The organism is Curtobacterium sp. MCPF17_031, assembly GCF_003234035.1.
GTDB lineage: Bacteria > Actinomycetota > Actinomycetes > Actinomycetales > Microbacteriaceae > Curtobacterium.
The window spans coordinates 1-228407 of the sequence record NZ_QKSG01000005.1 but is presented as its reverse complement, the minus strand read 5'-3'; the positions used below and the strand labels follow the sequence as shown (position 1 = coordinate 228407).

General features: G+C 71.1%; 192 protein-coding genes, 1 rRNA gene, 2 pseudogenes and 1 riboswitch. Of the genes and pseudogenes, 68 read left to right on the top strand and 127 right to left on the bottom strand.

The annotated features are described in order from the left end of the window. Positions 1–12: 12 nt before the first annotated feature. Positions 13–1092: an aminotransferase class V-fold PLP-dependent enzyme gene (locus DEJ31_RS09825; protein WP_111121762.1), complete on the bottom strand. Its 1080-nt coding sequence runs from the start codon at positions 1090–1092 to the stop codon at positions 13–15. Positions 1093–1163: 71 nt separating this feature from the next. Between DEJ31_RS09825 and DEJ31_RS09820 the strand changes: the two genes are divergently transcribed. Then, positions 1164–2114 (top strand): LysR family transcriptional regulator, encoded by a 951-nt coding sequence (locus DEJ31_RS09820; RefSeq protein WP_111121761.1) that lies wholly within the window; start codon positions 1164–1166, stop codon positions 2112–2114. 20 nt (positions 2115–2134) lie between these two features. On the opposite strand, the gene DEJ31_RS09815 is transcribed toward DEJ31_RS09820, so the two are convergent. The 15 genes from DEJ31_RS09815 to hrcA form a co-directional block, all read right to left on the bottom strand. Next, positions 2135–2932, bottom strand: a complete 798-nt coding sequence (locus DEJ31_RS09815) for an isoprenyl transferase (RefSeq protein WP_110903153.1) — start codon at positions 2930–2932, stop codon at positions 2135–2137. After that, on the bottom strand, positions 2929–3774 hold the full coding sequence (recO, locus tag DEJ31_RS09810) for a DNA repair protein RecO (protein ID WP_110903152.1): 846 nt from the start codon (positions 3772–3774) through the stop codon (positions 2929–2931). The genes DEJ31_RS09815 and recO overlap by 4 nt, the downstream gene beginning before the upstream one ends. Positions 3775–4019: 245 nt before the next feature. Next, entirely contained in the window at positions 4020–5789 is a 1770-nt protein-coding gene (gene leuA / locus DEJ31_RS09805; RefSeq protein ID WP_111044845.1) for a 2-isopropylmalate synthase, read from the bottom strand. 255 nt (positions 5790–6044) lie between these two features. After that, on the bottom strand, positions 6045–7451 hold the full coding sequence (locus tag DEJ31_RS09800; protein ID WP_111121760.1) for an ABC transporter permease: 1407 nt from the start codon (positions 7449–7451) through the stop codon (positions 6045–6047). Continuing rightward, a complete protein-coding gene (locus DEJ31_RS09795) occupies positions 7448–8197 on the bottom strand; it encodes an ABC transporter ATP-binding protein (protein ID WP_110903149.1) in 750 nt (249 codons plus the stop codon). The genes DEJ31_RS09800 and DEJ31_RS09795 overlap by 4 nt, the downstream gene beginning before the upstream one ends. A 108-nt stretch (positions 8198–8305) precedes the next feature. Beyond that, positions 8306–9004 (bottom strand): response regulator transcription factor, encoded by a 699-nt coding sequence (locus tag DEJ31_RS09790; RefSeq protein WP_258366251.1) that lies wholly within the window; start codon positions 9002–9004, stop codon positions 8306–8308. A gap of 13 nt (positions 9005–9017) precedes the next feature. After that, positions 9018–10229: a sensor histidine kinase gene (locus DEJ31_RS09785; protein WP_146243133.1), complete on the bottom strand. Its 1212-nt coding sequence runs from the start codon at positions 10227–10229 to the stop codon at positions 9018–9020. 56 nt (positions 10230–10285) lie between these two features. Beyond that, the gene (era, locus tag DEJ31_RS09780; protein WP_110903147.1) at positions 10286–11224 is read right to left on the bottom strand and encodes a GTPase Era; all 939 of its coding nucleotides are present in this window, start codon (positions 11222–11224) and stop codon (positions 10286–10288) included. Then, complete coding sequence (locus DEJ31_RS09775; RefSeq protein WP_110903146.1) at positions 11221–12543, bottom strand: hemolysin family protein; 1323 nt, start codon at positions 12541–12543, stop codon at positions 11221–11223. Before DEJ31_RS09775 ends, era begins: the two co-directional genes overlap by 4 nt. Positions 12544–12548: 5 nt before the next feature. Beyond that, the gene (gene ybeY / locus DEJ31_RS09770) at positions 12549–13010 is read right to left on the bottom strand and encodes an rRNA maturation RNase YbeY (RefSeq protein WP_111121758.1); all 462 of its coding nucleotides are present in this window, start codon (positions 13008–13010) and stop codon (positions 12549–12551) included. Continuing rightward, complete coding sequence (locus DEJ31_RS09765) at positions 13007–14050, bottom strand: PhoH family protein (RefSeq protein ID WP_375334558.1); 1044 nt, start codon at positions 14048–14050, stop codon at positions 13007–13009. Before DEJ31_RS09765 ends, ybeY begins: the two co-directional genes overlap by 4 nt. Next, positions 14040–14393, bottom strand: coding sequence for a histidine triad nucleotide-binding protein (locus tag DEJ31_RS09760; protein ID WP_110903144.1), 354 nt, complete (start codon positions 14391–14393; stop codon positions 14040–14042). Before DEJ31_RS09760 ends, DEJ31_RS09765 begins: the two co-directional genes overlap by 11 nt. A gap of 76 nt (positions 14394–14469) precedes the next feature. Next, positions 14470–15234 carry a 16S rRNA (uracil(1498)-N(3))-methyltransferase gene (locus DEJ31_RS09755; RefSeq protein WP_111121757.1) on the bottom strand — a complete coding sequence of 255 codons (765 nt, stop codon included), beginning with the start codon at positions 15232–15234 and terminating at the stop codon, positions 14470–14472. Then, positions 15234–16346 carry a molecular chaperone DnaJ gene (gene dnaJ, locus DEJ31_RS09750; RefSeq protein WP_110903142.1) on the bottom strand — a complete coding sequence of 371 codons (1113 nt, stop codon included), beginning with the start codon at positions 16344–16346 and terminating at the stop codon, positions 15234–15236. Before dnaJ ends, DEJ31_RS09755 begins: the two co-directional genes overlap by 1 nt. Before the next feature lie 49 nt (positions 16347–16395). Next, positions 16396–17418 (bottom strand): heat-inducible transcriptional repressor HrcA, encoded by a 1023-nt coding sequence (hrcA, locus tag DEJ31_RS09745; protein ID WP_110903141.1) that lies wholly within the window; start codon positions 17416–17418, stop codon positions 16396–16398. Between the two features lie 119 nt (positions 17419–17537). On the opposite strand from hrcA, the gene DEJ31_RS09740 reads away from it, so the two are divergent. Further along, positions 17538–18023 (top strand): DUF4870 domain-containing protein, encoded by a 486-nt coding sequence (locus DEJ31_RS09740; protein WP_258366250.1) that lies wholly within the window; start codon positions 17538–17540, stop codon positions 18021–18023. Positions 18024–18047: 24 nt separating this feature from the next. Here DEJ31_RS09740 and hemW read toward each other — a convergent pair whose 3' ends face one another. Next, complete coding sequence (gene hemW, locus DEJ31_RS09735) at positions 18048–19265, bottom strand: radical SAM family heme chaperone HemW (RefSeq protein ID WP_110903210.1); 1218 nt, start codon at positions 19263–19265, stop codon at positions 18048–18050. Positions 19266–19294: 29 nt separating this feature from the next. On the opposite strand from hemW, the gene DEJ31_RS09730 reads away from it, so the two are divergent. Continuing rightward, positions 19295–19987, top strand: a complete 693-nt coding sequence (locus DEJ31_RS09730) for an HAD family hydrolase (protein ID WP_181421523.1) — start codon at positions 19295–19297, stop codon at positions 19985–19987. Between the two features lie 204 nt (positions 19988–20191). Here DEJ31_RS09730 and DEJ31_RS09725 read toward each other — a convergent pair whose 3' ends face one another. The 3 genes from DEJ31_RS09725 to DEJ31_RS09715 all read right to left on the bottom strand — a co-directional run bounded on the left by DEJ31_RS09725 (position 20192) and on the right by DEJ31_RS09715 (position 23933). Then, on the bottom strand, positions 20192–20839 hold the full coding sequence (locus tag DEJ31_RS09725; RefSeq protein ID WP_258366249.1) for a DUF1990 family protein: 648 nt from the start codon (positions 20837–20839) through the stop codon (positions 20192–20194). Further along, positions 20836–22683, bottom strand: coding sequence for a translation elongation factor 4 (lepA, locus tag DEJ31_RS09720; RefSeq protein ID WP_111121756.1), 1848 nt, complete (start codon positions 22681–22683; stop codon positions 20836–20838). The genes DEJ31_RS09725 and lepA overlap by 4 nt, the downstream gene beginning before the upstream one ends. Positions 22684–22766: 83 nt before the next feature. Then, positions 22767–23933: a pyridoxal phosphate-dependent aminotransferase gene (locus DEJ31_RS09715; protein ID WP_110903138.1), complete on the bottom strand. Its 1167-nt coding sequence runs from the start codon at positions 23931–23933 to the stop codon at positions 22767–22769. 203 nt (positions 23934–24136) lie between these two features. Here DEJ31_RS09715 and rpsT point away from each other — a divergent pair, with 203 nt between their 5' ends. Continuing rightward, a complete protein-coding gene (gene rpsT, locus DEJ31_RS09710) occupies positions 24137–24397 on the top strand; it encodes a 30S ribosomal protein S20 (RefSeq protein ID WP_110903137.1) in 261 nt (86 codons plus the stop codon). A gap of 519 nt (positions 24398–24916) precedes the next feature. Here the strand turns inward: rpsT and holA are convergent. The 13 genes and pseudogenes from holA to DEJ31_RS17195 all read right to left on the bottom strand — a co-directional run bounded on the left by holA (position 24917) and on the right by DEJ31_RS17195 (position 42126). Continuing rightward, on the bottom strand, positions 24917–25936 hold the full coding sequence (gene holA, locus DEJ31_RS09705) for a DNA polymerase III subunit delta (protein WP_111077597.1): 1020 nt from the start codon (positions 25934–25936) through the stop codon (positions 24917–24919). A 716-nt stretch (positions 25937–26652) separates the two neighbouring features. Beyond that, a pseudogene (locus DEJ31_RS17780) lies at positions 26653–27894 on the bottom strand (ComEC/Rec2 family competence protein); the annotation flags it as partial. Positions 27895–28475: 581 nt separating this feature from the next. Beyond that, entirely contained in the window at positions 28476–29195 is a 720-nt protein-coding gene (locus tag DEJ31_RS09685; RefSeq protein WP_111121754.1) for a ComEA family DNA-binding protein, read from the bottom strand. Positions 29196–29390: 195 nt separating this feature from the next. After that, entirely contained in the window at positions 29391–31937 is a 2547-nt protein-coding gene (gene leuS / locus DEJ31_RS09675) for a leucine--tRNA ligase (RefSeq protein ID WP_111121770.1), read from the bottom strand. 50 nt (positions 31938–31987) lie between these two features. Then, positions 31988–33703, bottom strand: coding sequence for a thiol reductant ABC exporter subunit CydC (cydC, locus tag DEJ31_RS09670; protein WP_111121752.1), 1716 nt, complete (start codon positions 33701–33703; stop codon positions 31988–31990). Continuing rightward, positions 33700–35379: a thiol reductant ABC exporter subunit CydD gene (gene cydD, locus DEJ31_RS09665; protein ID WP_111044854.1), complete on the bottom strand. Its 1680-nt coding sequence runs from the start codon at positions 35377–35379 to the stop codon at positions 33700–33702. The genes cydC and cydD overlap by 4 nt, the downstream gene beginning before the upstream one ends. 13 nt (positions 35380–35392) lie before the next feature. Continuing rightward, a complete protein-coding gene (gene cydB / locus DEJ31_RS09660) occupies positions 35393–36397 on the bottom strand; it encodes a cytochrome d ubiquinol oxidase subunit II (RefSeq protein ID WP_110903131.1) in 1005 nt (334 codons plus the stop codon). A gap of 18 nt (positions 36398–36415) precedes the next feature. Next, a complete protein-coding gene (locus DEJ31_RS09655; RefSeq protein WP_111121751.1) occupies positions 36416–37828 on the bottom strand; it encodes a cytochrome ubiquinol oxidase subunit I in 1413 nt (470 codons plus the stop codon). 207 nt (positions 37829–38035) lie between these two features. Further along, positions 38036–38959, bottom strand: a complete 924-nt coding sequence (locus DEJ31_RS09650) for an ABC transporter substrate-binding protein (protein ID WP_110903129.1) — start codon at positions 38957–38959, stop codon at positions 38036–38038. After that, positions 38956–39684, bottom strand: a complete 729-nt coding sequence (locus tag DEJ31_RS09645) for an ABC transporter permease (protein ID WP_110903128.1) — start codon at positions 39682–39684, stop codon at positions 38956–38958. The genes DEJ31_RS09650 and DEJ31_RS09645 overlap by 4 nt, the downstream gene beginning before the upstream one ends. Continuing rightward, positions 39681–40397, bottom strand: coding sequence for an ABC transporter permease (locus tag DEJ31_RS09640; protein ID WP_110903127.1), 717 nt, complete (start codon positions 40395–40397; stop codon positions 39681–39683). Before DEJ31_RS09640 ends, DEJ31_RS09645 begins: the two co-directional genes overlap by 4 nt. Beyond that, positions 40394–41299: an ABC transporter ATP-binding protein gene (locus DEJ31_RS09635; protein WP_111044857.1), complete on the bottom strand. Its 906-nt coding sequence runs from the start codon at positions 41297–41299 to the stop codon at positions 40394–40396. Before DEJ31_RS09635 ends, DEJ31_RS09640 begins: the two co-directional genes overlap by 4 nt. A 179-nt stretch (positions 41300–41478) precedes the next feature. Continuing rightward, entirely contained in the window at positions 41479–42126 is a 648-nt protein-coding gene (locus tag DEJ31_RS17195; protein WP_181421522.1) for a TetR/AcrR family transcriptional regulator, read from the bottom strand. A gap of 211 nt (positions 42127–42337) precedes the next feature. Here DEJ31_RS17195 and DEJ31_RS09625 point away from each other — a divergent pair, with 211 nt between their 5' ends. Together DEJ31_RS09625 and DEJ31_RS09620 are read left to right on the top strand one after the other, a co-directional pair. Next, positions 42338–43420 (top strand): App1 family protein, encoded by a 1083-nt coding sequence (locus DEJ31_RS09625; RefSeq protein WP_375334559.1) that lies wholly within the window; start codon positions 42338–42340, stop codon positions 43418–43420. A gap of 69 nt (positions 43421–43489) precedes the next feature. After that, a complete protein-coding gene (locus DEJ31_RS09620) occupies positions 43490–45415 on the top strand; it encodes a glycoside hydrolase family 15 protein (protein WP_258366253.1) in 1926 nt (641 codons plus the stop codon). A gap of 104 nt (positions 45416–45519) precedes the next feature. Here DEJ31_RS09620 and DEJ31_RS09615 read toward each other — a convergent pair whose 3' ends face one another. The 6 genes from DEJ31_RS09615 to DEJ31_RS09590 form a co-directional block, all read right to left on the bottom strand. Beyond that, positions 45520–46893 (bottom strand): glucose-6-phosphate dehydrogenase, encoded by a 1374-nt coding sequence (locus DEJ31_RS09615; protein ID WP_111121750.1) that lies wholly within the window; start codon positions 46891–46893, stop codon positions 45520–45522. Positions 46894–47119: 226 nt separating this feature from the next. Then, positions 47120–47536, bottom strand: a complete 417-nt coding sequence (locus DEJ31_RS09610) for a cytochrome c oxidase subunit 4 (RefSeq protein ID WP_110903122.1) — start codon at positions 47534–47536, stop codon at positions 47120–47122. A 5-nt stretch (positions 47537–47541) separates the two neighbouring features. Continuing rightward, a complete protein-coding gene (gene ctaD, locus DEJ31_RS09605; protein WP_181421521.1) occupies positions 47542–49281 on the bottom strand; it encodes a cytochrome c oxidase subunit I in 1740 nt (579 codons plus the stop codon). A gap of 12 nt (positions 49282–49293) precedes the next feature. Continuing rightward, positions 49294–50196 carry a cytochrome c oxidase subunit II gene (coxB, locus tag DEJ31_RS09600; protein WP_110903121.1) on the bottom strand — a complete coding sequence of 301 codons (903 nt, stop codon included), beginning with the start codon at positions 50194–50196 and terminating at the stop codon, positions 49294–49296. 358 nt (positions 50197–50554) lie between these two features. Continuing rightward, positions 50555–50923 (bottom strand): iron-sulfur cluster assembly accessory protein, encoded by a 369-nt coding sequence (locus tag DEJ31_RS09595; RefSeq protein ID WP_110903120.1) that lies wholly within the window; start codon positions 50921–50923, stop codon positions 50555–50557. A gap of 104 nt (positions 50924–51027) precedes the next feature. Next, on the bottom strand, positions 51028–52506 hold the full coding sequence (locus DEJ31_RS09590; protein WP_111121749.1) for a dipeptidase: 1479 nt from the start codon (positions 52504–52506) through the stop codon (positions 51028–51030). Positions 52507–52557: 51 nt separating this feature from the next. On the opposite strand from DEJ31_RS09590, the gene DEJ31_RS09585 reads away from it, so the two are divergent. Next, entirely contained in the window at positions 52558–53133 is a 576-nt protein-coding gene (locus DEJ31_RS09585; protein WP_258366248.1) for a DUF3043 domain-containing protein, read from the top strand. Between the two features lie 389 nt (positions 53134–53522). Here DEJ31_RS09585 and DEJ31_RS09580 read toward each other — a convergent pair whose 3' ends face one another. The 3 genes from DEJ31_RS09580 to hisD are packed head-to-tail and all read right to left on the bottom strand — an operon-like array spanning position 53523 to position 56398. Then, positions 53523–54590 carry a quinone-dependent dihydroorotate dehydrogenase gene (locus tag DEJ31_RS09580; protein ID WP_375537618.1) on the bottom strand — a complete coding sequence of 356 codons (1068 nt, stop codon included), beginning with the start codon at positions 54588–54590 and terminating at the stop codon, positions 53523–53525. Then, positions 54587–55078: a transcriptional regulator NrdR gene (nrdR, locus tag DEJ31_RS09575; protein ID WP_110903118.1), complete on the bottom strand. Its 492-nt coding sequence runs from the start codon at positions 55076–55078 to the stop codon at positions 54587–54589. Before nrdR ends, DEJ31_RS09580 begins: the two co-directional genes overlap by 4 nt. Before the next feature lie 12 nt (positions 55079–55090). Beyond that, positions 55091–56398 (bottom strand): histidinol dehydrogenase, encoded by a 1308-nt coding sequence (gene hisD, locus DEJ31_RS09570; RefSeq protein ID WP_111121748.1) that lies wholly within the window; start codon positions 56396–56398, stop codon positions 55091–55093. A gap of 80 nt (positions 56399–56478) precedes the next feature. Here hisD and DEJ31_RS09565 point away from each other — a divergent pair, with 80 nt between their 5' ends. The 5 genes from DEJ31_RS09565 (at position 56479) to DEJ31_RS09550 (ending at position 63212) form a co-directional block, all read left to right on the top strand. Next, entirely contained in the window at positions 56479–57876 is a 1398-nt protein-coding gene (locus DEJ31_RS09565) for a hypothetical protein (protein WP_111121747.1), read from the top strand. Then, positions 57873–59312 (top strand): glycosyltransferase family 2 protein, encoded by a 1440-nt coding sequence (locus tag DEJ31_RS09560; protein ID WP_111121746.1) that lies wholly within the window; start codon positions 57873–57875, stop codon positions 59310–59312. Before DEJ31_RS09565 ends, DEJ31_RS09560 begins: the two co-directional genes overlap by 4 nt. After that, entirely contained in the window at positions 59312–61885 is a 2574-nt protein-coding gene (locus tag DEJ31_RS09555) for a glycosyltransferase family 2 protein (RefSeq protein ID WP_111121745.1), read from the top strand. Before DEJ31_RS09560 ends, DEJ31_RS09555 begins: the two co-directional genes overlap by 1 nt. 78 nt (positions 61886–61963) lie before the next feature. After that, positions 61964–62119, top strand: a complete 156-nt coding sequence (locus DEJ31_RS17190) for a hypothetical protein (protein ID WP_181421520.1) — start codon at positions 61964–61966, stop codon at positions 62117–62119. A 22-nt stretch (positions 62120–62141) separates the two neighbouring features. Then, a complete protein-coding gene (locus tag DEJ31_RS09550) occupies positions 62142–63212 on the top strand; it encodes a glycosyltransferase (protein WP_111121744.1) in 1071 nt (356 codons plus the stop codon). Here DEJ31_RS09550 and DEJ31_RS09545 read toward each other — a convergent pair. Further along, entirely contained in the window at positions 63198–63737 is a 540-nt protein-coding gene (locus DEJ31_RS09545) for an SGNH/GDSL hydrolase family protein (protein WP_258366252.1), read from the bottom strand. The two genes, DEJ31_RS09550 and DEJ31_RS09545, sit on opposite strands and share 15 nt — an antisense overlap. A 186-nt stretch (positions 63738–63923) precedes the next feature. Continuing rightward, a complete protein-coding gene (locus DEJ31_RS09540) occupies positions 63924–65585 on the bottom strand; it encodes a glycosyltransferase family 2 protein (RefSeq protein ID WP_181421518.1) in 1662 nt (553 codons plus the stop codon). Between the two features lie 114 nt (positions 65586–65699). On the opposite strand from DEJ31_RS09540, the gene DEJ31_RS09535 reads away from it, so the two are divergent. Continuing rightward, a complete protein-coding gene (locus tag DEJ31_RS09535; protein WP_111121743.1) occupies positions 65700–66809 on the top strand; it encodes an acyltransferase in 1110 nt (369 codons plus the stop codon). Between the two features lie 75 nt (positions 66810–66884). On the opposite strand, the gene DEJ31_RS09530 is transcribed toward DEJ31_RS09535, so the two are convergent. From DEJ31_RS09530 to DEJ31_RS09520, 3 genes are read right to left on the bottom strand one after another with little or no spacing between them, the layout of a single operon-like run. Further along, complete coding sequence (locus DEJ31_RS09530; RefSeq protein WP_110903109.1) at positions 66885–69530, bottom strand: CDP-glycerol glycerophosphotransferase family protein; 2646 nt, start codon at positions 69528–69530, stop codon at positions 66885–66887. A gap of 55 nt (positions 69531–69585) precedes the next feature. Next, positions 69586–70314 (bottom strand): ABC transporter ATP-binding protein, encoded by a 729-nt coding sequence (locus DEJ31_RS09525; protein ID WP_110903108.1) that lies wholly within the window; start codon positions 70312–70314, stop codon positions 69586–69588. Further along, positions 70311–71132: an ABC transporter permease gene (locus tag DEJ31_RS09520; RefSeq protein WP_110903107.1), complete on the bottom strand. Its 822-nt coding sequence runs from the start codon at positions 71130–71132 to the stop codon at positions 70311–70313. Before DEJ31_RS09520 ends, DEJ31_RS09525 begins: the two co-directional genes overlap by 4 nt. 176 nt (positions 71133–71308) lie before the next feature. On the opposite strand from DEJ31_RS09520, the gene DEJ31_RS09515 reads away from it, so the two are divergent. After that, complete coding sequence (locus DEJ31_RS09515) at positions 71309–72679, top strand: glycosyltransferase family 4 protein (RefSeq protein WP_111121742.1); 1371 nt, start codon at positions 71309–71311, stop codon at positions 72677–72679. After that, positions 72676–74133 carry a glycosyltransferase family 2 protein gene (locus DEJ31_RS09510; RefSeq protein WP_110903105.1) on the top strand — a complete coding sequence of 486 codons (1458 nt, stop codon included), beginning with the start codon at positions 72676–72678 and terminating at the stop codon, positions 74131–74133. Before DEJ31_RS09515 ends, DEJ31_RS09510 begins: the two co-directional genes overlap by 4 nt. Before the next feature lie 114 nt (positions 74134–74247). Here the strand turns inward: DEJ31_RS09510 and dnaE are convergent, their stop codons facing one another. From dnaE to DEJ31_RS09405, 21 genes are all read right to left on the bottom strand, one after another. Further along, entirely contained in the window at positions 74248–77730 is a 3483-nt protein-coding gene (gene dnaE / locus DEJ31_RS09505) for a DNA polymerase III subunit alpha (RefSeq protein WP_375334561.1), read from the bottom strand. 165 nt (positions 77731–77895) lie between these two features. Next, positions 77896–78819: an RluA family pseudouridine synthase gene (locus tag DEJ31_RS09500; protein ID WP_111121741.1), complete on the bottom strand. Its 924-nt coding sequence runs from the start codon at positions 78817–78819 to the stop codon at positions 77896–77898. Next, positions 78816–79505: a signal peptidase II gene (gene lspA / locus DEJ31_RS09495; protein ID WP_181433498.1), complete on the bottom strand. Its 690-nt coding sequence runs from the start codon at positions 79503–79505 to the stop codon at positions 78816–78818. The genes DEJ31_RS09500 and lspA overlap by 4 nt, the downstream gene beginning before the upstream one ends. 2 nt (positions 79506–79507) lie before the next feature. Further along, positions 79508–80188 carry a DivIVA domain-containing protein gene (locus DEJ31_RS09490; protein ID WP_110903101.1) on the bottom strand — a complete coding sequence of 227 codons (681 nt, stop codon included), beginning with the start codon at positions 80186–80188 and terminating at the stop codon, positions 79508–79510. 216 nt (positions 80189–80404) lie between these two features. Further along, positions 80405–80701: a YggT family protein gene (locus DEJ31_RS09485; protein ID WP_258366247.1), complete on the bottom strand. Its 297-nt coding sequence runs from the start codon at positions 80699–80701 to the stop codon at positions 80405–80407. Between the two features lie 118 nt (positions 80702–80819). Next, positions 80820–81404: a cell division protein SepF gene (locus DEJ31_RS09480; protein ID WP_110903100.1), complete on the bottom strand. Its 585-nt coding sequence runs from the start codon at positions 81402–81404 to the stop codon at positions 80820–80822. A 42-nt stretch (positions 81405–81446) separates the two neighbouring features. Further along, positions 81447–82148, bottom strand: coding sequence for a YggS family pyridoxal phosphate-dependent enzyme (locus tag DEJ31_RS09475; protein ID WP_181421515.1), 702 nt, complete (start codon positions 82146–82148; stop codon positions 81447–81449). A 115-nt stretch (positions 82149–82263) separates the two neighbouring features. Beyond that, complete coding sequence (gene ftsZ / locus DEJ31_RS09470; protein WP_110903099.1) at positions 82264–83430, bottom strand: cell division protein FtsZ; 1167 nt, start codon at positions 83428–83430, stop codon at positions 82264–82266. Between the two features lie 177 nt (positions 83431–83607). Further along, entirely contained in the window at positions 83608–84888 is a 1281-nt protein-coding gene (locus DEJ31_RS09465) for an FtsQ-type POTRA domain-containing protein (protein WP_111121739.1), read from the bottom strand. Beyond that, positions 84885–86315, bottom strand: a complete 1431-nt coding sequence (gene murC, locus DEJ31_RS09460; RefSeq protein ID WP_110903097.1) for a UDP-N-acetylmuramate--L-alanine ligase — start codon at positions 86313–86315, stop codon at positions 84885–84887. The genes DEJ31_RS09465 and murC overlap by 4 nt, the downstream gene beginning before the upstream one ends. After that, complete coding sequence (gene murG / locus DEJ31_RS09455) at positions 86312–87424, bottom strand: undecaprenyldiphospho-muramoylpentapeptide beta-N-acetylglucosaminyltransferase (RefSeq protein ID WP_111121738.1); 1113 nt, start codon at positions 87422–87424, stop codon at positions 86312–86314. Before murG ends, murC begins: the two co-directional genes overlap by 4 nt. Continuing rightward, positions 87421–88740 carry a putative lipid II flippase FtsW gene (gene ftsW, locus DEJ31_RS09450; protein ID WP_111121737.1) on the bottom strand — a complete coding sequence of 440 codons (1320 nt, stop codon included), beginning with the start codon at positions 88738–88740 and terminating at the stop codon, positions 87421–87423. Before ftsW ends, murG begins: the two co-directional genes overlap by 4 nt. Beyond that, positions 88703–90232 (bottom strand): UDP-N-acetylmuramoyl-L-alanine--D-glutamate ligase, encoded by a 1530-nt coding sequence (gene murD / locus DEJ31_RS09445; protein ID WP_111121736.1) that lies wholly within the window; start codon positions 90230–90232, stop codon positions 88703–88705. The genes ftsW and murD overlap by 38 nt, the downstream gene beginning before the upstream one ends. Continuing rightward, on the bottom strand, positions 90229–91332 hold the full coding sequence (gene mraY, locus DEJ31_RS09440) for a phospho-N-acetylmuramoyl-pentapeptide-transferase (RefSeq protein ID WP_110903093.1): 1104 nt from the start codon (positions 91330–91332) through the stop codon (positions 90229–90231). The genes murD and mraY overlap by 4 nt, the downstream gene beginning before the upstream one ends. Next, the gene (murF, locus tag DEJ31_RS09435; protein WP_111121735.1) at positions 91329–92795 is read right to left on the bottom strand and encodes a UDP-N-acetylmuramoyl-tripeptide--D-alanyl-D-alanine ligase; all 1467 of its coding nucleotides are present in this window, start codon (positions 92793–92795) and stop codon (positions 91329–91331) included. The genes mraY and murF overlap by 4 nt, the downstream gene beginning before the upstream one ends. Beyond that, positions 92792–94414, bottom strand: a complete 1623-nt coding sequence (locus tag DEJ31_RS09430; RefSeq protein ID WP_110903201.1) for a Mur ligase family protein — start codon at positions 94412–94414, stop codon at positions 92792–92794. The genes murF and DEJ31_RS09430 overlap by 4 nt, the downstream gene beginning before the upstream one ends. A gap of 35 nt (positions 94415–94449) precedes the next feature. After that, entirely contained in the window at positions 94450–96219 is a 1770-nt protein-coding gene (locus DEJ31_RS09425) for a penicillin-binding protein 2 (protein ID WP_111121734.1), read from the bottom strand. Positions 96220–96253: 34 nt separating this feature from the next. After that, the gene (locus tag DEJ31_RS09420; RefSeq protein WP_110903090.1) at positions 96254–96934 is read right to left on the bottom strand and encodes a hypothetical protein; all 681 of its coding nucleotides are present in this window, start codon (positions 96932–96934) and stop codon (positions 96254–96256) included. A gap of 1 nt (position 96935) precedes the next feature. After that, the gene (gene rsmH, locus DEJ31_RS09415) at positions 96936–97889 is read right to left on the bottom strand and encodes a 16S rRNA (cytosine(1402)-N(4))-methyltransferase RsmH (RefSeq protein WP_110903089.1); all 954 of its coding nucleotides are present in this window, start codon (positions 97887–97889) and stop codon (positions 96936–96938) included. A gap of 104 nt (positions 97890–97993) precedes the next feature. Continuing rightward, positions 97994–98425 carry a division/cell wall cluster transcriptional repressor MraZ gene (mraZ, locus tag DEJ31_RS09410; RefSeq protein WP_110903088.1) on the bottom strand — a complete coding sequence of 144 codons (432 nt, stop codon included), beginning with the start codon at positions 98423–98425 and terminating at the stop codon, positions 97994–97996. A 343-nt stretch (positions 98426–98768) separates the two neighbouring features. After that, a complete protein-coding gene (locus tag DEJ31_RS09405) occupies positions 98769–99167 on the bottom strand; it encodes a DUF3040 domain-containing protein (protein WP_110903087.1) in 399 nt (132 codons plus the stop codon). 84 nt (positions 99168–99251) lie between these two features. Here DEJ31_RS09405 and DEJ31_RS09400 point away from each other — a divergent pair, with 84 nt between their 5' ends. Further along, positions 99252–100370 (top strand): polyprenyl synthetase family protein, encoded by a 1119-nt coding sequence (locus DEJ31_RS09400; RefSeq protein WP_110903086.1) that lies wholly within the window; start codon positions 99252–99254, stop codon positions 100368–100370. Between the two features lie 84 nt (positions 100371–100454). Here DEJ31_RS09400 and DEJ31_RS09395 read toward each other — a convergent pair whose 3' ends face one another. Further along, on the bottom strand, positions 100455–100811 hold the full coding sequence (locus DEJ31_RS09395; RefSeq protein WP_258366246.1) for an Rv2175c family DNA-binding protein: 357 nt from the start codon (positions 100809–100811) through the stop codon (positions 100455–100457). A gap of 254 nt (positions 100812–101065) precedes the next feature. Here DEJ31_RS09395 and DEJ31_RS09390 point away from each other — a divergent pair, with 254 nt between their 5' ends. Both DEJ31_RS09390 and pknB read left to right on the top strand, forming a co-directional pair. Beyond that, complete coding sequence (locus DEJ31_RS09390) at positions 101066–102304, top strand: LysM peptidoglycan-binding domain-containing protein (protein ID WP_258366245.1); 1239 nt, start codon at positions 101066–101068, stop codon at positions 102302–102304. Positions 102305–102408: 104 nt separating this feature from the next. Further along, positions 102409–104448, top strand: coding sequence for a Stk1 family PASTA domain-containing Ser/Thr kinase (gene pknB / locus DEJ31_RS09385; RefSeq protein WP_111121767.1), 2040 nt, complete (start codon positions 102409–102411; stop codon positions 104446–104448). Positions 104449–104536: 88 nt separating this feature from the next. On the opposite strand, the gene DEJ31_RS09380 is transcribed toward pknB, so the two are convergent. The 3 genes from DEJ31_RS09380 to DEJ31_RS09370 all read right to left on the bottom strand — a co-directional run bounded on the left by DEJ31_RS09380 (position 104537) and on the right by DEJ31_RS09370 (position 107708). Further along, positions 104537–105883, bottom strand: coding sequence for a class II 3-deoxy-7-phosphoheptulonate synthase (locus DEJ31_RS09380; RefSeq protein ID WP_110903198.1), 1347 nt, complete (start codon positions 105881–105883; stop codon positions 104537–104539). 121 nt (positions 105884–106004) lie between these two features. Then, positions 106005–106730, bottom strand: coding sequence for a 1-acyl-sn-glycerol-3-phosphate acyltransferase (locus DEJ31_RS09375; RefSeq protein WP_110903197.1), 726 nt, complete (start codon positions 106728–106730; stop codon positions 106005–106007). Positions 106731–106754: 24 nt separating this feature from the next. Then, complete coding sequence (locus DEJ31_RS09370; RefSeq protein ID WP_110903196.1) at positions 106755–107708, bottom strand: ROK family glucokinase; 954 nt, start codon at positions 107706–107708, stop codon at positions 106755–106757. Between the two features lie 122 nt (positions 107709–107830). Here DEJ31_RS09370 and DEJ31_RS09365 point away from each other — a divergent pair, with 122 nt between their 5' ends. Beyond that, the gene (locus DEJ31_RS09365; RefSeq protein WP_258366244.1) at positions 107831–109735 is read left to right on the top strand and encodes a long-chain fatty acid--CoA ligase; all 1905 of its coding nucleotides are present in this window, start codon (positions 107831–107833) and stop codon (positions 109733–109735) included. A gap of 120 nt (positions 109736–109855) precedes the next feature. Here DEJ31_RS09365 and DEJ31_RS17595 read toward each other — a convergent pair whose 3' ends face one another. The 4 genes from DEJ31_RS17595 to DEJ31_RS09350 all read right to left on the bottom strand — a co-directional run bounded on the left by DEJ31_RS17595 (position 109856) and on the right by DEJ31_RS09350 (position 116162). Continuing rightward, positions 109856–109987, bottom strand: a complete 132-nt coding sequence (locus DEJ31_RS17595; protein WP_258366243.1) for a hypothetical protein — start codon at positions 109985–109987, stop codon at positions 109856–109858. Positions 109988–110142: 155 nt separating this feature from the next. After that, entirely contained in the window at positions 110143–112044 is a 1902-nt protein-coding gene (locus DEJ31_RS09360; RefSeq protein ID WP_111121732.1) for a hypothetical protein, read from the bottom strand. Positions 112045–112255: 211 nt separating this feature from the next. Continuing rightward, complete coding sequence (gene def, locus DEJ31_RS09355; RefSeq protein ID WP_111044876.1) at positions 112256–112750, bottom strand: peptide deformylase; 495 nt, start codon at positions 112748–112750, stop codon at positions 112256–112258. Position 112751: 1 nt separating this feature from the next. Beyond that, positions 112752–116162 carry a pyruvate carboxylase gene (locus DEJ31_RS09350; RefSeq protein WP_111121731.1) on the bottom strand — a complete coding sequence of 1137 codons (3411 nt, stop codon included), beginning with the start codon at positions 116160–116162 and terminating at the stop codon, positions 112752–112754. A 60-nt stretch (positions 116163–116222) separates the two neighbouring features. Between DEJ31_RS09350 and DEJ31_RS09345 the strand changes: the two genes are divergently transcribed. Continuing rightward, on the top strand, positions 116223–117041 hold the full coding sequence (locus DEJ31_RS09345) for a ParA family protein (protein WP_110903195.1): 819 nt from the start codon (positions 116223–116225) through the stop codon (positions 117039–117041). 323 nt (positions 117042–117364) lie between these two features. On the opposite strand, the gene DEJ31_RS09340 is transcribed toward DEJ31_RS09345, so the two are convergent. The 7 genes from DEJ31_RS09340 to DEJ31_RS09310 form a co-directional block, all read right to left on the bottom strand. Beyond that, positions 117365–117925 (bottom strand): MerR family transcriptional regulator, encoded by a 561-nt coding sequence (locus DEJ31_RS09340; protein ID WP_110825505.1) that lies wholly within the window; start codon positions 117923–117925, stop codon positions 117365–117367. A 184-nt stretch (positions 117926–118109) separates the two neighbouring features. Continuing rightward, positions 118110–118814, bottom strand: a complete 705-nt coding sequence (locus tag DEJ31_RS09335) for a MerR family transcriptional regulator (protein ID WP_110903080.1) — start codon at positions 118812–118814, stop codon at positions 118110–118112. Next, positions 118814–119284, bottom strand: coding sequence for an FHA domain-containing protein (locus DEJ31_RS09330; protein WP_110903079.1), 471 nt, complete (start codon positions 119282–119284; stop codon positions 118814–118816). Before DEJ31_RS09330 ends, DEJ31_RS09335 begins: the two co-directional genes overlap by 1 nt. 115 nt (positions 119285–119399) lie before the next feature. Continuing rightward, positions 119400–120983 (bottom strand): chitinase, encoded by a 1584-nt coding sequence (locus DEJ31_RS09325; RefSeq protein ID WP_110903078.1) that lies wholly within the window; start codon positions 120981–120983, stop codon positions 119400–119402. A gap of 2 nt (positions 120984–120985) precedes the next feature. Next, positions 120986–123385: a glycosyltransferase family 2 protein gene (locus tag DEJ31_RS09320; RefSeq protein WP_110903077.1), complete on the bottom strand. Its 2400-nt coding sequence runs from the start codon at positions 123383–123385 to the stop codon at positions 120986–120988. 272 nt (positions 123386–123657) lie between these two features. Beyond that, positions 123658–124665, bottom strand: a complete 1008-nt coding sequence (locus tag DEJ31_RS09315; RefSeq protein ID WP_258366242.1) for an iron chelate uptake ABC transporter family permease subunit — start codon at positions 124663–124665, stop codon at positions 123658–123660. Next, positions 124662–125696, bottom strand: a complete 1035-nt coding sequence (locus tag DEJ31_RS09310) for an iron ABC transporter permease (protein ID WP_111121730.1) — start codon at positions 125694–125696, stop codon at positions 124662–124664. The genes DEJ31_RS09315 and DEJ31_RS09310 overlap by 4 nt, the downstream gene beginning before the upstream one ends. A gap of 190 nt (positions 125697–125886) precedes the next feature. On the opposite strand from DEJ31_RS09310, the gene DEJ31_RS09305 reads away from it, so the two are divergent. Further along, complete coding sequence (locus tag DEJ31_RS09305; RefSeq protein WP_111121729.1) at positions 125887–127455, top strand: S1C family serine protease; 1569 nt, start codon at positions 125887–125889, stop codon at positions 127453–127455. Positions 127456–127546: 91 nt separating this feature from the next. On the opposite strand, the gene DEJ31_RS09300 is transcribed toward DEJ31_RS09305, so the two are convergent. Then, positions 127547–128719: a hypothetical protein gene (locus DEJ31_RS09300; RefSeq protein ID WP_110903074.1), complete on the bottom strand. Its 1173-nt coding sequence runs from the start codon at positions 128717–128719 to the stop codon at positions 127547–127549. 60 nt (positions 128720–128779) lie between these two features. After that, on the bottom strand, positions 128780–129079 hold the full coding sequence (locus tag DEJ31_RS09295) for a hypothetical protein (protein ID WP_258366241.1): 300 nt from the start codon (positions 129077–129079) through the stop codon (positions 128780–128782). 53 nt (positions 129080–129132) lie between these two features. Here DEJ31_RS09295 and DEJ31_RS09290 point away from each other — a divergent pair, with 53 nt between their 5' ends. Further along, positions 129133–129495, top strand: a complete 363-nt coding sequence (locus DEJ31_RS09290; protein ID WP_110903073.1) for an RNA-binding S4 domain-containing protein — start codon at positions 129133–129135, stop codon at positions 129493–129495. 46 nt (positions 129496–129541) lie between these two features. Here DEJ31_RS09290 and DEJ31_RS09285 read toward each other — a convergent pair whose 3' ends face one another. The 3 genes from DEJ31_RS09285 to DEJ31_RS09275 form a co-directional block, all read right to left on the bottom strand. Next, positions 129542–130492, bottom strand: coding sequence for a DnaJ domain-containing protein (locus tag DEJ31_RS09285; RefSeq protein WP_110903072.1), 951 nt, complete (start codon positions 130490–130492; stop codon positions 129542–129544). Between the two features lie 98 nt (positions 130493–130590). Beyond that, positions 130591–131337 carry a phosphotransferase enzyme family protein gene (locus DEJ31_RS09280; RefSeq protein WP_110903071.1) on the bottom strand — a complete coding sequence of 249 codons (747 nt, stop codon included), beginning with the start codon at positions 131335–131337 and terminating at the stop codon, positions 130591–130593. Positions 131338–131465: 128 nt separating this feature from the next. Next, positions 131466–132413: an NUDIX domain-containing protein gene (locus DEJ31_RS09275; RefSeq protein ID WP_110903070.1), complete on the bottom strand. Its 948-nt coding sequence runs from the start codon at positions 132411–132413 to the stop codon at positions 131466–131468. A gap of 67 nt (positions 132414–132480) precedes the next feature. Continuing rightward, positions 132481–132577: riboswitch (TPP riboswitch) on the top strand. Here DEJ31_RS09275 and thiM point away from each other — a divergent pair. The 3 genes from thiM to thiD all read left to right on the top strand — a co-directional run bounded on the left by thiM (position 132566) and on the right by thiD (position 135617). Further along, on the top strand, positions 132566–133435 hold the full coding sequence (gene thiM, locus DEJ31_RS09270; protein WP_110903069.1) for a hydroxyethylthiazole kinase: 870 nt from the start codon (positions 132566–132568) through the stop codon (positions 133433–133435). Its footprint overlaps the riboswitch before it by 12 nt. Beyond that, positions 133435–134100 (top strand): thiamine phosphate synthase, encoded by a 666-nt coding sequence (gene thiE / locus DEJ31_RS09265; protein ID WP_110903068.1) that lies wholly within the window; start codon positions 133435–133437, stop codon positions 134098–134100. The genes thiM and thiE overlap by 1 nt, the downstream gene beginning before the upstream one ends. Next, a complete protein-coding gene (gene thiD, locus DEJ31_RS09260) occupies positions 134097–135617 on the top strand; it encodes a bifunctional hydroxymethylpyrimidine kinase/phosphomethylpyrimidine kinase (protein WP_258366240.1) in 1521 nt (506 codons plus the stop codon). Before thiE ends, thiD begins: the two co-directional genes overlap by 4 nt. A gap of 44 nt (positions 135618–135661) precedes the next feature. Here thiD and DEJ31_RS09255 read toward each other — a convergent pair whose 3' ends face one another. From DEJ31_RS09255 to DEJ31_RS09240, 4 genes are all read right to left on the bottom strand, one after another. Further along, complete coding sequence (locus DEJ31_RS09255) at positions 135662–136201, bottom strand: metallophosphoesterase (RefSeq protein ID WP_110903066.1); 540 nt, start codon at positions 136199–136201, stop codon at positions 135662–135664. Between the two features lie 10 nt (positions 136202–136211). After that, positions 136212–136688, bottom strand: coding sequence for a MarR family winged helix-turn-helix transcriptional regulator (locus DEJ31_RS09250; protein ID WP_110903065.1), 477 nt, complete (start codon positions 136686–136688; stop codon positions 136212–136214). Between the two features lie 187 nt (positions 136689–136875). Next, positions 136876–137337 carry a VOC family protein gene (locus tag DEJ31_RS09245; protein WP_110903064.1) on the bottom strand — a complete coding sequence of 154 codons (462 nt, stop codon included), beginning with the start codon at positions 137335–137337 and terminating at the stop codon, positions 136876–136878. 19 nt (positions 137338–137356) lie between these two features. Beyond that, entirely contained in the window at positions 137357–137653 is a 297-nt protein-coding gene (locus tag DEJ31_RS09240; RefSeq protein WP_110903063.1) for a GNAT family N-acetyltransferase, read from the bottom strand. 116 nt (positions 137654–137769) lie between these two features. Here DEJ31_RS09240 and DEJ31_RS09235 point away from each other — a divergent pair, with 116 nt between their 5' ends. Next, complete coding sequence (locus tag DEJ31_RS09235; RefSeq protein WP_110903062.1) at positions 137770–138417, top strand: NADPH-dependent F420 reductase; 648 nt, start codon at positions 137770–137772, stop codon at positions 138415–138417. 104 nt (positions 138418–138521) lie between these two features. Then, complete coding sequence (locus tag DEJ31_RS09230; RefSeq protein WP_146243132.1) at positions 138522–140225, top strand: hypothetical protein; 1704 nt, start codon at positions 138522–138524, stop codon at positions 140223–140225. 13 nt (positions 140226–140238) lie between these two features. Here DEJ31_RS09230 and DEJ31_RS09225 read toward each other — a convergent pair whose 3' ends face one another. After that, positions 140239–141096, bottom strand: a complete 858-nt coding sequence (locus tag DEJ31_RS09225; RefSeq protein ID WP_110903060.1) for a LysR substrate-binding domain-containing protein — start codon at positions 141094–141096, stop codon at positions 140239–140241. 123 nt (positions 141097–141219) lie between these two features. Here DEJ31_RS09225 and DEJ31_RS09220 point away from each other — a divergent pair, with 123 nt between their 5' ends. After that, positions 141220–142545 (top strand): MFS transporter, encoded by a 1326-nt coding sequence (locus tag DEJ31_RS09220; RefSeq protein WP_111044886.1) that lies wholly within the window; start codon positions 141220–141222, stop codon positions 142543–142545. A gap of 129 nt (positions 142546–142674) precedes the next feature. Here the strand turns inward: DEJ31_RS09220 and DEJ31_RS09215 are convergent, their stop codons facing one another. Next, the gene (locus DEJ31_RS09215) at positions 142675–143322 is read right to left on the bottom strand and encodes an NAD(P)-dependent oxidoreductase (RefSeq protein WP_111044887.1); all 648 of its coding nucleotides are present in this window, start codon (positions 143320–143322) and stop codon (positions 142675–142677) included. A gap of 145 nt (positions 143323–143467) precedes the next feature. On the opposite strand from DEJ31_RS09215, the gene DEJ31_RS09210 reads away from it, so the two are divergent. Beyond that, a complete protein-coding gene (locus tag DEJ31_RS09210) occupies positions 143468–143833 on the top strand; it encodes a helix-turn-helix domain-containing protein (RefSeq protein WP_110903057.1) in 366 nt (121 codons plus the stop codon). Positions 143834–143882: 49 nt separating this feature from the next. Beyond that, positions 143883–144911 carry an NADPH:quinone reductase gene (locus tag DEJ31_RS09205; RefSeq protein WP_111044888.1) on the top strand — a complete coding sequence of 343 codons (1029 nt, stop codon included), beginning with the start codon at positions 143883–143885 and terminating at the stop codon, positions 144909–144911. Positions 144912–145059: 148 nt separating this feature from the next. Here DEJ31_RS09205 and DEJ31_RS09200 read toward each other — a convergent pair whose 3' ends face one another. After that, the gene (locus tag DEJ31_RS09200; RefSeq protein WP_111044889.1) at positions 145060–145245 is read right to left on the bottom strand and encodes a hypothetical protein; all 186 of its coding nucleotides are present in this window, start codon (positions 145243–145245) and stop codon (positions 145060–145062) included. Further along, positions 145242–146036 (bottom strand): GAF domain-containing protein, encoded by a 795-nt coding sequence (locus DEJ31_RS09195; RefSeq protein WP_146240684.1) that lies wholly within the window; start codon positions 146034–146036, stop codon positions 145242–145244. Before DEJ31_RS09195 ends, DEJ31_RS09200 begins: the two co-directional genes overlap by 4 nt. 178 nt (positions 146037–146214) lie before the next feature. Between DEJ31_RS09195 and DEJ31_RS09190 the strand changes: the two genes are divergently transcribed. Next, the gene (locus tag DEJ31_RS09190) at positions 146215–147093 is read left to right on the top strand and encodes a patatin-like phospholipase family protein (RefSeq protein ID WP_111044891.1); all 879 of its coding nucleotides are present in this window, start codon (positions 146215–146217) and stop codon (positions 147091–147093) included. A gap of 12 nt (positions 147094–147105) precedes the next feature. On the opposite strand, the gene DEJ31_RS09185 is transcribed toward DEJ31_RS09190, so the two are convergent. Next, entirely contained in the window at positions 147106–148299 is a 1194-nt protein-coding gene (locus tag DEJ31_RS09185; protein ID WP_111044892.1) for an acyl-CoA dehydrogenase family protein, read from the bottom strand. A gap of 63 nt (positions 148300–148362) precedes the next feature. Between DEJ31_RS09185 and DEJ31_RS09180 the strand changes: the two genes are divergently transcribed. Next, a complete protein-coding gene (locus DEJ31_RS09180; protein ID WP_181427434.1) occupies positions 148363–148989 on the top strand; it encodes a QsdR family transcriptional regulator in 627 nt (208 codons plus the stop codon). Between the two features lie 273 nt (positions 148990–149262). Here the strand turns inward: DEJ31_RS09180 and DEJ31_RS09175 are convergent, their stop codons facing one another. Further along, the gene (locus DEJ31_RS09175; protein WP_111121727.1) at positions 149263–152742 is read right to left on the bottom strand and encodes a proline dehydrogenase family protein; all 3480 of its coding nucleotides are present in this window, start codon (positions 152740–152742) and stop codon (positions 149263–149265) included. 82 nt (positions 152743–152824) lie between these two features. On the opposite strand from DEJ31_RS09175, the gene DEJ31_RS09170 reads away from it, so the two are divergent. The 5 genes from DEJ31_RS09170 to DEJ31_RS09145 all read left to right on the top strand — a co-directional run bounded on the left by DEJ31_RS09170 (position 152825) and on the right by DEJ31_RS09145 (position 160282). Next, the gene (locus DEJ31_RS09170) at positions 152825–153727 is read left to right on the top strand and encodes a LysR substrate-binding domain-containing protein (RefSeq protein ID WP_110903049.1); all 903 of its coding nucleotides are present in this window, start codon (positions 152825–152827) and stop codon (positions 153725–153727) included. A gap of 166 nt (positions 153728–153893) precedes the next feature. Further along, on the top strand, positions 153894–155495 hold the full coding sequence (locus tag DEJ31_RS09160) for a hypothetical protein (RefSeq protein WP_181433497.1): 1602 nt from the start codon (positions 153894–153896) through the stop codon (positions 155493–155495). A gap of 276 nt (positions 155496–155771) precedes the next feature. Continuing rightward, positions 155772–157571, top strand: a complete 1800-nt coding sequence (locus DEJ31_RS09155; protein WP_111121725.1) for a putative Ig domain-containing protein — start codon at positions 155772–155774, stop codon at positions 157569–157571. Between the two features lie 266 nt (positions 157572–157837). Continuing rightward, positions 157838–159514, top strand: coding sequence for a putative Ig domain-containing protein (locus tag DEJ31_RS09150; protein WP_111121724.1), 1677 nt, complete (start codon positions 157838–157840; stop codon positions 159512–159514). A gap of 123 nt (positions 159515–159637) precedes the next feature. Further along, the gene (locus DEJ31_RS09145; protein ID WP_111121723.1) at positions 159638–160282 is read left to right on the top strand and encodes an FMN-dependent NADH-azoreductase; all 645 of its coding nucleotides are present in this window, start codon (positions 159638–159640) and stop codon (positions 160280–160282) included. Positions 160283–160305: 23 nt separating this feature from the next. On the opposite strand, the gene DEJ31_RS09140 is transcribed toward DEJ31_RS09145, so the two are convergent. Next, the gene (locus tag DEJ31_RS09140; RefSeq protein WP_181433496.1) at positions 160306–161325 is read right to left on the bottom strand and encodes an MBL fold metallo-hydrolase; all 1020 of its coding nucleotides are present in this window, start codon (positions 161323–161325) and stop codon (positions 160306–160308) included. A gap of 93 nt (positions 161326–161418) precedes the next feature. Here DEJ31_RS09140 and DEJ31_RS09135 point away from each other — a divergent pair, with 93 nt between their 5' ends. The 3 genes from DEJ31_RS09135 (at position 161419) to DEJ31_RS17180 (ending at position 162924) form a co-directional block, all read left to right on the top strand. Then, complete coding sequence (locus DEJ31_RS09135; RefSeq protein ID WP_111121722.1) at positions 161419–162465, top strand: ATP-dependent DNA ligase; 1047 nt, start codon at positions 161419–161421, stop codon at positions 162463–162465. A 151-nt stretch (positions 162466–162616) separates the two neighbouring features. After that, positions 162617–162778, top strand: a complete 162-nt coding sequence (locus DEJ31_RS17185; protein ID WP_166779260.1) for a hypothetical protein — start codon at positions 162617–162619, stop codon at positions 162776–162778. After that, on the top strand, positions 162775–162924 hold the full coding sequence (locus DEJ31_RS17180; RefSeq protein ID WP_181433495.1) for a hypothetical protein: 150 nt from the start codon (positions 162775–162777) through the stop codon (positions 162922–162924). The genes DEJ31_RS17185 and DEJ31_RS17180 overlap by 4 nt, the downstream gene beginning before the upstream one ends. Positions 162925–162953: 29 nt before the next feature. Here the strand turns inward: DEJ31_RS17180 and ligD are convergent, their stop codons facing one another. Then, a complete protein-coding gene (gene ligD, locus DEJ31_RS09130; protein WP_111121721.1) occupies positions 162954–163973 on the bottom strand; it encodes a non-homologous end-joining DNA ligase in 1020 nt (339 codons plus the stop codon). 67 nt (positions 163974–164040) lie between these two features. Here ligD and DEJ31_RS09125 point away from each other — a divergent pair, with 67 nt between their 5' ends. The 3 genes from DEJ31_RS09125 to DEJ31_RS09115 are packed head-to-tail and all read left to right on the top strand — an operon-like array spanning position 164041 to position 166748. Next, a complete protein-coding gene (locus tag DEJ31_RS09125) occupies positions 164041–164874 on the top strand; it encodes a DUF429 domain-containing protein (RefSeq protein WP_181433494.1) in 834 nt (277 codons plus the stop codon). Positions 164875–164883: 9 nt separating this feature from the next. Then, entirely contained in the window at positions 164884–166083 is a 1200-nt protein-coding gene (locus tag DEJ31_RS09120) for a glycosyltransferase (RefSeq protein ID WP_111121720.1), read from the top strand. A gap of 11 nt (positions 166084–166094) precedes the next feature. Beyond that, positions 166095–166748 (top strand): uracil-DNA glycosylase, encoded by a 654-nt coding sequence (locus DEJ31_RS09115; protein WP_258366239.1) that lies wholly within the window; start codon positions 166095–166097, stop codon positions 166746–166748. 88 nt (positions 166749–166836) lie between these two features. On the opposite strand, the gene DEJ31_RS09110 is transcribed toward DEJ31_RS09115, so the two are convergent. Continuing rightward, positions 166837–167271, bottom strand: coding sequence for a DUF6892 domain-containing protein (locus DEJ31_RS09110; RefSeq protein ID WP_110903040.1), 435 nt, complete (start codon positions 167269–167271; stop codon positions 166837–166839). Between the two features lie 96 nt (positions 167272–167367). On the opposite strand from DEJ31_RS09110, the gene DEJ31_RS09105 reads away from it, so the two are divergent. Next, positions 167368–168825 carry an APC family permease gene (locus tag DEJ31_RS09105; protein WP_111121719.1) on the top strand — a complete coding sequence of 486 codons (1458 nt, stop codon included), beginning with the start codon at positions 167368–167370 and terminating at the stop codon, positions 168823–168825. A gap of 83 nt (positions 168826–168908) precedes the next feature. Here DEJ31_RS09105 and DEJ31_RS09100 read toward each other — a convergent pair whose 3' ends face one another. Further along, complete coding sequence (locus DEJ31_RS09100) at positions 168909–169877, bottom strand: ADP-ribosylglycohydrolase family protein (protein WP_111121718.1); 969 nt, start codon at positions 169875–169877, stop codon at positions 168909–168911. A 158-nt stretch (positions 169878–170035) separates the two neighbouring features. Here DEJ31_RS09100 and DEJ31_RS09095 point away from each other — a divergent pair, with 158 nt between their 5' ends. Continuing rightward, positions 170036–170656 (top strand): hypothetical protein, encoded by a 621-nt coding sequence (locus tag DEJ31_RS09095; protein ID WP_110903037.1) that lies wholly within the window; start codon positions 170036–170038, stop codon positions 170654–170656. A gap of 41 nt (positions 170657–170697) precedes the next feature. On the opposite strand, the gene DEJ31_RS09090 is transcribed toward DEJ31_RS09095, so the two are convergent. Then, positions 170698–171138 (bottom strand): hypothetical protein, encoded by a 441-nt coding sequence (locus DEJ31_RS09090; RefSeq protein ID WP_146240706.1) that lies wholly within the window; start codon positions 171136–171138, stop codon positions 170698–170700. 92 nt (positions 171139–171230) lie between these two features. Then, positions 171231–171647, bottom strand: a complete 417-nt coding sequence (locus DEJ31_RS09085) for a DUF6264 family protein (protein WP_111121717.1) — start codon at positions 171645–171647, stop codon at positions 171231–171233. Between the two features lie 124 nt (positions 171648–171771). Between DEJ31_RS09085 and DEJ31_RS09080 the strand changes: the two genes are divergently transcribed. Next, complete coding sequence (locus DEJ31_RS09080; protein WP_110903034.1) at positions 171772–172107, top strand: hypothetical protein; 336 nt, start codon at positions 171772–171774, stop codon at positions 172105–172107. A 109-nt stretch (positions 172108–172216) separates the two neighbouring features. Beyond that, positions 172217–173635, top strand: coding sequence for an amino acid permease (locus tag DEJ31_RS09075; RefSeq protein ID WP_111045210.1), 1419 nt, complete (start codon positions 172217–172219; stop codon positions 173633–173635). Between the two features lie 80 nt (positions 173636–173715). Here DEJ31_RS09075 and DEJ31_RS09070 read toward each other — a convergent pair whose 3' ends face one another. Next, positions 173716–174159, bottom strand: a complete 444-nt coding sequence (locus tag DEJ31_RS09070; protein ID WP_110903032.1) for a BLUF domain-containing protein — start codon at positions 174157–174159, stop codon at positions 173716–173718. Positions 174160–174258: 99 nt separating this feature from the next. Beyond that, the gene (locus DEJ31_RS09065; protein WP_111121716.1) at positions 174259–174822 is read right to left on the bottom strand and encodes a hypothetical protein; all 564 of its coding nucleotides are present in this window, start codon (positions 174820–174822) and stop codon (positions 174259–174261) included. A gap of 97 nt (positions 174823–174919) precedes the next feature. Here DEJ31_RS09065 and DEJ31_RS09060 point away from each other — a divergent pair, with 97 nt between their 5' ends. Further along, entirely contained in the window at positions 174920–178285 is a 3366-nt protein-coding gene (locus tag DEJ31_RS09060; RefSeq protein WP_146243129.1) for a DEAD/DEAH box helicase, read from the top strand. A 110-nt stretch (positions 178286–178395) separates the two neighbouring features. Here the strand turns inward: DEJ31_RS09060 and DEJ31_RS09055 are convergent, their stop codons facing one another. Beyond that, complete coding sequence (locus tag DEJ31_RS09055; RefSeq protein WP_220034855.1) at positions 178396–179175, bottom strand: aldo/keto reductase; 780 nt, start codon at positions 179173–179175, stop codon at positions 178396–178398. Positions 179176–179276: 101 nt separating this feature from the next. Here DEJ31_RS09055 and DEJ31_RS09050 point away from each other — a divergent pair, with 101 nt between their 5' ends. The 4 genes from DEJ31_RS09050 to DEJ31_RS09035 all read left to right on the top strand — a co-directional run bounded on the left by DEJ31_RS09050 (position 179277) and on the right by DEJ31_RS09035 (position 182242). Beyond that, positions 179277–180068, top strand: a complete 792-nt coding sequence (locus tag DEJ31_RS09050; RefSeq protein ID WP_111121714.1) for an HNH endonuclease family protein — start codon at positions 179277–179279, stop codon at positions 180066–180068. Between the two features lie 162 nt (positions 180069–180230). Continuing rightward, positions 180231–181058 (top strand): glucose 1-dehydrogenase, encoded by an 828-nt coding sequence (locus DEJ31_RS09045; RefSeq protein ID WP_111121713.1) that lies wholly within the window; start codon positions 180231–180233, stop codon positions 181056–181058. A 114-nt stretch (positions 181059–181172) separates the two neighbouring features. Continuing rightward, the gene (locus tag DEJ31_RS09040) at positions 181173–181601 is read left to right on the top strand and encodes an SseB family protein (protein WP_181433493.1); all 429 of its coding nucleotides are present in this window, start codon (positions 181173–181175) and stop codon (positions 181599–181601) included. Between the two features lie 2 nt (positions 181602–181603). Further along, a complete protein-coding gene (locus DEJ31_RS09035) occupies positions 181604–182242 on the top strand; it encodes a GPP34 family phosphoprotein (RefSeq protein ID WP_111121711.1) in 639 nt (212 codons plus the stop codon). 49 nt (positions 182243–182291) lie between these two features. Here DEJ31_RS09035 and DEJ31_RS09030 read toward each other — a convergent pair whose 3' ends face one another. Beyond that, the gene (locus tag DEJ31_RS09030) at positions 182292–185789 is read right to left on the bottom strand and encodes a bifunctional RecB family nuclease/DEAD/DEAH box helicase (RefSeq protein ID WP_258366238.1); all 3498 of its coding nucleotides are present in this window, start codon (positions 185787–185789) and stop codon (positions 182292–182294) included. Positions 185790–185901: 112 nt separating this feature from the next. Here DEJ31_RS09030 and DEJ31_RS17590 point away from each other — a divergent pair, with 112 nt between their 5' ends. Beyond that, the gene (locus DEJ31_RS17590) at positions 185902–186204 is read left to right on the top strand and encodes a hypothetical protein (protein ID WP_258366237.1); all 303 of its coding nucleotides are present in this window, start codon (positions 185902–185904) and stop codon (positions 186202–186204) included. Positions 186205–186232: 28 nt separating this feature from the next. Next, positions 186233–186601, top strand: a complete 369-nt coding sequence (locus tag DEJ31_RS09025) for a hypothetical protein (protein WP_111121709.1) — start codon at positions 186233–186235, stop codon at positions 186599–186601. Between the two features lie 27 nt (positions 186602–186628). Here the strand turns inward: DEJ31_RS09025 and DEJ31_RS09020 are convergent, their stop codons facing one another. Continuing rightward, positions 186629–186847 carry a DUF1653 domain-containing protein gene (locus DEJ31_RS09020; protein WP_181433492.1) on the bottom strand — a complete coding sequence of 73 codons (219 nt, stop codon included), beginning with the start codon at positions 186845–186847 and terminating at the stop codon, positions 186629–186631. A 74-nt stretch (positions 186848–186921) separates the two neighbouring features. Between DEJ31_RS09020 and DEJ31_RS09015 the strand changes: the two genes are divergently transcribed. From DEJ31_RS09015 to DEJ31_RS09005, 3 genes are read left to right on the top strand one after another with little or no spacing between them, the layout of a single operon-like run. Further along, entirely contained in the window at positions 186922–187437 is a 516-nt protein-coding gene (locus DEJ31_RS09015) for a hypothetical protein (protein ID WP_111121707.1), read from the top strand. Between the two features lie 53 nt (positions 187438–187490). Continuing rightward, entirely contained in the window at positions 187491–187955 is a 465-nt protein-coding gene (locus tag DEJ31_RS09010; RefSeq protein ID WP_111121706.1) for a thioredoxin family protein, read from the top strand. After that, the gene (locus DEJ31_RS09005) at positions 187952–188431 is read left to right on the top strand and encodes a DUF4395 domain-containing protein (protein WP_111121705.1); all 480 of its coding nucleotides are present in this window, start codon (positions 187952–187954) and stop codon (positions 188429–188431) included. Before DEJ31_RS09010 ends, DEJ31_RS09005 begins: the two co-directional genes overlap by 4 nt. A 64-nt stretch (positions 188432–188495) precedes the next feature. On the opposite strand, the gene DEJ31_RS09000 is transcribed toward DEJ31_RS09005, so the two are convergent. Continuing rightward, a complete protein-coding gene (locus DEJ31_RS09000; RefSeq protein ID WP_111121704.1) occupies positions 188496–189512 on the bottom strand; it encodes an ADP-ribosylglycohydrolase family protein in 1017 nt (338 codons plus the stop codon). 94 nt (positions 189513–189606) lie between these two features. Between DEJ31_RS09000 and DEJ31_RS08995 the strand changes: the two genes are divergently transcribed. The 7 genes from DEJ31_RS08995 (at position 189607) to DEJ31_RS17175 (ending at position 193959) form a co-directional block, all read left to right on the top strand. Next, positions 189607–190251 (top strand): NUDIX domain-containing protein, encoded by a 645-nt coding sequence (locus tag DEJ31_RS08995; RefSeq protein WP_111121703.1) that lies wholly within the window; start codon positions 189607–189609, stop codon positions 190249–190251. A gap of 223 nt (positions 190252–190474) precedes the next feature. Further along, the gene (locus tag DEJ31_RS08990) at positions 190475–190615 is read left to right on the top strand and encodes a YydF family exported signaling peptide (RefSeq protein ID WP_110905174.1); all 141 of its coding nucleotides are present in this window, start codon (positions 190475–190477) and stop codon (positions 190613–190615) included. Between the two features lie 59 nt (positions 190616–190674). Further along, positions 190675–191628: a YydG family radical SAM peptide epimerase gene (locus DEJ31_RS08985; protein WP_111121702.1), complete on the top strand. Its 954-nt coding sequence runs from the start codon at positions 190675–190677 to the stop codon at positions 191626–191628. Positions 191629–191680: 52 nt separating this feature from the next. Next, the gene (locus DEJ31_RS08980; RefSeq protein ID WP_111121701.1) at positions 191681–192379 is read left to right on the top strand and encodes a site-2 protease family protein; all 699 of its coding nucleotides are present in this window, start codon (positions 191681–191683) and stop codon (positions 192377–192379) included. Continuing rightward, entirely contained in the window at positions 192372–193058 is a 687-nt protein-coding gene (locus DEJ31_RS08975) for an ABC transporter ATP-binding protein (protein WP_111121700.1), read from the top strand. The genes DEJ31_RS08980 and DEJ31_RS08975 overlap by 8 nt, the downstream gene beginning before the upstream one ends. Next, complete coding sequence (locus DEJ31_RS08970) at positions 193042–193797, top strand: hypothetical protein (protein ID WP_111121699.1); 756 nt, start codon at positions 193042–193044, stop codon at positions 193795–193797. Before DEJ31_RS08975 ends, DEJ31_RS08970 begins: the two co-directional genes overlap by 17 nt. A gap of 24 nt (positions 193798–193821) precedes the next feature. Further along, positions 193822–193959 carry a hypothetical protein gene (locus tag DEJ31_RS17175; protein ID WP_181433491.1) on the top strand — a complete coding sequence of 46 codons (138 nt, stop codon included), beginning with the start codon at positions 193822–193824 and terminating at the stop codon, positions 193957–193959. A gap of 197 nt (positions 193960–194156) precedes the next feature. Here the strand turns inward: DEJ31_RS17175 and DEJ31_RS17775 are convergent. From DEJ31_RS17775 to DEJ31_RS08950, 3 genes and pseudogenes are all read right to left on the bottom strand, one after another. Further along, positions 194157–194291, bottom strand: a pseudogene (locus DEJ31_RS17775) (type I restriction enzyme endonuclease domain-containing protein); the annotation flags it as partial. A 1343-nt stretch (positions 194292–195634) separates the two neighbouring features. Then, positions 195635–198154: a DUF262 domain-containing protein gene (locus DEJ31_RS08955; RefSeq protein WP_181433489.1), complete on the bottom strand. Its 2520-nt coding sequence runs from the start codon at positions 198152–198154 to the stop codon at positions 195635–195637. A gap of 216 nt (positions 198155–198370) precedes the next feature. After that, the gene (locus DEJ31_RS08950; protein WP_111121695.1) at positions 198371–198991 is read right to left on the bottom strand and encodes a hypothetical protein; all 621 of its coding nucleotides are present in this window, start codon (positions 198989–198991) and stop codon (positions 198371–198373) included. Between the two features lie 89 nt (positions 198992–199080). Between DEJ31_RS08950 and DEJ31_RS08945 the strand changes: the two genes are divergently transcribed. Beyond that, on the top strand, positions 199081–200373 hold the full coding sequence (locus tag DEJ31_RS08945; RefSeq protein WP_258366235.1) for an excalibur calcium-binding domain-containing protein: 1293 nt from the start codon (positions 199081–199083) through the stop codon (positions 200371–200373). 88 nt (positions 200374–200461) lie between these two features. Here the strand turns inward: DEJ31_RS08945 and DEJ31_RS08940 are convergent, their stop codons facing one another. The 9 genes from DEJ31_RS08940 to DEJ31_RS17770 all read right to left on the bottom strand — a co-directional run bounded on the left by DEJ31_RS08940 (position 200462) and on the right by DEJ31_RS17770 (position 217904). Next, entirely contained in the window at positions 200462–201577 is a 1116-nt protein-coding gene (locus DEJ31_RS08940; RefSeq protein ID WP_146243128.1) for a zinc ribbon domain-containing protein, read from the bottom strand. A 50-nt stretch (positions 201578–201627) separates the two neighbouring features. Next, entirely contained in the window at positions 201628–202626 is a 999-nt protein-coding gene (locus DEJ31_RS08935; protein ID WP_111121692.1) for a hypothetical protein, read from the bottom strand. Next, positions 202626–205385 carry a hypothetical protein gene (locus DEJ31_RS08930; RefSeq protein WP_111121691.1) on the bottom strand — a complete coding sequence of 920 codons (2760 nt, stop codon included), beginning with the start codon at positions 205383–205385 and terminating at the stop codon, positions 202626–202628. The genes DEJ31_RS08935 and DEJ31_RS08930 overlap by 1 nt, the downstream gene beginning before the upstream one ends. Next, positions 205375–207765: a hypothetical protein gene (locus tag DEJ31_RS08925; RefSeq protein WP_111121690.1), complete on the bottom strand. Its 2391-nt coding sequence runs from the start codon at positions 207763–207765 to the stop codon at positions 205375–205377. The genes DEJ31_RS08930 and DEJ31_RS08925 overlap by 11 nt, the downstream gene beginning before the upstream one ends. Positions 207766–207813: 48 nt before the next feature. Next, positions 207814–210417 (bottom strand): hypothetical protein, encoded by a 2604-nt coding sequence (locus DEJ31_RS08920; protein WP_111121689.1) that lies wholly within the window; start codon positions 210415–210417, stop codon positions 207814–207816. Continuing rightward, positions 210417–213965: a tubulin-like doman-containing protein gene (locus tag DEJ31_RS08915; RefSeq protein ID WP_181433488.1), complete on the bottom strand. Its 3549-nt coding sequence runs from the start codon at positions 213963–213965 to the stop codon at positions 210417–210419. Before DEJ31_RS08915 ends, DEJ31_RS08920 begins: the two co-directional genes overlap by 1 nt. 61 nt (positions 213966–214026) lie before the next feature. Continuing rightward, entirely contained in the window at positions 214027–216861 is a 2835-nt protein-coding gene (locus DEJ31_RS16875; RefSeq protein WP_181433487.1) for a VWA domain-containing protein, read from the bottom strand. 44 nt (positions 216862–216905) lie between these two features. Beyond that, complete coding sequence (locus tag DEJ31_RS08900; RefSeq protein WP_146243125.1) at positions 216906–217214, bottom strand: hypothetical protein; 309 nt, start codon at positions 217212–217214, stop codon at positions 216906–216908. Between the two features lie 171 nt (positions 217215–217385). Next, positions 217386–217904, bottom strand: a complete 519-nt coding sequence (locus tag DEJ31_RS17770) for a DUF4190 domain-containing protein (RefSeq protein WP_181433486.1) — start codon at positions 217902–217904, stop codon at positions 217386–217388. Between the two features lie 230 nt (positions 217905–218134). Between DEJ31_RS17770 and DEJ31_RS08890 the strand changes: the two genes are divergently transcribed. Continuing rightward, positions 218135–220825 carry a DEAD/DEAH box helicase gene (locus DEJ31_RS08890; RefSeq protein ID WP_181433485.1) on the top strand — a complete coding sequence of 897 codons (2691 nt, stop codon included), beginning with the start codon at positions 218135–218137 and terminating at the stop codon, positions 220823–220825. Between the two features lie 11 nt (positions 220826–220836). Here the strand turns inward: DEJ31_RS08890 and DEJ31_RS08885 are convergent, their stop codons facing one another. The 3 genes from DEJ31_RS08885 to DEJ31_RS08875 all read right to left on the bottom strand — a co-directional run bounded on the left by DEJ31_RS08885 (position 220837) and on the right by DEJ31_RS08875 (position 223494). Then, the gene (locus DEJ31_RS08885; protein WP_181433484.1) at positions 220837–222108 is read right to left on the bottom strand and encodes an exonuclease domain-containing protein; all 1272 of its coding nucleotides are present in this window, start codon (positions 222106–222108) and stop codon (positions 220837–220839) included. 254 nt (positions 222109–222362) lie between these two features. Continuing rightward, on the bottom strand, positions 222363–222668 hold the full coding sequence (locus tag DEJ31_RS08880; protein WP_146243124.1) for a hypothetical protein: 306 nt from the start codon (positions 222666–222668) through the stop codon (positions 222363–222365). Continuing rightward, positions 222661–223494, bottom strand: a complete 834-nt coding sequence (locus tag DEJ31_RS08875) for a hypothetical protein (protein ID WP_111121681.1) — start codon at positions 223492–223494, stop codon at positions 222661–222663. Before DEJ31_RS08875 ends, DEJ31_RS08880 begins: the two co-directional genes overlap by 8 nt. A gap of 131 nt (positions 223495–223625) precedes the next feature. Here DEJ31_RS08875 and DEJ31_RS08870 point away from each other — a divergent pair, with 131 nt between their 5' ends. Both DEJ31_RS08870 and DEJ31_RS08865 read left to right on the top strand, forming a co-directional pair. After that, entirely contained in the window at positions 223626–226067 is a 2442-nt protein-coding gene (locus DEJ31_RS08870; protein ID WP_111121680.1) for an excinuclease ABC subunit UvrA, read from the top strand. A gap of 120 nt (positions 226068–226187) precedes the next feature. Continuing rightward, complete coding sequence (locus tag DEJ31_RS08865) at positions 226188–226769, top strand: very short patch repair endonuclease (protein ID WP_146243123.1); 582 nt, start codon at positions 226188–226190, stop codon at positions 226767–226769. Positions 226770–227008: 239 nt separating this feature from the next. Here DEJ31_RS08865 and DEJ31_RS08855 read toward each other — a convergent pair whose 3' ends face one another. After that, the gene (locus tag DEJ31_RS08855; RefSeq protein WP_111121679.1) at positions 227009–227941 is read right to left on the bottom strand and encodes an NADP-dependent oxidoreductase; all 933 of its coding nucleotides are present in this window, start codon (positions 227939–227941) and stop codon (positions 227009–227011) included. 124 nt (positions 227942–228065) lie between these two features. After that, positions 228066–228182 (bottom strand): 5S ribosomal RNA (gene rrf / locus DEJ31_RS08850). Positions 228183–228407: the final 225 nt, after the last annotated feature.

Sequence of the window (228407 nt, the reverse complement as noted above, 5' to 3'; positions counted from 1 at the left end):
CGCCCGGACGCCTCACCTGCCCGACGCGCCCGGCTCCACCCCCGCCAGCGCCGCCGCCGCGGTGCGCACGTCGTCCTCGTCGTTCCACAGGTGGAACGCGATCCGCAGCCGTCCGGCCCGCCCCGAGGCGGTGAGTCCTGCGGCGGTGAGCGCACGCAGCCCGGTGCCGTCGGCGTCCGGGAAGGTGATGATCGCCTGCCCGCCCGAATGCTGCCCCTGCCGAGGCGCCCCCAGGGCGTCGCAGAGCCGGTCTGCGAGACCGGTGGCGTGCCTCCAGGTCGAATGCGCGTCAAGCGAGGTGGCGTGCCGGAGGGCGGCGACCCCGCCGGGCCACGCCTGCCAGGCCGGCGAGACGTCGAAGCGGCGGGCGTCGTCGGCCAGCCGCATGGCGGGCCCGTAGCAGGAGGACCAGACGTCCTGCCCCGCGTACCACCCGGCCTGCACGGGCCGCAGTCGGCCGAGCGCGGTGTCGGAGAGCGTCATGAAGGCGACCCCGCGGGGTGCGCAGAGCCACTTGTAGGCGTGGGTGATGGTGACGTCGAAGGGAGCGGCGGACACGGGGAGGACGCCGGCGGCCTGCGTGAGGTCGCACAGCGTGAGTGCTCCGACGCGTCGGGCCGCGGCGACGACCGGGTCCGGGTCGGTGACGACGCCGGTGGCGGACTGCACGGCTGACCAGGCGACGAGCGCGGTGTCCGGGCCGATCGACGCGGCGAGTTCGACGAGGGGGACGCTCCGGACCCGGACGCCGCGGTGTGCCTGCGCCAGGAAGGGGAAGACGACGGAGCTGAAGTCGCCGTCGGGGACGACCACCTCGGCGCCGTCGGGCAGGGCGTCGGCGACGACGGCGGCCATCACCGAGGTCTGCGATCCGGTCGCGACCCGCGCTGCCGGGACGTCGACCAGGTCCGCGAAGAGCGCGCGCCCCTCCTCGACGAGGGCGCCGTAGTGGGCCGGCGAGGTCTCGGCACGGGACCAGGCGTCGAGGTCTGCGCGTTGCGCGGCGAGGGTGCCGCTCGACGGGAGGCCGGCGGTGCACGCAGCGAGGTACCCGCGGCCGGCGGGGAACGAGTCCGTGGGGAACGAGTCCATGTCCGACAGGGTCCCTCCACCGGAGCCATCACGCCAGAGCAGCTTCGTTGTGCCACGGGTAACATCGCGTGATGGACGACATCGACCCGCAGCTACTCCGAGTCCTCCGAGCCGTCGCCGACAGCGGGTCGATCACCCGCGCTGCCGTCGCGCTCGGGTCGAGCCAACCGGCCGTCAGTCAGCTGCTCACCCGGGCGGAACAGCGTCTCGGGCACGCGCTCGTCCTACGCGGAGCACGCGGCGCGACCCTCACACACGCCGGGCAGGTGCTCGCCGACCATGCCCTGCACGTGCAGGCTGCACTGACCGCCGCCCGCGAGGACCTCGACGCCGTCGGCGGGCTCACCCGTGGGCGCGTGCGGTTGGCCGGCTTCCCGAGTGCCTCGTCCGCCCTGGTGCCCGCGGTGCTCGCCCGGATGGCGGTGACGGCTCCGGGCGTGACGACCTCGTACGTCGAGGTCGAACCGCCCGAGGCGCTCGATCTGCTGCGTGGCGGCGAGGTCGACGTCGCACTCACCTTCACCTACGCCGGCGACGAGGTCGGGGCCGTCCCGGACCCGGGGCTCGTCACCCGTCCGCTCGGGCGTGACCCGCTCGCCCTGGTGACGCCGGTCGCTGCGGACGGTGCCGGCCTGCCGGGAGGCCCGGATGCCGTCCGCCCCGCCGGCTCCCCCGCCGTGGACCTCGCGTCCCACCGCGGCGCCCGCTGGATCGGCGGGTGTCCGCGGTGCCGCGGCCACCTGCTCGCCTCGTGCGCGACGGCGGGGTTCACGCCGGAGATCGTCCTGGAGACGGACAACGCGGCCGCGGTCGTGGGACTCGTCGCCGCCGGGCTCGGGGTGGCGCTGCTCCCCCGGCTCGCGCTCGCGACGACGGTCATCCCCGCGGGGGTGTCGGTCGACCCGGTGGACGACGACCTCGCCCGACGCGTCGAGGTGGTCGTGGCCCGCGGGGCGGAGCGCGTGCCGAGCGTCCGGGCGGCGCTGGAAGCGGTGCGGTCGGCGGCACACCTCCTCGCCTGACGCGCGGCCGACTCCCGTGCCTACGCGGTCGGTGTGTCGACCGCGCCGCCGTAGCGGCGGTCGCGGCTGGCGTACTCCTCGATCGCACCCCAGAGGTCGGTGCGCCGGAAGTCGGGCCAGAGCCGGTCGAGGAACACCATCTCGGCGTACGCCGACTGCCAGAGCAGGAAGTTGCTCGTCCGCTGCTCACCCGAGCTGCGGAGGAACAGGTCGACGTCCGGCAACTCGGGCACGTACAACCGCTTCGCCAGGGTCTTCTCGGTGACCTGGCTCGGCTTCAGGCGCCCGGCCGCCACGTCGTCCGCGATCCCGCGCACCGCGTCAGCGATCTCGTTCCGGCCGCCGTAGTTGACGCACATCGTGAGGGTCAGGACGTCGTTCGAGGCCGTCATCTCCTCGGCGGTCTGCAGCTCGTCGATGACGCTGCGCCAGAGCTTCGGGGTGCGACCGGCCCAGCGGACCCGCACGCCCCACTCGTCGAGCTGATCCCGACGACGGCGGATGACGTCGCGGTTGAAGCCCATCAGGAACCGGACCTCTTCGGGCGAACGCTTCCAGTTCTCGGTCGAGAACGCGTACGCGGAGACGTGCGTGACGCCGATCTGGATCGCGCCGGCGACGACGTCGAGCAGTGAGGCCTCACCGGCCTTGTGCCCCTCGATGCGGGTGAGCCCGCGCTGGTTCGCCCACCGGCCGTTGCCGTCCATCACGATCGCCACGTGGCCCGGGACGAAGCGCTTCGGGATCGCCGGGGGCTGCTCGCCCGTCCAGTCGACGGGCAGGAACGGACCCGGCTCGGCGGCGGGGCGAGGGCTCATGCGCGGGTTCCTCCGGGGACGGGGTCGTGGTCGTCGGGCGTCGGCACGTCGGGCGCCGGCACCGCTGCGACCGCCGCCGGCACACCACCGGGGTGCGGGGCGAGCGGCGACGGGTGCTCGGTGCGGTCGACGTGCGGCAACGAACGGAGCGATCGTTCCAGGTGCCACTGCGCGTACGCCGCGACCACGCCGGAGGCCCGTGATCTCGTCCGCTCGTCGGTCACGTCGACACTGCCCCAGTCCCCCGCCAGCAGCTGCCCGAGGACGGCGAGCGTCGCCGGGTCCAGGCGCGGCGTGCCGGGAGGCGCGGCCGAGTCCGCCACGACCCCGCCGAGCTGCACGACGAACGCCGAGTGCGGTCCGGGCTCCCCGGTGACGGCGCAGTCGCTGAAGGACGGCGCCCACCCAGCGATGCTCATCGCGCGGAGCAGGTACGAGTCGAGGGTGGCACTCGGCTGGTGCTCACCGCGCGACAGTGACCGCAGTGCACCGACGAGCAGCAGGTACTGCTGCAGGCCGGCGTCCGCCTCGCTCAGTCGGTCGGCGGTCTCGACCATCGCGCTCGCGGCGGTGTACGCGCCGTAGTCGGCCACGATGCGGGCGCCGTACGCGCCGAGGGACTCCGCCTGCGTGACGATGTCGAGCGAGCGGCCCTCGTAGAACTGGGCGTCGACGACCATGAACGGTTCGAGGCGCGAGCCGAACTTCGACGCGGTGCGCCGGACGCCCTTCGCGACGGCGCGGATCTTGCCGTGCTCCCGGCTGAGCATCGTGACGATGCGGTCGGCCTCACCGAGCTTGTGGGTGCGCAACACGACGCACTCGTCCCGGTACAGCGGCATGCCCCCAGTATCCCCCGCGCCGCCGACACCCCCGCCCGCTCGCCCGCTCGCCCGCTCGCCGAGGTCGCCGAGGTCGCACGACCCGCCGCGTGGTGATCGCCGAGGTCGCGGGAACTGCCGCCGCGGCGGCGTCCGGACGGCAGGACGTGCGACCTCGACGCTGGCGGCGACCACGAAACGGACGGGAGGCGCGGTGCGGGCCCGCACCGCGCCTCCCGTCCCGGGTCGGGTCAGGTCGGGTCAGGTCAGGCGGAGACGAGCTCCGGGGCGCCCGAGGCGGCACCCGCGCGCACGGCGCGGTTCACCGCGGAGACGATCGCCTTGAGCGAGGCCGTCGCGATGTCGGCGTCGATCCCGACGCCCCACAGCCGGACGCCGTCGACGTCGAGCTCGACGTAGGACGCCGCCTGCGCGTCACCCGAGGCGCTCATCGTGTGCTCCGAGTAGTCGTACAGCGTGACCGCGACGCCCTGCTCCTTCATCACCGTGAGGAACGCGTCGATCGGACCGGTGCCGACGGCCTCGGACGTGATCGAGCCCTCGTCGACGCGCATCGCGACCGACAGCTTGGTCGTGCCGTCGAAGTCGCTCGACGTGGCGGTCTTCGTGATCTCGTACCGACCCCACTTGTCGTCGTCGACGTGGGCGGGCAGGTACTCGTCGTGGAACAGGTCCCAGATCCGGTCAGAGGTGAACTCGCCGCCCTCCGCGTCGGTGCGCTGCTGCACGACCCCGCTGAACTCGATCTGCAGCTTGCGGGGCAGGTCGAGCGCGTGGTCGGTCTTCAGCAGGTACGCGACGCCGCCCTTGCCGGACTGCGAGTTGACGCGGATGACGGCCTCGTACGAGCGGCCGATGTCCTTCGGGTCGACCGGCAGGTACGGCACCGCCCAGACGACGTCGTCGACGCCGACACCCTCGGCGGCTGCACGGGCCTCGAGGGCCTCGAGCCCCTTCTTGATGGCGTCCTGGTGCGAGCCGCTGAACGCCGTGTAGACGAGGTCACCCGCCCACGGCTGGCGCTCCGGCACCGGCAGCTGGTTGCAGTACTCGACCGTGCGCTTGACCTGGTCGATGTCCGAGAAGTCGATCTCCGGGTCGATGCCCTGCGTGAACAGGTTCATGCCCAGGGCGACGAGGTCGACGTTGCCGGTCCGCTCACCGTTGCCGAACAGGCAGCCCTCGATGCGGTCGGCACCGGCCATGTACCCCAGCTCGGCAGCGGCGACGGCGGTCCCGCGGTCGTTGTGCGGGTGCAGCGACAGGATGACGTCCTCGCGGTGGGCGAGGTTCCGCGACATCCACTCGATCGAGTCGGCGTAGACGTTCGGGGTCGCCATCTCGACGGTCGCGGGCAGGTTGATGATGACCTTGCGCTCGGGCGTCGGCGCGAAGACCTCGAGCACGGCGTTGCATATCTGCACCGCGACCTCGAGCTCGGTGCCCGTGTAGGACTCCGGCGAGTACTCGTAGTAGACCGTCGTGTCGTGCTGCAGCCGGGCCTCCGCCGCCTTGCACATGTGCGCTCCGGCCACGGCGATGTCGACGACACCCTGCACGTCGGTGCGGAAGACGACCTCGCGCTGCACGATGCTCGTCGAGTTGTAGAGGTGCACGATGGCCTGCTTCGCCCCGTCGATCGCCTCGTACGTGCGGTCGATGAGGTGCTCGCGGGCCTGGGTCAGGACCTGGATCGTGACGTCGTCGGGGATCGCGTCCTCGTCGATCAGGCTGCGGACGAAGTCGAAGTCGGTCTGCGAGGCGCTGGGGAACCCGACCTCGATCTCCTTGTAGCCCATGCGCACGAGCAGGTCGAACATCGCCCGCTTGCGATCGGCGTCCATCGGGTCGATGAGGGCCTGGTTGCCGTCACGCAGGTCGACGGCACACCAGCGCGGCGCACGGTCGATCTGCTTGGTCGGCCAGGTGCGGTCGGGCAGGTCGACGGTGATCTGTTCGGAGAAGGGGACGTACTTGTGGGTCGGCATCCCGGAGGGGCGCTGCGCGTTCTGCATCGGTTCGCTTTCGTCGGTGTGGTTGCGGTGCGGCCACGACGGACTCCGCGACGAGGTGGGCCGGTTGTCAGGCCTCGTCGCGGCGACGAAGGAGGAGGAGTGCCGAGTACATCGGGTTCACGGTAGCACCGTGGGCCTCGGGTGGCGCACAGTGTGACGGGAGCACGGACGGACGGGAGGCGCGGTGCCGGCTGGCACCGTCCCTCCCGTCCTTCCCGTCTCTCTCGTCCGACCGTCGTCACCGACGCGACCGCGTCAGTCCACCGCGAGCGCTTCCGTCGGCGGGACGCGCATCGCGCGGCGCACGGGTGCGACCGTCGCGACGACCGCGAGGACCAGGGCTCCGACGACCACGATCGCGATCGTCAGCGGCGGCAGGACCGGCGTGACCACGGAGCCCAGGATCCCGAGCAGCGTCTGCCCGCCCAGCCAGCCGTAGAACGTGCCGAGCACGAGTCCGGTGACCACGGCGGCGACGACCATCTGGACGGCCTCGGTGACGATCATCCGGCGGACCTGCGCCCCGGTCAGACCGAGGACGCGCAGCAGCCCGAGTTCCCGGCGGCGCTGCAGGACGCCGAGGGCGAGCGCGTTGACGACCCCGACGGCGGCGATCACGGCGGAGAAGCCGACCACGACGCTGACCACGGCGTTGAGCTGTGCGAAGAAGGTGCGCTGCTGCTCGAGCATGGCGGGCGTGATGCCGCTCTGGCCTGAGAGGGTGGACTCGGTGACGTGCTGCATGATCCCGAGTGCGACCGCGAAGGTGACGAGCAGGGTGACGCCGATGACGAGGCCGATCGTGGCGCGCGCGGACCGTGCCGGAGCGCGCATCGCGTTCCGCCCCGCGAGCAGGACGACCGGGTCGGCGGACCCGACGCGCCCGATGGCGTGCAGGACCGGCGGCATCACGATCGTGGCTCCGACCGAGACCCCGGCGAAGGACACGAACCCGCCGAGCGCTGCCGGGAAGACGGCGACCGGTGTGGTGCCGCTGAGCGCCAGCCCGAGCAGCGCGAGCAGCGCTCCCCCGGACATCAGGATGATCGCCCAGACCTTGCGCGCGGTGCCGGACCGGACGTCCTCGTGGCTGACCTCGACGCTCGAGGAGAGTGCCTGGAGCGGGGTCACCGTGAGCACGCGTCGCGAACCCGCTGCGAACGCACCCCAGGTGGCGAGGACGACAGCGACGACCGGCAGCACGAGCTCCCAGGGCAGCAGGGTGTACGAGCGATCGGGCAGGAACCCGTTCCCGCGGAGCACAGCGACGAACACCGCCGAGAACCCGGTGCCGACGACCGCGCCGATGACCCCGCCGAGCAGGCCGACGACGAGCCCGGTCCGCGTGATCCGTGCCCGGAGCGAGGCACCGGTCGCGCCGACGAGCCGCTGCAGGGCGATCACCCGGGTCTGGCCGGCGATGAGCGTCGCACAGGTGTTGGCGGTGACGATCGCACCGACGTACAGGGCGATGCCGAGGAACAGCCAACCGATCACCGAGAGGACCGACTTGACCGATCGGAGGTCGTCGAGCCCCGTGGCGGCCATCGCCTCGGCGACGATGCCCGGGGCGATGACGAGCGCGGACCCGAAGGTCGTGCCGAGCGCTGCGACGAGGATCGTCGGTGCGAACTGCCGGACGCCGTTCACGGTGCCGTTCACGCTGCCGCCTCCATGCCGAGCATCGTGGCGGAGATCTCGGCGGCACCCATGCGCGGCCGGTCGTCGACGACCCGGCCGTCGGCGAGGAACAGGATCCGGTCGGCGTTGGCGGCGGCGACGGGGTCGTGCGTCACCATCACGACGCTCTGGCCCCACTCCTCGACGGCGCCACGGAGGATGGCGAGCACGTCGCGTCCGGTCCGCGAGTCGAGCGCTCCGGTCGGTTCGTCGGCGACGACGACGGCGGGGCGCGAGGCGAGCGCCCGAGCGATCGCGACCCGCTGCTGCTGTCCGCCGGACAGCTCGTGCGGGCGGTGCGTGAGCCGGTTGCCGAGCCCGAGCATCTCGACCAGACGGTCGATCCACGCCGACTCCTCGCGGTCCGGTTTGTGCCCGCCGAGCAGGAACGGCAGCCGGATGTTCTCGCTGACGTCGAGCGTCGGGACGAGGTTGAACGACTGGAACACGAAGCCGAGCCGACGGCGACGGAGTTCGGTGAGCTCGCGGTCGCCGAGGCCGGTGATGTCGGTCCCGTCGATCGTGATGCGACCGGCGGACACCTGGTCGAGACCGGCGGCGACGTGCATGAGCGTCGACTTGCCGGAACCGGAGGGGCCCATCACGGCGGTGAACTCACCGGCGCCGATGTCGACGCTGACGTCATCGAGGGCGGTCACCCGGCGAGCGGCGTCGCCGTAGTGCTTGGACACGTGGTCGAGTCGGATGATCGGATCGTGGCTGGTCATGACTCCACGATCGCGTCCGGGAGGCACGTGCCGCGTCCGTCGACCGGCGCGCGTCCGTCATCCCATCGGTGCGGATCCGCGGCCGGTCTCCCTCTGGCGGATGATGTTTCAGTCGCCCCTGGTGACGAGGCCGTGCTCGTGCGCGAACACGACGAGCCGCACCCGGTCGCGCAGCTCGAGCTTCGTGAGGACCCGCGAGATGTGGGTCTTCACGGTCGCCTCGCTGACGTACTCATGGGCCGCGATCTCGGCGTTGCTGAGCCCGCGCGCTGCGAGGTCGAAGATCTCACGCTCTCGCGGGGTCAGGCCGGCGAAGGCCGGGGGCACCGTCGACCTGAGGTCGGCCGGGTCCTCGTAGCGCCGGAGCAGCTCGCGGGTCGCGGAGGCGGCGAACACCGTCGTGCCGGCATGCACGGTCCGGATCGCCGCGAGCAGGAACTCCGGGTCGGCGTCCTTGAGCACGAAGCCGCTCGCCCCGGCGCGGATGGCCTTCGCGGCCGCCTCGTCGAAGTCGAACGTCGTGAGGACGAGCACCTTCGCATCGGAGCCGCTCGAGACGATGTCGGCGGTGGCGCTGATGCCGTCCTTGACGGGCATCCGGATGTCCATGAGCACGACGTCCGGGCGGTTCCGGCGGACGAGCTCGATGCCCTCGGCGCCGTCGCCGGCTTCTCCCACGAACTGCAGGTCCGGCTGGGAGCCGATCAGCATCCGGATGCCGGTGCGGAACAGCGCCTGGTCGTCGACCAGGGCGACGCGGATGCGCGCCGCGTCGGGAGTGCTCGTGTTCGTGCTCATGTCGGTCATCGCCTGCTCGTCGTCATCGGGTCGGGATCGTGTTGCGGGGCATCTGCCCGGTCGACGGCTGGGCGGGCATCCGGACCGCCACCGCGAAGTCGTCGCCCCGGGGTCCGGCCGTCATGCTCCCGCCGGACATCGTGGCACGCTCGCGCATCCCCACGAGTCCGTGACCGGTGCCCGGGCCGGGTCGGTCGTCCTCCGAGCGGCGGTTCACCACGTCGATCTCGACGGTGTCCGGGCGGTAGGTCAGACGTGCACGGACGGTCGAGCCGGGAGCCCCGTGCTTGTACGCGTTCGTCAGGCTCTCCTGCACGATCCGGTACACGGCGAGCTGCGTGGTGGTCGGCAGGGTGGACGGGTCGCCCTCGCGCTCCACCTGCACCTCGAGCCCCACGTCGCGCATCTGCCCGACGAGCCGCTCGATGTCGTCGACGTCCGGGGTCGGAGCGGTGCCCTGCTCGTGCCGGAGTGCGCCGAGCAGCTCGCGGACGTCCCCGAGCGCGCGTCGGGCGGTCGAGCCGATCGTGTCGAGGGCCTCGTCGGCGACGGCCGGGTCGGCGCGGAGGGCGTACCGGGCACCGTCGGCCTGGGCGATCACGACCGCGAGCGAGTGCGCCACGATGTCATGCATGTCGCGGGCGATCCGGACGCGCTCCTGCTCGATCGCGACGTTCCGGTCTGCCCGCGCGGCGTCCCGTTCGGCGAGGAGCTGCGCCTCCCGGCTCATCCGCGCAGAGCGGCGGGCCCGGACGGCCAGGCCGGCGAGCCAGGGCAGCAGCAGGACCGCCAGGACGACGACGAACAGCATCGCGCCGTACTGCACGGCCTCGTTCAGGGTCTCCGGGCCACCGACGCCCGGTACGCCGTAGATGCGGAAGCCCATGTAGGTGCCGGCGACGACCGAGCCCACGATCGCGGAGACCAGGCCGGCGATCCGGATGCGCCGGGTGCCGTAGACGCTCGTCGTGTAGAGCACTCCGGAGATGAACAGGTCGGCCATCCCGGCGGTCTGCATCGTCGCCATCTGGACGACGGCACCGATCCAGGCGATCCCGAGGGCGAGCCCCGGCGCGACCCGGCGGAGGGCGAGCGCCAGGGACAGGATCGCGGTCGTGACGAGGGCCGCGACGTCGTCCACCCCCTGCGCCGACAGGATCGCGACGAGCGCGCCGAGCAGGACCGCCGTGCCGATGTCGACGACGAGCTGGGTGCGGAGGACGGGACGGAACACCACCCCACGGTACGGCGCGCGCCTGCCCGGCGCGTCCGACCGTCGGATGACCCGGGTCAGAACCCCAGTCGGCCGAGCTGCTTCGGGTCGCGCTGCCACTCCTTGGCGACCTTCACGCGGATGTTCAGGTAGACGTGACGACCGAGCAGGCCCTCGATCTCGACCCGGGCGCGGGTGCCGACGTCCTTGAGCCGGCTGCCCTTGTGGCCGATGACGATCGACTTCTGGCTGTCGCGCTCGACGAACAGGTTGGCGAAGATGCGCAGGGGGCCGTTCGGGTCGTCGTCGGCGTCGGGTTCGACCATGTCCTCGATGACGACGGCCAACGAGTGCGGCAGCTCGTCGCGGACGCCCTCGAGCGCGGCCTCGCGGATGAGCTCGCCGACCCGCTCTTCGTCGGTCTCCTCGGTGACGGCGAGGTCGTCGTACAGCTGCGGTGACTCCGGCAGCAGCGACACGACCTCGTCGAGGAGGTCCTCGAGCTGCAGGCCCTCGGTACCCGAGGTCGGGATGATCGCGTCCCATTCGCGGAGCCGGGACACCGCGAGCAGCTGCTCGGCGATCTTCTCCTTGCCGGAGCGGTCGATCTTCGTGACGATCGCGACCTTCTTCGCCCGGGGGTACTGGTCGAGGGTGTCGTTGATGAAGCGGTCGCCCGGCCCGATCGGTTCGTTCGCGGGCACGCAGAACCCGATCACGTCGACGTCGCCGAGCGTGGACTGGACGAGGTCGTTGAGTCGCTCGCCGAGGAGGGTCCGCGGGCGGTGCACACCGGGGGTGTCGACGACGATGACCTGCCCGTGCGGACGGTGGACGATGCCGCGGATGGCCCGCCGGGTGGTCTGCGGCTTCGACGAGGTGATCGCGACCTTCTGGCCGACCAGGGCGTTGGTCAGCGTCGACTTGCCGACGTTCGGGCGACCGACGAAGGAGACGAAGCCCGCGCGGTAGGGGGTCGTCGCCTCGGGCGCGGTGTCGGGTCCGGAGTCGGTCATGTGGTTCGTGTTCCCGTCGTGGAGTGGTCGGAGTCACCGAAGGCTTGCTCGGCGGACGCGAGGTCGGCGGTCCGTTCGGCGACCACGGTGATGAGGTGTCGGCGCTTGCCCTCGACGCGGTCCGCGGTGAGCAGGACCCCGGACACCGTGACGGCGTCCCCGGCGGAGGGCAGGTGCCCGAGCTCCTTCGTGAGCAGGCCACCGGCGGTGTCGACGTCGTCGTCGTCGAGTTCGATCCCGAACAGGTCACCGAGCTCGTCGATGGGCAATCGAGCCGAGATGCGCCAACGCCCCGGTTCGATCTCCGCGCGGTCGACCACGGCGCGGTCGTACTCGTCCGAGATGTCACCGACGAGTTCCTCGATGAGGTCCTCCATCGTGACGAGGCCCGCGACGCCGCCGTACTCGTCGACCACGAGCACCAGGTGGTTCTTCGCGAGCTGCATGTGCCGCAGGGTCTCGTCGGCGGGCTTCGACTCCGGCAGGAACTCGGCCGGCCGGAGCATCGTGCGCACCGGGCGGACGCCGACCTCGGGGCGCTCGTAGAGGCTCCGGGCCACGTCGCGCAGGTACGCCACCCCGAGCACGTCGTCGCTGTCCCGGCCGATGACCGGCATGCGGGACACGCCGGTGGCCAGGAACTGCTCCATGACCGCCGCGATCGTGTCGGCGGCGTCCGCGGTGACCATGTCGGTCCGGGGCACCATGACCTCGCGCACCAGGGTGTCGCTGAACGCGAAGACCGAGTGGATGAGTTCGCGGTCGTCCGCCTCGAGCACGTTGCTCTCGGTCGCTTCGTCGACCAGCGAGAGCAGCTGCTCCTCGCTCGAGACGCTGGACGCACTGCGGACGCGGCCCGGGGTGACCCGGTCGCCGATCGCGACGAGGAGGCCGGCGAGCGGCCCGAGCACGATGCGGACCCCGCGGACCAACCCCCCGGTGGCGGCGATGATGCCCTCGGCGTGGGCGCGTCCGACGCTGCGCGGGCTGGACCCGACGAGCACGAACGACACCGCGGTCATCACGGCCGCGGACACGATCAGGGCGACCCACCACGTGTCGAACACCGTCACGAGGGCGATCGTCACGAGCACCGCGGCGGCCGTCTCGGCGAGCACCCGGAAGAAGTTCAGCGCGTTGACGTGCGCACCCGGATCGTCCGCCAGGGCCTCGATCGCACGGCGGCGCTTGCTGCCGCGGGCGATCTCCTCGAGGTCGGCGCGCGAGAGGACCGACAGCGCGGAGTCGGCGGCCGCGAGCAGTCCGCCGAGGACCACCAGCAGGAACGCCACCGCGAGCAGCCCGGCGACGAGCAGCACTGCGGTCACCGCCCCCGACGCGCGGCGGCGTAGGCGGTCAGGATCTCGCCCTGCAGACCGAACATCTCGGCCTTCTCCTCGGGCTCCGCGTGGTCGAAGCCGAGCAGGTGCAGGATGCCGTGGCAGGTCAGCAGCAGGATCTCGTCGAGCGTCGAGTGGCCGGCGGTCTTCGCCTGTTCCTCGGCGACCTGCGGGCAGACCACGATGTCTCCGAGGAGCCCGGCGGGCGTCGGCTCGTCCTCGGTTCCCGGACGGAGTTCGTCCATCGGGAAGCTCAGGACGTCGGTCGGGCCGGGCTCGTCCATCCACCGGATGTGCAGCTGCTCCATCGCGCCCTCGTCGACGAACACGATCGCGAGTTCGGCGTCCGCGTGCACGTGCATGGCGTCGAGTGCGAAGGCGGCGAGGCGCTGCACGACGTCCTCGTCCACCGCCACACCGGACTCGTTGTTGAGCTCGATGCTCACCGGGTGCCTCCTCGGCGGTCGTCCTGCTGGTGGGGGCGCTTCGCGGCCTGCTCGACGAGTCGTTCCTCGTCGTAGACGGTGTAGGCGTCGACGATCCGGCCGACCAGGGTGTGGCGCACCACGTCCTCGCTGCCGAGGCGGGCGAAGTGGATGTCGTCGACGTCCTGCAGGATCCGGGTCACCAGGCGCAGGCCGGAGACGTTGCCCGGCAGGTCGACCTGGGTGATGTCCCCCGTGATCACCATCTTCGAGCCGAAGCCCAGACGCGTCAGGAACATCTTCATCTGCTCGGGCGTGGTGTTCTGCGCCTCGTCGAGGACGACGAACGAGTCGTTGAGCGTCCGACCGCGCATGTAGGCGAGCGGAGCGACCTCGACCGTGCCGGCGGCCAGGAGCTTCGGGACCAGCTCGGGGTCCATCATCTCGTTGAGCGCGTCGTACAGCGGGCGGAGGTACGGGTCGATCTTGTCGGTGAGCGTGCCCGGGAGGAACCCGAGCCGCTCGCCGGCCTCGACCGCGGGACGGGTGAGGATGATGCGCGAGACCTCGCGTCGCTGCAGGGCCTGGACGGCCTTCGCCATCGCCAGGTAGGTCTTGCCGGTACCGGCCGGGCCGATGCCGAACGTGATCGTGTTCTCGTCGATGGCGTCGACGTACGCACGCTGCCCGTCGGTCTTCGGGCGCACCGACTTGCCGCGGCTCGAGACGATCGGGGTGCCGAACACGTTCGACGGGCTGCGCTCTTCGTCGATGATGCGCGCAGAGGTCGGGATGTCCGACTGCCCGATGTCCTGCCCGCGCCGGACCATCCCGACGAGTTCGTCGACCAGGGCCCGGGCACGCGTGACGTCGCGCTCCGGTCCGGACAGCGTGACCTGGTTGCCGCGCACCAGGACGCGGACGGACGGGTACTGGCGCTCGACGGTCTTCAGCAGGCGGTCCTGCGGGCCGAGCAACTGCACCATGGCGATGCCGTCGACGGTGAGTTCGGAGGTCGAGACGGAGTCCGGCTCGGTGGTGGCTGGTTCGTCAGCTGGCAAGGGTGCCTTCCTGCAGGTCTCCTGCGAGTACGTGCGCGTGCACGTGGAACACGGTCTGGCCGGCGGCTTCGCCGGTGTTGAACACGAGTCGGAACTGTCCGCCGGCGCGTTCATCGGCGATGCGCTGCGCCGTCGTGACGACGTGCGCGAGCAGGTCGGGGTCGGCGGCCGCGAGCTCGCCCACGTTCGCGTACGCCTGGGTCTTCGGGACGACGAGCACGTGCACGGGTGCCTTGGGCGCGTTGTCCTCGAAGGCGATGACGCGGTCGTCCTCGGCGACGATGGTCGCCGGGATCTCGCGCGTGACGATCTTCGTGAAGACGCTGGGCTCGGTGCTGGTCATGGGCACCATCGTAGAACGCGCGACCGACGCCGCGCCTTCCCGATGTCTCCGGTGCTCCGATCCACGCCGTACGGACTCACCAGCGTCCGAGCCGCGACTGCAGGACGGCCAGGGCCGCCGGCCCGGCGGTGGAGGTCCGCAGCACGGTGCCGCCGAGTCGGACCCGCACCGCGCCGGCCGATTCCAGACGCTCGAGCTCCGACGGCTCGATCCCACCCTCCGGCCCGACGACCAGGGCGATCTCGTCGACGTCAGCCGGCGGCTCCCAGGTGGCGAGGCGCACCGAGGCGGTCGGTTCGAGCAGGACCAGCTGCCGGCGGGCCTCCTGGCCGTCCGCCGGTGCTGCCGCTCCTGCGCCGCCGGCGAGCTGCGCCGTCGTCACCGGCGCGACCACGTCGGGGACGCGCGAGCGCACCGCCTGTTTCGCTGCCTCGTGCGCGATGGCCGCCCACCGGGCGCGGCCCTTCTCGACCTTCGGGCCGTCCCAGCGCGAGACGCTGCGCGCGGCTGCCCACGGCACCACCCGGTCGACACCGATCTCGGTCGCGGCCTGCACGGCCATCTCGTCGCGGCCGCCCTTGGCGAGCGCCTGCACGAGGGTCAGGGACGGACGCGGAGCCGGTTCGACGCCGACGGTCGCGACGGTGAGCAGGAGCGAGTCCTTGCCGACCGACGCGACCGTCCCGGCGACCACGGTGCCGCGGCCGTCCGAGATCCGGAGCTCCTCCCCGACCCGGACACGCGACACCGTCACGGCGTGGCGCCCCTCGGCACCCTCGAGCGGCACCAGGCCGCCCACCGCGACGTCGTCGAGCGTGTCGACGAGGTAGAGCGAGGCCATCAGAAGTTGAAGAACCGGTCGCGGAGCTTCCCGAACATGCCCTGCTGGAAGCGGGACAGCTGCGGGGCACCGGCCTTGTGGGACTTCGCGAGCTGTTCGACCAGCTGCCGCTCCTTGTGCGAGAGCTTGCTCGGGGTGACGACCTGGATGCCGACCTTGAGGTCACCGCGGCCGGAACCGCGGAGCTTCGTGACGCCGCGGTCCTTGATGACCAGTACGTCGGCGCTCTGCACGCCCGGACGGAGCTCGAGCTCGACCGGACCGTCCAGGCCGTCGATCGTGGTCGTCGCACCGAGGATGGCGTCGGTCATCGGGACCTCGAGCGTCGCGAGGAGGTCGTCTCCGTCACGGCTGAAGACGTCGTGGTGGCGGACGCGGACCTCGAGGTACAGGTCACCGGCGGGTCCACCGGCCGGGCCGACCTCGCCCTGGCCGGGCATCTGCAGGCGGAGGCCCGAGTCGACGCCGGCAGGCACGTCCACCGGAACGGTGCGACGGGCCCGGACGCGGCCCTGACCCTGACAGGTGGGGCACGGGTTCGGGATGACGGTGCCGTAACCGCGGCAGGTGCCACACGGAGCGCTCGTCACGACGTTGCCGAGGAGCGAGCGGACCTGGCGCTGGATGTGGCCGGTCCCGCCGCAGATGTCGCACGTCTGCGGGCTCGTGCCGGGCGCGCAACAGGAGCCACCGCACGTGTCGCAGAGCACGGCGGTGTCGACCTCGAGGTCCTTGTGCGTGCCGAAGACGACCTCGTCCAGGTCCACCTCGAGCCGGAGCAGGGCGTCGCCGCCGCGCTCGGCACGGCTGCGCGGACCGGTCCCACGGCCGCCACCGCCACCACCCCCGCCGAAGAAGGCGTCGAAGATGTCGCTGAAGCCGCCGGCGGCGGCACCGAACCCGCCGTCCTGGGGGCCGGCATCGAAGCGACGGCGCTGTTCCGGGTCGCTGAGGACGTCGTACGCGTGGGTGACGTCCTTGAAGCGCTCAGCGGCGTCGGGGCTCGGGTTCACGTCCGGGTGCAGTTCGCGAGCGAGCCGCCGGTACGCCTTCTTGATGTCGGCGTCGGAGGCGTCGCGCGGGACGCCGAGGACGTCGTAGTGGTCTGCCAAGTGTTCCTCAGGGGGTGCGTGGGTGGACGGGGTGGGGGTGTCCGGCGGGTCAGTTCTCGCCGAGCAGCCGGGACAGGTAGCGGGCGACCGCACGGACCGCGGCCATGTTCGTGCCGTAGTCCATCCTGGTCGGACCGAGGACGCCCAGTCGGGCGATCTCACCGCGGGCGGCCAGGTAGCCGCCGGCGACGATGCTCGTGGCGTCGAGACCGTACTCGGCGTTCTCACGTCCGATGCTCGCTGCCACGGCGATGTCGTCGACCTGCATCTCGCCGAACAACCGGAGCAGGGTGACCTGTTCCTCGATCGCCTCGAGCACGGGGAAGAGTCCGCCGGAGAAGTCCTGCTCGCTCTTCGCCAGGTTCGCGGCACCCGCCATCAGCAGGCGGTCCTGCCGGTTGGCGGCGACCTGCTCGACCAGGCTCGCGACCACGACGCCGGCGAGCGGCTGGACCGCGGGCCGGAGCTGGCCGGGGATCTCACGGAGCGCCGGCGGGGCGTCCTGCAGCAGCAGGCCCACGGTCGCGCCGTTGACGAGGGTGCGGAGTTCGGAGAGCGCGGACTCGTCGAACGGGACGTCCGTCTCGATGACGCGCTGCTCGACCCGGGCGGTGTCGGTGATGAGGACCACCATCAACCGGTTGTCCGCGAGGCGGACGAGTTCGACGTGCTGGACACGCGCGTGGCCCATCGTCGGGTACTGCACGAGCGCGACCTGGTTCGTCAACTGGCTGAGCAGCCGGACGGTGCGGGTGAGGACGTCGTCGAGGTCGTTCGAGGCGCCGAGGAAGGTCTCGATCGCCTGCCGCTGCGCGCCGGAGAGCGGACGCGCCGCCGCCAGGTGGTCGACGAACACCCGGTACCCCTTGTCCGTGGGCACACGGCCGGAGGAGGTGTGCGGGGCGATGATGAGCTGCTCGTCCTCGAGCTGAGCCATGTCGTTGCGGATCGTGGCGGCGCTGACCCCGAAGGCGTGGCGCTCGACGATGGTCTTCGAGCCGACGGGTTCGCGGGAGGCGACGTAGTCGCGCACGATCGCCTTGAGGACCTCGAGGCTCCGTTCGCTGACCATCGGTTCCCTCCGCTCGTGTCGATCCGTCCGGCTGGCACTCTCGCGTGCCGAGTGCTGATCCTACGCCCGACCGCCGACGAGACGGGACTTCTCCACCGGTCGCTCGGTACGCTGCGGGCATGAGCGACGGACACGGACCCGGCGGCCCGGGCGACCAGTACCCGGGCGGGAAGCAGCCCGGCGGGCAGTACCCCGGCGGGCAGTACCCCGGTGGGCAGTACGGCGGCGGGCAGCAGCCCGGGCAGCAGTACCCGTCCGGCTACCGGCTCCCGCAGCCGATGACCCCCGAGGACCAGCGCCTCTGGGCGACCCTGACGCACGTCGGCGGGATCTTCTCGAACGTCCTGGTGCCGGTCATCGCCTACTTCGTCCTGCGGGACCGCGGCAACTTCGTCCGGGAGCACACCCGCGCGGCACTGAACTTCCACATCACGATGGCCATCGCCTACTTCGCCGGCATCCTGACGTCGGTGCTCGGCATCGGGTTCCTCGTGATCACGGCCACCGGGATCGTGTCGATCGTGTTCGGCATCCTGGCCGCCCTCGCTGCGAACCAGGGGCAGTTCTACCGGTACCCGCTCACCATCGAGTTCATCAAGCAGTAGCGAGCACGTACCGGGACCGACCGGTCAGTCGAGCAGGTCGCGGACCACGGCGTCGGCGAGCAGCCGTCCCGGCAGGGTCAGTTCCAGCGTCCCGCCCAGCGCTGCCCGGCCGTCCACGAGACCACGGGCGATGAGGCCGGCGACGCGGCCACGGGCCTCCCGGCGGAGCTCGTCGATCCGCAGCTCGCCGCGGACCCGCGCGGCGAGCAGGACCCGCTCGACGTAGCGCGTCTCGTCGTCCAGGGTCTCGCGCCCGGCGGCCGGGGACACGTCCTGCAGCACCTTGTTCGCGTAGGCGGCCGGGTGCTTGACGTTCCACCAGCGGGTGCCGGCGACGGCGGAGTGCGCGCCCGGGCCGATGCCCCACCAGTCGTGGCCCTTCCAGTAGGACAGGTTGTGCCGACTGGCGTGTCCGGCGCCGCGCGACCAGTTCGAGACCTCGTACCAGTCGTAGCCGGCGTCACGCAGCACCTGGTCGGCGAGCTCGTACATGTCCGCCGCCAGGTCGTCGTCCGGGGCGGGCAACTCCCCGCGGGACACGGCACGGCCCATCGCGGTCCCGTCCTCGACGATGAGCGAGTAGGCGGACACGTGGTCCGGAGCGCAGGCGATCGCCGCGTCGAGCGAGGTGCGCCAGTCGTCGAGCGACTCCCCCGGCGTCGAGTAGATGAGGTCCAGGCTGACGTCGAGACCCTGCTGCTTCGCGAGGTCGACGACCACCGGCACCCGCTCGGGGTCGTGCGTGCGGTCCAGGGTCGCCAGCACGTGCGGCACCGCCGACTGCATGCCGTAGCTCATCCGGGTGAAGCCGGCGCGCTGCAGCGTCGCGATCGACTCGGCGTCGACGGAGTCCGGGTTGGCCTCGGTCGTGACCTCGGCCCCGGGCAGGATCCCCCACGTGTCGTCGACCGCCCGCAGGATCATCGCCAGGTCGGACGCCGGCAGCATCGTCGGGGTGCCGCCGCCGAAGAACACCGTCGAGACCGGCCGCCGCGGGACGCCGGAGCGCTCGAGCACCTGGTCCGCGAACGCGATCTCACGGAGGGCGTGGCCGGCGTAGTCGTCACGCCGGACTCCGCGGAGCTCGGAGGCCGTGTACGTGTTGAAGTCGCAGTACCCACACCGCACCCGGCAGAAGGGCACGTGGACGTAGACGCCGAACGGCACCTGACCCGCTCCGGGTGCCGGTTCGACCAGTCCGTCCGACGGAGCGGGATCGGCGATCGGGAGAGCACTCGGCATGGAGTCCATTGTCCGTCATCATGGACGGCATGGAGCACCATCCGGTCACCACCACGGTCCTCTGGGACATCGACGGCACCCTCGTGCGCAACGCCGCGGCACCGGGGAACCTGTACCACCTGGCGCTGGAACGAGCGCTCGGCCGCGACCTCCCGCAGCTCGTCGGCCACCAGCACGGTCGGACCGACGCCGGCATCATCGTCGAGCACGTCCGCGCGCACCACCTGGGCGACGACCTGGTCCCCACCGTCAGCGGACACCTCCGCGACCTGTCCGAGGAACGGCACCGCTCTGGCGACCGACGCATCCCGGCACCCGGCGCGATCGACTTGGTCCGACGCTTCGCCGACCTCGGCTGGCGGAACGGCCTGCTCACCGGCAACTCCGCGTACCGAGCCCGCGTCAAGCTGCTCGGCGCGGGCTTCGACGTCGACGTCTTCGACTGGGAACACTCGTACTTCGGCGACACCGAGGTCGAGCGGGCCGGCATCACCGCCGTCGCCGCCGCAGCCCTGTCCGGCACCCGGGCGGTCATCGTCGGGGACACCCCGCGCGACGGCGAGGCGGCGGATGCGGTCGGGATCCCGTTCGTGGCGGTCGCGACCGGCGCGTACGACGTGGCGGCGCTCCAGGGGACGAGCGCGGTGGCCGTGGCGCGGGACTGCGTCCAGGACGCGGGGCTCATCGAGGACGCGATCGCGGGCCTGGCGCCGCTCGCCTGAGCAGACCGGTGGTCTGCCTGCTGGTCCCGGTCGGCCCCGTGGCCGCCGGGCGGCCCCGTTGCTGCCGGTCGGGCGCGGGGCTGCCGGTCGGGCCCGGGGCTGCTGGTCGGGCGCGGGGCTGCCGGTCGGCGCCTGTCGGGCGCGGGGCGGGCCTCCCGGCCGGGAGGCACGTGACCGGTCTCCGGGACCGGTCACGTCGTCGGGTCAGTCGCCGCGCAGGGCGGCCAGGTACTTCTCCGCCATCACCCGCTGCTGGCGGCGCAGCAGCGGCGCGACGAAGCGCCACTTGCGGCTGGCCGGCTGCGAGAACTGGCGGACCTGCAGCCAGACCGAGCCGTCCGGGGTCCGCTCGACGACGAAGGACTCTTCACCCGAGAGCGGGTGGCCGTCGAGTGTGCCGTACGCGAAGCCCTTACGGTCGCGCTCGTCGATGATCGCGACGACCCGCACCGGCGCCTGGACGGTCTGCCCGAAGGCGTGCATCGTCAGCGTCGCCGTGGTGCCCGCCGTGATCAGCGGGGTGCCGTCGGGCGTGGTCTTCTCCACCCGCGGCGTGCCGATCGAGGCGGGGGCGATCGGGACGCCCTGTTCGTCGAACGTGACCGGGTTGTAGCGGACCTCGTCGTCCTCGGGCGTGTCCTCGACGCGGACCCCCATCCCGCTGCGCTCCTGGATCTGCCAGGTGAGCGCCTGCATGACGGCGGTCTCGAAGCGCTGGTCGCCGTGCCCGATGCGGGCGCGGGACTCGGCCGGTACGAAGCCCTCCGGCGGGTACGTCATGAGGTCCGACGCCTGGGTCGCGCCGACGGCGCCGTACGTCAACGCCGTGCGGTGCTGGTGTCCGCGGCTCACTTCTTCTTCTCTTCCACGTCGCCGGAGAGTGCGGCGATGAAGGCCTCCTGCGGGACCTCGACCCGGCCGATCGTCTTCATGCGCTTCTTGCCCTCCTTCTGCTTCTCGAGGAGCTTGCGCTTGCGGGTGATGTCACCGCCGTAGCACTTCGCCAGGACGTCCTTGCGCATGGCACGGATGCTCTCACGGGCGATGATGCGGGCGCCGATCGCGGCCTGGATCGGGACCTCGAACTGCTGGCGCGGGATGAGCTTGCGCAGTCGCTCGGTCATCAGCGTGCCGTAGGCGTACGCCTTCTCGCGGTGCACGATGGCGCTGAACGCGTCGACCTGGTCACCCTGCAGCAGGATGTCGACCTTCACGAGGTCAGCGGCCTGGTCACCGACGGGCTCGTAGTCCAGGCTGGCGTAGCCCTGCGTCTTGCTCTTCAGCTGGTCGAAGAAGTCGAACACGATCTCGCCGAGGGGCATCTCGTAGCGGATCTCGACGCGGTCCTCGCCGAGGTACTCCATACCGAGCAGTGAGCCGCGCCGCTGCTGGCAGAGCTCCATGATCGCGCCGACGTAGTCCTTGGGCGCCAGGATCGCAGCGCGGACCATCGGCTCGCGGACCTCGAGGATGCGGCCGGTCGGGAACTCGGACGGGTTCGTGACCTCGGTGACCTCGTTGTCCTCGGTCGTGACCTCGTAGACCACGCTCGGGGCGGTGGTGATGAGGTCGAGGTCGAACTCGCGCCGCAGTCGCTCGGTGATGATCTCGAGGTGCAGCAGGCCGAGGAACCCGCAGCGGAAGCCGAAGCCCAGCGCCACGGACGTCTCCGGCTCGTAGACCAGGGCCGCGTCGGACAGCTTGAGCTTGTCGAGCGCTTCGCGGAGCACCGGGTAGTCGCTGCCGTCGATCGGGTACAAACCCGAGAAGACCATCGGCTTCGGGTCCGTGTAGCCGGCCAGCGCGTCGGTCGCCGGACGCTGCGCGCTCGTGACCGTGTCGCCGACCTTGGACTGGCGGACGTCCTTGACGCCGGTGATGAGGTACCCGACCTCGCCGACGGAGAGCCCCTTCGTCGGGGTCGGCTCCGGGCTCGACACCCCGATCTCCAGGACTTCGTGCGTCGACTTGGTCGACATCATCTGGACCTTCTCGCGCGGCTTGATCGAGCCGTCGATCATGCGCACGTAGGTCACGACACCGCGGTAGCTGTCGTACACCGAGTCGAAGATCATCGCGCGGGGTGCGGCGTCGACCGTGCCGACGGGAGCGGGCACGGTGCGGACGACCCGGTCGAGCAGCTCGGCGACGCCCTCGCCGGTCTTGCCGGAGACCCGCAGGACGTCCTCCGGCTTGCCCCCGATGAGCTGCGCGAGCTCGGCGGCGTACTTCTCCGGCTCGGCGGCCGGCAGGTCGATCTTGTTGAGGACCGGGATGATCTCGAGGTCGTTCTCGAGCGCCAGGTACAGGTTCGCGAGCGTCTGGGCTTCGATGCCCTGCGCGGCGTCGACGAGCAGGATCGCTCCCTCGCACGCGGCCAGGGAGCGGGAGACCTCGTACGAGAAGTCGACGTGCCCGGGGGTGTCGATCATGTTCAGCGCGAAGGTCTCGCCGTCGAGCTCCCACGGCATGCGGACGGCCTGGGACTTGATCGTGATGCCGCGCTCACGCTCGATGTCCATCCGGTCGAGGTACTGCGCACGCATCGCCCGGTCCTCGACGATGCCGGTGATCGACAGCATGCGGTCAGCCAGCGTGGACTTGCCGTGGTCGATGTGCGCGATGATGCAGAAGTTGCGGATCGCGGCGGCCGGTGTCGAGGCGGGCTCGAGCGGCGCAGATGCTTGTGGGCTCACGGTTCCTCGGGGTGGGTCGGACGGTCCGTCGATTGTCCCATGCTCACGCCCCGACAGCGCGCACCGGGCGGGTCCGGCTCTGGTCAGGCGTCGGTCGCGTGCGTGCCCGCGGTCGGGACCGGCAGCGCGCCGAGTCCTCGGCGCAGGTCCTCCGCCGACGCCGCGAGGCACACCCGGATCCACCCCTCACCCGTCCGGCCGAACGCGCTGCCCGGCGCGACCGCCACCCGCTCGCGCTGGAGGAACGCCAGGGCCCACTCCGCGACGTCGCCCCGGGCCGCGTGCGAGACGTCGATCCACAGGTAGAACGCTCCTCGAGGATCGAGGTAGCGGATGCCGGCGGCGTCCAGGACCCCCGTCGCGATCTCGAGGTTCTCGCGGTAGTGCTCGCGGGCGTCCTGCACCGACGAGTGGTCGCCGACGATCGCCGCGAGGGCCGCCCACTGGTCGGGCTCCGCGACGCAGCTGATGATCGACTCCTGGACGGTCCGCATCGTCGGGCCGAGGCCCTTGGGCGTGACGAGGTAGCCGACCCGCACGCCGGTCATCGCGTACGTCTTGCTCAGCGAGAACGCCGAAAAGACGCGGTCGTCCTCGTCGAGGGACGCCAGGCTCAGGTGCCGTGTGCCGTAGGTGAAGTACTCGTAGACCTCGTCGCTGATCACCCAGAGGTCGTGGCGCTTCGCCAGCGCCAACAGGTCACGCAGCGTCTGCTCGCCGAAGACGGTGCCGAGCGGGTTGGACGGGGAGTTCACGATGATGGCGCGCGTGCGGTCGGTGATCCGCGCCTCCAATGCGGCGAGGTCGGGCTCGAACCCGTGCGCCGGCGACAGCTGGTACGGCACCGGGTCCGCGCCGATGATGTGGGCGTTCATCGTGAAGGTCGTGTAGCCGGGGTCCGGTACCAGGACCTCGTCACCGGGCGAGAGCACGAGCGTCATCGCCGTGAACAGCGCCTGCGTCGCACCGACGGTGACCCAGACCTGCTCGAGGTCGACGTCCATCCGGTTCTCGCGGCGGAGCTTGTCCTGGATCGCCTGCCGCAGCTGCGGGATGCCGCCGTTGGGCCCGTAGTCGGTGCGGTCCTCGGCCCACGCACGACGTGCGGCGTCACCGATGTGCTTGGCGACGGGGACGTCCGGCTCACCGATCACGAGCATCGTCACGTCGTCGAGGAGGGCCGCCTGCTCGAACACCCGGCGGATGCCCGACGGTGGGACGGTGTCGATGCGGGGTGCGACGGACGGCATGTCGACACCGTATCCGCTCGGGATCGCGCGCCCGTCTCGTCGCCACACGACCCGTGTCGGGCTTTGGTCCGGACGGGTCGACCTGGTAACGTCAGTCGCTGGCTTACGCGTTCCGTCGCCCACGGGTGGAACGCGATGCGACGAAGGGCCCCTCTACCCGGGATCGCAACCACCCGTCCGAGACGAAACCAGGAGCAACACGCATGGCGAACATCAAGTCGCAGCTCAAGCGCATCAAGACCAACCAGAAGGCCACCGACCGCAACAAGGCGTACAAGTCGGAGCTCAAGACGTACATCCGTCACACCAACGAGGCGATCGCCACGGGCGACAAGGACAAGGCCGTTGCCGCCCTGTCGCTCGCGTCGAAGAAGCTCGACAAGGCCGTGAGCAAGGGTGTCATCCACAAGAACCAGGCCGCGAACCGCAAGTCGGCCATCGCGAAGAAGGTCTCCGCGCTCTGATCTGAGCGTCTGACCGTCTCGGAGGCCCTGCACCGTTCGGTGCGGGGCCTTCGTCGTTCCCGGGTGCGTGCGGCAGGCCGCGCGCGGCCGCCGCGGACCGGTGCCGCGGGTCGCCGCGGCGGGCCGGCGCCGTTCGGCTGCGCCCAACCGCAACCACTCCAAACCGCGGGATGCCGCAGTTCGATCCGGACCCGGTTGGGCGAAGCCGAGCGGAACCGCAGGGTGCGGTCGGGCACCGCCAGCACAGCAGGCGTTCGCGCCGCCTCGCCGACCCGGGCGCTGGCCGCGGCGAATCGGGTGCCCACCGGCTGCGCTCAACAGCAACCACTCCGAACCGCGGGATGCCGCGGTTCGATCCGGATCCGGTTGGGCGAAGCCGATCGGAACCACGGGCGCGGCCGGACACCGGACGGGCACCGGACCGCCACTGGCCGGGCACCGGACGGGCGTCATCGCGCACGCCGGCAGCGGAGCGTCCCCAGCAGCGGCTCCGCCGACGGCCGGGAGGCCCGGTGCCGGTCAGCGCTCCTCGCCGCGTCGTGCGATAGTGCGGACCATCACCTCGAGCGCGAAGTGGGCGTCGCGGGACCCGCCCTTCACCGCGGCGTCGGCGGCCGCGATGCTCGTGATCGCGTTCGCGAGGCCTGCTTCGCTCCAGCCGGCGACGTCCCGCTGGGCACGCTGGACCTGCCACGGCGCCATGCCGAGCGCCGAGGCCGCCTGCCCGCTCGACCCGCGGAAGGAGCTGACCTTCGCCATCGTGCGGATCTTGCTCGCGAACGCGGCGACGATCGGTACGGGCGCCTCTCCCGTTGCCAGCGCGTGCCGGAGTTCGACGATCGCCGGTGCGGACCGGCCGGCCAGGGCGATGTCGGCGACCTTGAACGCGTTCGTCTCGACCCGGCCGCCGTAGTACTTGTCGACGGTCCGGTCGGTGATCTCCGCGGCCTCGTCGGCCAGGAGCTGTCGGCAGGCGGCGGCGAGTTCGGCGAGGTCGTCCGCGAACGCGGCCACCAGGGTCCGGACGGCGGAGGGTGCGATCTTCCGCCGTGCAGCACGGAACTCGGCGTTGACGAAGTCGATCCGGTCGGTGTCGCGCTTGATCTCGTCGCACTGCACCTCGATGCCGCCGCCGACCCCGCTGCGGATCGTGTCGAGGAGCTTCTTGCCCCGGACTCCACCACCGTGCCGGAGCACCAGGGTGACGTCGTCGGCCGGGTTCTGCAGGTACGAGATCGTCTCGGTGATGAAGGCGTCGGTGCACTTCTCGACGTTCGTGACACGGACCAGTCGGGGTTCACCGAAGAGGGACGGGCTCGCCAGCGTCGACAGCAGCCCGGGGGCGTACTGGTCCGCCTCGAGGTCGTGCACCTCGAGCGCCGGGTCCTCGCCGACGAGCAGGTCGCGGAGCATGCCGATCGCCCGCTCCGCCAGGAACGTCTCGGCACCGGTGACCAGGACGACCGGGGCCGGGCGGATCGCCGACCAGGGGATCTGGTCGATCTTCGCTGCGGCGCGCGCGGGCTTCTTGGCGGGCATGCGGGTCCTTCCGGTGGTGCTGGGCGACGACGACGTCCGGGCCCGTGCATCGGCGGCGCAGTGACGGTCGGCGTCGCACCGATCCTACGGGCGGCAGCCGACGCCCCGGCGTCGCGCTCGGTCCACACCGCGACCGGTGCCCGGCTCTGGGCACCGGAGTCCCCACCCGCCTCCGCGCCCGCATCGTCGCTCTCACCGCGCACCACGACCGTCCCCGACCGGTCCGTGCGGTACGCCACCGTCCCGGCGGCGGCGAGCATCCGCAGGGCGCTCGGTGTCGGGTGCCCGTAGTCGTTGTCCGCGCCGACCCCGATGAGGCCGACCCGGGCTGCGAGCTGCCGGTAGAGCTCCGGGTCCTGGTCCGCGGACCCGTGGTGCGCGACCTTCACGACGTCCACGGGCGTCAGCGTCTCCGGCGGCGCGGTCCGCAGCAGCCGACGCTGCGCGTCCTCGCCCAGGTCGCCGAGGAGCACCGCGCTGACGCAACCCGGGCAGGGTCGCTCCCGTGCAGGATCGACCCGGAGGACGATGCTCGCGGCGTTGCCCGCACGCTCCTCGCCGTCCGGCGGCCACAGCACCCGCCAGCGGAGGTCCCCGAGCAGGCCGCTGGTCCGATCGGCTGCCCGCCGGACCGCCACCCCCGCGCTCCGGAGGTCCCGGACCACCCGGTCGTCCGCGGGCCGGCCGACCGGACCGACCAGGGCGGTCTCCACCCGTGTCGCGACCGAGGCCACGGCGCCGACGTGGTCGCGGTCGAAGTGGGTCAGGACGAGCAGGTCGATCCGGTCGACGCCGAGGAGGGCCAGACAGGAGACCAGACGCTCGGCATCGTCCCCGGTGTCGACGAGCGCCGTGCGTCCACCGCTCCGGAGCAGGGTGGCGTCGCCCTGCCCGACGTCGCACATCGCGACGGTCCATCCGGTCGGGACACTGCCCCGGACGAGGACCGCGGGCACCGCGACCGACCCGACTCCCCCGACGAGCACGAGCACGGCCACTCCGAGCGCCACCCGACGCAGGCGTCGGCGAACGAGCACCCCGACCGCGAGGGCTGCGCTCACGACCCCGGCGGCGATGACCCCGCCCGCCCCGGACGGCCACGGTGCCGAGGCGGTCGGCAGGCCGGCGGCCCCGTGTGCGATGAGTCCGATCCCGGCAGCGGGCACCCAACCGACGGTCGCGAGAAGCCCGGCGCCCACCGGCCACACCGGCGCGAGCAGGCACGCGGCGAGACCGACGACGGTGGCGACCGGTGCCAGGACCTCGGCGAGCAGGTTCGCCGGCACCGCGTACGTCGGCAGGGCGGCGGAGAGCGGGATCGTGACCGGCCAGCAGGCGACCTGCGCGGCGACCGGCACCGCGACCGCCGTCGCGACGGGCCTCCCGACCCGCCGCGCGAGCAGGTCGGTCACGGGCGCAGCGAGGACCACGATCCCGGTGGTCGCGAGCACCGACAGCGCGAAGGCGAACGAGCGGGCCGCCCACGGGTCGACGACGAGCATGCCGACGGCGGCGAGGGCGATGAGCGGCACGCCGCGCACCGGCCGTCCGGTCAGGTGCACGACGAGGACCACGATCGCCATCACGGTCGCCCGGGTGATCGACGGGTCCGGACGGACGAGCACGACGAACCCGAGCAGCACGACCACGGCCACGGCGGCACGCAGCGCCCGGGGAGCCCCGACCGCCCGTCCGAGCAGCACCACGAGGCCGACGAGGACCGCACAGTTCGACCCGGAGACCGCGGTCAGGTGGGTCAGCGCCGAGGTCTTCATCGCCTGCTCCGTCTCGGCGTCCAGCCCGGATCGGTCCCCGATCGCCAGCCCGCGAAGGAGCGCCGCACCCGGCTCCGGCAGGTCGGCGGTGACGTCGACGAATGCCGCCCGTGCGACTGCACTGGCGCCGAGCAGCCCGGTCGGGCCCGCCTGCGGCGTGACGGTCCCACGGGCGAAGAGCACGACGCTGGTCGGCGATCCGGGGTCCTCGACCAGCAGCTGCCCGCGGACGACGACGACCGATCCGGCCGACAGCACGGTCCGCCGCGGTTCGTCGAGTGCCGGTACGAGCCGGACCGGCACGCGCAGGTCGTCCTGGCGGGAGGCTCGCACCACGACCGCCTCGACCGTCCCGATCACGGACCGGTCGGCGGGGGCGAGGTCACGGTCGAGCCGGACACGGGCCTCCAGGCTGTGGCCGGCCGTCTGCCGCACGATCGACGGGGCCCGGTGCGCCTGCCCGGCTGTGACCGCTGCGGCCGTCAGGGCGACCAGCAGGGCCGTCGTCAGCACCAGTGCCGCGATCGCCCGGACGAGGACGGACACCCCGCGCCAGAGGAGCACGCCGAGCGACGCCAGACCGAGGACGACCGCGCCGACGGCCACCCCGCCGGCGAGTCGGGGGACGCCGACGAGCACCGCGACGACGATCCACGTCACCGCGACCGGTCCAGCGAGCCGGAGGTCGACCAGCGACGCCCGCAGCGCGCTGCCGTGCGCCGCGCCGGACGCGCTCCGAGCGGGAGCCGACAGCACCGGGCCGCTCACACCCGCACCCGGTCCTGCAGCTCGGCGAACCGGCCCTCACCGATGCCGCTGACTTCGAGCAGGTCCTCGACCGAGCGGAACCCGCCGTGCTCGTCGCGCCAGGAGAGGATCCGCTCCGCCAGCGCCGGCCCGATGCCGGGGAGCGTCTCGAGCGCGGCGGCGTCTGCGGTGTTGAGGTCCACGACGTCCGGCACGGCCCCCGCACCGCTGCCCGCACCCGACGAGCCCGTGGTCCCGGAGGCCGAGCCACCGGGACCAGCACCCGCGCCCGCGGGCAGCTCGGCCGGGACGTCCGTCTCGCCGACGCGGGGCACGTACAGCCGCTCGCCGTCGACGACCGGCCGCGCCAGGTTCAGCCGCGACAGGTCGGCGTCCGCCACCGCTCCCCCGGCTGCGGCCAGCGCGTCCGCGACACGGGCGTCGGCGCCCACCATGACGACCCCCGCGTGCTCGACCGCCCCGACGACGTAGAGCACTGCGGTCGCCGGCGACGCGGACGCAGTGGGAGCAGCGGTCGACGACGGGAGGGGCACGGCCGCCGACGGCTCCGGGACACCGACCGTCGGCGCCCCTGACACGACCGCGACGCCGGACTCCGACTCCTCGTCCCCGCGACCGCCGCCCCACCACCCGGCGACGACGACCCCGAGCGCGAGCAGCGCCACGACGCCCACCAGCAGGAGGGCGGCACGGGGTGACAGCGTGAACCGGGACATGTCCCGAGACGCTACGGAGCCCGGTCTGTCGACCGGGCCCCGCGCAGACCACCTGTGGACGGAGCCCGCGCGCCGCCCCCTGTGGAGGGACCGGCCCCGGAGGGACCGGCCCCGGAGGGACCGGCCCCGGAGGGATCGGCCCCGGAGGGATCGGCCCCGGACGGACCAGGTCCGGAGGACCCGGCCCCGGAGGGACTAGCCCTTGATGGCGATGTTGACGAGCTTCGGTGCCCGGACGATGACCTTCACGATCTCGCGGTCACCGATGTACCGCTGCACCGCGTGCGACGAGCGCGCGAGCTGCTCGAGCTCGTCCGCCTCGATCGACTTCGACACCTCGAACGAGTCGCGCACCTTGCCGTTGACCTGCACGACCGCGGTGAGGGTCTCCTGCACGAGCAGCGTCGGGTCGGCCTTCCGCCAGCCGAACGTGGCGACCGACGAGTCGTAACCCAGCGTCTGCCACATCTCCTCGCCGGTGTAGGGCGCGAAGACGCTGAGCCCGAGGGCGATCGTCTCCGCGGCCTCACGCACGGCGGGGTCCGCGGCACCGGGTCCGCTGTCGATCGCCTTCCGGGTCACGTTCACCAGGTCCATGAGTCGTGCGATCACGACGTTGAACTTGAACGACTCCATCAGTCCCGGAGCGTCCGCCAGGAAGCGGTGCGTGGCCTGTCGGACGCCGCGGTCGCCGGTGGACCAGACGGCGTCCGGCGTCGAGGTGACGTCGACGGCGATCCGGTAGGCGCGTGCCAGGAAGCGTGCGGAGGCCGCGGGCGAGACGTCCTCCCAGTTGATGTCGTCCTCGGGCGGGCCGGCGAAGCCCATCACCAGGCGGATCGCGTCGACGCCGTGCGCGTCGAGCTCGTCTCCGAGCGAGACGCCGCCCTTCGACTTCGACATCTTCGAGCCGCCGGAGAGCACCATGCCCTGGTTGAGCAGCGCCGAGAACGGTTCGGTGAAGTCGAGGTAGCCGAGGTCGAACAGCACCTTCGTGACGAAGCGTGCGTAGAGCAGGTGCAGGATCGCGTGCTCGACACCGCCGATGTACTGGTCGACCGGCGCCCACTTGTTGACGAGTGCCGGGTCGAACGCCTGCGTCTCGTCCTGCGGGGACAGGAAGCGCAGGAAGTACCACGACGAGTCGACGAAGGTGTCCATCGTGTCCGGGTCGCGGCGGGCCGGGCTGCCGTCGACCGGGTTCGGGACGTTCACCCAGTCGGTGGCACCGCCGAGGGGCGAGGTGCCCTTCGGCTTGAGGTCGAGGCCCTCGGTGTCGGGCAGGACCACCGGGAGCTGGTCCTCGGGCACCGGGTACTGGGTGCCGTCCTCGCCGTGGATGATCGGGATCGGGGTGCCCCAGAAGCGCTGTCGCGAGATGAGCCAGTCGCGCAGGCGGTAGGTCTTGGCGGCACGACCGGTGCCGCGCTCCTCGAGCAGGCTGATCGCCGCGGTGATGGCGTGCTGTTTGCTCATGCCGTCGAGCGGACCGGAGTTGACCATCCGACCCTGTCCGGTGAGGGCTTCGCCGGTGGTCGTCGGGTCGATCGAGGGCAGTTCGGTCTCGTCCGTGATCACCGGGATCGCACCGGTGACCGGCTGGTTCGTGTCGACGACGACCTTCACCGGCAGGTCGAAGGCCCGGGCGAAGTCCAGGTCGCGCTGGTCGTGCGCGGGCACGGCCATCACGGCGCCGTGGCCGTAGTCGGCGAGGACGTAGTCGGCAGCCCACAGCGGCAGGCGCTCCCCGGTCAGCGGGTGGATCGCCGAACGGCCGAGCGGGACACCGGTCTTCGGGCGGTCGGCGTTCTGCCGGTCGATGTCCGACGCCTTCTGCGTGGCGACCAGGTAGTCCTGGAACGCGGCGCGGGTGGCATCGTCGACGGACGGGTCGGCGACGAGCTCGGCGGCCAGGTCGGAGTCCGGTGCGACGACCAGGAAGGTCACGCCGTGGATGGTGTCCGGGCGCGTGGTGAACACGGTGACGGGCTCGTCACGGCCCTCGATGACGAAGTCGACGTCAGCACCGACCGAGCGGCCGATCCAGTTGCGCTGCATCGCGATGACCTTCGACGGCCACCGGCCCTCGAGCTGGTTGAGGTCGTCGAGCAGCCGGTCCGCGTAGTCCGTGATCTTGAAGTACCACTGCGTCAGCTTCTTCTTGACGACGACGGCACCGGAGCGGTCCGAGGTGCCATCGGGCAGGACCTGCTCGTTGGCCAGGACGGTCTGGTCCACCGGGTCCCAGTTGACCCAGCTGTCCTTCCGGTACGCCAGGCCCTTCTCGTACATCTTGAGGAACAACCACTGGTTCCACTTGTAGTACTCGGGATCGGAGGTGTGGATCTCGGTGGACCAGTCGAACGACGGCGCGTAGCGCTTGAAGGACGCCTTCTGCTGCGCGATGTTCGCGTAGGTCCAGTCCTTCGGGTCGACGCCGCGCTTGATGGCGGCGTTCTCGGCGGGCAGGCCGAACGAGTCCCAGCCGATCGGGTGCAGCACGTTGAAGCCCTGCTGGCGCCAGTAGCGCGCGACGAAGTCCCCGAGCGCCCAGTTCTCGGCGTGCCCCATGTGCAGGTCGCCGGAGGGGTACGGGAACATCTCGAGGATGTACTTGCGCGGGCGCTTGTCGTCGGGGTCGGCGGTGAAGAGGCCGAGCTCTTCCCACCGCGCCTGCCACTTCTGCTGGATGCGCCGGAAGTCGTAGGCGTGCGGGTCCTCGACGTGCTGCTCGATGGTCACGGTCGTCAACGATACAAGCCGTCAGGACCGTCTCGCGTCCGTGCGCCGGGTCACCGCGCGAGCAGGCGTCCGTCCCGCATCCGCAGGGTCCGGTCGACGAGGTCGGCCGGCACCGGCACGTGCGACACGACGAGCAGGGAGCGTCCGGCGGCGCGGGCGGTCATCACGAGGTCGCGCAGCACGTCATGGCCGAGGTCGGGGTCGATGTCGGCGGTCGGCTCGTCGAGCACGAGGACCGGGAACTCGTGCAGGAGGGCCCGCGCCAGCGCCAACCGGTGGGCCTGCCCCCCGGACACGAGCGACCCGCGCTCCCCCACGGCGGCGCCGAGTCCCCCACGACGCCGGACCCAGTCCCCCAGTCCGACCCGGTCGAGCACGGCGAGCAGTTCGTCGTCGGTCGCGGTCTCCCGCGCGAAGAGCAGGTTCTGCCGGACCGACTGGTCGAACACGAACGGGTCCTGCTCGATCAGACCGATGCGGGCGCGGACCGCGTCGGGGTGCATGGTCCGCGCGTCCGTCCCGTCCAGGGTGACGCTGCCGGTGTGGTCGACGAACCGGACGAGGGCGTCCACGAGCGTCGACTTGCCGGCGCCGCTCGGCCCGCTGAGCACGACGACCTCGCCCGGGTGCAGGTCGAGCGAGACCCCGTCGACCGCGGGGGTCGGCACGCCCGGCCAGCGGACGGACAGGTCACGGACCCGGACGGTGACGGTGGCCGGCGCCACGAGGGCCTCCGGGCTGGCAGCGTCCTCCGGTTCGGGCACCAGTCCGACCGGCAGCTCCGCGGGGACGACCCGTTCGACGCGGTCCGCGGCGGCCCGGACCCGACGGAGTGTGAGGACGGCGAGCGGGACACCACCGACGACCTCGAACAGCGCGAGCGGGACGAACACCGCCAGTGCCCAGAACGGGCCGTCCAGGGCACCACTGACGACGGCCGGTGCGCCCACGGCCAGCGTCCCGATGACCGCAGCCCCGCCGACCAGGCCGACGAGCGCGCCGACGAGTGACTCGACGGCGCCGCGGCGGCGGACGGCCCGCGTGACGCGGTCGTCGAGCCGCGCGATGTGGGTGAGTCGTTCCTCCAGCGTGCCGTAGGCCACGAACACGTCGAGCGTGCGGACGGTGTCGAGCACCAGGTCCGCGACGCGCCCGCGGTCGGCGGCGGTCACCACATCGGAGCGGCGGGCGACCGCGGCGGTCACGACGGTCCCGACCAGGGCTGCCGTGCCGAGGGCCGACAGCAGCACGAGGGCGGCCGGCAGGGACACGAACGCGACGGCGACGACCGAGAGGAACGCGGTGACGCCCGCTGAGACGAGCGGCCCGACGACCCGGATCGGCAGGTCCTGCAGCCGGTCGGTGTCGGTGACGAGCCGCGTCATGAGGTCGCCACGCCCGGTCGATCCGAGCCCGGCCGGAGCGACCGAGGCGAGCCGACGGTACATCTCGGTCCGGACGACGGCGAGCTGGCGGAACGACGCGTCGTGCCCGGCGAGCCGGTCCACGTAGCGGAACACCGCGCGCCCGAGGGCGAAGGCGCGGACGCCGACCATGACCAGCGTCAGGTAGAGGATCGGCGGGTGCTCGGCGGCGCGGGTGATGAGGTACCCGCTGGCGGCGAGCAGGGCCACCCCGCAGAGCGCGCTGAGCACGCCGGCGGCGACGGCCTTCACCCAACCCCGCCCACGGGGCAGGGCGAGCCGGAGGACTGACCGGGTGCGGGCCTCCCGGCCGTCGGGGCGACTCACGCGGGCGCTGCTCATGCGGGCACCTCCTGTGGAGACCGCTGCGCCGAGACCGTGACGGATCCGGAGGCGCGGATCGCGACGACGACGTCGGCAGCGGCCACGACGGCGGGTCGGTGGCTCGCGACGACGACGACCGCCCCCGCGTCCGCCAGTCGGCGGAGGGCGGCGACGACCTGCGCCTCGGACTCCGCGTCGAGGGCCGACGTCGGCTCGTCGAGGAGCACCAGCGGCGTCTCGAGCCGCGCCGCACGGTACAGCCCGCGCGCGACGGCGACACGCTGCGCCTGCCCGCCGGACAGCCCGGACCCGCCACTGCCGACCGGGAGGCCCGGCTCGACTCCCAGCCCCACCGCACCGAGCGCGGTCCGCACGTCCGCCGTGTCCGGCTGGGCGCTGAGGGCGACGTTCTCGGCGACCGTGCCGCGCACCAGTCGCGGACGCTGGTCGACCCAGGTGGTGCGGTCGAGGACCGGCAGGTCGGCACGCCCGGGCACCGTGACCGTGCCGTCGGCGGGGAGGACCCCGCGGATCGCGGCGATCAGGCTGGACTTGCCGGAGCCGCTCGGGCCGGAGAGGGCGACGACGGTCCCGGTCGGGGCGGTGAGGTCGACCGGGCCGACGACCGTGTCGGAGCGGTGCACGGTGAGCCCGGCGAGCACCAGGGCCGGCGCCGGGACGTCCACCCCGGCGGCGGCGACGGTGTCCGGCGCAGCTGGTACCGGGACGTCGGGGTCGTCGAGCACGTCGAGGACGGCCTGGGACGCCTGCACCCCGTCCTGGGCCGCGTGGAAGTCGGCGCCGACCTGCCGGAGCGGGGCGAACGCCTCCGGGGCGAGGACCAGGACGAACATCGCCGCGCCGAGGCCGAGCGAGCCGTCGACCAGCCGGATCCCGATCGACACCGCGACGAGCGCGACGGACAGGCTCGCAGCCAGCTCGAGGGCGAAGCCGCTGACGAAGGACAGCCGCAGCACACCGATGGTGCCCTGGCGGTACTCGTCCGTGACCTGCCCGATGCGGCCGACCTGGCGGCGGGCACGACCGAACACCTTGAGGGTCGCGAGCCCCTCGACGGCCTCGGTGAACGCCCCACCGAGCCGGGCGAGTGCGTCGGCCTGCCGCTGCTGCAGCGACCGGGTGGCCAAACCGATGAGGGCCATGAACACCGGGATGACGGGCATCGCGCAGACGATGACGACCGCACTCGTCAGGTCGCCGAAGCCGATCGCGACGAGCAGCAGCGGGGTGGCGACGGCGGTGAGCGCGAGCTGCGGCAGGTACCGGCCGAAGTAAGCGTCCAGCGCGTCGAGCCCGGGGCCGAGCGTGGCGGCGAAACCGGCGCTCGACCGGCCGGCGAGCCACCCGGGGCCCCGGTCGGCCGCGCGCCGGAGCACGGAGGCGCGGAGTTCGCTCTTCACGCGGGCACCGGCGCGGGCGGCGAGGTCGTCGGTCGCCCAGGCCGCGACCGCGCGGAGCAGGAACGCGCCGCCGAGCAGGGCGAGCGTGCCGGCGAACGTCGCGGGGACGGCACCGGCGGGGACCGCGTCGACGACCTGGGTCACCGCGGCCGCGATCCCCCAGGCGATCGCGATGGTCGCGATGGTGCGTACCGCGCCGGTGCCGGCGGCGGCCACGACGAAGCCGCGCGCCGTCCGGGACAGACGGAGCAGGCGGGGATCGAGCGGCTTCACACGTGCCTCCTGCTCAGTGCGCGGCTTGCGCGACGGTGGCGCGCGAGACCCGCTTGCGGAAGACCCAGTACGTCCACGCCTGGTAGGCCAGCACGAGCGGGATGCAGACCAGGGCGACCCAGCTCATGACCGTCAGCGTGTACGTGCCGGACGAGGCGTTGGCGACGGTCAGGCTGTTCGCCGGGTCGTTCGTGGCGGGCATCACGTCCGGGAACACCGCGGTGAACATCGCCAGGACGACCGCCGCGATGGTGACGGCCATCAGGGTGAAGGCGCGACCCTCCCGACCGCGTGCGGCACAGAGGACCGCGACGACCAGGGCCACGGCACCGACGGCCGACAGCACGAGCGACGTCGGGGAGGACCGGACGAGCGCCATCGTGACCAGGAACACGGCGGCGACCACGATCGTGACCACTCCGGCCCGCTTCGCCAGGCGCATCGCCCGCTCGCGCATCTCACCCTCGGTCTTCAGTGCCACGAACACGACGCCGTGGGTGAAGAAGACCAGCAGGGTGGTGGCACCGGCGAGCAGTGCGAACGGGTTGAGCAGGTCGAACAGCGTGCCGGTGTAGTTGTGTCCGGAGTCCATCGGGATCCCCCGGACGACGTTGCCGAACGCGACGCCCCAGAGGAACGACGGCACCGCGCTGCCGACCACGATCATCAGGTCGAACCGGCGCTTCCATGCCCGGTGCTTGTCCTGGTGCCGGTACTCGAACGACACCCCGCGCAGGATCAGTGCGGCGAGGATGAGCAGCAGTGCCAGGTAGAAGCCGGAGAACATCGTCGCGTACCACTCGGGGAAGGCGGCGAACAGGCAGGCTCCCGCCACGATCACCCAGGTCTCGTTGAGGTCCCAGACCGGGCCGATGGTGTTGATGAGCACACGGCGGTCGGTGTCGTCCCTGCCGAGGAACGGCAGGGACATGCCGACGCCGAAGTCGAACCCGTCGAGCACGAAGTACCCGACGAAGAAGAGTCCGACGATCGCGAACCACAGAACGGGCAGGTCCATCTCAGGCAGCTTCCATCTCTAGTAGACCGTCACTTCGTGCTTGACCTCGCCGGTCTCCGCGTCGACCTCGGCCGGGGCGGCCGGGCCCTCCTGGGCGACCTTCTTGATCAGTCGGAACTCGACCACCGCGAGGGATCCGTAGATGAGGGTGAACACGACGAGCGAGACGAGGACTTCGAGGCCCGTCACGTTCGGGGAGACGCCGTCGGCCGTCTTGAGCAGGCCGAACACGAGCCAGGGCTGGCGGCCCATCTCGGTGAAGACCCAGCCGACGACCATCGCGGCCATCGGCAGCGGCACGGCCCAGATCGCGATGCGCCAGACCCACCGCTGCTGCGGGAAGCGGCCCTTGCGCGTCAGCCAGAGTCCGGCGAGCGAGACCATCACGGCGCCGACCCCGAGGGCGATCATCCAGCGGAAGGACCAGTAGGTCACCCAGATGATCGGCTTGTAGTCGCCCGGCCCGTAGACCTGCGTGTACTGCGCCTGCAGGTCGTTGATGCCCTCGACCGTGCCGGAGAAGGTGTGCGTCGACAGGAAGGACAGCAGGTACGGCACCCGGATCGAGAAGAGTTCGGTGACACCGTCGGGCGTGCCGAGCGTGAAGATCGAGAACGAGGCGTCCTTGCCGGTCGCGGTGTTGTACAGCGCCTCGGCCGCGGCCATCTTCATCGGCTGCGTGTCGACCATGGTGAGACCGAGCTGGTCACCGGTGAGGACCGTGAGGGCGCCGGCCGCGACCATCGTCCAGAGGCCGAACTTCAGCGCCGGCATCATCGTCTCGAGGTTCTGGTTGCGCGCCAGGTGGTACGCGGCGACCGAGATGATCACGCCGGCGGCGACCATGAAGCACGCGAAGACCGTGTGCGGGAAGGCGGCGAGGGCGACCTTGTTGCCGAGGACGGCCCAGATGTCGGTGAGTTCGGCGCGACCCTTCGCCTCGTTGATCGCGTAGCCCACGGGGTGCTGCATGAACGCGTTCGCGGCGATGATGAAGTACGCCGACATGATCGTGCCTGCGCTGACGCACCAGATGCTCGCCAGGTGCAGCTTCTGGGGAAGGCGGTCCCAGCCGAAGATCCAGACGCCGATGAACGCCGCCTCGAAGAAGAACGCCAGGATGCCCTCGAGCGCGAGCGGGGCGCCGAAGACGTCGCCGACGAAGCGCGAGTAGTCCGACCAGTTCATGCCGAACTGGAACTCCTGCACGATGCCGGTGACGACCCCCATCGCGAAGTTGATGAGGAAGATCCGTCCGAAGAACCGCGTCAGCTGCAGGTAGTGCGCACGACCGGTCCGGACCCAGGCGGTCTGGAACACCGCGACGACGACGGCCATGCCGATCGTCAGCGGGACGAAGAGGAAGTGGTAGATCGTCGTCAGACCGAACTGCCACCGCGACAGCAGGAGCGGGTCCAGGAGGTCGTTCATGCTTCGACGGTACTGTCGAGCGTCCCGGTTCGACAAGTTGTAGAGGGGCCTCCTGCACGAACGTGCACAGCCGGTGCACGGCACAACCGTGCGGAACATGTGTCACGCACGGCTGACCCCGGAACGCCGACAGGCGCCGGGCTCGATGCCCGACGCCTGTCGTCGAGATCCCCGCGCAACGACGCGGGGACCGGGTGTCCGTGGGACCTAGAGCAGCCCCTCGTCGGTCAGGAAGTCCTTCGCGATGGTCGAGGCCTTCTCCTTGTCGACGGTGCTCTTGGTGTTGAGCTCGATGAGCGCCTCGGTCGTCAGGACCTTGCTCACCTCGTCGATGTCGGCCGCCGCCTTGTCGTCGACCTTGCTCGAGACCACCGGGGTGACGTTCTGCGGAACGATCAGGTTCTTCGGGTCCTCGAGCGTCACGAAGTCGTTCGCCTTGATGCTCGGGTCGGCGGTGTAGATGTCCGCGAGCTGCACGGTGCCGTCCTTCAGCGCCTTGACCGTCAGGGCCCCGCCGGAGTCCTCGATCGCCTTGGACTGGACCGTCACGCCGTAGACCGACTTCAGACCCTTCGGACCGTACGGGCGGGTCTGGTTCTCCGAGTTCGCGCCGACGGTCAGGGTGCCCTTGACCTTCGACAGGTCGGCGAGGCTCGTCACGTCGTTCTCCTCGGAGAACTCCTTCGTGACGGTGTAGCTGTCCTGGTCGGTGGCCTCGGCGGCGTCCAGGGCACGGAGCCCCTTCGGCAGGGAGCTCTTCAGGCCAGCCGTGATCTCGGACTCGGACTTCGCGGTCGAGTCCTTGTCGAAGTACTGCAGCAGGTTGCCGCCGTACTCGGGCATGACGTCGATCGCGCCCTTCTCGAGCTGCGGGAGGTAGACCTCGCGCTGCCCGATGTTGAAGTTCCGCTTCACCTGGAAGCCGTCCTTCTCGAGGACCTGGGCGTAGAGCTCGGCGATGATCTCGTTCGAGTAGTACTGCTGCGACCCGACGACGATCGTCTTCGAGTCCGAGGACGAGCTGGAGCCGCTGTCGAGCGGGCTGCTGGAGGAGCAGCCGGCGAGGGCGGCGGCCACGCCGACGGCGACCGCGGCGGCGATGCCGGCGCGGAGCTTGGGTGCTGTGATCACGAGGGGGTTCCTTCCGGGATGGGGGTGTGGGGCCGCTCACGCGATCCCGAGCGTCGCCGCGTCGGGCGGTCGGCGATGCCCGCGGGCACCACCGCCCGCTGGAGCACGGAGAAGACGATCTCGAACGCGATCGCGAGTGCGATCACGAGGATGGAGGCACCGAGCATCATCGCGTAGTCCTGGGTCTTGAGCCCGAGGAACACGTACCCGCCGAGCCCACCCGATCCGACGTAGGCGGCGAGGGTGGCGGTGGCGACGACCTGGAGCACGGCGGCGCGGACACCGCCGACCAACAGCGGCAGTCCGAGCGGGATCTCGACCTTGGTCAGGATCTGCCACCCGGTCATGCCCTGCGCGCGGGCAGCGTCGACGGTGACCGGTTCGACGGACTCGATGCCGGCGTACGCACCGGCGAGCACCGACGGGATCGCGAGCACGACGAGTGCGAACAGCGGCGCCTGCAGGTTCGCGCCGAGCAGGAGGCCCACCAGGGTGAGCACACCGAGCGTCGGCAGGGCGCGGATGCCTCCGGAGAGGGCGATCGCGAAGCCCCGGGCCTTGCCGGTGTGGCCGATCGCGTAGCCGATCGGGATCGCGATCACCGACGCGATGACGACGGCGAGCAGCGAGATCCAGACGTGTTCCCACAGTCGCTCGGAGACACCGTCGGGACCGGCGTAGTTCGCCGGGTCGAAGACCCAGCCGAAGGCCTGTCCGATGATCATGCCGTGAGCTCCGCAGACTGGAGCACACGGCGGGCCGCACGCTTCGAGGGCGCCGATGGACGCGTCCACGGCATCACGATCCGACCGAGCAGCACGAGCAACCCGTCGGTCGCGAACGCCAGGACGAGGACCATCACGACACCCGCGACGATCTCCTCCGGGATGTTCCGGCCGATGCCGTCGGTGAAGAGCGATCCGAGGCTCTGGACACCGAGCACCGCACCGACCGTGGTCAGCGAGATCGTGGACACCGAGACGACCCGGAGGCCCGCGAGCAGCACCGGACCGGAGAGCGGCAGGTCGACGCGGAAGAACCGCTGCGCTCCGGAGTACCCCATCGCAGTCGCCGCCGACGTGGTGGCCGGGTCGACCGAACCGAGGCCGTCCACGGTGGACCGGACCATGAGGGCGAGGCCGTAGAGCGTCAGGCCGATGACGATGTTCACGGGGTCCTGCAGCCCGGTGCCGATGAGGCCCGGCAGCGCGATGAACAGCGGCAGCGACGGGACGGCGTAGAGCAGCCCGGCGAACGTGACGATGCCTCCGCCTACCCCGCTGCTGAGCCGGCGTGCGCCGGGTCGCCGGAGTCGGACGACGAGCCACCCGATCGGGATCGACAGCAGGAAGGCGATGATGATCGGCGGGATCGCGATCGCCAGGTGCGCGACCGTGTCGTCCCCGATCGTGTCGAGGTTCGACAGCACCCACTTCACCGGGTGCTCCCACCCTGCGCCGCAGCACCCGGGACGCTGGGCGTCCCGGCCTCGGAGCGGACAGCGGCAGCGGCGTCGACGACGCCAACGGGGCTGGTGAGGACGCCGGCGGCACGGCCGTCACCGTCCACGACGACCGGACCGGTCGGGGTCTGCTCGACCCGGAGGGACCGGCGGCCCCGTCTGACGCCGATGAAGTTCGCGACGAAGTCGTCCGCCGGCGCGGACAGGATCTCCGCCGGCGTCCCCTGCTGGGCGATCTCGCCGCCCTTCTTCAGGATGACGACCTGGTCGCCGAGTTTGAAGGCCTCGTCGATGTCGTGCGTCACGAACACGACCGTCTTGCCCAGCTCACGCTGCAGCCGGATCAGTTCGTCCTGCAGGTCGTTGCGGACGAGCGGGTCGACGGCGCCGAACGGCTCGTCCATGAGCAGGATGTTCGGGTCGACCGCGAGACCGCGAGCGACGCCGACCCGCTGCTGTTGCCCGCCGGACAGCTGCGACGGGTAACGATCGGCGAGCGACCGGTCGAGGCCGACCGTGTCCATCAGCTCGAGCGCGCGCTTCCGCGCGTCGGCCTTCGAGACGCCGGTGAGCAACGGCACCGTCGCGATGTTGTCCACGACCCTGCGGTGCGGCAGCAGACCGGCGTTCTGCATGACGTAGCCGATCCGACGGCGGAGCTGCACCGGGTCGACGCCCGCGATGTCCTCACCGTCGATCTCGACGGACCCCGAGGTCGGGTCGATCATCCTGTTGATCATCCGGAGGAGCGTGGTCTTGCCACAACCGCTCGAGCCGACGAACACCGTCGTGGTCCGCGAGGGGATCACGAGGTCGAACGACTCGACAGCGTTCGTGCCGTCCGGGTAGGTCTTGCGCACCGAGCGGAACTCGATCATGGGTGCCCTTCTTGGTGGAGGTAGCCCGACTCCGGACGACAGTACAGTGCGGAGCCCATAGCGGTTCGGTCGTGACGGCGCATGACGCCTGGCGGACATCGACCCCAGGTCCGCGCACTTCGGACACGAACGCCCGCCCCTCCGCGACGGAGGGACGGGCGTCCGAGGTGGGTCAGCGGTCAGGAGGCCCCGATCACCGACTCCAGGTACGGCCGGCTCATCGCGCGGTACGCCGCGATCAGCTCGGTGTCCGGGTTCTCGCGGTCCACGTGCGCACGGGCGAGGACCGCGTGCGCGGACTCGGCCAGCACGACCCAGGCCCGGTTGATCGCCTCGGACTGAGGCAGGTCGAAGCGCTCGCGCATCACGGTGCCGACGGCTCCGCCGAGTGCGGCGAGTCGGTCGGCGTCCTCGTCACCGGACGTGGTGTCGATGTCGGCGAAGCGGATCGCCCGGAAGCCGGGCTCGGTGCGGTACATCTCCGCGGTCATGTCGACGAGCGCGTCGCAGCCCTCCTGCCACGTCGTGGCGCCGGAGGCATCGAGCGTCTCGACGAACCGGGCGGCGAGGCGCTGCGTGCACCGGACGGCCAGGGCCTCGACCACGGCGATCCGGTCCGGGAAGTACCGGTAGACCGTGCCGATCGACGCACCGGCACGCTCGGCGACCATGGCCGTCGTGAGCCGCTCGAAGCCGATCTCGTCGATGACCGCGGCCGCCGCGTCGAGCAGACCTGCGAGGCGCGCCGAGCTGCGGGCCTGGACCGGCTCGTTCCTGAGCAGTGATGATCCCCCCGGCAGTGCGTTCGAAACCTCGGTGACGAGCACGTGAACTCCTTCTCGCGGTGACCGCGGGCTGACTGACTGAGACGGCAACTCTCGCAGACGCCGCCTTGGTCTTGGCTGCGATTCCCCGGGTGTCGGGTCCATGACCCCGTTGCGGGACCACCCCGCATGGGATGATGGTGCGATGCCCGAGTCGACGCCTCCGGACCCTGCCGCGCCCCGGGCAACCACCCCGCAGCGGGACGCACGGTCAGTGGAACGCGAGCACGACCGCCGCGAACAGTCGCCCTGGGGCATCCAGCAGTGGGAGACCGCGATCCCGGAGCCGATCCTGCACCGGGCCGCCCGCATCGAGGACGCCGTGCAGGAGTACCGCGAACAGCACGCCCGGAAGCGCGGCCAGGTCCCGACCGTCATCCCGTACACGGGCTACGGCGCCCCGGGGTGGGTTCGCGTGCTCTGCCGGGTGCTGCTGACCCGCCGCGGCCTGGCGTCCGACGTCTCGTACACGGGCGTCCGCGGGTGGCGCAGCTTCACGAGCGTGGCCGTCGACCACGCCGAGGTCACCATCTCGGCCGGCGGCAGCACGCACACCGTCCAGAGCGACCGCGGTGGTGTGGTCGACGCGATCGTCCCGATCGACCTCGAGCCGGGCTGGCAGACGATCCGACTGTCCGCCGGCGGCATGCGCGACGTGGACGCCGACGTCTTCGTGGTGCATCCGGACACCCGCTTCGGCCTGCTGTCGGACATCGACGACACCGTGATGGTGACGAGCCTCCCCCGCCCGATGCTCGCCGCCTGGAACTCGTTCGTGCTCACCGAACACGCCCGCCGTCCCGTGCCGGGGATGTCGGTCCTCTACGAACGGATCCTCGCGCAGCACCCGGGCGCGGCGACCGTGTACCTCTCCACCGGTGCGTGGAACGTGGCGCCGACCCTGCAGCGCTTCCTGACCCGGAACATGTACCCGTCCGGCACCCTGCTGCTCACGGACTGGGGCCCGACCCACGACCGCTTCTTCCGGAGCGGACAGCAGCACAAGCAGGACAACCTGCGGCGCCTCGCGCGGGACTTCCCGGACATCCAGTGGCTGCTCGTCGGTGACGACGGACAGCACGACGAGCACCTCTACGGCGAGTTCGCCCGCGAGCACCCCGAGAACGTCGCCGCGGTCGCGATCCGACAGCTGTCGACGAGCGAGGCCGTCCTCGCCGGTGGTCGATCGCGCGCCCAGGAGCGCACTCGGGACTCCACCGTGCCGTGGGTCTACGCCCCGGACGGCGCCGGCCTCTGGACCGAGCTCGGACGCGTCGGGATCGCCGACCTCGACTGACCCGGGCTCTCGACCGCCCGGGCTGCTGTCGGCTGTCGGCCGCGCCGCCGAAGTCATGCCGGGAGCGATCTGAACGCACCTTCAGCGCAGCCGCGTCCGGGGTGCGGGTGGTTCGATCAGGGCATGGCTCAGCGCATCGAGGACCACGCCCTCATCGGGGACTGTCACACGGCCGCACTCGTCACCCGGGACGGTGACGTCGACTGGGCGTGCCTGCCCCGCTTCGACAGTGCGTCGACGTTCGCGGCACTGCTCGGCGACGAGCACGACGGTCAGTGGTCGCTCCGCCCCGCCGACCCCGACGCGACCCCGGTCCGCCGACACGACGGCGACTCCCTCGTGCTCTCGACCGTGTGGACCACCACGACCGGCGTCGTCGAGGTCACCGACTTCATGCCGGTCGACGCGCACCGGGCCACCATCGTCCGGCGGGTCCGCGGGCTCACCGGGACGGTCGAGATGCGCCAGGTCCTGCGCATCCGCTTCGGCTACGGGGACGTCCTGCCCTGGATCCGTCAGGTGGGCAACGACGACGAACCGGTCCTCGTCGCGACCGCCGGTCCGGACGCCGTCGTCGTCCGGGGCCCGCGCTTCCGGGCGGACGACCACCGGCACACCGCCACCACGACCATCGCGGACGGCGACGTCCTCGACACCGTCCTCACCTGGTACCCCTCCCACCGTGAGCCCCCGGAGCCGTTCGACGTCGGCGCCGCCCTGCACCACACCCGCGACTGGTGGCACGACTGGACCTCCCGCACCCGTGCCGAGGGCAGGTACGCGTCCGCCGTCCGCAGCTCGCTGATGTACCTGCGCGCCATGACCCACGCCGAGACCGGGGGTGTCGTGGCGGCCGCGACCACGAGCCTCCCGGAGGACCCCGGCGGCGAACGCAACTGGGACTACCGCTTCGTGTGGCTGCGTGACGCGTCGATGGCGCTCGCGTCCCTGATCGCCCACGGGTACCGCGACGAGGCGTCACACTGGCGGGCGTGGCTGCTCCGCGCGATCGCGGGTGACCCCGACGACGTGCAGATCATGTACGGCATCGCCGGCGAACGGGACCTGCCGGAACGGACGCTCGACCACCTGGCCGGGTACGCGGACTCGAAGCCGGTGCGGGTCGGCAACGGCGCGTACACGCAGTACCAGGGCGACGTGTTCGGAGAGGTCCTGGCAGCGCTGCACGACGCCCGCGAGCTCGGCGTCGAGGAGAGCGGCGCCTCGTGGTCCCTGCAGCGTGCGCTCCTCAGCCACGTCGAGGAGCACTGGCAGGAGCCCGACAACGGCATCTGGGAGATGCGCGGACCGCGGCGACACTTCACCCACTCACGCGCGATGATCTGGGCCGCGTTCGACCGCGGGGTCGCCGCGTGCGAGGAATTCGGCCTCGAGGGGCCCGTCGAGCGCTGGCGGACCCTGCGCGACCAGGTGCGCGCGGAGATCGAGGAACACGGATGGAACGCCGAGCGCGGCGCCTACCGGCAGCACTACGACACCGACGAGGTCGACGCGAGCCTGCTCGTCCTGCCACAGATCGGCTACTGCAAGCCGGACGACCCGCGGATGCTCGGCACGGTCGCGGCCATCGAGCAGGACCTCCGCGTCGGCGACGACGGGCTCCTGCTCCGGTACCGGACGTCCTCCGGCTTCGACGGTCTCAGCGGCGCGGAACACCCGTTCCTGGCCTGCTCGTTCTGGCTCGTCGAGCAGTACGCCGGGTCCGGTCGGATCGCGGACGCCGAACGACTCATGGACGTCCTGGTCGGCTTCGCGAACGACGTCGGCATGCTGTCGGAGGAGATCGACGTCGCGACCGGACACCACATCGGCAACACCCCGCAGGCGCTCTCGCACCTGACCCTCGTGACCGCGGCCGATGCGATCGCACGTGCACGGGGAGCGGCCGCCGGCCACCGGACGCGGTCGGCGCAGCGCGACGGCGGGACGTGGAGCGTCACCGGCGCGGGCGAGCGGGCCGGACGGCCGGCCTGACACGACCGGGCCCACCGTTGGACTCTGCCGACGGTGCGCCCGCACGGACGGGAGGCCCGGTGCCAGCTGGCACCGGGCCTCCCGTCATGCGGTTCTCGCGTCGGTCAGGAGGAGCTGACCCACTCGGCAGGGCCGCGCGAACCGGCGCGGTACTCCTCGAGCGGGACTGCTCCGGACTTCCATGCGGAGACGACCGGCTCGACGATCTCCCAGCAGCGCTCCGCGACGTCGCCGCGGATGGACAGCAGCGGGTCGTCGTGGAAGATGCCGTTCAGCACCTCACCGTAGGGGGTGAGCTCGCCGTCGTCGAACGAGGACGACAGGGTGACCTGCCCCATCTCGAACGGGTTGCCGCCGCCGTTGGCCGAGACCGACAGCTCGATCTCGTCCGGGTTGAGGACGATGCGCAGCGTGTCGGCCTTCGGCCGCCCGGTCAGACCGGAGGGCAGGCGCGTCACGGGCTTGAAGGTGATGAGCACCTCTTTCCGGCTGGCGCCGAGCGCCTTGCCGGAGCGGAGGGTGAAGGGGACGCCGGCCCAGCGGGCGGTGTCGACCTCGACCTCGATCTCGGCCAGCGTCTCGGTCCCGCGCGACGGGTCGACCCCGTCCTCCTGCTGGTACGACGGCAGTTCCTTGCCGTCGATCGTGCCGGCCGTGTAGACCGCGCGGCGGGAGGCGATGGTCGCGTCGTCGCCCTTGAGGCGGGTCGAGCGGAGGACCCGGGCGAGCGAGGAGCGGAACTCGACGGAATCGATCGCCGCCGGGGCGTCCATCGTGACGAGCGCCAGGATCTGGAGCAGGTGCGACTGGATCATGTCGACCAGGGCGCCGGCCTCGTCGTAGTACTGCGCGCGGTTCTCGAGGCCCAGGGTCTCGTCGTAGAAGACGTCGACCTTCTCGATGTTGTCCGCGTTCCAGATCGGCTCGAACAGGCGGTTCGCGAAGCGCAGACCGATGATGTTGAGGACCGTCGTGCGGCCGAGGAAGTGGTCGGTGCGGTGCACGCGCTCCTCGGGGACGAGCTCGAGGACCGTCTTGTTGAGTGCCTCGGCACTGGCGACGTCGGTGCCGAAGGGCTTCTCGAACGCCAGCGTCGTGCCCTCGGGGAGCTCGACGTGCTGCAGCGCCTCGCAGATGTCGGAGGCGATCTGCGGCGGCAGCGCGAAGTACAGGATCGGCTCGGCCTCGGCCGCGTCGAGCAGGGCCTTCAGGTGATCCGGGTCGGTGGGGTCGCCCTGGATGAACTTCGTCGACCCGATGGTCGCGTCGACCTCCGGGCCGGCCACGTCCTGCGACGCGAACGACTTCGTGACGACGTCCTTCCACTGCTCCTCGCTGCGGGCGCTGCGGCCCGTGCCGATGAGCTGGACCGGGACGGAACGGCCGCTCTGCAGGAAGGTGCCGAGACCCGGCAGGAGGAGGCGGGAGGCGAGGTCGCCGGTCGCGCCGAAGATGATGAGCGTGCGCTTGTCAGTCACCGGAGGTGACTCCTTTCGCTTGTGGACGGTCCGCAGGACCTGCGGCCGCGGTCATGCGGTCCTCAGGAGCCAAGGTCCATCGTGCCCGGGAGATTCCCGGGCCGTTCCAGATGGTGGTCGGACGTGTGCTTGTTCGGTGCGTGCATCCGGTGGCGGCGGTCCGCCTGCCCCGGACGCAGTTCGGGCGGCACCGAGATGGTGCCGCCCGAAGCGTGTGTGGCGTGGGTCAGTGCCCGAAGTTGCCGCGGTAGTACTCGTAGACCCAGCCGACAAGCGTGATCGCGACGAGCACGAGTCCGATCGGCACGATCCAGAGGCCGGCGGCGACCCCGAGGAACACGAGCGCGATCGCTGCCGCGAGGAACAGCGGCCACCACGACCACGGGCTGAAGTGCCCGAGCTCGGCGTCACCGTCCTCGATGTTGGCGTCCTGGCGGTCCTCCGGCAGCACCCCGCCCTGGGCCGACATGACGCGACCCAGGTAGAAGGCGATGAAGGCGGACATGATGCCGGTCAGACCGATCGACAGGGTGCCGACCCACTCGACCGAGCCGTAGTAGATCATCGACCAGATCGTGTACGCGGCGTCCGCGAGCACGAAGAAGACGAACAGGATCCAGAACAGATTGGTGTTGGCGCGCATGGTGGCTACTTCACCTCGCCCTTCGCGGCGTCGTAGGTCGGAGCGTCAGGTGCGTCCTTCGCCGGGCCCACGCCGACCGGCACGCCGGCCTCGGGGTGGTTCAGGTCGAACGCCGGGGACTCGGAACGGATCCGCGGGATCGAGGTGAAGTTGTGACGCGGCGGCGGGCAGGAGGTCGCCCACTCGAGCGAGCGGCCGTAGCCCCACGGGTCGTTGACGGCCACCTTCGGAGCGTTCCGCGCGGTGACGTAGACGTTGAAGATGAACGGCAGGAACGAGATGCCGAGGATCATCGAGCCGATCGTCGACACCTGGTTCATCCAGGTGAAGCCGTCGTTCGGCAGGTAGGTCGCGTACCGACGGGGCATGCCCACGACGCCCAGCCAGTGCTGGATGAGGAACGTGGTGTGGAACCCGACGAACAGCAGCCAGAAGTGGATCTTGCCGAGGCGCTCGTTCAGCATCTTGCCGGTGAACTTCGGCCACCAGAAGTAGAAGCCGGAGAACATCGCGAACACGACGGTGCCGAAGACCACGTAGTGGAAGTGCGCCACGACGAAGTACGTGTCGGACACGTGGAAGTCGAGCGGCGGGGACGCCAGGATCACGCCGGTGAGACCACCGAAGGTGAACGTCACGAGGAACCCGATGGCCCAGAGGATCGGCGTCTCGAACGTCACCGAACCGCGCCACATGGTGCCGACCCAGTTGAAGATCTTCACGCCGGTCGGGACCGCGATGAGCATCGTCATCAGCGAGAACCACGGCAGGAGGACGCCACCGGTGACGTACATGTGGTGCGCCCACACAGTGACCGAGAGGGCCGCGATGGTGATGGTCGCGTAGACCAGGGTCTTGTAGCCGAAGATCGGCTTGCGGCTGAACACCGGGAAGACCTCGGACACGATGCCGAAGAACGGCAGCGCGATGATGTAGACCTCGGGGTGGCCGAAGAACCAGAACAGGTGCTGCCAGAGCAGGGCACCGCCGTTGGCCGGGTTGAAGATCTGGGCGTCGAAGACACGGTCGAGACCGAGGCCGAACAGCGCGGCGGCGAGGACCGGGAAGGCCATCAGCACGAGGAGGCTCGTGACGAGCACGTTCCACGTGAAGATCGACATGCGGAACATCGTCATGCCCGGGGCACGCATCGTGATGATCGTGGTGATGAAGTTGACCGCACCGAGGATCGTCGAGAAGCCCGTCATGCCGAGCCCGAAGACCCACAGAGTCCCGCCGAGCCCTGGTGTGAACGTCGTGTCACTCAGTGGCGCGTAGGCGAACCACCCGAACGAGGCTGCACCCTGCGGGGTGAGGAAGCCACCGACGGCGATCGCGCTGCCGAAGAAGTACATCCAGAAGGCCAGGCCGTTCAGACGCGGGAACGCGACGTCCGGTGCACCGATCTGGAGCGGCATGATCGCGTTCGCGAAGCCGGAGAACAGCGGCGTCGCGAACATCAGCAGCATGATCGTGCCGTGCATCGTGAAGAGCTGGTTGTACTGCTCCTTGGTCGCGACGACCTGGAGCCCCGGCTCGAACAGCTGCGCGCGGATGACGAGCGCCATGATGCCGGCCAGCAGGAAGTAGAGGAACGAGGTGATCAGGTACATGTACCCGATCGTCTTGTGGTCGGTGGACGTCGCCCACCGAACGATGATGTTGCCCTTGCGGCCGACCTTCGACGCCTGGAAGTCCGGCGTAGAAGGCCTGGTGGTCGCCTGGCCGACGAATGACGTTGTCATTGAGACGCGCCCTTACTTCTTCTCGCTGGACGCCTCGGCAGGCGCCTCGTTGTTCGGCTGGTTCGTGTTGGTGTCGTACTCGTTGCCGAGCAGACCGACCTTGCCCTGGTCCTTGAGGGACGAGAGGTAGTCGTCGTACTTCGCCTGCGACACGACCTTCACCTGGAAGAGCATGAGGGAGTGGTACTCACCGCAGAGCTCGGCGCACTTGCCCTGGTAGGTGCCTTCCTTCTCCGGGATGAAGTACTCGTAGTTCGTACGACCCGGCAGCATGTCCTTCTTGTAGAGGAAGTCGATGACCCAGAAGGAGTGGTTGACGTCGCGAGAGCTGAGCTCGATCTCGACCTTCTTGCCCACCGGCAGGTACAGCGTCGGGAGGAGCGACTCGTCGATGGCGCCGCCACCGTTCTCCTCTTCCTGGGCCTGGATGCCCTGGTAGTAGACGCTTTCCTTCGGGTTGTCCTTGTTGATGTAGTTGAAGTCCCAGCCCCAGCGCTTGCCGTACACGTGCACGGTGGCATCGGGCTGCGCGAACGGCTTCTCGATCGCTTCCTGGTCCTTCGCGGTGAAGGCGAAGAAGCCGAGGACGAGGATCAGCGGCACGATCGTGTAGAAGATCTCGAGCGGCATGTTGTACCGCATCTGCACCGGCAGGCCGGTCTGGCCCTTCCGGCGGCGGTACACGATCGCGGCCCAGATGATCAGGCCCCAGACGATCAGACCCACGGCCAACAGGACGATCCAGCTCGTCGTCCACAGGCCGACGATGCGGCTCGTGTGGTTGGTGACGTCCTTCGTCTGCTCCGTGCCCGGGAGCCATCCGTTCATCTGCTGCTGCGTGCAGCCAGCCAGTGCGATGACCAGACCGACGGCCACCGGCACGGCCGCCCAACGTATACGGCGATTCGAACGCACTGTTACCTCTCGGAAAGACGTGGCCCGGGAACCGGTCGTCGTGCGACCGGCGCCGACGGTGACCCCGTCGACGAGCACCGAGGTCAGCCGCAGGGCTGACGCGTGGGTGACTCCCAGCTTGGTTGGAACACTCCTAGCCTACTCGCAGCCATCGACACCGAGCGCACAACCGACACGCGTTGTGGACGGAAACGGCGCTGCCAGGGGCGGTTTCCCCTGGTCATCTGCGTCGGCGGTGATGTCCGTGACGATCGAGATGCGGGAACGCGAACGGGGAGCGGCCGTCTCGGCCGCTCCCCGTTCGCGTGTCGTCGCTCCCCCGCGTGTTCCGCGGCCCAGCGACCAGCCCGTCCGGTGATCAGTGGAAGCTGTCACCACACGCGCAGGAGCCCTGCGCGTTCGGGTTGTCGATCGTGAAGCCCTGCTTCTGGATCGTGTCTTCGAAGTCGATCGTGGCGCCGTCGAGGTACGGGACGCTCATCTTGTCGACGACCACTTCCACCCCGTCGAACTCGGCCGTGGCGTCACCGTCGAGGAGTCGCTCGTCGAAGTAGAGCTGGTAGATGAGACCCGAGCAGCCGCCGGGCTGGACGGCGAGGCGGAGGCGCAGGTCGTCGCGGCCTTCCTGCTCGAGCAGGCTGGCGACCTTCGCCGAGGCCGCGTCGCTCAGCAGCACACCGTGCGACTTGGCGTCGGTCGCTGCTTCGGTCGTGATGGTGTCGCTCATCGACGTCTCCCTTGCTGGCGGTGTCGTTCACCGGCCGTCGCGTCGATTCTAAGCACGTGCACCGACGAGCGGGGTCCCGATCCAGGACCTGTGGAGGACGGGGGTCACCCGCGACCCTGCAGCCGTGCCAGGAGGATCGCCTCCGAGACGATCGCGCGGTGCAGCACGCCGAGGTGCTGGGACTCGTTCGGGCTGTGCGCCCGCGTGTCGGGGTCCTCGACACCGGTGACCAGGATCTGGGCCTCGGGGAACTCCGCCGCCAGGTCCGACACGAACGGGATCGACCCACCGATGCCCTGCTCCACCGGGGCCGCGCCCCAGCCCTCGGACATGGCCGTGCGGGCCTCCTGGACGGCCCAGCCGGTCGCGTCGACCAGGAACCCGTCGCCGGCGTCGACCTCGGTGATCTCCATGCGGGCACCGAAGGGGACGTGCGCACGCAGGTGGGCCTCCACCGCGGCGAAGGCCTCCGTCGCCGCCTGGCCCGGGGCGACGCGGACCGACACACGCGCCGCGACCGTCGGGATCAGCGTGTTCGAGGCGTTCGCGACGCTCGGGACGTCGAGGCCCGTCACCGTGATCGACGGCTGGAACCACATCCGCGACAGCACCGGACCGGTGCCCACGGGGTGGGCACCGTCGACCAGGGCGGCCTCGGTCGCGAAGTCCGACTCGGACCGCTCGGGCACCGGGGCGTCGTGCGCCGTCAGACCGGACACGGCGACCGCGCCGTCGTCGTCGTGCAGCGAGGCCAGCAGGCGCACCATCGGCATCATCGCGTCCGGGGCGGCGCCGCCGTACATGCCGCTGTGGCTGGCGTGCTCGAGCGTCGTCACGGTGAGCTTGAACGTCGTGTTGCCACGGAGCGACACCGTGATCGCCGGCACCTCGGTCGACCAGTTGTCACTGTCGGCCACGACGATGACGTCCGCGGCCAGGTGCTCGCGCTGCTCGCGCAGGAAGGTGCGGAACGAGCGGGAGCCGAACTCCTCCTCCCCCTCGATGAACAGCACGATGCCGACGTCCAGGTCCTCGCCGAACTGGGCGTGCACGGCCCGGAGTGCGGCGACGTGGGTCATCACGCCGGCCTTGTCGTCCGAGGCACCGCGCCCGTAGAGCCGGTCGCCGCGCAGGGTCGGCTCGAACGGCGGCGTCTCCCACAGCGCGTCGTCGCCCTGGGGCTGCACGTCGTGGTGGGCGTAGAGCATCACCGTCGCCTTGCCGTTCCGGGCCGGCCGCACCGCCAGGACCGCCGGCTGCCCGAGCTCGACGGACTCGTCGCCCGGTGCCACCGTGTCCGCGTCGGCGGGCGTGTCGCCCCCGACCGCGGAGCGCACGATCCGGACCTCGTCGAACACCTGGGTCGAGCGCACCAGCTCGGCCACGGCCTCCGCGTTCCGGCGCACGTGCGCCGGGTCGAACGCCGACCACGACACCGACGGGATGCGCACGAGTGCGGACAGGTCGGCGATCGTGGCGGGCAGCGCGCCGTGCACGTGCTCGCGCAGCGCCGCCAGCAGAGCGGGGTCGGTCGCGGGCGCCTGGGGCCCCGCTGCGGAGGTGTGCTTCTCGGTGTCGGTCATGGCCGGTAATCTAGAGGACGTCCAGCACGCAGAGCGCCGTTAGGAACGACCGTGGCGAAGGCAACCCCCAAGACCAACGTGACCGTGAACCCGGCCGACGACGAGCTCGTCGCGCACGGCAAGGGTCGCCCCACGCCCTCGCGCCGCGAACGTGAAGCCGCCAACAAGCGCCCGATCGTCGGCAACAGCCCGGCGGACAAGAAGGCCGCTCGCTCGCGTCTGAACGGTGATCGCGAACGTGCCCGCGTCGGCATGGCGAACGGCGAAGAGCGCTACCTGCCGGCGAAGGACCGCGGCGAGCAGCGCCGGTTCATCCGCAACTACATCGACGCCCGCTGGAACGTGGGCGAGGTCATGATGCCGGTGCTCATCCTGTTCCTGCTCGTCGGGTTCCTCGCGGCGCAGACCGCTGCTGCCTCGTACTCACTGCTGTTCGTCTGGGCGTTCGTGCTGCTGTTCGTCCTCGACTGCGCCGTGCTGTGGTTCGCGCTGCGCCGGAAGTTCGCCGCGACCGGGCAGGAGTTCCAGCGTGGGAACTTCCTCTACATCCTGACCCGTGCGTGGCAGCTCCGGTTCCTCCGCCTGCCGAAGCCGCAGGTCAAGCGCGGGCAGTACCCGACGCTCTGACCTCGTGCCGTTCGAGCGCCGCAGCGCCGTCGACCTCCGGGTCGGCGGCGCTGCGTCGTGTGGGGCCGGCGGTGCGGCCCGGCCTCCCGGCCGAGACGCCGCCGAGTGCGTGAGACGCCGCCGAGATCCGCGGCGTCTCATGCGGAAGGCGGCGTCTCACCCGGAAGGCGGCGTCTCGCCGAGACGCCGGCGCCAGCGCCCGCCCAGCCGACGGGAGGCTCGTGGCGGCCCCGCCACGAGCCTCCCGGCCGAGACGCCGCCGTATGCGTGAGACGCCGCCGAAGTGCGCGGCGTCTCGCGCGGAAGGCGGCGCCTCGCGCCGAGCGCGGCGTCTCACCGAGACGCCGGCGCCGCGACGCGCCGCACGAAGCCACTTGCCAGGCGCGGCCTCAGCGTCGCCGCAGGCGCTTCCGCCGCAACCGGTTGATGCGCATCGCCCAGGTCGGCCCCTCGTAGAGGAACGCCGTGTAGCCCTGCACCAGCGTGGCACCGGCGGCGATCCGGGCCTGGACGTCGGCCTCGGAGGTGACGCCACCGACCGCGATGACGCAGAACCCGGCGGGCACCGCAGCGCGCACGCGACGCAGGACCTCGAGGGAGCGGGCACCGAGCGGCGCTCCGGAGAGTCCCCCGGTACCCATCGCCTGCACGTCCGCATCGGGCGTGGTGAGGCCCGTGCGCTCGATCGTCGTGTTCGTCGCGATGACCCCGGACAGCCCGAGCTCGACCGCGAGTCCGGCGATGGCGTCGATCTGCTCGTCGGTCAGGTCCGGGGCGATCTTCACCAGGACCGGCGTCCGGCCGGCGGCGTCGTGCACCGCGGCGAGCAGCGGTCGGAGTTGGTCGAGTTCCTGCAGGCCGCGGAGGCCCGGGGTGTTCGGCGAGCTGACGTTGACGGCCAGGTAGTCGGCGAAGGGGGCGAGCAGCCGCGCGGACTCGAGGTAGTCCTCGACCGCGTCCTCGACGGAGACGACGCGGCTCTTGCCGATGTTGACGCCGATCACCGGTCGGCCCGGGTTGCGGCGCGCACGCTCGAGTCGGCCGGCGGCCTTGACGGCACCGTGGTTGTTGAACCCCATCCGGTTGATCAGCGCCCGGTCCGGGATGAGTCGGAACAGCCGGGGTCGTTCGTTGCCCGGCTGGGGGCGCGCCGTGATGGTGCCGACCTCGACGTGCCCGAAGCCCAGGACGCCGAGTCCGGCGATGCCACGGGCGTCCTTGTCGAACCCGGCGGCCAGACCGAAGCGGGACGGGAAGTGGATCCCCATCGTGGTGATGCCGTCCTCGGCGGAGGGCCTGGCGTACCGCTCCACGGCACCACCGATGACGGGCACGTGCGGGAGGAGCCGGATGACGCTGAACGCCAGGTGGTGCGCGCGCTCGGGGTCCATCTTTGCGAAGACGTTCCGGAAGACCATCCCGTACCCGGCGCGGACGAGGGACTCCAGGCCGCTCACGCGCTGGCGCCGTCCGCGGGACGATCCGCACCGGACGCGCTGTGGTGGTCGATGCGCAGCTGGCCGATGGCGTCCTCGAAGTCCTCGAGGGAGTCGAACGCCTGGTAGACGCTGGCGTACCGCAGGTACGCGACCTCGTCGAGTTCGCGCAGCGGGCCGAGGATCGCCAGACCGATGTCGTTCGCCTCGATCTGGCTCGCGCCGGAGGACCGGACGATCTCCTCCACACGCTGCGCGAGCACCGCGAGGTCCGAGTCGGTGACGGGTCGACCCTGGCAGGCCTTCCGCACGCCCGAGATGATCTTCTCGCGGCTGAAGGGCTCGAGGACACCGTTGCGCTTCACCACGTTCAGTGAGGCGGTCTCGGTGGTCGAGAACCGTCGTCCGCAGTTCGGGCACTGGCGGCGTCGGCGGATGGAGGTTCCGTCGTCGCTCGTCCGGGAGTCGACGACACGGGAGTCCGGGTGGCGGCAGAAGGGGCAGAACATGGCGCCCTCAGGCTAGCGGTTCGTGCGCTCGGACACGGCGGCACCGTGCGCCGGCAGCTGCTCTTCGGTCGAGAGCGCGACGATGTGCGGCGCGACCTCGGCCAGGGCGGCCGCGGTGTACCGGATCACCTGCTGCGGGCGCAGGAAGGTGGACGCGGACAGCCCGGCCCCGAAGCGCGCCTGGCCGCCGGTCGGCAGGACGTGGTTCGACCCGGCGAGGTAGTCGCCCAGGCTGACGGGGGTGTCCGGTCCGACGAACACCGCACCGGCGGCGTCGATGTCGGCGAGCACCGCGTCGTCGTCCGCCGTCTGGATCTCGAGGTGCTCCGGCCCGTAGGCGTTGCTCACGGTCGCGGCGTCGGTCAGCGAGTCGACCAGGACGATCGCCGACTGCGGTCCGTCCAGGGCGGTCTGGAGGCGCGCAGCCGTCCCGAGCACCGCCGTCCGTTCCGGGATCGCCGCCTCCACCGCGTCGGCGAACGCCGCCGACGTCGTGACGAGGACGCTGCCGGCCTGTTCGTCGTGCTCGGCCTGGCTGATGAGGTCGGCCGCGACGTTCCCGGCGTCGGCGGTGTCGTCGGCGATGACGAGGATCTCCGAGGCGCCGGCCTCGGAGTCGATGCCGACGATGCCGCGCACCAGGCGCTTGGCGGCCGCGACGTAGTTGTTGCCCGGACCGGTCACCAGGTCGACGGGCTCGAGGCCGATCTCCGACACGCCGTGGGCCAGCGCCCCGATCGCGCCGGCACCGCCCATCGCGTAGACCTCCTGCACGCCGAGGAGCCCTGCCGCAGCGAGGATCGTCGGGTGCACCGCGCCGCCGTGGTCGCGCTGCGGCGGGGACACGAGCGCGATCGACCCGACGCCGGCGACCTGGGCGGGCACGACGTTCATGACGACGCTCGAGGGGTAGACCGCCTTGCCACCGGGCACGTAGAGCCCGACACGACGCATCGGCTGCCAGCGCTGGTGGACCTCGGCGCCGTCCGCGAGGGTGGTCACCGACGGCGACGGCACCTGCGCGGCGCTCGCGGCGCGGACGCGGCGGATCGCCTCGTCGAGCGCGGTACGGAGCTCGGGGGTGAGTCCGGCGACGGCGGCGGCGATCTCGGCGGCCGGCACCCGGACGTGCTCGGGTGCGCCCCCGTCGAAGCGTTCGGCCTGCTCCCGGAGCGCGTCGGCACCGCGGTCGCGGACGTCGTCGACGAGCACCCGTGCGGCGTCCACCGCATGCCCGACGTCGCCTGCGGCACGCGGCATGAGTCGGAGGAGTTCGGCACGGCCGGGGAGCCCGCCACGGAGGTCGATTCGCTGCATCATGAGGGCTCCGAGTCTAGTGATCCGGCCATCACCGGGCCGGATCCCCGGGCGGCGGGACCGTCCCGGTAACGTGAGCGTCGATGAACTTCGAGAAGGCCCGTCGGCTCGTTGCCGACCTGGTCCGTGTGAACGAGCGCTACGCCCGCGACGGGCACTACCGCAACGACGTCCGGGAACGGCTCGGACGCACCGCCTCGCGGATCGACGTCGGCGTCGCCCGCCGCGAGCGCGACCGCGCTCCCCGCGCGGCTCGCCCGTACGAGGGGCTGGTCGAGACGAGCCTGGCCCTGGCCGGCATCCGCACCGCCGCCCGCGAGCCCGAGGTCGTGCTCGTCGTCGACGAGTTGCGCGACGGGGCTGCCTTCGCCGGCGTGCAGACCGCCCTCGCCGTCGCGATCGCGCTCGGGGACCGCCTGGGCCGGCGCGTCCGGGTCGTCATGGTCCGCTGGACGACGCCGGGCAACAGCGTCGCAGCGGCCGAGGCCCTCGTCGCCGACCGCTTCCCCGACACCCGGGTCGACGGACGCCCGGGTGTGCGCGTCGTCCGCCGCGAGGACGTGCTCGACACGGTGTTCGGGACGCAGGACATCTGGCTGGCCACGCACTGGAAGACGGCGCACCCGCTCGACGTCGCCGCGACGGCGGGTGTCGTCGCCCGCGAACGGGTCGTGTACCTCGTGCAGGACTACGAGCCGGGCTTCAGCGCATGGTCCACCGACTACGCCGTCGCCGCGTCGACCTACCGTGCCGGCTTCCGGATGCTCGTGAACTCGGAGCCCCTGCGTCGGTACCTGGCGGACGTCGAGGGCATCGACATCGCCTCGGCCGCGACGTTCGCGCCGCACCTGGACGTCGAGCTGCTGGAACGGGTCGCCGCCGCCCGACGCCCGGTCGCCGAGGACGGCGGGGTCGTCCGCGTCCTCTTCTACGGGCGACCGAGCAAGCACCGCAACCTCTTCCGCCTCGGCGTGGCCGCGCTCCGGATCGCCGTGCAGGAGCTGGCTCCGGACGGCATCCGGGTCGAGTTCCACTCCGCCGGTGAACAGCACTCGGACGTCGAGCTCGACGGGGGGGCCGGTGACGTCAAGCTGGTCTCGCACGGCACGATGCCGTGGGACGACTACTTCCGGTTCATCGCCTCCACCGGGGTGGTGCTCTCGCTGCAGCACAGCCCGCACCCGAGCCACCCGCCGTTCGACGGCGCGATCTCCGGGGCACGGGTCGTGACCAACGAGTTCCGGGGCACGCGCGCCGGGCTGCACCCGAACCTCCAGGCCGTCCCCACCGACGCCCGCTCGCTCGGCCTCGCGGTGGCCGACGCCGTCCGGCGGGTCGCCGCCGACGGACCGACCGGGTTCGTCCCGCTCGCCGACGGCGCCCTCGGCGGGCCGCTGGACGCCGCCGTCGACGCCCTCGGCGCCGCACTGGAAACGGACGCCCTCGGCGCCGCACTCGAGACCGAGGAAGAGAACCGATGACCCGCACCACCCTCGTCGTCGTCCCCGTGTACGGCGACCTCGAGTCGCTGCTGCGCTGCGTGGACGGGCTGCTCGAGCACCTCGACACCACGGTGCACCGGGTGCTCCTCGTGAACGACTGCGGCCCGGACGCGGACGCCATCGAGCGCGCCCTGCTGGACCGCATCGGCGAGCGCCCCGGGTTCCGGTACGAGCGCAACGACCGGAACCTGGGCTTCGTCGGGACGTGCAACCGTGCCGTCACCGAGCTCGACACCGGCGGTGACGCCGTCCTGTTGCTCAACAGCGACGCGGTGCCGACCGCCGGGTTCCTCGACGCCATGCTCGCGGTCCTCGACGAGGACCGCACCGGTGTCGTGACGGCCCGCAGTGACAACGCCACGATCGCGAGCATCCCGTACCGCCTGGCGAACCGTGGCGCGGCCCGGACCGAAGCCCGGACGCGTGCCGTCTGGGGTGCCCTCGCCCCGCTGCTGCCGGTGTCCCAGGTGATGCCCGTCGCGATGGGCTTCTGCTTCCTGACCCGTCGCGAGCTCGTCGCGGAGCACGGGCTCTTCGACGAGGCCTTCGCCCCCGGCTACGGGGAGGAGAACGACTACTGCCTGCGCATCGCGGAGCACGGCTGGCTCGCCAAGATCGCGAACCGGGCGCTCGTCCTGCACGCGGGCGGCAAGAGCTTCTCCGGCAACCGCAACGCCCTCCGTGCGGCGCACCAGCGCGAATTGGAACGGCGGTACCCCTTCCTGCCGGAGGCGGTCGCCGCGTACCAGCGACACGGCATGACCGCGACGGAGCGGTTCGCCGACGCACTCGTGCCCAGCGGGTCGACGCCACGCCTCGCGGTCGACCTGCGGCACGTCGCGGACGCCGGGGCACTGGTCCGCGACGTCGACGCGGCCTTCGGGGACGGTTTCGCCCTGGAGGCACGGCTCCCCGCCGGCACGACGGCTCCCGCCACGTGGACCGTCACCACCGACCCTCCGTCGGCCGACGACCTCGTCGCCGTCGCCGTGCTCGTGGACCCGACGCCGGCCGAGGTCGTCGCCGCGAACCGTCGCGCGCTGCACCTCGTCGTCGTCCGGTCCGCTCCCCCGGCGCTCCCGTGGTCCTCGCGGCGACACCGGACCGGTGCCGACACCGTCGCGGCCGTCGTCGACCGGTTCGCCGAGGTCGTCGCTCCCGGGGGGCTCGCCGCGGCGCGGGCGGGCCTCGACGCCCGGATCGCCGCTCCGCTCGCGGACCGTTCGGCGGCGCTCGAGGAACGGTGGTCGGCCCTGCTGCCCCTCGACGTCACCGCCGCCGACGTCGTCGCGGACAGCGCCTCCGACGAGGTCGGGCGACTGCGCCGCGAGCTCGACGACCTGCGCGCCAGCCGGTCGTTCCGCACCGGACAGGCGATCGCCAAGGTCGCCTCGCGTCTGCCGGGTCGCCGCTGATGGCCGACCGTGGGGGCATCGGCCGGGTCGCACGGCGGTTCGCCCGGCAGCTGCGGGGCCCCGAGAAGCCCCTGACCGTCGCCGACCGACTCGACCGCTGGGCCCGACGCATCGCCGAGTTCGGCGTGCTCGACCGGGAGTACCTCGAGGCGCAGACGGGACGGACCTTCGCGACCGACGAGGAGGCGACCGCCTTCTACGTCCACAACGACGGGCAGCGGGGTCTGTCGCTCAGCCCGCTCATCGAGCACGAGTGGATGCGCGAGCACCAGCCGGCACCCGCGATGTCCTGGTACGACGCGCTGCACCAGGAGGGACCGGAGCTCTTCCAGACCGGACCGCTCTTCGACGCCGGCGTGTACGCCGCCTCGGTGCCGGCGCCCTCCCGCCCGGCGTCCACCCTCGATGCGCTGCGGCACTTCCTGCGGAACGCGACGGACGTGACTGCGCTCCCCGTGCCTCCCGGCCGTCGTGGCCCGGCACCGACCTGGGGAGCCGCACGCGCCGCCGCGTTGCAGGGCGCTCGCGAGTTCGCCGCCGCCCAGCACCGGACGCGCCGTCGCTACCGGTCGTCCTGGGACGGGCCCGAGACGCTCGACCTGTCGGCGCGCTACCCGCGCGGGAACGCCCGGCGCGACGCCGAGCAGCCGCTCGTCTCCGTCGTGCTGCCGGTGTACCGACGGGCCGATGTCGTCGGCGCAGCGATCGACTCGGTCCTCGCCCAGGAGCACACCGCCTGGGAGCTCCTGGTCGTCGACGACGGGTCGGGCGACGACACCGTCGACGTCGTCCGCGCCCGTGCCGCCGGCGATGCGCGCATCCGGCTGCTGGAACGGGAGAACGGCGGCGCCGCCGCGGCACGGAACACCGGACTGGCCGCCGCGACCGGCTCGCTCATCGCCTTCCTCGACGCCGACAACACCTGGCGTCCGCAGCACCTCAGCGCCGCCCTCGCGGCCCTGCTCGAGGGCGACGCACCCGGTGTGCACACGGGGCTCCGGATGACCGGGGCGAACAACGCCGATGACGCCACCGCCCCGGTCGAGACGTTCCGCGGCGAGGACGGCACCCGCGAGGACCTGCTCGCCGGCAACTTCATCGACCTCAACGCCCTCGTGGTGCGTCGTGACGTCGCCGACGCCGTCGGCCCCTTCGACGAGGACCTGCGCCGGTGGATCGACTGGGAGTGGCTGCTCCGCATCGCAGCACACGCTGCGGTCCCCGAGTACGTCCCGGTGATCGGGGTGGACTACGACAACGTCCGCGACCCCCGCCGTGTCTCGTCGGGCCAGCCGGCCTCGTGGCAGGAGGTCGCGCTCGCGCGGCACCGCATCGACTGGGACGCTCTCGCCGCGGCCGCCCCCGACCGGGTGCGTGACCGGGTGTCGGTCGTGATGCCGGTCTTCCGCGACTGGACGATGACCCGGCGGGCCGTCGACACCGTGCTCGGCGCCGCCGACCACGACGGCGACGACGTCGAGGTGGTGGTCGTCGACAACGGCTCACCGCGCTCGGTCTCCGCCGTCCTCGACGCCTGGTTCCGCGGCGACCCGCGGGTGGTGCTCCAGCGGGAGGACCGGAACCGCAACTTCGCGCTCGGCAGCGACCTCGGACTCGCACGCACCACCGGCGCGACCGTCGTGATGCTCAACAACGACACCGAGGTGACAACCGGCTGGCTCCGACCCCTCGTCGCGACGCTCGACGACCCGACGGTCCTCGGTGTCCAACCGCTCCTCGTCTACCCGGACGGTGTCGTGCAGGCCGCCGGCACCGTCTTCGGCGGCGACAAGGTCCTGCCGTGGCACTTCCTCGCCGACCACCCGCGGTACGACGCGGACCGTGCGTTCCGGACCCCGGCCTCCCGGCGGTTCACGGCGATCACCGCGGCGGCCGCGGCCTTCCGGGCCGACGACCTGATCCGCTGGCACGGCTTCGACCCCGTCTACGCGAACGGGCTGGAGGACGTGGACCTGTGTCTGCGCGCCCTCGCCACCGCCGAGCCGGGGGCCGCGTTCGTCGTCGAACCGGCCTCGGTCGTCGTCCACCACGAGAGCCGGACACCGGGGCGGGACGACGCGCGGATCGAGAACCGCCGCGTGTTCGACGAGCGGTGGCGCGGGCGCTACCCGGACGCCGATGCGGCCGACCGGTACGAGGGCGCTGGGCTCCGGTACCTCGGAGTCGAGCCGGGCCTGCCGAAGGGACACGCCGTGACGGTGCGGTCGTCGCGGCCGGTCGTCGTCCGCGAACCGGGCGCCACGGGCCTCCGGGTCGCGGTGAAGCACGACGGGACCCGACCCGCGGACGTCACCGCGCTTGTCGGTGCGCTCGAGAGCGCGGGACACGCCGTGCAGGTCGACATGCCGACGTCCTGGTACCGGGGGGCCAGCGGGCTCGACGACGTGACCGTGCTCGTCGCCGGGAGCGTTTCCTCCTGGGTGCCGCAGCCGGGGGCCCGGAACGCCGTGTGGCTCGCCGCGGGGCAGCATGTGGCGGACGGGGACTTCGCGGTCGTCGTGGCGGAGCCCAGCGCGGAGGCGGTCGTCACGGCACTGTCATCCGTCCCCTGAACGCGGGCTTGTCAGACGTTCACCGCGTTCCGAGGACTCTGATGTCTCCCGTTCACCTCGGGCGCGCATCATCGAGGCATGTCGCTCCTCTCCGATGTGATCCGGTCGAACTCCACGACCCAGTGCGTCGTCTGCGGTGCGGTCATCAGCAAGCGCGATGCACTCGGCCTCGACGGACTGGCGTTCTGCTCGGTCCTGCACGAAGCCGAACACATCGTCGCCACGCTCGACTGACCGTCGCCCGTAGGATCGGGCGGTGTCCGATCGCCTGCTCGCGGTGTTCCCCGCCTACCGCGACAACCCCTACCTGAACCTCATGCTGCTCGCGCCCCGCGCGCGGAGGTGGCACGTCCTCGAGAGCCTCCGGCTGGAGGTGCTCGAGCAGCACCTCGGCCGACTCGGCGCCGGCGACGTCTTCCACATGCACTGGACCGCGCCGATCGCGCAGCGTGCCGACGACGACCTCGACGCGGCACGGGCCCGGCTCGACCGCTTCCGCTCCGCCGTCGACGCGGCGCGCGGACGTGGCACCAGGCTGGTCTGGACCGTGCACAACATCCTGCCCCACGATGCCCGACACCTCGAACTCGAACTCGAACTGGATCGGTACCTGGCCGAGGTCGCCGACGCCGTGCACGTGATGAACGCCGCGACCGCTGCCGCGGTGGCACCGCACTACTCGCTCGACCCGGCTCGAGTCGTGCACATCCCGCACCCGAGCTACCAGGGGGTCTACCCGAGTTCCATGACGCGAGACGACGCTCGCGCGTCGTTCGGCCTCGGCCCCGACGACCACGCGGTCCTGGCGTTCGGGCAGATGCGCCCCTACAAGGGCCTCGACGTGCTCGTCGACGCCGTCCGACGCCTGCCCGCCGACCAGCGTCCCGTGCTGTTGCTCGCCGGCCGGACGTCGGACGAGGATCGGGTCGCGATCGACCGGCTCCTCGGCGACGACCTCCGCGCCGTCCGCGAGCACGACCACGTCGACGACGTCGACGTCCAGCGATGGTTCCGCGCAGCGGACGTCGCCGTGCTCCCCTACCGGCGCGTGCTCAACTCCGGCAGCCTGCACCTGGCGGCGTCGTTCGGCGTCCCCGCGGTGCTGCCGGACGAGGCGCACCTGCGGGCGGAGTTCGGGGACGAGGGGTGGATCCGGTGGTTCGACACGGGTGATGCGGCGGGGTCGCTGGCTGCGTTGCTCCGTGAGCCCGGTGTCAGTTCCGAGGGAACTGCGGAGTTCAGCCAGCGGCTGGCGCCGTTCGCACGGTCAAGGCGGTACGCGGAGTTGCTCGACGACGTCTGCGCTGCTGCTTCAGCCTCGCGCTGACAACATCGGCCGGATCTGCAGGATGATCCGGCGGAAGGACTCCCCGAGGACAGCGTATTGTTCGGGGCCCGCGGGGTGCATGCCGTCCACACTGAATCCCTCGACCCAGTCATCACCATCGCGGGCACCACGCCACGGGTCAGCCCACATCCAACCGTGGTCCTCCGTGAAGGCCCGGAGGGCGGTGTTGTAAGCGAGAGCGGCGGGCTCATGCGTCCGGTACGGCGGGATCGCCGACACGAGCACCGCCCCCGGCCGGATCGTCGATGCAATCTGGTCGTAGTAGGTCGCTTCCTCGGCCATCGTCTTCCCTGTCCGCACGGCGTTCGTTCCCGCCAGGATCACGAGGACGTCGACACCGGCGATGGGTTGCACTGCCGACGCCATCTGGCCGGGAAGAGCACCCGAGCGAGCCCATCCGCCGACGAACTCGATCCCGTCGCCTTCGGCGTACGTCATCCAAGACTCGTCGTCCAGTCCGTTCCCGAGGAACAGCGATCGCCCAGCGCTGAGTGAATCGCCCACGACGGCGACTCGCAGCGGCTCAGCCCGGGCCCGGTCCGCGGCCCGCGGTTCGGCTTGCGGCGGGTCGAACACCGGAAGAACGTCACCGGCCAGGAGCAATGTCACGAGGACGACGAAGGCGGAGCCGAAAGTCAGGAAACGCCGCACGTGACCATTGTGGGACACGCAGCTGACCAGTGCGCCACGTCACCTGAGTTTGCGACCCGCCCGTGCGAGTAAGGATGCGAGACCTCGGCGACGAGGAATGCGTCGATCCACGAGGAATCGCCAGCCGTTCTTCCGGTCGGCGAGCGGTTGTATCGGGAATGCCTCCCCGATCGGCGGAAGCGGCATGCGTCCGGTCACGACCGGGAACTCGACCTCGATTCCGGCGGCCCCGACGCCGACGGTCCAGCGGCCGCTTCCCAGCCGCCCGGCCTCGATCGTCGCACGCCACGAACCGGATGTCGTCATCACGGGTACGGAGAGTTCCTCCGGACCGGCTTGGAGCACGAGTGAGAATTGTGGGACCGCTCGATCAGCCGGTAGGTCGCCGCCCACTTCCAACCCGGTCTCGGTGGGCGTGGCGTACCGCACGGTGAGTGGCACGAAGTGTCGGAGACCTGACACCGCTGCGACGGTCTCGACGTCTCCTCGGGCGACTGCGTCCGCCATGGCCGATAGGAGACCTGGTTCCGTGCGGGCGGACGGTAGTGTCCGAAGCTCTTGCACGGCTTGTTCGAGCCAATTTCGCGGTACTGCGTCGGCATCGTTCACGAGAGTCGACATCAGGCCCTGTTCCACCAACGAGCCGAGCGTCGTGTGTGGGGATGCATCGTTCCGGAGCGTCAACAGCGCGCTGCGCCAGGCATCAAGGCGACGGAGTCCGTCCCCGGACTGGACCGCGATGACGAACTCACTGGCCGCGCTCCATTGTCCGGAGAGGACGAGATCCCACAGCAGCCGCCGGGCGGGAGCTGCCTTCGCCAGGGCGGTGCCCGGCAGGGCCTGGACGAGTCCCGTCAAAGCGGCGTCCACCGCCGCGATGTCGACGTCAGACGGGCCAGATGCGACGAAGCGGGCGAGATGTGCCCAGCCGTCCGCGTCGAACACCATCTCGGCGTGTTGCTGCCTGACCGCCGGTCGATTCTCCACGAGTCGCGCACAGGCGAGTTCCTGCTCCAGGTAGAGAACCGTCGCGTGAGCGTCCGCGTTCTGGGAGATGGACGAACCGTCGCTTCGATCCCGGTACAAGTACACCTGATCGGGCACGACGTCTACACGACTCGCGTTCACGAATGCCCGCGTCATCGGTTCGATGTCGTCCACGCTTGCGATCTCGGGGAAGCACAGCCCGACTCGGTCCCAGAACGTTCGCCGGATCATGCGGTTCCAGCAAGCCCGGCCGGTGAGGAGCGCGGTTGCGTCGTCAGGCAACACAGCAGTACGCAGGCCGTCGAACGCTTGCCACCGTGCCGTCGGGCTCCACGTCGCCGTTGGCGAGAACTTCAGGTGGTCCCCGATCACCATGTCCGAGCCACTCGCGTCCAGCGCATCGAGCATCACCTGGTACGCACCATCGGGAACGATGTCGTCCGAGTCGGCGAACACCAGGTACTCGCCCGACGCAGCAGCGATCCCTTCGTTCCGCGCAGCTCCGGCAGAGGTGGCATCAGACTGCACGAGGCGGACGCGGCTGTCGGCGGCGGCGAACTGCGTCACCAGCTCCGCTGTGCCGTCAGTTGAACCGTTGTCAACGACGAGGACCTCGCAATCGACGATGCCTTGCGCGAGCACGCTCTCGAGCAGTTCGCCCACCCAGGGCGCGGCGTCACGACTGGGGACGACGACCGACAGCTTCTTGTTCACACCACTCCTCGATGACTCGCGTGGAACCCCGCCCAACCTTAGGATGTGCTGGGTCTTGGGTCTGCCGAGCACCGCGCACTCGTCCGAACTCTGCAGCAAAGGCGCAACTCGTCGATGGTCGAACTCCAAGCCGCCACTCCGTCTCGAGTGGAGCGGTTCTCCCTGTTGGACGGGCTCCGCTTCGCCGCGGCTCTCGCGGTGGTCGCCTACCACTACCTGGCCTTCCCTGAACCGGGCCTCGGTGCGCCCGTCAGCAGCGTCGGCCCGGAGGTCTTCCGCTTCGCCAAGTACGGAGCCTTCGGAGTCGACCTCTTCTTCGTGATCAGTGGGTTCGTGATCCTGATGAGTGGACTCGGACGAAGCGCTGGTGCATTCGTCGCTTCCCGGATCAGTCGGCTCTACCCCGCTTACTGGCTCGGCGTGCTCTCGACGGCCGTCGTCGTGGCTGTTGCGGCGCCCGGGCACCCGGTCGACCTGCGGCAAGTCCTCGTCAACCTGACGATGCTGCACCCGGCTTTCGGCGTCGGGGACGTCGATCCCGTGTACTGGACCCTGTGGATCGAGCTGCACTTCTACGTCATCGTCGGCGTACTCCTGCTCTTCAAGCCCGCCCCCTCGGTCCTCCTCGCGTTCGCTCTCGCTTGGCCGGTCGTTGCCGCCCTTGCGCAGCTCACCGGTTCAGATCTCCTCGCCACGACGTTGATCGCACCACACGCACCGTTGTTCGCAGCCGGGATGGCCGTCTTCTGCATCTACAGGTACGGGTCGAACTCGATCGCGTGGCTGGTGCTCGCGTTCGACACCGCCTTCGCGGTCGCGGTCTCGACACCGAACATCGGCGCCAGCATCGCGCGGAACACCGACTCATCGATGTCCTCGACGGCCGAGACCGTCATGGGGTTGGCTTGCGTGGGCGTGGTGGTTCTGGTCACACTCACTCCGCTGAGTCGCGTCAGCGGGCGCTGGCTCACCACGCTCGGCGCGCTGACGTACCCGCTCTACCTCCTGCACCAGAACATCGGGGTCCTGATGATCCACGCGATGGAGCCAGTCGAGGGAAGGTGGGCAGCCACGGGGGTCACCACCGTTCTCCTCTGCGGAGTGGCATACGTCGTGAGCCGCTACGTCGAGCGACCGGTGGGCCGGGCCCTACGGCGTCGACTCGAAGGAGACCTCGGTGCCCTGGCCGGCGCCACACGACGGCGCTCACGACGAGCGGCCTGAGGATGGCGTCCGTCCCGCTCGCCGACTGCGATCGACGGGCGGGTCAGGCGAGCACCCGTCCGATGACTCGACGTTTCAGTCGCCGAGCGCACGCATCGCGTCGACGACGCGCTCGCTGGAGCGCCCGTCACGTGTCGTGAACGTCTCAGCCGTGCGCTGGCGGTACTCGACGGGCGACTCGTACGCCTCGTTGCTGAGGTGGGTGAGGGCATCGATGACATCGTCCACGCCTCGGACGACAGGTCCGAAGCCGTGAGCGTCGTAATCGAAGTACCCCGGGCGTCCGACGTGCTGCCCGTCGAAGAACGCCTCCTTGTCGAACTGGAAGTACGCGAGTGGGATGTCCAGGAAAGCGGCGTCGAAAGCGAGTGACGAGTAATCCGTGACGAACGCCGCCGTCCGGGCCAGGACGTCCTGCACCCCGTCCTTGGAGAAGTCGAGGAGACGGACATGATCGGGCAGATCGAACTCGGCGAGGTACACGCGCATGTTGGGGTGCGGCATGAACGCGAGGGTCTTCCCGGACTCGCGGGCGAGTGCCTCGAGCCGAGGAGATCCGAGGAGCGCCCGGTACTGCTCTGCGTACTCACTGTTCCGGAAATTCGCGAGCTTCTTCCGCTCGTTCGAGCCTTCCACGCGTTCCCCGAGCAGGTTCTGCCGCCAAGTCGGCATCACCAGGATGATGTCCCGGTCCGCCGCCCCCACCGCCCGCCGTTTCGCGAGCAAGCTGTCGTGCCGAGGGAGTCCGGTCAGTGCGACCTCGTGGGATGAGAACGAGTAAGGCCCCGGTCCGGCGATCGCCCGGTACTCCGCCGGGGTCGTCGTGACGAGTACGTCGATCTGCTTCCAGCTCAGCCACCGAGAGAGGTCGTTGTGGATGACGCCGTGCTGCAGGAAGGTGTACTTGAAGCGTGAACGTCCGTACCGGCGCTGCGGAAGCGGCTGCGTCACGTAGACGTCGGCATGAGACGACGCCAGGTGATCGGCGTGCAACATCAGGAGCTTCCACTCCCACGTGCCGTGCGCGACGAGCCGGAACCCCTCCCGTTCCAGGCGGTCCCAGTCGTTCGAGTCCCTCTTGAGGACGAACCACGCGTTGATCTCCGGCCGGTTCTCACGCACCCATCGGTACAGGTGCTCCGCGTTGTCGTTCGCGTCCGTGTCGCGGTCCATGAACGCCCAGGCGTGGAGGTACTTCCTCCGAGTCGATCGGCTCCGAAGGGCGAACTCGAGCGCCTCGTCGTACAGGTTCGTCTTGCCGACGGCGACCCGGGCACGACGCAGGCTGGCGCGGGCTCGACCCTTCGCATGAGCGAGGAGCCCGTCTTCGTCAGGAGCGTACCGCGCGCTCACATGCCTCCGCTGGCGCATGATGAGCGGGTTGATCTGGCGATTCGACAACCCCTCGGGATGCCCGAGGTCGTCGCCGCGCGCGACGCGCATCATGACTCCGTCGAGGATGATCTTGGTCCGGAGTCCCCGAGCGAGCCAGATGTGACGCTCCCGGATGAGCACACGACCGTAGAACTCGTAGTCGCGCACAGTCTCATGCTGCGCACTTGCCTCGACTCCGTCCACTTCGAAGTGTTCCGTCGGCAGATTCCCGGAGAACCAGTACGAGATCTTGACCAGCTGTCGACCTTCGTCGACCCCGGACAAGCGGACGTAGTCGTGTCGGATCGGAGCGGGCTCGTAGCCTCGGCGGAACGCCTCGCGGACGGGGAAGTCGACCCACATGAGGTCGAAACTGCGGATGGCGTCGTCATCGAGCAGGGAGCGGATGCGCTGTGCGAGTTCATGGAACCGCGGGAGCACTTCCACTGGCGCGCTCGCCGAGAGCGATTGCACGGCGAGTTGTTCCTTGTAGTACCAGAACAAGTCGTACAGCACGGTGTTCTGCAGCCACCGTGGGATGGAACCGAGCTGTGCTTGAGCTGTTTCGAGCGCGTCCAGGTAGCCGTACTCGAGGACGTTCGTGTACTTCTCGCGCAGACGGAAGCTCTTCTCGATGAGGGACGTCCCGTCGCCCCTCACTCGGTAGAGGTACTTCGCGGACGCCATGAGTCCCATGTGGTTGCTCTTGGTGGCCAACATGTACTTCGCGATGAAGTGACCGTCCTCGAAGTTCGGGCGCACCCGGTCGTCGAACCGAAGGCCGTGTTCGCGGACGAACTCCGTCCGCATGAACGAGCTGTTCACGCTGAGCTGGATGATCGGATCGGCGTGGAGGTTGACGATCCGAGACCCGAGGCCGAACTTGCGCCGCTGGGGATGGTTGTCCCGGATCTCACCATCCTCCATCAACCGCATCTGGTGAGCAGCGAGCAGGTTCACGGGGTCCTCCCGCTGAGCATCGCCGTAGAGGCCGATGAACTTCGCGACCTCGCTGAAGTAGTCCGGCTCCAGGACGTCGTCCGGATCGGTGAACGTCACCCATTCGCCGCGGACCCGCTCCAGACCAGTGTTCCGGGCCTCGGCGACCCAGGCGTTCGGCTGCGTGAGTACCTCGACGTGGCCAGGACGGCTGGCGGCCCACTCATGCAGCACCGCGAGGCCGTTGTCGGTCGAGCCGTCGTCGACCAGGATCAGCTGGACGTTCTCGACGCCGAACGTCTGGGTCTCGAGAGAACGGAGGAACGCCGGCAGGTACCGCTCGACGTTGTACACCGCGACGACCGCGCTGATCAGGAACTCATGATTCTCGCTCTGCCCTGCGGACATCGAGGTACCTCCATTGGTCGGGCGTGGTGGCACGCCGCCGATCTCGTGGATCGGGTCAGACAGTTTCGTTGTAAGCGGCCACGACGTCCTCCGTCTTGCCGATCTGCTGGAGCTCGCCCTCGTTCAGCCAGGCGACCTCGTCGCACATGTCCTTCACGGTCGCCATCGAGTGGGAGACGAGGATGACCGTGCGGCCCTCTGCCTTCATCTCCTTGAACTTCGTGCGGCACCGCTTCTGGAACGTCGCGTCCCCGACCGCCAGGACCTCGTCGACGACCAGGACGTCCGGCGTGACGGCGACGGCGACGGAGAACCCGAGTCGGACGTACATGCCCGAGGAGTAGTTCTTCACCGGCTGGTCGATGAAGTGGCCGACGCCCGAGAAGGACACGATCTCGTCGAACTTCCGCGTCACTTCCTTCCGGCTCATCCCGAGGATCGAACCGTTGAGGAAGACGTTCTCACGGCCGGAGAGCTCCGGGTGGAAGCCGGAGCCGACCTCGAGCAGCGACGCCTGCTTGCCGCGGGCGGTGATCGAGCCCTCCTCCGGCCACAGGATCTTCGCCAGGCACTTCAGCAGGGTCGACTTGCCGGACCCGTTCTTGCCGATGAGGCCGAAGGTCGTGCCCTGCGGCACTTCGAACGAGACGTCCTTGAGTGCCCAGAAGTCCTCGTGCACGGACTTCTTGCCACGCATGACCATGCTCTTCAGCGAGTCGTTCCGCTCGTGGTACATCCGGAAGCGCTTGGAGACGTTCTCGACGGTGACAGCAGCATCGTTCACAGGAGTTCGGCCAACTTCTTCTCGTTGCGGGAGAAGACGACGTAGCCGATCGCGAGCGAGACGCACCCGGCGAGTGCGCACGCGACCAGGTCGCCCCATTCCGGCAGTCGGTTGTCGTACATGAGGTTGCGGAAGACCTCGGAGAACCGCTCGATCGGGTTGAGCTTGTAGACCGTGATGATCCACGGGTGCCCGGCCTTGTCCGCAGCGTTCTGGACGAGCGACAGGGGGTAGATGATCGGCGACAGGTACATCCACATCTGCAGGCCGATGCCCACCAGGTGCTGCATGTCGCGGAAGTGGACGTTGACGATCGAGAGGATGAGTCCGATCCCGGCGGAGAACATGGCGAGGAAGACCATGGTCAGGGCGATGACGGGCAGGAACACGAACCACTTCGATCCGAAGACCGCCAGTGCGATGAGCAGGACGCCCATCTCGACGAGCCACGTGAACCCGAATGAACCGACGGCTGCGAGCGGCAGCGTCATCCGCGGGAAGTAGACCTTCTTGATGAGCGAGCCGTTCGCGACGATCGACGTCATCCCGGCGTTGATCACGTTCCGGGCGAAGATCCACGGGAGCAGTCCGCACATGAGCCAGAGCGGGTAGATCTGCAGACCGCTCGGGTCCCCGACCTCGAGCCGTGCCCGGAAGATGAACGAGTACACGATCGTGTAGATCAGCATCGTCGCGAGCGGGTTGATCAATGACCACAGCTGCCCGAAGACGGTGCGCCGGTACTTGCCCTTGACCTCGCGTGCGGTGAGGTTGGCCAGCAGTTCGCGCGACGCCATCAGGTCGTTGAAGTACGTCATGCTTCGGTTGCTGACTCCTCCGGGGCGCAGCGGAGCGCTCCTGGTGCAGGTTCGGGGACGAGACATTCTCGCACAGTGCCGCAGACAGACCCGATCGGGCACGGATCGCAATGCCGACGGAACGGCGATCTGATGGATTCCTGAAGAACTGTCGGTGAATCCAGTAGTGTCGACAGGTGCTCGTCAGCTTCGCCAACCACTCCACCGCGCCCGTGAACCTCGGCGGCGCAGAGCGGTCCCTCCTCCGTTTCGTCGAGGACTGGGCGGCGACCGACGCCGACTTCACCCCGCACTTCGTCACGAAGGCACCCCGCGGCAAGTTCATCGAGGCGCTCGACGAACGCGGCTGGCAGTACGACGCCTTCCGGTACCGCGGGTGGGCCGTGCCGAGCCCGCAACCGGCCCCCGCGGCCGAACGTGCCGCGTTCGCGACCGTCGACTACGCGGCGGTGAGCGCGATCATCCGCCACTACGAGCGTCAGCGACCGGACCTGGTCGTCACCAACACCCTGGTCGCGCCGTGGGCCTCCTTCGCCGCCGCCGTGCTCGGGATCCCCCAGGCCTGGTTCGTCCGCGAGTACGGCGACCTCGACCACGGTCTGCACTTCCAGACCGGACGGGCCGCGACCCTCGGCGACATCGGCCTGCTCGCCGGCGCGGTCGTGACGAACTCCGGCGCCATGCGTGACCACCTGGCCCGCTACATGCCCGCAGAGGAGATCTCGATCGCGTACCCGTCGGTCGACGTCGCCCGGCTCGACGCCACGCGCGCTGCCGAGCCGTCCGTGCAGCCGTTCCCCCAGGCCGACCCGGGCCTCCGCATCGTCGTCGTCGGCCGCGTGGAGCCATCGAAGGGCCAGCACCGGGTGATCGAGGCGCTCGGCCTGCTCCGTGACCGCGACGTCACCGCGAGCGTCTGCTTCGTCGGCAGCTGGAAGCAGCCCGGCGAGGACCAGCGACTGACGGCACGCGCGCGCGAACTCGGTGTCGCCGACCACGTCGTCTTCACCGGCGAGCAGAACGCGCCGGCCCCCTACATCGACGCAGCTGACGTGTGCGTGACGGCGTCGACGATCGAGGCCTTCGGTCGGACCACGGCCGAGTACATGGCCCTCGGCAAGCCCGTGATCGCGACACGGGAGGGCGGGAGCGCCGAGCTCGTCGACCCCGGCGTCACCGGCGCCCTGTTCGATGCTGACGACACCGCCGGGCTGGCCGCGGCACTGGCCGGCTACGCGTCGGACCCCGCCACGGCCAGGAGGCACGGTGCGGCTGCCCCGGACCGGCTCGCCGCCGTCACGGGCTCCGGACACGACAACGCCGCCGCGATCGCCCGGCTCACCGCCCTGGTGGGCACGGAGGGCTACCGGCTCCCCCAGGTGGCCCGCTACTGGTTCGAGTTGCCCGCTGCGTACTCGTCCCTCGGCGCGACGAGCGCCCGTGCTGCCGCTGGCCTGCTGGCCTCCCGCCTCCGGAGCCGCTCCGGCGCCGTCGGTCGACTGCTGTCCCGACCGGCCGCGGTGGTGCGCAGGGTGACCGGCCGATGAGCGAGCACCGCCGACCGGTGACGATCGTCGTCCCGGTCTACGACGACCTGCCCGGCCTCGAACGCTGCATCGAGGCCCTGCTCGACACGGTCGACTTCGAGCGCGACCGTGTGCTGCTCGCGAACGACGTCGGACCGAACGTCGACGCCGTCGAACGACGCCTGCTGGAGCTCGTCGGCGACCACCCCGGCTTCGAGTACGTCCGGAACGAAGCGAACCTGGGCTTCGTCGGGAACTGCAACCGCGCCGTCCTGGAACTCGACCGGACCGGCAACGACGTGCTGCTCCTCAACAGTGACACCGTGCCGATGCCCGGCTTCCTCGACGAGATGACCGCCGTCCTCGGCTCGGACGACACGATCGGCGTCGTCTGCGCTCGGAGCGACAACGCGACGATCGCGTCCTACCCGTTCGCCCGCCGCAACCCCCGGTCGACGATCGCTCCACGGCGGACCCGCGAGCTCCACGGCCGGACGAAGTACCTCCTGCCCCGCTTCACCGTCGCCCCCGTGGCGATGGGGTTCTGCTTCCTCATCCGTCGGGAGATGGTCGACCGGTTCGGGCTCTTCGACGAGGTGTTCTCCCCCGGCTACGGCGAGGAGAACGACTTCTGTCTCCGCATCAACGAGCACGGCTTCACCGCGGTGCTCGCCAACCGAGCACTCGTCCTGCACGCCGGGTCGACGAGCTTCAGCGGCGACCGAGGACCGTCGCTCCGACTCGAACACGAGCGGATCCTGCTCGAGCGGTACCCGTTCTACGCCGGCGCCCTCGCACTGTTCCTGGCGCGGTACCGTGACGCCGTGGACGTCTTCGCCGACACGTTCCTGCCCGACGACGACGTCGTCCGCGTCGCGCTGCACGTCCCCCTGGACCTCTCCGACGAGGTGCTCGCACGCGTCCGCGCGGTGCTCGCCGCCGCCCCCGACCACGTGGTCGTCACCGTGGTCGTGTCGTCGAAGCAGATCCGGCGAGCACGTCAGGAACTCCCCGGCGTGGCGATCGCGGTCGGCGGTCGACCCCGCCAGGTGTTCGACATCGCCGTGGCCCTCGGCGCGCTGACGACGTTCGCTCAGCTCTCAGCGCTGAACGCGAATGCGCCACGGTGGCTCCTCGTCGACCCGGTGGCCCAGGACGCCCGGTGGGCGCACGCGGTCGAGAACCACCGTGCCTCGGCCCTCGACCGGCTGCTGCGCCGCTACGAGAACCGCAGCACCGCCTGGACCGGTGCCGCGGACCTGGTGCGTCTCGTCGAGGTGGTCGCCGAGACCGAGATCGACCCTTCCGCCCTGCGCGCGCGCTGGCAGGCGGTGACCGACATCGCGGAGGCCACGGGCTTGCTGGTGCACCGTTCCACGGTGTCGTTCCGCCGCCTCACGGCGCTCTCCCTCGGCGCACGCAACCCACGGATCGTGGCGCGTCTCCGCGCCGTCACCGGCCGGCGGGGAGCCTGAGGCAGGCTCCCCACCGCGGCACCTGACGCGGAGACCCCCCGGAGGCACGCCACGACGTGACGGGAGGCCCGTGGCGAACCCGCCACGGGCCTCCCGTCACGTCCGTCCCCGGCGCTACACGAGGCAGCGCGGCCCGAGCAGGCTCTTCAGCTCCCCGAACAGGTCCGGCGTCAGGTTCACCGGGAAGGGCAGCTCGAAGGTCCGGGCCACGTCGTCCTTGAGGAGCTTCAACCGCACCTCGGTGTCGCCCTGGTGTCGTCCGAGGACTGCGGCCAGTTCGGTCACCGTCCGGGTGGTCGCCTGCCGCTCGGGCAGGGACAGGGTCAGCGGCCCCGACCCCATCGCGTCGCCGACGTTCGGCTGGAACATGCTCACCGCGTGCAGCGCCTTGCCGTCGTCGCGGACGTTGACCCGGCCGCGCAGGACGACGATCGAGTCCGGCACGAGTGACGGCCCGAACTCCTGGTAGGTCTTGCCCAGGAACATGACGCCGATCTGCCCGCCGAAGTCCTCGATGTCGACGATGCCGTACGGGTTGCCGCTGGTCTTCGCCACCCGGTGCTGCACGCTGGTCAGCAGTCCGGCGACGGTGACCGTCTCACCTTCGATGGAGTCGTCGGCGACGAGCAGGTCCGCGATGGTGACCGACTGGTGCTTGGCGAGCTCGATCTCGAGCCCGGCCAGCGGGTGGTCGGAGACGTAGAGCCCGAGCATGTCCCGCTCGAACGCCAGCTTGTCGCGCTTGGACCACTCCGGTCGCTCCGGGACCTGCGACACCGTGAGGGATGCCGGGTGCTCCTCGGCGACCTCGGCGAACAGCGAGTCGAAGTCGAAGCCGACGTTGCCGTGGAGCTCGTCGCGCTTGACCTTCACCGCGGCTTCGACCGCGCCCTCGTGGATCTCGACCAGGGCACGGCGGCTGTCCCCGAAACCGTCGAAAGCACCGGCCTTGATGAGCGACTCGACCGTCCGCTTGTTCGCGGACGAGATCGGGATCTTCCTCAGGAAGTCGTGGAAGGACTCGAACGCGCCCTTCTCCTGGCGGGCGGCGACGATGTCGTCGACGACGTTGAAGCCGACGTTCCGGATCGCGCCCATGCCGAAGCGGATGTCGTCGCCGACGGCGGCGAAGAACCCGATGGACTCGTTGACGTCCGGCGGCATGACCTTGATGCCCATCCGGCGGCACTCGTTGAGGTACAGCGCGAGCTTGTCGCGGGCGTCGCCGACGCTGGTGAGCAGGGCGGCCATGTACTCGGCCGGGTAGTGGGCCTTCAGGTACGCGGTCCAGAACGAGACCACGCCGTACGCGGCAGAGTGCGCCTTGTTGAACGCGTAGTCCGAGAACGGCAGCAGGATGTCCCACAGCGTCTTGATCGCCGCTTCGCCGTAGCCATTGTCGATCATGCCCTGGTGGAAGCCCGCGTACTGCTTGTCCAGCTCGGACTTCTTCTTCTTGCCCATGGCGCGGCGCAGGATGTCCGCCTGGCCGAGCGAGAAGCCGGCGACCTTCTGCGCGATCGCCATCACCTGCTCCTGGTAGATGATCAGGCCGTAGGTGCCGCCGAGGATCTCCGCGAGCGGTTCTTCGAGCTCGGGGTGGATCGGGGTGATCGCCTGCTCACCGTTCTTGCGGAGCGCGTAGTTGGTGTGCGAGTTCGCACCCATGGGCCCCGGGCGGTACAGCGCGATGAGTGCGGAGATGTCCTCGAAGTTGTCCGGCTTCATCAGGCGGAGGAGGCCGCGCATGGGCCCGCCGTCGAGCTGGAAGACACCGAGGGTGTCGCCGCGCTGCAGGAGCGCGTACGCCTCGGGGTCCTCGAGCCCCATGTGCTCGAGGTCCAGGTCGATGCCGCGGTTGGTCTTGATGTTGTCGAGGGCGTCGCTGATGATCGTGAGGTTGCGGAGCCCCAGGAAGTCCATCTTGATCAGGCCGAGCGACTCCGCTGCCGGGTAGTCGAACTGCGTGACGATCTGGCCGTCCTGCTCCCGCTTCATGATCGGGATGATGTCGATCAGCGGGTCGCTCGACATGATGACGCCGGCGGCGTGGACGCCCCACTGGCGCTTCAGCCCCTCGAGGCCGAGCGCCGTGTCGAAGACGGTCTTGGCCTCCGGGTCGGTCTCGACGACGGTGCGGACGTCGACGGCTTCCTTGTAGCGCGGGTGGTCCTTGTCGAAGATCCCGGTGAGCGGGATGTCCTTGCCCATCACGGGTGGCGGCATCGCCTTGGTGAGCTTCTCGCCCATGCCGAACGGGAAGCCGAGGACGCGCGAGGAGTCCTTCAGCGCCTGCTTGGCCTTGATCGTGCCGTACGTGACGATCTGCGCGACGCGTTCCGACCCGTACTTCTCGGTGACGTACTTGATCGCCTCACCGCGGCGCCGGTCGTCGAAGTCGACGTCGAAGTCGGGCATCGAGACCCGGTCCGGGTTGAGGAAGCGCTCGAAGATCAACCCGTGTCGGATCGGGTCGAGGTCGGTGATGCGCATGGCGTACGCGACCATCGAGCCGGCGCCGGAACCACGGCCGGGTCCGACGCGGATGCCGTTGTTCTTCGACCAGTTGATGAAGTCCGCGACGACCAGGAAGTAGCCCGGGAACCCCATCTGGTTGATGATGCCGACCTCGTAGTCAGCGCGCTCCTGGACCTCGGCCGGGATGCCGCCGGGGTAGCGGTACTCCAGCCCCTTCGCCACCTCCTTCTCGAACCACGAGTGCTCGGTCTCGCCCTCGGGCACCGGGAACTTCGGCATGTAGTTCGCCGAGGTGTCGAACTCGACGTTGCACCGCTCGGCGATGAGCAGCGTGTTGTCGCAGGCCTCGAGGTTGTCGCGGAAGACGTGCCGCATCTGCGCCGGGGTCTTGAGGTAGAACTCGTCGGCGTCGAACTTGAAGCGGTTCGGGTCGTTCAGCGTCGACCCGGACTGCACGCAGAGCAGCGCGGCGTGCGACGTGGCGTCGTGGGCGTGCGTGTAGTGCAGGTCGTTCGTGCCCACGAGTGGGATGTCCAGGTCCTTGGCGAGCCGGATCAGGTCGCTCATGATGCGACGTTCGATCTCGAGCCCGTGGTCCATGACCTCGGCGAAGTAGTTCTCCTTGCCGAAGATGTCCCGGTAGTCGGCCGCAGCCTGGACGGCTTCGTCGTACTGCCCGAGGCGCAGCCGGGTCTGGATCTCTCCCGAGGGGCAGCCCGTCGTCGCGATGATGCCCTGGTGGTACTCCTGCAGCAGCTCGATGTCCATGCGCGGCTTGAAGTAGTAGCCCTCGAGCGACGCCTTCGACGACAGCCGGAACAGGTTGTGCATGCCGGTCGTGTTCTCGGCGAACATCGTCATGTGCGTGTAGGAACCGGCACCGGACACGTCGTCGCCACCGCCGTCACCCCAGCGCACACGGGTCTTGTCGCTCCGGTGGGTCCGCGGCGTGATGTACGCCTCTGTCCCGATGATCGGTTTGACCCCGCCGGCCTTCGCGGTCTTCCAGAACTCGAAGGCGCCGAACATGTTGCCGTGATCCGTCACCGCCACGGCCGGCATGCCCTGCGCGGCGGTCTCCGCCACGAGGTCCGAGAGCCTGGCGGCACCGTCGAGCATCGAGTACTCGCTGTGCACGTGCAGGTGGACGAAGGAGTCGGAATCCGACACGGAACCTCCGGTTCGTACGGTCTGCGGTGGGGTGTGGACAGCCTAACCGCGACCGACGACGATCCCGAGCGTGTCGCAGCGCGGCCCGGCGTGGCCGCTCGTCGTACCCGTTCCTCAGGCCGCGCGGATGCGGTCGAGCGCCAGCTGCAGGTCGTCCGGGTACGACGCCTGGAACTCGACCCACTCCCCCGTGCGCGGGTGCGCGAAGCCGAGGCGGATCGCGTCGAGCCACTGCCGCGTGAGCCCGAGCTCCTCCGCGAGCACCGGGTCGGCGCCGTACGTCGTGTCGCCGACCAGTGGGTGCCGGGTCGCCGCCATGTGCACACGGATCTGGTGCGTGCGGCCGGTCTCGAGGTGGACCTCGAGCAGCGTCGCGGACCGGAACGCCTCGAGGGTCGCGTAGTGCGTGACGCTCGGCTTGCCGTCCGCGGTGACCGCGAACTTCCAGTCGCTCGAGGGGTGCCGCCCGATGGGGGCGTCGATCGTGCCGGAGGTGGGGTCCGGGTGTCCCTGCGCGAGCGCGTGGTAGACCTTCTCGACCGTGCGCTCCTTGAACGCCCGCTTCAGGTGCGTGTACGCCAGCTCGGTCTTCGCCACGACCATCAACCCGGAGGTGCCGACGTCGAGTCGGTGCACGATGCCGGCGCGTTCGGCGGCGCCGGACGTCGCGATCGTGAAGCCGGCGGCGGCGAGGCCTCCGGGCACGGTCGGCCCGTCCCAGCCGGGCGAGGGGTGTGCGGCGACACCGACGGGCTTGTCGACGACGACGATGTCCTCGTCGTCGTGCACGACCGTCATGCCGGGGACTTCCACCGGGATGATCCGCGGGGCTTCCTTCGGGGTCCACTCGACCTCGAGCCACGCGTCGGCGTGCAGGCGGTCGGACTTCTCGGCGACGACGCCGTTGACCCGCACCCCGCCCGCCGCGACGACGTCGGCCGCGAAGGAGCGACTGAAACCGAGGAGCTTGGCGATGGCGGCGTCGACACGCTCACCGGCGAGCCCGTCCGGGACGGGCAGCTGACGCTGCTCGCTCACGTCGCGTCGTGGCCGAGCGGGCCGTCAGTGGACGGTCGGGAGGCGCGGCTGGCGCCCGGAGCGTCGGACGCGGTCCCCGACTCGGGAGCCGCAGAGCCGAACCCCGTCGCGGCGGACCCCGCAACGTCGGTCGCAGAAGCCTCGGTCATCGCGCGCTGCTGCTTCTCGGAGACGGCTCGCGTCCCGTCCAGGTTCACCCCGAGGATCACGAGCAGCACGAAGACGACCATGCTCACGCAGATGAACGAGTCGGCCACGTTGTAGATCGCCGGCATCATCCACGGTGTCGAGATGAAGTCGACGACGTGTCCGCGCCCGAAGCCGGGTTCACGGAACAGCCGGTCGGACAGGTTGCCGAGCGCCCCGCCGAGGAGCATGCCGAGCACGATGGCCCACCACATCGACCGGATACGTCGGGCGTAGACGACGATCGCGACGACGACCGCGGCGGAGATCAGCGAGAAGACCCACGTCATGTTGACAGCGAAGGAGAACGCCGCACCGGGGTTCCGCACAGAAAGGAACTGCAGCGCGTTGCCGAGCACGGGGACGACGACGCCCTCGGGCAGGTTCGCCACGACGAGTGCCTTGGTGACCTGGTCGAGCGTCACCACCACGACAGCGGCGAAGGCCAGTGCCGCGATCGCGCGTGCACTGACCTTCGCTCGTGGGACGGGTCGGTCCAACGTCAGTTGCCGAAGCCCTGCGCCGAGGCCGGGGCCGGCGCGAAGCCGGACTGCTCGGTGCCGGCAGACGAGTCGAGCTCGGAGAGCTGGCTCTGGATGTAGCTCTTGAGCTGCGCACGGTAGTCGCGCTCGAACGTGCGGAGCTCGTCGATCTTGCCCTCGAGCTGCGTGCGCTCCTGGTCGAGCACCGCGACGCGCTGGCGGTTCTGGTTCTCGGTGTCGGCGAGGACCTGGCGCTGCTTTGCCTCGGCTTCGGACACGAGGCGGGCGGCCTGGGCCTGGCCCTCGGCGATGAGCGCATCGCGCTTCTCGACGCCCTCGCGGACGTGCTCCTCGTGGAGACGACGGGCGAGGGTCAGGAGGTTCGTGGTGCCCTCGGTGTCCTCGTCCGGGTTCACCGTGGTGACCGGGGCGGCAGCGGCGACCGGTGCGGGCTCCGGAGCGGCGGCGACCGGGGCCGGCTCGGGCGTCTGGGTCGGAGCGGGCTCGTCGTCCTTGGCGAGCGACGGAGCGGATCCGGCCGACTCGAGGCGCTGACGCAGCTCCTCGTTCTCCTGGTTCAGGCGACGCAGCTCGGCCACGATCTCGTCGAGGAAGTCGTCGACCTCGTCCTGGTCGTAGCCCTCGCGGAACTTGGTCGGCTGGAACCGCTTGTTGACTACGTCTTCCGGCGTCAAAGCCATTGCCGTCACCTCAATAGAACTGCTGAACGTGTGGAACCGGGGGCCCTGCTGGACCGTCCGTGCTGAACGTACCAGCCGGGGTCCCGGTGCGGATGTCCCGCCAGGGCAGGACATCGATCCCGACCACCGTACACCGAGGGCGGCTCCGAACCGTGTCGGCTGCCCGCGTGGCGCGTGTCGCGACCCTGCCGGCCGGATCCCTCGACGGGGTCGGGATCAGATGAAGCGCAGTGCCAGGGACTGCACGACGACCCGCAGGATGATCACGACGAGCATCACGATCGTCCATCCGAAGTCGAGTGCGACGGGTCCGAGCCGGAGCGGCGGCAGGACACGACGTACCGCCTTGATGGGCGGGTCGGTGACCGTGTAGACGAACTCCGCCACGACCAGCAGCGCACGCTGCGGCCGCCATGAACGGTTGAACGACTGCACGATGTCGAGGATGAATCGCCCCCACATCACGTAGAAGTACAGCGTGAGGAGTAAGGAGAGGATCGTGAAGATGAACACGGTTCGGCTCGCTCGTCTCGTGTGACCGGGGCCGGGAGGCACCGGTCACGGGGCGGGTGGGCCTGGGTGCCGAGCGGTCGTCCGGGAGCCGGTCGGGCACCCGTACCGCGCGGGCGGCTCAGGACTGGGCGAAGAAGTTCGCCTCGATGTCGGACTCTACCTCAGCAGGCTCACCGCTCACTGCGATGTGCGCGGGGGAGAGCAGGAAGACCTTGTTCGTGACGCGCTCGATCTTGCCGTAGAGGCCGAGCGACAGGCCGCTGGCGAAGTCGATCATCCGGCGGGCGTCACCCTCGGTCATCTGCGAGAGGTTGATGATGACGGGGATGCCGTCACGGAAGCTCTCGGCGATGGACTGGGCGTCCTTGTACTCGCGCGGGTGGACGGTGAGGATCTCGTTCATTTCCTGGACCGGGGTCGCCTTCTGTGCGGTCGTGTGCGATCGGCGGAGCGGGGTGACCTGCGCGCCGCGCTGGGAGGTGTGCTGGGGCTTCGCGGGTGCGGCGGCCGGGGCGGCAGCTGCGGGAGCGGCGGCGGCCGGGGCGGCAGCGGGCGTCGCGGCGGCCGGGGCCTCCTGCTGCGCTGCCGCGGCCGGGGCCTGCTGGCGCGCCTGCGTGGGCGCGGCCTGCTGCTCGTCCTCGTAGTCGAGTTCCTCGTCGGCGAGGCCGAGGTAGACCATCGTCTTCTTCAGCGGGTTGGCCATGGTTCCTCCGGGGGTCGTGCTCGTTGTTGCCCTGCGACGAGGCTATGGTGCGGCGGGGCGATTCCCGGTGATTGCGGTCCCGATCCGCAGGTGTGTCGCGCCCTCGGCGATCGCGTCGGCGTAGTCGCCGCTCATGCCGGCGGACATGTCCGTCGCCGCGGGGTCGAGCAGGCGCACGCGCTCGGAGATCGCGCGGAGCCGGGCGAAGGCCGCGCGGGGCTCCTCGTCGAGCGGCGCCACCGCCATCACACCGCGGAGGCGCAGGGTCCCGGTGGCCAGGACCCGCTCGGCCAGCGCGTCGACGTCGTCCGGTGCGACCCCGCCACGACCGGGGTCGTCGGTCAGGTTGACCTGCACGAACCCGTCGAGCACGCGGGGGTCCGGCTCGGTCTCGGTCGGGGCGAAGGCGTCCACGACGCTCGCTCGGTCGAGGGACTGCACCACGTGGGCGTACCGGCGGGCCTGCCGGGCCTTCTTCGACTGCAGTTGTCCGACGAAGTGCCAGGTCAGGCCGAGGTCCTCGAGTTCCGCGGCCTTGGCCTGCGCCTCCTGGTGGCGGTTCTCCCCCACGTCCGTGACGCCGAGCACGGCGAGCTGCCGGACCAGGGCGGCCGGGTGGTACTTCGTGACGACGACGAGCGTCAGCTCGTCGACGGAGCGGCCGGCGGCGCGAGCCGCGTCGCCGATGCCCTCCCGGACGGACGCCAGCCGAGCCTCCAGTCCGGTGTCGGACGCTGCGGACACAGGCCGAGCCTCCAGTCCGGTGTCGGACGCTGCGGACACAGGCCGAGCCTCCGGTCCGGTGTCGGACGGGAGGCTCGGCTCACGCTGGTCGGCGTCACTCACGTGCGCGGACGGCTCACTTCAGGAAGTCGGGGACGTCGAGTTCGTCGTCGTCGTCGAAGGCCGGGTCGGCGGCGCGCTGCGCCGGCGGCTCGTGCTCCTGCGACGCCCAGGACGGGGTCGAGTGCCCGGAGTCCTCGATGCGGTTGGACGAGCCGGTGGTGACGGGCACGGTGGCGCCGGCGTCCGGGTCGACGTAGCTCGAGCGACGTTCCTGGTGCTGCTGCTGCGACGGCTCGCCACCGTCGAAGCCCGCGGCGATGACGGTGACGCGCACCTCGTCGCCCAGGGTGTCGTCGATGACCGCACCGAAGATGATGTTCGCTTCGGGGTGCACGGCTTCCTGCACCAGGCGGGCCGCGTCGTTGATCTCGAAGATGCCGAGGTTCGAGCCGCCCTGGATCGAGAGCAGCACGCCGTGTGCACCGTCGATCGAGGCTTCGAGCAGCGGCGACGCGACGGCGAGTTCGGCCGCCTTGATCGCGCGGTCGGCACCCCTCGAGGAACCGATGCCCATGAGCGCCGAGCCGGCACCCTGCATGACGCTCTTCACGTCGGCGAAGTCGAGGTTGATCAGGCCCGGCGTCGTGATGAGGTCCGTGATGCCCTGGACACCGGCGAGGAGCACCTGGTCGGCCGTGGCGAAGGCCTCGACCATGGAGATGCCGCGGTCGGAGATCTCGAGCAGGCGGTCGTTCGGCACGACGATGAGGGTGTCGACCTCGTCCTTGAGGCTCGCGACGCCGTTCTCGGCCTGCGACTGACGGCGCTTGCCCTCGAAGCCGAAGGGCTTCGTGACCACACCGATGGTCAGGGCGCCGATCGACTTCGCGATGCGCGCGACGACCGGGGCGCCACCGGTCCCGGTGCCACCGCCTTCACCGGCGGTGACGAAGACCATGTCGGCACCGGCGAGGGCTTCCTCGATCTCCTCGGCGTGGTCCTCGGCGGCACGTCGGCCCACCTCGGGGTCGGCGCCGGCGCCGAGACCGCGGGTGATCTCGCGACCCACGTCGAGCTTGACGTCGGCGTCGCTGAGGAGCAGCGCCTGCGCGTCGGTGTTGATGGCGATGAACTCGACGCCGCGGAGGCCGAGTTCGATCATGCGGTTGACGGCGTTGACACCGCCGCCGCCGACACCGACCACCTTGATGACGGCGAGGTAGTTGTGGTTCGTGGTCACGTCTGTCCGGCCTCCGGTCAAAACCCTCAACCTGTGCTTGAAGTTCAGAGTTCTAGCTGCTACGAATGGTGCTGGCCCCGACGCTACGGGTGCCGTCCTGCTGCTGACGACCCGCCACGCCGCGTGTCGCCGATCACGGCGCAGATCGTGTCGCCGCCGCGCCCGAGCAGCGCGCGGTCACCCCTGCGGTCGGATGATGCCGTTGTCCGGCGCGGACACGTCGTACTCGACCTTCGAGCCCTTGTCACGTGCCGCGTGGTCCTGCACCAGGGCGGCCAAGAGCGTCGCCTTCGCCGCGGACTCGTCCGGGCTCCCCCACACCACGCTCGACCCGTCGCTCATCGTGAGGGTCACGTCGTCCGACGTCGACGCCGCGATGCCGGACACCTGGTCACGCACACTGGCGGGCATCGCCAGCACGACCTCGGTCATCGTGCGGAACACCGTGCTGCCGAGCGCCGCCCGACCGATGTCCGCCACCGGCATGCCGTCCGGCCGCTTCGTCGTCGACTGCACGACGATGCCGGCCGGGTCGACCAGGTCGAACGTCTTCCCGGACTGCACCGCGACGACCGGGGTCCGCTCGGTGACCGTGACGACCAGGGTGTGCGGCGGCTCCTCCTCGGTCACGTAGCTCTCGATCAGCGGGAAGCCCGCGATGCGCTGCTGCACCTCGTCGAGGTCGATGCGGGCGAGTGGCGTGCCGATCTGACCCGACAGTGCCGCACGGACCTGCGCGGCATCGACCCGGTCGGTGCCCTTCACCTCGATGGTCTGCAAGGCCATCAACGGCGAGAACACCGCGACGAGGATCGACACCACGAGGACGACGACGACACCGCCCGCCGTGATCCACGCCGCGCGTCGGTGCCGGGAGCGGCGGGTGAACCGACGGACCTCGGCGCGCTCGAGCAGTCGGCGACGCTTGCGGGCGACACGGGCCTCGCGAGCGGTCTCGGCAGCGCGGACGCGGGCACCGATCGGGGTCTCGTGCGGCACGTGGGTGGACACCGGGGCGTCGATCACGTCGGTGCGGGTACCGGCACCCGGACGGGAGGAACGACCCGGCTCCGTCACGTCGGCACCCGTCGCGGCGGCACCCGGCGTGCCGACGGGCGCGGCATCGTGTCCGGTCAAGCGTCGGTCCAGCGGCACCGGAGCGGTCAGGCGGTCGTCCGGCGTGTGGTCGTCCGCCGTCAGGTCGACCGCCGGGAGGTCCGGCAGCAGCGCGTCGAGCCCGTCGGGGTGGACGTCCGACCTGGGGGTGGACGCGGCCACGTCGTCGCGGGGAACCGGTGTGCGCGAGGCACGCCGGGCCTCCCGGGCGCCGCTCAGCGCCGACCGGAAGCCGCCGCCGCGAGCCGGACGTCCGCCCCCGGCCACGCCGTCACGACCGTCCGGGCCGGTGGACCGCTCGTCGGCCCCGCCCCGGTCGTCGAAGCCCTCGGGGCGCTTCACCGGCCTGCGGCTCCGGCGTCGTCGGAGGTCTGCAGGGCCGTCAGGACCTGCGGGATGATCCGGTACACGTCACCGCAGCTCAGGGTCATGATGATGTCGCCCTCCCGGGCGACCGCAGCCGCACGGGCCGAGGCCTCGGACCAGTCGGGCAGGTAGTCGACGCGGGCCTGGTCGGCGAAGCGCTCCTGCACCAGGGCGCCGGTGACGCCGGGCTCCGGGTCCTCGCGCGCGCCGTAGACGTCGAGCACCACCGTGTGGTCGGCCAGTTCCTCGTAGACCTTCGCGAAGTCGGCTGCCATCAACCGCGTCCGCGAGTACAGGTGCGGCTGGTGGATCGCGATGATCCGGCCCGCGCCGACCACGTCACGGGCGGCGTGCAGGGCCGCGGCGACCTCGGTCGGGTGGTGGGCGTAGTCGTCGTACACCGAGACGCCGCGCTCGACGCCGTGCAGCTCGAACCTGCGCTCGGTGCCACCGAACGCCTCGATGCCACGGACCGCGTCGGCCGGCTCGACACCGAGCCCGACGAGCACCGCGAAGGCGCCGACGGCGTTGACGGCGTTGTGCCGACCGGGTACACGGAGGGCGATGTGGTGGGTCGCGCCGCCCCAGCGGAGATCGACCGTCACCCCCGCCCCCTCGGTCACGCGCTCGATGCGGACGTCGGCTCCCTCGGCCTCGCCGAAGGTGACGATCTCCGGAGCGTCGGGACGGGCACGGATGCCCTCGGTGACACGGACCGCGCCGGCGTCGTCACTCGAGACGACGACACGTTCGCGGGCCTTCGCGGCGAACTCGACGAACGCGTCGATGAAGGCCTGCTCGCTGCCGTAGTGGTCCAGGTGGTCGGGGTCGACGTTCGTGATGAGCGCGATCGCGACGTCGTAGAGCAGGAACGAGCCGTCGGACTCGTCCGCCTCGACGACGAACAGCTCGCTGCTGCCCGGTGCCGAACTCGTGCCGAGCGACTGGATGACGCCGCCGTTGACGAAGCTCGGGTCCAGGCCCAGCTCGACGAGCGCGGTGACGACCATGCCCGTCGAGGTGGTCTTGCCGTGCGCACCCGCGACCGCGACCAGGCGGTGCTCGGAGATCAGCGCGGCCAGGGCCTGCGACCGGTGCAGCACCGGCAGCCCGCGCCGTTGCGCCTCGAGGAGCTCGGGGTTGTCCGGCCACAGCGCACTGGTGACGACGATCGTGTCGGCGTCACCGACGTTCGCGGCGTCGTGCCCGATCCGGACCTCGGCACCGAGCTCGCGCATCCGGCCGGTCGTCGCGGTCTCGCGGGAGTCGCTACCGGTGACGCGGTGACCGGCGGCCAGGAACATCCGCGCGATGCCGCTCATGCCGGACCCGCCGATGCCGACGAAGTGCACCGTGCCCAGGTCGTCGGGGATCGGCTGGGTGAGGTCCGGCTTGATGGTCATGCTTCCTCCGTGGTGCTGCTGGTGCGGCGTCGCCTGCTGGTGCGGGCGGCGCTGAGGACGAGTTCCGTCATCCGGTCGGCTCCGTCGCGGTGTCCGACACTGCCGGAGCGGACGGCCATGTCCGCGATGCCGGCACGGTCCTCCAGGATCGTCAGCAACTGCAACGTGATCCAGTCCGGCGTGAATTCCTGGTCGGCCACGAGCACCGCTCCCCCGGCGGCGACCACGTCGCGGGCGTTGTACCGCTGCTCGCCGTTGCCGACCGGGTACGGCACCAGGACGCTCGGCAGTCCGACCGCGGTGAGCTCGCAGACCATGCCGGCACCGGAGCGCGAGACGACGAAGTCCGCCGCGGCGTACGCCAGGTCCATCCGGTCGCAGTACGGCAGCACGTGGTACCCGTCCAGGTCGCTCGGGCCGATGTCCGACGCGGCACCGACGACGTGCAGGATCTGCCAGCCCGCACCGAGGATCGTCGCCGCAGCCTGGTTGACGGTGCGGTTGATGCTCCGCGCACCCGACGAGCCACCCGTGACGAGAAGCACCGGGCGGTCCGGGTCGAGGCCGAACTCGGCGAAGCCCGCCGCACGCTCGGCGCGACGGTCGAGCCGCTCGATCTCCCGGCGCAGGGGCATGCCGACGACCCGGGAGTGCGGCAGCCTGGTGTTCGAGAAGGTCACACCGACGTGGCTCGTCAGGACGGCGGCCATCCGGTTCGCCAGCCCCGGCTTGGCGTTCTGCTCGTGCACGACGATCGGCGTGCCGGTCCGCTTCGCCGCGACGTACGCCGGTGCCGCCGCGTACCCACCGACGCCGAGCACGACGGCGATCTCGCGCTCGCGGATGATCTGTTCGGTGCGCCGCACCGCCGACCAGAAGGCACCCGGGAACCGCAGCGCGGCGCCGTTCACCTTCCGCGGGAACGGCAAGCGCGGGATCGTCACGAGTTCGTACCCGCGCATCGGCACGAGCCGGGACTCGAGCCCCTCGGCGGTGCCGAGGACCAGGACCTCGTCCTCCGGGGACCGCTGGGTCAGTCGGTCGGCGACCGCGAGCAGCGGGTTCACGTGGCCAGCGGTCCCGCCGCCGGCGAAGAGGAAGCGGCTCACCGCAGGGCTCCGTTCCGTGTCCCGGGTTCCGGGACGGTGGTGCCGCGCACACTGCCACCGGAGCGGCTGGGCAGGTCACGTGCGAAGGACAGCACGACTCCGATGGCGACGAGCGTCATGATGAGCGCCGAACCACCGGCTGAGATGAGTGGGAGCGGCACACCGAGCACCGGCAGGAGCCCCAGCACGACCGCGATGTTGACGAGCGCCTGCCCGATCACCCAGGCGAGGACGCCGCCGGTGACGGTGCGGACGAAGGGGTCCGGGGACAGGCGGATGACCCGGATCATGCCGATCGCCAGGACGACGAACAGGGCCAGCACGACGACCGCACCGATCAGCCCGAGTTCCTCGCCGACGATCGCGAAGATGTAGTCGTTGTCCGCCTCGGGCAACCACGACCACTTGAGCTTCGAGTTGCCGAGACCGACGCCGAACACCCCGCCGGACGCCAGCGCCCACATGCCGTGGACGGGCTGCCAGCAGAGGTCCTGCGCCTGGTTCGAGTCGGTGCAGCCGGAGAGCCACGCGCTGATGCGGGACTGCCGCGAGCTGGAGGCCGTGGTCACGATCGGCAGCATGACCGCGATCGCCACGACCCCCACCGCGAGGTGCCGCAGGCGGACACCACCGACGAACAGGCTGCCGAAGACCAGGATCATCATGATCATGGCCGTGCCCTGGTCGCCGCCGACCAGGACGAGCCCGATCGAGACGGCGGTCGCGAGCCCGACGGGGATGAAGACCTCACGCCAGTCGTGCAGCTTCTCGCGCTTGCGGAACAGCACCGCGCCGATGCCGAGCACCAGGGCGAGCTTGAGGATCTCGGACGGCTGGGCGGTGAACCCGCCGATGCCGATCCAGTTCCGGTTGCCCTGTACCGAGATGCCGATCGGGCTGAACACCAGCAGCTGCAGGACGAGCCCGGCAAGGAGGATGCGCATCGCCCAGCGGCGCCAGAACTCGGCGGAGAGCCGACTGACCACGAGCATCAACGGCACGCCGATGAGCGCGTACAGGCCCTGCTTCGCGAAGGCGCCGAAGAAGCCGTGCTTGTAGCGGTACTCCTCCACGCTCGACGACGACAGGACCATCACGACGCCGAAGACGACGAGGAAGAGCGTGACGCCGAGGATCGTGTAGAACGTGGTGGACTCGGCCACGAAGACGTTCTTGACGGCCACGACCGCGCCGTTCGAGCGACGGCGGGCGCCGTCCACCCCGGAACTCACACGGGCGCCGGCTGCGGCTCCCGCTGCTCCGGCACGGGCTCGGGCACTACGGCCGTTCGCCGGCAGATCCGTCGGTGTCGCCATCGGCGTCGCCTCCCAGGTGCTCGTGGACCGCTGCCGCGAAACGTTCGCCCCGGTCGGCGTAGGAACCGAACTGGTCGAAGGACGCGGCGGCCGGGGCGAGGAGGACCGTGTCGCCCGGCCTCGCGACCGATGCGGCATGCCGGACCGCCTCGGGCATGACCTGTCCAGTGTCCAGCGCTTCCACCTGCAGCAGCGGGACCGTCGGCGCGTGTCGTGCGAATGCCTCCAGGACGGGGGCGCGGTCGGTGCCGATCACGACGACGCCTCGGACCCCGGGCCCGAAGCGCTCCACCAGGCCGTCGATGTCGACGCCCTTGAAGAGCCCGCCGACGATCCACACCACGGAGTCGAACGCCGACAGCGAGGCGGTGGCGGCGTGCGGGTTCGTCGCCTTCGAGTCGTCGACCCAGGCGATGCCGCCGGCGGTGGCGACGGACTCGGTGCGGTGGTGGTCCGAGCGGAAGGCCTGCACGGCGGAGCGGATCGCGCTCGGCGGGACGGACCCGGCGCGGGCGAGCGCCGCGGCGGCCAGCACGTTGGCGGTCATGTGCGGGCTGTCGAGCCCGGCGGTCTCGAGGTCCGCGACGGTCGCGAGCTCGAGCGCGCTGTTCCGGCGGTCCTCGGTGAAGGCGCGGTCGCAGAGCACGTCCTCGACGACCCCGACGTCACCGGGGGCCGGCACGCCGAGCGAGAAGCCGACCGCGCGGCAGCCCTCGACGACGTCGGCGTCCTCCACCATGCGGCGGGTCACGTCGTCGGCGGTGTTGTAGACGCAGGCCATCACCGTGCGCTCGTAGACCTTCGCCTTCGCCGCGCGGTAGGCCTGGGCCGACCCGTGCCACTCCAGGTGGTCGTCGGCGATGTTGAGGCACGCCGAGGCGAGCGGCACGACGGCACCGGGGCCCTCGGAGGCCATCGAGTGCAGCTGGTGGCTGGACAGCTCGACGACGAGGACGTCGAAGCCCTCCGGGTCGCGGACCACGTCGAGCACCGGGACGCCGATGTTGCCGCAGGCCACGGCGCGCAGTCCGGTGGCGGCGTACATCGCCGTGGTCAGCTGCGTGGTGGTGGTCTTGCCGTTCGTCCCGGTGATCGTCACCCACGGAGCGGCGACCGGGCCCTTCACGACCTTGTCGCGGACACGCCAGGCGAGCTCGATGTCGCCCCAGACCGCGCCGTGCTCGTGCGCCCAGACGACGGTGGGGTTGTGCGGCGGCAGGCCCGGCGACACGACGACCAGGTCGGGTGCCTGCTCGACGAGTTCCGCGGGCACCGTGTCGAGCGGCGTCTGCACGAAGCGCGCGCCGATGACGTCCAGCAGTTCGACGCTGTCGGCGGGGGCGTCGGTCGAGTAGACGACGACGTCGCTGCCGAGCTCGGCGAGGGTGTCCGCCACCGAGAACCCGGTGGCACCGAGGCCGAGCACGGCGACCCGCAGCCCCTTCCAGCCCTCGGAGTGCCAGCTGTCGAGACCGTTCAGGCGTTCGCTCATTGGACTCGTGCGATCCATTCCAGGTAGAACAGTCCGACCCCGGCCGCGACGCAGAGCCCCGCGATGATCCAGAACCGGACGACGACGGTGACCTCGGCCCAGCCCTTGAGCTCGAAGTGGTGGTGCAGGGGGCTCATCCGGAAGATGCGCTTGCCGTGCGTGATCTTGAAGTACGCCCGCTGCAGGATGACCGAGCCGGTGACGATGAAGAACAGGCCGCCGATCAGGATGAGCAGCAGCTCGGTGCGGCTGAGGATCGCCAGGCCGGCCAGCGCGCCGCCGAGCCCGAGGGAGCCGGTGTCGCCGAGGAAGATCTGCGCCGGCGACGTGTTGTACCAGAGGAAGCCGATCAGGCCACCGCAGACCGCGGCCGCGACGACCGCCAGGTCGAGCGGATCCGTGACGGTGTAGCAGGCGTGCTTCGTGCTCTCGTCGATCCGGGCGCCGCCACAGATCTGGTTCGACTGCCAGAACCCGATGATGACGTAGGACCCGATCGCCAGGATGCTCGATCCGGTCGCCAGGCCGTCGAGCCCGTCGGCGACGTTGACGCCGTTCGAGGTCGACACCGTGAGCAGCACGATCCACGCCAGGAACAGGATCGTGCCGATGACCGTGCCGAGGGCCATGAAGTCGAGCCACGGGACGTCCCGGATCGCCGAGATCATGGTCGATGCCGGCGGCTTGCCGCTGTCCGCCGGGACGACGAGCGCGATGGTGGCGAAGACCACACCGACGATGACCTGTCCGAGCACCTTCGCCCAGCCGCCGAGCCCGAGACTCCGCTGGCGGCGGACCTTGAGGAAGTCGTCGACGAAGCCGACGACACCGAGCCCGACCATGAGGAACAGGACGAGCAGCCCGGACAGCGTCAGCGGGTCCCGACCGACCAGGTGTCCGACGAAGTAGCCGAGCACCGCGCCGAGGATCAGGACGATGCCGCCCATGGTGGCGGTGCCACGCTTCGTGTGGTGCGACTGCGGACCGTCGTCACGGATGAACTGCCCCCACCCGAGTCGGTGGAACAGCTTGATGAACAGCGGCGTGAGCAGCAGTGTGAACACCAGCGACACAGCGCCGGCGACGAGGAGCGCGATCATTCGGGGACACCTCCGAGGCGGTCGCCGAGGAACCGCAGCCCGGCCGACTTCGAGGACTTGACCAGGACGACGTCACCCGGACGCACGAGTTCCTGGAGGGCACGGACGGCGTCGTCGACGTCCTCGATGAACACGGACTCGCCGTCCCACGATCCCTCGAGGGTGGCGGCCTGGTGGATGGGCATGGCACCGCGGCCGACGACCACGAGCTGTCCGATGCCGAGGCGCACGACGAGTCGACCGATCGTGTCGTGCTCCTCCACCGAGAACTCCCCGAGCTCGGCCATCTCGCCGAGGACGGCGACGGTGCGCTCCCCCGGTCGGACGACCTGCGCGAGCGTCCGCAGTGCGGCGGCGGTCGAGTCGGGTGAGGCGTTGTAGGCGTCGTTGATGACGGTGACCCCGTCCGGGCCCTGCAGCAACTCCATGCGCCAGCGCTCGGCACGCGTCATCGACGCGAGGGCCTCGGCACCGTCGGCGAGCGGCACACCCCAGAGGTGCGCCACCGTCAGGGCGGCGGCCGCGTTCATCGCGTGGTGCTCGCCGAGGATGGCGAGGCGGACGTCGACGGTCTCGAGGACGTCGGACGGGCCTCCCGTCACGTCGTCGGGTGTCGGCGCGGTGTCACCGACGGGAGGCGCGGTGAGCGTGAAGCGGGTGCCCTCGCGGTCCGTGGTGACACCGCTGATGCGGTAGTCCGCCGCGGCGGACGTGCCGAAGCCGACCACGCGGGCGTCCGTGCGCTCGCGCATCCGCGCCACGCGGTCGTCGTCGACGTTGAGGAGTGCGGTCGCGGTGGCCGGGAGGTCGGTGACCATCTCGGACTTGGCGCGCTCGGTGGCCTCGATCCCGCCGAACTCGCCGGCGTGGGCGAGACCGACCTTCAGCACGACACCGACGTCCGGCTCGGCGATGCGGACGAGCTTCGCGATGTGGCCGATGCCGCTCGCGCCCATCTCGACGACCAGGAACCGGGTGTCCGTCGTGATGCGGAGCATCGAGACCGGGGCGCCGACGTGGTTGTTGAACGAGCCCTCCGGCGCGACGGTCTCACCGGCGCGGGACAGGATCGTGCGGAGCATGTTCTTCGTGCTCGTCTTGCCGTTCGAGCCGGTGATCCCGACCACGCGGAGTGACCCGCCGGCGCGGACGCGCGCGACGACCTCGTGCGCCAGGGCGGCCAGTGCGGCGTACCCGTCGGCGACGACGATCTGGGCGGTGGCGGAGTCGGCGGGCAGGTCGACGGCACGCTCGGTGACCACCAGTGCGGCACCGGCGGCGGCGGCGGACGGCACGAAGCGGTGTCCGTCCGTCTCCTCGCCGAGCAGGGCGAAGAAGACGCTGCCGGGGGCGACGAGCCGGGAGTCCGTCTCCACCGAGCCGTCGACGCTGGAGTCGGCGGCACCGTGGACGAGCTCGCCGTCGACCGCGGCGGCGATCTCGGCGAGGGTCAGCGCGATCATCGGGCGTCCTCCGCCGGGCCGGAGTTCGGTTCCCAGCCGGCTTCGCGGAGTGCGGCGCGGGCTTCGTCACGTGCCGAGTACGGCGTCCGCACGCCCTGGATGTCACGGTAGTCCTGGTGGCCGGGGCCGGCCCAGAGGATCGAGTCCCCCTCGCCGACCAGGGCGACCGCGGCGCGGATGGCGGCCTCGGGCGGGCTCACCTCGTGGATCTCGTGCTCCGGGTACGCGGCGCGGGCGGCATCGACCAGGGTCTTCCGGATCGACGCGGCGTCCTCGAACCGCGGGTGGTGGTCGGTGACGACGAGGATGTCGGACCCCTCGGCGGCCACCCGGGCCATGTCCGCACGCTTCGTCGTGTCGCGGTCGCCGTCGGCGCCGAACAGCATGACGACCTTGCCGGGCGTGAACTGGCGCACCGCGGCGAGGGTGTTGAGGAAGGCGTCCGGACTGTGCCCGAAGTCGACGTAGACGCTCGGGCCGGAGTTGCCGGAGACGCGCTCCGTGCGACCGGGCAGGTAGCACTCGATGGCGCTGACGACGGTGCCGTCCCGCTCGTCGGCGTAGGTGCGGTGGTTGGTCTCGAGCGCGTGCGCGATCGCCCCGAGCTCGAACCCGCCCTCGACGAGCATGACGATGGCGAGGGCGGCGTTGGCCGCCATGTGCCACCCGATCAGCGGGACGCGGGTGATCAGCTCGCGGCCCTCCGGTCCGGTCAGGCGGAACTCGGTGTACGCGGCGTGGGCCTCGACGATGTCGACGTGCCACTCGGCCTCGACCTCGGGGTGCACGGTGATGGTGGTCACCGGGATCCGGCAGTCCTGGACGACGCGGTGGCCCCAGTCGGTGTCGAGCGAGACGACACCGCGCCGGCCGTGCTCGGGCTGGAACAGCGGCAGCTTCGCCTGGAAGTACTCCTCCATGTCGGCGTAGTCGTCGAGGTGGTCGTGGCTGAGGTTCGTGAACGCCACGACGTCGAAGACGATGCCGTCGACGCGGTGCCGGCTGAGGGCCTGGGCGCTGACCTCGACGGCCACGGCGCGGACCTCGCTCTCGCGCATCCGGGCGAGGAGCGCGTGCATCTCGCTGGCCTCGGGCGTGGTGAGACGGCTGGTGACGCTGAGCGAACCGATGTGGCGCTCGGCGGTCGAGCTCAGACCGGTGACCAGGCCGAGCTGCCTGAGGATGCCTTCGAGGATGTACGAGGTGCTCGTCTTGCCGTTCGTCCCGGTGACGGCGAAGAGCTGCGGGAGCTCGGCCTCGTCCGGGTTCGTGCGGTACACCCACGCGGAGACGTCCCCGAGCGCTGCCCGGGGGTCGTCGACGACCAGGACCGGCAGGCCGGACGGCTCGGCGACCGCCACGCCGTCGGCATCGGTCAGCACCGCGACAGCACCGCGCTCGGCGGCGTCAGCGGCGAACTCTGCGCCGTGGCGGTTCGCGCCGTGGACGCCGACGAACAGGTCACCGGGCTGCACCTCGGCGGCACTGAGGGTGACGCCGGTCGTCTCGACGCCGTCGAGCGACCCGACGACCCGGAGCCCGAAGGCGTTCGCGAGTTCGGCGACCGGCCGCGGGGTCGGGTGTTCGGGCCGGAGGACCGGGGGGATCCGTGCTGACAAGTGCTCCTTCTTCCTCACCACGTGGACGGGTCGGCCTACCAGGTCGACGGGTAGGTCCGTGCCTGGGTCGTGGAGGGGGCGACTCGGTACTTCTCGAGCACCTGGGACATGAGTGTGCGGAACGCCGGAGCCGCTCCGCTCGACCACTTGGTGGTCTGCGGCTTCGTGAACGTCACCGTGACAACATACTGGGGGTCTTCGGCGGGGGCCATTCCGGCCACCGAGATGATGCGATCCGCGCCGTAGCCCTTCGCACCGTCGGCGACCTCGGCCGTTCCGGTCTTCGCGGCGATGTTGTAGCCCGAGATCGGCTTCATGCCGACCAGGGTGCCGCCGGTCACGACGCTCTGCAGCATGTCGACCGTCTGGGTCGCCGCGGCGGCCGACACGACACGCTTGCTCTGCACGTCGGGCGCGTCGATGGTCGTGCCGTCCTCGGTCTGGCAGCCCTTCACCATGTGCAGCGGGATCCGCACACCCTGGTTCGCGAGCGTCTGGTAGACGCTCGAGATCTGCATGGCCGTGGTCGAGATGCCCTGGCCGAACATCGAGTTGATGTCGGTCTGCTTGTCCCACTGCGGGCTCGCGCCGTAGTCCATCGTCGGCTGGCCCGGGTAGTCGATCGCCGGCTCGGGCTCGAACAGGCCGAACTCGCGCATCACGTCGTAGCGCTGCTGGGGGGTCAGCTTCGAGCCGAGCTCCGTGATGCCCACGTTCGAGGAGTCCCGGAGGATGCCGGTGAGCGTGAGGTTCTCGGTGGGGTGGAACTCGGAGTCGTGGATGGTGCCGCCCCAGGGGAACGTCCGCGAGTACGGCACGACGGCCTGGGTCGTCGGGCTCGCCAGCCCCTTGTCGATGAGGGCGGCGGCGATCGCGGCCTTGATCGTCGAACCGGGCTCGTAGGCGGCGGTCAGGGCGCGGGAGCCGTAGGCGCCCGGGTCCTTCGTCGCGTCGACGTCGTTCGGGTCGACCGTCGGGTAGTCGGCGACGGCCAGGACCTCGCCGGTCTTCGCGTTCACCACGGTGGCGGTGGCGGACTCGGCCCTGAGCTGCTGCGCGGCGTCGGCGATGTCCTGCGACGCCATGTACTGCAGGTCGCTGTCGATCGTGGTGACGAGCGTGCCGCCGTCCTTCGCGCGCTTCTGCGTCACGGTGCTGCCCGGCAGCTGCACGCCGTCCTCACCGCGCTCGTACGTCTCGGAGCCGTTCGTGCCGGCCAGGCACTTCTGGTACGCCAGCTCGAGGCCGGCCTGGGCACCGTCGGTCCCCATGAAGCCGGTCACGTTGCCGGTGGCGGCCCCGGTCGGGTAGGACCGTGCGGCCTGCTGCTCCGGGTAGAGCCACGGCACCTGGAGGGCGCGGACGGCCTCGTAGTGCGCGACGTCGATCCCCTTGACCAGGTAGGCGAAGTCGGACTTCGGGTCGGCCGCGATGTTCGCCTGCATCGTGGCGACCTCACCGCCGGAGGCCTTCGCGATCGCGCTGAGCGCCTGGTCGACCGAGATCTCCTTGACGCGGGTCCCGCCGAGCTTGCCGTCGAAGGCCTTCACCAGTCGCGGCGACGTCGTGATGTTGTACCGGACCACGCTCTCTGCCAGGGCCGTGCCGTCGCGGTCGACGATCGTGCCGCGGGTGCCGTAGAGCGTCACCGGGATGCTGCGCTTCGACTCGGCGGCCTTCGACAGCTCGTCGGCCTGCACGACCTGGATGTCGACCAGTCGGACCACGAACACCGCGACGAGCGCGATCACGGCGATCATCACGACGCTGTAGCGCAGTCGTCGGTTGCGGAGCGTCTTCGTCACGAGCGGCCTTCCCGGGGTGGTGCTGAGCCCTCGGTCACCGGGTCGTGGGTGCCTGGAGCTGGTTCGCGTCGGACTCTACGGAGGACTTGGTCGAACCCTGGTCCGACGCGCTGGACGCCCCGGCCTTCCCAGTGTCGGCGGGGGCCGTCGCAGCCACCGCACCAGCGGCCGGAGCAGTCGTGCTGTTCTCCTTGCTCGTCGCGGTGTCGCCCTGCTTCGCGGCGAGCGGCACGTCGCCGAGCAGGGAGTTCGGGACCTGGTTCGCGGTGTTGCCGGTCGCCTCTTCCGGTGTCGCCGGCGTCGGCGTGCCGTAGACGGTGCCGGTCTTCGGGTCGAGGTACACCGGCGTCGAGTTCGCGATCATGCCGAGGGCCTGCGCGTTGCGGGCCAGGTTCTGCGGCGACTCGAGCACCTTGAGCCCCTCGGACAGGGACGCCTGGGTCCGCGTGAGTCCGGTCTGCTCGGTCTTCAACGAGCTGAGTGTGTAGGCGCCCTGGCTGAGCCCCATGCTGATGCCGAGCTGGGCCAGGAGCAGCAGCCCGAGCGCGGCGATCGCGACGATGGCGTAGGCCACCCGCGGTCGGGCACGGCGCTGCGCCTTGGTCGGGGTGACCTCGACGAGCTCCGGGCGCTTCCGCTCGGGTCGGACGTGGTCCGGACGCGGCGCGCGCGACGGGGCGACGGCAGGGTCGACGAGTGCGAGGTTCGTGCTCATGTCACTTCCGGATCCGCTCGGCCGCGCGCAGGCGCACGGGGGTAGCTCGGGGGTTGGCGGCGCGCTCGGCCTCGTCGGCCTGCTCGGCGCCCTTGACGACCAGGGCGAAGGTCGGTGCGTGCTCGGGGAGCTCCACCGGCAGGTCCGCCGGGGCGCTGGAGGTGGTCCGTTCGACGAGGGCGCGCTTCACGATGCGGTCCTCGAGCGACTGGTAGGACTCGACGACCAGGCGGCCGCCGACCCGGATGCGGTCGAGCGCGGCGGGGATCGCCCGCTCGAGGACGCTGAGTTCGGTGTTGACCTCGATCCGGAGCGCCTGGAACACCCGCTTCGCCGGGTGCCCCTGCCGCTGGATCGCGACCGGGGTGGCGTCGTGCAGCACCTGGACGAGGTCGCCGGACATCGTGAACGGGCGCTCGGCCCGGCGTTCGACGATCGCCTTCGCGTACCGGCCGGCGAGCTTCTCCTCGCCGTAGCGCTGGAAGATCCGGCGCAGCTCGCGCTCGTCGTAGTCGGCGAGGACCTCGGCGGCGGTGATGCCCTGCGTCCGATCCATGCGCATGTCGAGCGGGGCGTCCTGGCTGTAGGCGAAGCCGCGCTCGGCACGGTCGAGCTGCAGCGACGAGACGCCGAGGTCGAAGAGCACACCGTCGACCGCGTCGATGCCGAGGCCGTCGAGCGCCTCCGGCAGTTCGTCGTACACGGTGTGCACGAGGCGCACGCGGTCGCCGAAGCGGGCGAGCCGCTCCCCCGCGATGCCGAGGGCGTCCGTGTCGCGGTCGAGCCCGACGAGCGTGAGCTCCGGGAATCGCTCGAGCAGGCCCGCCGAGTGCCCGCCCATGCCGAGCGTCGCGTCGACGACGACCTTGCCCGGGCCGTCGAGCGTCGGCGTGAAGAGGTCGACGATCCGCTCGAGCATCACGGGGGTGTGCGGGAACTTCTCCGGTGCTGCCATGTGCGCCCCTGGACTCCTGGGCCGTGGGTCCGGATCCCCATCCATGCGACCTGACACCGGGGAAGGTGTGTCAGGGCGGACGGCTGGGAGTCTCGATCCACGGATCAGAAGATCCCCGGGATCACCTCCTCGTCGTTCTCGGCGAAGGCCTCTTCGGTCTCCGCGTAGTAGGCCTCCCACGCGCTGGTCGACCAGATCTCGGCGCGGTCACCGCTGCCGATGACCGTCAGGTCCCGCTCGAGCCCCGCGTACTCGCGGAGGTTCTGCGGGATCGTGACGCGGTTCTGCTTGTCGGGTTGTTCGGCGCTCGCTCCGGAGAGGAACAGGCGCATGTAGTCACGGGTCCGCTTCGACGTCATCGGCGCCTGGCGGATCCGCTCGTGGAGTTCCTCGAAGGTCCTGGCGCTGAAGACGACCACGCACCGTTCCTGGCCGCGGGTCATGACGAGACCGCCGGAGAGTTCGTCCCGGAACTTGGCGGGCAGGATCACGCGACCCTTCTCGTCGAGCTTCGGGGCATGGGTACCGAGCAGCACTCGGGGCCTCCCCTCAGCTCCACCGGTCTTCGTCTCGCCCCACGCTACTCCACTTCCCTCCACTTCGCTGCTCTCGCGCCCCACTCTCAGGCTCCGACACCCCTACTGGGGGCACCCGCGCGCGGCTGCACCCCGCCCGATCCGCGCAACCACGCGCCTCCCGTCCGAGTGGAGCGCAGTGGAGGGATCCGGGCGCGCAGAACACCGGTGTTCGTCCAACACGCCGCGTCATGCGGCGGCGTCGAAGACGAACACCGGTGTTGCGCAGCCAGCAAGGTCTGCGGGAGCACGAAAAAACGGGGCCGGCCTGGGAAGGCCGACCCCGTGGAGGGATGTGGAGGAGCTAGTCCTGCTGGTTGCGCTTGTCCCAGCGCTCGTTCATCCGGTCGATGAAGGAGCCGCCGGAGGATCCGCGAGCCGGTCGCGCTCCGGTCCGGGCGGAGCGCGCGGACGCGGCACGCGCTGGACGGGCCGTCGGGGTCCGACCACCCGGGCGGAGGGCGAAGAGCACCCCGGCCAACATCACGACGAAACCGAGCACACCGATCAGGGGCTGCTTGATGACGAGCCCGAGGACGATCACACCGACGCCGACGAGGCCGATCAGGACACCGATCGTGATCGCGGTGTACGTCGGACGGCCCTGGCGGCGGGTGACGCGCGCCACGAAGTCGGAGTCGTTCTGGTAGAGGCTCCGCTCCATCTCTTCGAGGAGGCGCTGCTCTTGCTCCGAGAGTGGCATCTTGGTTCCCTCTGGTTCCTGGGATCGACGCGGTGGAAGGGGTGGATCGATCTTACGACCGGACCACCCACTAAGGTAAGGACCGTGGCTGAGAGTACGCGATTAGTGGACCTCGTCTCGGCGCGGATCGATCGGGCTCTCGACGAGCAGCGCGACCGCCTCGCGGCGATCAGTCCCGACCTGGTCTCCTTCGACACGTTCGCCCGGGACCTGCTGTCCGGGGGGAAGCGCTTCCGGGCACTGTTCTGCTACTGGGGTTGGCAGTCCGTGGCGGGCCGTTCGGGCTCGTTCGACCCGCTGTCGGAAGGCGCCCGACAGACCACGGCCGAGGCGATCGTCACCGCCGCCGCCGCGCTCGAGGTCTTCCACGCCGCAGCACTGGTGCACGACGACATCATGGACCGTTCGGACACCCGTCGCGGGCGTCCGGCAGCGCACCGCCGTTTCGAGTCGCAGCACGCCGACTCCGGCTGGGTGGGCGACCGCGCGCTCTACGGCACGAACGCCGCACTGCTCCTCGGCGACATGCTGCTCTCACTCAGCGACTCCCTCTTCGACGAGGCCCTCGCGCTGCTCGACCCGGTGCGCGCGCGGATCGTCCGCCAGGAGTTCCACACGATGCGGCTCGACGTGACCGCGGGTCAGTACCTCGACATCCACGAGGAGACCGCCTGGCCGACGGTCGACGACGCCGAACAGCTCGTCCGGGCGCAGCGGGTGATCGTCTTCAAGTCCGCGAAGTACTCGGTCGAGGCACCGCTGCTCATCGGCGCGCTCATCGCGGGCGCCAGCGAGAGCCAGCTCGACGGCCTCCGGTCGTTCGGACTCCCCCTCGGCGTGGCGTACCAGCTGCGCGACGACATGCTCGGCGTGTTCGGAGACCCCGAGGTCACGGGCAAGCCCGCCGGTGACGACCTCCGCGAGGGCAAGCGCACCGTGCTCGTCGCGACCGCCCGCAAGTCCCTCCCGGTCGGCGCGCGCCAGCTGCTCGACGAGCTGCTCGGCGACCCGGACCTCGACGACGACCAGGTGCAGATGCTCCGTGCGACCCTCACCGACTCGGGTGCGGTCAGTGCGGTCGAACGTTCCATCGAGCGGCACGTCCAGCGGGCGAAGGCCGCGCTCGACGCGTCGCCGCTGACGCCGTCGGCGCGCGAACAGCTCGCGTCGCTCGCGGACACGGTCAGCCGCCGCTCCGCCTGATCGGGCGCGACCCCGGACGGACGGGAGGCCCGACACCAGCTGGTGTCGAACCTCCCGTCCGTCGGTCGGTCGCGTCGGCCGGTGCTACAGCAGCGACTGCGCGGCGCGCCGAACCTCGGCCTTGCGGTTCGCCCGGAGCGCGGCGATCGGCGTCGTCCCCATCGCGTCGTCCTCGGTGAGCATCCACCGGACGGCCTCGTCGTCGGTGAGCCCGTTGTCGCCGAGGACGATCAGGGTGCCGCGCAGCGAGGGCAGCGGTTCGGTGTCGTCGAGGAACTCGCTCGGGACGCGGAGGACGCCGTCCACGCGGGCGGGCAGCAGGGTCCGCTCCTCGAACAGACGATGGACGCGGCCGGGGCTCACCCCCAGGAGGTCGACCAGGTCGGGCACGGTCAACCAGCGTTCGGACAGGGCGTCGTCTCCGGGAAGGGCAGCACTCACGGGTCCCATCGTGCCAGAGCCGGGCGGACCCGCGCAGCACCTTGGCGCGCGAGCCCGTGGAGCACGCCCGATCCGGGTCGATCGAGTCACATCAGTCACAGAAGTCACACCAGTCACGAGCACAACTTCCGGCGCTCTGGTTGACTTGGGAATCACAGCATGTCAGCGTGTGGTCACCTGGGTGTGCCGTGTGTGCGCACACGGCCGACAGACCAACCCCGTACCGACGACGTGCGCCAGACAGGAGAACGACCGTGGACAGGGACACGACCCCCGACGAGGCAGCCCGACGCCTCCGATCGTCGCGCTTCGCGACGATGCCGATCGTCCTCGCCGGCACGATCGCGGTGACAGCCGGCCTGACCGGACCGATCGCCCACCTCGAGCAGCGCCACGACGACGAGTCCGGCCGCCGACACGTCGACGAGGACCGGGACCTCGGTTCCGGGCCGGTCTTCGCCACCGCGGTCGCCCGCCAGCAGAAGCCGGTGGTAAGCACCGTCGCCGCCACGCGCTCCGCGGCCCCCACGACCTACACCGTGCGCCAGGGGGACACCGTCTCCGGCATCGCCGCACGGTACGGCCTGTCGGCGCAGGAGATCCTGGTCCGCAACGGCCTCGGCTGGAACACGATCATCCACGCCGGACAGACCCTCCGGCTCGCCTCGACCCCGGTCGGCGGAGCGGTCACGTCGACCGCCACGACCGCGAGCTACCACGTCAAGCAGGGCGACACCGTCTCCGGCATCGCGGCGAAGGTCGGCGTCTCCACCGCCGCGCTCCTCACCGCCAACGAGCTCTCGCAGCGCAGCGTGATCTACCCCGGTCAGTCCCTGCGCGTCCCGGCCGGACGGTCGAGTGCCACGAAGACCGCCACCACCGCCGGGCCGTCGGCAGCCAGTGGCGCGCCCACCACGACCGCCACCGTGCGTCGCGCCGGCTCGGTCACCATCGGCAACGGCGACACCATCGTCTCGGTCGCCACCACGCACGGGGTCTCGGTCTCGTCGCTCCTCGCGGCGAACGGCCTGACCTACACGAGCACGATCTACGCCGGCAGCACGCTCGTCCTGCCCTCGAGCGGCCCGTCGCTCTCCACCGAGCAGCGCACCAACGCCGCCACCATCGTCCGCGTCGGCCGCTCACTCGGCGTCTCGGACCGGGGCCTCGTCATCGCGCTGGCCACCGCGATGCAGGAGTCGAACCTCCGGAACCTCGCACACGGCGACCGGGACTCCGTCGGCCTGTTCCAGCAGCGTCCGAGCCAGGGCTGGGGCACGCCGGGCCAGCTCCAGGACACCGTGTACGCGTCCGAGCTCTTCTTCGGCGGCTCGCGCAACCCGAACCCCGGCGTCACCGCCGGTCTGCTCGACATCCCGGGCTGGTCGTCGATGAGCGTGACCGAGGCGGCGCAGGCCGTCCAGCGGTCCGCGTACCCGAAGGCCTACGCCCAGTGGGAGCAGTCGGCCCACGCCTGGCTCCGCTCGCTCTGACCTCCGGTCGATCCGCAGCGCCGGGTCATCCCTCCGGTCGAGATCGTGTAACGACCGGTGCGCCGGTGCCGGTCCTCCCCGTCCGGATTCGTAGAATGCCGCAGATGACCACGAACGCCGCCACGGACCCGATGATCGGTCGCATGATCGATCAGCGGTACCGCGTCCGCTCCCGCATCGCGCGCGGCGGCATGGCGACGGTGTACCTGGCGACCGACGTCCGGCTGGAGCGCCGGGTCGCGGTGAAGATCATGCACGGGCACCTGGCGGACGACCAGGCGTTCCGGGAGCGCTTCATCCAGGAGGCCCGCTCCGCCGCCCGCCTGTCCCACCCGAACCTCGTCGGCGTCTACGACCAGGGCGCCGAGGACGACTGCGTCTACATCGTCATGGAGTACATCCCGGGCATCACGCTCCGGGACCTGCTGCACGAACACCGCGCGCTGACGCCCGAGCAGGCGACGGACATCCTCCGCGCCGTGCTCGCCGGCCTGGCCTCGGCCCACCGCGCCGGCATCGTGCACCGCGACCTCAAGCCGGAGAACGTCCTGCTCGCCGACGACGGGCGCATCAAGCTCGGCGACTTCGGGCTGGCCCGGGCCACCACCGCGAACACCGCGACCGGCGCCGCACTGCTCGGCACGATCGCGTACCTCTCCCCCGAGCTCGTCACCCGCGGCGCCGCCGACTCGCGCAGCGACATCTACGCGCTCGGCATCATGCTCTACGAGATGCTCACCGGCGAGCAGCCCTACAAGGGCGAGCAGCCGATGCAGATCGCCTACCAGCACGCGAACGACACGGTCCCCGCGCCGAGCGCGGCACGGCCGGGTGTCCCCGCCGAGCTCGACGACCTCGTCCTGTGGGCCACCGCCCGGGACCCGCGCGACCGTCCCCTCGACGCCCGCGAGATGCTCGACCACATGGCCGGCGCACAGCAGCGCGCGACCGGGCAGTACCGGACCGCCGTGCTCCGCCCCGAGAACGCGACCGCGATCCTCCCGTCCGGTGGCAGTCCCGGAGCCGCGGCCTTCGGGGACGACGTCGAGGACGCCAGCGAGCACGACACCACGGTCCTGGACCGTCGGGGCACGCAGGAGACGCCGTCGCGCCCCCGCAACCGCAACGCACCCGGGCCGCGCCGCACCGGCGCGGTGACCGCGACCCTGTCGCCGGCCGGACAGCGCTTGGCCGACAAGTCCGCCAAGCGGCGGAGGCGCGGCTGGATCGCCCTGGTCATCGTGCTCGTCCTGGCCGTCGTCGGTGCCGGGATCGCCGCCTGGTACGGCCCCGGGCCGGGCGGCAACGTCCGGATCCCCGCCGTCGCGGGCAAGACCGTCTCGCAGGTCCGCCAGGCACTCGTGTCGAACGGTCTCCGTTCCGCCGAGGCCACCACGAGCCGTCCCGACCTGCAGGTGGCCGCCGGCCTGGTCACCGCGACCCAGCCGCCCGCCGACCGCGAGGTCCGGAAGGGCACCGCGATCCGCATCGTCGTGTCGAGCGGCCCGCGGATGATCAGCCTGCCGACGATCGTCGGGCAGTCCGTCTCCACCGCCCGCGCGGCGCTCGACGACGACTTCGACCTCCAGGACCCGCAGTACCGGTTCTCCGCCGACGTCCCCACCGACACCGTGATCGCCGCGACCGGACGCGACAGCTCGGGCTCGGTCGACCTCACCACCGTCGAGCAGTACCCGGAGCGCGGCCCGGTCACGCTCACCGTCTCGCTCGGCGCGGTCCCGGACGTCACCGGCGAGACCGTCGCCGACGCGACCGCCACGCTGCAGGGCGTCGGCCTGGTGCTCGGCAGTCAGACACAGCAGTTCAGCGAGACGGCACCGGCCGGCCAGGTCATCTCCGCCGCCCCCGCCGACGACCCTGTCGTCAAGGGCACGGCCATCGACGTCGTCGTGTCGAAGGGGCCCGCGCCGATCACGATGCCGAGGGACCTCGAGGGGAAGACCATCGACGAGGCGACCGCGACCCTGCAGGCTCTCGGGCTGAAGGTCAGCTACCCGGACTGCACGAACATCCTCTGCGGGTTCTACGACTGGAAGAGCAAGCTGCCGGTCACGACCACGAACCCGGGCGCCGGGGCCACGGTCCACAAGGGCGACACGATCGCCCTCTCCTACGACCAGTAGGGCCCGCTGCGCGTCACGGCCCGACGACGGACGGGAGGCCCGACACCGGACCGGTGTCGGGCCTCCCGTCCTGCAGGCGGTCCAGCGGTCAACTGCGGGTGACCGACGGGTGCGAGCGGAGCTCCTCGGCCACCAGGAAGGCGAGCTCGAGGGACTGCATGTGGTTCAGCCGCGGGTCGCAGAGCGACTCGTAGCGGGTGGCCAGGGTGGCCTCGTCGATGTGCTCCGAGCCGCCGAGGCACTCGGTGACGTCGTCGCCCGTGAGCTCGACGTGCATGCCGCCCGGGTACGTGCCGACCGCGCGGTGGACCTCGAAGAAGCCGAGGACCTCGTCCACGACGTCGTCGAAACGGCGCGTCTTGTAGCCGTTCGGGGTCGTCAGGCCGTTGCCGTGCATCGGGTCCGTGACCCACAACGGGGTGGCGTCCATGCCCTTCACCGCTTCGAGCAGCTTGGGCAGCTCGTCGCGGATCTTGCCGGCTCCCATACGCGTGATGAAGGTGAGGCGGCCCGGCTCGCGCTCGGGGTCGAGCTTCTCGATGAGGGCTTCCATGTCGGCGACCGTCGTGGTCGGGCCGAGCTTCACGCCGATCGGGTTCCGCACGCGGGACAGGAAGTCGACGTGGGCGCCGTCGAGGTCACGCGTGCGCTCCCCGATCCAGATGAAGTGGCCGGACGTGTCGTAGGGCTGGCCGGAGCGCGAGTCGATCCGGGTCATCGGGCGCTCGTAGTCCATGAGCAGGCCCTCGTGCGAGGCGTAGAACTCGACGTGCTTGAGCGCTTCGAAGTCGGCACCGCAGGCGGCCATGAACTGGATCGCGCGGTCGATCTCGGCGGCCAGGTTCTCGTAGCGGGCGTTCGCCGGGTTGGCGGCGAAGCCCTTGTTCCACGAGTGCACCTGCCGCAGGTCCGCGAAGCCGCCCTGGGTGAACGCGCGCACCAGGTTCAGGGTCGACGCGGCCGTGTGGTACCCCTGCACCAGTCGACGCGGGTCCGCCTGGCGGGACTCCGGCGTGAAGTCGTAGCCGTTGACGATGTCACCGCGGTACGCCGGCAGCGTGACGTCCCCGCGGGTCTCGAGGTCGCTCGACCGGGGCTTGGCGAACTGGCCCGCCATCCGGCCCATCTTGATGACCGGCGTCGACGCACCGTAGGTGAGGACGACCGCCATCTGCAGGATCGTCTTGACGCGGTCGCGGATCGAGTCGGCGGTGGCACCGGCGAAGGTCTCGGCGCAGTCACCCCCCTGCAGCAGGAACGCCCGTCCGGACGCCGCGGCGGCCAGGCGGTCGCGGAGCTGGTCCACTTCCCCCGCGAAGACGAGCGGCGGCAGCGTGGCGATCTCGGCCGAGGCGGCTTCGGCGGCCGCGGGGTCCGGCCACGTCGGCTGCTGCTTGATCGGGAGCGTGCGCCAGTGGTCGAGGCCCGCGATCAGGTCCGGATCCTGCAGGGTGAGGGAGTCGATCGACTCGGACAAGGCTGCACCTCGGTGTTCTGGTTCGCGCACGGCCGTCGGCGGGCCGACGGCGTCCCGACGGATGCGGGACCGTCCGAGCCTACCGTCCGGCGGTGGTGCGACGCTCGCGCATGACGCTCTCGCGGGCCGTGGTGGCCCGCTCCTTGACGCTCGTCGCGTAGACGTCCTCGTACTCCTGCCGGCTCAGCCCGCGGAGCTCGTGCATGATCTCGTCCGTGACGCTCCGCAGGATGAAGCGGTCGGTCTCCAGGCCCTCGAAGCGCGAGAAGTCGAGCGGCTTGCCGAAGACGACGCCGACCCGCTTGAACTTCGGGAACTTCTGGCCGATCTGCTGGACCTCGCGCGTGCCGACCATGGCGACGGGGACCACCACGACCCGGCCCTCCAGGACCATCCGAGCGATGCCGGTGCGGCCACGGTAGAGCTTGCCGTCCGGGCTGCGGGTGCCCTCGGGGTAGATGCCAAGCTGCTCGCCGCGGGCCAGGACCTGCAGGCCGGTGCGGAGCGAGGCCTCGGACGCCTTGCCACCGGAGCGGTCGATCGGCAGCTGTCCGATCGCGTTGAAGAACGTCTTCGTCGCCCAGCCCTTGAGGCCACGCCCGGTGAAGTAGTCGCTCTTCGCCAGGAACGACATCCGGCGGTCGAGCACGGCCGGCAGGATCACCGAGTCGATGAACGACACGTGGTTCGACGCGAAGATGACCGGGCCGGAGGCCGGGACGTTCTCACGTCCGATCACCCACGGCCGGAACAGGGTCAGGATGAGCGGGCCGAGCACGAAGTTCTTCAGCAGCCAGTAGAGCATCATCGACTCCGTCGGGTGGGGGTGTCAGGCCGTTCGGGCGTGGATGCGGGCGAGGTCGGCGGCACCGACGACGCCGGCGTCGTTGACGAGCTCGGCGATCACGAAGTCCGGCTCCGGGTGGTAGCCCCGGGCCGGCAGGTTGTTGAGGTACGCCTGCTTGATCGGTTCGAGCAGCCGGTCCCCCGCGCTCGCGACACCGCCGCCGAAGACGAACAGCTGCGGGTCGAGCACGGCCGACAGCGACGCGCAGGCCTCGCCGAGGTGTCGGCCGAGACGCCGGAGGGCCGCGAGGGCACCCGGGTCGTCGGCGAGGATGAGCTCCCCCACGACGGCGCCGTCGAGGTGCCCGCCGTTGGCGTCACGCGCTTCGGCCAGGGCGACACCGATGCCGCCGGCGTCCGCGACGTCGTTCGCCATCCGCTGCAGGGCGCGGCCGGAGCCGTACTGCTCGATGCAGCCGCGGGCACCGCAGCCGCAGGGCAGGCCGTTCGGGACGATCCGCAGGTGGCCGATCTCGCCGCCGGTGCCGAAGCCACCGCGGAACAGCCGGTCCTCCGTCACGATCGCGCCGCCGACACCCGTGCCGATGGTGAGCATGGTCATGTCGGACACGAGCCGTCCGGCGCCGAAGCGGAACTCCGCCCATCCGGCGGCGTTCGCGTCGTTGTCGACGGTGATGTGCAGGTCGCCCAGACGCTCCTGGAGCTTCTGGCGCAGCGGCTCGTTCCGCCAGCGGATGTTCGGCGTGTAGTACACGATCGACTGCGAGGCGTCGATGAAGCCCGGGGCCGCGACCCCCACCGCACCGACCTGGTGCTGGAGTCTGAGGCGCTCGACCATCGACACGACGTCGTCGAGCATGGCAACCGGGTCCGCAGCGTTCGTGGCGACGCGGTCCTCGGCGAGGATCTCGCCGAGCTCCGTGACGACCGCTCCCGCGATCTTGGTGCCCCCGATGTCGATTCCGATGGCATGCACGAACACGGAGCCTACCGGTTCGGCGGCGACTCACCGAACGTCCCGGCAGGCGTCCTATGCTGAGCGCGAGCCGTCTCGAAGATGAGCGGACTCACATCGAACGGGACAACGAGGGAGTTGCCGTGACCGATCAGCGTGCCGACCGCACGACGTCCACCAGCACGGGCGGATCGCCCGCCGCGCACGAGGCAGTACCGGCCGGTGACACCGGCCCGGTCGCCCCCGACCACGGCTCCGCCGCCCGCCTGCTGTCCGACCGCGCACGGCTGACCCCCGCGCGACCGATCCTGGCCGAGCGCACCGGCGACACGTGGACCGGCATCGCCGCCGCGGACGTCCTGGCCCGGGTCCGCGCCATCGCGAAGGGCTTCGTCGCCGCCGGTCTGCAGCCCGGGGCGCACGTCGCGATCCTCTCCCGCACGCGCATGGAGTGGACACTCGTCGACTTCGCGGTGTGGACCGCGGGCCTGGTGTCCGTGCCCGTCTACGAGACGAGCTCCCCGGACCAGATCCGCCACATCCTGTCGGATTCCGAGTCCGTGGCGATCGTCGTCGAGAAAGAGGAGCACGCGCGCCGCGTCGCCGGCATCGCGCCCGCGCTGCCCCACCTCGGGCAGCACTGGACCATCGACGGCGGTGGCCTGGACGACCTGGCTCGCCTCGGTGAGGAGATCGCCGACGATGAGCTCGACGCCCGCACCGCCGCCGTCTCCGGCCGCGACGACGCCACGATCATCTACACCTCGGGCACCACGGGCCGGCCGAAGGGGTGCGTGCTGCGCCACGACAACTTCACCGCCACGGTGGAGGGCTCGACCGAGGCGATGTCCGAGATCGTCGCCGGGGACGCCTCCACGCTGTTGTTCATCCCGATGGCCCACGTCTTCGCACGGTTCATCGCCGCGATGTCGGTCTCGGCGGGCGTCCTGGTCGGCCACGAGCCGGACACGAAGGACCTCATGCGGGCGGTCTCCACCTTCAAGCCGACGTTCCTGCTGGCGGTCCCCCGGGTGTTCGAGAAGATCTACAACTCGGCCGAGCAGAAGGCCGACCTCGGCGGCAAGGGCCGCGTCTTCCGCGCCGCCGCCGCCACCGCCGTCGCGCACTCCGAGGCCGTGGCCGCCGGACGGGTCCCGCTCGGGCTCGCCCTGCGTTTCCGCCTGTTCGACCGGCTCGTCTACAGCAAGCTCCGGGACGCGATCGGCGGCCGTGTCCGCTACGCCATCAGCGGCTCCGCGCCGCTCTCCCCGCGGCTGTCGCACTTCTTCCGCTCGATCGGTGTGCAGATCCTCGAGGGCTACGGGCTCACCGAGACGACCGCCCCCGCGACGGTGAACCGGGCGACCGAGCTCCGGATCGGGTCGGTCGGCCGGGCACTCCCGGGCGTCGAGGTCCGGATCGCGGACGACCAGGAGATCCTGATCCGCGGCGTCGACGTCTTCGACCGCTACTGGCAGAACCCGGAGGCCACCGCCGCCGCCTTCCGCGACGGCTGGTTCCGCACCGGCGACCTCGGTCGGCTGGACGGCGACGGGATCCTGTCCGTCACCGGCCGCGCCAAGGAGCTCATCGTCACCGCGAGCGGCAAGAACGTCGCGCCGGCCCCGCTCGAGGACGCGATCCGCGAGCACCCGATCGTCGGGCAGGTCGTCGTCGTCGGTGAGGGCAAGCCGTTCGTCGCCGCGCTCGTCACGCTGGACCGCGAGATGCTCCCCGGCTGGTGCGAGGCACGCGGCATCACCCCGCCGCTCAGCCCGCAGCAGGCGGCACACGACGAGCGGGTGCAGCAGGCCGTCCAGGAGGCCGTGGACACCGCGAACGGACGGGTGTCCCGTGCCGAGTCGGTCCGGTCCTTCTCGGTCGTCGACGCGGACCTGACCGAGGCCTCCGGACACCTGACGCCGAAGCTCACGATCAAGCGTTCGGTCGTCCTCCGGGACTTCGCCGCGGACATCGAGTACATCTACTCGGGCTCGAAGGTGCAGACCACGGCGACGCCGGTGGTGCAGTCGCGACGGCGGCACTGAGCGCCCGGCACCGGCCGGACCGCCTGGAGGCCCGCCACCCGTCCGTCGGACGGGTGGCGGGCCTCCAGTGCGTGGCCGGTGTGGCCGGTGGCTGACTGACCGACGTCGCGGTCGGGCCGATCAGGCCTGCGGGGCCTCGGGAGCGTCGATCGGGTCGAGGACCGCGGTCGATGCGGTGCTCGTCGAGACCTGCTCGGGGCGGCGGTTGGTGCGGGTGCGGTGCGAGCTGAGCTCGTCGTTCTGGGGTGCCATCGTGCTCGTCCTGGGAGAGTGGGAACCGCCGGCGGGTGACCGACTGCGGAACACCGTACCTCGCGATGAGGACAGTGCGACAATCCCGCGTCCGGGTGTCACGTTCCGTCCCCCGAGGGCGTCCCCCGGTGCGACGACCGGAGGACGCGACGAGGTCAGCGGACGGTGACCGACCGACAGCCGAGCAGCGGGTTCGTCGACCCGGCGCCGACGTTGATCCCGTAGGCGCAGACGTCGTGCGTGCCCGCCGACAGCCGGACCGTCGTGGAGTACCCGGACGCGGCCGGAGCGGCGGGGTGTGCCCGGACGACGTCCGGACGGGCGAGCGACGTGGACACCCGTCCGAGGCTCTTCGTCCCGGTCTTCCCGTCGTAGAGGGCGACCGCGAGCGGGTTGCGCGTGTCCGGGTCGTACGCCCAGCCCGTGACGGTGACGCCACCGCTGCCGGCGGTCGCGGAGTCGAGGCGGCCGACGGGGTCGTGCGAGCGGTCCACCGAGGCCACCGGACCGGCCTTCATGACGACCGGCGCGCCGGCGGTCTCGTTGTCCGAACTGCCGTCCGGGTGCCGCAGCGTGACCTGCACGGCGTACTTGCCGGCGGGCATCGAGCCGAGTCGGAACGGCACCGAGTTCGCCCCCTTCGTCACGGCGACACCGGTGGCGATGCGCTGCCACGCCCCGCTGCCGGTGCGCACCGTGACGTCCGCGGTGCTGCCCGCCACCCAGGCGTTGTCGTGGAAGGTCACCGTGGTGGACCCGGTCGCCGCAGGGTCCGCGCGCAGGTGCACGGACTTCAGGTGCCAGACGGCCTTGCCCGGGTCCTCGTTCGGGTCGAAGCGGAGGCCGGTGATCGTCTGTCCGGCCCATCCGGCCTTCGGGGTGAGGGCGTCCTCGTCCAGCGGGTTCTGTGCCGTCAGGTCGACACTCGTCTCGCTGGCGTTGCCGTTCGAGTAGGTCAGGAGGTCGTTGCCGATCTGCGGTGTGCCCGTCCCCGCGACGTTCCAGATCGCCCGGGCCATCTTGCCGCCGCCGGCCGAACCGGACAGGTCGAACGGTCCGTTGTACCGCATGTCCCACTGCAGGTAGTGGTAGGTGCTCCCCGCCATCCGCGAGACCGGCAGGTGGACCTGCGGGTCGTTCTGGTGGGGGCCGGTGTTCCGGGCGGTGATGCCCCGGCTGTCGCGGGACAGCACGGTGGCGTTCGAGTACTTGACGTGCGAGGTCGCCGTGGCCGAGGTGAAGTTCCAGGGGCGACCGGTGGTGGCCGTCGCGTAGTCCTGCCCCTGCGTGGGGTTCGGGGTGTCCACGACGAGCTGGGGTCGCGGGGTCACGGTGTAGCCCGGGTAGGTCCCCGCGGGCATGCCGGCGTGGGGGTGGGAGGCGTCCGGTGCCGCGTGCAGCCGCACCCAGTCGATGCTCGCCTGCTTGCCGGTGTCACCGGCGTTCCCCGGGAGGACCACCGGGTCGAGGCGGAAGACCACCTTCTTGCCGGACCGCCACGGCACCTTCGCGAGCAGGGTCGACTGCTTCGCGAGGTCGAACGTGTAGATGTGCGGGCCCTGCACGACCGGGAAGGTGAAGCCGCCGCCGCACGCCGCGGTCTGCTCGCGGCAGGTGAACCAGTACACCGCGCCGATGCGCTTGGTCAGCGGCTGGTCCATCGAGAAGGTCAGCCGCGAGTACCGTGCCGGGTCGACCGGCTGACGAGCGCCGTCCCGGCCGGTCGCCAGGCTGCCCGAGATCGAGTGCACCAGGAACAGCTGGTCTCCCGGCGTCAGTCCCACCTTGAGTGCACCGCCCGACACCGTCGCCCGTGTCCCCGAGAAGTCGGTGTTGAAGTCCGCTGCACTGGTGAAGTCCCAGGCATCGCCGAACGCGTCGCTGGCGTAGTCGGCCGCCTCGGACTCCGTGGTCGCCGCGCTCGCCCGCACCGGCGCACCGACCACCGCGCCGAGAGTCAGACCGACCGCGACCGCGATCGCCGTGGCGACGGTCGCGGCTCGTCGTTGCCCCGGTGCGCGTGGCGCCAGCCGCTGGATGGAGGTGTCGTCGTGCATCTGTCGTCCCCTGCCTGGTCGTCCGGGGCCCGCTGACCGGGCGAACCGGTGGACAGACGACACGGCCGTTCCGACCCCCGGTTCGGGGTCGGCACGTCGGGAGCGCACGAGGTCGTCGACCGGAGCCTACGACGCCGTACGCGGCAGCGGAAGGCGGACGGTCCACGGCGCGCAGTCGTACGGTCCTGCGAGCCGCAGGACGTCGTGCGTCCTAGTGGAACCAGTCCTGTGCGCGGATGTCCCGGAGCGCCTGCCGACGGGTCTCCGGGTCGAGGGTCATCACGTAGACGGTGCCGTCCAGGTGGTCGCACTCGTGCTGCAGGGCCTCGGCCATCAGTCCGGTCCCCTCGAGCTCCACCGGCTCGCCGTCGACGTCCACCCCGCGGACCTTGGCGTACGGGAAGCGCTTCGTCGGGTAGGCCAGGCCGGGCACGGACAGGCAGCCCTCGTCCATCAGCTCGGGCTCGCCGGACGTCTCGACGACCTCGGGGTTGAGGACGTACCCGACCTCCCCGTCGACGTTGTACGAGAAGGCCCGGAGCCCGACGCCGATCTGCGGAGCCGCGACGCCGGCGCGGCCGGGCTCCTGGACGGTGTCGATGAGGTCCTGCACGAGTTCGCGGATGCCGTCGGACCCGATGCGGACCGGGTCGGCGGGCGAACGGAGGACGGGGTCGCCGAACAGGCGGATGGGACGGACGGTCACGTTACTGCAGCACCACCAGGAGGTCGCCGGCGTCCACCTGCTGGGTCACCGGGATCGCGAGACGGCCGACGGTCCCCGCGACGGGTGCCGTGATGGCCGCTTCCATCTTCATCGCCTCGATGCTCGCCACGGCCTGACCGGCCTCGACGACGTCACCGACGGCGACCTTGAGCGTCACGACCCCGGCGAACGGGGCGGCGACGTGCTTCGGGTCGGACCGGTCCGCCTTCTCGGCGGCCTTGGTCTCGACGACGACCGAGCGGTCGCGCACGGCCACCGGCCGCAGCTGCCCGTTCATGGTCGTCATGACGGTCCGGATGCCCCGCGCGTCGACCTCGCCGATCGCCTCGAGCCCGACGAGCAGGTTCACGCCCCTGCCGAGCGGCACGACGTGCTCCTCGCCTGCCCGGAGGCCGTAGAGGTAGTCCACGGTGGGGACGATCGACAGGTCGCCGAACTCGTCGCGGACCTGTTGGAACTGCCGGGTCGGCTGCTCGAACAGCAGACGGTTCAGGGCCTGCTGCCGCACGGTCCCCGGGGTGTCGAGCGCGGCACGCTCGTGCTCCGGCACCGGCGTCACGGCGATCCGGACGTCACGGCCGGCCAGGACCTTCGAGCGGAACGGCTCCGGCCAGCCACCGGGCAGGTCGCCGAGCTCCCCCGCCATGAACCCGATCACGGAGTCGGGCACGTCGTACTTCTCGGGGTGCTGCTCGAAGTCCGCCGGGTCGGCGTCGACGGCGGCGAGCTGCAGGGCGAGGTCGCCGACGACCTTCGACGACGGGGTGACCTTGGGCGGGCGTCCGAGGATCCGGTTCGCCTCGGCGTACCAGTCCTCGACCTGCTCGAACCGGTCGCCGAGCCCGAGCGCGATGGCCTGCTGGCGGAGGTTCGACAGCTGCCCGCCGGGGATCTCGTGCTTGTAGACGCGGCCGGTCGGCCCGGCGAGCCCGGACTCGAACGGTGCGTAGACGCGGCGGACCGCTTCCCAGTAGGGCTCGAGGTCGCCGACGGCACCGAGGTCGATGCCGGTGTCCCGCTCGGTGTGCGCGAGCGCTGCCACCAGGGCGGACATGCTCGGCTGGCTGGTCGTGCCCGCCATCGGCGCCGCCGCGACGTCGACCGCATCCGCGCCGGCACGGGAGGCCGCGAGGAGCGTCGCGAGCTGCCCGCCCGCGGTGTCGTGGGTGTGCACGTGCACTGGCTGGTCGAACCGTTCCCGCAACGCGGCGACGAGCTTCTCGGCCGCCCCTGCGCGGAGGAGACCCGCCATGTCCTTGATCCCGATGACGTGCGCACCGGCGTCGACCATCTGCTCAGCGAGCCGCAGGTAGTAGTCGAGCGTGTAGAGGTCCTCGGCCGGGTCGAGGAGGTCGCCGGTGTAGCAGAGCGCCGCTTCCGCGACGGCCGTGCCGGTGGCGAGCACGGCCTCCAGGGCGGGACGCAGCTGACTCACGTCGTTCAGTGCGTCGAAGACCCGGAACACGTCGACGCCGGTGACGGCAGCCTCGGCCACGAACGCGTCCGTCACCTCGGTCGGGTACGGCGTGTAGCCGACCGTGTTGCGGCCGCGCAGCAGCATCTGGATCGGGAGGTTCGGCATCGCCTGGCGCAGCGACGTCAGGCGTTCCCACGGGTCCTCGCCGAGGAACCGGAGGGCGACGTCGTAGGTGGCTCCGCCCCAGGCCTCGACGCTGAGCAGCTGCGGGGTGAGCCGGGCGACGTACGGGGCGACCGCGACGAGGTCCTTCGTGCGGACCCGGGTGGCGAGGAGCGACTGGTGCGCGTCCCGCATCGTGGTCTCGGTGACGGCCAGGGCGGTCTGTGCGCGGAGCGAACGAGCCCACTCGGCCGGTCCGACGCGGAGCAGCAGGTCGCGCTGCCCCTCGGGGAGCGGCGCGGTGAGGTCGGCCGCCGGCAGCTTCAGCGCCGGGTCGACCACGTGCACGGCCGGCGAGCCGTTCGGCTTGTTCACCGTGACGTCCGCGAGCCAGTTGAGCACCTTCGTGCCGCGGTCCTTCGACACGTGGCCGTCGAAGAGCTGCGGACGCTCGCCGATGAACGCCGTGGAGACGTCACCGCGGGCGAAGTCCGGGTCCTCCAGGACGGCCTGCAGGAACGGGATGTTCGTGCTGACGCCGCGGATCCGGAACTCGGCGAGGGCACGACGCGCGCGGGCGACTGCCGCCGGGAAGTCCCGACCGCGGCACGTCATCTTCGCGAGCATCGAGTCGAAGTGCGGGCTGATCTGGGCACCCGTGGCCACCGTGCCGCCGTCCAGGCGGACGCCGGCACCGCCCGGGCTGCGGTAGGTGGTGATGCGGCCGGTGTCGGGCCGGAAGCCCTGCGTCGGGTCCTCGGTCGTGATGCGCGTCTGCAGCGCCGCACCGTGCACCGACACCGTGTCCTGCGACAGGCCGAGGTCGGCGAGGGTCTCTCCCGCGGCGATGCGCATCTGCGACTGGACGAGGTCGACGTCGGTGACCTCTTCCGTCACGGTGTGCTCGACCTGGATGCGCGGGTTCATCTCGATGAAGACGTGCTGGCCGGCCCGCTCGCCCACGGTGTCGAGCAGGAACTCGACCGTGCCGGCGTTGACGTACCCGATCGACCGGGCGAAGGCCACGGCGTCCCGGTGCAGTGCCGCGGCGACGGCGGGGTCGAGGTTCGGCGCCGGGGCGATCTCGACGACCTTCTGGTTGCGGCGCTGCACCGAGCAGTCCCGCTCGAACAGGTGGATCGTGCCGGCGTCGGTGCCGGTGGCGTCCGCCAGGATCTGGACCTCGATGTGGCGCGGCCGCAGCACCGCCATCTCGAGGAACATCGTCGGGTCACCGAACGCACTGTCGGCTTCGCGCATGGCCTCTTCGAGCGCCGGCCGGAGCTCGGCGGCGGTCTCGACGCGGCGCATGCCACGACCACCACCACCGGCGACGGCCTTCGCGAACACCGGGAACCCGATCGCTTCGGCGCCCGCGACGAGTTCGTCGACGTCGCGACTGGCCGGGGTGCTCGCGAGCACCGGGACGCCCGCGGCGATGGCGTGCTCCTTCGCGGTCACCTTGTTGCCGGCCATCTCGAGAACGTGCTCGCCCGGGCCGATGAAGGTGATGCCGGCCGCGGCGGCCGCGGCGGCGAGCTCCGGGTTCTCGGACAGGAACCCGTAGCCCGGGTAGATCGCGTCCGCCCCTGACTCGCGGGCCACCCGGATGATCTCCGAGACGTCCAGGTACGCGCGGACCGGGTGGCCGCGTTCGCCGATCAGGTAGGCCTCGTCGGCCTTCAACCGGTGCAGGGAGTTGCGGTCTTCGTACGGGTAGACCGCCACGGTCCGGGCACCGAGCTCGTACGCTGCGCGGAAGGCCCGGATGGCGATCTCGCCACGGTTCGCGACCAGGATCTTGGTGAACACGAGGTCCCTTTCAGCCCGGGTTGAGGTCTCACAACCTTACTGGCGGTAACGTTGCTCATCGTGCATGTACTCAGCGTGAGCTCCCTCAAGGGCGGTGTCGGCAAGACGACGGTGACGCTCGGCCTGACGTCAGCGGCGTTCGCCAGGGGTCTGCGCACCCTCGTGGTGGACCTCGACCCCCAGTCGGACGTCTCCACGGGCCTCGACATCGACCTGACCGGTCACCTCAACGTGGCCGACGTCCTCGAGAACCCGAAGGAGAAGATCGTCCGCCAGGCCATCGCGCCGTCCGGCTGGACGAAGGGTTCCCAGGGCAAGATCGATGTCATGGTCGGGTCGCCCTCGGCCATCAACTTCGACGGGCCACACCCGTCGATCCGCGACATCTGGAAGCTGGAGGAGGCGCTGGCGAACGTCGAGGCCGACTACGACCTCGTCCTCATCGACTGCGCCCCGTCCTTGAACGCGCTGACCCGCACCGCGTGGGCCGCCTCCGACCGGGTCTCCGTCGTCACCGAGCCCGGACTGTTCTCCGTCGCCGCCGCTGACCGGGCCCTCCGCGCGATCGAGGAGATCCGTCGTGGTCTCTCGCCGCGCCTCCAGCCCCTGGGCATCATCGTGAACCGCGCTCGGGTGCAGTCGCTCGAGCACCAGTTCCGCATCAAGGAGCTCCGCGACATGTTCGGGCCGCTCGTGCTCTCGCCGCAGCTGCCGGAGCGCACGTCGCTCCAGCAGGCGCAGGGTGCGGCGAAGCCCCTGCACGTCTGGCCGGGCGAGTCCGCGCAGGAGATGGCACGGAACTTCGACCAGCTGCTCGAGCGGATCATGCGCACGGGCAAGATCGGGCCGTACGCGGACGGCGCGGGCGCGATCGCCTGACGTTCGTCCGTCGCTCGGAGGGTCGCCCCCGGGCGGCCCTTCGTCGTTCCCGGGGGTCCCCGGCGGTGCCACGTGCTGGGGTGGTGGCCGGTGTCGGCCGCGCTCACCTGCCGACCGGACGGGACCAACGCGGTCCTCCGCGCCTCCCGAGGTCGCGCAACACGCCGCGTGACCGCTGCCGACGTCGCACGAACTGTCGGCCCGCAGCCGTGGAGGCGGCAGAACACGCGACCTCGCCGAGCACACGTGGGACGGGAGGGGCGGGGCGCGGCAGTCAGGCGGGCGTCGGAACCGGGATGGTCACGACACGACAGCCGGGACGGTCAGGACGCGCGGGTGGCCCGGCGGGCGGCGAGCTCGTCGCTCGGGTCCTCCGCCGGGGTGGCGTCGAGCTCCACCAGGGAGGACTCGACCTCGCGCAGGACCTTGCCCACGGCGATGCCGAAGACACCCTGTCCGCGAGAGACCAGGTCGATGACCTCGTCGTCCGAGGTGCACAGGTACACCGAGGCGCCGTCGGACATCAGGGTCGTCTGCGCCAGGTCGCTCACGCCGGCTTCGCGGAGCTGGTTGACGGCGGTGCGGATCTGCTGCAGGGAGATCCCGGTGTCGAGCAGGCGCTTGACGAGCTTGAGGACGAGGATGTCGCGGAAGCCGTAGAGCCGCTGCGACCCCGAGCCGGCAGCGCCGCGGATCGTGGGCTGCACGAGTTCGGTGCGGGCCCAGTAGTCGAGCTGTCGGTAGCTGATGCCAGCGGCCTTCGCAGCGACGGTGCCGCGGTAGCCGTTCTGCTCGTCGTGCTCGGGCAGGCCGTCGGTGAAGAGCAGCCCGAGGTCGTACCGCGTCATGTCAGACGGGGTACCGGGGACATCGTTCCCACTCATCAGCTTGCCTTCCACGACGATCGAGCTCCCACCCGAAGCTTCAACAGCGGGTTGAGAGTTGTTCCGAGGTCCACGGTAGCGAGTCGGGCGGCGTGGAAGCGGGACATCCGCACCGGCGCGTCCGGCGTGTCGAGGATATGCCCCGGCACCGACCGCCGTCGAGGGTCCGACCCGCCCGGACCGCTCACGAGTCGAGCCGACCGATGGCCGCACGGATGAGTGACGAGCGGATGACCTCGAGGTGTCCGGCGATCTCCCGGGCGAGTTCGAGCGCCTTCGCACGGGACGTGGCGTCACCACGACGGGACACCGGCATGAGCGCGGACTCGATGAGACCGACCTCGCGCTCAGCGGTGCTGCGGAAGGTGCGGAGGTGCCGGGGCTCGATGCCGGAGCGCTGCAGCTCGACGAGGGCCTTCAGCACACCGACCGAGTCCTCGCCGTAGGTGTCGGACGCCGGGATGAGCGAGGCGGACACCGCGTCGCCCACGAGCATCGGCGACGCTCCGGCAGCACGCTGCAGTTCGTCGCGGGAGTACCGGCGCTCGCGCCCGAGCATCGACGGCCGCGGCACGTCGCCACCACCCGGGAGGGTCGGTTCGCGTCCGGCGTCGAGGTCGGCCAGGTAGTCCTTGATGACCTTGAGCGGCAGGTAGTGGTCACGCTGCAGCCCGAGCACGATGCGCAGCCGGTCGACGTCGGTCGACGAGAACTTCCGGTAGCCGCTCTGGGTGCGCACCGGCGTGACGAGTTCGCGCTCCTCGAGGAAGCGCAGCTTGGAGCTCGACAGGTCGGGGAACTCCGGCTTCAGGCGGGCGAGGACCTGCCCGATCGTGAGCAGGTCCGGCGCCGGGGACACCGCCCGCGCCGCAGCGGAGCGGGGTGCCACTACGCGTTCGCCAGGCGCGCCAGGTCGACCCGGGAGGCGTAGAACGTCAGCCGGAACTTGCCGACCTGGACTTCGGAGCCGTCGACGAGCAGTGCTTCGTCGATGCGGACACCGTCGAAGTACGTCCCGTTCAGGGAACCGAGGTCCTTCACGCTGAACGACGTCCCGCGACGGACGAAGTCGGCGTGCTTGCGCGACACCGTCACGTCATCGAGGAAGATGCTCGCGTCGGGGTGTCGGCCGGCCGTCGTGACGTCGGAGTCGAGGAGGAACCGCGCACCGACGTTCGGGCCGCGACGGACGACGAGCAACGCCGAACCCGACGGCAGCGCCGAGATCGCGTCGCGTTCTTCCGCTGTGACTCCGGCCTCGGGCGTGAGCGCCGCAGCGTTCTCCATGCTGAAGGTCAGCGTGGTGTCGACCAGCCGCTGTTCCGGACGTCCCGGCTGCGGGACCACTGGATCTGGCATCGTGGACCTCCTCCTCTTGGTCGCCCAGCGTATCGGAAACGAGCGCGTCAGCGAGAGCCCCGTCCCCAGGGGACACGGGAGGCTCCCCACCGGCCGGTGGGGAGCCTCCCGTCCGTCAACCGGCGGACCCTGCCCGGGCGACCTTCCCGGACCCCGCGTCGTGCAGGATCTCCTGGACCTCGGAGTCCTTGAGGCGGGTCCAGGGCGAGCCGTCGGGGTCGCTGGTCGAGGCCTCCGGGCTGTCGCCGGTGTTCCACCACTTCGCCTGGTACGGCGTGCCGTCGAACAGGACCCGGTCGCCGGTGTCGTAGGTCGTGGTGCCCGACCACGCCGGGTACGTCCCGGTCGGCAGGCTCACGGGCGCGACCGGCTTCTCACCCGGCAGCACCGGGCCGACGAGCTGCCACGGCGTCTCGTACGAGCTGAGCACGGCGTCGTCGGGCAGGTCGCCGGAGGTCCACCACTTGGCCTCGTAGACGTTGTGGTGCCAGACGGTCTTCGTGCCCTCGAGGTAGGCCGACTCCTTGTCCCACACCGGGTAGGGGCTGGTCGACGGGTCGTCGGACGGCTGCGTGGTGGAGGACGGCTCGGCCTTCGTGACGTCGCCCGACGCCGCGACGATGCCGCCGCTGAAGCCCTTGCCGAGCACGTCGGCGAACAGCTTGCCGTCCTGGTCGACCCCCGAGCACGAGTTCGACACGGTGGACAGGTTCACGTAGTTCGAGCCGCAGGTGGTGTCGCGGTTGAGGGACCACATCGACATCCGGCCGAGCCCCTGCTGCCGTGCCCAGGCGTTCAGCTTCGTCGCGTCGGCGAGCGTGACGGCCTCGTCCGGCACGTCGTTCTGCCCGATCATCGGCGTCGCCCCGGTCTTGTGCCAGAGGGTGCGGTCGCCGAGCGGGGTCCCGGCGCGGGTGTAGAGGATGCCGAGCTGGCGGTGGACCTGCTGCAGGGTCTCGACGGACGCGGAGTACATGCTCTGGCTGGAGCCCTTGCCGTCGCCGTAGTCCATCGTCATCGCGTTCACGCCCGCCAGGTCGACCCCGGCGTGGAGGAACTGCGCGACGGCCTTCGTGCCGTCGGCGGTGAGGCCACCGGGCGCTGCCGGCAGGGTGAGCCAAACGGCGAGCGGATGACCGGCGTGACGACGCTGCGCCTGCAGGTCCGCGACCGCCTGGGCCCGGCGCTTGCCGGCTGCCGTCTTCGTGAGGTCGTCGCTCTCGATGTCGAAGTCGACTGTGGAGACGTCGTACCGCTTGACGACGCTCCCGTAGGCGGACACGAGCTTGTGCTGGTCCGTGCACGTCGATGCGAGCTCGTCGTTGGCCAGACCGCCGAACGAGACACCGACGGCGCCCTTCTGCTGCTCCAGTCGAGCGATGCGGCGGTCCAGGTCGAGCTGGTCCCCTGCTTCCTCGAGCCCGTAGGCCGCGCCCCAGGTCGGGGTGCAGGCCTCGTCGTGGCCCGCGACGACGAAGGACAGCATGACGTCGCGGCCCTTCGCGGACTTGACGTCCTCGAACGGGAACGTCGGGGTGACGGTGACGTCCGTGTAGGCGGCGAACCAGGGCTCCACCGTCTCGGATGCCTGGGCGCTCTGCCACCGGTCGACGCCGGCGTACCCGCCGACGGCGACCGCGAGGGCGACCACGGTGGCCAGGGCGACCCGGACCGGGGAGAGTCGTCGTGTGGTGCTCATGGTCAGGCCGCCGTCTTCTCGTCGTGCTGCACGGTGAGGCCGTGCCGGGTGCCGGCGGTGCCGGTCCCGAGGTGGTCGGTCCCCAGGTGCTCGGGGATGGTGGTGCCGCGCTGGCCGAAGTAGAGCACGGAGCGCCAGTCTTCGGTGGCGGGTGCCGCCTCCGGGACGAGACCGCGACGGACCGCCTTCGCGGAGGCGCGCTCGTCCTTCCGGGCGGCGCGGCGTGCGGCGCGGGCGGACGGGTCGTAGAACATCCACTTCGTCGCCCAGATGAAGACGTCGACGACGGAGTTCCACAGGCCGATGTAGGCGACGATCGCGTACATCGCGAGCAGGGCGTTGAACGCGGCGAACACCGCGTTGCCCCAGTTCTGCGCGCCGAAGTCCCGCACGAACGTGAACACCGAGAACGCGACCATCGCGTACGGAGCCAGGACGTACAGCGCGGGTGATGCCGTCCGGTCGCGGACCTTGGGCGTGCGGGCGAACGGGATCTTCTTCGCGGTGAGGGCCTGCTGCACGCTCTTCAGCACACCGGCGACGTTCACCGGCATGAGGATCAGGTTGAACCCGTAGATGCGCAGGATGTCGGTCCGCTTGTACCCGCAGTAGCGCAGGTCGCTCGCGAAGAGCCAGAAGTACGGCAGGGCGGCGAGCAGCACCATCGGGCTGAGCAGTCGGGAGTCGTACGGGTACGCCAGCAGGAAGATGAGGCCGAGCGACCCCCAGGCGATCGACGCCATGTAGTTGACGCGGAGCGCCATCTCGACCACGCTGACGCGCTCACCGCGGGCCCGGCGCTCGCGCACCTGGCGGATGTACTTCGGCAGGATGAGCAGGCCGCCGTTCGCCCAGCGTCGCCGCTGCACGATCAGGGAGCCGAAGTCCGGCGGGGTGGCGCTGTAGGACAGGCGCTCCGGGTAGTTGACGAGGGTCCAGCCGTGCATGCCCAGGTCGACGCTCGACTCGGTGTCCTCGATGACGGTGCGGTCCTGCACGTACCGCTTCACCTCGAAGCCGCCGACGGTCTCGGTCTCCTCGATGTCGCGGAGCGCCCGGGTGCGGATGACCGCGTTCGCGCCGACCCAGAAGGTGGCGCCGTACTTCGACATGCCCTGGTGCAGGATGTGCTGGATGTCGGTCGTCGCACCGGCGAGGCGCTCGATGCGGGTCGCGGCACCGCGGAAGGACGAGTACGGCGTCTGGGTGACGGCGACGCGCTCGTTCTCCGGCTGCTCGAGGAAGTGGACCAGGCGGAGGCAGTAGTCGCGGAGCAGCACCGAGTCGGCGTCGAGCGTCAGCACGTAGTCGGACGCGGGCACGACCAGGTCGGCGTCGGCCGGGTCGGTGACGGTGCGCAGGACGGTGCCGGACGCGGTCTCCTCGTGGCGGTAGGCGCTGCCGAGCAGGCCGATGTACGAGTTCAGGTTCATCGCCTTGTTCGCCTCGTGCGAGAGGTTCGCGGAGCGCTTCCGCTCGAAGGTGGTGAGCTCGGCGGTGAAGGTCCAGGCCAGGCGACGCTGCAGCTCGACCGCGCGGGCCGAGGTGACGTCGGTGGACTCGGCGTCCCCGGCGTCGATGATCGCGGCGTCGAGCGCCTCGGCCGTCAGGCGGAACTCGTCCGCCAGGCCGACGAGGACCTGGTCGGTGAAGAAGTGGTCGACGTGGTCGGCGACGCCGTGCTCGCGGGCGTGGCGGCGGAGCCAGGCGTCTGCCCAGCGGTGGTGCGCGACCAGGGTGCGCACGGCCTCCACGGAAGCCTGCGGGGCGTTGGCGGCCTCGACCTCGGCGGAGAGCAGGGCTTCCTGGAACCGGCGGGACGGCGCGGCGAGCTGCCTCTGGATGGTGTCGGCGACGGCGCGGGTGCGCTCGAGCTTCGCGGCGGTCTCCGGGTCGGTCGGGAACGGCGAGTCGTCGACGAGCAGCACGATGCGGAGGTTCGGGTACTCCTGCAGTGCGGCGGACCACAGCGTGGTCGCGACGACCTCGGGCTCCTCGGCGTAGCTCGGCACGAGGACGGTGAGCGGCGACTCGTGCCCCTCGGCGAAGTGCCGGTCGAGCTCGGCGCGCGGGACGCGGACGTGGGTGGCGAAACGCTCGAGTGCCCCCTGGCGGGCGACCAGGTGCATCAGGGCCGAGAAGGTCAGGAAGGTGACGACGACGGTGTACGAGATCGCCTCGGTCGTGAACCGGAAGCTCTCGGTGCCGGAGTCCAGGAACTGGCGGATCACCGTGTAGACGACGTAGGCCAGCCAGAACGCGATCGTCAGGATGATGGCGACCCGGCCGGAGACGAGCTTCCGGTCGGAGGGGCGGGCGTGGATCGTGTCGAGCGGCTGGGTCCGCCGCTCGGCACCCCACTGGCGGCGGCGCATCGGGGCGTCGTCGAGCTGTTCGGGCATGCTGTCCTTCGTTCGTACCGGACCAGCAGCCGTCGGGTGTGGGCGCTGTCGGGAGTCCGGTGGTCGCCGATGACGGTACGGCGACGGCTGTCGAGGTGCGGACCCTCGGACGGGGGGTTCCGGGCACCTCGTGCGGGATCCCGCAAGCCTGCGCGCGGACCCGCATCGACCCCGCGTCCGGGGGTGGCGCGGCGAGTCCGACCGACGCCTGGAGACGACCTGGAGGCGCGGTGCACGTCGGTCACCCGCCCCCGCCCGGCGGTGGGCGGGCTTCAGCGCCCGCGGGCGAGCAACCAGAGCAGGTAGGGCGCTCCGACGAGTCCGGTGACCACACCGACCGGCAGGGTCACGCCCGGCAGCGCGAACTGCGCCACCAGGTCGGACCCGAGGGTGACGACGGCACCGACGGCCGCGGCCGGGCCGAGAGCGATGCGCCCGCCGCCGACGAGCCGCCGGGCGATGGGTGCCGCCATCAGCGCGACGAACGAGACCGGTCCGGCGGTGGCGACGGCACCGGCGGTGAGGAGCACCGCGGTGAGCAGGAGCAGCACCTTCGCCCGGTCCGGTCGGAGTCCGAGGGAGGCCGCGACGTCGTCCCCGAGTGTCAGCACCGCGAGCCGCGGCGACTGCACGAGGGCGAGCGCCATGAGCACGAGGAAGCCGACCAGGAGCGCGCCGACGACGGTGCGGTCGACGGCGTTGAGGCTGCCGGAGAGCCACAGGAGCGCAGTTCCGGCCTGCTGGACGCTGCCACTGGTGAGCAACCAGCCGGTCACGCTGATGGCCATCGCGCCGACGCCGACGCCGACGAGGACGACGCGGTTGCCGGTGATCCCCCGCCGCCAGGCCAACGCGGCGATGAGCACCGCGACGGCGACCGCGCCGACGAGCACCACACCGAAGAGCAGCACGCCGGAGGCACCGAACAGGACGATCGCCACGAGGCCGGAGGCGCTGGCCCCGGCGGTGATGCCGATGATGTCCGGGCTGGCGATCGGGTTGCGGACGACGCTCTGCACGATCGCCCCCGCCGCACCGAGACTGGCACCGACGAGGACGGCCGCCAGGACGCGCGGCCCACGGAGTTGCCCGAGCACGAAGTCCGAGATCGTGTCGCCGTGCCCGACGAGGGTGCTGAGGACCTGCGCGGGCGAGAGCGGGATGTCGCCGACGCCGAGTCCGACCAGGACGAGGACGACGAGCGCGGCCACGGCGCCGACGAGGACGACGAGCTCCCGGCGGAGCGTGCCCCGCCGACGGTTCGCCACGGTGCCGCTCACAGTCCTCGCACCGCCCGGGACCGGACGAGTGCGATGAAGACCGGGGCGCCGATGAGCGCGGTGACGATGCCGACCTGCAGCTCCCCCGGGTACGCGACGACCCGGCCGATGACGTCGGCGACGAGCAGGAGCGCGGGGGCGACGACGGCGGACAGGAGGATCGTCCAGCGGTGGTCGGGCCCGGACAGTCGGCGGACGGCGTGCGGCACGGCGAGCCCGACGAAGGCGATGGGTCCGGCGGCGGCGACCGCGGAACCGGCGAGGAGCACGGTGACGACGGCGCCGACAGCCCGGACGAGCACGACGCGCTGTCCGAGCGACGCCGCGAGCTCGTCACCGAGCGCCAGGGTGTTGAGCGAGCGTCCGAGACCGACGGCGATGACGAGCCCCACGACGACCGGCGTCACGACGACGCCGGCCGTGCCGAGGTCCCCGCCGGCGAGGGCCCCGACCTGCCAGAAGCGGAGCTGGTCGAGCAGGCTGGCGTTCGTGACGAGCACCGCGGTCGTCACCGACGAGAGCGCGGCGGCGGTGACGGCTCCGGACAGGGCGAGCCCGACCGGGGTCAGCCCACCTCGGGCGACGGCGGCGATGCCGTACACGAGCAGTGCGGCCAGAGCAGCCCCGGCGAACGCGAAGGGCAGGTAGGTGGCGGTGCCGCTGATGCCGAACACCGCGATGCCGACGACGACCGCGAGCGCGGCGCCGGCGTTGACGCCGAGGATGCTCGGGTCGGCGAGCGGGTTGCGGGTGATCCCCTGCATGACGGCCCCGGCGACGCCGAGGGCAGCGCCGGCGAGCAGCCCGACGACGGTTCGGGGCACGCGGTTGCCGAGCACGATGAGTCCGATCTCGTCGTGTCGCCCCGGGTGGAGGAGCGTGTCGACGACGACACCGAGCGGGATCGGACGCGACCCGACGGCGACGCTCAGCGCGCAGGCGACCGCGAGCACCACGACCGCGAGGACGGTGGCGAGCACCAACCGGGACACGGGAGCGGGCGCGGGAGGCGCGACGGATCGGGATCGCATGGGAAGTGAGGCGAGCCTAACGGATGGCCCTCCCGCGGCGGGTCCGCGGGGCCGCGGTGCCGCTGTCGGCAACCGTCGAGCAGCTGCTCGGCACCACCATGGTCGGTTCATGGGGTCGTCATGGGATCGAGGCCTGTACTGACATCCATCGGCGGCCGACGGGGCCGCGAGGAACGACCGGAGAGCACCGATGAACGAGACCCCGAACCCCACCCCGGACGACGAGTGTCGCGAGCCGGAGCAGGTCCAGCAGCCGGAGCATGTCCAGCAGCCGGACACCCCGCAGCAGGAGCAGCTCCCGTCGTGGGAGCCGCCGCACGCGGACCGGTCGACCCTCCGCCCCGCCTTCGCCTTCGACGGCTCCGGTCCGTACCTGTACGGGCCCGACGGCTCCGGTCCGTACGCCTACTCCCCCGACGGCCGTGGCCCGTACCTCGTCGGCAGCCCGGCGCTGGGTGGGACGCAACAGCACGGCGGGCAGTACGGCGGAGCGCAGTACGGCGCAGCGAACCCGGTGGCGCCGCAGGGCTGGACCGGGGCGTTCGGCACGGCGCCCGGCACCAACCGACGCTCCCGGAAGCTGGCACTGGCGATCGGCTCGGGCATCACGGCGCTCGCGATCGTCGGCGCTGCCGGTGGCACCGCGCTCGGGCTGTCGTCGGTGCGCACCACGACGACGTCCAGCCAGACCCAGGGCAGTTCTTCCCAGGGCACCACCACGACTCCGGGGAACGGCACGACCCCGGGTGACGGCAGCGGCACGAACGGCTTCACCGTCCCCGGCCAGGGGACCGACGGCTCGGGCACGGACGGGACCGGCAGCGCGTCCGAGTCCGCCGCCACCCCGGCGACCACCGCGCAGGAGAAGGGCGTCGTGACGATCGACACCGTGATCGGCTACGACCAGTCCCAGCAGGCCGCCGGCACCGGCATGGTCCTGACCTCAGACGGCACCGTCCTGACGAACAACCACGTCATCCAGGGCGCCACGTCGATCCGGGTCACCGACGAGACGACCGGCGAGCAGTACACCGCCGACGTCGTCGGGGCGGACGCGACGAACGACGTCGCGGTCCTCAAGTTGCGCGACGCCTCCGGGCTGTCCACCGTCACCCTCGACGACGACGGCGGCGCCTCGACCGGTGACGCGATCACCGACGTCGGCAACGCCGAGGGCACCGGTGACCTGGTGGCCGCCGAGGGGACCGTGACCGCCACCGACCAGGACATCCAGGTGCAGAGCGAGTCGGGCACCGGGACCGAGTCCCTGACCGGGCTCCTGCAGCTCGCCGCACAGGTCGTCTCAGGCGACTCCGGCGGGCCGGTCCTGGACAGTGAGGGCGAGGTCGTCGGCATGGCGACCGCAGCGTCCTCCGGGACCGCCGACGTCACCGGGTTCGCGATCCCGATCAGCACGGCGAAGTCGATCGCGGACAAGATCCTGGCGGGCGACTCCTCGGGCACGATCACGATCGGCCTGCCGGCGTTCCTCGGTGTGCAGATCAGCAGCACCGCGACCGGGACGACCAGCGGCGTGCCGATCGCCGGCACCGTCGAGGGCTCCGGGGCCGCGAGCGCCGGCCTGGCTGCGGGCGACACGATCACGAGTGTCGACGGCACCGCGGTCACGAGCTCGGACCAGCTGACGAAGCTCATCAGCGGGCACGACGTCGGCGACCGGGTCTCGGTCGGCTACACGACGAGCGACGGCACCGCGACGACCGCGACCGTCACCCTGACGGCCGGCCCCGCCGCCTGAGGGCACGAGGCCGTCGCCTCGTCCCCACCGCACGATGCCCGCGCCTCCCGGTGTGGGCATCGTGCTGTGCGGCCTGGTCGGGACGAGCCCGTCAGCCGAGCAGCGCGCGGACGAGGGTCCGGTGGACGTTCGCCGACGCCTCGGCCGTGAACGCCGTCGTCCCGCCCTCGGTCCGTCCCACGCGGGCGAAGCCGATCCCGGCCGCGGAGACGACGACGAGCGGCCGGGGTCGCCCCGGGCGCAGCAGCGCCGACACCGTCCACGGGGCCGACCAGAACGCGGCCAGGGTCGGGTCGGCCGACGCGACGGCGCGCGGCAGGTCGGGGGCGGACGGGCCACCGGCCAGACGTCGGTCGAGCAGGTCGCCGGGCAGGACCGCGGTGCGGAACGGCCAGGTCCACGTCGGGCGGATGCCGAGCCTCCCGGCCAGCAGTCCGACCACCCGTTCCGGTGGGACGGACGCGACCACGGACCGGCCGTCCGCTCCGGTGTCGACGACTGTGCCGGACCAGGCCTGGAGGCGCGTCACCCGCCCGTCGTCGTCGTGCTGGTCCAGCGTGGTCGGCTGCACCCCCTCGGCCCAGGGGGCGAGGACGGTCGCCGTCTCGGGCGGGACCGTGCCGAATCGGCCGACCAGGTCGGCGGCGACGAGTTCGCGGCCGCCGTCGGTGCGGAGGAGGGCGGGGTTCCAGCGCCGCCCGGCGAGGTTCTGCAGGGTCGAGACGGCCTCGGCACCGAGGGACGGGCCGGTGAGGGTGGAGCCGGCGAGCAGGACGGGCAGGGACTCGAGGGTGCGGGACTCACTGGCGGTGACCCGGTCGAGGACCCGGACGGAGTCGAGGACGGCGAAGACGGTGTCATCCGTCGCGGTCATCCGTGCGAGTGGCCGCTCGACCGTCAGGTCGACGCGGTGGCGGCCCGTGACCAGGAGCAGGTGCGCGCCGGCGACGTCACCCTCCTCATCGGGGCGGACGTACTCGACCAGACGCGCGGGCGCGCCGGCGGTGGTCCAGACGTCGCAGCCCACGAGGAGCAGCCCGTCGACCGAGCCCGGCAGCCGTTCGAGCAGCGAGGCGTTCTCGTCGCCGATCGCCCGGTCGCTCGGGCGGGAGCGGACGGTGAGGACGACGTCGTCGCCCCGGACGCGGAGGTCGGCACCGGCTGGCTCCTCGGTGCGCCAGCCGGTCGGACGGACGAAGCGGACACGGGCGGTGCGGTCCTCGGTCTGCCCGGCAGCGGCGGCGGGTGGGTCGGGGACGAGCATGCTGCGAGGCTACGTGCGCGCCCGTGGCCTGCGCTCAGCGGCTCGCCGGGGTGGCGCGGATCACCCGGTCGTCCGGCGGGGGCGCGGCGGTGGTGGCGGTGGGACGGGCTTCGCGGCGACGACATCGGTACGTCGGACCGTGACCGGACCGCGACGGGTGACGATGGTCACCGTCTCGGTGGTGCGTCCCGTCAGCTCGCCCAGGGCGTCACGGGCACCGTCCCCGTCGTGCGCGCGGACGACCAACCGGTCGCCGAGCGCTGCGGCGTCCAGCGCGGCGAGGGCCCGGGCACGCGCGATGTCGGCCTGCGACGAGGCGGCGGCCGGTGCACCGTCGAGGTCGGGTCGGGCGTCGGACATGCCTCGAGGGTACGGCCCGGGGTCCGCCCGACCGCCACGGCTAGGGTGGCCGGATGGACAAGGCCCGGGTGGACAGCTGGATCTGGGCGGTCCGGATCACCAAGACCCGGTCCGCTGCGACGACGGCGTGCAAGGCGGGCCACGTGAAGGTCAACGGCGAGCGGGCGAAGCCGTCCCAGCCCGTCGGACCCGGCGACGAGGTCCGCGTCCGGCAGGCCGGGTTCGACCGGATCGTCGTCGTGAAGAGCATCATCCTCAAGCGGGTGAGCGCGGCCGAGGCGGCGAAGCACCTCGAGGACAACACCCCGCCCCGCCTCCCCCGCGAGGAGGCCGGCTTCGTCCCGATCCGCGAACGAGGCGCCGGGCGGCCGAGCAAGCGGGAGCGCCGCGACCTCGAGAAGCTCCGCGGGTACTGACCGGCCCGACCGGCCAGGTACGCCGACGACCAGGTGCTCCGACGGATCAGACGAACCGGACGGTCTGCTGCAGGCGGTCCCGGATCGCGAAGACGTCGACCGAGCCGTCCGGCGACCAGTTGCCGGCGAGCACCTGCACGAGTGCACCCCGTCGGACGATGAGCGCCGTCGGCTTCCGGGGCGTTCCGATGAGTTCGACGTCCTCGTCCACCGCGGAGTCCGGCACGACGAGCAGCCGCCCGGTGAAGCGCACGCGGGTCTGCTTCTGCACGGCTCGGGCCGCGCGGACGAGCTCCTTGACCGGGCGCTCCCCGGGCTCGAGGGTCTCACCGACGACCTCACCGTGCTCGACCGCGACCGGGCCACCCCAGTCGATCGACTCGACGGCCCAGAGCCCGGTCGGGGTCAGGACGGCGTGGTCGAGCTTGCCCTCGGTGCCGGCGTCCAGGTCGTGCCACACCGTGACGCCGATGCCCATGTCGGCGATGATCGCGGCGGTCGCCTCTTCCGCCAGCGCCTCACCGAGCAGCCGCCGGACGGACCGCGGTGCCGAGCGGACGAGGGCGGGGTCGTAGGGGTCCTCGATCGGGTCGCCGAGTCCGACCCACTCGCGTTCGGCGGCCAGGAAGACCTCGCGTGACCGGCCGCCGGGGTGCCCGTGGGACCGGGCCCGCGGGCGGGAGTCGCGACGCGCTGTCGGGGGTGCGTAGTCGTCACGGCCGGATCCGCTCCTCCAGGCCGCCGAGCCGGACGGTGCCGACGACGGCGAGGACGAGCCGGAGTGGACCGCACCGGTGTCGTAGGCGCGGCGAGCCGCGGGGGTGCCGATCCGCTCCCAGGCGATCTGCACCCGGCGGAAGCGCTGCGGGTCGCCGCCCAGGTCGGGGTGGCTCTCGCGGGCCGCGCGGCGGTAGGCGCGGCGCAGGGTCTCGTCGTCGGCGGTCGCGGGGACGCCGAGGACTTCGTACGGGGTGGCGTCGGCCGGGCTGTCGGTCATGGCCGGAGGAACGCTACCCGACGCCGGGTCGGTGTCCGCCGCGAGCGGGCTGGGCGGGCGCTGAGCGGTGGCGCCGTTCCCGGCTCGGACCGACCGCGTCAGACCAGGGCGGCCGTGATCGCGTCCGTGTGCTCCTCGAGCCAGGCGACGTCGGCGCGGTAGAGCTCCGCGTGGCCGTGCGCCAGGTCGCTGACGAACTTCGGGTTGCCGGCGGCGGCCTCGGTCTCGATGGTCGTGACGAGGGACACCAGGCTCCCCGTCATCGTCTCGACGAGCACGCTCCGCGAGCGGGTGTCCAGGCCGTAGGCGCGGCAGAACTCGGCGGCGCGGGTCAGCCGGTCGGCGAACTCGGGCACGGGTGCCCCCTCGTCGGCGCTGCTGGTGAACGGGGCGAACCGGTAGACGGCACTCGCGACGTCCCACACGCGCGGGCCCGGGTGCGCGGTGTCGAAGTCGATCACGCCGACCGCCGCGATGCCGTCGTAGACGACGTTGTACGGGGCGAAGTCGCCGTGCACGATCGTCTCGACCGGCAGACGCCCGGCCTGCGACCACACGTCGGTCGTGTCGTCGCGCGGGAACGAGGCGGCGGCGTCGTGGAGCTGCCGGAGCAGGCGTGCGGTGGTGACGAGGGCGGCCTCGCTCGCGACGTCGGCGGTCCAGGGGTACTCGCCCGCCTCGCCCGGCACGAACGTCACGGTCTCGAGTTGCTCGCCGAGGGAGATCGGGGCGGGGGCCGCGACGAAGCCCCGCTCGTGCAGGTGTGTCAGCAAGCGGTGCACGGTGGGGGTCCACGGCCCGGCAGGCCGGTGCACCCGGTCGTCGGCCTTGGTGATCCGTTCCATGGGGAACCTCCTGAGCGTCGTCGTCGACGTGCTCGCCACTGTAGTGGCCGGAGCCCGCCCTCGGGCGGGTCGCCGGGCGACCATCCGATCGGCGCGCCACGAGCAACTCCGGCAGGCGCAGGCCGGACTCAGTCGGGCAGCAGCTCCCGCAGCCAGCCCGGGCCCCGCACGGCGGCGCCCAGCGCCTGTACCCGGTCCCGCAGTTCACGGTCAGCGGTCACGACGACGACGGGGGCGTCGCCGGCTGCGACGGCGGACTCGACCACGGCGACGACCGCGTCGTCACCGGACGCCGCCGCCCGCTCGATCGTCACCGGTGGGAGACCGGGCCGCGGGGCGGACGGTGCCGGGTCCGTGGTGGCACTGCGGGCCTCCCCCTCGAGCACGACGGTCCACCGGGGCCACCAGGCGGTCGACGGCAGGTCGAGCACGGACGCGGGGACGCCGACTGCGGCGAGCGCGCGGACCTGCTCGACGAGTCGGGCGGCGGCGCCGGCGCGGTCCTTCCACCAGCCGTCCGGCACGCTGCCGACGACGTTGGCGGCGTCGACGACGACGTGCGGGGTGCGGTCGAGCGTGGCGCGGAGGGCGGCCCAGGACCGGCCGAACCCGGGGTGCAGGTCGAGGGACTCGACGTCGGCGACGGGCACCCAGGACAGGGCGAGGCTCTCGCGGTCGGCCATCACCGGTTCGAATGGTCGGGAGGCCCGCCCCACGACGGTCGTGTACGTCCAGAAGCCGAGGTCGAGGACGGCGGTGTGACGGAGGTCCACGGCGTCGTCGGGGACACCGGCTTCCTCGGCTGACTCGCGGAGGGCGGCGGTGACGGGGTCCTCGTGCTGGTGGCGTGCCCCGCCGGGGATGCCCCAGGTGTCGCCGTGGTGGCTCCACTCGACGCGGTGCTGCAGGAGGACGCGGCCGTGTCCGTCGTCGACGAGCAGGCCGGCGGCGCCGAAGCGGCCCCAGGCCTTCGTGCCGTCCTCGCCGTGGGCCCAGGCGTCGCCGGGGTCGCGGGGGCCGGAGGGGGGTCCGGGCGGCGGTCCTGCCGGGGTCGCGGTCCGTCGTTCGTCGTCCACGTCTCCACCCTTCCACAAACGTCCGTCGGGTGACCCGGGACGACGGCGGGGATGCGTGTACGGTGTCGTCCGAGACACGGGGTGCCGCATCCGAGCGGCTGAGATCACACCCGTCGAACCTGCTCGAGCTCGTACTCGCGAAGGGATCGTCCATGGAGAACGCTGCGCCCACGACTGACTGGGCCCACCGCACCGCCGAACTGCTGGAGGCCGTCCGCACGCGGGCGCCGCTGGTGCAGTGCATCACGAACACGGTGGTGCAGAACGTCACCGCGAACGTGCTGCTCGCGCTGGGGGCGTCGGCCGCGATGGTCGACGTGCCGACCGAGGCGGGGCCGTTCGCCGGCGTCGCGGACGGGCTGCTCGTCAACACCGGCACCCCGCACGCCGAACCGCTGACCGCGTCGATCGAGGCCGCCGCCGCCGCGGTGGTCGCGGGGACGCCGTGGGTCCTCGACCCGGTGGCCGTCGGGTCGTTGCCGGTCCGGACCGCCCTGGCGCGGGACCTGCTCGCGCTCCGGCCGACGGTCCTCCGGGGGAACGCGTCGGAGGTGCTCGCGGTCCTCGGCGTGTCGGCCGGCGGTCGCGGGGTCGACAGCATCGTCGGGACGGAGGACGCCCGCGACGCTGCGCTGACCGCCGTCCGGGACGAGACGGTCGGGGCCGTCGCGGTGTCCGGGCCGGTCGACCTGCTGGTGGCGCCGACGGGGCTGGTGCGCGTGGCGAACGGGACGGAACTCCTCACCCGGATCACCGGCGGTGGGTGCGCCCTCGGCGCGGTCGTCGCGGCGTTCGCCGCGGTGGCTCCGGGACGTCCGCTCGACGCGGCCGTCGCGGCGACGGCGGTGCACACGATCGCGGCCGAGCTGGCGGCGCGGAAGGCCGGCGGCCCCGGTACCTTCCAGCCGCTGTTCCTCGACCGACTCGCCGCACTGACGCCGGAGGACGTCGTCCGGGAGGCCCGGATCACCGCCGACACGTCGGCTGCGGTCCCCGGTGACTCCGTCGGCGGTGCCGCCTGATGCCCGGCAGGGACGGATTCGGGGTCTACCTGGTGACCGACAGCGCCCTGGCTGCTCGGCACGGGCACGGGGTGCTCGGCGTGGTCCGGGCAGCGGTGGGCGCGGGACTCCGGATCGTGCAGGTGCGTGACAAGACCGCGTCGGCGCGGGACCTCCTGGCGCTGACGACCGCGGTGGCCGACGCCGTGGGCGACCGGGCCCTGGTAGTCGTGGACGACCGGCTCGACGTCGCCCTGGCCGCTCGGCATGCCGGGCACCGGGTCGCCGGCGTGCACCTCGGCCAGTCGGACGTCCCGGCGAGCGCCGCTCGTGCGCTGCTCGGCCCGGATGCCCACGTCGGTTTGACGGCGAACACGACACGGCACCTGGTGGAGGTCGCGACGATGCCCACCGGTTCGGTGGACCTGCTCGGGGTCGGCGTGGTGCACCCGACGAACACGAAGCCGGACCACCCGCCGGCGCTCGGGGTCGCCGGGTTCGGGCGGCTCGCGGCCATGACGACGGTGCCGTGCGTGGGCATCGGCGGGGTGACGCTGGACGACGTGGGGCCGCTCCGGCAGGCCGGCGCTGCGGGGGTCGCCGTCGTGTCGGGGATCTGCGCGGCACCCGATCCGGGCGCTGCCGCTGCGGCGTTCGTGGCCGCATGGGACGGAGCGGCACGGTGAGCGGTCAGACGCGCAGAGCGGTGTCCCCGCTGCCGCGGGTGCTGAGCATCGCCGGCACCGATCCGACGGGCGGTGCCGGGGTGCAGGCGGACCTCAAGTCGATCGCGGCCCAGGACGGGTACGGCATGGCGGTCGTCACGGCCCTGGTCGCGCAGAACACGCTCGGGGTCCGGTCGGTGCTCGTCCCCGACGCCGCGTTCCTCCGGCAGCAGCTCGACGCGGTGTCGGACGACGTCACCGTGGACGCGGTGAAGACCGGCATGCTCGGCACGGCCGCGGTGGTGCGGGTCGTCGTCGACTGGCTCCGCGAGCACCGACCGGCGTGGGTGGTCGTCGACCCGGTGATGGTGGCGACGAGCGGCGACCGCCTGCTCGACGCGGATGCGGAGTCGGCCATGACCGAGCTGTTCGCCCTGGCCGACCTGGTCACCCCGAACCGGGACGAGCTCCGGGTCCTCGCCCAGCTCGCCGATGCCCGGACGACCGAGGGGATCGAGGCCGCTCGCGCCGTCGCCCGACGGTGGGACGTCCGGGTGCTCGCGAAGGGCGGTCACGACGACGGTCCGTCCTCGGACGACGCACTGGTCTCCCCCGACGGCAGCGTCCGGGTCTTCCGCGGACCGCGGGTCGCGACGACGAACACCCACGGCACCGGGTGCTCGCTGTCGAGTGCGGTCGCCACGCTCGTCGCCCGGCACGGCGACTGGGAGCTGGCGGTCGGGGCGGCCAAGACCTGGCTGACCGCGGCCCTCCGCGGCGCCGATGCCCTGCGGGTCGGACAGGGCCACGGACCGATCGACCACAACGCTCTCGTGCGCTCGGCACTCCCGACACCCCGGCTGACCGAGGCCTGGTGGACCGATGCGGCCGAGGTGCTCGACGAGACGCTGGACTGCCGGTTCCTCCGGGGCCTGGCCGACGGCACCCTCGACCCCGAGGTCTTCGCCGGCTACCTGGCGCAGGACGTGCACTACCTCCGGGCGTACGAGCAGCACCTCGCCGCGGTCGCCGCCGGGTCGACCGGGGACGCCGCCGCGTTCTGGACGACCGCCAGCGAGGGCTGCGCCGCGGAGGCCCGCGACCTGCACCACCGTCGACTCGCCGGGTCCCACGCCGACGACCCCGTGCACCCCGTGTGCGCCGGGTACATCGCGCACCTCGCCGACGCGGCACGGCAGAGCGCCGACTCCGGGGACGTCGCGGTGCTCGCTGCGGCGGTGCTCCCGTGCTTCCGGGTCTACGCCTGGGTCGGGGAACGGCTCGGCACGGCACCGGTCGGGCACCCGTTCGCGGACTGGATCACGGCCTACGGGGACCCCGGGTTCGCAGCGTCGAGCGCGCGGGCCACGGAGCTCGTCGAGGAGCTCGCCGGGCGGGCCGACCCCGCGCTGCGCGGGCGGATGGCGCGCGCCTTCCGGCAGTCGGTGGCGCAGGAGCTCGCCTTCTTCCGGATGCCGGAACAGCTGGGCCAGCCAGGACAGCCGGGCCAGCCAGAACAGCCGGGCGAGTCGGTCTGACGGAGGTGGGGCGGGCCTCCCGGTCGAGTGGTCGAGCGGCCGGGTCAGGACCCTCCCGGCGAGGCGACCAGTCGGATGCCGTCCGCGCCGGGGGCGCGGCGGACCAGGGTGACCCGGAGGTCCGATCCGTCGACCTCGCAGCGCATCCAGGTGTGGTCGGGCTGCCGGCGGCGGTCCGTCGGTGAGCCGGGGTTGAGCAGGCGCATCCCGTTCGGCGCGGTGGAGTCCCACGGGATGTGCGAGTGCCCGAACACCAGCACGTCGACGTCCGGGTGGTCCGTCTGGGCTCGACGCTCGCGACCGGTCGCCGCCCCGGTCTCGTGCACGACCGCGAACCGCAACGACTCGACGCGACGGGCGGCGACCAGGGGCAGGCGCTCCTCGAAGCCGAGGTCGTTGTTGCCACGGACCGCCAGCAGCTCGCGGGCTCGGGTCTCGAGCAGGTCGACGGTCGCCAGGTCCACCCAGTCACCGGCGTGCACGACCAGGTCGGCGGCGTCGATGTCCGCCCAGAGCTCGGGCGGGAGGTCCTTCGCCCGCTTGGGCAGGTGGGTGTCGGACAGCAGGACGAGCGAGGTGCTCACGGCGTCGCCGTCACTCGTCGGGTGCGCGGGCCGGCATCGGCAGAGCGACCTCGTCCGCGGCGCCGAGTCGTTCGAGCATGCCCGCGAGCAGGGCAACGTCGTCGTCGGACCAGTCGGCCAGGCGTTCGACCAGGGCGTCCCGGTGCAGTTGCACGGACCGGGCGAGCGCGAGGCGGCCGGCGTCGGTCGCCTCGAGCGGCTTGGCGTTGCCGGAACCGCCGTCGACCGTGCGGACGAGGCCCGCGACGAGCAGACCCGACAGCTGCCGGGAGATCGTCGACCGGTTCAGGCGCAGGTAGCGGGCGATGTCGATCGCCATGCACCCCGGGTGCTGCACGACGAAGTCGACGAGCGACTGGTCCACGATGCTGAGCACGTCGTCGGTGCCGCGCGCACGGACGCTCGCGCGGCGGGTGATGCGGGAGAGCTCGGTGTACGCCCGTCCGATGTCCGCTTCGCGGATCCCGGGGCCCCTCGGGTCGGCCATGGTGTTCCAGTCTGTCGTCCGGCGTCGGCCGGAGGTCGGTCGCCCCTGGTCAGGGCGCGGTGCTGCGCGACGGTCCCCGCATCGCTGACGCGGGTCCCTCCGCCGACGGTGTCGACCAACGATAACCGGGGGTCCACCGAAGAGGGGACATGTGACCGTCGTCGCACCACCTGCCCATGGTCGGGGCTCAGGCCGGAGCGCCCGCGGCCCGGAGTGCGGCGATGTCGAGCTTGACCATGCCCCGCATCGCCTCGTACACCCGGCCGGCAGCCGTGTGGTCGCCGCCGGCCGCCATCAACTCGCCCATCATGGACGGGGTGACCTGCCACGACAAGCCCCAGCGGTCGACCAACCAGCCGCATGCGACCGGGTGCCCGCCCTCGGCGATCAGGGCGTCCCAGATGCGGTCGAGCTCCTCCTGCGTGTCCACGTCGACCTGCAGCGAGAGCGCGTCGGTGAACGGGTGCCCGGGGCCGCCGTTCATCGCCCGGTACGGCTGCCCCATCAGGGTGAACTCGACCACGAGCACGGACCCGTCCGGCGCGCGCCCGATCCCGTCGATGCGCGAGTCGGGGAACAGCTCCGTGTAGTACTCGGTGGCGTGCTGGGCCTGGTCGTCGAACCAGAGGAAGGGGACGATGCGGGGCATGGCGGGTCTCTCGGTGGGGTCAGTCCGCGACGCCGCGGCTGAGGAGGTCGTTCTTGTCGGGGTGCTCGTCGAACCACTGGCTGACGAACCAGCACATCGGGACGATGCGCTTCGTCGACGTCGTCTCGACGTCGGACACGGCGTGCTCCACGAGCTCACCCGCGTACCCGTGACCGCGGTGCGCGGGCACCGTGTACGTGTGCGGGAAGGCGATCGCGTCACCGTTGACGCGGTAGTCCAGCACGCTCACGAGGGTCCCGTCGACGTACATGGCGTACCGGTCTCGGTCGGCCTCGTTCCGGAACTCGTGTGTCATGCCGCCATCCTGCACCGCCGCTCAGGGTCCGGTGTCACCGCACTCCGGGGAACGCCGGACACGCGCGGCGGAGCACACCGACGGAATGACCACCGGGTCACCGTGTTGCACGGAGCATGACCACCATCGGAATCATCGGAGCAGGCAACATCGGATCCCAGCTCGCACGCCTGGCCGTGCAGCACGGCCACCAGGTCGTGATCGCGAACTCGCGCGGGCCGGAGACCCTGACCGACCTCGTCAGCGAGCTCGGCGAGCACGCCACCGCCGGCACCCGCGAGGACGCCGCCACCCGGGGCGAGGTCGTCGTCGTCACCGTGCCGCTCGGCGCGATCGAGACGATCCCCGTCGCGCCGCTCGTCGGCAAGGTCGTCATCGACACGGACAACTACTACCCGCAGCGCGACGGCCAGATCGCGGCACTCGACGAGGAGACCACCACCACGGCCGAGATGCTGCAGGACCACCTCGTCGGTGCGCGCGTCGTCAAGGCCTTCAACCACATCGGCGCGGACCACCTCACCGAGCACGCCACCCCCGCCGGCACACCGGACCGTCGCGCCCTCGTCATCGCTGGTGACGACGACGCCGCCAAGCACACGGTCGCCGACCTGATCGACGAGTTCGGCTTCGACACCGTCGACGCCGGCCCGCTCGCCGAGGGATGGCGCATCCAGCGCGACACCCCGGGCTACGGCCCGCGCATGAACGCCGACGAGCTCCGCGAGGCACTCGCGAGCGCGAAGCGCTACCGCGACATGTGACGTCGACGCACCGCGCGCTCGACCCCCTCTGACTGGGGCTCTCGGCCGCTGTTCCTCCCGAGTAGAACAGACGATGGATCAATCCAGGGAGAGGAACAGCGGCCGTGGCGTCTCATCGCATGCCCGAGTCCGAGCGACCCCGCCGGGCGGTACCCGCATGGGTCACCGCTCCGCCGGAGGACGCCCGTCCTGCGGAAGCCGCGCCGGCCCCGGCGAGCGCTGGCGCGGTCCCCGGGATCGGCACGGTCCCCGCCGGCACATTCCCCGCCGCCAGCGCAGTCCCCGCCGGCACATTCCCCGCCGCCAGCGCAGTCCCCGCCGGCACAGTCCCCGCCGTCGACCTGGAGGCGCACCACACCACCGCCCCGCCGGTCCTGGACCCGAACGCGGTCGCCCCCGACTACCCGCCGGCGCAGGAGCTGTTGCCGCCGGCCCCGACGTCCCCGAACGTCGACACGATCCCCTTCGCTCCACTCTCCGGCGCACCCGTTCTCGGCGCGTCCGCGGTCGGCGTCGGCGGCAGTGGTGTGACCGTCACCACCGCCGCCGCGGGCAGCCCGGCCGTCGGCCGCCACGGTGCCGGCCAGCGCGCCTCCTCCGGACGCCGCGACGCCGCTGCGGCCGCGGGGATGGCGTTGCCCGTGCCTCCCGTCGCCGGGACCCACGCCGGCGGGAGCCGGCCCGCCGGTGCTCCCCCCGTCGCCCCGGAGGTCCAGCACCCGCCGCTCGGTCCCGTCGTCGCCGACCCACCCCGTGATCCCGCCAACTGGTACACGCCGCAGGTGGGCACGCTCGCCGCCCCCGAGGCGCTCTCGCCGTCCGCTGGGGTCGACCTCGCCACGCTCGGTGCGCCGGGCCCGCACGCCGACACCACTGCCTGGTCCGCGTCGGCGCCGACCACGCCGCCAGCGCCGACGGTCCCCGTCGTGCCCGCAGCGGGCCAACCGCGGTTCTCGGTGCCCGGCCTCGAGCACGTCGTCGTCGAGGGCGGAGAACCCGAGCCCGTCGGCCCGATCGGGTACCGCACCCCCGCACGCTTCGCACGACAGCAGGCCCGGGTCGTCCCGCCCGCCGCGACGGCTCCCCCGACGTTCGACGCCCTCATCGGCGCTCCGGCACCGACCACGGCCGTCCTCGGCGGCCCGTCTGCGGTCGTCGGTGCGGCGGCCGTCCCGCCGCTCGGCCCGGTCCTGCCGTCGGTCACCCCGACCGAGGCCCAGGCCGCGGTCAGCAGCGCTGAGGACCCCGCTCCCGACGACACCGCTCCGCCCGTCGAGCCGACTCCGGCCCGGGAACACCGGAACGCTCGCGGGCGCGGCACCACCGGTCGCCGGCCCTTCCACCCCCGCCGGACCGTCGAGGAGCCGCCGAAACGTCGCTCGACCGCGGTCCCGCTCCCCGCGCCCGCCGAGGTCGGGACCGTCGCGACGGCCACGCCGGAGGGTGCGGCGAGCCTCCCGTCCGTCGCCCAGCCGGCCATGGCACGTGCCGGACTGTCTCTCGGACCGACCGCGGGTGCCGTCCTCGGCGCCGTGGCCGGCCTCGGGACGATCGGGCTCGCGGCGTGGTGGTTTACCGCTCCGGCGACCGTGCACGCCGTCGGTCTGGTCCTCGGCCTGCTCGCGGTCCTGGTCTCCGTCGTGACGATGCGGAACCCGCTGACCACGTGGCAGCGGCCGGTCGCCCTGCTGGGCGCGGTGCTCGGCACGGTCGGCACCCTCGTGCTGCTGTGGGCTGTGGCCTCGGCGCTCGGCGCACCGCTACCGGACATCACCGGCACCGGGACCGTCCCGGCGATCGCGCCCTGACCTCGGCCGTTCGTCAGACAGCGCGGACGACCCCGCGCGAGAGGATCGCGTTGGTCAGGGCCTCGATCGGCTCGCGCTGGACGGTCGGGTTGGCGATGAGGACGTAGTCGACCGCCGGCAGGTCGGGCAACGACAGCCGCTGCGACACCTTCACCAGGTCGGCGGGGATCAACGAGTGCGGGAACACCGCGACGCCGATCCCGGCACGGACGGCTGCCAGGACCCCGTTCACGTCGCGGGTGTTGCAGGTGATCCGCCAGGTGCGGCCCGCCGCCTCGAGCGCGTCGATCGCCATCTGCCGACTGATGCTCGGCGCCTGGTAGGCGATCAGCGGGACCGGGTCGTCGGTTTCGAGTGAAATGCCGTCCTGCGCCATCCAGACCATCTGGTCCGAGGCGACGCGGGTGCCCTCAGCGGACTCCCCCGCGGTCCGCTTGATGAACACGAGGTCGAGCTGGCCGGCGTGCACCCGCCGGAGCAGCGGTGCCGACTGGTTCACCGTCAGCTCGAGGTCCACCTGGGGATGCAGCTTCCGGAAGTCGCGGAGGATGCGCGGCAGCTGCGTGATCGCCAGGTCGTCGGCCGCACCGAAACGGAGGCGGCCACGGGCGGCGACGCCGGAGAAGTAGGCGTCGGCGGTGGCGTGCGCCGCGAGGATCGTGCGGGCGAACCCGGCCATCGCGTCCCCGTTGTCGGTCAGGCGGACGCCGCGGGTGTCCCGGGCGACGAGCGTCCGCCCCACGGTGGACTCGAGTCGGCGCACGTGCTGGGACACCGTCGGCTGGCTCACGCCGAGCTGCACGCCGGCCTGCGTGAAGCTGCCGGTCTCGGCGACGGCCAGGAAGGTCTGGAGCAGGACAGGGTCGAGCACAGGAGGCTCCTCATTCGACATCGCAATGGAGTGATGCCGATCATAGGAGGATCGAATGGAACGCCATCGATTAGTTTCGTCTGGGTACCGTTCCCACCCTCGACAGCCGGAGTCCCCCGCACCGTGCGATCGTCATCGACGACCATCCACCCACCCACCGAGCCGCTCCCGATCAGCACCGTCCGCCCACCGTGGCGCCGGTCCTTCATCGCCCTGTCCGTTCCGAACTTCCGGCTGTTCACCGCCACGAACCTCGTCGCGATGACCGCCGGGTGGATGCAGCGCATCGCCCAGGACTGGCTCGTGCTGCAGCTCACCGGGTCGGTCGCGCAGGTGGGCATCACGGTCGCGTGCCAGTTCGCGCCGATGCTGCTGTTCGGGCTCCTCGGCGGGGTGTTCGTCGACCGCTACTCGAAGCGCGCGCTGATGATGATCACGCAGGGCGCGTTCGCGGTGCTGTCCCTGCTGCTCGCGGTCCTGACCCTGGCCGGGGTGGTGCAGGCGTGGCACATCTGGGTGATCGCGTTCCTGGTCGGCATGGTCACGGTCATCGACAACCCGGCGCGCCAGGTGTTCGTCACCGAGATCGTCGGACACCAGCACCTGCGGAACGCCATCAGCGTCAACTCGTCGGTGTTCCAGCTCGGCGGCATGATCGGCCCGGCGCTGTCCGGGATCCTGCTCGTCGCCGTGGGAGCCGGGTGGTCGTTCGGCATCAACGCGGTGGCATGCGTCGCGGTGGTCGTGACGCTCGGGTTCCTCCGCGTGTCCGAACTGCACCGCACCCCGTCGGCTCCGCGGTCGAAGGGGCAGCTCGTCGAGGGGCTCCGCTACGCCGCCGCGAAGCCGACGATCATCGTGCCGGTGATCCTGGTGGCCTTCTTCTCGGTGTTCGCGTTGACGATGCCGGTGCTGCTCTCCGCCTTCGCGTCGAAGGTCTACGACGTCGGCGCCGGCGGCTACGGCCTGTTCAACTCCGCCGTCGCGGTCGGTGCGCTGACCGGCGCCGTCCTCTCCACCCGGCGCGCCGTGGTGCGGCTCCGCACGATCGTCGGCGGGGTGTTCTGGACCGGGGTGCTGCTCGTCGTCGCCGGGTCGACGCCGACCATCGCACCGTTCACCGTGCTGCTCGTCGTCGTCGGCCTGTCGCAGCTGCTCTTCCAGACGGCGTCGAACTCGCTGGTCCAGCTGTCCTCGAACGTCGCGATCCGCGGGCGCGTGATGTCGCTCTACGTCCTCGTGCTGCTCGGCGGCCAGGCGATCGGCGGCCCGCTGATGGGCCAGGTCGTCGACCACTTCGGCGCACACGTCGGGATGATGGTCGCCGGCGGCGTGCCGGCCGCGGCGGCGGCCGTCATCGCACTCGTCCTGGCGCGGCGTGGCGGGCTGCACCTCGAGGTGCGGATGCGCCACCACCTGCCGCTGCCGGCCATCGTCGGGAACCGGTGACGCGCCTCCCGTCCGTCGGGTCGTCAACGCCGAACACCGGTGTTCGTCCGTCGCATCGCGCTTCCGCGCGGCGTGACCGACGAACACCGGTGTTCCGCAGAGCCCGCGGGGCCGCCAGAGCCGGTCGGCTCAGTAGGCGACGCCGAACCGCGCCTGGTGGTGCTTCGGCTGCTCGATCTCGTCGACGACCGCGATCGCGTAGTCGGCGCCGGAGATGTCCGAGTTGCCCTCGGCGTCGGTGAGGAGCACGTCGTCCGACGTGCGGTACGCGCCCCGACGCTCGCCGGGGTTGTGGCCGCCGAAGGCCGCGGCGGGGCTGACGTAGAACCAGTCGACCGAGGTGTCGCCGGCGCGCAGGGCCTCGAGGATCTGGCCGTGGCTCTTCGCCTCGCCCGTGAACGCGTCCGGGAAGTCCGGGGTGTCGTACAGGGCCGGGCCGCCCTCGGCGACGAGCATCGAGCCAGCACCGCCGACGATGCCGAGTCGTGCGCCAGCGGCCTCTGCGGCGTCGACGAAGTGCTGGAACTCGTCCTTGAGCTCGCTGCCGTCGGACTGGACCGCGTGCAGGGAGACGATGAGGACGTCCGCGCCCTTCGTCACGTCGGACACGAAGGCGGCGTCGAACGCGTCACCCTGGGCGAGGGTGAGGTGCTCGGCGGCATCGAGCTTGGAGGTGTCGCGCGCGACGGCGACGACCTCGTGGCCGCGGGAGAGGGCTTCGCGGACGATGGCGGAGCCGGCGTAGCCGGTGCCTCCGAAGACGACGATGGTGGACATACGAGCTCCTTCGTGGTGATGGTGCCGACGCGGTGACGCGCCGTGCCACTCACTGTACGGGTGTTACTCTCTTTCAGTAAGTAGGCACCTCGCGGTGCGTGCCCTGCCCGGGCGCGTCGTGCACCGTGCCCCACGGAAGGTCACCATGAGTGCGCTCGAGTACAGCCCCTACGCGGCGGACTGCCCCTCTCGACAGCTGCTGGACCGGATCGGGGACCGGTGGAGCGTCCTGACGATCGGCGCCCTGGCCGACGGCCCGCGTCGGTACTCCGCCATCGCCACCCGGGTGCAGGGCGTCTCGCAGAAGATGCTCACGCAGACCCTCCGCGCCCTCGAACGGGACGGCCTGGTGACCCGGACGGTGTTCCCCGAGATCCCGCCGCACGTGGAGTACGAACTGACCGACACCGGGCGTTCCCTCCGCACGGTGCTCGTGCCGCTCGAACAGTGGGCGATCGACCACATGGACGGCGTCACCGAAGCGCGCTCGGGGTACGACGCGCGGGCCTGACCACCTCGCTCCTGGAATCGCGTCGGCCCGCCGGTGGTTGCGTGGAGGCATGCGATCGATCGTCTACTCCCAGCCCGGCACGTCCTCCGTCCTCTCCCTCGCCGACCGACCGGTCCCCGAGCCCGGCGACGGTGAGGTCCGCGTCCGCGTGGTCGTCTCCGGGGTGAACCCCACCGACTGGAAGGCGCGGCAGGGCGGCACCTACGGCGACGGCCTGCCGTTCCCCGAGATCACCCCGAACCAGGACGGCGCGGGCATCGTCGACGCGGTCGGAACCGGCGTCGAAGGAGTCTCCGTCGGCGACCGCGTCTGGGTGTTCCTGGCCGCCGCCTCCCGTCCCACCGGGACGGCACAGGAGTACACGGTGCTGCCCGCCACACGCGTCGCACCGCTGCCCGACGGCGTCTCGTTCGACGTCGGCGCCTCACTCGGCATCCCGGCGATGACGGCACACCGAGCGCTCACCCTGCACGAGGACGGCCCCTCCCGACTGTCACCAGGCGCGCTCTCCGGCCGGACCGTGCTCGTCGCCGGGGGTGCGGGAGCCGTCGGCCACGCCGCCATCCAGCTCGCACGGTGGGCCGGGGCGACCGTCATCGCCACGGTCAGCTCCGACGCCAAGGCCGGCCTCGCCACGGCGGCCGGCGCGCACCACACCGTGAACTACCGGGAGGACGGGGCCGCCGACCGCATCCGTTCGATCGCCCCGGACGGCGTCGACATCGTCGTCGAGGTGGCCATCCCGGCGAACGCCGAACTCGACGCGGCCGTCCTGGCGAACCACGGGCTCGTCGCGATGTACGCCGACAACGGCGGCGACGCAGCGTCGATCCAGGTCCGGCCGAACATGGGCATCAACGCCCGCTACCAGTTCCTGCTGGTCTACACGATCGGCGAGGCTGCCCTGGCTGCCGGGGCCGAGGACGTCACCGCGGCACTCCGCGACGGGGTCCTGCCGGTGGGTGAGGACGTGGGGCTGCCGCTCGTGCGCTTCCCGCTCGAGGAGACTGCGGCGGCGCACGACGCGGTGCAGGGCGACACGGTGGGCAAGGTGCTGGTCGACGTGCAGGCGGAGTAGCGCGGCGCCGCGCTGCCACTGCGCGGTCGCACCTCGGCACCTGGTGCGCTTCGGCGCCGCACGACGGAGACCGGTTCGAACCACGGACGTGCGTGGTTCGGACCGGTTTGGGTTGTGCCCATCCGGTTCGCGCCCGGTGCGGGCGAGGTCAGTCCCGCCAGCGCCCGCTGGTCGCCCGCGCCAGTCGCGCACGCGCCGCGGCCGTCGCCCGCTGCAGGTTCGCCGCGACGACGCGCGGGTCGTCGTAGTCCTGGTCGTCGCTGCCGGCCGACTGCGGGGGCGCCACCCGCGCGCGGCCGAACCGGGCCGCGCCGGACGGACTGAACGTCGTCATGGCGTCAGGGTACGTCGAGGGCCCGACAGCGGCTCGGCTCCCGCCTCGGGCACCGGCGGGAAGGCCAGGACACAGGCCGTCGCCACGTACTCCGCGATCACGGCGACGTTCCGCACGTCGAGGTCGGTGAACGCACCCGGCGCGGGGCTGTCGACCGTGAGCATGCCGAACGAGTAGTCCTCGGACCGGACGACGACCGCCACGTAGGACCGCCAGCGGGGTGCGAACTCGGGGTCGTCGTCCTCGGCGTCGACGTCGGACTCCCGGTCCGGGACGACCCGCGGCGGACCACCCTGCAGCACCCACTCCAGGTTCCGGTCGCCGTAGGGGGTGCCGGCGCGGAAGGTACCCGCGGTGTCGCCCGCTCCGCCGTGCCCGATCGGTTCGAGGGCGTCGAGCGCCGTCGACAGCAGGTACACGTTCGCCCGGACGTCGGGCACGTGCGGCAGCAGGTAGAACGCCAATGCGGCCGCGGCCCGGTCGGCGAACCCGCCGAGTTCGATGCGCCGGGTCACCGGGTCGTGCGTCGCGAACCGGGTCAACCGGGTCGCGATTTGCCCGAACCCGTACTGCACCGCCACCTCGTACGCTGCGAGCGCCGCAGCACCCGTGTCCTCCGCCGAGGCCCGTGCACGCGCGCCGCGACGCGCCCGGAGCACCTGCCAGACGACGACGGCGACGAACACCGCCAGCGCCGACACGACGAGCCACACCCGCTCGACCGGGACGCCGACGAGGTTGGGCACCTGGAACACCGCCGTCGGCAACGCCGCCGCCACGATCGGCAGCACCACGTCACCGGCGCGCCCGCGCCGTCCGTTCCCCTGTCCCGCACGAGCACGGTAGGGCCGACCACCGACGGACGGGAGGCGCGGGGCGGGGGCGATCCGTGCCTCCCGTCCGGGTCGTGGTCGGGTCCGCCGAGCGGACGTGGTGCGCGTTCATCGCCGGACTTGGTATGCAGGACGCATGACCGATGTTGCACAGCCCACGCCCACGCCCGGAACACGCGCCATCGTCCTCGGAGGCGGTGGGGTCGCCGGCATCGCCTGGGAGCTCGGCGTCCTGTCCGCGCTGGAGGACGCCGGGGTCGATCTCGGCGCCGCGGACCTGGTGGTCGGGACGAGTGCGGGGAGTGTCGTGGGGACGTTCCTCCGCGCCGGCGCGGTGCAGACGGCCTACGAGCAGCAGTCGAGCCCCCTGCCGACGACGTACGAGGAGCCGGCGGCCGTGGACGTGACCGCCGTCGAGCAGCGGTTCGCCGCCGCGATGCAGGGCGCCACATCCGAGCAGGACGCCCGTGCGCGGGTCGGTGCTGCGGCGCAGGAGGTCACCACCGGCCAGAGCGACGACGAGCGCGTGGCCACCTTCCGGCAGACGCTGCCCGGTGCCGAGTGGCCGGAGAAGCCCTACGCGGTGACCACGGTCGACGCGGTGGACGGGTCCTTCCGGGTGTTCCGCGCCGAGGACGGCGTGCCGCTGGAGCGTGCCGTCGCCGCGAGCTGCTCGGTGCCGATCGTCTGGTCACCCGTGCGCATCGACGGGCACCCGTACGTCGACGGTGGGGTGCGGTCGGCGACGAACGCCGACGTGGCCGCCGGGTACGAGCGGGTCCTGGTGATCGCGTGCAGCCCGGAGGGGCCGTCGCCGCTCGGACCGTGGCTCGACCGGTCCGTCGCAGCCCTCCGCGACGCCGGGTCGCAGGTGGAGGTCCTGGTCGCCGACGAGGCGTCGCAGCGGGCCTTCGGGACCAACTCGTTGGCGCTGTCGACGCAGCGACCCTCCGCGGAGGCCGGGCGGGCCCAGGCGGAGCAGGTGGCGGAGCGGGTCGCGTCGTTCTGGGCGTGAGGCGGTGACGGGTCAGACGAACGCGGCCTGGCCCGTCACGGCACGACCGACGATGAGCGTGTTGACCTCCCGCGTGCCCTCGTACGAGTAGATCGCTTCGGCGTCGGCGAAGAACCGGGCGACGCCCTTCTCGAGGACGATGCCGTTGCCGCCCTGCACTTCACGGCACCAACCGACCGTCTCGCGCATCCGAGCGGTCGCGAACGCCTTCGCCATCGCCGAGTGTTCGTCGCCGCCCAGGCCCTGGTCCTGCAGGGCCGACGCCTGCGCGCAGAGGGCGATCGACGCGGTGATGTTGGCGAGGGACTTCACGAGCAGGTCCTGGATGAGCTGGTGCGAGGCGATCGGCTTGCCGAACTGCACACGCTCGCGGGCGTAGCGCAGCGCCGCCTCGTAGGCACCGACGGAGATGCCGACGGCCTGCCATGCCACCTCGGTGCGGGTCAGGCGGAGCACCGCAGCGGTGGACCGGAACGAGTCGGCGTGCTGCAGCCGGCGGGCTTCGGGAACGCGGACGTCCTCGAGTGTGATGTCGGCGTTCTGCACCGAGCGGAGGGCGATCTTGTCCTCGATCTTCGTCGCGGTGAACCCCGGGGTGTCCGAGGTCACGAGGAAGCCCTTCACCTGACCGTCGGCGACGTCCTTCGCCCAGATCACGACGACGTCGGCGAACGTGGCGTTGCCGATCCACCGCTTCGCGCCGTTGAGCACCCAGGTGTCGCCCTCGCGACGAGCCGTGGTCCGCAGGCCGCGGGCGGAGTCGCTGCCGGAGAGTGGCTCCGTCAGGCCGAAGGCACCGACGATCTCGCCCGACGCCATCCGGGGCAGCCATTCGCGCTGCTGCTCGTCACTGCCCGCAACCGCGATGGAGTTCATGGCCAGGCCGGACTGCACCCCGATGAAGGTCGCGATGCCGGCGTCGACGCGGCCGAGTTCGAGTGCGGCCCAGCCGCGGTACACGGCGGAGTTCTCGAACTGGCGGACCAGCGGGACGCCGGGGCCGTACATGCCGAGTTCGGCGAGCGGTGCGATGACCTGGTTCGGGAACTCGGCGCGGGCCCAGTAGTCGTCGGCGATGGGTGCGACGTCGCGCTCGAGGTACTCGCGGAGCTTCCCGAGGGAGGCGCGTTCCTGGTCGGTCAACTGCTCCTGGAACCGGTAGAAGTCGGATTCCAGCAGGGGCGTCTGCGCAGCCGTCGTTGACATGACCCCAACGATGCATCATTCTCGAAAACGTTGCAAGACGGGTACGACGACTCGGGGAGAACCGTGAGCAGGCAAGCACTCGGGGCGCTCGGCTCGGCCCTCGTCCCGAGTGCCCTCGCCGCCCGACTGGAGGCCCACCCCGACTCCCAGCGCGCGTTCCGTGCCGCGCGCCACAGCTTCATCGACGGCGCGCGCATCGACATGGGGGCGCTCGCGTCGTCGCTCGGGGTCGACCGCACCTCGCTGTTCCGCTGGGTCGGGAACCGCGACCAGCTGCTCTCCGAGATCCTCTGGTCGCTCGCCGTCCCGACGCTCGACGCCGCCGGTCGTGCCGCAGCCGGGTCGGGAGCAGCACGGATCGTCGACGTCCTCGGCCGGTTCACCGCGGACCTGATCCGGGCGCCGTACTTCCGGGCGTTCCTGACCCGGGAGCCCGCTCGTGCACTGCGACTGCTCACGACGACGGACAGTGACGTCCAGCGGCGGTTCGTGGCCGTCGTCGCCTCCCTGATCGCCACCGAGCAGCACGCCGGCGCGTTCGACCCGGCACCGCTCTCCCCCGAGGAACTCGGACGGCTGCTCGTGCGTGTCTCGGAGTCGTTCACGTACGCGGACCTGATCTCCGGCGAGACGCCGGACCCCGAGCGGGCACGCACGACGTTCGAGTACATCCTGCGTCCCACCCGGTGATCGGACGAAGCGACCGGACAGCCGGCTGCCCGCTACCGGAAGCCGTTCTCCTCGAAGAGGTACCGCGGCAAGCCGTGTCCGGTGCAGCGGTCACGACGGCGGACGCCCCGGAGGACCTCACGTACGTGCTCGCCACACCCGGTCCAGGTGGACTTCCCGCACACCGGGCACTGCGCTGACTCACACATGCACCCCTTGTAGCGACACCGACCCCGGAGCGCTCCAAGGCCGGCGTCGATCGGCTACCCGCGCTGCCGTCAGCGACAGCAGTCGTCAGATGAGGTCGTCGGACAGGTGGTTCGGCGTGCCGAACCGATGCGCCGTGATGGACACCGCCTGCTCGCGGAGGAACGGCAGCATCTCGATCCGACCGGCCTCGGTGACCGGCTCGGCGTACACCGCGATGTCCGGTCGTCCGTTCGTCCCGACCGCCAGGGCAGCAGCGTCCCCGCCGACGAGGCGCACCCGGGTGGAGGGACCAGCGGCGATGCGGGCGGCGAAGGTGTCGTCGGACTCCCCCTGCCGGAGCGTGCCGACGATCGACAGTCCGCGGAGCGCCGAGGCGACCGACGCGGGCAGGTCGTCGGCGACCGAGACGTCGACCCCGGTACCGGCCCGCAGTGCCGCGGCCACGACCCGCACGAGGCCGTCGACATCGGCGTCGGAGCCCTCTGCAGGAGAAGCAAGGCGCACCTGCACCCCCGGGTACGGCAGGTAGCGGAAGACGTTCCGCTCGGCGGTCAGCGCCGAGACGTCCGCGGCGACACCGAACTCCGAGGTCCAGGCGGACTCGTCCGACGTGACCGCGCGGCCGAGGGACTCCGAGTCGACCCTGGTCGCGCGGACGAACGCCGACACGGGCGACGACGGCGTGGACCCGGTGGTGGCGACTGACGACGACCAGGAGCCGAGGCCAACGAGGTAGTTGACGCCGCCGGCCTTCGTGCCCGCGCCGACCGCCGACTTCTTCCACCCGCCGAACGGCTGGCGGCGGACGATGGCGCCGGTGATGCTCCGGTTGACGTAGAGGTTGCCCGCCTGGATGCGACGGAGCCACGTGCCGATCTCGCCCGGGTCGAGCGAGTGCAGGCCGGAGGTCAGGCCGTAGTCGACCTCGTTGACGATGTCGATCGCCTCGTCGAGGGTCTCGGCGGTCATGACCCCGAGGATCGGGCCGAAGTACTCGGTGCGGTGGTAGTCCGAGCCCCGCCGGACGCCCTGGCGGACACCCGGGCTCCAGAGCTTGCCAGAGTCATCGAGCTGCTTCGGCTCGACCGCCCACGACTCCCCCGCGCCGAGCGTCGTGAGACCGTCGAGCAGCTTGCCGGACGCGGGTTCGATGATCGGCCCCATCTGCGTCGTCGGGTCGCTCGGGTACCCGACGGTCAGCGACGACACCGCGTCGAGCAGCTGGTTGCGGAAGCGCTTGGACTTGGCGACCGACCCGACCATGACGACGAGCGACGCGGCCGAGCACTTCTGACCCGCGTGTCCGAAGGCCGAGGCGACGACGTCCTTGACGGCCAGGTCGAGGTCCGCCGAGGGCGTGACGATGACGGCGTTCTTCCCCGAGGTCTCGGCGAGCAGCGGCAGGTCCTGACGGAACGACCGGAACAGCTCGGCGGTCTCGTACGCACCCGTCAGGATCACCCGGTCGACGAGCGGCGACGCGATGAGGTCCTTCCCGAGCGAGGACTCTTCGACGTCGAGGAACGCCAGCACGTCGGCGGGGGCGCCGTGCGCGTCGAGGGCGGTCTCGATCACCGACGCCAGCACGGCACCGCTGCGGGCGGCCGGCGGTGCCGGCTTCAGGACGACCGCAGACCCGGCTGCCAGCGCAGCCAGCGTCGACCCGGCCGGGATCGCCACGGGGAAGTTCCACGGCGGGGTGACGAGCGTCAGCGCAGACGGGGTGAACGACGCGCCGTCGACGGAGTCGAGGGACGCCGCGAGTTCGCCGTAGAAGTGCGCGAAGTCGATCGCCTCGGACACCTCCGGGTCGGCCTGGTCGATGGTCTTGCCGGTCTCCGACGCCATCACCTCGATGAGGGCGGCGCGGTTCGCCTCCAGGGCGTCACCGACGGCGTGCAGGACGGCACCGCGGGCTGCGCCGGACCAGGTGCCCCAGGTGGTGCCGGCGGCACGGACGCGCCGCAGGGCGGACTCGAGGGTCGTGGCGGAGGTGATCCGGGCCTCCCGGACGGCCGAGACCCCGAGCGTCGACGAGGCGATGCGGGCGGTGATGCCGGCGCCCCACTCGCGGACCGATCCGACGGACGGGTCACTGTCGGGCGTGTTCTCGAAGTGGCCGGGCGCCGGGCGGTCGACGGCGGCGTACCGGTCGGCGACGCGGTGCGGTGCCGGGGCGTCGAGTCCGCCGGGCAGGGCGAGCGGTGCCAGCGAGTCGCGGAAGCGGGCTTCCTCGCGGGCGAAGAGCGTCGGGGAGGACGCGAGCGAGAACACCGCGGACATGAAGTTGTCCTGCGACGCGCCCTCTTCGAGCCGGCGGATCAGGTAGGCGATCGCGACGTCGAACTCCCCCGGGTGCACGACCGGCGTGTAGAGCAGGAGCGAGCCGACGGTCTTCTTCACCGCGGCGGCCTGCCCCTGGGCCATGCCGAGCAGCATCTCGAACTCGATGCCGTCGCGAACGCCACGCTCGCCGGCCAGGAGCCAGGCGTGCGCGACGTCGAACAGGTTGTGCCCGGCGACGCCGACCCGGACGTTCGCGATCCGCTCCGGCGTCAGCGCCCAGTCGAGGACGCGCTTGTAGTTCGTGTCCGAGTCCTGCTTGGTGTGCCAGGTGGCGAGCGGCCAGCCGTGCACGGACGCCTCGACCTGCTCCATCGGCAGGTTCGCGCCCTTGACGAGCCGGACCTTGATGTCGGCACCGCCGCGTGCCCGGCGGGCGGCCGACCACTCCTGCAGGTGCTCCATCGCGGCGAGCGCGTCGGGCAGGTAGGCCTGCAGCACGATCCCCGCTTCGAGGTCGGCGAACTGCGGCTCGTCGAGGAGCTTCGTGAAGACCGCGATGGTGAGGTCGAGGTCCTTGTACTCCTCCATGTCGAGGTTGATGAACTTCTTCGGCGATGCCGCTGCGGCCCGCTCGAACAGCGGGCGGAGCTGCTCGACGATGTCGTCGACGGCGTGGTCGAACGCCCACGGCGAGTGCGGGTGGACCGTCGAGGAGACCTTGATCGAGACGTAGTCGACGTCGTCACGGCTGAGGAGCGCGTGGGTGCCGGCGAGACGCCTGGCGGCTTCGCGTTCGCCGAGCACGGCTTCGCCGAGCAGGTTCACGTTGAGGCGGACGCCGTCCTGCTTGATCCCCGCGATCGCGGGGCCGAGCTTCGCGTCGGTCGCGTCGACGATGAGGTGGCCGACCATGTTCCGCAGCACCCGTCGGGCGATCGGCACGACGACGGTCGGGAGGCTCGGTGCCAGTCCGCCACCGAGGCGCACCAGTCCGCGGAGCGCGGCGGGCAGGAACCCGGGTGCGTCCGGCGCGATGGCGCGGAGCTTGCGGGCCGCGACGGCGAGGTCCTCGGGGCGGACGACGCCGTCCACGAACCCGACGGCGAAGGCGAGGCCCTTCGGGTCGGCGAGGACGCCGGCGAGCTGCTTCGCGGAGCCGTCGACGGGGTACGTCTCGGCCTCGGCGAGCCACTGTCGGACGAGCGCGACGGACGCGTCGGCGAGGTCGTCGTGGACGGTCGGGGCGGCAGCGTCGGAGCGCGGCTGGACGTCGGTCATGGGGACAGTGTGACGGGCGCTCTTTCGGTAGCGGAAGCAACCGTTCCTGATGCATTCCGTTCAGCTCAGCTACGCTTTCGACATGCTCGACGTCCGCCGCCTGGTGCTCCTCCGTGAGCTGTCGATCCGGGGCACGGTCGCAGCCGTCGCCGAGGCGATGAACTTCACCCCGTCGGCGGTGTCGCAGCAGCTCGCCGTGCTCGAGCGCGAGGCCGGCGTCCAGCTGCTCCGCCGTGCCGGGAGACGCCTGCAACTCACGCCGCAGGCCGAGGTGCTGGTCGCGGCAGCGGGCGAGGTGCTCGACACCCTGGAGCGTGCGCAGGCCTCGGTCGAGTCGACGTTGACGAGCGTGCAGGGGCGCATCCGGGTCGCGGTGTTCCAGTCGGCCGCGCTCGCGCTGATGCCGTCCGCGCTCCGCACGATGGCGCTCGAGCACCCCGACGTCCGGGTCGAGATGGTGCAGCGCGAACCGGAGACGGCGCTCAACGAGACCTGGGCCCGGGACTTCGACATGGTGATCGCCGAGCAGTACCCGGCGCACGCGGCACCGCGGTTCCCCGGCCTCGACCGGCGCGACCTGACGACGGACCCGGTGCGGTTGGCGCTGCCGCCGGTGGCGACGGCGCTCTGGCCGGTGGCCTCGCTCGAGGAGGCCGCGACGCTGCCGTGGGTGATGGAACCACGTGGTGCAGCCTCCCGGCACTTCGCCGAACAGACCTGCCGACGTGCCGGCTTCGAGCCCGACGTCCGGTACGAGACCGCCGACCTGCAGGCGCAGATCCGGCTCATCGAGTCCGGCAACGCGGTGGCCCTGATGCCGGACCTGGTCTGGGCCGGCCGGTCGACGAGCTGCCGACTGCTCGAGCTGCCGGAACCGGGACGCCGGACGCTCTTCACGGCGCAGCGCATCGCGAGCGCCGAGTCCCCGGCGGTGTCGGCGTTCCGGACAGCGCTCGAACGGGCGGCCGGCGCTCCCCGATCCTGAGCGCACCATGTCGGGAAATCCCCGATCATGACGGGTTTCCGAGCACTTTTTCCGTGACGGTTTCGTGACCATCCCGGACGGTTCCGCGACACTTCTGCGCCGTACGCTCTGGCCACGGGCCAGCCACTGGGCGGCCCGCTCGCACGTCATCCCAGGGGGGAACCCAATGCACAAGACCTGCCTGCCGCCGATCCACCGGATCGCGGCCATCGGCTCCGCCGTCGCCATCGTCGCGGCGTCCTCAGCGTTCGGCATCGGCGTCAGCGTCAGCAGCGCCTCCGCTGACGAGTCGGTGCCGGACACGAGTGTCGCGACGTCCACGGGCGCCGACGCGTCCGCCGGGGTCGGCGCGACCACCGGGGTCGGCGCGCCAGCGACCGGTCCGACCGATCCGGCGGTCGGCTCGGCCCCGGGTGCCGACGCTGGGCCGGGAGAGACCAGCCGCGATCACGGTGTACCCGCTCCGGCAGCCACGCCCGCACCGACAACGACACCGGCTGCACCGGCTGCACCGGCTGCACCGACCGTCCCTCGCGCACCAGCGACGACCACGACCGTCACGCCGGTGGCCGTCACGCCGGTGGCCGTGACGCCGACCGCAGCCGCCGCCCCGTCCGCGACCGCGGCCGGCACCGTCGCGATCACCGGGACGGCCACGACCTGGCACACGCTCCGCGCCGTGACCGACGGCTGGCCTGCCGGCACGACCTTCACCTACCAGTGGACCCTGTCGGGGCCGGTCGTCGGGACGCGCGTCATCGCCGGCGCCACGAGCGACACCTACGTGCTCGGCCACCCGGACGCGACGAGCGACCTGACCGTCGCGGTCACCGGCACCGCACCGGGCGAGGACCCGACGACCGTCACCAGCGCCCCGGTCCACGCGGACCCCAACGACGAGACGACGTTCACCGGCGCAGGTGTCCGCGAGCTCACGGCTCATGCCGGCGAGACGATCTCGGTGCCGATCCAGGCACTGACCGGCGGCCAGGGAAGCCTCCGGTACGGCGTGAGCTCGTCGGCCGACGGTCCGATCGACGCCGCAGCCCTCCCCGCGGCACTGACACTGTCCAGCGACGGCGTGCTCTCCGGGTCCACCACGACGGCCCAGGTCATCGACTTCTGGGTCCTGGCCCGGACCTCTGAGGAACCCGCGGGAGCGCCCGGGCAGCACGTGCAGCTGACGGTGGGCCTGGCGGCGGACACGCAACTACGAGCCTTCGTGACGGACTACGACCCGCCGCACTCCCGCTCCTGGACGGTGTCGGCCGACGGGACGACGGAGTACCTCGACGCGCTCTCGGACGACCAGGCGCCGACGTCCACGCCCATCACGTCGACGGTGGGCTCGACCATCACCGTGAACACCGGCCTGGTCGACCGCTACGGCAACCGCCAGCCGATCCCGGTCATCGACGACGACTGGGCTTCCTCGGTCGCCGGTGACACGCTCGGCAAGTACGACCCGGGCACGGCGGTCACGTTCTCCTCGCCCGGCGTCCGGACGCTCACGGGGACCGCCCCCGACGGCCGGACGATCAGCTTCACGGTCCGCGTGGCGGCGACGGCAACGACTGCCACCCCGATGACCCCCGCGGCCGCCGGTGGCACCGCGTCCGGAACGGGCAGCCCCAGCAGTGGCTCGGCGCCGTCCGGCCACCTCGCCTTCACGGGTGCCGACGAGACCGGGCCGATCGCCTGGGCCCTCGGTCTGCTGGCGGCCGGAGCGGCGCTCCTCGTGGCACGGGTGCGTCGACGTCGAGCCTGAACGAGCAGCTGGAGGGGCGTGTCCGAGCCGGGCACGCCCCTCCAGTGCGCCCCGGGGCACCCGTCGGAACACCGGAGCCAGCCCCATCCGACCGAGCGGCGCGATCCTGAGGGAACCATGTCGGGAAATCCCCGATCATGACGGGTTTCTCGGCACGTTTTCCGTGACGGTTTCGTGACCGTGTCGACCGGTTCCGCGGCCTCTGCGGACCCTACGATCTGGCTACGGGCACGCCATCGGGCAGCCCGGCCACACGTCATCCCAGGGGGGAACCCAATGCACAAGACCTGCCTGCCGCCGATCCACCGGATCGCGGCCATCGGCTCCGCCGTCGCCATCGTCGCGGCGTCCTCAGCGTTCGGCATCGGGGCGGTCAGCGCCTCGGCCGACGAGCTCGCACCGAACGCTGCCGTCGGGACGTCCACCAGCGTCGACGCACCGGCCGACGGCCCGACCGCCGACTCGGCTGCGGACACGGCAAGCGCTGCTGCGGGCACCCCGGCCGCAACCACCCCGCCGGCCCCGACGGCCACGCCCGCAGCGCCGACGCTCCCGGAGGCTGCCGTCCCGGCCACCGCCGCCCCCGCTGCGGCAACGCCCACGCCGAGCGCGGACGCCCCGACGGCGACCCCCGCCGGCACGGTCGCGATCGTCGGCACGACCCGCGCCTGGCAGACCATCTCCGCGGACACGGCCGGCTGGCCGGCGGGCACGACCTTCACGTACCGGTGGGACTTCCACCACCCGGTCCTCGCGAACCGCGACCAGGGCACCCAGCGGACCTACGTCGTGGACCCGGAGCAGGCCGACGGCATCTTCACGGTCACCGTCACCGGCACGGCTCCCGGCATGACGCCGACGTCGGTCACCAGTGCACCGAGCAGCACGGTCGTCGTCGAGGACTCCGACCGGCAGTTCATCTACGGCCAGCGCGTCGTCCCGGTGACCAGCGGTGAGCCCTTCTCCGTCGACCTCGCTCCCGCTGACAACCCTGACCTCTCCTTCTTCGTGAACGGCTCGATCAGCGGCACCGCGGACCCGAGCGTGCTGCCCGCGGGCGTGACCCTCTCGGAGGACGGGGTGCTCTCCGGGACCCTCGAATCCTCGACGCCGCTCCGCGACCAGATCTGGGTCCACGTCACGACGCCGTACCACCCGGGCGGTGGGCTGTCGGAGCGGATCCTGCTGTCCGTCGCCCCGGCGGAGGACGACGGCGGGCTGTCCTTCACCGGCGGCACGACCGAGGACCACGCCGTCCAGCTCCTCGCGCAGGCCGGCACGGCGTTCTCGCACACGTTCCAGGCTTCCGGAGGGCCCGTGGACGAGCCGGTGCGCTACTCGATCGTGCGGCCGGACGGGCAGCCGTTCCCGGCCTCGGACATCGGCGCCTCGTTCCCGGCGGGCATCACGCTGGACCCGACCACCGGGGTGCTCAGCGGCACGGACACCCAGGCGGCCCACTACACGTTCGCCGTCGTCGCGACCTCCGGCGGACAGACCGCCACGCAGTACGTCGACCTCCGCACGGCCCCCGCTCCGGCGGTCGGTGCCCTCGTGACGGTGACCCGCCCCGGGGACCTGCGGGAGCAGCGCACCTGGACGATCCAGCCCGACGGCTCGGTGGAGACCTCCTGGTTCCCGAACGGACCGCAGCACGACATCGCGCAGCAGGCCGGCGGTCGCCCCACCGCGGCACAGGGCTCGACGCTGCGGATCGCGGCGGCGCCCGTCGACGCCTTCGGCAACATCACCGTTCCCCTGGACGGCGACTGGGACGGGCGCACGCCCATCGGTGTGACGAGCGACGTCGCGTCCGACGTGGTCGAGCGGACCGGGTGGAACGCAGAGATCACGTTCCCGCACGCGTCGACGCACACGTTGACCGTGACGACCCAGGGCGTCTCGACCGCGTTCCCCGTCACGGTCGTCCCGTCCGCCGGCGCAGCGGGCACCGGCACCACCGGCAGCCTCGCCTTCACCGGCGCCGACACGACGGGCCCGATCGCCTGGGGCCTCGGCCTGCTCGCGTCGGGTGTGGCGCTGCTCACCCTGCGCGCACGGCGTCGTCGGGCCTGAGCCACGAACGACGAGGGGCGTGTCCGATCTGGACGCGCCCCTCGTCCGCGTGCGCCGAGTGCCGTATGCGCCGAGCTCGGTGTGCGCCGAGCTCCGTGTGCGCCGAGCGTCTTGCGGGAAACCGCACACTCCCCCCAACTCGGGTCACATTCGGGCATCCGGAACCGATCGGTTCACCCTTTACCAATACGATCCGACCACGTCGGGGATTCTCGGCTGATTCATACGTTCCGGCATCTGACCGGACATGGACCCTGGGGGAACCCGTGCACCGCAGCACCGCCTTCGTCCGACGCGCTTGCGCCGTCGGCACCGCAACTGCTCTGATCGGCCTGACGACCGGTTTCGGCGTCATGACCGCGACCACCGCCTACGCCGCTGACGCACCGGCCGGCACCACCGCGACCGGGCCGGCAGTCCCGGGTGGCGACACGACCACGCCGACGGCTCCGGGCCTCCCGGCCGACGCGGGGACCGCCGCCGGCACGCCCACCGGCACCGCTCCGACCGCTCCGACGGTCACGGACCCGACGCGCCCCGCACCCACGGCGACGCCGGCCCCGACCGCCGGTGGTGCGCCCACCGGCACCACGCCGACGGCTGCCGCGCCCACCGCTGCGGCTCCGGTCGCAACCACGGCCGTCTCGACCGCCACGGTCAAGCTCTCCGGCACCGCCAAGGTCGGCTCGACGCTCGTCGCGACGACCTCCGGCTTCACCAAGCCCACCTCGTTCTCCTACCTCTGGTCGGTCGGCGGCGTCGCCACCGACATCGACGACGGCAGCTACGTCGTCCAGCCGGGCGACGTCACGAAGGTCGTGACCGTCACGGTCACGAACACGCTTCGCGACGACTCCGTCGAGGTCGCCTCCGCGAAGTCGGCCGCCGTCACCCAGGACCCGGTGTTCGTCGACGCCGCCGGCAAGCCGGTCACCGCCGGTCTGGACCCGGACGGGGAGCGTTTCGCGCTCGACACCACCGCCGGCGACGCGTTCTCGTACACGTTCCGTGCCACGGGATCGCCGACACCGACCTTCGCGCTCGCCTGGGCCTACCCGGACGAGGCCGAGGACGACGGCGAGGACCCCGAGGGCACGCCGGACGACCAGCTGCCCGACGGCATCACGTTCGACGCAGCGACCGGCGTCCTGTCCGGTACGACCGAAGAGGCGATGTACAGCGAGTTCGCCGTCACCGCGACCAGCGGCGGTACGACCGTCACGCAGTACGTCGAGCTGAACGTCGACGCAGCGGCTGCGGCCGGCGTGCAGGTCTTCTCGGCCGACCGCGCTTCGTTCCTCCAGTACGTGAAGAGCGGCGTCGACGACGACGGGCCCACGGACGGCACGCTGACGAGCTGGATCATCGATGCACGTGGCCACGTCACGACCGAGATCGAGAGGTACCACTTCTCGTCCGACAGCTGGGAGAGCGAGACGACCGACATCGACGGCGGCCGTCCGACCGTCAAGCAGGGCGGCACGCTCCTCGTCAACGGCGACCTGGTCGACCGGTTCGGCAACACGGTGACCGACGAGGACGGCAACTCGCCGGAGCTCGCCGTCACCTCGGACATCGCCTCCGACGTCGTCCGCGAGGACCCCGACCTCGGTGACTACGGCAACTTCCTGAACGTGACCTTCCCGCACGCCTCGGTCCACAACCTGACGGCGGCCGCCGGCGACTTCGCGACGAGCTTCGCCGTCGAGGTCGTCCCCACCGCGACCGCCCCGGTCTCGACTCCCCCGGTGGTCACGCCCCCGGTGGCAGCCGCGCCGATCGGCACCGTCCCGGCCCGCACCGCCGCGCACGCGCACGCGCATGGCCGCCTGGCCTACACCGGCTCCGACGCGACCGACTCCCTGCCCTGGGCGCTCGCCATGCTCGCCGCCGGTGCGGCACTGGTGGGCCTGCGCACCGTCCGCCGACGCGCGCAGCGCTGATCCGGACGGGAGGCTCCTCCCGCGGCCCCGTCGATCCATCCACGGATCGACGGGGCCGTTCCGTCATACACAGGTCGGTGACGCTCCCGCCCCGGACCGGGCGGCGCGGCTAGCGTTGGGGCCATGCCGAGCCTGCTGCACATCGATTCGTCCGCCGACCTGTCCCACTCCCGCTCCCGCGCCCTGACCGCTGCCTTCGCGGATGCATGGCGAGCCCGCGGCCCGGAGTACACGGTCGTCCGCCGTGACCTGCACGTGGATCCGCTGCCGCACCTCGAGACGTCGGCGCTGCACTGGGCGGCGGCGGACCGGACCGCAGACGAGTCCGTGTCCGACGCAGCCGAGCAGCTGCGCCAGGACGTCATCGACGAGCTGCTGGCCGCCGACGTCGTCGTGATCGGTTCACCGCTGTACAACTACACGGTGCCGTCCAGCCTCAAGGCCTGGCTCGACCGCGTGCACATCCCGGGCGTGCTCGTCCCCGGACCCGACGGCACGCCGCAGCCCCTCGCCGGGCGTCCCGTCGTGACCGTCGTCAGCCGCGGTGGCACGTACGACGCGGGGACGCCGACGGAGCACTGGGACCACGCGTCGCCGGTGCTCGACATCATCCTCGGCACGGCGCTCGGCATGAAGGTGCACCCCGTCGTGGTCAGTGCGACCCTCGCCGACCGGCTGCCCGGACTCGCACCGTTGGCCGACCACGCCGCTGCCGAGTTCGCGGATGCACGGGTGGTCATGGAACGCCTGGCGACGACGCTCGGCTGACTTCCCGAGCAGCTGACGTGTGCTCAGGCTCGGCGGAGTTCTCCGGCGCGTCCGAGCAGGTCGGCGTGGAACACCGTCTGGCTCAGGGCGCTCGCGAGCAGGTAGCCGGACATGGACTCGATGCCGCCGCTGAACGGCACGCGTGACGCCACCTCGAACACCGTCGGGCGGTCCAGGGTGTCCAGCGCGTCGGCGACGTGGCGGGTCCGCTCGTCGCGGTGCGCGGCCAGCACCCGAGCCCGGGCGACCACGTCGTGGAACCGGTACTCGTGGCCCGGGCAGACCTCGAGCCCGGCGTACGGCTCGAGGGCGGCCAAGGAGTCGAGCGAGTCCCGCAGCGGGTTCGAGTCGGTCCGCCCACCCAGGCCGATGCCGGAGTTGATCCGGGGCAGGACGTGGTCGCCCGTGAACAGCAGGCCGTCCCGCTCGTCGACGAAGCAGACGTGGCCACCGGTGTGGCCCGGGGTCCACAGCACACGGAGGTCCCGGCCCGGGATCGGCAGTCGGTCGCCGTCATCGAGCAGCAGGTCGGCGAACGGCGCCTCGACGGTCCCCTGCCCGAGCTGCCGACCGGAGCCCCACACCGCCAGGACACCGTCCAACCGGTCGTCGGGGACTCCCCAGGTCCGGGCGTCCCGCTCGTTCTGCTCGGCATCGGCACGGGCGTGCTGGAGGGCACGGACCTCGGCCGGGTGCATCGCGATCGGGGCTCCTGAACGGCGACGGAGCGCAGCGGCCGCGCCGAGGTGGTCGGCGTGCAGGTGCGTGACCGCGACCAGGGTGACGTCCTCCACCCCGCGTCCGATCGTCCGGAGGCCCTCGGTCAGGACGTCGAGTTCGCCGCCGTCGCTCCAGCCCGGGTCGATCACCGCGAGCGCCCCGTCGTCCCCGGCGACGACGTAGACCAGCGTGGCGTCGGGCACACCACCGCGGAACGGGACCGCGAGCGTCCAGATGCCGGGGCGGACCTCCTCGACGGGTGGCAGCTCACCTGCGGCGAGCGCCGCGGCCTGCACGGGGCTGACGGGCGACGGGTTCGACACGCGACCAGCGTAGTGAGCACGGGCCGAGCGGGCGGGGCGGCCGCGCACCGTGCCTCCAGGCCGTCGTCGGCGATGAGCGCGTAGACAGGCGGCATGGAGACCATCGCGCCCATGCTCGCCAAGGCCGTCGCCGCCGTCCCGGATCCGGACAGCGTCACCGGCGGACTGCGGTACGAGCCGAAGTGGGACGGCTTCCGCGGCATCGTGACGATCGACGGCGACGACGTCGAGATCGGCAGCCGCGGGGCGAAGCCGCTCACCCGCTACTTCCCCGAACTGGTCGAGGCGTTCCGCGCGCAGTTCGGCGGCCGCCCGGGCCCCGTCGTCCTGGACGGCGAGGTGATCGTGCGTTCCGGGGAGCCCGGGCACGAGAAGCTCGACTGGGAAGCGCTGTCCCAACGGATCCACCCGGCGGCTTCACGCATCGCGAAGCTCTCGGTCGAGACGCCGGCGCAGTTCGTGGCGTTCGACCTGCTGCACGCGGACGGGGAGGACCTGACCTCCCGGCCGTTCGACGACCGGCGGGCGGCCCTCGAGTCCCTCGGCGCCGACCTGACCGATCCCCTCTTCGTGACCCGGACCACGCTCGACGTCGAGACGGCCCGTCGGTGGCTCACGTCGTTCGAGGGCGCCGGCCTGGACGGGGTCGTGGCGAAGCCGCGGCAGCGTCCGTACGAGCCGAACAAGCGCACCATGCTCAAGGTCAAGCACCACCGCGAGGCCGACGTCGTCGCGGTCGGCTACCGGGTGCACAAGAGCGGGACGGGCGTCGGCTCGCTGCTGCTCGGGCTGTACGACGAGGACGGTGAACTGCGGATGGTCGGCGGCGTCTCGGCGTTCTCCGACAAGCGTCGGCGTGAGCTGGTGGACGAACTCGAACCGCTCGTCGAGCGGGACGCGGACGGGAGGCCCGTCACCGGTGACGGCGAACGGTCGCGGTTCTCGTCGGGTCGCGACACGTCGTTCGTCCGGCTCGCGCCGGAACGGGTGCTCGAGGTCCGGTACGACCAGATGGAGGGTGACCGCTTCCGGCACACGGCGCAGTTCGCCCGGTGGCGGCCAGATCGGCAGGCACGCTCGTGCGGGTTCGACCAGCTCGAGGTGCCGGCGGCGTACGACCTCGACGACGTCCTGAGCTGACACTGCCCGCCCCCATGAACGGGGGTGGAGTTGTCCATTTGGCGCTCGCTCGTCATCAGTAGTTAGCCGAACTAGTGATTGTGTGGAAGCATTCGAGACATCAGGGAAACGGTGGTTCTCCACCCCCTCGAGATCATGGATCGGAGTGGACATGAGCAACGAGATCCTCGTTCGCCGAGCACAGCGCAACCCTCTCAGCGAGGTCCGCGAAGCACGTCACCAGCGTGCCCTGCAGACCAGCGCGATCATCAGCGGGATCGCGGGCGTCACCGCCGCCGCGCTCGCCTTCGTCACGATCGGCCTGGGCGCATGATCGTCCTCGACGGCATCACGCAGGGCAACCGCCGGACCTGGTCCCGCCTGACCCGGCTGCACACGGCGACGGTCGGGTTGCCGCTGCAGACCTCCCGCGTCGATGACGACGACCTGCGCCGCGAGGACTCCGCCTCGCTCATCTGAGCAGGGTCCTCCCGGACGAGCGGGCGCGCTCAGGCCTTCTTGGCCCGTGACGGCTGCACGCGCGGCGGCTCGCCCGGCATCTTCGGGAAGTCGGGCGGGAACGGCAGTTCGCCGAGACCGTCCTCCAGGTCGCGCCGCCACCACTCGAGCAGTGGGTCGATGCTCCGGGGCTCGGCTGACATCGACTCCCACGGGTCCCCGGTCGTGTCGAGTCTCGTAGGCACGGTCAGGATCGTGAACGCCGTCGGGTCGGCGTCATCGAGTTCGTCCCAGGCCAGCGGCGTCGACACCGCCGCGCTCGGCAGCGCGCGCGGGCTGTAGGCGCCGGCCATCGTCCGGTCACGGTTCGCCTGGTTGAAGTCGACGAAGATCCGCGAGCCGCGCTCCTCCTTCCACCAGGCGGTCGTGACCTGCTCGGGCATCCGCCGTTCGAGTTCACGGGCGGCGGCGATCACCGCGTGTCGGACGTCCAGGAATTCGTACGCCGGCTCGATCGGGGCGAAGACGTGCAGTCCACGGTTGCCGCTGGTCTTCACCCACGCCTCCAGTCCGACCTCGGCCAGGACCTTCCGCAACTCGTGCGCGGCGGGGACGGCGTCGTGGAAGTCCGTGCCCGGCTGCGGGTCCAGGTCGATGCGGAGCTGGTCCGGGTGGTCGCTGTCCTCCGCTCGGGAGGCCCAGGGGTGGAACACGACGGTGTTCATCTGCGCTGCCCACACCGCGACGGCCGGTTCGTCGATCACCAGCTGCGGGTGGCTCCGGGCACTCGGGTAGGTGACCGTCACCGCCCGCACGTACTCGGGAGCACCCTTCGGCGGGTTCTTCGAGAAGAACTGCTCGCCGTCGACGCCGTCCGGGAACCGCTGCAGCGAGATCGGTCGGTCGCCGTTGGCACGGACGAAGCCGTCCCCCACGGCCACCAGGTACCGGGCCAGATCGAGCTTGGTGATGCCGAGGTCCGGCCACAGCACGCGGGACGGACTGGAGATCCGGACCTCCCGCTCGCCGTCGGGTCCGGGCACGGTGAGCGTCGTCGCCGGTGTCGCCATGCAGCGGAACCTACTCCGACGACGGGAGCACGGGACGGACCGGGACCGGACCCGGCAGGATGGAGCGGTGACGGCGTACCTCGGGGTGGACCTGGCCTGGGGCCTCGGCACCGAACGACGTGCTCCGAACGAGACCGGTCTGGCCGCGCTCGACGGGGACGGCCGGGTGACGGACGCCGGTTGGGCCCGCGGTGTCGACGAGGTCACCGCCTGGATCGCCGAACGGCTCGGCCCCCGGACCCTGATCGCAGTCGACGCGTCGCTCGTCGTCACCAACCCGACGGGTGTCCGCGAGGCCGAACGCCAGGTCGGGCAGCGGTACGGCCGGTGGAAGGTGGCCGCGAACCCGACCAACCTGGCCTCGGCCGCGAGCGCCGGGGCGCGGCTGCTCGACCGGCTGACTGCCCTGGGCGTGACCTACGTCAGCGACACCGCCGCCATGCGCGCCCGGACCGTCCCGGCGGTGTTCGAGTGCTACCCGTACACGACGCTGGTCGGGGTGGAGGAGTTCGGCTACGACGACGAACGGCCCCGCTACAAGCGGCTCGACACGTCCGTCCCCCCGGCCGTCGCACGGCAGCGCCGGGCGGAGGCGTTCGACGAACTCGTCCGGCGCATGCGCACCACGGTGTTCGACCCGCCGCTCGACCTCGACGCGCACCAGCTCACCCGCGACCTCCGCGACCCGTCCGTGCTGCACGGCCCGACGCACAAGCACCGTGAGGACCTGCTCGACGGCGTCCTTTGCGCCTGGACGGCGTCGTTCTGGGAGCGACACGGTGACGAACGGGTGCAGGTGCTGGGTGGCGATCCGGGCCTCCCGTCCGACCCGCTCGACGCGCAGGGCCGGTTGCCGGCCCTCGTCGCCCCCGCGCGCCGGACGCAGCGTCCCGCTCGCTAGGCTGGACCGGTGAGCACCACGACCGAACCGTTGCGCATCGGGCTGGTCTCGTTGCACACCTCCCCCGGCGACGAACCCGGATCCGGTGAGGTCGGCGGCATGAACGTCGTGGTCCGCCACCAGGCCGAGGCCCTGGCAGACCGCGGTCACCAGGTCGACATCATCACCCGCCGCTCGGCGCCGACGCAGCCGGACTCCGTCGCCCTCGTGCCCGGCGTGTGCCTGCGGTTCCTGTCGGCCGGTCCCGCCGAGCCGGTCCCCAAGGGCGAGCACGACGCCTTCATCGAACCGTTCCGCCGGGGGCTGGCCGCACTCGGGCCGTTCGACGTCCTGCACTCGCACCACTGGTTCTCCGGCGCCGCGGCCCTGCCCGTCGCCCGTGACCGCGGCGTGCCGCACGTCCAGTCGTTCCACTCGATCGCCGCTGACAGCGCGACACCGCTCTCCGAGGGTGAGCGCCCGGAGTCCGCTGGTCGGATGGCCGGCGAAGAACGCCTCGCGCGCGAGTCCGACGCCGTGGTCGTCGTCAGCGAAGCCGAGGCCCACACGGTCCGCGCCCGACTCGGCGGCGACCCCGCGCGCGTCTGGATCGTGCCGCCGGGGGTCGACGGGTCGGTGTTCCGACCGGCCAGCGTCGGCGCACGCCGGGCGACCGCCCCCTACGTGGTCGCCGCGGCCCGCGTGCAGCCGCTCAAGGGCCTCGACCTGGCGATCGAGGCCATCGCCGGGATCGACCAGGAGGCCCGCCCCACCCTCGTCATCGCCGGGGACGCCTCGAGCGAAGCGGGCGACCACGTGACCGAACTGCGTCGGCTCGCCGAGTCGCGGGGCATCGCCGACCGCGTCACCTTCATCGGACCCCAGTCCCGTGCCGACCTGGCGTTCCTGTTCCGCGGAGCAGCGGCCGTGCTCGTGCCGTCGCACTCCGAGACGTACGGCCTGGTGGCGCTCGAGGGCTCCGCATCCGGGGTGCCCGTCGTGGCCGCCGCCGCCGGAGGCCTCCGCGAAGCCGTGGTCGACGGCGAGACCGGGGTGGTCCTCGAGTCCCGCGACCCCGCGGTCTGGGCGTCGGAGATCCAGCGCATCCTGACCGAGCCGGAGTACGCCGCTGCCCTGGCCTCCGCCGGGCGGGAGCACGCCGAACGTCTCAGCTGGGAGCGGTCGGCGGCCGGACTCGAGCAGGTCTACCTGCGGGTCCTCGGGCGCTGACGGAACTGCTCGTGTCGGACCCGGTGCTCGACCCCGCGCTCGACCTCACCGCGTTCTGGGACGCCCTCGACGGTGTGCCGACCGCTGCCGATGCCGAGGCGCTGTTCGTCGCGGGCGGTTCCGATCCGGGCTCGCGCGCGGCCGGTGCGCTGCGGCGGGCGAACCTCGACCGCTACCTGCAGCGCTTCGGACCCGCGGCCGAAACGATCCTGGTCGCCGAGGCACCCGGCTGGCGCGGCATGACGAACACCGGCATCCCGTTCACGAGCATGCGGGAGCTGCAAGACCCCGACGGGCTGTTCGCCGATGTGCCCTTCGCGCTGCCGCCCGAGCCGACGGCCCCGTGGGAGGCGTCCTCCCGGGTCGTGCACGCTGCGCTGCGCGGCTGGCACGGCCCCCTGCCGGTGCTCTGGGCGGTGTTCCCGCACCACCCGTTCGTCGCCCCGGACCGGCTGACGAACCGGACGCCGCGTCCGGCCGAGGTCCGCGACGGTGCCCCGGTCGCGCTCGCGCTGGCCGAGGCCGTGGGCGCCCGGCGGTTCGTCGCGGTCGGACGGAAGGCACAGGGAGCACTCGCGAGCGCCGGCATCGACGCGATCGCGGTCCGGCACCCGGCACAGGGCGGTGCGACGCAGTTCACACAGCAGTTGGCGGCACTGCGCTGACGCAGACGGTTGCCCGTGCCGGTCAGTGGCGGTTGCCGTGCCGCTCAGTGCCGGTTGCCGTGCCGGTCGGTGCCGGTTGCCGTGCCGGTCAGGCCGACCGGACCTCCACGCCCTTCGCGGCGAGCGCGTCCGACACGTGCGCCGGCAGCGGAGCCGCCGCATAGACGACCTTGAGCGACGGCAGGTCGACGAGGTCGTCCCAGTTCTGCGGGTCGTAGCGGTCGTCGGAGCCGTCCCAGCCCGGGTGCAGGTCCTGCAGGATCTCGAGGTCCGAGTCCACCGTCAGTTCGGTGACCAGGTCGAGCTGCGACGGCAGCAGGTCGAGGTCGTCGTAGTACTCACGGGCCCGGTCGTCCTGGCCGTCCACGTCCTCGTCGTCCACCACCGCGTCCTCGTCGTCGTCGTCCCCGTCGTAGGGCTCGATGACGTCCAGGTCGTAGCAGAGCACGTCGAGGACGAGCAGCTTCGCGTTGAAGTCCGCGAACTCGATCGGTTCTTCGGTGGTCGTCGACGCCTCGTCCATGCAGGGCAGCGTATCGACCGGCCGCTGGCCCTGTCCGCCCCGACCGATTTTGCTGTGGGACTGGACAGGAACGGTTCAGCAGGAACAGGGTGATGCATGGCGACCACGACGAAGACCGAGCGCGACCCGGGGCAGCAGACCGAGCTCCGCCGTGTGATCGGTCCGAAACTCCTGCTCCTGTTCATCGTCGGGGACATCCTCGGCACCGGCGTGTACGCCCTCACCGGGCAGGTCGCGGCCGAGGTCGGCGGGGCCGCGTGGCTGCCGTTCCTCATCGCGTTCTCGGTGGCGCTGCTCACGGCGTTCTCGTACCTCGAGCTCGTGACGAAGTACCCGCAGACGGCGGGTGCGGCGCTCTACGTGCACAAGGCGTTCGGCGTCCACTTCGTCACGTTCATCGTGACGTTCATCGTGATGTGTTCCGGCATCACCTCGGCGTCGACGGCGTCCCGGGCGTTCGCCGCGAACCTGGGCGTCGGGTTCGGCCTGGAGCTGCCGAACACCGTCGTGATGCTCATCGCGATGGGCTTCATGCTCGCCGTGATGGCGGTGAACTTCCGTGGCGTCAGCGAGAGCGTGAAGACGAACGTGGTGCTGACCCTCGTCGAGCTCTCGGGTCTGGTGCTCGTGATCCTGGTCGGTTTCACCGCGATCGCCGGTGGCAACGCGGACTTCTCCCGCGTGGTGATGTTCGAGACGCCCGAGGACAAGAGCCTGCTGCTGAGCATCTCGACCGCGACGTCCCTGGCGTTCTTCGCGATGGTCGGTTTCGAGGACTCGGTGAACATGGCCGAGGAGACCAAGGACCCGTCGCGGATCTTCCCCCGCGTCATGCTGACGGGCCTCGGCATCACCGCCGTGATCTACGTCCTGGTGTCGATCTGCGCCGTGGCCGTCGTGCCGATCGGTGAGCTGGCCGGCAACGAGACGCCGCTGGTCACCGTCGTGCAGACCGCCGCGCCGGACTTCCCGATCGGTGCCGTCCTGCCGTTCATCTCGATGTTCGCCGTCGCCAACACCGCGCTGATCAACATGATGATGGCGTCCCGGCTGCTGTACGGCATGAGCAAGCAGGGCGTGCTGCCGGGCTTCCTCGGCCGGGTCTCCCCCGCGCGCCGCACCCCGTCGAACGCCATCGTCTTCACGACCCTGATCTCGCTTGCCCTGATCGGCTGGGTGTCGCTCGACCCGGAGTCGCCGATCGTGGTGATCCTCGGCGGGACCACCTCGCTGCTGCTGCTCGCGGTGTTCGCGGTGGTGAACACCTCGGTGCTGGTGCTCCGCCGCGACCGCGTCGGCCACCGGCACTTCAAGGCCGGGGTCGTGATCCCGGTGATCGGCATCGTCGCCTGCCTGTGGCTCGTGCTGCCGTTCTCGTCCGGCCGCGCGTGGGAGCAGTACCAGATCGCCGGTGCGCTGCTGGCGCTCGGTATCGTGCTCTGGCTCGTGACGTGGTTCACCCACGGCCGGAAGACCGCCGAGAAGGCGCCGACCGGAGTCGTGACGGAACCGACTGCCGTGCAGCGGGACGCCCGGGAGGACCACGATCGCTGACACCGGCCGCTGACCCGCTCCACCGTGGCGACGCAGGAGGCCCGGCACCCGCACGGGTGCCGGGCCTCTCTGGCCTCCGGACGTCAGCTCCGGCGGGCCGGCATCCCGAGGGGACCGGGCGTGCGCTCGACGGCACGGACGGCGAGCGCACGCATCCAGTCGAGTCGCTTGCCCGGCCACCCGTGCACCAGGACAGTCCACTGCTCCGGCAGCGCCGACGCCCCGGCGAGCGCCCCGGCCAGTCCGCCGGTGATCGCGGCGACGGTGTCGGTGTCCCCGCCGCCGCGGACCGCACGTTCGAGAGTGTCCACGACGCCGTCGCCGAGGGTGATCGCGGCGACCGCGGCCTGTAGCGACGCGACGACCCATCCGTTGCGAGCCGTGTGGTCCTCGGGCGTCGAGGACTCGGCCTCGGCGATCCGGTCGAGCCACAGGGTCCGGCGCTCCCGCGGCAGCATCGGCACACCGCGTCGGACGTCGAGCCGGCCCCGGCGGATCGCGTGCCGGATCGCCACGGTCCAGAGGACGCAGGCGTCCCCGGCGTCGTCCTCGTGGTGGGTGAGGTCGCTGACCCGTCGGGCGGCGACGGCGAGGGGCTTCTTCGCGCCGTCACCGAGGAACCCGAGCACGAGCGGCGTCGTCCGCATCAGCGACCCGTTGCCCGCCGACTGCCCGTTCTGCTCGTGCACGGCGCGGGCGGCGGCCTTCGCGGCGTCCTCGGTGTTGGCCGACATCCGCCCGAGCACCGCCCGGGTCTGCGCACCGACGTCCGGCGCGTCCTGCGCCCAGTCGGACCAGGCCGCGAGCAGCCGCCCGTGGGTGCGGGGTTCGTTCCACCGGGCACCGTTCGCGACCGCTTCCAGCACCGGGATCGCCATGCTGGTGTCGTCGGTCCACTCCCCCGGTTCCCACCCGAAGGGACCGCCGCCGCGCATCTCGACGGGGTGGTCGGCGGCCAGTGCCGGGCCGAACTCGTACGGTGCCCCCAGGGCGTCCCCGCACGCACTGGCCAACACGGCGCCGAGCGCCCGGTCCTGCATCGCTGTGTCCATGGTTCCCTCCGCGCTCCACGCTAGTGCCGCGAACCGGGGGCATGTCGGCACGTGTGTCGTCCAGTCGGAACGCCTAGCCTCGTCGTACCGGACTCCGGTCCGGCCCGCTCCAGCCCGCCGAGGCCCCCACCCCGCTCCACCTGACGAAGGACCGCACCATGCGCCGTGCCGGCATCGCACTCGCGTCGGTCTTCGGCGTCGGTGTGGTCGCCGCGGTCATCGGGGTCATCGTCCTGATCGTCGTCGCGGTGAACTCGTTGAGCGGGCTGGCGTCGTCCTCGGCGACACCCCGGGCGCTCACCTGCCCGGCCGCGGCTGCGCAGACCGTCGGTGGCGTCGTGGTGCCGGCAGGGCCGGTCGGTGGCTTCTGCCAGGACCGTCTGGTGAACGCCGCGCAGGTGATCCGGGCCGCTCGTGACCTGGGCATCGGCCCGCACACCCAGGCGGTCGGCGTGATGACCGCGATCGGCGAGTCCGGGCTCGTGAACCTGGACCGTGGCGACGCCGTCGGTCCGGACAGCCGCGGGATCTTCCAGCAGCGGGACAACGGCGCCTGGGGCACGTACGAGCAGCGGATGGACCCGTACACCGCGGCGTCGATGTTCTACGCGAAGCTCGTCAAGGTGCCCGGGTGGAAGACCATGACGCCGACGCAGATGGCGCACGCGGTGCAGGTGAACGCCGACCCCGACCACTACGCGAAGTACTGGCCGACGGCGAAGCGCGTGGTCGAGGGCCTGACCGGCGAGACCGTCCCGGACGCGGCGCCCCAGAACTGACCGGCACAGGGCTGACGAGCACGGGACTGAGCCCGGGCCGTTCACGCCGCTGCCGAAGCGACCGGCTCGTCGTCGTCGAGCTCCACCATGGACGCCCCATCGTCGTGCACCACGACCTGCCCGCGCAGTCGTACATCGTGTTCGTCGAGGGTGCAGGCCATCGCGTCGACCCATTCCCAGTCGACCGGGAACAACCCCGTGGCACCCGGCCGTTCCCAGGCGAGGACGACCTCCGCCGCGCCGACCTGTCGGACGACGTCCTCGACCAGGGCGCCGAAGTCCTCGACCTGGTCGTCGGGTTGGTACGGCAGGTCGGCGACGGGCAGCACGAGCTGCACCGGGATGCCGCGGGCGCTGAGGAACAGCACCCAGCACTGTCGTCGGACAGGGGTCTCGAGGAGCGCGACGACGAGGTCGACCACGTCGTCGTCGGTACGGACTGCGGTTCGCTCGAGTCGCTCGAGCACATCGGTGTCTGGCATGCCCCGAGCCTGGCCGTCCACCCTGCTCCCGCGGAGGCCGGAGCACCTCGCTGTGGACAACGACCACCAAGCCCAGGGATGTGCAGGACCGATCAGATCCCGATCGAGACCGCCCCGCCGGCCAGCAGCCGTGCCACGACGAAGACCACCACGAGCATCCCGAGCCCGAGGAGCGCCACCGGCCAGGTCAGGCGCCGGCGCACCAGCCGGAGCACGCACAGCACGAGGGTGACGAGGAACACCAGGGCGACGACCACCGGGCCGAGCGTCACGACCGTACCGCCGAGCCCTTCGTCGCACCGGTTGCCGGGCGCGTCGCACGACCCGAACGAGAGCGCCATGAACTGGATCCCGCGACTCGCGACGACGGTCGCGACCGCACCGAGCAGCAGCAGGACGACGGTCGCGACCACGTCGGCGACGCGACGGCCACCGCGCAGGCCGGGACGGGCCTCCCGGCCGCCGGCAGGATCCGGACCGGACCGCCCGTCGTCGCCCGCGCGTGTCACGACCGATCCCCGATCACGGTGCAGGCCAGGACGGGGACGGTGCCGGCCAGGACGCCGAGGAGGGAACGCATGGTCCCCATCGTGCCTCCTCCTGAGCGCACGCGTTCGACGGTACGGTCGGGACATGGCCCGCGCACGCGACCACGAACCCCCGGCCGCCCCCGCCACCGCAGCCGTGCTGCTGGGCGGCTTCGCGTTCCTGCAGGGGTTGATCCTGCCCGCCGAGGCCGTCGGCCGGAACCTCGCGATCGGCTTCCTCTTCGGCGGTCTGGGACTCCTCTCGGCTTGGCGAGCAGTCACCATCGGCCGCGGCCGCCGACACCGTGGGGCCCGACGGTGGGCGTGGGCCGCAGCCGTCCTCGGCCTGCTCGGCGTCGGCATGCTCGGCTACCAGGGTCTGGTCATCCTGACCGGCGGGGCGCTCCCGCCGCCGTTCTGGTGGCCGTACGCGCAACGCTGACGGTCCGTCACGCGGGCAGGTCGGCCGACCGGGAGGCCCGTGCTCCGCCCGTTTCGATGCGCCTGGAACGACCGGTACCGTCCCGCCGGAACGGGTGCAGGATGGCCGCATGGCAACGACGCCGAACCCCTCGACCCTGTTCCGACGGAAGCCGATCGACACCATCGACGACGACTCCGGGAGCGAGGGCGGCCTGAAGCGGCACCTCGGCCTCTGGCAGCTCACCGCGATCGGCATCGGCGGCATCATCGGCGCCGGGATCTTCACCCTCGCCGGTACGGTCGCGAATGGTGTCGCCGGACCCGCCGTCCTCATCTCGTTCCTCGTCGCCGGCGTCGCGAGTGCTGCGGCAGCGCTGTCGTACGCGGAGTTCGCGGGGCTCATCCCGAAGGCCGGCAGTGCGTACACGTACGGGTACGCGGTGCTCGGCGAGATCGTCGGCTGGTTCATCGGCTGGGACCTGCTGCTCGAGTACACGGCGATCGTGGCGGTGGTCGCGATCGGCATCTCCGGCTACGTCGGGTTCCTGGTCGGCCAGTTGGGCATCGACCTGCCCGCCTGGATGCTCGGCGCGCCCGGCACCGGCGACGGGCACGTCGTCGACGTCTTCGCGATCGCGCTCTGCCTGCTCACCGCGTTCGTCCTCACCCGGGGCATCCGGAGCGCCGCACGCTTCGAGTTCGTCGCGGTCGGGATCAAGGTCGCGCTCGTCGTCCTGATCGTCGTGCTCGGGGTGTTCCACATCGACAGCGCGAACTACTCGCCGTACTTCCCGTTCGGGTTCGGCGGTGTGATGACCGGCGCCGCGACCGTGTTCTTCGCCGTGTTCGGGTACGACGCGATGTCGACCGCTGCCGAGGAGTCCACCGACGCCCGCAAGCACATGCCGAAGGCGATCCTGCTGTCCCTCGGCATCTCGATGGTGCTCTACGTCCTCGCCACGATCGTGCTGACCGGGATGCAGGACTACGAGGACATCGACCCGGCGTCCGGGTTCTCGTCGGCGTTCGCGTCGGTCGGGCTCGGAGGCGTCGCGAACGTCATCGCGATCGGTGCCATCGTCGGCATCGTCACCGTCCTGGTGACGTTCATGCTCGGCGCCTCGCGCGTCTGGTTCTCGATGAGCCGCGACGGGCTGATGCCGAAGTGGTTCGCGAAGACGGATCCGAAGCGGCACGTGCCGACCCGGGTCACCTGGATCCTCGGCATCGCGTCGGCCGTCCTGGCCGGGGTGCTGCCGATCGGGGTCGTCGCCGAACTGACCAACATCGGCATCCTGCTCGCGTTCGTCGTGGTCTGCACCGCGGTCATCGTGCTCCGCTACCGGCAGCCGGACCTCGACCGGCAGTTCCGGATGCCCTTCATGCCGGTCGTGCCCGCCATCGGCGTGCTGGCGTCACTGTGGCTCGTCTCGTTCCTGCAGTGGGAGACGTGGGTGCGGTTCGCGGTGTGGTTCGCGATCGGGCTCGGCGTGTACTTCGGGTACTCGCGGAAGCACAGCAAGCTCGCCCAGCCCGCGGACCACTGACCGCAGACGTCTGCCCCCAGACCACAGCGACCCGACCATCCAGGGGGTGGTCGGGTCGCTGCGTGCGGCGGTGCGCGGTGTCAGTCGCGTCGGTGCTTGCCGAGCGAGGCCGTCGGCGCTGCCATCGGGTGGTTGCGGAACCAACGCAGCAGTTCCCGCGCGCGGCTCGCATCGGCGCTGGCGTCGCCGGAGGTCAGGAACTCGTCGAACCCCTCGGGCGGCTCGACCTGCTCGTCGCGGTCGAACGCCATCGTCCACTCCGGGAACCGACGGGTGTGGATCGACTCCTCCACCAGCAGTCGGACCTCGTCGTGCCGCGGATCGGCGATGATGCGTCCGTAGGTGGCGATGACGGCGTCGTGCGGACCCTCCAGCAGCTGCATGAACCGACCGGAGCGGTGCACGAGCATGCCGGTGAGACCGTCGGCGGTGTTCCGCTCGCGCGAGCGGGCCAGGACCTCATCGAGGGCGGGGTCGTCGAACGGCTGGGTGGCCGAGCTCATGTAGACGAGTGACTGCAGCATGATGCTCCCGATGATGTCTCACCAACGCGCATGCGAACCAGCCCCCGAACGGGCCTGACCCGATCCGGACGAAGGCCCGGACAGCGCGGTGACCGCCTGCTACCGGGCCGCCAGCGCCGTGTACGGCACGACCTGGCCGTCCTCGGTGCACACGTGACGCTGCACCCCGGAATCCGTGATCGTCGTGTACTCGGGCGACCACCACGAGGCGGGGCCGTCCGCGACCTTCGGGAACGTGCCGCGCACGACGTCACCGGTCTCCTCGGGTTCCCCGTCGACCTCGACCTCGTCGGCTTCCGGGTCGTCCGTCGTGCCGTAGTTCCGCAGCACGTCCCGGTCCCAGCTCATGAGCATGCCGGCGTAGGCCTGCCGGTCGTCGTCGTCGACCTGCACGCTGTAGGACGTCCGGTCGTCGGAAGCGTCCCGCGGGACACCCCGGAACTCGATCGTGTACGAGTCGGCGGTCTCGGTCATCGAGACCGTTCCGCCGTCGGTCCCGAGCAGTTCGCAGGTCGCCTTGCCCGGCGTCCCGGCCGCGCTCGTCGGCGTCGGCGTGCCCTCGACGGTCCCCGTGTCCCCCTCCGCGCAGCCGGTCAGTGCGACCGCGGCGAGCAGCGCCACGACGACCCCGGTCGCGCCCTGCTGGATGCTCTTCATCGACATGTGTTCCCCCTCGTCTCCTGCGCCCCTCCGGCGCTCGTCCGACCGTACCAACGCCGCCCGGACGACGAGCGTCGGCGGGGCCTGGCACGATGTCCCTGTGCCAGCAGCCCCGATGATCGACGCCGTCGACGTCATCCGCTTCGTCGGGCCGCAGACCTTCGGCCGCGCCCGTGACGTCGTGCGCGCCGGCCTGGTCGAGGACGCCACCTGGCACGATGACGGCACGATCACCGCGACGGTGAGCGGGAGCGCCGCCGACCCGTACGACGTGCAGGTCGAGACGACCATCGCCCGTGGCGAGTTCGTCCGTCCGGTCCGCAGTCGCTGCACCTGCCCGCTCGGCGGCGAGTGCAAGCACGTCGCCGCTGCACTCCTCACCATCAACGCCCGTGCCCTCGCCGCGCAGGCCGGGCCCCGCACGCAGCCGCCCACCCCGCCGACGCCGGACTGGAGGCGCGACCTCGCCCGCCTCGCCGGTGACGACGACGGGACCACCCGCTCCGGCACCGTGCCTGCGAGTGGCGGGATGGGCCTCCAGTTCGAACTCCGCGACGCGGTGCCAGCCCGACTCGCCGGACGTGCCCGTGCTGCGGGCCGGACGATGCCCGTCGCCAGTCGGGCGGTGCGCCTCGGCGTGCGACCGGTCAGCCGGAGTGCGGCGGGCAACTGGGTGCGCGGGCAGCTCACCTGGGGCGCGCTGCCCTACTCGATGAACCGGCTGGGACTCGAGCCGGACCAGCACGCGTGGTTCATGCAGTTCCAGGCGCTGCATCGGGCGGGTGTGCTCGCGGGGCTGCCCGGGGAGAGCGACTGGATCCACCTCGACGACTTCCGCAGTCCGCTCCTCTGGCCGCTGCTGCGACAGGCCGAGCCGCTCGGCATCGCGTTCGTCACCGGCAAGCGGGAGGGCGGGGTCGACCTCGGCCTCGACGCCCGGGTCCTGCTCGACGCGGCCCGGACCGCCGAGGGGCTGCTGATCGGCGCGAGCGCGGTGATCGACGGGCGTCCGCTCGCCGAGGGCACCGCGCGGGTCGTCGGCGACCACGGCGTGTACGCGTTCCGTGAGTCGCCCGAGTTCCGCGTGACGCTCGCCCCGACCGCTGCACCCGTGCCGGAGGACCAGCGGAAGATGCTCGTCGAGGCATCACGCATCACCGTCCCCGCGGACGAGGTCGACGAGTTCCTGGCCGACTGGTCGCCGAAGCTCCGCGGATCCCTCGGACTCGTCAGCTCCGACGGGTCACTCGAGCTGCCGGAACGGACGCCACCGGAACTCGTGCTCACCGTGACGTTCGAACCGGCCCGGGCGCCGCGGACCGACGACCGGGCGCACCTGCAGTGGCGCTGGAGCGTCGACGGCCGGAAGGACCCGGTGTCCCTGCACGGGCCGCTGCCGGAGCTCGGGAGCGTGCGCGCGGCGGACGACGTCGCTGACGCCGATGCTGCTGCTGTGGAGCAGGCCACGTCGGGGACGCAGGCCGATCGGGACGGGCGATCCGAGCCTCCCGGCCCCGGTGGCGGACTCGAGTGGTTCCAGGACGGGACCATCGACGGGGCCGACGTCGCCGTCCTGGCGAACGAACTGCTGCCGGCGCTGCCCGCACTCGGCGTCCGCGTCGTCGTGCAGGGTGAGCGGGTCGACTACGAGCGCCTGACCGGGCGGCCGCACATCCGCGTCACGACGATGCCGTCGGACAAGCACGACTGGTTCGACCTCGGCATCTTCGTCAGCGTGAACGGCAAGGAGATCCCGTTCACGCCCCTGCTCCGGGCACTCGCCAAGCGCGACCGGCGGATGAAGCTCGTCGACAACTCGTACCTGTCGCTCGCCGACCCCGCGTTCGACCGTCTCAAGGAGGTCATCGAGGAAGCCCGCGAGCTCGACGAGTGGGAACCCGAGCAGCCGCTCACCGTGACGCCGTACCGGGCCGCGCTCTGGTCGGAGTTCGACCAGCTCGCCGACGAGACCGAGCACGACGCACGGTGGAAGGAGATCGCCGGGCGCCTGCTCGACGCGACGGCGCCGGCCGACGCCGTCGTGCCGGCGACCGTGCAGGCCGACCTCCGGCCGTACCAGCGCGACGGGTACGCGTGGTTGACGTTCCTGGTCGAACACGGCGTCGGCGGGGTGCTCGCCGACGACATGGGCCTGGGCAAGACGCTGCAGGCGCTCGCGATGATCGCCGACCGGCGGGCCGCCGACCCGGAGGCACCACCCTTCCTCGTCGTCGCGCCCACCTCGGTCGTCGGCAACTGGGCGGACGAAGCGGCGAAGTTCGTCCCGTCGCTGCGGGTCACCACGATCGCCGGCACCTCGCTGAAGGACCCCGCGCGGGTCGCCCGGACCGCCGCCGCGTCGGACGTCGTCGTCACCTCATACGCCCTGCTCCGGCTCGACGCACCCGCCTACCTCGACCTCAGCTGGTCGGCGCTGCTCCTCGACGAGGCGCAGTTCGTCAAGAACCCGCAGTCGCAGACCCACCGCGTGGCCGCCGAACTCCGCGCCCCCGTGAAGATCGCGATCACCGGCACGCCGCTCGAGAACGGGCTCGCCGACCTCTGGGCACTGTTCGCCGTCGTCGCCCCCGGGCTGCTGTCGTCATGGACGCGGTTCGGCGACGACTACGTCAAGCCGCTGGCCTCGCCCGAGCTCCGCGGAGCGGCCCGCAAAGAGCTGACCGACCGACTCCGGCGACGCATCCGACCACTCATGCTCCGGCGGACGAAGGAGAGCGTCGCCGCGGACCTGCCCGAGAAGGTCGAACAGGTCGTCCGGGTCACCCTCGACCCGGCACACCGCGACCTCTACGAGAAGACGCTGAACCGGGAGCGGCTCAAGGTCCTGGACCTCGTCGACGACCTGGACCGCAACCGGATGATCGTCTTCCGCTCGCTGACCCTCCTGCGGATGCTCGCCCTGTCCCCCGCACTCGTGTCGGACGACCACGGCGATGTGCCCAGCGCGAAGCTCGACCTGCTCCTCGACGAACTCGAACAGCTCGCGGCCGAGGGGCGACGTGCGCTCGTGTTCAGCCAGTTCACCTCGTTCCTCAAGATGGTGTCCGCAGCGCTCGACGAACGCGGGGTCGGGTACGAGTACCTCGACGGCTCCACCCGCCGCCGTGGAGTCGTCATCGACCGCTTCCGGAACGGCACCGCCCCGGCGTTCCTCATCTCGCTGAAGGCCGGCGGGTTCGGGCTCACCCTGACCGAGGCCGACACCGTGTTCGTGCTCGATCCGTGGTGGAACCCGGCCGCCGAGAACCAGGCCGTCGACCGGACGCACCGCATCGGGCAGACCCGGTCCGTGACCGTCGAGCGGCTCATCGCGGAGGACACCATCGAGGAGAAGGTCCTGGCGCTCGCGCAGCGGAAGGCGCAGTTGTTCGCCACGATGATCGACGACGACGCGCTGTTCGCCGAGGGGTTGAGCGCAGAGGACATCCGGTCGCTGCTGGCCTGACCGGGCGGCGAGACGCCCCCGTCAGCGCGGGACGCCGCCGAACGCTCGAGACGCCGCGGAGTTCGGCGGCGTCTCGGGGGTTCGGCGGCGTCTCGGCCGTTCGGCGTGGGTCAGGCGGCCAGGCCGTCGATCCGGGCGATCTCGTCGGCACTGAGCTCGAGCGTCGCGCCGGCGGCATTCGACCGGATGCGATCCGGGTTCGACGACTTCGGGATGACGACGAACTGGTGGGCGACGTGCCAGGCGACGATGACCTGCGCGGCATCGGCGTCGTGGGCCTCGGCGATCTCCACGAGCGTCGGGTCCTGCAGGTTGCTCGCCTTGAACGGGCTGTAGCCCTCGAGCACCACCCCACGGTCCCGGAGCCCGTCCGCCACCGTGCGGTCGAACTCGACCGGGCTCCAGCGGATCTGGTTCACGGCCGGCGTCGCACCCGTCCCCTGGATCAGCTCGTCGATCTGCTCGAGCGAGTAGTTGCTCACACCGATCGCCCGCGTCAGCCCGGCTTGTTGTGCCTCGACGAGCTGCTGCCACACGTCGGGACGTGCCTCGCCGTTCGGCGGCCCGTGGATGAGCCACAGGTCCAGGTGGTCGAGGCCGAGCTGGTCCAGGCTCTCCTCGATGGTCGCGCGGACGCGGTCGGCGTTGTCCGGCGGCAGCTTCGTCGTGATGAACAGGTCCTCGCGGGGAAGGCCCGAGTCGGCGATGGCCTTGCCGACGCCGCGCTGGTTGCCGTAGCCGGTGGCGGTGTCGATGTGGCGGTAGCCGGCCTCGAGGGCGGCGGCCACCGCGGCGGGAGCGTCAGGCTCCTCGATCTGCCAGGTGCCGAATCCGAGGAGCGGCATCGAGCCTCCGGTGACGGGCACGGACGGTTGTGCGTAGTCGGTCATGGCTCCTGCCTACGCGGACTGCGGCGCGTGCGTCCCAGGGTGTCGGCGGCCTCCGCCAGGATCGACGGGTCCCCCGAGCACCACCAGGAGCACCACCGAACATGACGTCCCGCCGACGCCGCACCCGCGCCACCGTCCAGTCCTCGATCGTCACGCTCGTCCTCGCGATGGGCGTGTGGGCGCTGTTCTCGTCAGGAGTGCTCTCCACCGGGGCGGACGCAACGACGAGCGCCGGCAGCACCACCACCGACACGGGCGCCCCCGGCACCACCCCACGTCCCACCGTGACCACATCGGCACAGACGCCCGCGACGACGGAGCCGAGCCGGGCCTCCAGTCCGTCGGCCGACGCTGCCCGCGCGATGCTCGCCGCCCTACCGGTGAAGGGGAAGGCGCCCGCGACCGGCTACGACCGGGAGGCCGACTTCGGCACCCCCTGGCTGGACGTCGACCACAACGGCTGCGACACCCGGAACGACGTCCTGGCCCGCGACCTGACCGACATCGTCCGCCAGGGGCCTTGCAAGGTACTGTCCGGCGACCTCGTCTCGCCGTACACCGGCGGCGAGATCGCGTTCGTGCGGGGCAACACGACCTCGACCCTCGTGCAGATCGACCACGTCGTCGCACTCGAGAACGCCTGGCGCACCGGCGCGCAGCAGCTCACCCAGGCCGATCGGCAGGCGCTGGCCAACGACCCAGAGAACCTGTTCGCGGTCGACGGGCACTCGAACTCCCAGAAGCGCTCGGGCGACGCCGCGACCTGGCTGCCCGCGGCGAAGGACTTCCGCTGCGAGTACGTCGAGCACCAGGTCGCCGTGAAGGCGAAGTACCGGCTCTGGGTCGTGCCCGCCGAGCGGGACGCGATGGAGCGAGTCCTCACCACCTGCTGACGGACGGCACACACCGCTCGCAGTCAGACAACACCTGTAGCGTAACTCTCGTCCGGCGCACGCCCGTCGGACCGGACTCGCCGCTCAGCGCCGCGCACCGACACGGACGCTCCCCGGACCCCGAGCCCTTCATCGTCGAAGACCGCAGGAGGCCTCCACCACATGACCGACACCCGCTCCACCAGCACCAGCACCAGCTCCAGCTCCAGCACCCGTTTCACGGACCGCGTCGTCCTCATCACCGGCGGGGGCTCCGGCCTCGGCCGTGCGACCGCCGTCCGTCTGGCCACCGAGGGCGCGAAGCTCGCGCTCGTCGACGTCTCCGAGCAGGGCCTCGAGGCCACGAAGTCCGCCGTCCTCGAGGTCACGCCCGACGCCGAGGTCCTCACCACCGTCGCCGACGTCTCCGACGAAGCGCAGGCCGAGGCCTACGTCGCGGCCACGGTCGAGCGCTTCGGCCGCATCGACGGCTTCTTCAACAACGCCGGCATCGAGGGCAAGCAGAACCTCACCGAGTCGTTCACCGCCGCCGAGTTCGACAAGGTCGTCTCGATCAACCTCCGCGGCGTGTTCCTGGGCCTCGAGAAGGTCCTCGCCGTGATGCGCGAGCAGGGCTCCGGCATGGTCGTCAACACCGCCAGCGTCGGCGGCATCCGCGGCGTCGGCAACCAGTCCGGCTACGCGGCCGCCAAGCACGGCGTCGTCGGCCTGACCCGCAACTCCGCCGTCGAGTACGGCGAGTTCGGCATCCGCATCAACGCGATCGCACCGGGCGCCATCTGGACGCCGATGGTCGAGAACTCGATGAAGCAGATCGACCCGGAGAACCCGCGCAAGGCCGCGGAGGAGTTCATCCAGATCAACCCCACCAAGCGCTACGGCGAGGCACCCGAGATCGCCGCGGTCGTCGCCTTCCTGCTCTCGGACGACGCGTCGTACATCAACGCCGCGGTCGTCCCGATCGACGGCGGGCAGTCCGCCAAGTACTGACCTTCCGCGGTCCGTGCCACCGGGGCGCGCCTTCCTGACGGGAGGCGCGCCCCACCTGTTCCGCCCGTCCTGCGTGGCAGCATGGCCGGTGACACGACCGTGGAGGGGAACGCGATGAGCGCCAACGGAACGACAGGGTCCAGCTTCGGGCCCGGAGCCGAGAACACCGGACCCGACGCCGCCGGCGACCTGCGGCGACGCATGGGCGAATCGGCGGAGGGGTTCCTCAGCAGCGCTGCCTGGGTGCCATGGAAGGCCGCCGGCACCAGCGGTGAGCCTGAGGAGGGCAGCGTGGCGCACGTCGTCCTGCGCGACCGTCCGTTCGTGCCGGTCTTCACCGATCCTGCCCAGCTGGCCACGAGCCTCCCGGGCTTGGAAGCACGCGCGATGCCGATGGCCGAACTCGTCACCGCGCTGCCCGAGGAGTTCGGGATCGTCGTCGACCCGACCAGCGCCGAAGCGGCGAACTTCCTGCAGGCCGACGTCGTCGCCGGACTGCGCGCGGGCATCGGCGGCGTGCCGACCGAGGCCGACGAGGACTGACGATGTCCGCCCAGCTGACGCTGCCGCAGGCGTACGCGCTGCTACTCCTGCGCCCGGACGGCAAGCTCGCCACCACGGGCCAGACGTTCGACCCCGGAGCCGCGGGTGCAGTGCTCGGCGACCTGGCGCTCCGCGGAGTGCTGCAGTTCGACGGACGCAAGGTGATCCCGGTGAAGTCGGCTCCCGTCGGCGACCCGGTGATCGACGCGATGAAGGAACAGATCGACCTCTCGCCATCGCCGCGCCGACCCGCCTCCTGGGTGTCCCGGAACGCGAACGTGACGCTCCGGGCGTCGGTCCTCGGCGGGCTCGGCGACCGCGGACTCGTGACGCGGCAGGAGCACCGGATCTTCGGCATCCTCGCGTGGGTGCGCTGGCCGGAGCGGGACGGCGGGCCGGCGAAGCTCTTGCGCGGCGAGATCGGCGACGTCCTGCACCTCGGCGCCGCGCCCACGCCGTTCGCGGTCGCGCTCATCGGGCTGCTCAACGCCACGGGGACGCTGCGCGGGCAGTTCGGCAAGGTCGACCGGCAGCGCGTCAAGGCGCTGACGGACGGGGACTGGGTCGCGGGCGCGGTGAAGTCCGTGGTGCAGAGCCGTCAGACGGCGGCGACGGCCGGGGGCGGTGCGGCCGGGGGCTGAGCGGCCATCTCGAGCTGACACGCCCGCCGACCGCGTCACGCCGACGGCATCACTCCCGCGGCGCCACCAACTCGATGAACCGCGACAACAGCGCCAGCCCCGGGATCGACGGCGGCAGTGCTGTCGCCAACGCCGGCGAGTGCACGACGTACGCCGCCCACTTCGCCCGCGACAGCGCCACGTTCAGCCGGTTCGGCATGAGCAGGAAGTCGAGCCCGCGTGGGATGTCCGCCGCGGAGGACGCGGCCAGCGAGGTGATCGAGACCACGGCCTCCCGGCCCTGGAACAGGTCGACGGTCCCGACCTGCGTGCCTGTGTGGCCGGCCCGGTCGAGAGCGTCCCGGATGACCGCACCCTGCGCGTTGTAGGGCGCGACCACGATGACGTCCTCATCCGTCAGCTGGCGGGTGCCGCGGTCATCGGTCCAAGTGCGCCCGACGACGTCCGCGACGAGCGCGACGACCTGTGCCGCTTCCTCCGGCGAAGAGGTCGTGTTCCCCGCGTGCCCGACGGGCACCGGGTGCACGCCGGGGTCGATCCCGTCGAGGTACCGCCCGGACACCATCGACGCGAGCTGCCCGTCGTAGGACAACCCCGACACCGCCGCGGTCAGGGCCGGTTCCATCCGCCGGGTCTGGGCGAGGAAGTAGCCGAACTCCGGCGGGAGCACGTGCTCGCCGTCCGCCAGCCAGCCGAGTGCGGACTCGTCGACCGGCTCGGGGTGCGAGCCCTGCGACACCTGCGGCAGCTGCTGCGGGTCGCCGAGGAGCAGCAGGCGTGTGGCGGCGATCGCCGAGGCGATGGTCGGCGCGAGGGAGAACTGCCCCGCCTCGTCGACGACGAGCAGGTCCAAGGAGTGCCGAGCGATGGTCGACTCGTTCGCGAAGGTCCACGCCGTCCCGCCGACGACTCCCCCGGTGCCGGTGTCCGCGCAGGACTGCAGGAACGCCGCGATCGCCGCGCCGTTCTTCACCGGCGTCCACTCGGCTGCCTCGATGTCTTCGGGGTCAGCGCCGCTCTTCGGCTGCTTCACCACCCGGTCGGCGGGTACCCCGGCGGCGATGACCGCGTCGAGGAAGTTCTCGCTGGTTGCATGCGACTGCCCGACGACGCCGACCCGCCACCCGTGCTCCCGCACGAGCCGTGCGACGACGTTCGACCCGACGTACGTCTTGCCGGTTCCGGGAGGCCCCTGGATCGCCAGGTACGACCGGTCCAGCCCGAGCAGGGTCGCCACCACGGCGCCCACCGTGTCGTCCCCCACGACCGGTACGAGGGGCCCGCGAGGCGGCACGCGCCGGAGGAGGTCGAGCGCCGGATCGGGCAGCATCTCCGGCAGTGCGTCGAGCACCTCGGCGCCCCATTCGGCGATCGCCTCGGGCTGCGGCTTCGCCCGCGGGGGCGACGACGGCGCGAGGGCGACCGGGAACCCGGTGTGCGGCTCGCCACCGCCGACGGGAAGTCGTTCGAGGACGAGCACCTCGGTGGCGTCGCCGTTGTCCCACACCTCCAGGATGGTGGCGCGGTCGGTCGCGCCCTTCGAGCCGGGGCCCGGTGCCGGGATCGACGCCGGGAGTGGGTCGTCGTACACGAGGTGGGGCGAGCCTCCCGCCCGGAGCCTGGAGCCGGGCGCGAGCGTCCCCGACAACCGGATCTCCCGCGACTGTGAGCGGGCGCGCGGCAGGGTCGCCCAGTCCCGCTCGACAGAGGCGCGTTCGACGACGAGCACGTCGCGGGTGTCGGCCCACTCGTCGACCGGGTTGCGCAGGCGATCGAAGTGGTCCTGCCAGAACGTCTTCGCCTCGCGGCGGTGGTAGTCGATCGCGGCCGCGGCGAGCGCGAGCGCGGTCTGGTCGGGCGTGCGGTCGAGGGCGTCGACGTCCGCCGTCTCGGCGGCCAGCGCGACGTACACCGGGTTCGGCTCGCGCTCGACGGGGATGGGCGGGAGGCCCTCCAGCTCGGTCGTGGTCGTCGTGTCCGGCGCGTGCTCGGCACGGAGGCCCAGCAGCCAGTCGCGGAGGCGCAGCGTCGACCGGCAGTCGTAGGCGTTGTAGTCGGCGACCTGGTCGAGCTGCCGCTGGCCCTCGACGGCGTCTCCGGTGCGGAGTTCGGTGATCGCGTCGACGTAGGCGGTGATGCTGTCGGCGGCGTTCGTCACGTCGCTGAGCCGCAGGTCGTCGCCCATGTACAGCGGCTCGAGCTTCTTGATCGAGTAGCTGCGGCTGCCGACCACCAGCGCCTTCCGCACGATCGAGTACAGGTCGACGAGGACGCCGGCGCGCAGCAGGTCGTCGACCGCGTCCTCCCCCACCCCGTGCCGGGCCGCGAGGGACAGCAGGTGGGTCCGCTCGTACGCGGCGTAGTGGTAGATGTGCATGTCCGGGTACCGGTCCCGGCGGTCCGCGATGTACGCCAGGAAGTCCACGAGCGCCTGTCGCTCGTCGCGGATCGTGTGCGCCCAGAACGCGCGGAACTCGGCCTGGTCGTCGACCAGTCCGAACAGGTAGTCGAGGCCCCAGTGCACGCCGTCCTCGGTGTGCAGCGGGTCGCCTTCGAAGTCGAAGAAGACGTCGCCGGGGTCCGGTGCGGGGATGGCGTCGAGGGCACGCGGGTCCATGACGTCGAAGGCCGGCCCGTGGGTCGGGCTGGCCGGGTCGCTGCTGTTGGCCGCGCGCTCCGTCTCGATCTGGAGGCTCGCCTGCCGCACCAGACGATCCAGTGTCGTCTTCGACATGGTCGCCACCGGTGCCGTCCGGACCGCCAGGTCGTCGATCGACCGCAGGCCGTGCCGGATCAGCTTCGTCCGCTGGTCGAGGCGCATGCCGGCGACGAGGACCAGGTCGCGATGACGTTGCACCTCCTGCTGGCAGGCGGCGCACCGGCCGCAGCTGGAGTAGCGGGGGTCGCCCCACTGCATCGGCTCGTCCGTGGCCAGCCGCTCGGCGATCACCCGGATCAGCTCCGCCCGCTGCGTGCGGTACACCGGGACGATGTCGGCCAGCTCGTGCGTGGTCGTCGTCCGGTCACCGAGGACCAGGTGCACCTGCTGCCCGGTCGGGATACCGTGCGCACGCATCTGCTCGGCGTAGGCGGCGAGCTGCAGCAGGGCACTGATCTTGGCGTGGCGGGCGAGCTTGGTGTCGTAGACCTCGTACTCACCGCGGTCGTTGCGGATGATGAAGTCCGCGAAGCCGATGAAGCCCGACCCGTCCGCCGACGCGGGGACGTGGAACGTCGGCTGGTACAGGACGTCGGCGCCGTCCCGCATGGCCTGGAGCGCTGCGGCTGCGGCCTCTCGGTACTGCGGCGGGGCTGGACGGTCGAACTCCACGACGTCATGGGACTGCTTGAGGATCTCGAGGTAGTCGACCTCGTGCTGGTCACCCAGGCGGGCCGTCCGGTCGAGCATCTCGTCGTGCTCGTCGGGCAGGGGTTCGCCGCGGCCGAGCTTGGCGTCGAGGCGGCGGAGGAACGCCCACTCGCAGGTCGCCCACGTGGTGAGGTCGCTCGGGCTGAGCAGGGCTCGGCCGTCCTCGGTGATCTGCACTGCGCTCCTCGCTGGTCGTGAGACTCCAGGGTAGGGGCGGGCACCGACGCCACTTGAGCGGACTGCTGATATGTGAGACGTTGGGTTGCAGTCGCATCGAGGGAGGATGTTCGTGAGGATCGTCAAGGCAGCATGGCTTGCCGTCAGTGCGCTGATCGGATCCGCGGTCGCCCTCGCGACGATCGCGCTGATCGCCACCGGGGCCGCTGCCGTCGCTGGCCAGCAAGTCCAGGTGCCCGGTCTCGTCATGGCTGTGCCGGGGGCAGAAGCGGAATCCGTGAGCGCTACGATCGATCGGACCGGAGCGCCGCTGTGGCTGGTTGCCATCGCACTGTCGTTCGCCGTGGCCGAGTTCCAGCGAGCGAGCAGGAAGAAGCGACGCAGCTGGCGCACGTCCAGCGGTGAGGCTCGGTAGCAGCAGGCCCGTCCCCTACGGTTGCCGCATGGAACCCGGGGACTCCAGCACCGAACTGCTGCGCAAGAACGCCAACCTGCTCATCGACCACGGTGCGAAGGACCAGTCCGTCGCGGCAGAGCTGGGCCTGCTCGTGCCCGGGCGGAAGGGCACGGAGGGCATCGGCGGCAGGCTCGCCCTCACCTCGACCGCGCTGTTCTTCGAGGGCCACGCGATGAACCGCGTCCGCCCGCAGTTCGGCTTCCTCTTGGGCGAGATCGCTTCGCTCAGCGACGTGTCACGAGGCCTGTCGCGGCAGCTCCGGGTCGAACTCCGAAGCGGTGTGCACGGGCGCTTCGTGGTGTGGGGCGTCCCGCGGCTCATCGCGGCGATCGAGGAGGCCCGCGCCGCGCTCTGAGCCAAGGTCGCGGCAGCGCCGTCACGACTACGACTCCAGGCGCACGAACCTCGGACCGTCGTACCCGTCACGCGACACATGCGCGGTGAAGTCCGCCAGACCTCGTACCCAGTGCCCGTGCTCGCCGTACAGCGCCTGGTACACGACGACCGGCTCCTCGGTCTCGACGTCCTGCGCCAGGAGCACCACGTGGTACTCCCCGCCCTTGAAGTGCCGGTACCGCCCTGGGGTCACGTCATCGCTCATCCTCCCGATGGTACGGAGACGACAGCCGACCGGGCGTCGCCGTTCCCGGTACGGTGTCCGTCGGAGGGGGAACGATGAGCGACAGCATCAACCAGTGGGGCGGAAGCGCGACCAAGGCGGAGGTGGCGCCGCAGATCGTCGTGCGCCGGCCGCTGTTCCCCGGGGTGATCTTCCTGGCCCTCGGCGTGATCGGCCTGGTGATCGGTGTTCCGGGGCTCGTCTTCCAGCTCATCGCGGGCTCGGACGACAGCCCCGCGTTCGGCATCTTCATCGTCCTCGGAGCGGGGTCCTTGCTGCTTGGCCTGGCTCTCGCCGCCGGCCGCATCAACGTCTACGACCGGCACTACGACGTGAAGTCCGGCTTCGGGAAGTTCCGCCGCCGCGAAGTCGAGGACATCCACACGCTCCGTCTCGGCAAGCAGTCGAACGGCAGTGTGACGTTCATCAGCCTCACTGCCTTGAACGAGCAGCGGAAGAAGCAGTTCATGGTCTTCACGAACTACCGCGGCTACCGCGAGTTCACCGCGTGGCTGGACGAGCGCCGCCCCGAGCAGTGGGCGGAGTGCGAGCGGCTGGGCGTTCCCGACTAGTCACACCGCTCAACACCCTTGGTCCAGCGGGCCACGCCACGTAGGGTCCAGACATGACCGTCGCCCTCTCACTCGCGATCGTCGCCGGCGTCCTCGCCGTCGCGACGGTCCTCGGCCTGCTGCTCCGCAGCCGCACCGGCCGAGCGCGCGTGGTCACGTCCCGAGGCAGCGATGCGACGACAGTTGCCGACCTCGCCGACCGGGAGGCGTTCGGCACCGCCGCCACGCTCCTCCAGTTCTCGACACCCACCTGCGCACGCTGCCCCGCCACGGCGCGGCAACTCGACGCGGTCGCCGCGTCGAAGTCGACGACGGCACAGGAACCGGCCCGAGTCCGCCGCCTCGAGATCGACCTCGCCGAACGCCCGGAGCTCGCCCGGCGCTTCGACGTGATGCAGACCCCGACCGTGCTCCTCGTGGACGGAACGCAGACCGTCCGAGCCCGCTTCGGTGGACCGCCCCGCCAGCCCGAACTCATCGCCGCGCTCGACGCCGTCCTCACCGAGGAGCACCCATGACCACCAGCCCTGCACTCTCCCCAGGGATCGACCCCCGTTCGCCCCGCTTCGGCGCCGCGATCACGACGGTCCTGCTCGCGCTCGACATCGTCCTCACCCTCAACGACAGCACGCGGACGATCGGCATCGTGCTGCTCGCCGTCATCGCCGCGCTCTTCGCCTGGGGAGCCGTGGCCGGCATCGCCCGCCACCCGTACGGCGCGCTGTTCCGCCGCCTGGTGCGCCCGCAGCTCGGCCCGCCCGCCGAACTGGAGGCACCCGAGCCCCCGACTTTCGCCCAGCGCGTCGGACTCGTCGTGACCGGTGTCGCCCTCGTCCTGGCGCTCCTCGGCGTCCCCTACGCCGCACCGGTCGGCGCTGCTGTCGCCCTGGTCGCCGCGTTCCTCAACGCGGCGTTCGACGTCTGCATCGGGTGCCTGATGTACGTCTGGCTCGTGCGCGTCGGCGTCTTCCGCGGCCGCAGCAGCATCGCGTAGCACCGGGTCCGGCGTCGGAAACTCCCCCCACGGCAGCTTCCGACGCCGGCTCCAGTGCCACCGGTCAGCGCCCGCCGACCGCCTGCTCCGACATCGCCACGAGGTCGTCCGCCCGCAGCTCCGGCCACCCGTGCACTACCGCCCGCCACTCCTCCGGCAGCGCCGCCGCCCCGTACAGCGCCCCGGCCAGGCCGCCCGCGATCGCCGCGACCGTGTCCGTGTCGTTGCCCGACCGGACTGCTCGGACGAGGGCGTCCTCGAGCGAGGTCGACGACCGCACCGCCGCGTAGGCCGCCTGCAGCGCCGACACCACCCACCCGTTCGTCGCGGTGAAGGCCACCGGCTCCGCGTGCTCCGCAGCGACGAGTCGCTCCGTCCACGTCCGTCGAGCCGCCGGCCCGAGCAGGTCCAGCCCCCGCAGGACGTCGAGCTCGCCGTGCAGCACCGCGTGCCGGATCGCGACGCACCACAGCACGCACGCGTCCCCCGCGTCCGCTTCGTGGTGCGTCAGATCGCTGACGGCACGGGCCGCCGAGGCGAGCCGCTCCTCCTCACCGTCGTCGCCGCGCAGGTACGCGAGGACGAGGGGCACGGTCCGCATCAGCGACCCGTTGCCGGCCGAGCGGCCGGTCGACTCGTGCACCCGCCGGGCAGCGAGCCGACTGGCGGCGGCGGTGTGCGCCTCTCCCCACGAGCTCGGCCGCCACGTCGCTCCGCAAGCTCCGCGACGCGTCGGAACCGGCTCGCGTGGGCCCAGTCCGGACAGGACCTCTCGGGTCTGGATGCCGACGTCGGGCGCGTCCAGCGCCCACTTCGCCCAGGCGCCGACCAAGCCGTCGAGGGTGGCTTCCGCCGCCGGGTCGTCACCTCGGGCGACGGCCTGGAGGATCGGCACGGCCATGCTCGTGTCGTCCGTCCACTCCCCTGGTCGCCACCCGAACGATCCGCCACCCTGCATCACGATCGGCGTCGGTTCCGGGACGGGCGGGCCGAACTCGTAGCCGGCGCCGAGGGCGTCGCCGGCGGCAGAGCCGAGGACGGCGCCGACGGCGCGATCGAGGATCGTGGTGTGCTCGGTCATGTCGAGACCTCCGGATGCAGGTTAGCGCAGTTCCGCGCTAACCCGATCCTGCACCGGTCTGGTGATTAGCGCAAGTGCGCGTAAACTCCTGCCCGTGGCTGACACCGAGTACCGCGACCCGAGCGGCAAGCGCCTGGCGGACTACCCGCACCCCTCCGTGGCGGTCGACACCGCGGTCATGACCGTCGTCGACGGCGAGCTGTCGGTGCTGCAGGTCCACGATGCCGTCGACGGCGACTGGCGACTGCCGGGGACGTTCGTGCACGAGGGCGAACGCCTCGCCGACTCGGTGCTGCGGTCCCTGCGCGAGAAGGCCGGCGTCGAGGGGCTCGCGCCGCGGCAGCTGCACGTGTTCGACGACCCGGCGCGGGACTCCCGGGGTTGGGTGCTGTCGGTGGCACACCTCGACGTCGTGCCAGCCGCTGCTCTGACGATCGACTCCGGGCGGGCGCGCCTGGTGCCCGTCGCGGCAGCGGGGACGATGGTGCACGCGCACGACGACATCCTCGAGTACGCGGTGGCGCAGCTGCGGGAGGACCATCGGGAGCGGCCAGACCCGCACGGGCTGCTGGCTGAGCCGTTCACGATGACCGAACTGCGGCGGTTGCACGAAGTGGTGCTCGGGGTGGGGTTGCAGCCGGACACGTTTCGTCGGGCGATGGTGGGGCGGCTCGTTGTGGCCGACGGGAAGCGGGCGGAGGGGCCTGGGAAGCCGGCGGGGTTGTACCGGCGGGGCTGAGAGCAACAGCAGCGTGTCGCTCGTCGCGGTACCCCTGCTCGCGCACCCGTGGCCACAGAGGCACTGAGCGAGCCGATCGACGACACCGCAGCAGCGTCGTGGCAGCGTCGCGGCGAGATCGTCGCGCCCGAATCACGGAAGTGCTGGTCTGATGTTCTGGATTTGAGTATGGTGTTGCACGCCCCGCCCCGTGCCCGTCTCAACGAACTCGAAAGGAGGGAACATGCAGAACAACGAGAGCGCCAACATGCTCCAGAGCTTCACGCTGGACGACAGGGTCGCAGAACTCGACGTCGTGGACGACCTGTGGTACTTCGTCGTCGGAAGCGGCGGCGCCGTGATCGTCGGTAGCGGTAAGGGCTGACCAGTCCGGGGATCGGGGCGGGGCCCCACCGTTTCCCGACAGCAACACGAGGACAAACCATGGCTGAGCCACGCTGGAGCGTCGGCATCAACTTCGATTCGAAGTGCAACGCACGATGCGCACACTGCTGCGTCAGCAGTTCTCCGAACGCGACGGCCAACCTCGACGACGACCTGGTTGACAACATCGTCGACGAGCTCCTCCGCGAACCCAATGTGCGCGAGATCGGCCTCACCGGCGGTGAGCCCCTCATCCGGCGGGCTCGGACGATGTCGATCATCGCCCGGATCACCGCCAGCGGACGAGTGGCCTCGTGCGTGACCAACGGCTTCTGGGGGGCCACACGCCGAGCCGCAGACCGAGTCCTGGCCGAGTTCGAGGATGCCGGACTGCGGGAGCTCACGCTGAGCTACGACGACTTCCACTCGCCCTACGTCAAACCGGAGCGGATCAGGAACATCCTCGATGCCTCGCACGACAGACGTATCAAGGTCGTACTCAACATGTGCGTGAGTCGGTCGCAGGACTCTCGCGCACTGCTGGCAGAACTCGGTGACAGCGTTCACGGCATCCAGATCACCCAGTTCCCCGTTGTTCCCGCCGGCGAGGCACGATCGCTTCCGGAGTCCGACTTCCACCGCCGCCCGATCACCCGGGGCATGCTGCACTGCCCGGGGAATCAGGTGATCTTCCACAACGACGGCAACGTGTACCCGTGCTGTTCGCCACCGATCTTCGACACGAGGATGACGCTCGGCCGGGCAGGTGCGCAGTCGTTCCAGCAATTGGTCGACACGTTCGAGCGCAATGCCCTGCTCGGGATCATGCAGCGGGAGGGGTTCCAGTGGTTCATCGACGCGATACGGCGGGTCGCACCGGACGCACCCGCCGCCACGGTCACCGAAGTGGTCTCGGCCTGCGAACTGTGCTCGATCGTATTCAGGGACGAGGAATCGATCGCCCTCATCAGGCCACAGGTGGACGCGTACTGGGCAGCTCTCGATGCGGCCTGATCAGGTCTACGCCGATGATCGATGCGAACTCCGCATCTCTGGTGGACACGCGGTGGTCTTCGATCGCCTGGAGCGTACCTACTACCGCGCCCCGGTCGACTCGTTGCCCGAGTCGATACGGACCGCCGCGCGAATCCGGCGGTCGTCCGTTCCGACCTGGGCTGCGTGGAGCACCGTCGGAACGCTCCCGGCACTCCTCGCAGTCAATGCGATGCTCCTGCCGACGGGCACGACGCCGGCGGACTCGTCAGCAGCGATCGCAGCGGCCGTCTACCTGGTGTTCTCCGTCCTCATCCACGAAGGAGCACACATCCTGGTGCTCCGTGGATTCGGCCGCTCGGTAGATCGTGTCGGGTTCAAACTCAACTACCGGGTCTTCCCGGCGTTCTACGTCCGGATGAACCAGAGCCTGCTCCTGAGCAGACAGGAACAGGTCGTCGTCCATGCTGCCGGCATCCTGGCGAACCTCGCCACCAACGCCCTCCTGCTGGTCGGGAACACCTGGGCCGTCCGGTCCTCAGGCATCGAAGTCGCGGCACACCTGGTCTTCATAGCGGTGGTCTGGAATGTCGTACCGATCTTGAATTCCGACGGTTACCGGGTGCTCCTCGCCCTAGCCGGCGTCGACGCTGCACGCACTCTCCTGGCGAACCCCCCGTGGCTGATCGGCATCAAGGTCGCGGGCGTCGTCTTCATCGTCTTCGTGGTCATCCGCACCACCCTCACACTGACAAGGAACCTCATTGCCTGACCTCCTGACGATCCAAGGCTTGACCGTGCGGTTCGGCCGTCGAACCGCCGTCGACGACCTCTCACTGACGATCGAGGACCGGGGCCACGTGATCGGGCTGTTCGGCCAGAACGGGGCCGGTAAGAGCACACTCATACGGTCGATGTGTGGAGTGATCAACAGGTACCGCGGAGTGATTTCGCTCCACGGCGGCTCCATCGCCTACCTCCCCGACGCACCATTCCTCTACGGAAACCTCCGACTGGATCAGTGCGTCGCACTCGCACGCCAGCTGTGGTCGGACTTCGATGCCGCCGTCGCTCGGAGGATCTTCGCCGAGCTCGGTCTTCCCGATGACCTCAGGGTCAGCCAGGCATCCAAGGGGATGTCGGAGCAGATCCACCTCGGCCTCGTCCTGAGTCGACGCTGCCAGCTGTACGTGTTCGACGAACCGCTCGCCGCTGTCGACCCCTGGACACGGGACCGCTTGGTGCAACTGATCGGAGAGCACCGCTTGCCAGGTTCCACTGCGCTCATATCGACGCACCTCGTGGCAGGACTGGAAGACCTCTTCGACGAAGCGATCGTCGTGCACGACGGTGCGCTCGTCCTGCACGAGGACGTCCATGCGATCGCTGCACGGGGCGGTCTGGAAGCACGAATCAAGGAAGTGATCTCCACTGATGCTCTGGCGCGTTGAGTTCCGCAAGCACCTGCCGGTGTTCGTCGCCGCGTACCTCGCCACGACGGTGACCGGCGTTGCCGCCGTGCTCGCACCCGACATCGTCACCCTGGACGTCATCCGAGCGCTGTGCACCTTGTTGTGCTGGAGCGCGACGACTGTCTACTCAGCCGTCGTGGTGTTCGCATTCCTCGTTCTCGGGCGTGACCAGCTGTTCCAGATCAGCACGAGAAGTCGCTGGCAGCTCGTCGGCCTCAAACTGGGCGTCCTCGCCGTGTTGCTCACCGTCCAGCACCTCCTGACGGTCGGTCTGCAGCTGCAGAGCCTCCTCGAACCCGCAGGAGCAGACGCGGCAGCTGTGATCTGGTATGTGACGCTGGCGAAGGTCGTTTCGATCGCGGCGTTCCTGCTCTCGGTGACGTTCCTCGCGACGCTGTCGAAAGTGCTTCGTGGTCGAGGGGTTCTGACTTCGTTCTTCGCCGTCGGTCTGCTCGTTATCATCGGCGTGCAGGCTGTCCTGCTCTGGCGGCTCGGGGCACCCACCACGCAGGAGTTCTTCATCGGCGTCGGGGGGCAGCTGTTCACGGTCAACCTCTACGCGAACATCCTGCCGCTGACCCTCACTGATCCGAGCGCTGGCTTCCTGCCGCCGATCTCGGGTCTGTCGGTCGTCTTGAACCTGATCGCCGCGATCGTGTCCGCCGCTGCATGGGCTGTCCTCGCCAAGGTTCGTAGGTTCGACTTCCTGCCGATGTAAAATCGACGTCGTCGCCTCGAGGTGGTGCCCGTCGCGTCAGCGGCGGCGATGGTGCAGGCGCACGACGGCATCCACGAGTACGCGGTGGCACAGCTGCGGGAGAACCATCGGGAGCGGCCAGACCCGCACGGGCTGCTTCCGGAGCCGTTCACCATCACGTAGCTGCGGCGGTTGCACGACGTGGTGCTCGGGGTGGAGCTGCAGCCGGACACGTTCCGGAGGGCGATGGTGGGGCGGCTCGTGGCCGCGCAGGGAACCGGGCTAAGGGGCCGGGGAAGCGCGATCCTCAGAAGACCGCGGGTAACCAAACCATGGGACACGTCAACGAGGCAACCAAACCTGCACCGACCCCAACTGCTCTAGCGTTCGCGCTCGTCCGCGTAGCGCGGGGCCATCGACTCCATCTGGTCCATGACGAGCTTGATAGCGTCGGGCTGCTTGTCCGGCGGGTACTTGTACTTCACGAGCAGCCGCTTGATCGATGACCGGAGCTGAGTCGACCGCGCCGACCCGCCTCAGCGAGTCTTGCTTGGTCAGGAGCAGCCGCCGATCCGTGACGGCGACCCATCCGTCGCTGAGTCGGGGCAGCGTGATGCGATCGAACGACACGTCTGCCAGGGCAAGCACCTTCTCGCCCTTCTGGAGGCGGAACGGAAGGATGCGAACGAGTTCGTCAGGAACGTCATCCTCGAAGACGAGCACGTGGGGAAGCGCAAGGGGCGTGATTTCAGGTGACGACTCCTGCCCGCGAATGCGCCTGAGAGCCTCCTGCAGCTGCCGCACGAGGACGTGCGACTCCTTTGCTGCTCGAGCGGTCCCGCCGATCTTGAACGTCCGCTTGCCGGGGAGTTCAGCCACGACCGCGAACTCGCGGGCGAGTTGGTCGAGGAGTTCGTCCGTCTCCGCGAGCGACCGCTCGTGGAGATCACGCGCCTCGGTGATCAAACCATCGAGTAGCCTGCCGTCGGCTGGGTTGGTCCTCGCGCTCCGAAGCAGGTGTCCCGCGCGGAGCGACTGGTAAACGAACCAAGAAGTCTGTGACAGCAGGAGCGCCTGTACGTCGGCGATGATTGCCTGCCCGTTGTCGGTCAGGTACTGCTGTCGTTCCTTGTGGCCGACCTTCTTCTCGAGCTCGATGGCATGGCGTTGGACGGCGTGCCTGTTCGCGTCCCACTGCGAAGTGAGTTCACCCTGGTACCCACGCACCTCACCGAAGACGGCATCGGTCACTTCGCCGATCCGGCGGGCGTGCCGGAGTTCGCGGATGAGTGTCTCGTAGTGTCCTGCCACACCGGACCACTGGCTCTGCCGAACGACCTGCAGCACTTTGGAGGTCAGGTCCAGATTGTGCTGAGCGACCGCAGCGATCTGATTCAACTGGTACTGGATGACCATCAACGTGATCGCAGGCCCCATCGCAGCCACGACGGAAGCAGTCGTCGCCGCGGTTGCGGGGAGCCATCGAACTGAAGCAGAGAACGCCTGAGCACCACCGCCACCACCACCAACAAGCGTTCCGAGGTTCCAGCCGTCCTTCACCATCGGTGTGGCCGTCTTGACCGCCTTGATCGTCTGCGGAGCGAGACGGACAAGTCCTTGCGCTTGCAGCGCCGCGTTGGCGCCCTGCGCTCCGACGCTCCCGAGGCCGACGGCGGTCCCGACGGCGGTCGAGACTGCGCGCAGCGTGCCCTCGTCGATGAACGAGAACGGCACGACCTCGAGGCCATCCGGGATCTCGTCACCGAAGAAGATGGCCAGTCCGTCCTCGAACTCCACCAGGGCTGTGGACGGTGCTTCCTCGTTCCGCTGCTCGTCGTCGTGCGTTCCCTCGGGGAGCTCATCGCTCATCGGTGTCTCCTTCAGTGTGCATGAAGCCGGGAGCGACCTGGTCGACGAACCACTGCAGCGCGGTAACGACGCCCTCGCGAGACGACTCACTGGTCAGTACGTCGATCGGGAACGACGGCCGCTTGTCGATCCGACTCTCGGCGAGGTTGATCCCGGCCACAGCGTTGAGCCGCTCACGGAACTGCTGTCGGAGCGCGAGATCGTCGAACGGGGGGCGGACCCGGAGGTGCTGGAACACGACCTCGACGGTCCCCGAGATGGGGTAGATCGTGAACGGCCAGTGGTGCGGTCCGCTCTCGGAGTGCCGGGGCGCCGTCATGAACGCACTGCTCTCCCGGTTCGTGCCGAACTCGACGGTTCCGCCGAGTCCGCGCCAGGCGTCGAACAGCTCGGAGACGGCGCGCACTGAAGCGGGCGGATTCGCACTGGAGAGCTGTCCGATGAAGGTGCCGTCCGATGCCGCGTCGATTCCGTCGAAACCGTCCGTGACCAGCCCGATGCGTTCTGCGAGCGCTGTGGTGGACAATCGTGCTCCTTCATCAGCACCGTTCGGCGAGAAGGTCAGTCCCTCCTCTTCGAGGACTACCCGTGGCTCGCGCTCGTCGGCAGGATCGGGCCAGCGGAACCCTGGCGAGATGATGCCGCCGCCCTGCAGGACACGGTGGGCGCCGAGGACCTCGGTACTTGCCAGATGAACTCCGAGCGGGACCGGGTGGGTGCCCACGAGCGCCGCGACGTCGCCGTAGGAGGACCAGTGTCCGGCCGGGATCGCCATGATCGCCTCGTGCACGAGCGACCAGTCTCGCCCGGTATCCGACGACTGCAGCCGCTCATCGGGTCCCGACCACTGTCGGAGGATCTGTTCCGCGAGCCACTCGCCACGAGCGAGAATCTGCGCTCGTCCCCAGGTCGGTGCATCGAGCACCAGCTGGTTCAAGCCGCTGAAGCTGCTCTTCCGGTAGTCCTCTCGCTTCGACGGGAACGACCGGTTGCTCAGCTCCGAGTTGTACCCGGTGAGCGTGAGGTTGCCGAGCGAGTGCACGAGCTGCTCGTGCACGAGCTCGACCGACTCGTCGTCGGCGAGGTCAACTTCGAGGGCCGCCCGCCAGTCCGGGGTGAGCGTCTGCGGCAGGATGTGCTCGATCGTCGACTTCTCGACGTCGACGGGCTCCTTCGCGTTGAGTTCCTCCTGCACCCACTTGAGGATCAGCTTCTGCTGCGTCCGGAGACCGCGCAGGTAGAACGGCTGCGTGCGGACAGCATCTCGGATCTGATCGTCGGTCGAGTAGTACTTGCGGCCGGTCGAGAAGTAGTTGACCAGGACCTGATCCACCGGCCGCTCGTCCAGTGCTCCGCACGCCTGCAGGATCGTCCGGTTCAGGCCCTGTCCGGGGCGTCCGCCGATCGTCCGTCGGACGATGTAGGACTCGATGGTGGCGAGCGCGCCGGCGACCTCCGCCGTGCTGCTGATGCCCGCGGCGCGGCGGGCGAGCAGCCTGAGCGTGAGCGGCACGGTGGTCGTCGAGGCCCAGTCGGCGAGGTGTTGGAGGTGCTTCCGCACAGCGAGGTCCGCTTCGAGAGACGGGTCGCGGATGACCTCGAGCTGCTCGGAGAGGCGACTGAACCGCTCGATCTCCGCGAGGATCTGCTCGTCGTTCATCTTCGCCAGCCGAGCCTGCTGGTAGCTGTAGATGTCGCCCTGCTTCAGGAGCGGCTCGTCAGCCACAGCATCGAGCCAGAAGATCAGCTCCAGGTCGTTGACACTGAGTCGGCGCTGCATCGGCAACCACCATGACGAGTACACCGATTCGCCGCGCGAACCGAGCCGCATGAACAGGTAGTTGCGGACGAGGTCGCCCTGCGTCAGCCGCAGCCCGGTGTTGTTGAGCGACTCGAAGATCCGGTAGACGTTGTCTTCGTCGCGCGCGGTGATCGAGACGAACGTCAGCCCCGCGAGCACTGCTTCGCGGATGCGCTCGATGTCACGCGGATCCTCGGGGTCGTCGGCGAGTTCGAGCGCACGGCGGAAGAACGAGTACGCGCTACCCACGCCGGATGTCGAGTCCGCGCCCGCCGCCCCGTCGACGACAGCGCGGAACGAGTCACGGTCCGCCTGGGTCGGCAGGAGCTTCAACCGTGCGTCGCCGGGCTTGAAGCGGTCAGCGATGTACTGCTCGTGGATGCTCTCGGCGAGCATCGGTTGCTCGGTCTGGTGCTGACGGAGGTAGTCCCTGAGGGCACAGAGCAGGATCGAGAGCGTCGTCAGTCGCTGCTGTCCGTCGACCACGAGGAACTCCACCCCGCTCGGCACGATCGCGCCGGTCGACAGCACGAGCGAACCCATGAAGTGCGTGGCACTCGAGTTCGTTCGGCGCGACTCCGCGAGCTCGAGGATGTCCGCCCACAGGCGATTACGCTGCTTGACCTCCCACGCGTACGGCCGTTGGTACAGCGGAACGAGGTACTGCTTCGGCCCTCCGAGGAGTTCTTGCAAGGTGGTTTCGCGCACGTCCATGGGCAGCCTTCCGTTCGGCTCGAAGTATAGGGAAGGCGAGCGACACTCACAGGGTGGCAGTCCGAGGAGTTCGCGACCGCGCGCCTCATACGCGGAAAGCCGCAGAGTTCGCCCGTACTGTCCAACTGCTGCGAGCCACAGTCCCGGTTCCGAGGAGCACTGCTCACACCGCGGGTCTCGGCTCCGCCACCGAGACCAGGACTGTGACCGTCAACCTCGGTCTCGTCCTCCCCGGCTGGCCAACGACAACCGAACGCGTCGAGGCGCGACCGCTTGTTCCGCTTCGGCTTCCCGACGCTGGATGAGCACCAGGAGGTCGTCCCGGAACCTGCGGCGTGGGTCGGTCGAGGAGGACAACCGGAGTCGCTTCCGTCTGAGCGCAGACAGGCGTTGCTCACGCTCTGCCGTCCGTCGGCTGACGAGTGCGACGAGGTCGCCGTGGAGGCGTTCGTGCACGCCGGTTCTCGACGGCAGCAGGGGCGCCGGCTGGGTGACCGATGGAGTGACGGGCCTTGGCAGCGCAGGGCTCGAGGAGGTGAAGGGGATGCGCCGGATCTCTTTGAGCCCTGCTGCCAGCAGTGCGCTGACGAGCGGGTCGATGTCGGCGTCGGCATCCGCGGCGGTCAGGTCGATGCGGCCCGTCGCGAGGGCGAGCGACAGCTGACGGACGGCTCCGTTCCGCCGACGCTTCACCGCGAAGTGCCCGATGTCCGCGACGTCGATGCGACGCTCGCGACCACCGACCAACCACGACGAGAACCTCGACCGGGCAAGCAACACGAGGACCCGTCCGTCGAACTCGACGTCGACCCCGTCCGCGGCCACCTGCATCGACGTTCCCTCCCACCCCGGACGGGGCATCCAAGTCAGTCCCCTCCAGCACCATAATGGAGAACCCCTCAACCTCTTGGAGCACGTCTGTGAGCAGAGCCCGTGATCGGCGCGAGCGCCCCGCCTCCGAGCCCGGAGACCAGACGTTCGGATTTGGGTTCGGAACGGATGACCACGATCAGCAACCGGCACAGGAACAGCAGTCCTACCCCGCGGGCTTCGGTGGCGACCACTCGTGGACCCCGATCCCGACCGCGGGCCGACGCCGTCGCCGCCGACGTTGGCCGTGGTTCGTCGGCGGTGCCGCGGGCCTCGTCGTCGTCGTCCTCGGCGTCATCGGTTCGCTCTCGGACCCCGCAGCCCCGACCGCGCTCGTGACGACGGCGGCGGCGTCGTCGTCGTCGTCGTCGTCAGCGACTCCGACCACGAGCCCCATACCGACCCCTGCTCCGGGCACCGCCCTCGCGGCCCTCGACGCGCTGCCCGTGAAGGGCCGGTCCGCTCGGACCGGCTACGACCGCGCAGCGTTCGGGACGGCGTGGGCGGACGTCGACGGCAACGGGTGCGACACTCGGGACGACGTCCTCGCGCGGGATCTCACTGCGATCACCCGTGACGGAGCCTGCGAAGTCGAGACAGGGGTCCTGGTCTCCCCGTATACGGCTGTGTCGATGCAGTTCGTCCGTGGGTACACGACCTCCGGGGAGGTGCAGATCGACCACATCGTTGCGCTCGCCGACGCATGGCGCACCGGCGCCTCCACCTGGACCGCGAGCGAGCGCGAGGCGTTCGCCAACGACCCCCTCAACCTCTTCGCCGTCGACGGTCCGTCGAACCAGCAGAAGAGCGACGGCGACGCTGCGACCTGGTTGCCCGCGAACAAGTCCTTCCGGTGCGCGTACGTCGCCCACCAAGTCGCTGTGAAGGCGAAGTACCGCTTGTCGGTCGCGCCGGCGGAGTACCAGGCGATCGCGCGTGTCCTCGCGAAGTGCCCAGCCCAGGACCTGCCGGACGAGTCGTCCAAGGACGTGCACGCCGTCACCGCGACGTCGACCGCTCCCCCGTCCGATGCCCAGAGGGAAGCGAAGGCCCAGTCCGACGCCACCGCGAAGGCCGCTGCAGATGCCGCAGCCAAGGCGGCTGCCGACACCGCTGCTGCCCAGGCTGCCGCCGATGCCGCGGCTCAGCAGGCGGCAGCAGACGCCGCCGCACGACAGGCCGCCGCCGACGGAGCAGCGCAGGCGCCGGCACCTGCTGGTGGCTCGACGTACTACCCGAACTGCAGCGCAGTGCGCGCGGCGGGCGCGGCGCCCATCCGCACCGGGGACCCGGGCTACTCGCGGAAGCTCGACCGCGACGGAGACGGCGTCGCGTGCGAGTAGCAGCCCAGAGCGCTGCAGTCATGTCCTGACGGCCTGGAGGCGCGGTGCCAGCTGGCACCGCGCCTCCAGTCCGACTGTTGGTACCCCCTCAGGTGCCCAACAAGACCCCACGCGAGTGCAGGACCCACTTCAGCGGGTCCACGGTGCGGTACGGCGAGATCCCGAACCGGCTGAGGGTCTCACCGTCCGGTGAATCACCGAGGACGGAGACCGCGAAGAAGCGGTGGTCGACGCCACGCCCGGCGTTGGCCTGGTCGAGCGTGTAGACGAACGCGGACGCGCCGAGCGTGAACAGCAAGCTGCGGACCTCGAGACTGAGGAGTTCGCTGTCCTCCCTGTCGAACGTGCCCGACTCGAGACTCGGGTCACGCTGCATCGCCGAACCCGGGTTCGACATGATGGCCTTCCAGTCGACGTCGTCGACGTCCCGGAGCGCCTGGAGTGCGTCGAACTTGGACACGACGACCCCGAGCCGTGTCGACGAGCTCCCCATGATGCGCAGCAGGTTCCCGAGGACCACCTTCGGGTCACCGCCCGTGGTGAGCTGCGGCGGCACGAGGTCACGCAGGCGTTCCCGGATCTCGCCGATCTGTAGCGGGTCGAACATGAAGAAGACGGCGTCGGCGTGCCGCAGGAACGACAGGTTCTGCGCATCCGCCGCGGCGTTCTCCATCTCCTCACCGGCGACGTCACGGATCACCAGGTACCGGAGCACGCCGTTGACGATGCCGAGGCGGAACACCATCGGATCCCGCTGGTACGAATTCGCGGTGTCCGCCCGAGGCGTCGGGGCGATGATGCCGAGCTCCTCGTAGAGCGGGCGCTCGTAGACGTTCGTGTACACGTCCCGAGTGCGCTCGTTGCCGTACTCGACCGTGGAGTTCACGTGCTCGAGCAACTGGCCGAGCTGCTGGACGGCGACCGCGATGTAGAACGACTTGCCCGTCGCGCGGGCACCGTTCATCGCGATCGTGGTCACCTCGGCGTCACGCCAGCCGCTCGGGATGCCGTAGTGACAGATCGGGCAGACCTCCGACTGGGAACTGCCGCAGCGACCGCAGAACGACGAATCGCGCGGCGTCCATCGGCGCGGTGCGTTCTCCGGCTTCTGCTCGATGTTCACGAAGCCTGCCGACACGGGCCCGCCGAGGAACGCCGACGCGACGGCGTCATGCGCCTTCTCACAGGAGGGGTTCTGGCACATCCACATCCGCACGTCATTCGGGAGGTGCTGGAAACAGCTCGGACATGCGGTCATTCGGGGACCTCCTCGGCCGCGGCGGCGAGGCCACGGAGCAGCGATTCGACAGTGGTGCGGAACTCCGCGGGTGTGGCAGCGAGTCGTTCCGGGATCGACGCTCCGTCACGGTCGGGCTCGATCACGGTGGTGGTGGCGGGGTCGACGCCGACGACCGCGACGGCGGACGACGCGATCAGCAAGACGGTGTGGACGCCGGGTGCAGCGGCAGCGGACGGTTCATCGGTCACCCGGACGACGAGCCGGGACCGACCGTCGGACGCCGGCGGCGGGACGACCCGTTCGAACGCGGCGGTCGAGCCGAACACTCGGGAGCCGGGCAGCCTCGTGAGGGTCGCGACGGAGCGCAACGGGTCGCCGTCCGGCTGCCAGTCGACCGCCTCGTCCACGAGCGCGATCGGCAGGGTGGATCCCTTCGGTACGAGTGCGTCCAGCCCGGCGATCATCTCGACCACAGCGCCGATCGAGCCGTTCCGGTAGTGCGGCGCCATCGACGCTGATGCATCCAGCGCGATGGCGAGCTGTCGTTCCGTCCCGTTCGAGGTGGTCGCGTTCCCGACGGTCCGTGCGGCCGCTCGCGTGGCGGCCGCGACGTCGCTCAACTGTTCTTCGTGCACCGCCGCGACTGATCCGACGGTGATGCGTCCACCTGCGGGTTCGACGAACACGAGATCGCGGTGGCGCAGACCGGCGACGTCGACCGGTCCGACCAGGACCCGCTCGGGCTCCCCGCCGCCGGACTCACGCTCGATCGTCAGCCCGATCGAGGTGCCGACCGCGAACTCGACCGCGCCGATGGGGACGACACGGAGCACCGCGGGCGCTGACAACGCCGGCACGATGAGGAGTCCCGGGCGCGGCGCCAGGGTGTGCACCGGTTCCACGGCGGCGACGAGCTCGACGCCGGCCGCTCCGGCGGTGGACGTCGCGATCGCTCGGATCGGTCCGGAGGAGACCGTGACCGACCGGTCACCTTCGAGCATGTAGGTGGGCATCAGTTGACCTCGTTCCGACTCATCCGACCGAGGAGGCCGGGTCGTGTCCTGATGGGCGGCTCAGCGCCCGGGTGCCAGGTGGCGAGCAGACGGCGAGCGAGCTGCTCGGCGTCCTGGTGGAGGCTCCGGATCTCCCGTTCGGAAGCGTCGCTGCGACGCTTCCGGTCGACGATCATCTGCGCCGCACGGTCCACGACCCCGGGCAGGACGGACGGTTCGGCGCCGTCGAGGACGGCTGCCGCCACCAGTGCGGTGACGCGGACACGCCCGTCCGTCCGCTCCGCTCGGACGGTCATGCGGCCGAGCGCGGCCAACTGCTCGTGCCTCGGGAAGCTGAGAGCAGCGTCCTGGGCTGCGGACCGGACGAACGTCTCGACCACGCGATCGACGTCCGTCTCGGCCAACGGGACGTCGGCGACGATGGTGTCGAGCACACGTCGGACACCGTCTTCTCCGGCCGCCACGGCAAGACGTTCGGCGACCATGATGACCAGCGGCGACACGGGCAGCCTCGTCACCGCCGCGGTCAGCGCGACTGCGGCGATCACCGGGTCGGAGACCTCGGGGATCGGCTCGAGCAGATCGGTGTTGGTGCCGGCGCTCGAGAGGAGCTCGATGAGCGCGCCCGCGTGGACCGCAGCATCACCAGGCGCGCCACCGAGTTGGAGTCCCCGCGTGGCACGTCTCACCGCCGCGATCGGGTCGGACTCCCGGAAGGCCTCGGAGATCGGATGACGCAGGACGTCGTCAAACGCCGGACCGTCCGGAGCGGCACCGAGTGCTCGTGCGAGAACCTGGTCCGGGACCTGCACGCCGAGTCCCCGTACGGCGGCCACCTGTTCGACCGTCCATGGCCGCCCCGTTTGCAGCGCTTGGTAGATCTCGATCCTGGTGCGGTCGAGGAGCGCCGCCGGCTGCTGCCGTTCGGCGCGGATGATCTCGACGAAGACCAGGTGTCGGAGCCCTGCGACCACATCGCCGCGTCCACTCCGGCACACGGCGATCACACGTTCGCGGTCGAGCGGGTCGAGGTGGCCGGAACGGTCGGGCATGATGCGGTCGTCGTCTCGGTACAGCCAGTCGAGAACGACCGGGAGCACAGCTCGGCCGATCGGTCGCTGCTGGACCTGCGGCATGGATGCCGTCACTGCCCGAGCGAGCGAGCGGACGTCTGACCGAACAGGACCGGTCTGCTCGACGAGCGTCGGACCGTCGGCGCTCACGAGCAGCGGCGCGACGATGGTCTCCATGAGCAACTCCGACGGAGCGAGCCCACTCTCTGAGCGCCCCGCTATCCCGAGGCCGAGCGCTTCGATGAGGTCGAGCAGATGCAGGAACTCCACGGCGTCACGCAGCATCGGGGCGCTCTCGTCGCTGGATGAGGATGATGTCCGTTCGGCCCATCCTCCAAGCGCTGCGTCCGCCAGGAGACGGAGGTCGGTGCCTCCGATCCCGAGGGCACCAACAGGCACCGGGACGGACCCCGGGCGCGCGAGCCAGGAGCGATCCGCCAGTGCGCGTTCGGCGTAGACGCGAGCCGCCACTCGCGGGAGCAGACGCTCACCGGGCTCACCGGTGCCCGCGACGGCCAGCGCGGCGGCCGGGTCGGTACCGAACCGGTCTGCGAGCACGTCGGCCGTCGCCGCCCACAGCTCCGGATCGTCGCGCAACCTGATCGGCGAGTGGTCGGCCAGCACCTGCGCGGCCTCGTCCTCGGCGTCGAGGAGCTCGCCCCCGCGCAGAGCCGTCACCATCGCGAGCGGCCATTCGGGCGCGAGGTCGGAGTCGCCGACCCTCGCGGTGACCTCGTCGATCGCTCGCAGTGTGGCAGCTGCCAGTGGAGCATCGGCGAGTGCGACCTGCGCCATCACTGACCATGCAGAAGCGGGGACCGTCGAGCCGTCCGGGAGCTCGTGTGGGCTCCCACCCGGATCCCCGAGGGACGGGACCGCCGAGTCGTCGATGACGACGATGTCCGTTCGGTCCCGCACCGCACCGTGGTCGGCCCGTGGGACGGCGACGAGGTGCAACCCGTGCCCGATGACCGCGTCGAGGTCGACGGCGCGCTCGTAGAGCGAGAAGGAGAACCGACGGCTCGTCTCCGCGGACATCAGGAGGCTGACGGCGGCGACCCAGATCGCCACGCTCTCCTGGGTGTCGCTGACGAGCACCACGGGTGGCCCCCCGGCAAAGGTCGCGCGGACCGCATCGAGGAGGACAGCCAAGGTCCCGGAGCGCCACTCAGCGGGGTCCGTGAGGAAGGACACCACCTCCTCCACGCCGATCGCACCGGTACCGAGTACCGGGTTGCCCGTGATGCTCGTGCCCAGGACCTGCTTCGGCCCGAACGGCGCGAGCCACGACGAACGCCATGCAAGCACCGGTCGGAGCTGTAGCGCGGGCTCGCTCGGCGACCGGTCGAGGACGACGTGCGAGAAGACGTTGCCCGGCCGCCCACTTCCGTCCGACCCGGCCTGGACCGCGTGCCAGTAGGCCCACGACGGCGACTCGGTGCCGAGGGGTGCGTAGGTGAACCGTCGAGCGAGTCCGTCGACCTGCGTCGGCGTCGGGAACGGCGGGATCGGCTCGTCCGCGTTGAACCCGGTCACCACCCTGGAGCGGAGCGACTCGAGCTCGTCGTCGGAGAGGACACCACTCGTCTCCTTCACCTGCCATCCGCCAGAGGTGGTCCCGTCGTCGAACGAGGCGTAGGTGAGCTGTGCCCAGCGGCCCTCGGCCCCTCGTGACTCAGCGTCCACCACGGATCCCGAGCTTCTCGGAGAGCGACGTCAGGCGGAGCGACGCCGGTGACGGATCGAGGAGCGCGATGCCCCGGAGTTCCTCCGGCGGCAGGTCCACGAACAGCCGGACGTACCCGGTCGGCTTCGACACCTCGGACTTCCACGACTCTCCGGTGCTCTGGAACGAGGGGGCAGCGCCAGGCTCGCCCGTGGAAGCCGTCTGCGCGCGCCGGCTCGGGGTGGCCCCGTCGAGGTCGTCGCGGACGAGCGACAGGGCGACTCCGTCGCGGATGCTGAGCGGCATGCGATCGGCGTTGTGCACCAGGACGAACGCCAGCGGACGCTCCACCGGGCTCCCCGGCGACCAGACACTGAAGGAGACGCCGGACACCTGCTGCATGAAGTTCCGCAGGGTCCTGACCGAGTACTGCAGCCGGACGAGCCCTGGGTAGGTGATCGTGAAGACGGGCCCCGGAACGCGTTCGCCAGCCTGGAACGCGATGGGGACCAGGTGCAGGTCGCGCCCGTTCGCAGGGAGGGCCGCGGGGAAGCGGAGTCCGCCGGAGCGCTTGTACTGCTCGTGGGACACCTCGATCGGTGTGCTCGCGGCGATCGCGTCGGCAGCGGCAGCCCCGATCGGCGATGCGTACACCTGGACCGTCGCGGCGCCGTCGGGCCACGCGAAGGTCAGGATCTGACGCGAGACCCGTTCGACGATGCGGCCGTCGCTGATCGATCCCGGTCCGGCCTGCGACACGGAGGTCCCGACGAAGGCCTTCCCGTCGAGCACGGTCACCGGGGTGAAGTAGGCACGGGTCCATCCTCGGGGCCACGGGACGGCGAGCATCGACACACGTCCGTCCTCGTGCGTCACGACGGGGTCGCCGAGGGCTGCGTCAGCGGGGAGGGCCGTCAACTCGAGAGCCGCCTCGTCGATCGGTCGCAGATCGGCGCCGGGCGCGGGAGGGTTCTCCGTCCGGTACACGACGACCCGACCGCCGCGCGGCGGGGTCCATCGCAGGTGGAACCGCCGCTCGTCGTCCACGCCGGTGACCGTGACCTCGAGGTCACGGACCGCCTCGTGGACCTGGGAGATCAGCTTCGGCTCGGACTGCGGCGCAGACAACTGGGTCGCACCGTCGACGTCCGCCTCCGCCAGTACCTCGTAGAGGTACCGACGGCCACGCTCCGCTTCGTCGTCGACGAAACCGGTCAGGTGGTCCTGCCCTGCACCGATGCGGTACTGCGGGTTGCCTCGTCCGGTCGCCGCCCGTTCGATCGGGATCCGGTACACCTGCACGCGACGGACGCCCGGGAGCGTCTGCCACTGGCCGACGACGCGCCCCTCGTCCTCGCGGAGCACGAGGTCGGTCGGGCCCATGACGACCGACCCCTGGGCATGGAGGACCGGCTGTCCGTCCCGGGCGGCCTCCGGGTCCGGCCCCGTGTGGACCCACACCTGGACCGAGCGCACGGCGCTGGTCGGCGGCACGGGGTCGATCGCGGTCAACCCGGTCGTGGCTGCGACGAAGTCAGCGAGGTCGGGGTTGTAGGGCATGTACTCGTCGCTGACGACGACCCGGTAGAGGACTGCCGGGGCGCTCTGGGGCGCGGGTGCCCAGGAGTACCGGAGCGTTCCGTCCGGCGAGACCGTCGGGGTGATCGCCACCGGGTCGCGGTCGGCGACGCTGTAGCCGAACTGCGCGAAGCCGCGGCCGAGACCGAGCTCCTGAGCCGCTCCGTCAGGCGGAGTCGCGGTCGGCGTCGTGGTCGGGGTCGGAAGGCCGGGGGCCGACGCCGGACCAGTCCGGTCGAGCCGCACCGTCGGCCGCGCCGGCGTCGGTTCCGGTGGCGCGACCGGCACGACAGGCGTCTCCAGCGCGGCGAGGACCTCAGCGAGTTCCGGTGCGAACTCGGCGACCGATGCGGTCAGCCGCGACCGGACCTCGTCGGTGTTGCGCAGAGTGGAACGAGCGATGGTCCGGAGGGTGCTCGACTTCAGCCCGCCCACCCCCTGGCGTCCGGCGGCGAGCTGCGCGTCGCGCCAAGCGGTGAGCGCCTCGAACCGTCGCTCGGCCGGAGACCCCTCCGCGTCTGCAGCGCCGCCGTCGTCCGAGCGTTGCGGGAGCGCGACCGGCTCCTGGTACTCGAGCGGGATGTCGATGTCCTCGACCCCGGCTGCGACCTGGTCGAGCAGGTACTGGATCGTCGGGCGCCACGACTCCACGAGCCGGTCCGACGTGGCATCCGACTTGCCGTCCGAGACCACGTCGATGGTGCCGGCGTCTGCGATGGTCTGCATCTGCGCGCGCGACGGGAGCGGATGTCCCAGCGGCGCGAAGATCTCGAGCCAGTCGCGGAGCAGTTCGCTCCGCAGTTGACTGTGGTTGCCGGTCATGCGATGTGCTCCAGAGCAGGGGTGAGCGGGGTGAGCAGGGTGTGCGGGTCAGAAACGGAGGCCATCGTCCCCGCCGAACAGCGGGGCGCGCTCCGTGGTGCTGGCCCACGCTGTGAACTCGTACTTGGGGATGCCGGTCGTCAACTCGGTCTGCGCAGCGACCACAGACAGCCCGTCGACGACACGCGAACTCCACGAGGTCGTGACTGCTGATGCGTCGGACGACTGGGCGGCAGCAGTCAGGAGTGACGAGTCGAACACGCCACTGGGTGCAGCTCCGTCCCCGATGCCACCGAGGAACTCGGTGAGGTCAGCCGGCACGGATCCGACGTCGACGCGACCGAGGACCGAACGGACGACATCCGGGAACGTCTGGCGGAGTCGCGCACGGGTGTCATCCCACATCCGGTCTGCGACCGCGCCACTCACCCCCACGGACGTGATCGAGTCCGCGAACCGCGCGAGAGCGGATCCCGGCTTCGTCGACGTCTCCTTGAGGAGGGCGCGGGGCTCGGCCCGGAGGAGCTGCCCCTCCGCTCCGAGCAGGTCGGGGGCGCTCTCGAGAGCGGCCGTCCAAGGACCGTCGAGCCATCCGAGACGGAAGACGTGGCCGCGGATGGTCAGGGCGGCCGAGGCGATCACGGCGTCGTCGACGCGGACCTCGCCGAGCTGGACACCCAACGGCAACGGACCTCCGACACGGATCGACGAGACACCGGCCGTGGTCTCCGGGCCGAGTGGAGCGTCGAGCACTCCGCCGAGGACCGCCGACCACGCGAGGAACTGGCCGTAGGCGTCACTCGTGCGCTTGAGGTCCCGGACGGCCTGACGGAGGTTGCGCCGCGCGGCCTCCGCCTGAGAAGCGGCGGCGTCGCGCGCGTTGAGGATGCGGAAGAGCTCCCGCTGGTTCCGGGCGAAGGTCACGATCCCGACGACCAGCCAGGCAACGACGACGACCGCGGCGGCGATCGCGACGGGCTTCCAGGGCAGTACGGACGTCCAGCGGAGCACCCCCAGCACGACGAGGGCGACGATCATCCCGATGGTCATGATCCGGAGCGCTCGGGCGAAGCGCTGCTGTTCACGGATGGCTCCGTCGTCGATGTCCGTCGAGCCGCCGGTGCGCAGGACCTCGAGCAACTCCCCGACCTCTCGCGCGGTCCGCGTCACCGCTCCCCCGAGTGGTTCGGCCACCTGGGTCGCGAAGCTCGACCGCTGCGCGGCCGTCCACTCACGGAGTCGGTCGAGGGTGCGCCCTGCGTCGAGGCCGAGCGACACGTCGTTCCGCTCCGCCTGGGCGAGCACTCGGTGCTGCTCGGTGATGCCGAGGACGTCGTAGCCGTCGAGTTCAGCGAGACCGAGCGACGCCGACGACGCGGTGAAACGGGCCGATCGCGGAGGGACGATCTGCGCGGGGTCGCTGACGACCGCGCGCTGCGTGCCGATCGTCACGGGCGGCAGCGTACCGACCCGGTCCCCTGCGTCGGCGAGGGTCAACGCACCGCTGGCGTAGTCGGCCCAGAGCGCAGAGAGGTCGGTCGGTGCGAGGTGCGTGCGGTCCTCGCCGTCGCCGGCCAGGACCGTGTCGATCGCTTCGGCCGCACGACCGAGGGCTTCCCAGTCGGCGGATCTGCCGTCGGCGGACACTCCGTTGACGACCACTGAGTAAGCGGCCGGGTCGGCGCCGAAGACGGCGCGGTGGACTCGGGACGCCACAGCGGACGACACACGGTTCACGGTTCGCCGGTACCACTGCGCCGGTGCGGACCGCATCGATGCCCACAGGAACCCGAAGAACAAGCGGATGGCCGCCATCGCACCGATCGGCTGCGGCTCGACGGTGCGGACCACCTCGCGCGGGCCCCGCAGCACGTCGGGGTGACGGGCCCAGAGCGCCTTCGCCATCGTCGACGTCGCGAGTGCCACGTCCTCCACGGCCAACACGGCCGGGCCACTGCCGACGGGGAGCGGCAGTCCGTGCACCGTCGAGGTCACCTCCCGCCGGAGGGCACGCTCCGCGCTCCCGGAGTCGAGGCGACGGTAGTAGGACCGAGCAAGTCGTACGACCTCGCCCGGAGCGATCGCCTCACCATCGAGAGGGCCGCCCTCGATGCCGCTCCACAGGCCTCCGAGGCCGGCGAGCACCGAGGCTGCGTGAGCGGCGAGCGCCCGGTCGTCCGAGTTCCGGGCGATGAGCATCCGCCCGCGCCCAGGAGCGGTGCTCTGCTCCGGTGCCACCACGACGTTGTGCCAGCCACTGCGGGCGAGGTCCTCCGTCGTCGTCGGGTCCCCGGCGCGGACGACCGCGAGCCGGATCCGCGTCACCCCGGCTGCGCTCCCGCTCGACTCGAGCGTTTGCGCGACCTGCTGCTCCACGGCGGAGGCGACCCGTGCCTCCAGTCCGTCCGCCAACGGCAGCAGCACGACGAGACGGATGCGGTCCAGCGCGCGCCCCGTGAAGGCGCTCTGCAACGGCGCCCCCCGCAGTGCGCCACGCTCGACGAACAACCCGTCCGCCGACAGCGCGGTCACAGAACGGGACTCGATCCAGACGAAGTCGTCGACGATCCCGGCGGCGGACCAGTCGGTGAGCACTTCGCGGATGCGATCGGACGCACCGGAGGGTGCGAGCACCACGACGAGGTCTGCCATCAGAACGAACCGCCGTCCGGGACGACGACGTCGCTCGGCGCCGCGTTCGGAGCGGCGGTGCCCGCGACGGACGGCCGCTGGTCCCGCGCGGTGAGCACGATCGACCGGATCTCGTCGAGCACGGCGAACGTGTCCTCGGCAAGGTCACGGAAGAACGGTGTGGCCGAGGCCGTCGCGCGGTCGGCGATGGTGGCGAAGGTCCCCGTGGCGGCTGCTCCGGCGACGTCAGGACCAACGTAGTTCTCACCGACGAACGACCGGATGCGATCGATCCAGGTGAGCGCACCGTCCGCACGTTCGGCGGCTGTCAGGTCCGCGGTGGCGACCACGCCGTCGGTCCCGGAACGTGTCCTGGGTTCCCAGAGCCAGGCGGTGATCCGTTCACGGGCAGCTGTCGTCCCGATCCCCTGTGCGGGGGCGCCGTCCGTGCTGTGGTCGGCGAGCGACCTGAGCAGCGTGTACGGCTTCAGCGGTGTGAGGTCGAAGCCGCCGCCCTCGTGCACGCGAGCGATCGCGATGAGCAGCGATTCGAGCACTGCCGGCATCCAGTCGTTCCGTGCGAGGAACCGTGTCGGCGGCGTGAGCAGCGGGTTCGGGAAGGACACCCACGTGGACGTCTGCGGGTCCCAGATGGAGACCGGGTCGGTGAAGGGCTCGTTCGGGAGGACGATCTCCCCCGTGAGTTGACCGATGAACCACCCGGTGACCATGGCCCGCCGTTCGTTGACCCCCATCGGGAGGGACGCCGTCAATGGACGTGCCCGTCGCCACTTCCACCAGTCCGCCCGCGCCTGCGCCGGCAGCGATCCCCACTGTGCAGCGACCGGACCGAGCACGGAGCCGAAGACGAGTGGCGAGTAGTTCGGGTAGGAGCCGAAGACGTCGATCCGCGTCACGCCCTCCGCGCCGGTCATCGCCTGCATGAAGTTCTCGACGCTGGTCGGGTCGACCCGAGGGTCCTCGGACAGTACGGCCCGGAGGGTTTCGGTGACGGCGCCCTCTTCCGCGAAGGGCACGGTCGAGAACTTGTACCGGTACTCGACCTGACGCTGGTGGATGCGTTGGACGCCGACCGCGTTGACGCTCACCAGCGGCCTCGCGAGTGACAAGGCCTCCCGGAACCGTGCCGCGACCTGCGCCGCCCGCTCGGTCCGCTCGAACTCGGTGGCGTTCTCGCCACGGACGAACGACTTCAGCGACGTCCGACAGAAGACGTCGAAGCTCTCGTCCGGTCGACGGACGAAGGCCCGCGCGCGACCGAGGACCTCGTCGACCTTCGCGTGCACGGTGAAGCGCGCGGTCGCGGGGACCTCGACCACATCGGTCTCCGGGTTGACCGAGAACACCCTCGACCGCCAAGGGATGTCGAGTTCGACGAGGCCACGCGGTGCTTGGTCGCCGCCGGTCGTCTTCCAGATGCCTCGGATCGCCGCGTGCACCACGGCGGAGCGTGCAGCAGGGAAGGACGTTCCGACCTCGGGCTCCACTGCCCCGCGGACGTCTGCCTCGTACTGCGCGGGGAACTCCGATGCCCTGGTGAGGAGCACCTCGTTGTGCGCCACGTCGAAGCGGGGCGGCACGACCACGTCGTCGTCGGACGGCCAAGCGCGGTACACCGTCGTCTCGAGCCGTGCCAGGCCGACACCGTCGATGCTGGCGTCTCGGTCGCGCTCGAGGAGTCGCAGTGACTCCAGCACCGCGTTGCGCAGCGGAGCGAGCAAGTTGCCGCGTGCGTCGGCGAGCAGCTCACCCGCGAGCTCGGCGGATTCGCTCCAGAGCACGTTCTGGTACTGCTGGCGGAACTCCGCGATCAGGTCGTCGACGACCGCGGTGCTGTTCGTGATGCGGCCGCGCATCGCGCCGACGCGGTCTGCGAAGGTCCTCGGGACGGCATCGATCTCGAGCCGTCGCGACCCGAGTTGTGCGAGGAGTGGGGCGAGCGAGTTCTCGATGTACACGTCGAGGCGTTCGACGAGGAGCGCCGCGTACGGGAGGCCGAAGGTGCCGATCGCTTCGTCGACGACGTCGGAGAGGCGTCGGACGAACTCGTCCTGCCACCGGTAGGCCCATCGGAACGCCGTCTGGGACACGGCCTTGAGGGCGAGAGAACGGTTGCGGGTCAGGAAGCTCCGGACGGTACCGAGCCATTCGGAGGCGACGGTGTCGCCGCCGTCCGCTCGCGGAACGCCGTTCGCGATGTGCTGGTCGACGAGGCGCGCAGCCTCCTTCGCCGCTGACTCACGGTCGAAGGCGGTGTCGGAGAACCAGCTGAGCACCTGTTGGGGCGTCGGGGCCACTCCGTCCTCAGCCGGCAGGGCGAGTGCGTCGAGCACCCGTCCCCATTGACTGTCGAGCAGCACGGTTGCCTGCTGCTGCGACGACGAGGTGTCCCCACGCTGCATGTGTCCGGCGACCAGGCGGTCGGCGGCAGATCGCGCGATGCGCTGCGCCGCGTACTCCCGGTACCGTTCGCGCCCCATGCCGAGGCTCGCGAAGCCGAACGACCCCCACTGCAGCTTGTCCCACGACACTCCCCATCCGAGCGCGTTGCGGTCTCCCCCGATGCCGCCCGTGTTGGTCAGGTCGTAGGCGGCGAACTGCTCGGCGGCGGTCCCGCTCGCGACCAGCGCGGCGAGTGCGCGCCCGAGGCCGCGGTACACGGCCTGCTGGCTGCCGTCGCCGAACAGGGTCTGCTCGGCTCCGACGAACCGTCCCACGGGGAACACTCGTTGGAACGGCACTGCCCGAGCGCTCGAGACGGTCTGGCCAAGCGCTCGCAGCACGTCGACGTCGTGGTCACGTGCTGCGCCGGACTGGCCGGCGATGATCTCGCCGAGCATCGCGAGGGAGTTGCTCCGGACTCCGGACCGGGCGGCTTCGGGGAGCCCGTCGAAGATGTCCGCGGAGACCAGGAACATGCCCACGAGCTCCGGCTCGAGTTGCGGCAGCAGACCGAGGATGCGCGCCACGTCGAGCGCCATCGACGCTCCGGCTCCACCGGCCATCGACGAGACCAGCAGCACGATCGGAGGGTCGTTCGGAGCGAATTCGCCGAGGCCTGGCACGCGCCCGCTCAGCGTCGCCATCTCGGCGTTGGTCTCGAGGCGGTGCAGGTCGGTCCATGCACGCTGGAGGCCCGCGCGGATGTCCTCGGCACGGCTCAGGGCGATCATCCGGCCGACCGCCCGGTACTGGCCGGCGCCCTGCGAGATCGCCACGGGGACGTCGCTCGGAGCGCGTGGTGCCCAGGTGGCGATGTCGTCGAGCGATTCTGAGGACCGGAGCCGCTCGCTGATGCCCTCGTCGAGCACGGAGTACCCGACGCCGGTCGCACCCGTGCCGATGTACCGTCCGCCGAGGTCCGGAACCGCTGGCAGGGGCTTGGCTTCGGCGTTCGCAGCGACGGGCACGTCGACCTGCACGAACTGCCACCCTGCCGGCATGGAGTCGACGCCGTGTCGCGCGAGGTCCGACTGCAGCTGGTCCATCAGGTACGACAGCGTCGCACCACCGGAACCGCCGCAACCGACGATGAGGAACTTCTTCATGCGATTTCCGTTCGTGCTGCGCCGTCGTTGACCGCGGCGTTGTTCGGGAGAGCGGTGGAGTTCATCGGTGGGGCCCGTCGTCGAAGCCGAAGCCGAAGCCGACGTCCTCAGCGGGCGGCGGCGGTGTGGCGCTCGACTCGGGAGTCGCACGTCCGTCACCGCGGCGTGACGGGCTGCGCCCTGCCCTCGGTCGTCCCGCAGATCGAGAACCGTACGCAGACTGCGGAGCCGAGGAGACGTCCTCGGAGCCGAAGCCGATGGAGGACCCCGAGCGGGCGCCGGCCGATGCAAATGCGTCCTCGGACAGCAGTTCCTCGCCGGTCTCGGCTCGCAGACGTGCGAGGAGGTCCGGCAGCCGGTCACGGACGGACTCCGCCATGGATGCGCGGATGGAATCAGGTGCATTCGTCCCGACGAACGCCACGACCTCCGCGGTGTCGGCAGCCGACCCCGCCGGCGACAGGACTACCCAGTGTCCCTGCACCGCCAGGGGCAGCCGGGCACGGATGGAAGCACCACGGCGGACCCATGCTGGCGAGCCGTCCGACGCGGCCGACGAACCAGGCTCGGCAGCCACCACATGACCGGCCCCCACTGGCGAGCGGCTGGGCCTCGCTCGAAGGGAGAGGCCGGCGACGACGAGCGATCGCGCGTTCTCACGCGAAACGGTCTGCATCGTGCTGAAGTCCGACGGGCGGAAGCTGAAGGGCTCGCCGTCACGGAGGACCGTGCCGTCGACGACCCGGACCGACACTCGCTGCGAGAGGAGACCACCTGACGGCATGCGGGCCGTCACGAAGGATGCGAGGTACAGCAGGCCGAGCGGGATCCCGGGCCCGGCGATGAGCGCCACGACCAACGCGAGCAGGAAGTTCGCCTGGTTGAGGGGACGTCGAAGGTCCGCCGTGAACGAGACGTTCGTCGTCAGCGGGTCGCCGAGTGCGTCCGCGGCGGCGATGCTGACCGGGAAGGTGCCGTTGACCGTCCCGTTCCGGGATTCATCGAAGGACAGCGTCACCTGCATCGGTGTCCCAGCAGAGGACGCCTTGACGCAGTCCGACGCCTGATCGTGCCCGTCCGCCACGACCCTGATCGGTCCTGTTCCGGACGGTGCCGCAACGACCGCGGGCTTCCCCGACAGCCAAGCGCACCCGGCCCCGGTCAGGGTGACGGTCGCCGTGCCGGAGGTGTCGCCTTCGATCGTGCCGAAGTCGACGGTGTCGCTGACGACGGGGTACTGCTCCGGCGCCAGGATCGAGACCGGCACACGGACGACGGCCGGCGCCAGCACCGTCCCCTCATGCACGACAGTGGTCCCGCTCATGACGGGTGCCGTGGTGAGCGACAGGCGCATCTCCACCGTCCCGGCGCCGAGGTCGAGCCCGGTGGGTTCCGTGGAGACTGCGTCGCCGATGTGGGCTTTGTCGGCTCCGTCCACGATCGTCGTGTCGTGACCCGATCCGTCGCTGAGCGCCGCCGAGAGCGCGGCACTGCCCTGGATCGAGGCCGGCGCGACAGCATCACGACCGCGGGCGATCCCGAAGGTCCCGTCCCACGCGCTCGACAGGTGTACTCGGCCTCTGGAGGCACCGGACCAGGTCGGCACGAGGTCACTGGAGATGTGGACGTTCGTGCGGGACCGCTTGTCTGCTGAGGTCCCGGCAGGATCGATGAACACGACCTTCCACAAGCCGGACCACGTCGTCGCACCGTCGGAGCGCGTGATGTCCACGGAGACGGACGACGGTGACTCCCAGGTGTAGGTCGCCGTGCCACCCGGTACGGCGACGCTGGCTGAGGTACCGATGGCGCCTCTCGGAAGGCGCACCGGGACTCCGTCGGGCCCGACGAGGTCGACGTCGACGGCGTCGACGTCCGCGGCGGCGAGGACGTGGACAGCCGGAGTCGAGTCGTCGAGGACGAATTCGTGGGCCTGATCGGTGCAGTAGGAGACCTGACAGATCCCGGACTCCTGCGTCAACGGCGCCTGACCAGGACTACTCAGTGCGTCGAAGGCGAAGAGCAGGTTGTCGATGTCGGAAGCGAGCGTGAAAGAACCGGGTACGGGTTCCGTGATCGAACCGCACGTGGTCTTCGGGGAGCTGCTGGAACCAGTCGCGATCGCTTCGAGCTGCGCGAAGTCGCTCGCCGACGCTCCCGAGGACTCCAGTCCGACGGCGAACGTCGTGATCCCCGATGACCGGAGCTGGTCCGCGAGTCCGCCGCTCCGGCAGAGATCTTCGTTCGCGGCCTTGGTGACCGCCTCCACTCCGGCCCTCGTGCTCAGGTCCGCTCCTGGCGCGAACGACTTCGACGTGCCGTAGGCGTCTTGAGCAGCCTTCGTGCTCCGGACGTCGTACTCGGCCTTGCCGTCGGTGAACCAGGCGATCGCCTGGCAGCTTGTTTCCTTCCGGGAAGACGCCCGTTCGGCGAGGTCCTTCCGGGCGCCTTCGAGCGCGGACCAGTAGTCGGTCTCGAACCCGGTGTCCGCCGTAGCGAGGGATGCGACGGTTTCCGACACTCTTGGAACGGAAGCACCGTCGAGCGTCGACCAGTCCCCGACGTCGGAGTACGAGGTGCTGAAGCGCGAGACCCTGATGTCGACCTGGGCGGAGCTCTGCTCCGCGAAGCGCCCGAGTTGTCGCACCAGGTACTGCGCCGCCTTCACGCGGTCGTCGTCCGGGTCGGACTGCTTGAGACTCCCGCTGTCGTCGATGAGGAGCAGGAGGTCGCCGGTACCGCCGCCCGCGATGCACCCACCGAAGTCGGTCACGGCAGCATCGGAGTCCTTGACCGTCGCGGCGGGGACGACGTTCGCCGTCGACGCAGCCTCGGCAGCTGTCACGGCGCTGAGCGCCGGCGCCAGCACCACGCCTCCGGCGACGAGGACGGCCATGAGCGCGCGGAGGCGGCGGCGCGGTCGCGGTGACCGAGCGGCAGTCACAGGTGTCCGATCCACTGTGCGATCCGCAGAGCGGCGATGAGCACTCCGACTGCCAGCACGATCAGCGCAGCCCATCCAGCGACGACACCACTCGTGGTCGCGGCGTAGAAGGGCTGCGCCCGGGCTGCTGTGTCCCGCACACGGAATCCCGCGTACAGACCGATCCCGACAGGGCCGGCGAGGCACCAGGCGATGACCGCCATCGTCGGCTGGCGCCCCAGGGCGATGGCCATCACGATCGCGATGCCGCCGACGGCGATCGCAGCAACCAGAAGCGCGATGGGCGTCCGAGTGGCTGTCGTCACCCCCGCATCGATATCGGTCGTGGTGAACACCGTGGCCGTGGGCCTATCCGTCGCACCGCTGTTCTCCACGCTCGAGAAACCGAACGGATCGTCCGCGCTCATGCTCGCTCTTCCCCTGCGCCTCGGCGCGATGTCACTGCCACTACGTCCCCCTCGTCGTTCCTTCGTCGCTCAGCTACCTGGGGAAACCAAGGCGGCGAAGAACGCGATGTTGAAGGGAACAGTCGCGTATCCCAGGATCAACGCTGCCAACGCGATACCACCACCCCGTTGTGGCCGGTTCCGACACTGCCGTCGAGCAATGTGCCCGAAGATGACCGCGAGCCAACCGGAGACGAGCAACGCGCAAACGAGGGCGGTCACGGCCAAGCCGTTGGTTCCCGGTCGGCCGACCCCGTTCCCAGCGACGGCTCTGGTGCGGTACGCAGGAGCGGGATGGTACTGGTTCGGCGGCACAGTGGCCGACTGCGCGGGCTGTACTGGGAGCTTCACCGGCGCCTGACGAGTTCCGGTCTGGGAACGACGAGCCGCCGACGGCGTGGCTGGTGTGCGTCCACTCTCAGCGGGAGCCGACATCGAAGTCGGTACTCCAGGGGCGGCCATCGAAGCATCACGAAGCGCCGTACCGCAGACCGAACAGAACTTCATGTCCGAAGGTGCGGTGTTGCCGCACTTTGGGCATTGCTTCACGAAGTCTCCTTGTGTTCGATCATCAGCTGATACTGACACGTACTCACGCCAATGTGCACGTTCCGTAGAGGCCCCCGATCGGGCCGGCTGCCGGCGCGTGTGTCATCCAGACCGCGAAGGCGCGGGCTGACACCGCGGTGAGTGTCCACCGTGATCTTGGCATCGTTCCGTCCATCACGAAGCTTGCCTGACATGCCACGATGAACCCAACGACCCAAGGAGGGGCACCAATGGTCGACCGAGCACTTCGTGACCGCCTGCAGACATTGTCGGAGGTCGCCACCGAGGTCCGCAATCACCGCGCCTCCATCCAGGACGCAGCCGCGTCAGCGACGGACGACCTCCTCACCCGCCGCCTGACGATCACCGGCCCAGCCCTCTCCTGCTCTGTCCTCCCTCTCCGCCTCACCGACACGTCCCTGGCGTCCGCGATGCAGCACGCCGCCACACTCCCCCACGCAGACCGCGCCGCCGAGGACGTCCTCACCGTCCTGACGAAGGACGTCCCCGCAGCCCTCGCCGACGAGGACTCCGCGTCAGGCATCGCCGGCATCTTCGCCGGCCGGGAGCGCCGTGAAGCAGCAGCCCGCGCCGAGCAATACCTGACGAACACCCTTGCCTGGCTCGACAACGGCGCCCTCTCCGCGCTGAAGGCCATCGACACTCGTCACTTCCCCCGTCCCGACGCCACGCTCGACGCACTCCTCGACACCGAGGGCCCGCTCCTCACCTCGACCGCGCACCTCGGCCCGGTCGCCCTGATCGACCTCGCCCCGATGGCGCACCTCCGGACCACGATCGCGACGCTCCGGTCGGTGGTCGAAACCGAACAGGAGGCCCGTGCGCGCGTCCTCGACGCCGGCCACCGTGTGCGGGACGTTGCGGCCCGACGCGAGCTGAACACGATGGACATCGACCGGCTCCGCGAGGTCACCCGTGACCAGCTCCGCCTCGGCGCGGTCCGGGACACCGGTATCCAGACCGTGGGCGAGCTCCTGCGGGCTCCGATCGTCGCCGGTCACCTGCCCGGCATCGGCGAGACGACGGCCGCGCGCATCAACGCCGCCGCCCGGTCGATGCAGGACGCTGCCCGCGAGGACGCCGCCATCCAGATCGACGCTCGCCGACAAGACACGGCGAGCGTGGCCCTGGTCTCCGCGCTCCGGCTGTGGGAGGCGGCGAAGAACGGCGGCGGCCCTCGCGCGGCCGTCCTCGTCGGCGAACTCGCTCCCCTGGCGGACACGGTCGCGCAGCGAGCGGTCCTGGGCATCGTGCACCAGCCGGGCGCGCGGGCCTCCGGCTCGTTCAACCCGGCCGAGGGTGCGGTCGAGCGGATCGAGGCGGACGTCGACGACGCCCGCCAGCGTGCGGTCCGCGCAGCGGGCGACCGCGACCGGATCGCGACGACGGACGACTGGAGTGACTTCCTCGACCGTCCGGCCAGCTACTTCGCCCTCCTCGACGAGGTCGGGCTCACCAACTCGACGACGGCCGGCCGCGGGTCGCTGCCCGAGGGCCTGATCGAGCAGATCGAGCAGTTCCACCTGGACACGTCCCTCCTGTCCGCGTCGCTCCGCGGATACCAGCGGTTCGGTGCGGCGTTCGCGCTCGTGCAGGAGCGCGTCGTCATCGGCGACGAGATGGGCCTCGGCAAGACCGTCGAGGCACTCGCGGCGATCGCGCACGTGGCCGCCACCGCGACCGACGGCACGCCGCGGTTCGTTGTCGTGTGCCCGGCCGCAGTGGTGGCGAACTGGCTGCGCGAGACCGAGAAGCACACGACCGTGCCGGCGTTCCGCATCCACGGCACCGAGCGCGTGCGCGGGATCAACGGCTGGCTCCGCGAGGGCGGCGTCGCCGTCACCACCTACGAGACGCTCGAGTGGTTCCGCACGCGGGTGCCCGAGGAGCAGCGGTTCGCCGCGGTGATCGTCGACGAGGCGCACTACGTCAAGAACCCCGACGCCAAGCGCACGAAGCACACCCGCGCACTCCTCGAACGCGCCGACCGCGCGCTCCTCATGTCCGGCACCCCGCTCGAGAACAAGGTCGAGGAGTTCCGGGTCCTCATCGACCACATCCGCCCGGACCTGATGGTCGACGAGGACGACGACCCGCTGGCGTTCCGGAAGCAGATCGCGCCGGTCTACCTCCGCCGCAGCCAGGAGGACGTCCTCACCGAGCTCCCGGAGCTGGTCGAGGTCGAGGAGTGGACCGACCTCACCCCTGCCGAGGCGGAGCGCTACGCCGCCGCGGTCGACGGCGACAGCTTCCACACGATGCGGCAGCTTGCCATGCTCGACGGCGCCGCCTCGAGCAAGCTCGCGTCGCTGCGCGACGTCATCGCCGAAGCGCGCTCCACCGGCCGCAAGACCATCGTCTTCTCCCACTACCGCGCCGTCCTGGAGGCGGTGCTCGCCTCCGTCGACGGCACCGTCTTCGGTCCGTTGAGCGGTTCCACGTCCCCCTCGGGGCGGCAGGACATGATCGACGAGTTCTCCGCCGCAGCTCCGGGAGCGGTGCTGGTCGCGCAGATCATCGCCGGCGGCGTCGGCCTCAACATCCAGGCCGCGTCGGTCGTGGTGATCTGCGAGCCGCAGCTCAAGCCGACGACGGAGTGGCAGGCCATCGCCCGTGCCCGACGGATGGGACAGCTCGACGTGGTCCAGGTGCACCGGTTGCTGTCCGAGGACGGTGTCGACGCAGCCCTCGTGCGGATGCTCGCGCGGAAGACCCGGACCTTCGCGGACTTCGCGGCCGTCAGCGAGACCGCGAGCGCGTCGGCGCAGGCGTTCGACATCTCGGAGTCGCAGCTCATCGCCCAGGTACTCGCCGACGAGCGGGCACGGCTGGCGCACGAGCGATCCCGGCAGGCGGACGGGCGGACCACCGGAGCCATGGCGCCGGAGCCGGCCGTTTGACGAACCGAGCCCTACCTCGCGGCGGCGAGCGCCGCCTCCAGGACGTCCTCCTCGATGATCGGAGTGCCGTACTGGCGGGCCTTCCGCGCCTTGCCGGACAGGCTGTCGACGTCGGCGGCGATGAGCACGGCCGTCTTCTTCGTGACGTTCGGCGCTGACCGGATGCCGAGCCGTTCCAGGTCCGCCTCGATCTCGGTCCGGCTCCGCCGCATCTCCCCGGTCAGCGTGACGATGCTGCCCTCACCCAGGTCGATCGTGGGTTCCTCCTCAACGGCTGCGGGCGCCGCCTGGGTCGCGGCGGAAAAGGACCGCGCGCCCATGCGCGCTGGCTGGCGACTGTGGACCGCGTGTTCCAGCTCGTCGTCGGTGACGCCGAGCAGCCGCGCGACCCGTTCGAGTTGAATGTGGTCCTGGATCGTGAGGACCCCGCCGGCCCAGACGGCTTCAACCAGGTCGGCGAAGTAGCGGCGGTGCAGGTCAGCTCGGACTGGCTCGGGCAGTCCGAATTCACGCCCGAACGCGGCGAGTTGGTCGGCGTCGCTCGCGGTCAGCAGGTCGTCCGACAGCGCACGGTCGAGGACGGCCGCGTAGAGCGTCGCCTCCGTACCGCCGTCGACGGCCGGCAGGCGGTCCGTCGCCACGTCCACGCGGGTGCGGTCGGTGGTGCCGGTCGAGCGCCGCCGTGCAGTCCAGGGCGAAACACCGGACTGGAGGCTCGGCCACCGCAACTCCGTGGCTCGCGTCCCCCAGGTGGTCCAGCGGGGATCCTGCCGGGAGGACCCGATGTACGCGCCGAGCAGGCTCGCGGTGGCGCGGGCGTCGGCGAGGGCCTCGTGCGCGTCGACGAGTTCGATGTCGTAGGCGCTGCAGCAGTCGGCGAGCTTCCGACCGGAGCCGGGCAGGAACTCCTGCGCCAGCCGCATCGTGCAGAGCGCGGTGCTCGCCTGCTTGAACGGCGACCGGTGGCCCAGGCGCTCGAACTCGGCGTGCAGGAACCGCGCTTCGAACGAGGCGTTGTGTGCGACGACGACCCGGCCGCGCAGCTTGTCGACCAGGTCGCCGGCGATGTCCGCGAAGGTCGGGGCGCCGGCCATGTCTGCGCCGCGCAGGCGGTGGATGTGCACGGGGCCCAGGTCTCGCTGGGGGTTGACGACGGTCTCGAAGGTCCGTTCGACGTCGCCGTCAGGTGTGACGTGGACGATGCCGATCTCGATGATTCGGTGCCCGTACGAGGGCGCGAGGCCCGTCGTCTCGAGGTCGATCACCGCGTAGCCGTTGTGCATCCCCAGTCCCTCCTGACGCGGATGAGCACTGCCCAGCGCTCTTCCATCCTCATCGTGATCGCCTCGGGCTGCGACCACCTGTTCGAGGGGGCACTCCGCCATCCTCCGATCGGAGGACCCCACCTCCACCCGCTCCCCGGATCCCATGGCGCCGCCACCCCACCAGCCAGGCTGAAGGCATGCCCGAAACCCCCGCCATCGAGGTCCAGCACCTCACCAAGCGCTACGGACCGTGCGGGAGCGGCTGATCGTGGTCAGTCCCAGGTCGCCAGCGCCACGATCATCGAGATCGGCAGCGACGCCGCGAGCACGATCCCGACGACGATCGCCAGAGTCCTCGCTGTCCGGACGCCCTGCTGCCCGACCCACACGAGCAGCAGGATCGCCACGAGGTAGACCGGCACGACCAGCAGCAGCGGCACGAACCCGAGCCCGGTCCACTGCACGAGTGCGCCAGCGAGCAGTTCGTACACGGTGCACGCTGCCGACACCGCGAGCGCGACCCGCACCTGGGTCGATGCTCGGTGATTCGGGACAGCGGTCACGTCCTGCTCACTCATCGACGTACCCGTTGCCGGGCCCTCCCGCCAGGCAGGTCGTCTCGACCATCACGTCGCCCGAGGCCCTGGTCACGCTCGCGTTCGCCTCCGCGAGCCAGTCGTCCCCGAGCGCTCGGATGTCCCAGCCGGACGGGTCGGCGTCGCGGAGCCCGGCCTCGCGCAGCACCTCGCGCACGGGAGCCAGTCGCCGCTCGACCTCGTCCGCTGGCAATTGATCGGCTTGCCGCTCGGCATCTGTCTGCGGCTCACCCTCCGGGTCGGAGGGTACCGACCATCGCCACATGTACTGCGTGCCCTCCTGCAGGTTCGACAGCGGGCACTCGAGGGTGACCTGGACGACGTCCTGGGAACGCACGTCTTCGCCCAGCGCGCGCACGGCGAGCTCTCCGACGCCCGCGAGGTCCTGCTCCGCCTCCGTCTGCGTCCTGCTCGTCTCGAGCTCGGTGAGTGGTTGCGCACGGCGCTCGGCATCCGCAGCCCAGCTCCTCGCCACCCCCGTCGTCGGGTACCCGAGCGTCCCGGCCGCGAGGACCGCGAACACGGCGCACGCCACCGGGCCGACCAGCGTGACCGATCGGTCACGCCGTCGCTGCACCAGCAGCACGACGACCCCGGTGAGCGGCACCCCTGCGCACACCACCGTCACCACGACGTCACCGATCGTCTGCGCCGAGAGCGACCGGTTCGAGCTGTCGACGCCGTTGTACCCGGCGAGCGCGACGAGCAGCCACGCGATCCACCCGGCGGGCAGCAGCAGACCACTCAGCACGATCCACCCGATGCCGTTCCGCCGCTTCGGCGGCGACCACGCGTTGTCGTCGACCATTGATCCCCCGTTCCCCACCTCCACCGTACCGACTGACGGGAGGCGCAGCACCAGCCCGCCACGCGCCTGACGTCCAGCAGGGACACACCGACCCATGACCGGCCCGCCCCGACCCGCCTACGCTCGAAGTGATGCCCGCTCCACGCACGACCCGCGACTCGACCACAGCCCTCGACCCCACCACCACGAGCGACGGGTTCATCCGCGTCCGCGGTGCCCGCGAGAACAACCTCCGCGACGTCGACGTCGACATCCCCCGCGACCGCATCGTCGCCTTCACGGGAATCTCCGGCTCGGGCAAGTCCTCCCTGGCGTTCGGCACCGTCTTCGCCGAGGCACAGCGCCGCTTCCTCGAGTCCGTCGCCCCCTACGCTCGCCGCCTCATCGCGCAGGGTTCGACCCCGCACGTGGAGTCGATCACGGGCCTCCCGCCGGCCGTCGCCCTGCAGCAGCGCCGCGGTGCCCCGAGCTCCCGGTCGACGGTGGGGACGCTCACGACGCTGAGCAACTCGACCCGCATGCTCTACTCCCGTGCCGGCACCTACCCCGATGGTGCGGAGCAGCTGTACTCGGACTCGTTCTCCCCGAACACCGTCGCCGGCGCCTGCCCGCGCTGCCACGGCCTCGGCGTCGCGCACGAGGTGACCGAGGCCTCCGCCGTCCGTGACCCGTCGTTGAGCATCCGCGACGGTGCGATCACGGCGTGGCCTGGTGCGTGGCAGGGCAAGAACCTGCGCGACGTGACGGCCGGCCTCGGCTATGACATCGAGCGACCGTGGCGTGAGCTGCCGCAGGCGGACCGCGACTGGCTGCTCTTCACCGAGGAGCAGCCAGTCGTCCAGGTGCAGCCGAAGCGCGACCGGGTCGCGAAGCCGTACAAGGGGAAGTTCTGGAGCGCACGCCAGTTCGTCCTGCACACCCTCGCCGACTCGCAGAGCGAGTCGCAGCGCAACAAGGTCCTGCAGTTCGTCGAGTCGGGTCCGTGCACGCTGTGCGGCGGTTCGGGGCTGACGCGGGCGGCACTCGCGGTGACGTTCAGGGGTCTGACGATCGCCGACCTCAACGCCCTGCCGCTGTCCGACGTCGCCGAGGTCCTCCGTCCGACAGCCGAGCTGACCGACGCCGCAGCGGCCACCTCGCGCACGACCTCGGGCGAGCGCACCGAGGTCGCCGTGGCCATCGCCCGCGACCTGCTCGGCCGCGTCGAGGTGCTCACCGGTCTCGGCCTCGGCTACCTGAGCCTGGACCGTGCCACGCCGACGCTCTCCCCCGGCGAGATGCAGCGCCTCCGCATCGCGACCCAGCTGCGGAGCGGGCTGTTCGGCGTCGTCTACGTCCTCGACGAGCCGAGCGCGGGCCTCCACCCCGCCGATGCCGAGCCCCTGATCCAGGTCCTGGAGGACCTCCGCGCCAGCGGCAACAGCGTCTTCGTCGTCGAGCACGACATGCGCATCGTCCGCCAGGCCGACTGGATCGTCGACGTCGGCCCCGGCGCCGGCACCGCCGGTGGCACCGTCCTGTACAGCGGGCCCGTCGACGGCCTGGCTGACGTCGAGGCGTCCGTCACACGCCGGTTCCTGCAGCCGCGGGGCTCCGACCGGGAGGCCCGCCCCACCCGCACGCCGATCGGCACCCTGGCACTGCGCGACGTCACGCGCCACAACCTCCGCGGGCTGGACGTCGACCTGCCGCTCGGGGTCTTCACCGCCGTCACCGGCGTGAGCGGTTCGGGGAAGTCCTCGCTCGTCGGAGGCATCCTCCCCACCAGAGCGGTCGACCACCCGACGGTCAGCCGCGTGGTGGAGGTCGACCAGAAGCCGATCGGCCGGACGCCCCGGTCGAACCTCGCCACGTACACCGGGCTGTTCGACGCGGTGCGGACGGCGTTCGCGGCGACCGATGACGCGAAGGCCCGCGGCTGGACCGCCGGACGGTTCTCCTTCAACGTCGCGGGCGGCCGGTGCGAGGTCTGCCAGGGCGAGGGCTCGGTCTCCGTGGAACTGCTGTTCCTGCCGGGGAGCTGGGCGCCGTGCCCGGAGTGCCACGGCTCCCGGTACAACGACGAGACGCTCGAGGTCCGCTGGAACGGATCGACCATCGCCGACGTCCTCGGCATGACCGTCGACGAGGCCACTCCGTTCCTCGCCGCGATCCCCGCCGCCGCCCGCACGCTCGACGCCCTGGGCCAGGTCGGGCTCGGCTACCTGCGACTCGGGCAGCCCGCTCCGGAACTGTCCGGCGGCGAGGCCCAGCGCATCAAGCTCGCCACCGAACTGCAGCGCGCTCGCTCCGGCCACACGCTCTACGTCCTCGACGAGCCGACCACGGGCCTGCACCCCGCCGACGTCGAGCGCCTGACGGAACAGCTGTCCCAGCTGACGGATGCCGGCAACACGGTCGTCGTCGTGGAGCACTCGATGTCGGTCGTCGCCGCAGCCGACCACGTCATCGACATGGGACCGTCCGGAGGCGACGCCGGTGGCCAGGTCGTCGCAGCCGGCACGCCCACCGAGGTCGCTGCCTCCGCGGACAGCCGCACGGCCCCGTACCTCCGCGCCGAACTCGGTCTCTGACGGAAGCCGTCGCCGGACGGGAGGCGCGGCGCGGTGCCGCCCCGCGCCTCCCGTCCGGCGTTGTCCACATACTTCAGGATCGCGCGGCGTCCGCCGCCGCCTCGGCGGTACCGTCCCGGGATGCAGCACTGGGAAGCCGACGAACGCCGAACCCGCCACATGGCGCCTTTCGGCCGGAGGGACACCGCGCCGGAACTCGCGCTCCGTCGGGCCCTCCACGCTCGCGGCCGCCGGTTCTTCGTCGACCGTCGGATCAGCAGCCGGACGAGGGCGCGCGCCGACCTCGTCTTCCCCCGCGCCCGTGTGGCCGTCTTCGTCGACGGCTGCTTCTGGCACTGGTGCGAGGAGCACGCGCACCTACCGAAGGCGAATGCCGAGCTGTGGCGGGCGAAGCTGCTCGCCAACCGGCGACGTGACGCGTCGCACGACGCTGTCCTCCGCAGCGAAGGATGGGTCGTCATCCGGATCTGGGAGCACGACGGCGTCGAGGCCGCCGTCGATCTGGTGGAGGCGGCTCTCGACCGGTGGGACCGCATCGCGTCACGACGGTCCGAGCAGACTCGCCCAACTGCGACGAACGCTCCCGGTGGTCCCGTGAGAAGTGCGACGCTCTGCGGTAGCCGGCCGCCACCGCCGCCCGGGCAGCGGTTCCACCCAGCACGATCATCCGCCGCCGCACCTCCCCCAGCCGGGCACGCTTGAGGTACTGCGCAGTGGACATCGCACGCGCCGTGCGCTCGTTGGTCTCGGACGAGGCGGCCTTCGTGCACGGTGCACCCTCGACGTCGACGGCGGCCTCGTGGCGACGCGGCTGGGCTAGGCACGCTCACGGAGGCGCGCCGATGACGGACGGGAGGCCCGGAACCAGTCGGTCCCGGGCCTCCCGTCCGTCACGTGGTGACTCCCGTCACACGGCGACACCCGTCACCTGCGGACCTCCGTCACCAGGTCAACACGAACCGGCCTCGAGTCCCGCCGGCTTCGAGGCGTTGGTGCGCCTCGGCGGCACGCGCGGCGGGCAGCACCTCGGCGACGCGGGGAACGATCGTGCCGCCCTCGACCGCGTGTCGGAGCCGCTCGAGCTTGTCGAACGACCGGTACTCGCGGAAGACCATGACCTGCTCGAAGCGGATGCCGTCCGTGCCGTTGCCCTGCCAACCGCGGACGTCGAGGAAGACGCCACCGTGGCGGAGGGCCGGGACGACGACGTCCCGCTGGACAGCACAGTCCGCGAGGGCGTCGGCACCCTCGGGGACGATGGCCCGGACTGCATCGGCGAACGCATCGCCCCGAGGAACGACGTGGTCCGCGCCGAGGGAGTGCACGAGCACTTCGTCCTGCTCCGAGGTGTCCGCGATGACGGTGATGCCGGCGGCCTTGGCGAGCTGCACGACGTAGTTGCCGAGGAGGCCCGCGGCACCGGTCACGGCGAGGGTCTGGCCGCGCTCGAGGCCGGCGAGCTCGAGGATCTGGATGGCGGTGAGGCCGTTCATCGGGACGGTGGACGCGAGTTCGATCGAGGTGCTGCGCGGGATGCGGGTGAACGACCCGACCGGTGCGACCAGGTGCTCGACGTAGGCGCCGCCGTGGCCGGTGAGGGGTAGCGCGATGGCCATGACCTCGTCGCCGACAGCCCAACCCTCGACGTCGGGACCGACCTCGTCGATCACACCCGCTGCGTCAATCCCGGGGACGTAGGGCGGAGCGGCTGCGCTCGAGTCCCGCTCCCCCGCGCGCACTCCGGTGTCAGTGGGGTTCACCGCGAACGCTCGGACGGCGATCCGCACGGACCCGCTGCCGGCGTGGACGTCCTGGACCTCGTGGACGGCGAGGGCCTCGGGCCCTCCGAACTGTGTGACTCCGACGACCTGCATGCATCCGGTCTACCGGCTGCGGCGAACGCGGTGTCCAGGCAGCGAGCAACGTGGCACACAAATGCAGAAAACCCCTGACAGAGGGAGCGGATGCTCCCCGTGTCAGGGGTTTTCATGAAGAGAAGTCCGGCGGCGTCCTACTCTCCCACAAGGTCCCCCTTGCAGTACCATCGGCGCTGAGAGGCTTAGCTTCCGGGTTCGGAATGTGACCGGGCGTTTCCCTCTCGCTATGACCACCGGAACAATTTCGACACTCCTACTAGGAAGCTTCGAAACCTGTTCCGCGCATGCGCGGTGTTCAGTTTCAGTTGTTCCCGATCGTCTGTCGGGAACCACAAAGTGGACGCGAGCCCCGACCCCCGAAGGGGTCAGGAAAAAAGTGTGTGTCAAGTCTTCGGCTTATTAGTACCGGTCAGCTCCACGGGTCGTTAGTCCCCGCTTCCACATCCGGCCTATCAACCCAGTA

Bases quoted from the DNA above. Each gene is read 5' to 3' on its own strand.
- DEJ31_RS09825 (WP_111121762.1), bottom strand. From the start codon at position 1,092: ATGGACTCGTTCCCCACGGACTCGTTCCCCGCCGGCCGCGGGTACCTC.
- DEJ31_RS09820 (WP_111121761.1), top strand. From the start codon at position 1,164: ATGGACGACATCGACCCGCAGCTACTCCGAGTCCTCCGAGCCGTCGCC.
- DEJ31_RS09815 (WP_110903153.1), bottom strand. From the start codon at position 2,932: ATGAGCCCTCGCCCCGCCGCCGAGCCGGGTCCGTTCCTGCCCGTCGAC.
- recO (WP_110903152.1), bottom strand. From the start codon at position 3,774: ATGCCGCTGTACCGGGACGAGTGCGTCGTGTTGCGCACCCACAAGCTC.
- leuA (WP_111044845.1), bottom strand. From the start codon at position 5,789: ATGCAGAACGCGCAGCGCCCCTCCGGGATGCCGACCCACAAGTACGTC.
- DEJ31_RS09795 (WP_110903149.1), bottom strand. From the start codon at position 8,197: ATGACCAGCCACGATCCGATCATCCGACTCGACCACGTGTCCAAGCAC.
- DEJ31_RS09790 (WP_258366251.1), bottom strand. From the start codon at position 9,004: ATGACCGACATGAGCACGAACACGAGCACTCCCGACGCGGCGCGCATC.
- era (WP_110903147.1), bottom strand. From the start codon at position 11,224: ATGACCGACTCCGGACCCGACACCGCGCCCGAGGCGACGACCCCCTAC.
- DEJ31_RS09760 (WP_110903144.1), bottom strand. From the start codon at position 14,393: ATGACCAGCACCGAGCCCAGCGTCTTCACGAAGATCGTCACGCGCGAG.
- DEJ31_RS09755 (WP_111121757.1), bottom strand. From the start codon at position 15,234: ATGGCCTCGCTCTACCTCGTCGACACGCTCGACGACGTCGCGGTGGGC.
- hrcA (WP_110903141.1), bottom strand. From the start codon at position 17,418: ATGGTCAGCGAACGGAGCCTCGAGGTCCTCAAGGCGATCGTGCGCGAC.
- DEJ31_RS09740 (WP_258366250.1), top strand. From the start codon at position 17,538: ATGAGCGACGGACACGGACCCGGCGGCCCGGGCGACCAGTACCCGGGC.
- hemW (WP_110903210.1), bottom strand. From the start codon at position 19,265: ATGCCGAGTGCTCTCCCGATCGCCGATCCCGCTCCGTCGGACGGACTG.
- DEJ31_RS09730 (WP_181421523.1), top strand. From the start codon at position 19,295: ATGGAGCACCATCCGGTCACCACCACGGTCCTCTGGGACATCGACGGC.
- DEJ31_RS09715 (WP_110903138.1), bottom strand. From the start codon at position 23,933: ATGCCGTCCGTCGCACCCCGCATCGACACCGTCCCACCGTCGGGCATC.
- rpsT (WP_110903137.1), top strand. From the start codon at position 24,137: ATGGCGAACATCAAGTCGCAGCTCAAGCGCATCAAGACCAACCAGAAG.
- holA (WP_111077597.1), bottom strand. From the start codon at position 25,936: ATGCCCGCCAAGAAGCCCGCGCGCGCCGCAGCGAAGATCGACCAGATC.
- DEJ31_RS09685 (WP_111121754.1), bottom strand. From the start codon at position 29,195: ATGTCCCGGTTCACGCTGTCACCCCGTGCCGCCCTCCTGCTGGTGGGC.
- cydC (WP_111121752.1), bottom strand. From the start codon at position 33,703: ATGAGCAGCGCCCGCGTGAGTCGCCCCGACGGCCGGGAGGCCCGCACC.
- cydB (WP_110903131.1), bottom strand. From the start codon at position 36,397: ATGGACCTGCCCGTTCTGTGGTTCGCGATCGTCGGACTCTTCTTCGTC.
- DEJ31_RS09655 (WP_111121751.1), bottom strand. From the start codon at position 37,828: ATGAACGACCTCCTGGACCCGCTCCTGCTGTCGCGGTGGCAGTTCGGT.
- DEJ31_RS09645 (WP_110903128.1), bottom strand. From the start codon at position 39,684: ATGATCATCGGACAGGCCTTCGGCTGGGTCTTCGACCCGGCGAACTAC.
- DEJ31_RS09635 (WP_111044857.1), bottom strand. From the start codon at position 41,299: ATGATCGAGTTCCGCTCGGTGCGCAAGACCTACCCGGACGGCACGAAC.
- DEJ31_RS09610 (WP_110903122.1), bottom strand. From the start codon at position 47,536: ATGCGCGCCAACACCAATCTGTTCTGGATCCTGTTCGTCTTCTTCGTG.
- ctaD (WP_181421521.1), bottom strand. From the start codon at position 49,281: ATGACAACGTCATTCGTCGGCCAGGCGACCACCAGGCCTTCTACGCCG.
- DEJ31_RS09595 (WP_110903120.1), bottom strand. From the start codon at position 50,923: ATGAGCGACACCATCACGACCGAAGCAGCGACCGACGCCAAGTCGCAC.
- DEJ31_RS09590 (WP_111121749.1), bottom strand. From the start codon at position 52,506: ATGACCGACACCGAGAAGCACACCTCCGCAGCGGGGCCCCAGGCGCCC.
- nrdR (WP_110903118.1), bottom strand. From the start codon at position 55,078: ATGTTCTGCCCCTTCTGCCGCCACCCGGACTCCCGTGTCGTCGACTCC.
- hisD (WP_111121748.1), bottom strand. From the start codon at position 56,398: ATGATGCAGCGAATCGACCTCCGTGGCGGGCTCCCCGGCCGTGCCGAA.
- DEJ31_RS09565 (WP_111121747.1), top strand. From the start codon at position 56,479: ATGAACTTCGAGAAGGCCCGTCGGCTCGTTGCCGACCTGGTCCGTGTG.
- DEJ31_RS09560 (WP_111121746.1), top strand. From the start codon at position 57,873: ATGACCCGCACCACCCTCGTCGTCGTCCCCGTGTACGGCGACCTCGAG.
- DEJ31_RS09555 (WP_111121745.1), top strand. From the start codon at position 59,312: ATGGCCGACCGTGGGGGCATCGGCCGGGTCGCACGGCGGTTCGCCCGG.
- DEJ31_RS17190 (WP_181421520.1), top strand. From the start codon at position 61,964: ATGTCGCTCCTCTCCGATGTGATCCGGTCGAACTCCACGACCCAGTGC.
- DEJ31_RS09535 (WP_111121743.1), top strand. From the start codon at position 65,700: ATGGTCGAACTCCAAGCCGCCACTCCGTCTCGAGTGGAGCGGTTCTCC.
- DEJ31_RS09530 (WP_110903109.1), bottom strand. From the start codon at position 69,530: ATGTCCGCAGGGCAGAGCGAGAATCATGAGTTCCTGATCAGCGCGGTC.
- DEJ31_RS09520 (WP_110903107.1), bottom strand. From the start codon at position 71,132: ATGACGTACTTCAACGACCTGATGGCGTCGCGCGAACTGCTGGCCAAC.
- DEJ31_RS09510 (WP_110903105.1), top strand. From the start codon at position 72,676: ATGAGCGAGCACCGCCGACCGGTGACGATCGTCGTCCCGGTCTACGAC.
- dnaE (WP_375334561.1), bottom strand. From the start codon at position 77,730: ATGCTCGACGGTGCCGCCAGGCTCTCGGACCTCGTGGCGGAGACCGCC.
- DEJ31_RS09490 (WP_110903101.1), bottom strand. From the start codon at position 80,188: ATGGCTTTGACGCCGGAAGACGTAGTCAACAAGCGGTTCCAGCCGACC.
- DEJ31_RS09480 (WP_110903100.1), bottom strand. From the start codon at position 81,404: ATGGCCAACCCGCTGAAGAAGACGATGGTCTACCTCGGCCTCGCCGAC.
- murC (WP_110903097.1), bottom strand. From the start codon at position 86,315: ATGACCATCAAGCCGGACCTCACCCAGCCGATCCCCGACGACCTGGGC.
- ftsW (WP_111121737.1), bottom strand. From the start codon at position 88,740: ATGGCGACACCGACGGATCTGCCGGCGAACGGCCGTAGTGCCCGAGCC.
- murD (WP_111121736.1), bottom strand. From the start codon at position 90,232: ATGAGCGAACGCCTGAACGGTCTCGACAGCTGGCACTCCGAGGGCTGG.
- mraY (WP_110903093.1), bottom strand. From the start codon at position 91,332: ATGATCGCGCTCCTCGTCGCCGGCGCTGTGTCGCTGGTGTTCACACTG.
- murF (WP_111121735.1), bottom strand. From the start codon at position 92,795: ATGATCGCGCTGACCCTCGCCGAGATCGCCGCCGCGGTCGACGGCGAG.
- DEJ31_RS09420 (WP_110903090.1), bottom strand. From the start codon at position 96,934: ATGAGCACGAACCTCGCACTCGTCGACCCTGCCGTCGCCCCGTCGCGC.
- rsmH (WP_110903089.1), bottom strand. From the start codon at position 97,889: ATGGCAGCACCGGAGAAGTTCCCGCACACCCCCGTGATGCTCGAGCGG.
- DEJ31_RS09405 (WP_110903087.1), bottom strand. From the start codon at position 99,167: ATGCCACTCTCGGAGCAAGAGCAGCGCCTCCTCGAAGAGATGGAGCGG.
- pknB (WP_111121767.1), top strand. From the start codon at position 102,409: ATGACCACGAACGCCGCCACGGACCCGATGATCGGTCGCATGATCGAT.
- DEJ31_RS09375 (WP_110903197.1), bottom strand. From the start codon at position 106,730: ATGCTCTACTGGCTGCTGAAGAACTTCGTGCTCGGCCCGCTCATCCTG.
- DEJ31_RS17595 (WP_258366243.1), bottom strand. From the start codon at position 109,987: ATGGCACCCCAGAACGACGAGCTCAGCTCGCACCGCACCCGCACCAAC.
- DEJ31_RS09360 (WP_111121732.1), bottom strand. From the start codon at position 112,044: ATGCACGACGACACCTCCATCCAGCGGCTGGCGCCACGCGCACCGGGG.
- DEJ31_RS09340 (WP_110825505.1), bottom strand. From the start codon at position 117,925: ATGAGTGGGAACGATGTCCCCGGTACCCCGTCTGACATGACGCGGTAC.
- DEJ31_RS09330 (WP_110903079.1), bottom strand. From the start codon at position 119,284: ATGCCAGATCCAGTGGTCCCGCAGCCGGGACGTCCGGAACAGCGGCTG.
- DEJ31_RS09325 (WP_110903078.1), bottom strand. From the start codon at position 120,983: ATGAGCACCACACGACGACTCTCCCCGGTCCGGGTCGCCCTGGCCACC.
- DEJ31_RS09320 (WP_110903077.1), bottom strand. From the start codon at position 123,385: ATGCCCGAACAGCTCGACGACGCCCCGATGCGCCGCCGCCAGTGGGGT.
- DEJ31_RS09310 (WP_111121730.1), bottom strand. From the start codon at position 125,696: ATGCGATCCCGATCCGTCGCGCCTCCCGCGCCCGCTCCCGTGTCCCGG.
- DEJ31_RS09305 (WP_111121729.1), top strand. From the start codon at position 125,887: ATGAACGAGACCCCGAACCCCACCCCGGACGACGAGTGTCGCGAGCCG.
- DEJ31_RS09300 (WP_110903074.1), bottom strand. From the start codon at position 128,719: ATGCTCGTCCCCGACCCACCCGCCGCCGCTGCCGGGCAGACCGAGGAC.
- DEJ31_RS09295 (WP_258366241.1), bottom strand. From the start codon at position 129,079: ATGTCCGACGCCCGACCCGACCTCGACGGTGCACCGGCCGCCGCCTCG.
- DEJ31_RS09290 (WP_110903073.1), top strand. From the start codon at position 129,133: ATGGACAAGGCCCGGGTGGACAGCTGGATCTGGGCGGTCCGGATCACC.
- DEJ31_RS09285 (WP_110903072.1), bottom strand. From the start codon at position 130,492: ATGACCGACAGCCCGGCCGACGCCACCCCGTACGAAGTCCTCGGCGTC.
- DEJ31_RS09280 (WP_110903071.1), bottom strand. From the start codon at position 131,337: ATGGAACGGATCACCAAGGCCGACGACCGGGTGCACCGGCCTGCCGGG.
- thiM (WP_110903069.1), top strand. From the start codon at position 132,566: ATGGAGAACGCTGCGCCCACGACTGACTGGGCCCACCGCACCGCCGAA.
- thiE (WP_110903068.1), top strand. From the start codon at position 133,435: ATGCCCGGCAGGGACGGATTCGGGGTCTACCTGGTGACCGACAGCGCC.
- DEJ31_RS09250 (WP_110903065.1), bottom strand. From the start codon at position 136,688: ATGGCCGACCCGAGGGGCCCCGGGATCCGCGAAGCGGACATCGGACGG.
- DEJ31_RS09245 (WP_110903064.1), bottom strand. From the start codon at position 137,337: ATGCCCCGCATCGTCCCCTTCCTCTGGTTCGACGACCAGGCCCAGCAC.
- DEJ31_RS09240 (WP_110903063.1), bottom strand. From the start codon at position 137,653: ATGACACACGAGTTCCGGAACGAGGCCGACCGAGACCGGTACGCCATG.
- DEJ31_RS09235 (WP_110903062.1), top strand. From the start codon at position 137,770: ATGACCACCATCGGAATCATCGGAGCAGGCAACATCGGATCCCAGCTC.
- DEJ31_RS09215 (WP_111044887.1), bottom strand. From the start codon at position 143,322: ATGTCCACCATCGTCGTCTTCGGAGGCACCGGCTACGCCGGCTCCGCC.
- DEJ31_RS09210 (WP_110903057.1), top strand. From the start codon at position 143,468: ATGAGTGCGCTCGAGTACAGCCCCTACGCGGCGGACTGCCCCTCTCGA.
- DEJ31_RS09205 (WP_111044888.1), top strand. From the start codon at position 143,883: ATGCGATCGATCGTCTACTCCCAGCCCGGCACGTCCTCCGTCCTCTCC.
- DEJ31_RS09200 (WP_111044889.1), bottom strand. From the start codon at position 145,245: ATGACGACGTTCAGTCCGTCCGGCGCGGCCCGGTTCGGCCGCGCGCGG.
- DEJ31_RS09190 (WP_111044891.1), top strand. From the start codon at position 146,215: ATGACCGATGTTGCACAGCCCACGCCCACGCCCGGAACACGCGCCATC.
- DEJ31_RS09185 (WP_111044892.1), bottom strand. From the start codon at position 148,299: ATGTCAACGACGGCTGCGCAGACGCCCCTGCTGGAATCCGACTTCTAC.
- DEJ31_RS09175 (WP_111121727.1), bottom strand. From the start codon at position 152,742: ATGACCGACGTCCAGCCGCGCTCCGACGCTGCCGCCCCGACCGTCCAC.
- DEJ31_RS09170 (WP_110903049.1), top strand. From the start codon at position 152,825: ATGCTCGACGTCCGCCGCCTGGTGCTCCTCCGTGAGCTGTCGATCCGG.
- DEJ31_RS09160 (WP_181433497.1), top strand. From the start codon at position 153,894: ATGCACAAGACCTGCCTGCCGCCGATCCACCGGATCGCGGCCATCGGC.
- DEJ31_RS09155 (WP_111121725.1), top strand. From the start codon at position 155,772: ATGCACAAGACCTGCCTGCCGCCGATCCACCGGATCGCGGCCATCGGC.
- DEJ31_RS09145 (WP_111121723.1), top strand. From the start codon at position 159,638: ATGCCGAGCCTGCTGCACATCGATTCGTCCGCCGACCTGTCCCACTCC.
- DEJ31_RS09135 (WP_111121722.1), top strand. From the start codon at position 161,419: ATGGAGACCATCGCGCCCATGCTCGCCAAGGCCGTCGCCGCCGTCCCG.
- DEJ31_RS17185 (WP_166779260.1), top strand. From the start codon at position 162,617: ATGAGCAACGAGATCCTCGTTCGCCGAGCACAGCGCAACCCTCTCAGC.
- DEJ31_RS17180 (WP_181433495.1), top strand. From the start codon at position 162,775: ATGATCGTCCTCGACGGCATCACGCAGGGCAACCGCCGGACCTGGTCC.
- ligD (WP_111121721.1), bottom strand. From the start codon at position 163,973: ATGGCGACACCGGCGACGACGCTCACCGTGCCCGGACCCGACGGCGAG.
- DEJ31_RS09110 (WP_110903040.1), bottom strand. From the start codon at position 167,271: ATGGACGAGGCGTCGACGACCACCGAAGAACCGATCGAGTTCGCGGAC.
- DEJ31_RS09105 (WP_111121719.1), top strand. From the start codon at position 167,368: ATGGCGACCACGACGAAGACCGAGCGCGACCCGGGGCAGCAGACCGAG.
- DEJ31_RS09100 (WP_111121718.1), bottom strand. From the start codon at position 169,877: ATGGACACAGCGATGCAGGACCGGGCGCTCGGCGCCGTGTTGGCCAGT.
- DEJ31_RS09095 (WP_110903037.1), top strand. From the start codon at position 170,036: ATGCGCCGTGCCGGCATCGCACTCGCGTCGGTCTTCGGCGTCGGTGTG.
- DEJ31_RS09090 (WP_146240706.1), bottom strand. From the start codon at position 171,138: ATGCCAGACACCGATGTGCTCGAGCGACTCGAGCGAACCGCAGTCCGT.
- DEJ31_RS09080 (WP_110903034.1), top strand. From the start codon at position 171,772: ATGGCCCGCGCACGCGACCACGAACCCCCGGCCGCCCCCGCCACCGCA.
- DEJ31_RS09075 (WP_111045210.1), top strand. From the start codon at position 172,217: ATGGCAACGACGCCGAACCCCTCGACCCTGTTCCGACGGAAGCCGATC.
- DEJ31_RS09070 (WP_110903032.1), bottom strand. From the start codon at position 174,159: ATGCTGCAGTCACTCGTCTACATGAGCTCGGCCACCCAGCCGTTCGAC.
- DEJ31_RS09065 (WP_111121716.1), bottom strand. From the start codon at position 174,822: ATGTCGATGAAGAGCATCCAGCAGGGCGCGACCGGGGTCGTCGTGGCG.
- DEJ31_RS09055 (WP_220034855.1), bottom strand. From the start codon at position 179,175: ATGACCGACTACGCACAACCGTCCGTGCCCGTCACCGGAGGCTCGATG.
- DEJ31_RS09050 (WP_111121714.1), top strand. From the start codon at position 179,277: ATGACGTCCCGCCGACGCCGCACCCGCGCCACCGTCCAGTCCTCGATC.
- DEJ31_RS09045 (WP_111121713.1), top strand. From the start codon at position 180,231: ATGACCGACACCCGCTCCACCAGCACCAGCACCAGCTCCAGCTCCAGC.
- DEJ31_RS09040 (WP_181433493.1), top strand. From the start codon at position 181,173: ATGAGCGCCAACGGAACGACAGGGTCCAGCTTCGGGCCCGGAGCCGAG.
- DEJ31_RS09035 (WP_111121711.1), top strand. From the start codon at position 181,604: ATGTCCGCCCAGCTGACGCTGCCGCAGGCGTACGCGCTGCTACTCCTG.
- DEJ31_RS09025 (WP_111121709.1), top strand. From the start codon at position 186,233: ATGGAACCCGGGGACTCCAGCACCGAACTGCTGCGCAAGAACGCCAAC.
- DEJ31_RS09020 (WP_181433492.1), bottom strand. From the start codon at position 186,847: ATGAGCGATGACGTGACCCCAGGGCGGTACCGGCACTTCAAGGGCGGG.
- DEJ31_RS09015 (WP_111121707.1), top strand. From the start codon at position 186,922: ATGAGCGACAGCATCAACCAGTGGGGCGGAAGCGCGACCAAGGCGGAG.
- DEJ31_RS09010 (WP_111121706.1), top strand. From the start codon at position 187,491: ATGACCGTCGCCCTCTCACTCGCGATCGTCGCCGGCGTCCTCGCCGTC.
- DEJ31_RS09005 (WP_111121705.1), top strand. From the start codon at position 187,952: ATGACCACCAGCCCTGCACTCTCCCCAGGGATCGACCCCCGTTCGCCC.
- DEJ31_RS09000 (WP_111121704.1), bottom strand. From the start codon at position 189,512: ATGACCGAGCACACCACGATCCTCGATCGCGCCGTCGGCGCCGTCCTC.
- DEJ31_RS08990 (WP_110905174.1), top strand. From the start codon at position 190,475: ATGCAGAACAACGAGAGCGCCAACATGCTCCAGAGCTTCACGCTGGAC.
- DEJ31_RS08985 (WP_111121702.1), top strand. From the start codon at position 190,675: ATGGCTGAGCCACGCTGGAGCGTCGGCATCAACTTCGATTCGAAGTGC.
- DEJ31_RS08970 (WP_111121699.1), top strand. From the start codon at position 193,042: ATGCTCTGGCGCGTTGAGTTCCGCAAGCACCTGCCGGTGTTCGTCGCC.
- DEJ31_RS08950 (WP_111121695.1), bottom strand. From the start codon at position 198,991: ATGCAGGTGGCCGCGGACGGGGTCGACGTCGAGTTCGACGGACGGGTC.
- DEJ31_RS08940 (WP_146243128.1), bottom strand. From the start codon at position 201,577: ATGTGCCAGAACCCCTCCTGTGAGAAGGCGCATGACGCCGTCGCGTCG.
- DEJ31_RS08935 (WP_111121692.1), bottom strand. From the start codon at position 202,626: ATGCCCACCTACATGCTCGAAGGTGACCGGTCGGTCACGGTCTCCTCC.
- DEJ31_RS08925 (WP_111121690.1), bottom strand. From the start codon at position 207,765: ATGACCGGCAACCACAGTCAACTGCGGAGCGAACTGCTCCGCGACTGG.
- DEJ31_RS08920 (WP_111121689.1), bottom strand. From the start codon at position 210,417: ATGGCAGACCTCGTCGTGGTGCTCGCACCCTCCGGTGCGTCCGATCGC.
- DEJ31_RS08915 (WP_181433488.1), bottom strand. From the start codon at position 213,965: ATGAAGAAGTTCCTCATCGTCGGTTGCGGCGGTTCCGGTGGTGCGACG.
- DEJ31_RS16875 (WP_181433487.1), bottom strand. From the start codon at position 216,861: ATGGCCGTCCTCGTCGCCGGAGGCGTGGTGCTGGCGCCGGCGCTCAGC.
- DEJ31_RS08890 (WP_181433485.1), top strand. From the start codon at position 218,135: ATGGTCGACCGAGCACTTCGTGACCGCCTGCAGACATTGTCGGAGGTC.
- DEJ31_RS08885 (WP_181433484.1), bottom strand. From the start codon at position 222,108: ATGCACAACGGCTACGCGGTGATCGACCTCGAGACGACGGGCCTCGCG.
- DEJ31_RS08880 (WP_146243124.1), bottom strand. From the start codon at position 222,668: ATGAGTGAGCAGGACGTGACCGCTGTCCCGAATCACCGAGCATCGACC.
- DEJ31_RS08875 (WP_111121681.1), bottom strand. From the start codon at position 223,494: ATGGTCGACGACAACGCGTGGTCGCCGCCGAAGCGGCGGAACGGCATC.
- DEJ31_RS08870 (WP_111121680.1), top strand. From the start codon at position 223,626: ATGCCCGCTCCACGCACGACCCGCGACTCGACCACAGCCCTCGACCCC.
- DEJ31_RS08865 (WP_146243123.1), top strand. From the start codon at position 226,188: ATGCAGCACTGGGAAGCCGACGAACGCCGAACCCGCCACATGGCGCCT.
- DEJ31_RS08855 (WP_111121679.1), bottom strand. From the start codon at position 227,941: ATGCAGGTCGTCGGAGTCACACAGTTCGGAGGGCCCGAGGCCCTCGCC.